Here is a 227,002-nt window from a genome sequence, read left to right as displayed (position 1 = left end):
CGGGACGACGGTGATCGTGCCGCGGCCCAGGGCTGCAGCGCGTGTGTTGGCGTGGTCGTTGGAGACCAGGACGCAGGGCCGGGTCTTGTTGGCCTCGCTGCCGACGACGGGTTCGAGATCGACGAGCCAGATGTCGCCGCGCCTCACTCGGCTGCCAGTCCATCGCGCAACGTGCCGTGCCAGTCGTCGGCGTTGTCGCTGGCCCAGGCTGCTTCGTACTGGTCGCCGAGGTCGCGGTGACGGAGGAGCGCGACCGCGCGATGGAGTGCGCCGGACCGGGACTCGCCGTGATCGGCGGCATAGCGATCGAGGAACTCGACGTCCTCGTCCGGCAGGCTCGCGCTGATCTTCATACCGGGATGCTACCCGAGTAGTACCAGTGCTCACGGGACTTTGTGCCCCCGAGCACCCACCCTTCAGCCCTGCCGTGGCGTCTGCCGAACTTTCAGGCTGGACGGATTGGACCTGGGGAAGTGAGACGACATGGGCAAGGACGCCGTCGCCGTTAACACGCTCCGTCCCGATCGGCGCAGTAAAGAGCGACCGACGGCGACGAGGCCGAACCGTGTGGGTTGGTCGGTCACGTCGCTGGTGGTCGCCGGTTTCGGCGCGTGCCTCGTGGCCGTCGGTGTGCTCATCACCTGGGTGACGGCGGCGTCGTTCGACAGCGAGCGCGACCGGGCCGAGGACGCCCTTTCTGCCCTGGCTGAGAGCGAGGCGCCCGAGTTCGGCACCTTGTCCGAGAGCGCCGTACCTCTCCTCGGTGACCTGGCCGCAAACCCGGCGCTGAGGTCGCTCCGTCCCGGCGCTTGTGATCGCGCTCTCGCTCCGCTGGCCAGCGTGCGGGACGCCGCTCGGCTGGTGGTCGTCGGCCTGGACGGCCGGACCGTGTGCTCGCTCTCGGGGGATCCCGACGAGACGGTGCCGGCCGCGACCTATCTCAAGGCGATGGCTGACGGGGTGACCGTCAATGACAACGAGGTGTTCGTCGATCCCGCGACCGGCCACCCCGCCATCGCCGTAGCAGCACCGGTGCCGGGTCGGAGCGGTCCGGTCGGGGCCGTGGTCGTGGTGATCTTCACCGACGTGCCCGACCTCGCTCTGCCACCCGGTGTCGACGAAGCGACGGCGGTCGTGGCCATCGACCCCGATACCGGACTTGTCGCCGGGTCGACGTCGGGAGCTCCCTACGTTGCGGGAGACATCGTCCCGTGGAAGGAGCCGCCCGCGGTCGGCCCCGACGGCGTCGAGCGGATCTGGCGGGTGGTGGTCGAGCCGACGACCGGTTGGACGATCCTCGCCGGCGTCGACGTCAACGTCGCGACGAGCGCGGCGCGGGACCAGCGGCGGACTCTCCTGGGTTTCGGCGCCGGGATCGTCGCTCTCGTGATCGCCCTCGCGCTCGGTCTCCACCGGCGGCTGGCCTGGCCGATCCGTCGCCTGGGGGCGTCGATCGCTGCCTCGCGATCGGGTGGCGTGGTGCGCCCTGCGCCCGAGTCGGGGCCTGCCGAGGTCGTCGAGGTCGCTCGGGCGTTCAATGATCTCGTCGATTCCCACGAGGACCTGGTCCAGCGGCTGCGCCACTACGCCCGCCACGATCCGTTGACCGATCTGCTCAATCGCCGCGGTGCGTCCGATGAGCTCGACCGGCTCCTCGGGGACCATGAGGCCGCCCCACTGGTCGTCCTGTTCATCGACCTCGACCGGTTCAAGCTGGTCAACGACAGTCATGGCCACGTCGTCGGTGACCGGCTCCTCGTCGAGCTGGCCCACCGGATCGTGGCGGCTGTGCCGGACACCTGGATCGTCAGCCGGTTCGGCGGGGACGAGTTCGTCATCCTCTGCCCGCAAACCCCGGAACCGCGGCCGGGGGTGGAGGCGTTGTCAGAGGTGTTGCGAGGCACGATCCGCATCGACGGTCTCGAGCTGCGCGTCGGCGGATCCATCGGCATCGCCCGTGCTCGTTGCGGCATGACCGGTGACGACCTGATCCGCGAGGCCGACACGGCGATGTACTGCGCCAAGGATGCCGGCCGGGGCGGGTGGGCCGAGTTCGACGACAAGCTCCAGGCAATGGCCCTCGAGCGACTCAGGATCGAGGCCGATCTCCGGCACGCAGTACGACGTGGCGAGCTCGTGCTCCACTATCAACCACTGGTCGACCTCGCGACGGGGTGCGCCGCCGGCGTGGAGGCGCTCCTTCGCTGGCAGCACCCGAGTCGAGGCCTCTTGTCGCCAGCTGCCTTCCTCTCGGTCGCCGAGGACACCGATCTGATCTTCGAGATCGGCTCGTGGGTCGCTGGTGAGGCTGCCCGTCGTACGGCGGAATGGCGGGCCGCGGGCACGCCGCGACGGGTGTCGATCAACGTGTCGGCCGCGGAGCTGCTCCGCACCGACGTAGTCGCGACCGTTGCTCGCGCTGTCTCAGATGCAGGAGCCGAGCCGGGCGATCTGGTCATCGAGGTCACCGAGTCGGCCGTCTTGACCGACATCGAGTCGACGGTCGCGCAGCTGGAGGCACTGCGTGCCCTCGGCATCGGTGTCGCGCTCGACGACTTCGGCACCGGGTTCTCCTCGCTGTCCCACCTGCGGCAGCTGCCCGCCGATGAGATCAAGATCGATCGCACCTTCGTCGCCGAGCTCGGGCACAACCCGGTGTGCGACGCCATCGTGGCGTCGGTGATCACTCTCGCCCACGCCATCGGCCTGAAGGTCGTGGGCGAGGGAGTAGAGACCGACCAGCAGCGCGCGCACCTGACTCGCCTCGGCTGCGATCGCGGTCAGGGCTACCTGCTCGGGCGACCCGTGCCCCACGAGGACGCGCCGCCCCTCCGTGCCGTCGGCTGAGGCCAGGCCTCGCGCCGCGCACGCGTAGACCCGAGTTAGAACGCGTTCTAGTATCCGCAAGTGGTCACGAGCGATTACGTCGTCGTCGGTGCGGGAAGCGCGGGCTGCGCCGTTGCGCGCCGCCTTGCGGAGAGCGGAGCCAGCGTCACGCTGGTCGAAGCGGGCAAGCGCGAGGACGGGCGCGGTGTGAAGTCGCTGGTCGACATCCCCGGCGCGGTCAGCGTGCTGCTCTCCACCCCGCAGCTGAAGAAGCTCGTCGACTGGGGCTACAAGTCGGTGCCCCAGGCGGCGGCGCTGGATCGCGTGATCCCGATGACGCGCGGCAAGCTGGTCGGCGGGTCCAGCTCGGTCAACGGCATGTTGTGGGTGCGCGGCCACCGCCAGGACTTCGACGACTGGGCGGCCGACGGGGCCACGGGCTGGTCGTACGACGACGTCTTGCCCTCCTTCAAGCGGCTCGAAGACTGGGAGGACGGCGCCACCGACCTGCGCGGGGCGGGCGGCCCGATCAAGGTACGACGCCAGCGCAACATCACCGGGGCGGCCGAGTCGTTCCTCGCGGAGGCTCCCGGTCGGCTCGGCGTGCCGGTGGTCGACGACTACAACGGACCTGAGCAGGAGGGCGTCGGTCTGGCTCAGCTCAGTGCCGATGCGGGGCACCGTTCGTCAGCCGCGCGCGGCTACCTGCGCGAGCAGCCACTGGACAACCTGCTCATCCTCACCGGCGCCCACGTCACCCGGATCCTCATCGAGGGCGGGCGGGCGAGCGGGATCGAGGCGCGAGGCGTCGACGGCGACCTGCAGACGATTCGCGCCAGTCGCGAGGTGATCGTCGCCGCCGGCACGTTCGGATCACCGCAGCTCCTCATGCTCTCGGGCATCGGTCCGGCCGCCCACCTGCGTCAGCACGGCATCGACGTCGTGGCCGATCTCCCGGTCGGTGACAACCTGCACGACCACCTCTTCGTGCCGATCTCGAACCAGATGGACTCCGCCGTACGACGTCCCACGCCGGCGTACTTCCTCCGCGGTCTGGCCCGGGCCCGCATGCGTCGGGACGGGTGGGCGTCCGGCTCCCAGTTCGACCTGCTCGGCTTCGTGCGGTCCTCGCAGGCGGGCATCGCCCCCGACCTGCAGCTGCACGTCCTCTACTGGATCTATCCCTTCCCCAACCAAGACGGTGCCAAGGCGGTCCGGCCGCCCACGACGAAGCCCGGCCTCACGGTGCTGCCGACCCTGATCCGCCCGGAGAGCCGCGGGACCGTGCGCCTGGCCGGGTCGGACCCGATGCTCGCGCCGCTGATCGACCCGGGTTATCTGACGGCTGCGAGCGACACCGACGTCCTGCTCGAGGGGATCGCTCGGACCCGCGAGGTGCTCACGGGTCTCGGCGACAGCACGGGCGAGGTCGTGCCGGGGGCCGACTATGCGACACCCGAAGCGATCCGGCGGATCCTCCCCAACATCGTGCACTCCGTCTACCACCCGGTGGGCACCTGCCGGATGGGCTCCGACGAGCGGGCGGTCGTCGATCCGCAGCTGCGCGTGCTCGGCGTCGACGGGCTGCGGGTAGCGGACGCCTCGGTCATGCCGTCGATCACCGGCGGCAATACCAACGCGCCCTCGATCATGATCGGGGAGCGGTGTGCCGAGCTCATGATCGAGCGGCGCAGCCTGTGACGTGCGCAACCCAGTCTTGCAACTAGTTGCATAGATGCCTCACGATCGGTCCATGAGCGCACCGATGAAGCTGGGCATGATCATCAACTACGCCGGAGAGTTCGCCGAGACGGTCGACCTCCTCGTGGCCTACGAGCAGGCGGGCCTCGAGCTCGTCGGGATCCCCGAGGCCTACTCGTTCGATGCCGTCAGCCAGCTCGGCTACATCGCGGCGAAGACCGAGCGCCTCGAGATCATGTCGGCCATCCTGCAGGTCTACTCGCGCACGCCCGCCCTGCTGGCGATGACCGCCGCCGGGCTCGACCACGTCTCCAACGGTCGGTTCACCCTCGGCCTCGGCGCCTCCGGGCCCCAGGTCGTCGAGGGCTTCCATGGCGTGAAGTACGACGCCCCCATCGGTCGCACCCGCGAGGTCGTCGAGATCTGCCGCAAGATCTGGAAGCGCGAGGTGCTCGACCATGCGGGCCAGTACTACAAGGCGCCGCTGACCAAGGAGGACGGCGGCACCGGTCTGGGCAAGCCGCTCAAGCTGATCAACCACCCGGTCCGCAGCGACATCCCGGTCTCCATCGCCGCGCTCGGCGAGAAGAACGTCGCGCTCGTCGCCGAGATCTCGCAGGGCTGGCAGCCCCTCTTCTTCCACCCCGAGAAGGCCGCCCAGGCCTGGGGCGATGCGCTCGAGGAGGGCTTCTCGAAGCGGGCTCCCGAGCTCGGCGAGCTCGACATCCAGCTGCAGATCCCCTTCAGCGTCGGTGAGCCGGCGCCGGAGGCGGTCGCCGCGGTGCGCAACCAGCTCGCCCTCTACATCGGTGGCATGGGTGCGCGCGACAAGAACTTCTACAACCAGCTCGCCTGCCGCTACGGCTACGAGACCGAGGCCAAGGACATCCAGGACCTCTACCTGTCCGGGCGCAAGGCGGAGGCCGCCGCCGCCGTACCGCAGGACCTCGTCGACGCCGTCGCCCTCTTCGGCGACGAGGACCAGCTGCGGGTCAAGCTCGATGCCCTGTACGCCGGCGGCGTGCGCACGCTCCTCACCTCGCCCGTCGCGCCCGACGATGCCGACAAGGTCGAGCACATGCGGATCCTGGCGGGCCTCCTCGCCGAGCGCCGTTCGGCGTAGCGGTCGACGCGCGGGACCGGGCTAGGTCAGAACCTCGGCGGTCATGAAGAGCAGCACGTCGCGCAGCATGGAGTGTGCCTGCTCGCGGGTCATGGTGCCGCGGCGGCTCCACTCCCGTACGGCGGACTTCGCCAGTCCGCCGTAGCAGCGGACCATCGCGCGGGACAGCTCGTTGCCCTCGTCGAGCCCGACGAGCTGGAGCACGCGGCGGGCGGCGAGGTCGTCGGCCTCGTCGAGGATCGCGGCGACGTCGTCGTCGGTGGCGACGCCCTCGCTGCCGAGGATCGTGAGGTAGGACGCCGCCTGTGGCTCGACCGAGTCGAGGAACCATCGGACGGCGGCATCGACCTGCTCGCGCTGGGTGCCGGCGACCGCGCCGGGGATGTCCTCGAGCTCGGGGAGCAGCACCAGACGTCGTACGACCTCGAGGTAGAGGCCGCGCTTGTCGGTGAAGTAGTGGTTGAGCAGGCCGCGCGCGATCCCGGCCTCGCGGGCGATGTCGACGGTCGACACCTCGGAGTAGGGCCGTTGGCGGAACAGGCGGGTCGCGCTCTGGACGATGAGCTCGCGCCGCTCGTCAGGGGGGAGCCGCACCCGTCGACGGCCGGGTGCGACTGCGATGGCGGCGGACTCGGACATGGCGTGATCTTTTCACATCGGCCGCGATATTGGCAGGTTGCCAATTAATCGATCATCGCCGTAACCTTCGGCAACCGCAGATGTTGGCAAGTCGTCAACAGTCCTTCGCAGCCTGTGCCGGCCATCGAGGAGAGCCCGTGAGCCAGACCGTCACCGCACGGCTCACGCGCCCTTTGGTCCCGGTCGGCAACCTGTTCGCCTTCGCGCTCGAGGTCTTTCGGGCGATGTTCACGCGGCCGTTCCAGTGGCGCGAACTGAGCGACCAGGCGTGGTTCGTCACCCGGGTCTCGCTGCTCCCGGCGATGGCGATCACCATCCCGTTCGGCGCGGTCCTCTCGCTCCAGATCGGCTCGCTCTTCAACCAGCTCGGCGCCCGGTCCTTCACCGGCGCGGCTGCGGTGACCGGCATCGTGCAGCAGGCGGCGCCGGTGGCGACGGTCGTGATCGTCGCCGGAGCGGCCGGCACGGCGGTCGCGGCGGACCTCGGTTCCCGCAAGATCCGCGAGGAGCTCGACGCCCTCCAGGTCCTCGGCATCTCGCCGATCCAGCGGCTCGTGGTGCCCCGGGTGCTCGCGATGGCCGGGGTCGCCGTACTCCTCAATGCCGTGGCCACCGCGGTCGGCACCGCCGGTGCCTACTCCTTCAACGTGCTCGTCCAAGGCGGCTCGCCCGGCGCCTACGTCAGCGCGTTCACTGCTCTCGCGCAGCTGCCCGACCTCTGGGTCGGTGAGCTCAAGGCCTTCGTCTTCGGGTTGATCGCGGGCATCGTCGCCGCCTACCAGGGCGTCAACGCCAAGGGCGGGCCGCGCGGCGTCGGCGACGGCGTGAACCAGTCGGTCGTCGTCTCCTTCGTGCTGCTCTTCATCGCCAACACGATCATCACCGCGGTCTACTTCCAGATCGTCCCCCCGAAGGGCCTCTGACCGATGGCCCCGCTGACCGCCGCTCGCACCGCGCCCCGCCGCGCCTACAAGGCGACCTACGACGCCCTGTCGGGCATGGGCGACCAGGTTGCGTTCTACGGGCGCAGCCTGCGCGGCACCCCGCGGGCGGTCGTGCACTACCGCAAGGAAGTGCTCCGCCTGCTCGCCGAGGTCAGCCTCGGCCGCGGCGCCCTCGTGCTGGTGGCGGGCACGCTCGGCATCATCGTCTTCGAGGTGCTGGCCGTCGGCAGCGTGGTCGGCCTGGTCGGCTACCAGGGGCTGCGTCAGGTCGGGATCGAGCCGTACGTCGGCTTCCTCTCCGCCTACTTCAATACCCGCGAGGTCGCTCCGCTGGTGGCGGCCAACGCGCTGGTGGCCACCGTCGGCGCGGGCTTCACCGCGCAGCTCGGCGCGATGCGGATCAGCGAGGAGATCGACGCCGTCGAGGTGATGGCGATCCCGTCGATCCCCTATCTGGTGAGCACCCGGATCGTCGCCGCCTTCATCGCGATCATCCCGCTCTACCTGGTCGGCCTCATCGGCACCTACGCCGCGACCGAGGCCGTGTCGATCCACTACTACGGGCTGACCGGGGGCACCTATGACCACTACTTCACGCTGTTCCTGCCACCGATCGACATCCTCTACTCGTTCGGCAAGGTGCTTGTCTTCGCCGTCATCCTGACGCTGGTCTGCTGCCACTACGGCTTCAGCGCCAGCGGCGGTCCCGCCGGCGTCGGGGTGGCCGTCGGCCGCGCGGTGCGGATGGCGACCGTCCTCATCGTCGTGTCGGACTTCTTCATCAGCCTCGCCCTGTGGGGATCGACGACGACAGTGCGGATCGCCGGATGACCGCGCGCCCGCACGCCCGGCCGCTCCTCGGGATCGGCTACCTCGCCGTCGTCGGGCTGCTCGTGCTGCTCAGCATCGGCGTCTACAACAAGTCGATGCCGTGGCAGACCGCCGACGAGGTCACCTTCCAGACCCAGCAGGTCGGGCTCGGCCTGCAGGCGCAGTCCGACGTGAAGTTCCAGGGGCAGCGAGTCGGTGAGGTCCGCGAGGTGACGACGGACGGCAAGACCGCGACCGTCACGCTGGCGCTCGACCCCGACCTGATCGGCACCATCCCGGCTGACGTCGACGCGCTGGTCGTCCCGAAGACGCTCTTCGGCGACAAGTTCGTCGACCTGCGGGCCCCGAAGGGTGGCGGGGGCGACAAGCTCGAGGACGGCTCGACCATCGCGCAGTCGACCACGTCGGTCGAGCTGGGCGAGATCTTCGACCGGCTGGTGCCGGTGCTCCAGACCCTGCAGCCACAGCGCGTCGCGGCGGTGCTCGGCTCGCTCGCCGACGCTCTCGACGGCCGCGGCGACGACATCGCCACCACCCTCAACACGACCCAGACCCTGCTGACCCGGCTGGAGCCGGCGTACGGCGACCTGGTCGACGACGTGCGACTCCTCGCCGGGACCGCCGACATCTACGCCGACGCCGGTCCCGACCTGCTCGGCATCCTCGACGACGCCGCGGCGATCTCCCGCAACGACCTGGTGCCCCACGAGGCCGACCTCGCCGCGCTCCTCGACGCCGTCGTCGGCACGTCGAGGACGACCGAGCAGGTGCTGCGCCAGAACCGCGACGACCTGGTGCGGCTGGTCGGCCGGTCCGGCCCGGTGCTCGAGGTGCTGGCGCAGTACTCCAGCGAGGTGCCGTGCATCCTGCGCGCACTCGAGGCCGGCAACAAGCTGGCCAACCTCGCGTCGGGTGTGCGCGGTCCCTACATCGCGCTGACAGTCGACATGATCGTCGACCAGCCCGCCTACGTGTATCCCGACGACCTGCCGTCCAACCCGAGCAGCGACGCCTACCTGACCAATCTCCCCGACGCGATCCCGGGCTGGGCTCCGCACTGCCCCGTGCTCCCGGACCGGGTCGCGGCGCTGGGGGACACGCCCGCGCCGTACTCCCAGCAGCCTTATGCACAGACCTTCGACGCCGGCGAGACCGGCGACGAGCCGAGCCCGCGGAGCAACCCGGCTCGCCCGCCGCGGGAGGCGCTGGCCGAGGCGCTCGCCGCATCAGCGCTGGGCGTCGCCGTCGAGGACCTCCCTGGCTACGCCTCGCTGCTGATGGTGCCGCTGACCCAGGGTCAGGTGGAGGTCCGATGAGCCGGCCCGGCACGCGCAGCCGCATCCCGTCCTCGGCCTGGAAGATGGCGGTCTTCGTCAGCGTCACCCTGGTGCTCATCGGCGTGCTGGCCACCCTGATCGGCAACATCTCCTTCACCTCGACCAAGACCTACTACGCCCGCTTCTCCGACGCGACCGGCGTGCTGCACGGCGACCGGGTCCGGTTGTCGGGCATGGAGGTCGGCACCGTCCAGGACGTCGAGCTGGTCGCCGCCGACGGCGGTCGACGGGTGGCGCTCATCGAGTTCAAGGTCCGCGAGGAGATCCCCGTCCTGGAGGGCGCCCGTCTCGAGCTGCGCTACGAGAACATCGTCGGCCAGCGCTACCTCGCGATCGAGGAGTCGACCGACGACGGCGACCCGATGGAGGACGGCGGCACGTTCCCGATCGAGCAGACCACCCCGGCGGTCAACCTGACCGAGCTCTTCAACGGCTTCCAGCCGTTGCTCCGCGCCCTCGACCCCGAGCAGACCAACACGCTCGCCTTCGAGATCGTGCGGGCCTTCCAGGGGGAGTCGGTCAGCATCGCCAACCTGCTCGCCGACACCGCCGACCTGACCAACACCCTCGCCGACAAGGACCAGGTCATCGGTCGGGTCGTCACCAACCTCAACGACGTCCTCGGCACCGTCGACACCCGCGACCAGGAGCTGTCGGCGCTCATCGTGCAGTTCCGCGACTTGATGATGGGGCTGTCGGACAACCGCGACGCGATCGCCGTCCAGCTCCCGCGTCTGGCCGACCTGCTCGAGGGCACGACCGACCTGATCCGCGACGTGCGCCCGCCGCTCGCCCGCACGGTGCGGGGTCTGCGTGCCGTGGCACGACAGCTCGACCTCGACAAGGGTGTGCTCGCTGACTCGCTGCGCGAGATCCCGCGCAAGCTGCGGTTGATGGCGCGCACCGGCTCCTACGGCTCGTGGTTCAACTTCTACGTCTGCGGCGCCGAGATCCGGGTCAAGCTGCTCGGCGACACGATCTACCTCGGCACGCCCGGGATCGCGGCCAACGAGTCCAACAGCGTCTGTGCCGGCGCGGACGCCCGGCCGGAGGACCAGCCGTGAGCCGCCGCCACGGGCGCATCGCCTGGACCGAGCGCAACCCCGTGCCGATCGCGCTGTGCGGTCTGCTGCTGGTCGCCGGCCTGCTCGTCGCTGCCGCCAACTGGCACCGCCTGCCGTTCATCGACGACAGCACGACCTACCGAGCGGAGTTCACCGACGCCTCGGGCCTGGTGGCGGGCGAGGAGGTCCGGATCGCCGGGGTCAAGGTCGGCACCGTCGAGGCCCTCGAGCTCGACGGCGACAAGGTCGTCGTCGAGTTCACCGTGTCCGGCGTCGACCTCGGTGACCGCACCGAGGCCGGCATCGAGGTCAAGACGCTGCTCGGTCAGCACTACCTCAGCGTCACCCCGGCCGGCGACCACCCGATCGCCGCCAACGCGACCATCCCGCTGGAGCGCACGTCCACGCCGGTCAACATCGTTCCGGCGTTCAACCAACTGGCCGATCAGACCGCCCGCACCGACACGAAGCAGGTCGCGCAGGCGCTCGACGCGTTGGCCACCACCCTCCAACGCACCGCCCCTGAGATGCAGGGTGCGCTCGACGGCCTGTCGCGACTGGCTCGCACCGTCACGACCCGCGACGACCAGATCGCCGAGCTCTTCGACAAGACCGACCGGGTGACCGGCGTCGTCGCCCAGCGCGACCAGGAGCTCGGTCAGCTCCTCACCGCGTCCGACCAGGTGCTGGCGTTCCTCAACGAGCGGCGCACCGTCATCCGCGCGATCATCCAGGACACCCGCGGCCTCGCCGAGCAGCTCGCCGGACTCGTCGACGACAACGAGGGTGTGCTCGAGCCCGCGCTGCGCGACCTGCGCTCCGTGCTCAGCGTGCTGCGGAGCAACGAGCGCAACATCGACAAGGCGCTGACCTACGCCGCTCCTTACGCCCGCGAGTTCACCAACGTGGGCGGCACGGGTCAGTGGTTCGACGCGACGTTGAAGTTCCCGCGCGGCTTCGCTCTCTGCAGCACCAACGACTCGACCGACCCGACCGGGGGTCTCCTCGACCCGATCCTCAGCGCGCTCAACAACGGCGTCAACGGCAGTGACGCGCCCTGCCTGCCACTGGGTCCGGCGATCTCGTCGCGACTGGCCGAGGAGCAGCCGTGAAGAAGATCCTGATCGTCACCGTCGCCGCCGTCCTCGTGCTCGTCGGCCTGGCCACCTTGCGGCCCGCGCTGAGCGAGGACCAGCACACCCTGAGCGTGATGTTCCCGCGCACCACCAACCTCTACGAGGGCGCCCAGGTCAAGGTGCTCGGTGTGAAGGTCGGCAGCGTCGACTCCATCGAGCGCGAGGGCCTGCAGGTGCGCGTCACGATTTCCTACGACCCCGACGTCAAGCTCCCGGCCGACGTGCACGCCGTCATCGTGCCGCCGTCGGTCGTCGGAGACCGGTTCATCCAGCTCGCCCCGGCCTACACGGGTGGAGAGGTGCTCGCGGATGGGGCGGATCTCGACATCGACCGGTCCGGCGTACCGCTCGAGCTCGAGGACACCTATCGCGCCCTCGACCAGCTCTCCAGCGACCTCGGGCCGAAGGGCGCCAACCGCAACGGTGCGCTGACCCGGCTGATCAAGGCCGGTGCCGATAACCTGCGCGGTCGCGGCGTCCTGCTCAACCGCACAGTACGCGAGCTCGCCGACGCGATCGGCGTGATCGCGGGCAGCAGCGACTCGATCAACGGCAGCACCACCAACTTCGCCCGCATCACCCGGCGGTTGGCGGGCTCGGACGCGACGATCCGCAGCCTGGTCCGCAACCTGGTGGCGGTGGCGACCGAGCTCAACGGGCAGGGCGACAGCCTGGCGGCGGCGGTGACGACGTTGGACCGGGCGCTGGGCCGGGTCGCGACCTTCGCTCGCGACAACCGCGCCAACCTGCGGCACGGCGTCGCCGACCTGACCTCAGTCAGTACGACGCTGCGCCGCCACCTGCGCGAGCTCGAGGAGATCAGCGATCTGGCCCCGGTCGGCCTCGTCAACCTGATGAAGACCTACGTGCCGCGCAACTGGGACCCGACCGACCGGAGCAGCAGCGTGATCAACGGACGGACCGGTTCGCAGAACCTGCACGCCGCTCTCCTCCAGGATCTCGACGTCCAGCTGTCCTACACGTTCGGCGCCTTCTGCGCCGCTCTGCCTGCTGACGCTGGCAACCAGCTCGCGCCCTTCTGCGACGCCTTGTCCTCGGTCGGCGGCAGCCTGGGTCAACTGCTCGTCGATGCCTACGGACGTGATCTGCCGTGAAGCGCCTCGTCGGAACGACCCTCGCGCTGACCGCCCTGGTGGCTGCCGGCGGCTGTGACTACCGCGGTGCCTCCAGCCTGCCGCTTCCGGGTGGCGCTGGCGGCGGCGGCTACACCGTGACCGCGGTGTTCGACGACGTCACCAACCTGGTCCCGAAGGAGACGTGCCGGGTCGGCAGCGTCGTCGTCGGCAGCGTCGAGTCGATCGAGATGCGCGACGACCTCAAGGTCGAGGTGGTGTGCCGCATCGATCCGGAGGTCGAGCTCGCCGCCAACGCTGTTGCGACCCTGCGCGAGACCAGCCTGCTCGGTGAGCGGTTCGTGGCGCTCGACCCGCCTGCCGGCGAGAAGCCGACGGGCACGCTCGAGCACGGCGCGATGCTCGACGAGGCCGATTCCCACGTGGTCCCCAACGTCGAGGTCGTCCTCGGCGCACTGTCCGCCGTCCTCAACGGCGGCGGGCTGGGCAACATCGACACCATCAGCCAGGAGCTGACCACGGCGCTGAGCGGGTCCGACCTCGGCGGCACGACCCGTCGGTTCGCCACCCTCGTCGGCACGCTGTCGGACCACCGCTCCGAGATCGTCGCCGCTCTTGACGCGATCGACCGGCTCAGCGCGGTCCTCGGTGACCAGCGCGACGTGATCGCCTCGGCGCTCGACTCGATCCCGGACGGCCTGGCCGCCCTTGATCGTCAGCGGCCCCGGCTGGTCCGCACGCTCGACGCGCTCGGCGACCTCTCCGACGTCGCCCTGCCACTGATCCGCGACACCAAGGCCGCCACGGTCAGAGACCTCGAGCTCCTCGCGCCCGTCCTCGAGGACCTCGCCGCCTCCAAGCACCGGCTGGCCAAGGCACTCGAATACATCGTCACCTTCCCGTTCCCGAGCTACACGAAATACGTCACCAAGGGTGACTACGCGGGCATGTTCGCGACGTTCACCCTCGACCTCGACTCGCTCAACCACCTCCTCGGCACCCAGGCGCCCCAGCTGCCCGAGCTGCCGGTCCAGGGCGACGACCCGACGACCTCCGACGACCCTTCGCTGATCCCCGGCCTGCCCGACCTGTCGGACCTGTCCCTGGACGAGCTGCTCGACCTGCTGCCCGACCTCCAGCTGCCGCTCGGTGGCGGGAAGCACGGACCCGAGGAGGTCGACGGCAGCTCGTCGAACGACCTCCCCGAGACGTTGGCCGACCTGCTGACGGGTGGTGCGCGTTGATCTCCCGTCAGGTCAAGATCCAGCTGGTCGCCTTCGCCATGATCACCGCGTGCGTCCTCTACTACGGCGCCACCCGCTATCTCGGCGTCGGTGAGATCGTCCATCCGCCGTACCGCGTCGAGATGCAGGTCTCCGATCCGGGCGGTCTCTACCCGCGGGCCGACGTCGAGCTGCTCGGCACCCGCGTTGGCCGCGTCGACGAGCTCAAGCCGGGACCCGGATCGGGCACGACGGTCGTGATGCTGATCGACCACGACGTCGAGATCCCCAGCGACGTCGCGGGCGCCGTGGCCGCGAAGTCGGCGATCGGTGAGGGCTACGTCGCGCTGACGCCGCGCTCGGAGGCACCGCCGCTCGAGGACGGCGACGTGATCCCACTCGCGGACACCACCTCGCCGATCCGGCTCGAGAGCTTGCTCGGCCACCTCGACGCGCTCGCCCGGTCGCTCCCCTTGCGCGACCTATCGACATTGCTCACCGAGAGCGAGGCCGCGCTCAACGGCATCGCGCCGAGCGTGCGCCGACTCATCGACGGCGGCCAGCGCCTCGCGTCGAGCACCTTGAGCAACGTCGAGGACCTGACGTCACTGATCCGTGACGCCCGGCTGGTGCTCGGCACCCAGGTCGAGCTCGGGCCGGAGACGCGGCAGTGGGCCGAGCAGCTCGCCGGGCTCCTCGACCGGCTGCGCGACCTCGACCCGACGCTGCTCAGCCTCTACGACACCGGCCTGCGGGCGTCGACCGGAGTGACCAACCTGCTCGCCGACAGCCAGCCGGTCCTGCCGGTGCTGTTGGGCAACCTGGTCGCGGTGACCGAGGTCGCCGCGCAGCGGATCCCCGGGCTGCGCAAGACGCTCGTCGTCTTCCCCTGGATCCTGGAGAACCAGGTCAACAGTGCGCGCTACTGCGACGACTACGACGCGCAGACCGGCGAGGTCGAGGCGAGCACCTGCCACTACGACGACAACGGCGAGCCGATCTACACGCTCCACCTGTCCCAGCAGCTCGACAAGCTCGCCGGCATCCCCTACCTCTCCTGCACCGAGGGCTACCAGGACACCCGGCGCTTCCGGCCCGACGGTGTCGCGGAGGACGGCGGTCCGGCACAGACCCTGGCCGAGGAGCCCAACCTGCGGGCGCACTGCGCGTCGCCGCCCACCGACAAGGTCTCGCCCAACGTGCGCGGTGCGCAGAACGTCACCACGCCGGCGTACGCCCGGCCGGGGCCGGGATCTGACCTTCGGGAGGCACCGCCCCTGGCGCTCTACGACCCGTCGACCGGTCTGCTCACCGACGGCGACGCCGCGACGCGGATCAGCGGGGTCCGTGGGAAGCGGCCGCCGCAGGGTCCGGCGGGCCTCGCCTGGCTGCTGACCAGCCTGCTGGAGGATTCGTGACCGTGGACACCGAGCCGGAGAACGAGCCCGTCATCGAGAAGGACGAGGCCCCGTTGAAGGTCGAGCTCGCCAAGGGGCCGGTGGTGCAGTGGGCGGTGGCGCTGGTGCTCGTCGTGGCGCTGGTGGTGCTGGTCGTGCTCACCGTCCAACATGCGCAGGGCGACGAGCCGCCGGGTTTGACCGACGCGCCGGTCGACGTGGGCGAGCACGCCGCAGAGCAGTTCTTCACCCTCGACCACCGCTCTCTCGACGACGACATCGAGGCGATGCTCGCGATGGCGACGGGCGACTTCGAGGCGCAGTACGAGAAGCAGTCCGCGGCTCTGCGCAGGGCGGTGGCCAGCAAGAAGCTGGTGCTCAGCGCGAGCGTGCCGGAGAGCGGCACCGCGGTCGAGTACTTCACCGATCGTGAGGCGTGGGTCCTGGTCGCCGTCGACGTCCACACCGAGAGCGGCGGCGAGGCGATCGACGACACCCGCTACCGCACCCGCGTCGTCCTCTCGAAGGTCGGCGGGCACTGGCTGGTCTCCCGGCTCGAGCAGGTGGGCTGACGTGCGACCGCTTCCTCGCCTCGTGCTGCCGATCCTCCTCGGCCTCGTCATCGCTGCCCTCGTCGCCTTCTTCGTCGTCGACCCCGATCCCGCCCAGCTCCCGCACAAGGCGCCCCAGCTCGGCGATGCGGGCGGCGGCGACTACGTGCCCGGCTCCGTGCCTGGTGACTCGGGGGAGGCCGTTGACGTTGCCGTCGAAGCGCTCCCGCTCGCCCTGGCCTACGACTACCGCTCGTTGCGCAAGGGCCTCGACGCCGCGACCGCGCTGATGACTGACGACTTCGGCAAGGAGTTCCGCCGTACGTTCGAGAGCTCGGCCGCCGACCTCGCCCGCACCCAGCACGCCGTCACGACGGCGACGGTGCGGGCCGCGGGCGTCGTACGCGTCGAGAAGGACCACGTGCTCTGCCTCGTCTACGTCGACCAGCTGCTGGTCTCGAGCACCACCGTCAAGGACGAGGACGCGCCTGTCCGCGTCTCTCAGAACCGGGTGCTCGTCGGCGTCACCGAGGATGGCGATGGGTGGCGGGTCGACTCGATCGACCCGATCTGAGGGGGAGCTCGCGCCGCTGCCCGTTGACGGGGTGGCGTTCGTCCGGCATTTTGTGAGACGCTTAGTGTCAAAACAAAACCTCGGCGGACAAGTGAGGACCAGATGTACGACGTCGGGTCGACCCTGACTGCGGTCGATGACAACGTGGCGCTGTTCCTCGCGCTCGGGGCCCTCGCGCTGCTCTGCAACTGGTACTACTTCTACGAGTGCGCGCGCCTGGCTCGGCGGGATCGGTGCGCCCCGATGGCGCTGTGGGCAACGACCGCGTTCATCGGTCACGACGGCAGCTATCTGCTGAACTTCGACGACTGGTTCTCGAAGTACGACCACTGGTTCCCGCAGCTCTTCTGGGTCGGGCTGATCGTGACCTTCTCCTTCGAGCTGGTCTTCTTCGCCCAGACCGTGCTCTTCGGTCGTGCCGAGATCGCCCCGGGCCTCACGCAGCCGCAGTGGGTCGCCTACTGCTTCGGGGCCCTGGCGACCGGCATCACCTTCTGGGCCGTCGTACGCAGCTATCTCGACGACTCGCTCTACCTGATGACCTTCCTGGTGACCTTCGGCATGTGCGCTCCGGCGACCATCGCCTTCATGGTCCGGCGGGGCTCGCGCCGGGGAGTCGGGACCGGGCTGCTCGTGTCCTACCTCGGGATCGGGGTCTTCTACATCGCGCTGACCACGTTCGTCATCGGTGGCGCCTTCGCCGAGCCGCTGTGGCTCCTGGGTTGTGCCGTGTGCGTGGCCCTCGCGGTGTTCATGCTGGTGCTCTACCGGAGCCTGCCGGAGTGGGAGGCCGCCGACGAGGGGGCGACGACCGGCGCCCTCGCTGGGGCTGGCGTCCCATGACCTACGACGCTCGCGCGGCGCTGGCGGCGATCGACGACCACACGGTGGTCGTCCTCGCGTTCTTCGCCGTCGTGGCGGTCGCGACCTTCACCTACCTGGTGTCGTCGTTCCGCACGGCCTACCAGGACCGGGCCTACTCCTGTGCCCTGCCGGCGGTCGGTTGGTTCGCCGTCCACGACCTGGGCTTCGTGCTGCAGTACGACCAGTGGTTCCACACCTACGACCACTGGTGGGTCAAAGGCTGGTGGGTCGCCCTGATCGCTACCAGCCTGATCGAGCTGGCGCTCGTCGGGCTGGTGGTCCGCTATGGGCACGCCGAGCTGGCACCGCACCTCTCGCGGAAGGTCTTCGCCCTGGGCGTGTGGGCGGGCGTCGCGGCGATCGGAGTGCTGTGGATCCTGGTCAAGCGGTCCATCGACGACGACCTCTACCTGATCTCGTTCCCGATTACGGCGTTCTGGGCCGTCCCGTTCGGCACGGCGCTGATGCTGCGCCGCGGCAGTCGACGAGGTCAGTCGGCGCTGCAGCCCGCATGTGTCGCCGTCATCGTCGTGGGCTTCCAGGGCGCGCTGTGGTTCGTCGACGACTTCTTCCGCTCGTGGGAGTTCCTCACGTTCACGGTGATGGCGGTCGGCTGGTCGCTTGCGAACATCTGGCTGATCCGGACGCTGCCCGCCTGGTCGCGATCGGCGCCGGACGTTCCGGTGCCCGTCGAGGCGGTGGCCCGATGACGGAGGAGAAGTTCCGCGTCCTGATCCCCGTGGGGCCACTCGGGGAGTCCTTGCCGCGGATGGACGTGCCCGACGTCGTACGGCGCGATCTCGCGCTCGCCTTCGCGTTGGACACCGTTGCCGTCGCCGTGCGGTGCAGCGCGGTCGAGGACGTCGTCGTCGTGACCCGCGACCCCGAGGTTGCCGCGGCGTTCGGTGACCTGCAGGTGCAGGTGCTCGAGGCCGTCGACACGTCGGGTGTCAGTTCGGTGATCAGTGCGGCCTACGCGGAGGTCAGGAAGCGGGTCGTGCCGACCGCGGTCCTCATGAGCGACCTGCCGGCACTGATGCCCGACGAGCTCTACGCGGCTCTCACGCGGGTGACCACCTGGCATCGCAGTGTCTTCGCCAGCGAGCTGCTGGGCGACGGCACGACCTTCTACGCCGGCCGGCCCAACGGCTTCCGTCCGACCTTCGGGCGGCGTTCGGCGTCGTGGAACGACTCTGCCGGCGCCCTCCGGATCGGCAACGACCTCCCCGGTCTGCGGTGCGACGTGGACGACCTCGAGGGGCTCGCCGTGGCGAAGTACCTCGGCGTCGGCGCCCACACCAGCCTCGTGCTGGACCGTCACCCGAAGCTCCGGTCGTTGAAGCTGACCGGCTGATGCCCAAAAAGGCTGAAGGGATCCCCGGTGTTCCGGGGATCCCTGCAACCTGCCCTCCCTAGGCGGCCTGACGCACCGGCCCTGCGCCGTGGTGCTGGTGCGTCAGGACCAGACCGGCGATCTCGTCACCGCAGGCCTCGGCGGCGAGGGATGCGATGTCCCCGGCCTCCGCGTGGCCCACGATCACGACCGGCAGGTCCGGGAAGCGTGAGGCGGCGTCGTCGACTGCCCCCAGAACGGTGCACACCGCCTCCGCGAACGTGTCTTCGGCGGTGTCGACCTCGCAGGCGATGGTGACCGCGCCGGCGAGCACGGTCCGCTCGATCGCCGCGCCGCACTCGGCGAGGTTGGCCGGCGGCGCGACGAGGACGACGACCAGGGTCGGCGCGGTGAGGTCGTCGCGGTAGGTGTGCGTCCCGGCGAAAGCGGGGGCGGTGAGCGCTGCAGTCATGACGATCTCCAGTCTGTTTTCGGTGGCCGGGTCGGGAGCGGATGGGGTGATCCGGCCTGCCTGGAAGTCTGTGATGACCGTCATAGGCTCCACATGGTGAGGACTACGTAGACCGCTACGTAGATCCGGGGAGCAACCGCTCCTTGACCACACGGTGAGCGTGCTTGCACAGCGTCGGTGCGACGTGTGTGATGGGCGCATGGTCGTGGGGCGTGTCGTAGACGTGACGCCTTTGGTGGGTCGCAGGCGCGAGCTCGAGACCATCAAGCGGCTCCTCGAGGGCAACCGGCTGGTGACCCTGACCGGCGTCGGTGGCGCCGGCAAGACGCGCCTGGCGCGACGGGTCACCTCCGACCTCGCTCGGGTCTACAAGGACGCCGCCTGGGTCGTCGAGCTGGCCGACGTGCAGGACCCCGACCTGCTCGGCCACAGCGTCGCGCGCGCGATCGGGCTCCAAGTGAAGTCAGCCGACTTCGACCCGGGGTTGCTGATCGAGTTCTTCGGCGACAAGCGGGCGCTGCTGACCCTCGACAACTGCGAGCACCTCGCCGAGGCGTGTGCCGGTCTGGTCGAGAACCTCCTGCTCTCCTGCCCGGGACTGCGCGTGCTGACGACGAGTCAGCGGGCGCTCGGTCTCACCTCGGAGAGCCTGTTCCAGGTGCCGCCGCTGACGATGCCGGGACCCGCTGCGGACACGCCGCCGGACGGCCTGCGTCAGTACGAGTCGATCTCGTTGTTCGTGGACCGGGCCGCTGCGGTCCATCCCGGCTTCGAGATGACCGCGAGCAACGCGGCGTCGATCGTCGAGCTCTGTCGAGCGCTCGAAGGCATTCCGCTGGCGCTCGAGTTAGCAGCCGCACGGACCCGGGTGCTCTCGCCGCAGGCCATGCTGGATCGGCTCGAGGACCGCTACCAGCTGCTGAACCGGGGCTTCCGGGGCAACGTCCCCGACCGGCAGCGGTCCCTCGAGGCGTCCGTCAACTGGACCTACGACCTCTGCTCGGAAGCAGAGCGGCGGCTCTGGGTCGACCTTTCGGTTTTCCGGGGTGGTTTCGACTATGACGGCGCCGAGGCAGTGGCAGGTGGGGACATCGCGGACGACGGCTTCCTCGACCTCCTCGACTCCCTGGTGGAGCGATCGGTGGTCTGGAGGCACGACGACGGCGGACGCGTGCGGTTCCGGATGCTGGAGACCCTGCGGCTCTACGGCAAGCGCGAGCTCGAGCGCGCCGACCGGATCGACGAGGTCCATCGCCGCCACCGCGACTACTTCCTGGCCCGCGCCGTGCGGTTCGAGGCCGAGTGGACCGGGCCGCGGCAGGTCGCCTGGTTGCAGGAGATGCATGCGGACTACGCCAACATCAGGGCCGCTCTCCAGTACTCGGTCGAGCACTCCGACGCCGACAAGGCACTGCGGATCCTCAGTGCTCTGGAACCGTTCTGGATCACCGGGGGCTCGGTCAGCGAGGCGCGGCGGTGGCTGGACCTGGCGCTCGCCGAGACGCCGCAGGGCGACGTACCGAGTCTGGCGGTGGCGCTCCGGGTGGCGGCTTGGTTCGCGCTGATCCAGGTCGACCTCGACGCCGCGGCGGCCGTGGTCGACGGCATGCGTGTCCTCGTGGGCGCACCCGGGACGGAGCCGGACCGGCAGACGCAGGCGCAGGCCCAGATGGCCGAGGGTCTGCTCGCTGCGTGGCAGGGCGAGACCGAGCGGGGTGTCGAACAGATCGAGGCGAGCGTCGCCGGCTTCGAGGAGACCGGCGAGCTCTCCGCGCGGGCGTTCGGCCTCGTCGTGAGCGGGATGCTCCGCGGATTCACGGGGCAGATCGAGGAAGGTCGCGCCTCGCAGCTGCGCTGCCTCGCTCTGACCGAGCCGAGAGAAGAGCTCTACATGCGGTCCTTCGCGCTGGCCATCCTGGGCGTGCTGGCCCTCGGCGAGGGCGACGCGAAGGCGGCGCAGCCTCAGATGCAGGAGGCGCTCCGCATGAAGCGCCAGCTCGGCGACCAGCTCGGGATCGCCTTGGCGCTGGAGTTCCTGGGCTGGACCGCGGTCGTCGCTGGCGAAGGAGAGCGCGCGGCCACCCTCCTGGGCGGGGCCGGGTCGGTCTGGAACACGCTGGGCGTCTCGCTCAGCACCCTCCCGCACTTCTCCGAACGTCGCCGCGACAGCGAGGCGGTCGCGCGATCGATGCAGCCGGAGGAGGTCTACGAGAAGTCCGCGGGCGCTGGTGCCGCTATGGGCATCGAGGCCGCCATGGCCTTCGCGTTGGGCGAGGACACGCGGCCCGCCAAGGCACGCAAGGAACAGCGCGCGACCGACGGTGCCACTCCCTTGACCAAGCGAGAGCGCGAGGTCGCCGTACTGGTGCAGGAGGGGTTGAGCAACCAGCAGATCGCCGAGCGTCTCGTGCTGTCGACCCGGACCGCCGAAGCCCACGTCGAGAACATCCTGCGCAAGCTCGGCTTCTCCTCGCGCGCGTCAGTCGCGGCCTGGGTCGCCGAGCACCACGACGAGCTGGGCGGCTGAGGGTTCAGTCCCCTCCGAACTCGCGCTCGATCTGCTTGATGGTCGGCAGGTTCGTCCTCAAGGGTTCGGGCAGCGCCTCGAGGAGCTGGTACTCCGCAATCCCTAGGGGCCTCGTGGTGTCGCGCAGGGCGTATTCGGCGACGATCTCATTCTTGGTCTTGCACAGCAGCAGGCCGATCGTCGGGCCATCGATGTCGTCCTTGACCTGGGCGTCGATGGCGGTCATGTAAAAGCCCAGCTGGCCGAGATCGCCAGGCTTGAACTTGCCGGCCTTGATCTCGATCGCCACGTAACAGTGCAGCTTGAGGTGGTAGAAGAGCAGGTCGACGAAGAAGTCATCGCCGCCGACCTCCAGGTGCACCTGCCGCCCGACGTAGGCGAATCCCGCTCCGAGCTCCACGAGGAACTGGGTGACGTGGTCGACGATCGCCTGCTCGATCTCGCGCTCCCGGGCCTTCTTCCCCAGACCGAGGAAGTCGAGCTTGTAGGGATCCTTCAACGCTTGGCGTGCTTGGTCCGATTGGGGCTCGGGGAGCGTTGTCTCGAAATTGGCGACGGCTCGGCCCTGCCGCTCGATCGTCCGTGCATCGATCTGCATCTCGAGGATGTTCCGTGACCAGCCGTGTTCGAGTGCTGCTCGCGCATAGGCAACCCGGAGGTCGGTGGTCTTGACTCGGTCCAACAAGACCATGTTGTGGCCCCACGGAATTTGTGCAGCAACCTGCTGCACAATTTCGTAGTCCGGCCAGGCTTCGGTGAAGGCCCTCATGTACTTGAGGCTGCGCGGCGAGAACCCTCGTGCGTCGGGAAACGCCTCGCGAAGGTCATGGGCAAGTCGATCGATGACCTTGCTGCCCCACCCTTGATGGACTTGGCGGTCGAGGATGTCTCTACCGATCTGCCAGTAGAGCTTCAGTAGCTCCGTGTTGACCGCAAGTGCGGCGCGCTGTTGGGCGCTGTGGATGCGGGTCTTGAGGTCAGCGAGCCAGTCGCCGTATCCCTCGGGAGGGTCGATGAGCGAAGACGAAATGTTGTTCATCGAACAAGCCTGTCAGATGCCTCCGACTGTTCAACCTGTTCTCCACAGGGCCAGCGAGCCGGTGGCCAGCGGTCGTGCGTCAGGAAGCACTGGCATCAAGACTTTTCGAGAACTTCTATCCCAAAAGTGACGCAGGGACTAGATAATGAGATGCAAAGGCTGGAAAATGATTGACCACACATCGTGCGACGCAGGGGGAGTGTCTGTGGGAACCGCAGAGGCCTGGCGAGGGATCGACTGGAGTCGACACCTCGGTGAGGTGACGGTCGACGGTCGCCGGGTGAAGTACGTCGACCACGGCGACGGTCCGCCGCTGCTCCTCGTGCACGGGATGGCCGGCTCCTGGGAGACCTGGCTGGCCAACATCCCCGCGCTGAGCGAGTCGCACCGGGTGATCGCGGTGGACCTCCCCGGCTTCGGCGGGTCCGACCCGCTGCCGGAGGCGGACACCTTCGACGGCTACGTCCGGACCCTCGAGGTGCTGCTCGACGAGCTCGCGATCCCGAGCGTCGCGGTGGTGGGCCACTCGCTGGGCGGGCTGGTCGCGCTCTCGTTCGCAGCCGCGCTGCCTGAGCGGGTGCGCTGCCTGGTGCTCGTCTCCGGCGGCGGAGCCGAGCTGTCGGCGGCGCGGCTGCGGGCGATCCGGGTCGTGTTCTGGTGCCTCGCCGCCGTGCTCACGATCCCGGGTGCCCATCGTTTGTTGACGACGCCGGCCGTTGTCCGCGCGGTGACCAAGCCCGCGATCCACTCGGGCCGCGACGTCCCGGTCGAGCTGCTGCGACGGATGATGCCGCGCCGGGTCGGTCCGGGGTTCATGGACGCGGTGAGCCGCGGCTCCGCGCAGCTGGCGGCACTCGAGCCGCGGCGGATCACCGCGCCGGTGCTGCTCGTGTGGGGCCGTCACGACCGGATCCTGCCGGTCGCGACGGGCCAGCAGCTCGACCGCAGCCTGCTGCAGTCGCGCCTGGTCGTCATGGAGGAGGCGGGGCACTGCGCGATGTTCGAGCAGCCCGAGGAGTTCCTCGCGCTCGCGACCAACTTCTTGGACATGCAGCTGATCGATCGGAAGGGGCCGGCGACGGATCGGGCGTCGGCCCGCTCATGGGAGGCGCCGCGCGCAGAGGGCGACGCGGCAAACAGATATGGGGACGGCAATGCTGGATGAGAACGAGATCGCACAGGGCCGCGCAGAGCTGATCCACTGGGGAGAGCCCGAGCTCAACCCGCTGGACGCTCTGATGTGGCGGACCGAACGACCCCCCGCGGACTCCTGGACCGGGGTCGTGGTCATCGTCCTCAGTGAGACGCCGACGTGGGAACGCATCAAGTCCGCGCACCGCTGGGGGATCAAGCTCGCACCCCGCTTCGCGGAGCGGGTGGTCGAGCCGCTCGTCCCGACCGGTCCGCCGATGTGGACCACCGACGAGAACTTCGACCTCGACTACCACCTGCGCCGCGTGCGGCTGCCGGGCGAGGGCACCATGGCGGAGCTGCTCGAGTATGCCCAGGGACTGGCGGTCACGCCGCTCGACCGGTCGCGGCCGCCGTGGTCGGCTGTCTTCGTCGAGGGCCTCGAGGGCGGGCGCGCGGCGTACCTCCTCCAGGCGCACCACGTCCTCATGGACGGCGCCGCGGCCACGCAGCTCTTCTCGCGGATCCTCGACCGCGAGCCCGACCAGGAGCACAGCGGCGCGCCGACCGAAGCCGACCGGCCGCAGGTCTCGCGCCGCGACGCCACCGGGCGCGGGCTGCGTTGGCAGGCGGAGGCCGTGGGCGGTCTGCTGCGCGGCGGTGCGAAGGTGCTGAGCCAGGCCGCCGCTGACCCGGTCGGCACCCTCAAGGGTGCGGGCGCCTACCTCTCCTCGGTCCCGCGCGTGGCCACTCCGCCCCCGCCGGCGGCGAGCGAGCTGCTCGTGCCCGGCCCGCGCACGAAGTGGCGTTTCGGGAGCCTGGAGTGCGACCTGACGGACCTCAAGAAGGCTGCGAAGTCGGTCGACGGCACCGTCAACGACGCGTTCGTGTCCGCGATCCTGGGCGGGCTGCGGATCTATCACGACCGGCACGGCGCCACGCTCGGCGACGTCCCGATCTCGATGCCCGTCTCGATGCGGCGCGACGACGACCCGATGGGCGGCAACCGGTTCACCGGTGCCTTCTTCTCGGCACCGTCGGGCATCGCCGATCCTGCGGAGCGGATCCAGGCCATGCACGAGCGGGTGCTCGCCGTCCGTCAGGAACCGGCGCTGGACATCATGAACAAGGTGACGCCGCTGATGAACCTGGCACCGTCGCCGCTGGTGGCGGCTGCGATCTCAGGCCTCAACGCCGGAGCCACGTTGACGACCAGCAGCTGGCAGGGCGTCCCGTTCCGCACCTACTGGGCAGGTGTCCCGTTCGAGCGGATGTTCGTCTTCGGGCCCCTTCCGGGCACGTCGATGTGCGCGGCCCTCTGCACGCACGAGGGCGTGTGCTGCATCGGGGTCAATGTCGATGGCGACGTCTTCTCTGACACCGAGGTGCTCTGGGAGTGCCTGCAGGCGGGTCTGGACGAGGTCCTCGCGCTCGGTAGGTGAACCCGTCTTTGACGGCGGCCGGTCCACCTGATTATTCTGAGACAGATAAGATCATTAATCGGGTGGACCGGAGGAACCGAATGAGCGTCGAGCCGCGCCAGGTCGTGGAGACTTTCTACGAGGCAGCGAAGAACCGTGACGGCGAAGCGCTCGTCGCGCTGATCGACACCTCCTTCCGCGAGGACGCGGCCGTCGAGTGGCCGGCCGGTCTGCCCTACGGCGGTCGGGTCGAGGGTGCCGCCGTACTGCGCAAGGTGTTCGCCGGTCTTGCCACCCCGGACCCGTCCTTCGGGCCGGACGGGCTCAACGTCCTCACCGTCGTGGAGGACGGCGACCATGTCGCCGTCCAGGTCTCGTTCGCCTTCCGGGCCAACGGTTCGGCCATCGACTCCGGTGCGCTCGAGCTGTGGACCTTCACCGACGGCCTCGTCGCCGAGGTGAAGGCCTACTACTGGGACACGGCCGCCTGCCAGGCGCTGCTTCAAACCGCGACGGCCTGACCGCCGATCCCCTTCACAAGGAGCACCATGAGTACTGCTGTCATCGTCGACGCCGTCCGCTCGCCCCTCGGGCGCGGTCGCGCCCCCCGGGATGGGAAGCCGGGCGGCTCGCTGTCGGCCCTGCACCCGGCCGAGCTGCTGGGCCAGGTGCTGCGCCAGCTCGTCGAGCGGAACGGGCTCGACCCGGAGACCGTGGACGACGTCATCACCGGCTGTGTGAGCCAGGTCGGCGAGCAGTCCGGTCCGGTCGGCCGTTGGGCCTGGCTCGCGGCCGGTCTCCCCGAGTCGGTGCCGTCGGTGACGGTCCACCGGGCCTGCGGATCCAGCCAGCAGGCTGCCGACTTCGCCGCGCAGGGCGTCATCTCTGGTGTGTACGACGTCGTGGTGGCCTGCGGCGTGGAGTCCATGAGCCGCATCCCGATGGGCACCGCGCGGATCGGTCAGGACCCCTTCGGTCCGTCGGTCGCCGAGCGCTACGCCCCGGGCCTGGTGCCGCAGGGCATCTCCGCCGAGATCATCGCGGCGCGCTACGGATTCGACCGCACGATGCTCGACGAGTTCTCGGCGCGGTCCCACGACCTTGCGAGCACGACCGACGCCAGCGGCGAGATCGTCCCCGTCGTGCTCCCGGACGGCACGGTCGTGGCCGTCGACGAGACGCCGCGGCCGGGCACGTCTGTCGAGAGCCTCGGCGGGCTCAAGCCGTCGTTCTACTCCGAGGAGATGGCCGCTCGGTTCCCCGAGATCGGCTGGCACATCACCGCGGGGAACTCCTCGCAGCTGACCGACGGCGCGTCCGCCGTCCTGATCATGTCCGAGGAGCGGGCCGCCCAGCTGGGTCTGACGCCGCGGGCGCGCTTCCACTCCTTCGGCCTTGCCGGTGACGACCCGATCACCATGCTGACCGGCCCGATCCCGGCGACCGAGAAGGTGTTGAAGCGCTCGGGTCTCACCATCGACGACATCGACCACTACGAGGTCAACGAGGCGTTCGCGCCGGTGCCGATGGCGTGGGCGAAGCACTTCGGCGCCGACGACGCACGCCTCAACCCGCGGGGCGGGGCGATCGCGCTCGGACACCCGCTCGGCGCCTCGGGTGCCCGGCTGCTGACGACCATGCTCAACGGTCTCGAAGCCACCGGCGGCCGCTACGGCCTCCAGACCATGTGCGAGGCCGGCGGCATGGCCAACGCCACCATCATCGAGCGAATCTGAAGAGGACACACATCATGTTCGAGCTGACTGACGAGCAGCAGGAGCTGCGCAAGCTCGCCCGCAAGGTGGCGCGCGACCAGTACGCACCGCTCGCCCGCGAGTGGGACAAGAACCGCACGCACTTCCCCGTCGAGGAGCGCCGCAAGCTGGCCGAGCTCGGTCTGCTGGCCCTGCCGATCCCCGAGGAGTACGGCGGCGGTGGCCGACCGCTCATCGACGCCCTCATCGTGCAGGAGGAGTTCGCGCGGGTGAACTCGCTCGCCGCGTGGCCGATCTTCGAGGCCTCGGCCGGCCCGGCGCGGGTGATCCACCTCTTCGGCACCGAGGAGCAGAAGCAGAAGTTCCTGCCTCCGGTCGCCGCCGGTGAGAAGGTCATCGCGATCTGCATCTCCGAGCCGGACGCCGGCTCGGCCGCCACCGACGTGAAGACCAAGGCCCGCATCGAGGGCGACGAGGTCGTCATCGACGGCATGAAGCGCTGGTGCTCCGGCGGCGGTGTCGCCGAGCAGTACCTCGTCTACGTCCGCTTCGGCGCCACCCCGGGCGGCAAGGGCATGGGCGCGGTCGTCGTCGACAAGGACACCCCTGGCCTGACCTTCGGTCCGCAGGAGGAGCTGATGGGCCACCGCGGCGTCGGCTCGGCGGACATGTTCTTCGACAACGTCCGGGTGCCGCTGGAAAACGTGATCATCCCCGAGGGCGGCTTCAACAAGCTCTTCACCGCATTCTCGATCGAGCGGCTCGGCAACAGCACCATGTGCCTGGCGATCGCGCAGGAGGCCCTTGCGCGCACCGCGAAGTACGTCGAGGAGCGCCAGCAGTTCGGTAAGGACATCGTCGAGTTCCAGGCGATCCAGATCGGCCTCGCCGACATGGTCATCGCTGTCGACGCTGCGCGACTCCTGATCTACCGCGCTGCGATGGGTGCCGGCAGCGGTGCACCGGAGCAGATCGAGGCGTCGATCGCGAAGTGCTTCGCCAACGAGATGGTCAAGAAGGTCACCGACCTCGCGATCCAGCTCCACGGCGGCTACGGCTACTCCGAGGAGTACGAGATCGAGCGCATGCACCGCGACGCGGTCGGTTGGGCGATCGCCGGCGGCACGCCTGCGATGCAGCGCACCCGCATCGTGTCGGAGTACCTCGGTCGTCGTTTCGACCAGCGGGCCTGACATGGAGCTGGTCCGCAGGACCGGGTACGACGAGGACCACGCAACCTTCCGCGACTCGGTCCGTCGGTTCGTCGCAGCCGAGGTCACTCCTGACCTCGACCGGTGGCGGGCCGCGGGCCGCTTCGACCGTGGCCTGTTCGCCAACGCTGGCGAGCAGGGGTTCCTGGGCACCTCGGTGCCCGAGGAGCTCGGCGGCGCCGGTGTGGACGACCCGCGGTTTCCGGTCGTCCTGGTCGAGGAGCTTGCTCGAAGCGGCGCGGCTGGCCTCGCGCTGGTCGTCGCCCGACAGCTGGGCGTCGTCCTGCCGATGCTGGCGGCGCTCGCTGAGTGGAGCGACGACGTCGCTGCTGCCCTGACGGCGCTTGCCGCGGGGGAGTCGGTCGGCTGTGTCGTGGTGCTGTCGTCGGGATCGACGTCTGCCCGAGCTGTGCCCGGTGCTGCGGTGGCCGACCTGTTCGTGGTCGTCGATGCCGACGGCGCCGTGGTGGTCCTGCCGCGGGAGTCCGTCGGGGTCGACGTGACGTGCTCGCTGCTCGGTGGCTCTGATGCAGCCGTCGCGGACGTCACGGTGGCTCCCCACCTGCTCGACACGACCTCACCGGTCGAGCCGGCCGGGCTCGCAGCCCGTTCGCTCGATCTGTGGTCCGCAGTCGTGGGGTTGGCGGCGGCGCAGGCCGCCTTCGAGCTCACGGGGGACTACGTCCAGGAGCGCGCGGTGTTCGGAAAGCCGCTGTCGTCGTTCGAGAACACCCGGTTCCGCCTTGCCGAGAACGGCGCCGAGCTGGTGGCTGCGCACCAGCTCCTCGACAGTGCTGTTGCGGCGCTCGCCGACGGCGACCTCGCCGATGCCTTGGCCGCTGCCACCCGGATCGTGGTCGAGCGGGTCCACGACCAGGTCGTCGACCAGGGGATGCAGTTGCACGGCGGCTACGGCTACATGCGCGAGTACCCCATCTCGCACGCCTTCGGCGACGCGCGCTTCGTGCGCGCCACCGCCGCTGCGGTCAGTGAGCCTCGCAGGGTCCTGGCCGACGCACTCGGTCTCTGACGTCGCCGAGGTGACCTCGCTTTCAGGGAGCGGCGGCGTCCCTGCGCAGGTGGTGCTCGAGCAACAGCAGGTAGGCGATCGACAAGGACATCAGGCTGGCGCACAGCGCCCAGAAGTGCGCGTTGTCGAACAGCTCAGGCGAGAGTGACGGGAACAGGCCGAGCGCGAAGCCGCCCGGACCGAGCACGGTCGCCCAGGCGAAAGCGCGGGACTGTCCGCGTGCATTGCCGCGAGCCAGTATCCACGGAACGAGGAAGACCACGGCGACCACTTGCGTCGCGGCGAGGCTGACGAGCCGGAGCGGATCGTCGACCACTGACTGCAGCCACCACAGTCCGACGAAGGCGAACGCCTGCAGGAGAAGGTAGGAGCCGACGAACATCCAGCGCGGCAGGTCGGGGGCCAGCAGCGGTTGGCCGAAGGCGAGGTACTGGCGCACCAGCATCAGCTCGATGCCGACCGAGACCACCATGCCGACCCAGAAGATGGAGAAGTACCAGACGTCGACCTCGTGCAGCCAGTAGTCGGCGTGCAGCGCGAAGGTCCCATCGTGCGCCAACAGGAAGGCAGTCATCCCGATCGGTGCAGCGGGGACGCGGTCGCTGCGGCCGCAGCGGAAAGCCTGGACGATCTGCACGAAACCGGTCACCCAAGCGATCGCGGTGAAGACCAGCAGCGGGATAGAGGGCTCGTTGATCCGGTCGAGGACGGCCTGGACGTCGTACACGGGAATCTCCTCAGCGATCGGTGAGCGCGGTCCGGGCCGCGAGCCGCCCGGGCCAGCCGCTCACCCCGCCGCCGGGGTGGGAGCCGGCGCCGGCGTGGAAGTATCCCGCGACCGGGCTTCGGTAGCCGCCGAGACCAGGGGCGGGCCGGTTCATGGCCAGCCGCAGCGGCGTCATGTCGACGTGGAAGTACGACCCGTTCGGGGTGGCGTACTGCGCGCCGAAGTCGGCAGGTGACGTCACGACCCGGCCGATCTCGGCGTCCAGTCCGGACAGATGGGTGCCGGCGGTGGCGAGCACGCCTTCGGCGTACCGGTCCCGGACGTCGGCCCAGTCCTCGCGGGGCTGGGCGGGGACGTTCGAGGCGAGGTAGACGACGTCCTGTCCGGGTGGGGCGACGGTGGGGTCGAGGCCCGACAGCACGGCGAGGTACGACGGCGGCGCGGCCAGCGAGCGCCCCTGGCGGATCAACGCGAGCTGCTCGATCTGGTCGCCGAAGGTGCCGGTCATCAGCGAGACCGTGCGCAGGTCGTGCCCGTCGAGCCGGTCGCGCCGCGCCTGCGCGACCGGAAAACTCACCCGCCCGCCAACGGCGAGGTCGACCTTGAAGGTGGCGGAGTTGTTGCCGCTCGCCGGCATCATCGCGACCTTGGTCGTCACGTTGGAGTCAAGGACACCCTCCGCGAGGAGTGGCCCGTACGCCGTCTGGGGAGGGACGGCGGCCAGCACCCCGCGCCGCGCGTCGACCACCGTTCCGTCGCTAAGTCGGACGCCGCTGGCCTCGCCACCCTCCACCACGACCTCGGCCACGCCGCAGGACGTCCGCACCTGCACGCCGAGAGACCGGGCGCGCGATTCGAGCGAGCCGACGATCGACCGCATCCCGCCCCGCGGCCGCTGCACGCCCGGCCGGCTGTGCACGGCCGCGAGCCCGACGCAGTAGAACCCGCCGCCGTCGGCGTCGATCGGACCGATCATCGATCCCCAATAGGTGCCGAGCGAGCGCATCGCGTCGCTACGGAAGCACTCGGCCATCAGCTCGACGAGGTTGCTGGTCATGATCTGGCCGAGTCGCCGCCGGATCGCACGGTCGGGCGCCAGCTTCAGCAGGTGCTTCCCGAGCTCGCGCTTGGGCAGCTCGGCGGGGTGGCGCGACATCACGGTGACCAGCGCGCGGAAGATCCAGGAGAGGGCAGGCTGCAGGTCGGCGTATGCCCGGGCGTCGTGCGGCGAGAAGCGGCGCACCTCTGCCAGCGTGCGGTCGAGGTCGGCGAACAGCAGGAGGGTCTCGCCGTCGGGCCCTATCCACCCATACGGCGCGGGCACGGTGATCGTCTGGAACCCGTGCCGCCTCAGCTGCAGGTCGTCGACGATCGAGGTGCACGACATGAACATGTCGTCCATGGCTCCGAGGCTGAGCACGTGCTGGGGCGCCGCGGGCAGGTAGGCATTACTTGCCGAGAGCCCGCCCAGCACGGGGCGCTGCTCGACGACGAGAACCGAGGCGCCGGCCGCGCCCAGTGTGCAGGCCGCGCTGAGCCCGTTGTGCCCGCCGCCGATCACGACGAAGTCGTAGCTCTCTGCCATCGATGACCTTCCGATCGGGCGGGCGACATTTGGACAACAGATGTACAACTGTCGTATTTGTGAATAGTCTGATCTCAAATCAAGTGGCTGTCCACCCCTGGAAGGGGAACCCATCCCATGGAAGCTCGCGTGCACCGCGTCCTGATCTGGACCGGACCCCTCATGGTGGTCATCTGGTTCGCCACGTTCATCTTCGTGATGGGCTTCTTTCCGCCGTCCGCGCCGAGCGCGAGCGCTGAGGAGATCCAGCGGCTGTACGCCGACGACCCCACGCTGATCCGGATCGGGCTCGTCATCGTGATGGCTGCCTCCGCCCTCCTGGTCCCGTGGGCCGCCGCGATCTCGGGCCAGCTCAAGCGAATCGAGGGCGCTCGCATCCTCGCCGCCACCCAGCTGGTGTCGTGCGGCCTGTTGTCGTTGGAGTTCATCACCCCGATCGGCGTGTGGATGGCAGCCGCGTTCCGGTATGACGACCGCCCGCCGGCCGTCACCCAAGCGCTGCACGACGTGGGATGGATCTTGTTCGTGACCGTGATCTGGTCGCTGTGGATGCAGATGTGGTGCATCGTCGCGGCGATCTTCATCGACAGACGGCCGGAGCCGGTCCTGCCGCGCTGGCTCGGCTACCTGACCGCGTGGGCGGCGATCCTGATCACGCCGGCCGGCCTGGTGCTCTTCTTCAAGGACGGGCCGTTTGCGTGGAACGGCATCGTCGGCATCTACATCCCCCTCGCGGCCTTCGCCATCTGGATGGGCTGCATCAGCTATGAGGTGCACCGTGCCTTGAGTGTCCAGATCGTCGAGGGCACGGAGCCGGGCTGACGCCTGACCTGGACGGGCCTCGGGGCCCTCAGGGGGCGAGGAAGTCCACGAGGTGCTGGTCGAGCGCGGCCGGGGCCTCGAACATCGGGTAGTGCCCGCAGGCGGGCAGGGTCACCAGGCGGGAGTCGGGCAGCCGCTCGACGAGCCAGGCGGCCCCCTTGGCCGAGTGCACGGGGTCGGTCTCGCCGATCACCTGCAGGACGGGCATCGTCACCCGGGGCAGGTCGGCGACCTGGTCCGTGCTGAGCATCGAGTGGTAGCAGGCGATCGCGGCCCAGGAGGGCATCTGCAGCGACTGCGCCGTCATCCAGTCCACGACAGCCGGGTCGGGCGTGGTGCCGAACCCGCTGCTGATCGTCGTACGGCGGGCCGCGAAGCGGTCGTCGATCTCCATGGCGACCATGGCCTCGATCGTGGGCTCGGGCGGACGGCCGAAGGGGAACTCCTCGCTCCGGCTCGCGCGGACCGCGTTGGACCCGACCAGCACCAGCTTGTGCACGCGGTCCGGGTGCAGGGCTGCCGTACGGAAGGCGACCTGGCCGCCGAACGACCAGCCGACGAGCGAGCACGTCTCGACCCCCAGTCGGTCGAGGACGGCGAGCAGGTCGTCGCTGAGCCTTGCGACGTCGTACCCGTTGAGCGGCTTGTCGGAGCGACCGTGTCCCCGCTGGTCGATGGCGATGACCCGGTGGCCGGCCTCGACGAGGACCCGGACCTGGCGGTCCCACGCCTCGTGCGTCATGCCGAAGCCGGGGACGAGCACGACCGCTGGCCGGTGGTCGTCGGCGCCGAGGTCCTGCACGTAGAGGTGGACGCCGGCGGCGACCTCGATCCGGCTCACGCCCGCGCCGCCGGCGCGATCCGCTGCTCCAGGCGGCCGATCGCCATGGTCCCCGTCGCGGTGGAGCACCTGCGCCCGAGCGCGTCGTGGACGACGACCTCGATCGCTTGCAGGGCCCGGCCGTTCTGGATCGCGCGCGCCTCCATCCGCAGTGGCGGCAGGGCAGGCGCGTGGTACTGCACCTGGAGCACGGCGGTCACCGGCATCGAGCCGGTCGGCGCGATCCGCGCGCCGAGCACGCCCATGATCTGGTCGACGGCCAGCGCGACGACGCCGCCGTTGACGGCACCGTTGGGGTTGAGAGGGAAGGCGGTCTCCGAGAACTCGAAGACGGCCGTCGGGCCGACGATCTCGATGCAGCGGAGTCCCGCCGAGGAAAAGGACGGGTAGCTGTCGGCCCAGGCGCGCCAGGCGTCGTCGGAGTCCTCGTGACGCGGGATGGTGCGCATCCCAGCGGTCGTGTCCATGGGGCTCCTCGGGTGCGATTGCTTATTGATCCTTAGTGTCGCAATAATAGCGGTACGACGACAAGAGGCACTGACGAAGGGGCATGCGATGACTTCCGGCTACCAGACGCTGCAGCTGACCACCGGCGATGACGGGGTCTGCGAGATCGTGCTGTCGCGGCCCGAGCTGATGAACCGGTTCGACCCTGAGCTCCACCACGAGCTGACCCGTGCCCTCCGCGACATCGCCGCTGACACCTCGGTGCGCGCCGTCGTCCTGGCCTCCACGGGCAAGGCGTTCTCGGCCGGCGGTGACTTCGAGCTGATGGAGGCAGCGCACAAGGACGCCGACGTACGACGGTCGATCATCGGCGACGCTCGCGCCCTCCTCGACGCCTTCCTCGCGCTCCCGCAACCGGTCGTCGTGGCGGTGCAGGGCGCGGCGATCGGGCTCGGCGCCACGGTCGCGATGCTGTGCGACGCCGTGGTGGCCGCACGGCCGGCTGTGCTCGCCGACACCCACGTCGCGATCGGCCTGGTCGCCGGCGACGGTGGCTGCCTGGTGTGGCCGGAGGCGATGGGCATGACCCGCGCACGGCGCCACCTCCTGACGGGCGACCCGATCGATGCGGAGACCGCGCTCCGGCTCGGGGTCGTCACCGACCTGGTGGAGTCCCCGGACGAGGCGCACCCTGCTGCGCTCGAGATCGCTCGCCGCATCGCCGCGCTGGCGCCGCTCGCGGTCCAGGGGACCAAGCGCGCCCTCAACCAGGTCTCGCGCCTGCGTGCGGCCGAGGTCGTCGACCTCGCCCTCGCCTACGAGGAGCAGACCCTCGCCAGCGAGGACCTGCTCGAGGGTGTCGCGTCCTTCCGGGAGCGGCGCAGCCCCCGCTTCGCCGGGCGGTGAGGCTCAGAGCCCGAGGCTCTGGGCGACGATCACCTTCATGATCTCGCTCGATCCCGCGTAGATCCGGCTCACCCGGCCGTCGAGGTAGGCGTGGCCGATCTTGGAGTCGCTGCCGTAGGCGGTGGCCGGGTCGGAGACGGACAGGCAGCGGTCGACCACGCGCCCCTGCAGCTCGGTGCAGAAGAGCTTGGCCAGGGCCGCCTCGGCGACGCCGAGCTCGTCGGCGACGTGCAGGGTGATGGCCTGGTCGATGAGCGCCTGGCCGGCGGCGACCTCGGTCGCGCAGGCAGCGAGGGTGAATTTCGCCTCCTGGCCAGCACCGGTACCGGCGAGGTCCTCGACCGTCCACGCGACAGCGGCGGCCGCGGCGGCCTGCGAGTTGACCGCGATCGAGAGCCGCTCGTGGGCGAGGTTGCTGGTCAGGTAGCGGAAGCCCTGGTTCTCCTCGCCGAGCAGGCAGTCCACGGGCACGCGCATGTCGGTGAAGGAGAGCTCGGCGAGGTCCTGGGCCTTGAGTCCGAGCTTGTCGAGCTTGCGGCCGCGCTCGAAGCCCGGCGTGGAGGTGTCGACGAGCAGCAGGCTGATGCCGTCGCGGCCCGCGGCAGGGTCGGTCTTGACGGCGAGGATGAGGAGGTCGGCCGAGGCTCCGTTGGAGATGAAGGTCTTCGCTCCGTTGACGACGTAGTGGTCGCCGTCGCGCTCGGCGCGGGTCGTCATCGCCTTGAGGTCCGAGCCGGCGCCGGGCTCGGACAGCCCGAGGGCGACGACGGTCTCGCCGGCGCACATCGAGGGCAGCCAGCGACGTCGCTGCTCCTCCGACGCGTGGTGCAGCAGGTAGGGCACGCAGATGTCGGTGTGGACCCGCAGGCCGCCGATCGCCAGCCCGAGGCGCTGGATCTCCTCGGTGACCACCACGCTGTGGCGGAAGTCGGACCCGGCCAGGCCGCCGTACTCCTCGGGGACGCCGATGCCCAGCACGCCGAGCGCACCGACGCCCTTCCAGAAGCGGGCCGACGGGCGACCCTCGGTGCACCAGTCGTCGTATTCCGGCACGACCTCGTCGTGCAGGAAGGCCCGCACCTTCGCGCGGAAATCGTCATGCGTGGTGTCGAAGATCGATCGGGTCAGCATGGGCGTTCCTCCTGCCGGTTGACGGCTCGTTGCGTTGGTTCCTAGTATTGAGACAGTCAGGTTCAATAAACAAGTCCGCGGGAGGGTCGATGTCGGAGCCAGGGGTCCTGGTCGAACGACGCGAGCGGGTCGTCGTGCTCCAGCTGAACCGGCCCGACCAGCTCAACGCCCTCTCACCGGAGCTGATGGACGAGCTGCTCGCCGCGCTGCGGACCGCCGACGCCGACCCCACGGTCGGCGCCGTCGTGATCGCTGGGCACGAGCGGGCGTTCGTCGCCGGCGCTGACATCAAGGGCATGCGCGACCGCCCGCTCCACGACGTGCTCACCGCTCCGGCCAGCCGGTTCTGGATGCGCTTGGCCGAGATCGAGGTGCCGATGGTCGCGGCCGTCTCCGGCTGGGCCTTCGGCGGCGGGTGCGAGCTCGCGCTCGCCTGCGACCTCGTCGTCGCGTCGGAAGGCGCGTCCTTCTCGCAGGCGGAGATCAAGGTCGGCATCCTCCCCGGCGGCGGTGGCACGCAGCGGCTCGCCCGCACCGTCGGCAAGCACCGCGCGATGGAGCTGGTCCTGACCGGCTGCGCCGTCACCGCGGCCGAGGCGCAAGCGATGGGCTTCGTGAACCGTGTGGTCGGCGTCGACGAGTGGCGCGACGCCGCGATCGACCTCGCCACCCAGATCGCCGCGGGCCCGCCGCTCGCCGTACGTCTCGCGAAGCGGGCGGTGCTCGCCGCCGAGGACGGACCGCTCGGCGTCGGGATGCTCGCCGAGCGAAAGCTGATGGAGCTGGCGTTCGCCAGCGAGGACCGGGTCGAGGGCATGACGGCGTTCATCGAGCGCCGCGCCCCGCGCTGGTCCGGACGATGACCGATCAGATGACCAATCAAAGGAACAGATCTGCAATGAGCGTGCGCGGTTTCACCGAGGAGCAGGAAGAGTTCGCGGCGGCGGTGCGGCAGTTCGCCGCCCGTGAGTGCGGGACGCACGAGCAGCGGGCCGCGCTGACGGACGGCAACAAGGAGCAGCACGACGCCGGCCTCTACAAGAAGCTCGCCCAGGCGGGCTACCTCGGCGTCTCGATGCCCGAGGAGTACGGCGGCAGCGGTGGCGGCATCATCGAGCAGGTCGTCCTGTTCGAGGAGCTGTGGCGCGGCATGGTGCCGGTCCACGGCGCCGGCACCTCGCACACCGTCGCCGGTGTCTACAAGCGCTACGCGACCGAGCAGCAGAAGAAGGACGTGCTCGGAGCCATCTGCGAGGGCGAGGTGATGTCGATCAGCATCTCCGAGCCCGGCGCCGGGTCGGACGCCGCGGCCATCTCCTGCCGCGCTGAGCGCGACGGCGACGTCTTCCGGATCAACGGTCAGAAGACCTGGTGCTCGGATGCCCAGTTCGCCTCCAAGATCCTCCTGGTCGCCCGCACCGGCCGCGGCGACCGTCCGCACGACGGCCTCACCATGTTCGAGGTCCCGGCCGACACTCCTGGCCTGGAGATCCGTCCGATCCTGACCATGGGTGGCGGCGCCGAGGTCAACGACCTCTACTTCACCGACGTCGAGGTCCCGGCCTCGGCGATCGTCGGCGAGGAGGGCGGTGCCTGGAAGCAGGTGATGTCCGGCCTGAACGGCGAGCGCATCGTGTGTGCTGCCCAGGGGCTCGGCATGGCGCAGCGCTCGTTCGACGACCTGCTCGCCTACCTGCGGCAGCGTGAGCAGTTCGGCGCCCCGATCGGCTCGTTCCAGGCGGTCCGTCACCGCATCGCCGACCTGGCGATCGAGATCGAGGCCGCGCGTGCACTGACCTACGACACGGCTCGGCGGGTCGCCGCCAACGAGGGCTCGCCCGAGTCGCTGATCCGGGCCACGTCGATGGCCAAGGTGAAGGTCACCGAGACCGCCAAGCAGGTCGCCCTCGAGGGCGTCCAGCTCATGGGCGGCTACGGCTACACGCTCGAGTTCGACATGGAGCGACACCTGCGGCTCGCGATCCCGGCGACCATCTACGCCGGCACCAACGAGATCCAGCGCGACATCATCTCGTCCACTTTCGGACTGCGCCCTGCCCGCTCTTGACGTTTCGAGATGGCTCGTCTCACACTGATTGAGCCATCCCGTCTCAAAAAAGTTCCGCCGAGGGGTAACGCACATCACGTGTCCTCGTTTAGTATTGAGTCTGACCGTCGCAATAATCCATCGGAGACGTGAGAATGGCTGCTTCCGCCCTACGTGCGAAGTTGACGCCCCTGGGGGGCTTCTTCGCCCTCGCCGGGGATTCCCTGCGTGCAATGTTCCGCAGGCCGTTCGCGGTCGGTGAGTTCCTCGAGCAGACGGTGTTCATCGCCAGCGTCTCCTTCCTGCCAGCGATCTTCGTGACGATCCCGTTCACGGTCGTCGTCCAGTTCTTCATTAACCAGCTGTTGATGGAGATCGGCGCGACCGACCTCTCGGGAGCCGGCGCGGGCCTGGTGGTCATCCAGGAGCTCGGGCCGTTCTGCAGCGTACTCGTGGTCGCCGGAGCCGGCGCGACCGCAGTCTGCGCGGACCTCGGGGCCCGGAAGATCCGCGAGGAGCTCGACGCGATGGAGGTCTTGGGCCTCGACCCGATGCAGCGACTGGTGGCACCGCGCATCCTCGCCTTCGTGGTCGTCTCGCTCGGCCTCTACGGCATCGTCTGCGTGGTCGGCCTGATCGGCACCTATGTCTTCGCAGTCACCCTCGGCGGCGCGAGCCCTGGGCTCTTCGTCGCGAACCTGACCTTGGTCACGGGCACCGGATCGTTCATCACGGCGCTCATCAAGACGGCGCTGTTCGGTGTCGCGGCCGCCCTTGTCGCCTGCTACCTCGGCATGAATGCCAAGGGCGGGCCGAAGGGCGTCGGCGAGGCCGTGAACCAGACCGTCGTCCTGACCCTGATGGTCCTCCTGGTCATCAACTCGACCATCACCACCGTCTACCTGCAGCTGGGAGGCTGACATGGCGCTCATGACCGAAGAGCGGTCCGACCTCAGCGCGCAGATCCGCGCCAAGCAGGTCGAGTCGCTCAAGCGCGTCATCACGACGCCGGGCCGCACCCTGTTCCACAGCGGTGAGCAGTTCCGCTTCTACATCGCAGCGTTCCGGGGGATCCCGGTCGCTCTGACGCACTACCGCCGCGAGGTGCTGCGGCTGATCTCCACCGTCGCCTTCGGGAGCGGCGCGATCGCGCTCATCGGCGGGACCGTCGTCGTGGTGTCGTTCCTCACGGCGTTCGCTGGCATCGAGCTCGGCCTCCAGGGCTACTCGCAACTGAGCAACATCGGCGTCGAGGCGCTGAGCGGCTTCATCTCCGCCTACATCAACACCCGGCTCGCTGCGCCGGCCCTGGCCGGCATCGCACTCACGGCGACCGTGGGAGCCGGGTTCACCGCACAGCTGGGTGCGATGCGGGTGAGCGAGGAGATCGACGCCCTCGAGGTGATGTCGATCAAGTCGATCCCCTACCTGGTCAGCACCCGGATCGTGGCCGGCCTGGTCTCGATCGTCCCGTTGTACGCCGTCGCGTTGCTGGCGTCGTATGCCGCGACGCGACTCGTTGTCACCGTCGGGTTCGGACAGTCAAGCGGTGCCTACCAGCACTACTTCAACACGTTCCTGATCCCCGGCGACATCGTGCTGTCCTTCATCAAGGTCATGTGCATGGCCGTCGTGATCATGGCCGTCTGCTGCTACTACGGCTACAACGCCAAGGGCGGCCCCGCCGGCGTCGGCCAGGCGGTCGGCAGCGCGGTGCGGCTCTCTCTCATCGCCATCCTGTTCGCCGACATGCTGCTGAGCTTCGCGCTCTACGGCACGTCCCACAGCCTCAACATCACCGGGTGACGTCATGAGTTCTCGCAAGACGCACGCGCGTCATCACACCCAAGGCCTCGGCGCGATCGGTCTCGCGATCATCGTGCTGGCCGCCGGCCTGCTGGTCGCCACCTACATGCGGGTCTTCGCCGATGTCGTCATGGTCACCGTCATGACCGACCGCGGCGGCCTGCTCCTCGACGAGGGGGCGCGGGTCCGGATGTCCGGAGTCGCTGTCGGGGAGGTGCGCGACACCGAGCTCCAGGACGACGGCCGGGTGGCCGTCGAGGTCGCCATCGACACCGACAAGGCCGACCTGGTGCCGTCGGACGTCGTCGCGAGCATCCGCGGCACCACCGTCTTCGGTGCGAAGTTCGTCGACCTCCGCACACCAGAGACGCGCACCGCGACGGACGCGATCTCCGACGGCGACGTGATCGAGGCGACCGCCGTGACGGTCGAGGTCAACGACGTCTTCGCGCACGGGATCGATGTCCTGCGCGCCCTGCAGCCCGCGAAGCTCAACGCGACACTGACCACGGCCGCTACCGCCCTGCAGGGACGCGGCGACCGGTTCGGCCAGTTCTTCGAGGACTGGGATGCCTACCTGGCGGCGCTCGAGCCGCACCTCGGTGCGCTGGAGACCGACCTCGCCACCTCGCCCCAGGTGCTCGACACCTACGCCGACGTCGCCCCGCAGTTCATCGACATCGGGGACAACTTCTCGACGACGAGTGCCACCCTGTCGGCCCGTCAGCGCGAGCTCGACCGGCTGCTCAAGGGCACGGTCACGGGCGCCGACCAGGCCGCCACGCTGCTGATGGCGCTGGAGGAGCCGCTGCTCGCGTTCAACGCCCAGTGGGGACCGGTCACGGCGCTCGGTCGCGAGTATGCGCCGACCATCGGCTGTCTCATCGAGTCGCTCAACAAGCACGTTCATGCCTACGAGAACTTCTACGGCCACGAGAGCGGCGAGCACTACTTCTACGCCCGGACCGGTTTCCTGCCGGGCCAGGCTCCCTACACCCTGGCCGACAACCGCCCGAAGCTCGTCACGGGAGTGGGACCGACCTGCTACCGCGAGGCGACGGCCGACAACCCCAACGTCCCCCACGTGAACTTCGACGACGGTCTCGCCGGCACCTATTCCGAGGACAGCACCGGCAGCCCGGTCGGTCTCGGCGACCCGCCGGTCCAGCTTTACACCGACCTCTTCGACTCGTGGTTCGGCGCGGGCGTGCTCGATGCCGTGCTCAGCGCCCGTCAGGAGGCCGGCCAGTGAGGATCACCCGCGGACCGCTGCTCAAGGTCCTTCTCTTCGTCACCACGATGGGGCTGCTCATCGGCATGGTCGGGATCGTCTTCGGACGCGTCCGGATCCAGCCGAGCGGCACCTACGAGGCTGTCTTCACCGACGCCTCGGGCCTCACCGTCGGCAGCGACGTCCGGGGCAACGGCGTGGCCATCGGCACGGTCAAGGAGATCGAGCTCGAGGACGCCCACCGTGCCGTCGTCCGGTTCACCGTTGCCGATGACGTGGTCCTGACCGAGGAGTCGGAGGCGCGGATTCGCTACGCCAACCTGACCGGCGACCGCTACCTAGATCTGATGCCGGGGGCGGACAAGCGTGCTCCCGAGCTGGCGGAGGGCGCCCGGATCCCGGTCGAGCAGACCCGGCCGGCGCTCGACCTCGACCAGTTCTTCCAGGGCTTCGACCCCCTGATGCGAGCGCTCGACGCCGAGGAGGTCAACGAGCTGGCCACCAACGTCATCAGCGTGACGCAGGGTCAGGCGGGGGCGGTCGAGACGATGCTGGCCAACGTCGGGTCGTTCACCGGTCGGCTGGCCGAGCGTGACGAGGTCATCGGCGACACGATCACCAACCTCTCGTCCGCGCTCACCGTGCTGGACGGGCACCACCAGGACCTCGACAACCTCGTCGTCGGCCTGGCCGACCTGATGCACGGGCTGGCCAAGGATCGCAAGGCCATCGGCTCCTCGCTCGAGTCGATCAACCTCGCCGCGGCCGACACTGCCGACCTGCTCGCGCGGATCCGGCCGGGGATCAAGGCCAACATCGACCAGATGGGCGAGCTCGCAAAGGCGATCAACGCCAACACCCCGGAGATCCGGGAGGTCCTCGACGTCTATCCGAAGGTGTTGCGGAAGATCGGACGACTGGGCGCCTACGGCTCCTTCTTCAACTTCTACCTGTGCGGGGTCAAGCTCAAGCTCGACCTCCCGGGTGAGTCCCTCGACGTCTACACGCCGTGGGTCATCGACGACAAGGGACGATGCGGCGGGGTGCAGCGCTGATGACGAAGCTGAAGGCCACGAAGGTGGCCCAGAAGACGACCGTGAAGCTGGGTAAGAAGGGCAAGCGCCCGGTGAGCAAGCGGCGGTCCTTCAGCGAGATGGACCTCGGGAAGATCGGGCTCGTCGGCCTGATCCTCACCGGGCTCCTGCTGGCCGGCGCGCTCAACATCGGCAAGTTGCTCGAGCTGGTCAACAGCTCGACCTACACCGCCGACCTGGCAGAAGCCGGAGGACTGCGCTCTGGCGACGACGTCCGGGTCGCGGGCATCAAGGTCGGCAAGGTCAACGACGTCGAGCTCATGGACGATCACGTCGAGGTCAGCTTCGGTCTCGAGGACATCGATCTCGGCGACGAGACCCGCGCGATCGTCAAGAGCGACAACGCCCTGGGCAGCAAGTTCCTCGCCCTCGAGCCCAAGGGCGACGGGGATGAGAGCCACATCCCCTTGGAACGGACCGACGCCGGCTTCGCCGTCAACGAGGAGTTGGGCGAGCTCACCACCTCGACGGCGGAGATCGACGAGGACCGCCTCGCGGAGTCGTTCGCCTCGGTCAGCGCCGTGCTCGAGCAGACCCCGGAGGAGTTCCGGGGTGCGCTCAAGGGTGTCGGCAAGCTCTCCAACACGCTCAGCAGCCGCGATGACGAGCTGGCCCGGCTGCTCCAGAAGGCGAGCAACATCTCCGGGCTCCTCGCCGACCGCAACAAGGACATCACCCAGATCATGAGCGACGGCAGCCTGCTCTTCGACGAGCTCACCCAGCGGCGCGAGATCCTCGGAGACCTGCTTCGCAACGTCCAGCGCGCGACCGCTCAGCTCGTCGGCCTGGCTCGGGACAACAAGCTGTCGCTCAAGCCGGCGCTCACCGAGCTCAAGCAGTCCGCTGAGCTGCTCGCCGACTACCGCGACACCCTCGCGGTCGCTCTCAAGACCACCGGGGGCTACATCCGCTCGCTCGGCGAGTCGGTCGCGGGTGGTCCGTTCTTCCAGGCCTACGTCGCCAACCTCGGCTCGCCCGAGGACCTCGGCACGGGCGGCATTGCCGGACTCCTGACGGGAGAGGGCTCGTTCTGATGCGTGAGCACAACAAGATGGTCAAGATCGGCCTCGCCCTCGCCGTGGTGCTGGCCTGCGGTGCGTTCGCCTTCACGGGCGACGGCACCCTCCGGGTGACGGCCTACTTCGCCCAGTTCAAGGGCATCTACGTCGGCGACGACGTGACGGCGCTCGGTGTGCCGATCGGCTCGGTCGTGTCGGTCGACCCCGAGGCCGACCGGGTCAAGGTCGTCCTCGAGATCGACTCCGACCACCCCGTCCCGGCGGACGTGCGGGCCGCGGTCGTGGCGCCCTCGTTGGTGTCGGTGCGTGCGGTCGTCCTGGGGCCGATCGGCTCGGACGGCCCGCCCCTCGAGGACGGCGCCACCATCCCGATGTCGCGGACCGCGATCCCGGTCGAGTGGGACGACGTCAAGGACCAGCTCGTCGAGCTGTCCACGGCGCTCGGCCCGCGCGGCGCCAACAAGGGCGGCGCGACCAGTGAGCTGATCTCGAGCTCGGCCGACTTCCTCGACGGGACCGGGCAGAGCCTGAACACGACGATCACCGACGTCTCCGAGGCGATGAGCACCCTGGCCGACAACAGCGGGGACCTCTTCGCGACCGTGCGGAACCTCCAGGTCTTCGTTACCGCGATCAAGGGCAGCGACGCCCAGGTGCGCCTGTTCAACCAGCGGCTCGCCGAGGTGTCCGCCATCCTCGACAGCGACCGGTTCGCCCTCGAGGGCGCGTTGCACGGACTGCGCCAGGCCTTCGTCGAGGTGAAGGACTTCGTCAACGACAACAAGGACCTCACGGTCGACACGCTGCGCGAGCTGCGGGTCACGACCTCGGTCCTCGCGGACAACAGGCAGAAGATCGCCGACATCCTCCAGGTCGCCCCGACCGGCGTCTCGAACTTCTACCAGATCCTCGACCCCCGCGGTGACAACGGGACGCTGGTGACCGGCGAGCTCGCGGTCAACAACCTCCAGGCGCCGGCGCAGATCATCTGCGGAGCCTTGTTGGCCGCCGGCGGCGACCGGTCCTCTTGCCAGCAGGTGCTCACGCCGCTCTTCCAGTACTTCGCGATGAACGCCCCGCCGATCGGCATCGGCGGGGTCACCAACAACGGCGCGGGCGACATCGGGACCATCGACCCCGGCGAGGACCAGATCGACGATCGGTCGACCACCTCGTCCACCGACCACGCGGACCTGCTCGGCCAGCTCGACCAGCTCCTGGGAGGGCACTGACCATGAAGAGTCCCAAGATGCTTGCCGCCGCGCGCGCTGCGCTGCTCGGTGTCGTCCTCGCCCTGACCCTGTCAGGCTGCAGCTGGACCGGTCTCAACGGGATCACGCTGCCCTTCACGAAGGGCGGTGGTGACGACAGCATCGAGATCACCGTCCAGCTGGACAACGCGGCCAACCTGGTCCCCAACTCCGAGGTCAAGTACGACGAGGTCACGATCGGCTCGGTCCGCAAGATCGAGCTGAAGGACTGGGTCGCGACCCTGACCGTCGGCATCGAGGGCGACGTCCACGTGCCGGCCGACGTCACCGCCACCGTGGCGCAGAAGAGCCTCTTGGGCGCTGAATACCTCGAGCTCAAGGACCCGGAGGCCCGGACCGTCGGCGCCGTGACCGACCTCCTCGCCGACGGCGACGAGATCGGCCTCGAGCGGACCGGCCGCTACCCCGAGACTGAAGAGGTCCTGACGGCCGCGTCGATGCTGCTCAACGGCGGTGGGCTTCCGCAGCTGCAGACCATCTCCCACGAGCTCAACGCCGCCTTCGGCGGGCGTAGCGAGGAGATCAAGTCGTTCATGACCACGGTCAGCCGGTTCACCGAACGGCTGGACCGTCAGCGCGACAACATCACCGCGACCCTGGGACAGCTCGACCGGCTGTCGCAGGCCGTCGTGGTCGACAAGGACAAGGTCGCGCGGCTCCTCAAAGAGCTGCCCCGGGGCTTCCGCACGATCAGCGAGGAGCGGACCCAGCTGGTCCGGACGCTGCGCGCCGTCGGCGACTTCGGCAAGATCGCCCATCGCGTCGTCAGTGGGACCGAGCGGGACTTCCAGGAGAACCTGGACAACCTCACGCACATCACCGCGCAGCTCGCCGACCACGGCGACACGCTGGCCGACAGCTTCGACGCGCTCACCTACCCGTTCAACGTCCGCGGCTCCGACAACATCATCTTCGGCGACTACATGAACCTCGTCTCCGAGATCGAGGTCAGCGCCGGGCACCTCACCGAGCACTGGCTCGGCGGAACCCCGCTCGACGGACTGTTCCCCGCGATCCTCGGGGGCACGCCGACCGGCCCGGCCGTCGATGCCACCGACCCGCTCTCGACCGACACCCTCGACGACCTCCTCAACGGGGTGGGAGAGCTCCTGGGCGGGAACGGCGGGAACGGTGGGAACGGTGGGAACCGCGGCGGCCGCGGACCGCGGCACGGTGGGTCGTCCGGCGGTGGCGACGGTCTGCTCGGCAACACGCTCGACTCGCTGTTGGGAGGCAACTGATGTTGTCCAAGGTCACCAGGACGAAGCTCTTCGTCTTCGTCGGGATCACCGCGGTCACCCTGCTGGTGATGGCACTCGCCTACGTGCGGCTGCCGCAGCAGATGGGCATCGGCCGCTACGACGTCTCCGTCGAGCTGAGCAACGCCGGCGGCCTCTACCCGCAGGCGATGGTCACCTACCGGGGCGTGGAGGTCGGGAAGGTCACCGACGTCGTACTGCAGGACGACGGGTCGGTGGTCGCCGAGCTCCAGGTCGACAACGGGACCGAGCTGCCGGACAACTCGACCGTCGAGGTGCGCAGCGCCTCGGTCATCGGCGAGCAGTACGTCAACTTCGTGCCGCCCGCTGACCCGGCGTCGGACCACCTCGAGGACGGCGCCACCGTCCCGGTGGAGCGGACCGTGCTCCCCACGACGACCAACTCGCTGCTCACCTCCGTCGACCAGCTCCTCTCCTCGATCCCGCAGAAGGACCTGCGCAGCGTCGTGAGCGAGCTCCAGCTTGCCTTCGACGGCGCCGGCCAGGACCTCGGTCGGTTCATCGACGCGAGTGCGGTGTTCACCAAGGCGGCCACCGACAACCTGCCGCAGACCATCCGCCTGATCGAGGACTCCGCTCCCGTCCTCGCGACCCAGGCCGAGCTCGACCCGTCGATCCGGTCCTATGCGTCGAGCCTCGGCTCCTTCAGCGGGCAGCTCGAGAAGAGCGACGACGACCTGCGCGGCCTGATGGCGGCCGGAGCCCCGTTCATGGAGGCGATCGGCGGCTTCGCCGTGGACCTGACCGGGGTCGCTCCCGGGATGCTCGCCGAGCTCGCCGACCTCGGCGAGGTGCTCAAGGTCTACCGCGACGGCATCGAGCACATCCTCATCGTGCTCCCGGCGCTGACGACGGCCTTCACGGCCGCGATCCCGGAGGCCGATCGGCACAAGGAGCGCTCGCCGGCCAACCTGTGGTTCAAGCTCGGCTTCGACCCGCCGACCTGCACGGACGGCTTCGAGCAGGCCCAGCAGATCCGCAACCCGGACGACATCTCCGCCGCCGAGCCACCGGGGGACTCGTGGTGCAAGGTGTCGCCCGACGACATCCGCGCGTCACGCGGTGCCCGAAACCATCCGTGCCCCAACGGCGGCACCGGTGCCAACGCGGCCCTGTGCGGCCTGCACTTCGACCGCACCTCCGCCCTGGACAGCGTCGACCGGAGCGCGAACGGATCCAACGACGCGACGACGCCGACGGGCAGCCTGGAGCTGGGACTCACCTCCTTCCTCCTCGCTGGTGCCGCGCCGGGCGCTGAGACCTGGCAAGAACTCGTCCGAGGACTGGTGAAGCGATGAAGACCAAGGTGACACTTCCGAAGCCCGCGCCGCGTCTGGCGCTCGTGGCCCTGACCGTGATCGCGCTGGCGGCCGTGGCGTGGCAGGGGCTGGTCATGTATCAGGACCGGGAGGACGACGCCCAGCGAGACGCCGCGGTCGCCGTTGCCCGGGACCAGGTCCTCGATCTGACCACGCTGGACTCGGAGTCGATCGACGACAAGCTCGAGGCGATGGGCAAGCGGCTCAGCGGCGACTTCAAGCGACAGTTCGACGGCTTCGCCGACACCTTCGCCGACGTGGTCGCCGACGACAACATCCGCGCCACGGGCGAGGTGAAGTCGGTGGCCGTCGACCAGTTCGACGGCGAGAGCGCGGTGGTGCTCGTCGCCACCTCCGCCGAGGTCGCGCACGGCAAGAGCGACAAGACGACCGCCAAGGACTACCGAGTCCGCGTCGAGCTCGACCGCAAGGGCGACGACTGGCTCATCACCGGAATGGAGTTCGTCGCATGATCACTGCAACCGAGGAGAAGACCGCGCCGACTGTGAAGGTGTCCCGCCTCGAGCCGTCGCTCAAGCTCGGTCCCGCCTCCTTCGGGTGGCGCTGGTGGCTGGCTCCGCTCGTCCTCGCCGCTGTGGCCGCGACGCTCTTCGTCGTCAACGGTCGTCACGACGTCGACCTCGAGTCCGGTGACCAGGCCCGCGCGGCCGTGGTCGGACACGTCGAGGAGCTGCTGAGCTACGACTACCGCACCATCGGCGACGAGGCGGGCGACGAGGGCAAGTGGCTGACCGGCTCCTTCGCCGATGACTACGCCGCTCTCGTCACCGACGAGATCGCGCCGGCGGCCCAGAAGGTCAAGGTCACGACCGAGGCGAGCGTCTCCGCGAGTGGCGTGGTGTCGGCCGACGGCGACGAGGTCGAGCTGCTCCTCTTCGTCACCGTGACCACGCGCAGCAGCGAGCTCGCCGAGCCGCGCATCACGGGGAGCCGTCTCGTCGTGACCGCGAAGAACGTCGACGGCGACTGGCTGATCAGCGCCCTCGACCCCGTCTGACCGACCCGACGACCAACCCCAGTCATCGCCGGCGCGTGTGCCGTCGGCGCTCCTGAACCACCCCGAAAGGAACCGAGATGACCGCCTTCACCTCATCTGACGACATGTATGCCGTCTTCACCCCGTTCATGCAGTCCCTCACCACCGACCCCGTGGTCGGGCGGAAGTTCGTCTCCGCCAACACCTCCTTCCGCGTGAACCACGAGGACCCCGACGGTGTCTTCCTCCTGGACGCGACGGTCGACCCCCCGATGCTCTACGTCGGTGCCGACGCCGAGGGACGGCCGGCGGAGGTCGACCTGACGATGTCGGCCGAGGACGGCCACAAGTTCTGGATGGGGCAGCTCAACCTGCCGGTCGCGCTGGCGCGCCGCAAGGTGAAGGTAAGCGGAGGCGTGGCGCGGCTCATGGGCCTGGTGCCGGCTCTGCAGCCGGCGTACGAGCTCTACCGCAGCCACCTGGTCTCGATCGGCCGCGACGCCTGATCCGCTCCGGGTCGAAGGTGTCAGCAACCGTTGACATCTTTTTGAGACAGCCAGTATCTTTGTGAGACACACGGGCCAAGAAATACTGTAGAGGTAGCAGCTGATGACGACAACCACAGCTCCGGAGCTCCGGATCTTCGACTACGACACCTATGCCGAAGGTGACCCGGCGACGTTCGGTCTCCCGCTGGAGCAGTACCGCTACCTCCGGGACGAGGAGCCCTGCTTCCAGCAGGAGTTCGACGACCCGATGCTCATCGACAAGGCATGGGTCGTCAGCCGCAACGAGGACATCTGGGAGGTCGACCGCAACACCGAGCTGTATGCGGCCGACCGTGGCTACGTCAACATCTGGCAGGTCGTCCCGATCGACCCGAAGAACGGCGGCATGCCGGCCATGCTGACCACCGACGGCGAGCGGCACCGCGCGCAGCGCCAGGTCCTCGCGAAGGGCTTCACGCCGGGCTTCGTGCGCAAGCTGGAGGGCAAGTTCCGCCAGTACGCGAAGGACGTCGTCGACGACGCCCTCGACAAGGGCACGTTCAACTTCGTGCACACCATCGCGCACAACATGCCGATGGAGGCGCTGGGCGACGTCCTGGGCGTGCCGCCGGAGGACCGGGTCAAGTTCTTCGGTTGGGTCGACAAGTTCGCCGCGCCGTTCGACACCCGCATCACCGCGTCGTTCGACGAGGTCATGGAGGCCATCGGCAACCTGATGGTCTACTCCGAGGAGCTGGCCGAGCTCAAGCGCCGCGAGCCCGGCGACGACGTGATGACGCGCCTGGTCGCCTCGGGCGAGGGTGGCGAACCGCTGATGTCCCCCGAGGAGATCATGGGCAACGTCGCGCTGCTCGCCAGCGGCGCCGCCGAAAGCACGCGCACCGCGATGTCGCACGGCATGCACGAGCTGATGCGCAACGAGAAGGCGATGGCCTGGATGCGCGAGCACCAGGACAACCTGCCGCCGACCGTCATCCAGGAGATGGTGCGGATCGCCTCGCCGTTCACGCACCTGGTGCGTACGGCGACCCGCGACCATGAGCTCCACGGCAAGCAGATCAAGGAAGGCGACATCGTCGCCATGCTGTTCGCCGCCGGCAACTTCGACGAGCGTGCCTTCGACCGGCCCGAGGAGTTCCAGCCGGACCGGATCGAGAACCCGCACGTCAGCTTCGGCCGCGGCCCGCACAAGTGCCTCGGCCAGCACGTCGCCGCGCTGGAGATGAAGATCCTCTTCGAGGAGCTCTTCCAGCGCACGTCCAGCATCGAGCCCGCCGGCCCGATCAGCTACGTCCGGGATGCCTACTCCCGCGGCGTCTACGAGCTGCCCGTCACCGTCACCCCTCGGTGACCGGGCACCCAACGCAAGCACAACGAGGGAGCACCACCATGAAGATCACCGTCGACACCGACCTCTGCGAGGTCCACGGCGACTGCGTCGTCGCAGCGCCCGACATCTTCGACATCGGGGAGGACGACGACGTCGTCCAGATCCTCAACGCGGAGCCGGGTGAGGAGTACCGCGCCGCGATCGTCCAGGCGACCAAGATGTGCCCGGTCGCAGCGATCAAGATCGAGGGCTGACGTTCATGCAGAACGTGGTGGTGGTCGGCGGGGGACTCGCCGGCTTCCGCTTCGTCCAGTCGCTCCGCGATGCCGGCTACGACGGTGCGGTCACGGTGGTCTCCGAGGAGGAGCACCTGCCCTACGACCGTCCGCCGCTGTCGAAGCAGCTGCTCGCCGGCACCTTCACCGAGGAGCAGTGCGCTCTGCCCGGTGAGGCCGCCGAGGTCGAGTGGAAGCTCGGCCGGCGCGCAGAACGGTTGGACCGCGACCTGCGGGTCGTCGTACTCGACGACGGCAGTGAGGTGGCGTACGACGGCCTGCTCATCGCTACCGGCCGTCGCGCCCGGCGCTGGGACGGTGCGCTGCCCTCGGTCGGCGTCCACACCCTGCGGGACCTCGCCGACACGGCTGCGTTCCGGGCCGACATCGGAGCGGATGCACGGGTGGTGATCATCGGAGCCGGCTTCATCGGCTGCGAGGTCGCCGCCACCCTGCGCAAGGAAGGCGTGGACGTGACGATCGTCGACGTCGCAGCGCACCCGATGCCGGTGATGGGTCCGGAGATCGGCGCCCGCGCCGCGCGGATCCACGAGGCCGAGGGTGTGCGCTTCCGCCTGGGCAAGGGCGTCGCTGCGATCGAGGGCGACGACCGAGTGACCGGCGTCCGCCTCGAGGACGGGGAGCTGCTCGAGGCGAGCGTCGTACTCGTCGCTGTGGGATCCCTGCCCAACTCCGAGTGGTTCACCGACGCGGGCCTCGCGATGGATCGTGGGGTCGTCATCTGCGACGAGACCTGCGCCGTCCTGGACGCGAACGGAGCCGTGGTCCCGGAGGTCTTCGCCGCGGGGGACATCGCGGCGTGGCCGCACCGGCACGCCGAGGGCGCCGCCTGCATCGAGCACTGGTCGAACGCCCGTGACATGGCTGACCTCGCCGCACGCAACCTGTTGCTCGCGGTGGAAGAGCGCACTGCGCTCGCATCTGTCCCGACCTTCTGGTCGGACCAGTACAACGTGAAGATCAAGTCCGCAGGGTTCCTGCGGGCGGTCGACACCTGGACGATCGTGGAGGAGGACGCCGACAAGCCGTCCCTCCTGGCTGAGGGTCACCGCAACGGTGAGCTCGTCGGCGCGGTCGCCTTCAACATGAACCGCAGCATCATCGGCTACCAGCGCTCGCTGGCGAACGTGAAAGTTGGAACCTGACCATGGCCAAGCGCCCCTACAGCAACGAAGCCGACTACGTGGTGGTGGGTTCCGGCAGCTCCGGTGCGGCCGTGGCCGCACGCCTCGCTGAGGCCGGCGCGACGGTGATCATGCTGGAGGCCGGCAAGTCCGACGCCAAGGGCATGCACGGCTACATGACCAAGAAGCCGGGCATGTGCGCGCCGATGCACTTCGACGAGCGCCTCGAGAAGGGCTTCGACTGGGGTTACAAGTCGACGCCGCAGCAGTCCGCCGGCGGCCGCGAGATGCTCGTGACCCGCGGCAAGGTCATGGGCGGCTCGAGTTCGGTCAATGGGATGGTCTACGTGCGAGGCAACCGCGCGAACTTCGACTCCTGGGCCGCCGAGGGCAACACCGGCTGGTCGGCCGACGAGGTCAACGCCGCCTACAAGCGGTCCGAGGACTTCGAGGACGGCGAGAACGCCTACCGCGGCGCCGGTGGGCCGATCAAGGTCTCGCGCAGCCGGATCGTCCAGGAGGGCACCCACCAGTTCATCCAGGCGACCTCCGAGGCGCTCGGCGTCAAGATCAACGACGACTACAACGGGGCGGAGCAGGAGGGCATCTCCGTCATGCAGGAGAACGTCCGCGACGGCGTTCGCTACTCCTCCACGCGCGGCTACGTCCACGGCCTCGCGCCCCGCACGCTCGAGGTCCAGACCGAGGTCCTCGCGACGAAGATCGTGATCGAGGGCAACCGCGCCGTCGGGGTGGAGGTCATCGACGAGGGGAGGGGTGGCGGCCGCCGCACGATCCGTGCGGGCAAGGAGGTCATCGTCTCCGGTGGCTTCGTCAACAGCCCGCAGCTCCTGATGCTCTCGGGCATCGGTCCGGCCGCGCACCTCGCGAGCCTCGGGATCGACTGCGTCGCGGACCTTCCGGTTGGCGACAACCTGCACGACCACATGTTCCACCCGCTGTCGTTCCACCTCTCGACCATCACGCACAAGTCCACGCCCGGCTTCTTCCTGAAGGGCATGGCCAAGAACCTGGTCGGAGTCGACACCTTCCTCAATCACTCGATCTTCGAGTCGGTCGGCTTCGTCCGCAGCTCGCTGGCGACCGACGTGCCGGACATCCAGCTGCACGCGATCCCGTGGAGCTATCCCGACCCCGGTGCCGGTGACCACGGCAAGCAGAAGCCCGACCCGCGCCCCTCGCTGGGCGTCTTCTCGACGCTGATCTACCCCAAGAGCCGCGGCACGATCCGCCTCGCCTCTGCCGATCCGACGGTCGCGCCACTGATCGACTACGGCTACCTCAGCGAGCCCGACGACCTGAAGGTCCTGGCCGAGGGCACCGAGATGGCTCGGGCGATCATGGCGAGCTCGGCGTTCGGGTCGTCGGTGAAGGGCGAGATCTATCCGGGCAACGGCGTTCGCGCCGACAACCCGGAGGAGATCCGGCGGCGCGCCGTGTCGGTCATGCACGCCGTCGGCACCTGCCGGATGGGTGTCGACGAGCGTGCCGTGGTCGGCCCCGACCTCAAGGTCCGCGGCATCGAGGGCCTCCGGGTCGCCGACGCCTCGATCATGCCGACCATCACCGGCGGCAACACCAATGCGCCGTGCTACATGATCGGCGAGCGCGCCTCCGACTTCATCCTCGGGCGCGCCTGATCACTGCCGAAGTGTCGCTCTTGCGCTGACGAAGTGTCGGGGTTGCGCCGACGAAGTGTCGGGGTTGACGGGCCGAGGTGTGACACCTCGACCGCTCAACCTCGACACTTCGTGCGCTCAAGCCCGACACTTCGCGGGGAGTCCGGGCTACTTCCCCGGCTTGCGGGCGGCAGGCTTCTTCGTCGGAGCCGCAGCTGCGGACTGGAGCGAACGGACGAGGTTGACGGCGACCTCGGTGATCTCCTCGGTCGTGTACTTGTCCTTGGGGCGGTACCAGCGCGACACCCAGATGCAGGAACCGAGCAGCAGTCGCGCGGTGATCACGGGCTCGGCGTCGGCGATGACTCCCGCCTCCATGTTCTCCTTGACGACCGCGACCCAGATCTTCTCGTACTCGCGGCTCCACTTGTGCCAGCGCTCGAAGACATCGGGGGGCAGGTCGCCACCGCCGAAGAAGACCGGCATGTAGCGACGCATCCGGATCGCGGCGTCGACCTGGAGGCGCACCAGGTTGAGGAGCCGCTCGGCCGGGTCGTCGGTCTCCTTCATGCTGGCCTTCGCGTTGCGGGTCAGCTCGCCGGTGCTCCGCTCGAAGAGGATGCCGATCAGGTGTTCCTTGGTCGGCACGGTGCGATAGAGCGTCGCTCGGCTGACCGAGAGCTTCTCGGCTGCGTCGAGGATGGAAACGGCCTCGAGCCCGCCCTCGGCGAACAGCTCGGCGACGGCGTCGGCGACGGCGTCGGGGTCGATGTCGACGCGCGGGCGACCGCGAGGACGGGTCGTCTTCTTCGGGGCCGGTTCGACGGTCATGGTCGGAAGTTTACCGACGTCTTCTCTCAGAATGGCACTAGATGGCACGCAGGAGTGTCTCTATTATTGGTCAGGCGGTCTCAGAAGTCTTGTATTGAGACACTTATTCTCATAACCTAGGGACATGAGCTCGACGGTGGCGGCGCAGGTCGCAGTGGAGAACCCGGCGAACGGGTCTGTGGTCGGTGTGGTTCCCGACATGACGCCCGAAGAGGTGGCTGCGCTCGCGGCCCGTCTTCGCGCGGCGCAGCCGGCGTGGGAGGCGCTGGGTCCCCGGGGGCGGAAGAAGCACCTGCTCGCCTGGCTCAACTGGATCACCGACAACCGCGACCGGCTCCTCGGGCTCGTGCACCAGGAGGCGGGAAAGAGTTGGGGCGACGCACAGATCGAGCTGCTGGTCGCCGTCGAGGTGATCAACTACGTCACCAAGCACGGGGAGAAGTTCCTGGCTGAAGAGACGCCGTCGCCGCACAACGTCTCCGCGATCTCCAAGCGGCTGCGGCTGATCCGCCGCCCGCACCAGCTGGTCGGCATCATCACGCCGTGGAACTACCCGCTCGCGATGCCCATGATGGACGTCCCGGGTGCGCTGATGGCGGGGGCCGCGGTGCTCACCAAGCCGTCCGAGGTGACCCCGCTGGCGTGGGCCGAGGCGGTCCGTGGCTGGAACGAGGAGATCGGAGCGCCGCCCGTCCTCGGTGTCGCCACCGGCCTCGGCGCGACCGGTGCCGCGGTCGTCGAGCAGGTCGACATGGTGCAGTTCACCGGTTCCACCGAGACCGGCCGCCGGATCGGCATCCGGGCGGCTGAGCGCCTGATACCGGCGAGCCTCGAGCTCGGCGGCAAGGACGCGATGATCGTCCTCGACGACGCCGACCTCGACCGTGCGGTGCACGGTGCCCTCTGGGGCGGACTCTTCAACGCCGGCCAGTCCTGCGTGGCGGTCGAGCGCATCTACGTGGAAGCGCCGGCGTACGACGAGTTCGTCGGCCGGCTCGTCAAGGCCGCCGAGGAGCTTCGCGTCGGTCACGACGAGCAGGGCAGCTTCGCGACGGACTACGGCGCGATGGCCAACGAGAAGCAGATGGAGATCGTAGAGCGGCAGGTCGCCGACGCGGTGGCCAAGGGCGCGACCGTCCTGACCGGCGGCCAGCGGCGGACCGACGGTCTCTTCTACCCGCCCACCGTGCTCACCGGGGTCGACCACTCGATGCTCGTGATGACCGAGGAGACCTTCGGGCCGCTTCTGCCGGTGATGAAGGTCGCCAACGAGGCCGAGGCGGTCCGCCTGGCGAACGACTCGCCGTACGGCCTCGCCGGCAGTGTCTGGACGTCGACCCCCGCTCGGGGGGTGCGGGTCGGGACCCAGGTCGAGACGGGCGGCATGAACATCAACAACGCCATGACCAACGTCTTCCAGTTCCCGCTGCCGATGGGCGGCTGGAAGTCCTCGGGCCTCGGCCACCGCTTCGGTGGCGCGAACGGCATCCGCAAGTACTGCCGCCAGCAGGCCTTCGTGAGCGAGCGCGTGAACGTCAAGCGCGAGCTGCACTGGTACCCCTACACGCACCGGAAGGCGGCCATCACGGACGCCGCGCTCCGGATGCTCGGCATGCACGACTGGCGTCGGCGGCTCGGCCGTCCCGCGAAGTGATTTCGGATCAGGAGAAACAGATGAACGGCAACGACGCCCGCCCGCTCGCGGCAGCCACGGTCCCCGAAGCGTTCCAACGCACCGTCGCGCAGTATGGCGACAAGGTCGCCCTACGCACCATCGACGGCTCCGTGAAGCTCACCTGGGTCGAGCTCGCCGAGCGGGTCGAAAGCATCGCTGCCGGCCTGGCCGGCGTCGGCCTCGGCCGCGGCGACACGATCGCGATCATGCTGCCCAACACACCCGAGTGCCACCTGGTGGACTTCGGTGCGGTGCACCTCGGTGCGGTGCCGTTCGCGATCTTCAACAGCTCGCCGGCCGAGCAGATCGCCCACCAGCTGGCGAATGCCGACGCGCGGTTCGTCGTCACCGAGCAGACCTTCCTGCCCAAGGTGCTCGATGCCATCGCGACCCTCGACGGCCAGGTCGAGACGGTGATCCTGGTCGATGGAGAAGCCGAGGGCACGGTGAGCCTTGCCGCGCTCCAGGGCGCACCCGCCGCAGGCTTCGACTTCGAGGCTGCCTGGCGTGCGGTCGAGGCCGAGGACCTGGTCACGCTGATCTACACCTCGGGGACGACCGGCCCGCCGAAGGGCGCGCAGTGGACGCATCGCACGGTGATGGCCGAGCAGCGCGCGCTCGACGCCGCCCTGCCGATGCCGACCGACGGGATCATCTCCTTCCTGCCGATGGCCCACGCCGGCGGCCGGATCACCGCGCACTACATGGCGCTCGGCTACGGCGCGACCATCACGGCCTGCCCGAACATGCAGGAGGTGCCGATTGCGCTGGGGTCGACGCACCCGGACGCCTTCTTCTCGGTGCCGCGCCTGTGGGAGAAGCTGCAGGTCGCGATCGAGGGCATGATCGCCGCTCAGCCGGATGAGGAGCGCGCTGCGCTCACCGAGGTGCTCGAGGTCGGGCTCGAGCGCGTGCGCGCCGTCGAGTCGGGCAGCGGTGTGCCCGCCGAGGAGGCGGCCGCGCTCGTCGAGCGCCACGAGGCGATCCTGCCGCGTCTGGCGCCCCTGCTGGGCCGGCTCGGCCTGGACAACCTCAAGGCCGCGTTCGTCGGCGGCGCCCCGTCGGCGCCGGCGCTCTCACAGTTCTTCCGTGCGGTCGGCGTTCCGATGCTCGAGGCCTACGGCCTCACCGAGGGCTCGCTCAACGTCTTCAACCGGGTCGACGACTACAAGACCGGCACGGCAGGCAAGCCGCTCCCCGGGGTGGAGGTCCGCCTGGCCGAGGACGGCGAGTTGCTGTGCCGCGGCGACCTCAACTTCGCCGGCTACCGCAAGCAGCCCGAGGCCACGGCCGATGCGCTCGACGCCGACGGCTGGCTGCACACCGGCGACATCGCCACGATCGACGAGGAAGGCTTCATCGCCATCGTCGACCGCAAGAAGGAGATCATCATCAACTCGGCGGGCAAGAACATGTCGCCCGCCAACATCGAGTCCGCCGTGCGCGGTGAGAGCTCGCTGGTCGGCCAGGTCGTCGCGATCGGTGACGCTCGCAAGTACGTCACCGCACTGATCACCCTCGATCCCGAGGCGGCTCCGGTGCACGCGAAGAAGCTCGGCCTCGAGGGGCTCGCGCTGGAGGAGCTCGTGGCCTCGCCCGAGCTGCTCGCTGAGATCGGCGCGGTCGTTGACCGGGCCAACACCCGCCTGCACGGCAACGAGCAGATCAAGAAGTTCCACGTGCTCGGCTCGGCCTGGCTGCCCGACTCCGACGAGCTCACGCCGACCGCGAAGCTCAAGCGCCGGGTCATCCACGTGAAGTACGCCGACCAGATCGAGGGGCTGTACGCCGAGTGACGAATGAAGCATCGCCGGCGCAGGGGCCCCTCGCGGGGCTGAAGGTCGTCGAGCTCGCCGGGATCGGCCCAGGGCCGTATGCCGCCATGTTGCTCGCCGACATGGGCGCCGAGGTCATCCGCATCGAGCGTCCCGGACGTCAGGGCAGCTCGGTCCCTCCCGAGGTGGACGTCTTGCGCCGCAACCGGCGCTCGGTCGTCCTGGACCTGCGGGAACCCCGCGGCGTGGAGGCTGTGCTGAGCCTGGTCGCCCAGGCCGACGTACTCCTCGAGGGCTTCCGGCCAGGCGTGACCGAACGCCTCGGCCTGGGGCCCGAGGCGTGCTGGGCCGTCAACCCGCGCCTGGTCTACGGCCGGATGACCGGGTGGGGGCAGGAGGGTCCGCTGTCCTCGGCCGCCGGCCACGACATCGGCTACATCGCGATCACGGGCGCACTGCACGCCATCGGGCGCGCGGGCGAGGCGCCGGTCCCGCCGGTCAACCTGGTCGGTGACTTCGGTGGTGGATCGACCTTCCTCGTCATGGGCGTCCTGGCTGCGTGCTGGGAGGCCGCTCGGTCGGGTCGCGGTCAGGTCGTCGACGCAGCGATCGTCGACGGTGCTGCCTCCCTCACCGGCCTGCTGCACGGGATGATGGCTGGCGGGCTGTGGCGCGACCGGCCCGGGGCCAACATGCTCGACGGCGGCGTGCCTTGGTACGACACCTACGCCACTGCGGACGGCCGCTTCATGGCGGTCGGCGCCCTGGAACCGCAGTTCTACGACGAGCTGGTCCGCCTGCTCGAGCTCGACCCGGCCCAGATGGACCGGTCGGACCGGAGCCACTGGCCAGAGATCCGACGCGCGCTCACCGACGCCTTCGGCGCCCGGACCCAGGCCGAGCTCTCCGAGCTCTTCGAGGGCACGGACGCGTGCGTCGCACCGGTGTTGCCGCTGCTCGAGGCGGCCGACCATCCGCACCTGGCGAAGCGCGAGACGTTCGTCGAGGTCGGCGGTGTCCGCCAGCCGGCGCCCGCTCCGCGGTTCAGTCGTACGGCGTCCGGACTCCCCGATGCGCCCCCGGCCATCGGCCGCGACACCCGTGAGGTGCTCGACCGGTGGGGAGTCGAGGACGTCGAGGGCCTGATCGCCGATGGGATCGCGATCCAGGCCTGAGCCTCGGGGTCTACCAGAACCGGGGCTCCCGCTTCTCGACGAAGGACTGCTTGGCCTCGGCGAAGTGGGGGTGCTGCTGCGCCCGGCCCTGCTCGATGGCCTCGGCGTCGAGCTGCTCGGCCAAGGTCGCGGAACCGCTCGTGTGGAGGAGGGCGCGCACCTGCCCGACGGACGCGGGGAGCGCGGCCAGCTCGGCGGCGATCGCCGAGGCCCGCCAGTGCAGGTCGGCCTGGGGGACCACGTCGTTGACGAGGTTCCAGGTCAGCGCCTGCTCGGCGGTCACCTTGCGCCCGAGGAGGGCGATCTCGGCCGCGCGCGAGGCGCCGACGATGCGCGGCAGCAACCAGGTCGCTCCGGCGTCGGGGACGAGGCCCACCTTGACGAACGACATGCTGAACGAGGCGTTCGTGGACGCCAGCCTGAGGTCGGCGTTGAGCGCGAGCGAGAATCCCGCTCCTGCGGCTGCGCCGTTGACCGCCGCGATGATCGGCGTGCGCATCTCCTCGATCTGCTCGACGAGGGGGATGTAGAGCCGTCGGATGACGTCCTCCACGTCGCTGGGTCCTGCCTTCAGGTCGGCGCCGGCGCAGAACGCCCGGCCAGCCCCGGTCAGCACGATCGCGCGGACGTCGTCCTCGGCCTCGAGCTTGGCGAGCAGCTCGCGCAGGTCGGCGACGAGCGCGTGGTTGAGGGCGTTGAAGCGCTCGGGCCGGTTCAGCGTCACGACCGCGTAGCCGGCGTCGTGCCGCTCGCAGAGCAGGTGGTTGTCCGCGTCCATCTGAGGACTCCTCGTCTTGCAGGGGCGTCTTTCGATTGACCCTTGCGGGCCTCACCTCCTAATATAGAGACAACAAGCCTCAAAAAACGAAAGGTGGTCCAGATGGACCTCTCAGGATCTTCTGCAGTTGTCACCGGCGGTGCCTCCGGACTCGGCCTGGCGACGGTGAAGCGACTGCTCGAGACCGGGGTCGTCGGCGTCGTCATCGCCGACCTCGAGTCCTCCGACGGCAAGGCCGTCGCCGAGGCCCTGGGGGATCGGGTCACCTTCGTGCCGGCCGACGTGCGTGACGTCGAGGCGATGGAAGCCGCCTACGACGCCGCCGAGGCCGTGGCCCCGCTCCGCGCACTGGTGCACTGCGCCGGCCGCGGTGGCGCCGTACGCCTCGTCAACCGCGACGGATCGCCCGGCGACCTCGAGCTCTACTCCGAGGTTGTCGGCATCAACCTGATCGGCACCTTCAACGTGCTGCGCCTGGCCGCCACGCGGATGGCGCGCAACGAGCCGGTCGACGGCGATCGCGGCGTCTGCATCCTGACCGCGTCGGTCGCTGCCTTCGAGGGACAGATCGGCCAGATCCCCTACGCCTCGGCCAAGGCCGGCATCGTGGGCATGACGATCGTCGCCGCGCGCGACCTTGCCGGGAAGCAGATCCGCGTGTGCACGATCGCTCCCGGCACCTTCGACACCCCGCTCCTCAACCGGCTCAGCGACGAGGTCCGCGGCTCGCTGGCCAGCATCGTGCCGCACCCGAGCCGGCTCGGTGAGCCCGACGAGTACGGCAAGCTCGCGCTCAGCATCATCGACAACGGCATGCTCAACGGCGAGACCATCCGTCTCGACGGCGCGATCCGGATGTCGCCGCGATGAGCGACGCCGTGCTCCTCGAGGTGGCGGACGGGATCGCGACGATCACGCTCAACCGCCCCGAGGTGCGCAACGCCATCGACCTGCCGACGGCCCTGGCGCTCGCCGAGGCCCTCGATGAGGTCGACGAGCGAGCCGACGTCGCGGCGGTCATCCTGACCGGCACCGGCAGCACCTTCTGTGCAGGCATGGACCTCAAGGCGTTCGCCGCTACCAAGGAGCGCCCGATCCACGACCGACGCGGTGCGTTCGGCATCGCTCGCCAGCCCTGCGAGAAGCCGCTGATCGCGGCGATCGAGGGCAACGCGCTCGGCGGTGGTCTGGAGATCGCGCTTGCCTGCGACCTGGTCGTCGCTGCCGCGAGCTCGCGTCTCGGGCTCCCCGAGGTCAAGCGCGGCCTGGTGGCCGCGGCCGGGGGCGTACTCCGCCTGCCGCGCCGGATCCCCCAGGCCGTGGCGATGGAGCTGATCCTGACCGGCGAGCCGCTGTCGGCCGACGAGGCGCGCAGCTGGGGTCTGGTCAACCGGGTTGCGGCCGACGGCGAGTCGCTCGCCGTCGCGCGCGAGCTGGCGACCGCGATCGCCGCCAACGCCCCGCTCGCCCTGAGCGCAGCCAAGCGCATCGTCATCGAGTCAGCCGACTGGTCCGGCGACGAGGGCTTCGACCGCCAGGCCGCCTACACCGACCCGGTCCGCGCGTCGGCCGACGCGGCTGAGGGCGCTCGCGCGTTCGTGGAGAAGCGCGCGCCCCAGTGGACCGGCTCCTGAGCCACCCCGACGAGTAGACGAGTACGAGAGAAGGAATCCCGTGAGCCAGACGATCAACCGTGCGGTCGACGCCGACATCAGGGAGCGTGGCCGGCTTGCCGCTGCGCTCGAGGAGGCGAACATCCCGACCCTGCTCCTCGTACTCGCGCACCTGACCGGCGACGACAAGTGGCTCGCCGAGCCCTACCGCCCGCAGCGCGGACCAGTCCTCGACGACAACGACAGCGGGTCGCTCCCGATCGAGATCCAGGAGGAGATCCGCGCCGCGGCCCTCCGGGTGATCCTCGACCAGGAGGAGGGGCTCCTCTCGGAGCGTCCTCTGTCGCCCGACCAGGTCACCCGCATGCTCGGGATCGCTCTGGTCGAGGACATCGACGAGGCGTACGGCGAGCTGCTGGCCGAGGAGCTCGGCGTGGTGTCGCGCGACGTCGAGGTGCCGCAGCAGCGCGTGCCGGGCTTCGGCGTGCTCATCATCGGCGCTGGTCTGTCCGGCATCGCGCTCGCCATCAAGCTCAAGCGGACGGGCGTCCCGTTCACGATCCTGGAGAAGAACCACGAGATCGGCGGGACGTGGTGGGAGAACGTCTACCCCGGCTGCGGCGTCGACACCCCGAGCCACCTCTACTCGTTCTCCTTCGAGCCCAACGGTGAGTGGAGCCGGTTCTTCGCGAAGCGGCCGGAGGTCCACCGCTACCTGGCGCGCCTGGTCGACAAGTACGGGATCCGTGACTCGATCCGCTTCGGGCATGAGGTGCTCAGCGCCGAGTTCGACGACGCGTCGTCGACCTGGAGTGTCGAGGTGGCCGATGAGGAGGGTCGTCGTACGACCTTGACCACCCCGGTGCTCGCCACCGGGGTCGGCATGGTGAACCGTCCGTCGATCCCGACGGTCACGGGCGCCGAGACGTTCGCCGGACCGATCATGCACACCGCGGAGTGGGACACCGACGTCGACTACGAGGGCAAGACCGTGGCCGTGATCGGCACCGGAGCCAGCGCGATGCAGCTGGTCCCGTCGATCGCCGGCGTCGCGGCGAAGGTCGTCGTCTTCCAGCGGTCGAAGCAGTGGGCCGTGCCGCACCCCAACTACCACCGCGACGTGCCGGCGGGCGTCCTCTACCTGATGAAGCGGCTCCCGCTGTACACCCGGTGGTACCGGCTGCGCGCCTTCTGGAACTTCAGCGACCGGCTCCACTCGTCGCTGCGGATCGACCCGGAGTGGACCAACCCCGAGCAGTCGATCAACGAGCAGAACGAGCGGCACCGCGTCTTCCTCACCAAGTACATCAAGGACGAGCTGGGGGACCGGGAGGATCTCTACGAGGCCTGCATCCCGGAGTATCCGCCCTACGGCAAGCGGCCGCTGCTGGACAACGGCTGGTTCCGCACCGTGCAGCGCGACGACGTGGAGCTTGTGACCGACGGCGTCCGTGAGATCACCCCGACCGGGGTCGTGACCGACGACGGCACCGTGCACGAGGCCGACATCGTCGTGTGGGCCACCGGTTTCAAGGCGCTGCAGTTCCTGTGGCCGATGGAGATCCGCGGTCGCTCAGGCGCCAGCCTCGCCGAGCAGTGGGGCCACCACGACGCTCGCGCCCACCTGGGCGTGACGGTGCCGGACTTCCCGAACCTGTTCATCCTCAACGGGCCCAACACCAACGCCGGCCACGGCGGTAGCGCGATCTTGGCGTGCGAGTTCCAGGTGCGCTACATCATGCAGGGCATCGCCCTGCTGGCCGGTGGCGAGGTGGATCAGCTCGAGGTCACCGAGCAGGCGTTCTGGGACTACAACCACGAGCTCGACGAGGAGCTCGACAAGTGCATCTGGTCGCACCCGGGCATGACCACCTGGTACCGCAACGAGGCCGGTCGGATCGTCGTCAGCAGCCCGTGGACCTACCTGGACTCCTGGAACCGGATGCGGGTCCTGGATCCCGCCGACTACGGGTTGGGCGAATGAGGATCCTTCGTGCCGTCGCCCGGGTCCTGGTCGTCGTCCTGCTGGCCGTCGGGGTCGTCTCTGTCGCCACCGTCCCGCCGGCGTCTGCCGGCGGGGTGCGGGACGCGAAGGTGGCGATCGCGGCGGGGCACGGGGCGCAGGCCGCCCGGGTCATCGAGCGCAACGGCTACAACACCCAGCCCCGGGTGCTCGCGGAGATCATCTACGGCGCCGGCGTGATCGCGGTCAGGAACGACACGGCCGACGTCTTCCCGCAGGCCGTCGCCCGCGCCTTCGTGCGCGGCGGGGTGAGCTTCGCGACCGCCCAGCAGGCGTTCTTCCACGGGGCTGCGCTGGTCGCACGCAACGCGCCGTACGACGACCAGCTGCTCGCGGAGCTAGGCCCCGGTGGGATGGCGATCGTCCAGACCGAGCTCGCCTACCTCCGCGGTATATCTTTTTGAGATAACGCACTTCACAAAGATAGTTGTGAGTGTCTAAACTTTCTCCCATGAGCAAGAAGCTGTGGTTGGCGGGACGCGCCGCGACCGTCGGGGTGCACGTCGCCGCCGAGAAGATCTGGACCAAAGCGCCCCGCACGGCGGCGGACGTGCCGCGCAACGGCGTCTCGCTCACCCCGCAGTGGCTCACGGCTGTGCTGTGCAACGACGTCCCCGGAGCCGAGGTCGTCTCCTGGCACAGCCCCGGTGGCTCGAGCGGTACGTCGGAGCGTGCCGCTCTCCGCGTCGAGTACAACGCTGCCGGCCAGGCGGCCGGACTGCCGACCGAGCTCTTCACCAAGGCGAGTGCCAGCTTCACCCAGCGCCTGTTGCTGGGAGGCGCCGACGTCCTCGGGGGCGAGACCAGCTTCTTCATGGCGTTCCGCCCCGAGGTGGAGATGGAGGCTCCGGTCGGTCACTGGGGCGCCGTGGACGATCGGTCGTGGCGCAGCATCATCGTGCTGGAGGACATCGCGGAGTCCAAGGGCGCGACCTTCGTCGAGCCCACTGCGCCGCTGAGCCGGAGCCAGGTGGAGGACGTGCTCCGCAACATGGCGGCCTATCACGGCGCCTGGTGGGACCGTCCCGAGCTCAAGGTGCTGAAGACGCCGACCGACCACTACGACAATGTCGCGCAGATGCTGGACTTCGAGGGTCGTTGCAAGGTCGGGATGGAGCGCGCCCGGTCGGTGATCCCGTCCCGTCTGATCGGGCAGGCGGATCGCATGTGGCGCGGCACGCAGGAAGGCCTGCGCGTCTGCACCGACGACATGCCGACGACCCTGCTGCACGGCGATCCGCACGCCGGTCAGACCTACCGGACGGCGTCGGGTGCGATGGGCCTCACGGACTGGCAGGCCGTCATGCGGGGCGGGTGGTCCTACGACGTCGCCTACTTCATCTCCTCGGCCTGCCGTCCGGAGGACCGCCGTGCCTGGGAGCGCGAGCTGCTTGCCCACTACCTGGAGCACCTGGCGCTCGCCGGCGGTGTCGCGCCCGACCTCGACGAGGCGATGCTCCGCTACCGCCAGAGCCTGTTCTATCCCTACTCCGCGTGGGCGTTCACGATCGGCCGGGCGTGGTATCAACCCAAGATGCAACCTGACGAGATCAGCCTCGCCATCATCGAGCGGATCGCAACGGCGATCGACGACCTCGACTCCTTCGGGGCACTGGGCATCTAGGTGGCCGGGATCCGTCGCAGCCCCTACCGTCGCGGCGAGGCCCGCGCAGCGGTGCTCGAGCACGCCCGCGTCGTGTTCGCCGAGCGGGGCTACCACGCGGCCAGCCTTGCTGAGGTCGCCGCAAGGGCTGACGTCTCGGAGACCCTCGTCTACCGCTACTTCGGGTCGAAGGCCGGGCTCTTCGAGGAGTCGATCATCGGGCCGGGGCGGGATTTCGTGGACCAGTTCCTCGCTTCCTGGGAGGAGCGGTCCGACCAGCCGGACCTGGAGGAGAAGGTCCGTGAGCTCGTTGTCGCGCTGCTCGGCTTCGTCCAGGAGAACCGCGGGATGATCGTGGCGTGGGCGCTCGCTGAGAGCCAAGGGCCGCGCGAGATCGCCACCGACGGCATCCATGGTCAGGGCGTACGACGGCTCGCTGCTGCCCTCACCGGGCATGCTGACCCCGACGCGGAGATGGCCGTCTCGTTGGGGATGGGCGTGATCCTCGCGGTCGTCACCTTCACCGATGTGCTCTTCGCAGCCGACTCCCCGAATCGGGCGCCAGGCCGATTGACCGAGGCCGTCACCCAGTTCGTCCTCGCCGGGTTCCTTGCTCGGCTTGACCCGTGATCAGGCTGCTGGGGTGCCGAGGAGATGCTGCTTGACCAGCCGCATGTCCTCCTCGAGGGGCCGCAGCCGGAGGTCGACGACCTCGGCGATGTGATCCACCTTCGACTCAAGAGGGCTGAGCTTGGCGTCGAGCTTGGCGTCGATGCGGGCGTCGAGGCTGCTGAGCAGGGCGCGCAGCATCGCCCCGACGCCGGCGAGCACGCCGAGCATGCCGAGGATCAGACCGAGCCATGAGTTCACGAGGTCCATTGTGCACCTTTCCGAGAGACGGTTCCAGGCCGAACAACCTAGTTCGCGCTCGTCGGTGTCGCCACCCGCGATCCGTCGCTTGTGGAGAAGGTCGTCAACTTGGAGCGGAACTGGGCGCGCTCAGCACGTCAGCAACGCGGCACTTCGTCGAACTTCTCAGCGCAGCAGTAGATTCTTGCCAGTGTCCGACACTCGCCCGCGCCGCACCTTCGCTGTGATCAGCCACCCCGACGCCGGCAAGTCCACGTTGACCGAGGCGTTGGCCCTGCACGCGCGGGTGATCACCGAGGCCGGAGCGGTTCACGGCAAGGGCGATCGGCGCGCGACGGTGTCCGACTGGATGGCGATGGAGAAGGCGCGCGGCATCTCGATCACCTCGGCCGCGCTGCAGTTCGTCTACCGCGACCACGTGATCAACCTGGTGGACACCCCTGGTCACAGCGACTTCTCCGAGGACACCTACCGGGTCCTGTCGGCGGTCGACTCGGCCGTGATGCTGGTCGACGCGGGCAAGGGTCTCGAACCGCAGACACTCAAGCTTTTCCAGGTGTGCGCGATGCGCGGCATCCCGGTGATCACGGTCATCAACAAGTGGGACCGTCCCGGCCTCTCTGCGCTCGAGCTGATGGACCTGATCCAGGAGAAGATCAAGCTCCGTCCTACTCCTCTGACCTGGCCGGTCGGCGAGGCCGGCGACTTCCGCGGGGTGCTGGATCGCCGTACGGGTGAGTTCATCAAGTACACCCGCACCGCCGGCGGCGCGACCCGCGCTCCCGAGCGCCGGATGGGTGCCGACGAGGTGGAAGAGAACGACGCCCTCGTCTGGTCGCACGCGGTCGAGGAGCACGAGCTGTTGTCGCTCGACGAGGCGGACCACGACCAGGAGCGGTTCCTGGCCGGCGAGACCACTCCGGTCATGTTCGCGTCGGCCCTGCAGAACTTCGGTGTCGCACAGCTGCTCGACCTGCTCCTGGACCTCGCCCCCGAACCCGGCGCGTCCACCGGTGTCGACGGCGCGGTCCGCGAGGTCGACGACGACTTCAGCGCCTTCGTGTTCAAGGTGCAGTCCGGGATGAACAACGCCCACCGCGACCGGTTGGCCTACGCGCGGATCGTGTCCGGCAAGTTCGAGCGCGGCATGATCGTCACCCATGCCGCGAGCGGCCGGCCGTTCGCCACGAAGTTCGCTCAGGCCGTGTTCGGCCGGGACACCACCTCGGTGGAGACCGCTGAGCCGGGCGACATCGTCGGGTTCGTCAACGCCCAGGCGCTTCGGGTGGGCGACACGGTCTACGTCGGCGACCCCATCGAGTTCCCCCCGGTTCCTTCCTTCGCCCCCGAGCACTTCGTCACGGCCACCGCCGGTGACATCGGCCGCTACAAGCAGTTCCGCAAGGGCATCGAACAGCTGGACCAGGAGGGCGTGGTGCAGGTGCTGCGCTCCGACCTGCGCGGGGACCAGAGCCCCGTGCTGGCAGCCGTCGGGCCGATGCAGTTCGAGGTCGTCGAGGACCGGATGGTCAACGAGTTCAACGCCCCGATCCGGCTGTCCCGACTGGACTATCAGGTCGCGCGTCGTACGGACGCACCAGGAGCGGCAGAGTTGTCCGGGGTCCGCGGGGTCGAGGTGCTGCAACGCACCGACGGCACCTACCTCGCGCTGTTCATCGACAAGTGGCGGGCGCAGACCACCGCCCGCCTCCACCCGGACGTGATGCTGGAAGAGCTGCCCGCCGGCCACATCTGACGGCCGCAGGTCAGCACTCCTGGCGGAGCGCGTGCTGGGCGGCGAGGCGGCCGGGCCAGCCGGTGACGCCGCCGCTCGGGTGTGACGCGGCGCCGGCCAGATGGAGGCCAGCGACCGGGGTGTCGTAGCCGCCGAAGCCGCGCGCGGGTCGGCCGGGGCCGAGCCGGTTGACGAGCATGTCGACGTGGAAGAAGGCACCGGCCGGGGCTGCGAACCGGCTCTCGAAGTCGGCAGGTGAGGTCACCACGCGTCCGATCTCGGTGTCGGTCCCGCCGAGGAAGCGCTGCGCGGACTTCCACACCGTGTCGGCGATCGAGGCCTTGGCGGTCTCCCAACCTCCGTCAGGACGCAGGGGGACGTTGGCGTTGAGGTAGAGCACGTCACCGCCCTCGGGAGCGATGGTCGGATCGACGGCCGACAGCACGGCCATGTAGACGGGCGGGGTGTCGATGGTGAGGCCGACGCGCATGGCGCGCATCTGGGCGATGTTGTCCTCGAGGGTGCCGGACATCAGGGTGGCCTTGCGGACGTCGGCGTCGTCGCGTCGGGCCCGGCGCAGCTCGGCCGCGGGGAAGCCGACCCGGCCACCGGCGGCGAGGTCGATCTTGAACGCGGCGACGTTGATGGAGTTGGACGGCACCATCGCGACCCGGTTGTGCTCGGTCCGGGTGAGGTGCTCGGGGGCGAGCAGCGGGCCGAAGGTGACCTGAGGCGCCAGGTTGGAGAGGACGCCCTTGCGGGCCTGCACGATGGTCCCGTCCGCCAGGCGCACGCCCACAGCCCGGCCGTCCTCCACCAGGATCTCGGCCACCGGGGCGTCGAGCCGCAGCTCGCCGCCATGCTGCTCGAGGACACCCTGCATCGCGCGGACGAGGCCGGACATCCCGCCGCGGGGCCGCAGGACGCCGGGTCCGCGGTGCACGCCGGCGAACCCGAGGACGTAGGCGCCGCTGCCGATCGCGTCGGTCGGGCCGATCATGCTCGACCAGTAGGCCCACAGGCCGCGCATCGCGTCGGACTCGAAGGTCTCGTCGATCCACTCGAACGCGTTGAGGGTGGCGAGCTGGCCGAGCAAGCGCCGGGTGGCCTTGTCGGGCCGGTGGCGCATCAGGTAGCGGGCGAAGTCGCGCTTGCCCCAGGCGGAGGGGTGCTGCACGAACAATTGGTCGACCAGGTCCATGACCCAGTTGATCGGTCCCTGGAGGTCCGCGTAGGTCCGCGCGTCGGCCCGCGAGAAGTAGCGGATCTCGTCGATCGCCTTGCGCACGTCGCGCCACAGCAGGAGGGTCTCGCCCTCCTCGTCGATCCAGCCGTAGGGGTGGTCGAGCGGGATGGTCGCGTAGCCGTGGTCGGCCAGCCGCATCTGATCGGCGAACGGGGTCTGGGCCATGAACATGTCGTCCATCGCGCCGAGGCTCAGCAGGTGGTCGGGAGCCTCGGGCAGGTAGGCGTGGCTGGCCGACAGCCCGCCGGGCAGGTCGAGCTTCTCGAGCACGCAGACCGAGCGGCCGCTCTCGGCCAGCGTCGCACCGGCGGCGAGGCCGTTGTGGCCACCGCCGATGACGACGTAGTCGAAGGTCTCGATCACGCGACGCTCGCCTCTCGCGCCCGCAGGCGCGCGATCCACACGGAGACGCCGGTCAGCGCGACGACCGCGACGGCTCCGGAGCCGAGGTACTGCCAGGTGCGGAAGGCGTCGCCGTACGCACCGGCGGTCACGCCCCACCACAGCGGGATCATCGCGGCGAAGCAGCCGTAGATGACCGGGCTCTGCGCCACGGCCGAGCGTCGCCGCAGCACCAGGGGTACGACGGCCAGCGGGATCACGTAGAGCGTCGTCGCCGCGAGCGCCTGGTAGAGCGGGTCGTCCCAGATCGTCTTCTGGTACTCCCAGGCGAGGACGAACATCGCCGCACCGCTGAGCAGGAGCGCGGCCCACTGCACCTGGGTGCCGTCGGGGAGGTACTCCTGGCGGCCCACCTTGAGCGCCTGCGCGAGGAAGACCAGCTCGAGGAGGAAGGCCGTGACGAGGCCGATCCAGAAGAGCTTGAGGAACCAGTGGTCGTAGGTGTGGAACCAGGTGTCGTAGCGGACCACGACGCCGAGGTCGTGCGCGAACCACAGGAAGGTGCAGGGGAGCGGGATCGAGATCCACCCCTCGCGCCGGGTCATCAGGACCGCGGTCACCATGGCGATGTTCTGCAGCACCATGGCGAGGGTGAAGCCGATCATGATCGGCCAGGTGTGGTCGTCGATGGCGCTCAGGATGGCGCTGGGCTCATACACCGACAGGGATCTTTCGTTCGGCGGTCCAGGAGCTCCTCGCGGCTCCCGCCGCCTTGAGCTGGACGACGACGACCACGCTCCAGATGCAGGCCGCCCCGCAGATGCCGACGTAGGGCCAGGAGTGGAAGAAGTCGTCCTCGAAGAACCCGATCGACGCGATCGAGTAGCAGAACGTCATGACGCAGTAGGCCTGCCACTCGAGCAGCGACTGGCCCACGGCCGAGCGACGCCGGGTGAGGAGGGCCATTGAGGACGGGAGTCCCCATAGCAGCGTGCCCATGAAGGACAGCAGGAACAGCGGGTCGTCGAGCGCGCCCTTGAGCAGGTTCCAGCTGATCACGCCGGCCGCCATGGCTCCGATGATCCGGAGCGTGTGCATGTTCTGCGACTGCCCGGGAGAGAGCTCGTCGCGGCCGTAACGGATCGTCTGCAGGACGTAGATGGTCTCCGACGCGGCGGTGACGATGATCGCGAACCAGAACAGCTGCATGAACCAGTGGTCGTAGGTGTCGAACCAGTCGTCGTAGCGCAGCAGGTAGTTGGTGTCGTGCGGCCACCACAGCGCCGTCATCCACAGCGCCATCGGGGCGACCTTGTCGCGCTTGCTCATCCGTGCAGCCTCGATGAAGAACACCCACATCGCGACGATCGACAGCCCGCCGATCGCGATGATCGGTACGGCGTTGTCCGTGATCGCCGCCAGAGTCGTCTGCGGGTCGTAGCTGGCCAAGTCAGACGCCGACCGCAGAGGGCGAGATCGAATCGGTGAACGAGCCGGGAGGGGGCACGATCCCATTCTGGCGGCACCACTCGCCGGGCCGGCGCTGGCTGCGGCGCGGAATCCCGTTGGAGGGCTCGAGCTGGAGCGGGATCGGGGGAAGGGGCGGAAGGTCCATGCCGACCTCGGCCGCGAGCTCGTCGGCGTCCTTCTCCTCCGACATCCCGATCGGGCCGACCCGCTGGGCGTTGAGGAACTGCCGCACGACCGGCTCCTCGGAGCTCAGCAGCATCTCGCGGGGACCGAACATCGCGAGGTGGCGGTGGTAGAGCAGGCCGATGTTGTCGGGCACCGTGCGCGCCGTGTGGATGTCGTGGGTGACGATCAGGAAGGTGGCGTCGATCTGCGCGTTGAGGTCGACGAAGAGCTGGTTGATGAACGAGGTGCGCACCGGGTCGAGGCCGGAGTCGGGCTCGTCGATCAGCAGGACCTCGGGGTCGAGCACCAGGGCGCGGGCGAGGCCGGCGCGCTTGCGCATGCCACCGGAGATCTCGCCGGGGAGCTTCGTCTCTGCGCCGAGCAGGCCGACGAGCTCCATCTTCTCCATGACGATCCCGCGGATCTCGGTCTCGCCCTTGTTGGTGTGCTCCCGCAGCGGGAAGGCGACGTTGTCGTAGAGGCTCATCGAGCCGAACATCGCGCCGTCCTGGAAGAGGACGCCGAAGAGCTGGCGGATCTCGTAGAGCTCGGCCCGGCTGCAGGCAGCGATGTCGGTGCCCTCGATCATCACCGAGCCGTGGTCGGGCTTGAGCAGACCGATCAGCGTCTTGAGCAGCACAGACTTGCCGGTGCCCGAGGGACCGAGCATGACCGAGATCTCTCCGGCGGGCAGCGTGAAGGACACGTCGCCCCAGATCGTCTGCCGACCGAAGCTCTTGGTGAGGTGCTCGATCTTGATCTCGACGCCCATGGTGGCCCCCTTGTCATTTATGAACCTAGCCGTCTTAATAAAACCCTGTGAGCCGCGTCTCGTCAACCGACTGCCCACTCCGTGGCTTGTTTCCGCTTGACCGGAGAGCGGCCTGCAACTAAATTGAGACAGACAGATTCAGAAACATGACAGGCCAGCGAAGGGTGGTGTCCGTGATGAAGACCCGACTGACGTGTCCGTGCGGTCACCGCATCGCAGCGGCGGATGAGGACGACTTGGTGAAGCAGGCCCAGAGCCACCTCGCCGAGGAGCACCCCGGTCACGAGTACGACCGCGAGCAGATCCTCTTCATCGCCAGCTGAGCTGACCGACACAAGGAGCAGCGATGAGCTACAACCTCCCGACGGAGAACTCGCTGCGTGGGCCTTTCCAGCCCATGCGGTTCGAGGCCACTGTGGACGAGTGCATCGTCACCCACGGTGAGATCCCGAAGGACCTGGCCGGTGGCTTCTACCGGGTCGGTCCGACCTGGAAGCGGCCCACCAAGCAGGGGACCAACCCGCTGCTCAGCATGGACGGCATGGTCCAGGCGATCACGTTCGAGGACGGCGTCGCCAACTTCAAGAACCGCTGGGTGCGCACCCCGAAGTACGTCCTCGAGGAGGCCCGGAAGCAGGGCATGTTCGAGTGGCAGGACGGCGGCTTCGGCGACTGGCGCGACACGGCCTACGGCGAGGTCAAGCGTGACCTCGGCAACCAGGGCATCTCCCGTGGTGTCGCCAACATCAACGTCTTCCCCTTCGCCGGCGAGATGCTCGCCGCGAGCGAGCAGGGCGGTCCGCCGATCGCCATCGACCCGATCACCCTGGAGACCCGCGGCATCGTGCCGTGGTCGCCGAAGCTGACCTCCGGGCTGCACACCCCGGCGGCGTACGGCGACGCCACCTTCTCCGCGCACCCGAAGTGGGACCCGGACACCGGCGTCCTCTACGGCTGGACCTACAGCGACGAGGCGCCGTACGTGGTCATGCACTACGTCAGCCCCGACGGCACCGTCGACACGCGTGAGCTGTGGGACGCGCCGTACAACACGGTGGCGCACGACATCTGGCTCACGCCGGAGTGGGTCGTCATGCCGTTCCAGCCCTTCCTCGCCGACAAGAAGCGTTTCGAGAAGGACCTGAACATCTGGGAGTGGAACCCCGAGCTCCCGATCATCATCGGGCTCATCCCGCGCCACGACCTGCACGGCGAGATCCGTTGGATCAAGACCGACCTGCCGGCGCAATACATCATGCACACGATGTCGGCCAACGTGGTCGGCAACGAGCTCCAGCTCGACGGCCCGATCTTCAACCGGCCGCCGTTCCCCTTCGAGCAGGACTTCGCAGCGGGCGACGACATCGCACTGTTCTTCTCGATCGCCAAGAGCAACCTCGGCCGCTGGACGATCAACCTCGAGACCGGGGCGGCCAAGTCCGAGCAGCTCTCGGACCGGCCCTCGGAGCTGCCGAAGGTCGACGAGCGGTTCTACGGCAAGGGCTACGAGTGGGGCTACCAGGTCGGCGGCGTGGTCAAGCGCTCCGGCATGAAGATGAACAACCTGACCGTCACCAACATGAAGACGCTGTCGGAGTCGACCTACCAGATCCGCGACAACGAGCCGGCTGCCGTGCTCGAGGCGACCTTCGCGCCGCGCAAGATCGACTCGCCCGAGGGCGACGGCTACATCATCGTGCCGGTCTCCTGGTGGGCCGACAAGCGCGGTGAGTACCTCATCTTCGACACCGACGACGTGAGCGACGGCCCGATCTGCCGGATCGAGCTCCCCTTCCAGATCGGCTGGACCCCGCACGGCCACTGGATGGACTTCCGCTGACCGACGGCGGCACCTGACGCCGGCGGCACCTCCTCGGAGCGGGGGAGGTGTCGCCGGATTCCATCGCGCATCACCGAGCACACGAGGACAGTCATGGCACCTACACAGTTCGTCCACCATCGGGTTCAGCTGGGACTCTGGGCCTGCGGCATCGGCTTCGGCGTGCTGTTCTTCGTGGGGCTTGCCCCGCTGTCGGGCTTCATCCCGCCGCCGTCGCCGGAGCTGACCGGCGCCGAGCTCATGGCCAAGTACGGCGACCACCTCAACCTCGTGAAGATGGGCATCGTCGTCGGCCTGCTCGGCAGCACGCTGCTGATCCCGTGGTCGACGCTGGTGGCCATCCAGATCGCGCGGATGGAGGAGGGCCGCCGGTTTCCGGTGTGGTCGATCCTCTCGCTGGTCGCCGGCTGCGTGAACGCGGTCGCCTTCATCCTGCCGTTCATCTTCTGGGCAGGCGCCTACTACCGCGCCGACCGGTCGCCCGAGCTGGTCCAGCTGATCAGCGACATGACGTGGATCGAGTTCCTGCTCTTCTTCCCGGCCTTCAGCATGCAGCTGATCTGTCTCGGCGCGGCCGGGCTGTCGCAGCAGCGCGGGCCCCAGGTCTTCCCGCGCTGGTTCTACTACCTCAACCTCTGGATGGCCGTCGTCGGATCGACGGGCATCTTGGCGATCTTCTTCTTCTCCGGCCCCTTCGCTTGGAACGGAGCGATCGGGTTTTACCTGCCGGTGGGTTCCTACGTGCCGTTCCTGCTCGTCACCTGGTGGCAGTTCTACCGGGCGATCAAGGCGGAGAAGCTGTACTACGAAGGGTTGGAGCAGGAGTCGGACCCGAAGGACGAACTGGCGCTGGTGTGACCAGCGACGACGCCGCCCTGCGGGATGCCGTGGGGCGGCTCGCCCGTTCCTTCGGGCCGGACTACTTCCAGGCCCAGGTCGACAGCGGGGGCAACGCCGCCGAACTGTGGGCGGCGCTCGGCGAGGGCGGCTTCCTCGGTGTCCACCTGCCCGAGCAGTACGGCGGCGGGGGCGCCGGACTCCGGGAGATCGCGATCGTGGTCGAGGAGACGGCCCTGGCAGGCGTCCCGGCCCTGTCGATCCTCTTCTCGCCGGGCGTCACCGGCACGATCCTCGACCGGAGCGCATCGGAGGAGCAGAAGGCGCGATGGCTCCCGGCCATCGCCTCTGGCCGGGAGCGGTGGTCCTTCGCGATCACCGAGCCGGACGCGGGATCCAACGCGCACCGGATCGCGACCGCGGCGACCCGCGACGGCGACTCCTACGTCCTCCGGGGTCAGAAGGTCTACATCACCGGGGTCGAGTCCGCCTCGAAGATCATGGTCGTCGCCCGCACTGGCACCGACGAGCACACCGGCCGCGGGCGGCTGTCGGTGTTCGTCGTGGATGCCGATGCGGCGGGCCTGACGAAGACCCGGATCCCCACGGTGATGAACCAGCCTGAGTTGAGCTGGCAGCTCCACTTCGACGACGTCCGGGTGCCCGTCTCCGACCGAGTCGGCGAGGAGGGCCGCGGTCTCGCGGTCGCGTTCACGGGGATGAACACCGAGCGGATCCTGACGAGCTCGATCTGCACCGGCATTGGGCGCTACGCCTTGGCCAAGGCCGTGGACTACGCCCAGGCGCGACAGGTGTGGGACGTCCCGATCGGGGCGCACCAGGCCGTCGCTCATCCGTTGGCCTCGGCGCACCTCCACCTGACGGCGGCCATCGAGATGACCGACAAGGCCTGCCGGCTCTACGACGCGGGCAACGAGGTCGGCGAGCTCGCCAACATCGCCAAGTACCTCGGCGCGGAGTCCGGTCTGCAGGCGCTCGACGCCGCCATCGGAATCCACGGTGGCAACGGGGTGTCGAAGGAGTACCAGCTGGCGACGTACTTCTGGATCGTCCGGATGCTCAACATGGGGCCGGTCTCCAAGGAGATGATCCTCAACTTCGTCGCCGAGCACAGCCTGGGTCTGCCGCGTTCGTACTGAGGTCAGGGACGCTGCGTCGATCGGCTTGCAGGAGCGGGGCGGTGCGCCACTCCGCGCAGCAGCATCTGCGTGAGCTCCTCGATCTCGCGAGCGCGACCCGGTCGGGGCTGTCCGGCCGGGAAGATCCAGTCGTCGAAGAGCACGACGGACAGGATCGACCCGAGGGCGACAGCGACGGTGACGGGGGAGTCCAGCGTCCCCCAGCCGCGGGCGGCAGCGTGCTTCTCCAGGAGCGAGCGGATGAGGGTGAGGAGCGCCCCGAGCTGCTCGACGACCCGGTTCGCGACCTCGACCAAAGCGTCGTCCCCGCCTGCGGCGCGCGCCGACATCAGCGTGCGCAGCACTTCCTGGTGCTCCACCGTGAGCTTGTAGAAGCCCTCGACGAACGTCCGGGTCATCTCGTACTCGTCGGCCGACTCGAGCGGATCCTCCTCCCATGAGGCCGCCCAGGCGTTCGCGAACTCGGTGAACGGGGTGAGGAGCGAGATCTCGAAGATCTCCGCCTTGGAGCCGAAGTGCCGAAAGATCACGGGCTCGGCGACCTGCGCCCGCTCGGCGATCTGTCGCGTCCTGGTCGCCTGGTAGCCCTGGGAGGTGAAGAGGTCGTGCGCGGCCCTCAGAACGAGCGCCCGCACCTCGTCAGGGCTCCGTCTGGTTCGGCGGGCGGCTGCTCCGCTCGTGCTCATCGGCCACCCTCTCGGTCTCGTTGCTGGTCACCTTACGGCTGCACCCGCAACCTCAGAGAAATATTTAGAGCCTTAGTGTTCCAAAAACATGGATCGGCATCTAAGTTAGTACCACTTACTTGCATCGGGCCAGCGTTGCCGCGCTCCGGTCCCTGAATCGTGGAGTACTGAAATGGCACAGAAGATCGGCATCGATTCCGGCCTGATGAAGGCCGCCGTCTGGTCGGGCATCGTCCTGATCGTCGCGATGGTCATCGCCCAGGGCGCACTGATGCACTTCATCCCGCCGCCCTCGCCCGACCTGTCGGCGAAGGAGCTCGCGGACCGATTCATCGAGCGCAAGGGCGAGATCCGCCTCGGCTGCCTCATCCAGTGCATGGCCTGGTCGTTCTGGGCGACCTGGTCGATGGCGATCACGGTCCTGATTCGCAGGGCGGAGGGGTCCTTCCCGATCCTCACCTACTGCTCGATCGCTCTCAACGGCGGTGGTTACGTCTTCTTCATCCTGATCCCGATGACCTGGGCGGTCATCGCGTTCCGGCCCGAGACGCTCGACCCCGAGCTCATGCAGATCATGAACGACTGGGTCTGGTTCGACTTCCTCTTCACCTGGCCGCCGTTCGCGGTCTTCATGATCATCATCGGCGTCGCGATCCTGAAGGACCGGGGCATTCCGACGATCTACCCCCGCTGGGTCGCCTACCTCAACTTCTGGTGCGCGATCCTCATCTTCCCGGCCGGCCTGATCGCCTTCTTCCACCGCGGTCTGTTCGCCTACGACGGCGTGGGCGCGTTCTGGATGCCGTTCTTCATCTTCTTCGGCTGGATGGTCACGATGTCGGTGACGACGCTCCAGTCGATCAACCGCCTGAAGGCGGCGCAGGTCGACGCTGCCGATGAGGTGCTGGTCGGGTGACCGTCCAGAAGGCCGCCGTCTGGAGCGGCCCCGCCTTCCTGGTGCTCTACCTGGTCGCCTTCATGGGCATCGCCGAGTTCGTGCCGCCACCGTCCCCAGCGCTGTCGGCCCACGAGGTGGCCACGCTCTTCGACGAGAACCGCTTCGCGATCCGGGTGGGCATGGTGCTCTCCCTGGTGTTCAGCACACTGCTCTTCCCGTTCTTCGCGGTCATCTCTGCGCACATCGCGCGCATCGAACGTGAAGCTCGCATCGAGCGAGGCCTCCCGATCCTCGCGCTGATCCAGTTCGGGGGAGCCACGCTGCTCGTCGTCTACTTCCAGCTGTGCAGCATGCTCTGGATCGTCGCGACGTTCCGTGAGGAGCTGAGCGAGGAGAGCGTGCAGATGCTCTTCGACTTCGGGTGGCTCACCTTCGTGATGGTCTTCCCGGCGTACGTGTTCCAGCTCGGCTGCGTCGCGATCGCGTCGTTCCTCGACCGTTCGAAGGACCCGGTGTGGCCGCGCTGGGCCGGCTACCTCAACCTGTGGATCGCGCTGTCCGGCGCCGGTGGCGGCTTGGCCGTGTTCTTCAAGACCGGGCCGTTCGCCTGGAACGGAGCGGTGGGCTTCTTCCTCCCGGTGACGGCCTTCGTGGCCTGGCTCTTCGTCATGGCCCACCTGATGCTCCGGCATGCCGCGCGCAGCGAGGCTGACGAGCGCTCTCTCGTGAAGGCGGTGTGAGGTGGAAGCTCGCGTCCAGCGGGTCCTGATCTGGTCGGGCCCCTTGATGATGGCGATGTGGATCGGGGCGTTCCTGATCATCGCGGGGTTCCTCCCGCCGTCCGACCCGCAGGCGAGTGCGCAGGCGATCGCGGACATGTACACCGACAACCCGACGGCGATCAGGCTCGGTCTGGTCATCTCGATGTTCGGCTCCGCCCTGCTGGTGCCGTTCGGGGTCGCGGTGTCCGGCCAGCTCAAGCGGATCAACGGCGCTAAAGCGCTCGGTGACGTCCAGATGGTCTCGTGCGCGCTGTTGTCGCTGGAGTTCATCACGCCGATCGGGGTGTGGATGGGGGCCGCCTACCGGGCCGACGACCGACCGGTCGACATGACGCGAGCGATCCACGACGTCGGCTGGATCCTGTTCATGACGGTCATCTGGTCCCTGTGGGTCCAGTTGGTGGCGATCGGTGCGGGCGTGCTGCTGGACCGCTCCGAGGCCCCCGTCCTGCCGCGTTGGTACGGCTACCTCTCGCTCTGGGAGTCGTTCCTGATCCTTCCTGCGGGACTCGTCCTGTTCTTCAAGGACGGAGCATTCGCGTGGAACGGGATCATAGGGATCTGGGTGCCGCTGGTCACCTACGCGGTGTGGATCCTCGCGTCGACCTACTGCGTGCACCAGAGGCTGACCCGCCAGATCGCCGAGGGCACCGAGCCGGCTTGAGCGGCCTCAGGCGAGGTCGTCGGCGTCCACCGCGCGGAGCAGCATCACGAAGTTCGGCAGGAACCAGACGAGGAACGCGGTCACCGGCACCCACCACACGAACACGCCGTTCCACGCGAACGGGCCGGTCTTGAAGAAGACGATGAAGCTGGCCGGGGTGAACATCAGCGAGAGCCAGAGGTTCGTGTAGCCGAGCCAGCGCGGGAAGATCGGCTGCTCGCGGCGGTCCATCAGGATCACGACCCCGAAGATCGCCAGCTGGATGACGAAGGTGCAGATCACGCCGAGGAAGAAGAACCAGCTCAGGTCGAAGAGGGCGCGCGTCACGTCGGGGTGCGCCTCCGGCCGGTACGTCGACACCAGCATGAAAACGTAGGGGATGACGAACTCGATCGTGGCCATCGTCGCCAGGGCCAGCTGCGTGTAGGCCAGGATCGGCCGGCTGCCCTCGATCCGCTTCATCTGGATCGTGAAGGCCGTCATGAACGGCATCAGCAGGCCGCAGGAGGCCAGGCAGATCACGATGCCGATCCGGATCGCGTCGCGGTCGCGCCCGATCATCGCCGCGACCTCGGCTGCGGACTGGTTCGGAGACGGCGGCGGGAAGAAGCCGGCGATCAGGAAGCCGATGACGAACAGCAGGCCCATCACGGGGCCGCACCAGATGCACGCCTTCTGGATGAAGCGGGACGTGGTGGCGTGCGCGGCATCCACGCCGCCGGGGGCGATCAGGGTCGTCATACACTAGAGAGTAATCACTCTCTAGTGTGACGTCAACGGTCCCGGTGGAGCGTGGCTCCCACGAGCATGCGGATCAGCTCGGCGCGAAGCCGCTCGCCCCGTTGCTCGGGCGGGAAGAGCGTGTCCTCGAGGAGGGTGGTCGCCACGACGGACGCGGTCGCGATCCGGATCGCGACAGGTACGTCGAAGTCGAGGTCGTAGCGCTCGGCGATGGCCCGGCCGACCGACTCCAGGTGGTCGAGGGAGGCCTGGGTGTGCGCGGCCGCCGCCTGGTTCCAGTCGAGGGCGGCGATCAGTGCGCGGTTGGCCGAGACGAGGTCGTGCAGCTCGGTCACGAACTGCTCGAGCACCTCGGAGGGGTGGCCGACGGGCGCCTCGGTCGCCATCCAACGCTCGGTGAAGGTGTCGAGGAAGTCCGTGAAGGGCCGGAGCACGGCTTCGTCGTACAGGTGCTCCTTGGACTCGTAGATCCGGAACATCGTCGTCTCGCGCACCTCGGCGCGCTCGGCGATCTCGCGGGTCGTGGTCGCGGCGAACCCCTTCTCGGCGAAGAGCTCGGCCGCTGCGCCCAGGATCAGCTCGCGGACCTCGGCCGAGCTGCGGCGGGGGCGGCGCGGGGTGGCGGGTACGGCGCTCGTCACGCCGTCACCCTACGGCGCCGCCGTCCACCCGAGCGCCGCGGCGCTGCCCGCCGTGATGCCGCCGATGATCGTCGCCTGGGTCGGGATCGATCGCCGGCGGGTCTCGTCCGCCACGGTGGCGAGATCGATCAGGTCGACCGCGCGATTGAGCTGCACCATCCGCGGTCCGCCGTCGAGCAGCAGGCCGAGGCCGAGCAGGATGTTGCGCGACGCCATCAGGCGCGTGAGCTCGGCTCCGACGGTGTGCGTCGCGAAGTCGAGGCCGAACAGGCGGCCGGCGAGGCGTGGCGCGAGGACGGCAACGGTGCCCAGAGTCAGCCGGTGCACGGCGAGGCCGGTACGGGCGTTCATGCAGCGACCTCGGTGCGCTCGGCGGGAACGGCGGTCGTCGAGGGTGCGGGCGGCAGCTGCCGGTAGACCCAGGTCATCGCGATGCCGCAGGTCAGTGAGGCGATGCCGACCGCGGCGTACTCCCAGCGCTGGAAGTAGGGACCGAAGAAGAATGTCGAGGCGGTGAAGTAGCAGACGGTCATCATCAGGAAGCCGGCGCACATTGTCGCGTTGAACCCGCGACGGTCGCCTCGGCGCAGCATCATCGCGATGGCGAGGCACGGATAGCTGAGGACCGTGAGGGCGAAGATGTCGAGGTAGATGGGGTCCTGCATCGACTGCTGGAGCCACAGCCAGGCGACGTACATCGCGGCGAGGCACAGGAAGAACCCGGCCCGGAACTGGGTGACGGTCAGCCCGGCGGCGAGCTCGCGGTGGCCCAGGCGCAGGGTCTGGCTCATGTAGTAGATCTCGAAGGCGACCGTGACGATGATCAGCGCCCAGAACAGCTGGGGGAACCAGTGGTCGTACTGGTTGAACCAGCGGTCGTAGTGCAAGACGTAGGACGAGTCGTGGGCGAACCAGAAGAAGGTCAAGAACAGCGGGATCGCGTAGACCTTGTCCCGCTTCTGGGCCGCGATCGCGCCGGCGAACCAGATGTAGTTCCCGATCATGGCGAGCGTGGCCAGGGTGAAGACCGGCACCATGTTGTCGTCGAGCGCGTCGAAGACGGCGTGGGGATCCATCGGGCTCCTCAAATCTTAGAGAGTATCTACTCTCTAAGAGTAGGCGCCCTTGGCCCCGGGCACAAGCACTGAGGGCAGGGCGAAGGTCCGCAGGTGGCGCCGGCGGGTCTCCGGGTCGGCGGCCTCCTGCAGCAGGGCGAAGGTGAGGACTCCCTGGAGCCAGCGACTCGTATCTTCGATCGTCACTCCCGGGCGGAGCCGGCTGTCCGCGAGTGCGCGCTCCAGGAGCGGGCGGAGGCTGGCCTTGATGAGCTCCTCGACAGGGTGCGACTGCCCGAAGATCTCGCGCACCCGGTCCTCGGGAAGAGCGGCCATCAGATCGGCGAGCTCGCCGTGGGCGGCCGTCATCTCGACCGCGCGGCACAAGAAGGCGAGCAGGGCCTCGTCGAGATCGTCGGGGTCCTCGGCCGTGGCGGCGTCGAGCCGCTCCTGCAGCTCCTCGCAGCACTGGACGATCGCCAGCTCGATGAGGTGGTCGCGCCCGGTGACGGTGTTGTAGACCGTCTGGCGTACGACGCCGGCGGCCTTGGCCACGTCGGACATCGTCGCCCGGGCCACTCCGTAGCGGGCGAACACCTCCCGGGCCGCGCGCGCCAGGCTGGCAGCGGGTTCGTCCATGGGCCGAAGGCTAGTCCGGCCGGCGCGCAGGTCGGCGCTGGTGGTGCTCACCCGGCGAGGAAGAAGCCGACGGTCAGCGCGCAAACGATCAGGCACCACGCCTCGATCAGCGCGCGCAAGGGGAGCGGGGCGTCCTTGAGCTCCATGAAGTAGAGCCCGACGAACCGCACCTTCACGAAGGCGAGGAGCAGTACGACGACGCTGGCTGCCGTGGTGTTGTCGACGAACGCATGGTCGGTCCCGAGGGCCCACGAGGTCACGGTGGCGACGACGAGGAAGATCCACACCGCTGTGGCGGAGGTCCGCAGCAGGTCAGCCGGCGTGCGGGACGAGGCGAGAGAGGTCAAAGAGGTCATCGGGTCACCGCACCAGGAAGATCAGGGGGAAGAGGACGAGCCACAGCAGGTCGACCATGTGCCAGAAGCACGCGCCGCCCTCGAAGAAGATGAACTGCCCGCGGGACATCTCCGGCTTGCTCGCGAAGCGGATGAGCACCGTCAACATCGCGAGACCGAGCACCAGGTGGAAGGCGTGCAGCCCGGTCAGCACGAAGTAGTACATGAAGAAGTCGCTGGTCTGCGGCGTGATGCCGTGGTGGACCTTCTCGGCGTACTCGAGGGCCTTGATGCCCAGGAAGCCGGCGCCGCACAGCCAGGCTCCGGCAAGGAGTCGGGGTGCGTGACGCTTCAGGGCAGGGGAGTGGACCGCGCGGGTCGCGAGGACCACGAGGAGCGAGCTGACCAGCAGCAGGACCGTGTTGATCGCGCCGAAGTTCTGGTTGAGCTCGGCCTGGTCGTGGGCGAAGCCGGCCGGGTCGGCCATCCGAGCGCTGAGGTAGACGCAGAAGAAGACGGCGAAGACGCACATGTCGCCGAAGATGAAGATCCAGGTGCCTTCTTCGCCGGGGATCCGGCGCTTCTTCCCCGGCGCGGTGGCGGGGGAAGCGGGGGCGTCGATCACGTCGCTCGTCACAGCAGCACGGCTTCGAGCTCGGCGGCGGTCTCCGCTTCGGTCGCCGCTTGCTTGTCGGCGACCTGGCCGCGCAGGGCGCGGAAGACCAACCAGCTCTGGATGGTGATCCAGACGCCGAACAGCGACAGCGGCGACCAGAAGACCAGGAGGCCGTTCCACGACAGCGGTCCGGTCTTCGGGATGAACGCGAACGCGCCCGCCTCGAACATCACGGTGATCCACAGCGACAGGTAGCCCCACCAGCGCGGGAACGGGTTGTGCTTGACCAGCTGGGTGGCCGGGCGGAGGGCAAGGACGGTCACGCCGACCCACATGAAGATGTAGTACTGGTCGGTCGTCGTCAGGGTGAGCAGGCCGAGCTCGTGCATCATCGCGGTGATCTCGTCGCCGCGGTCGGCGTTGAAGGCTGCGACTCCCCAGAAGATGGGCGGCAGGGCGAGGAAGAGCGACATCATCGCGCCGCTCACCAAGGAGAGCGCGCTCCAGATCTTGGCGCCCCCGGTCTCGACGCGCGCCATCTGCATCGTGACCACGGCGAGGATCGGCATCATGAAGGCGCTGGTCCACCCGCAGATGACCGAGCCCCAGCGGATCCGGGTGCCGTGCTCCTGGTAGAACGCCGCGACCTGCTCGGGAGACCACTCGGCGCTCGGCGGCGGCACCATGTCGAACAGGAAGATCAGGCAGACGCCGTAGATCACGGCGAGTCCGATCCCCCACCACAGGATCAGCCGCTGGCTCCGCTCCGAGAACAGGGTCTTCGTGTTGCTCATGTCTGCCTTCCGAAATCGCGTCGCAGCCTTGCGACAAGTGGTGCGGGCAACGCTACGCCGCGATACGACACTTGTACATAGGTTGTCGCGATGTCGTATCTCAAAAAGATGCGAGAGGCGGTCTCAGCCCGGAGCGACGACCCGCTCGAGCTCGAAGTGCATGGGGTCGGTGTAGCCCCAGTCGCCACCCCAGGCGAAGCCCCACCGCTTGAAGACGGCGACGACCGCCCGGGACATCTGCCCGACGGTGCCGCGCTGGTTGCCGGGCACGTTGAGGTCGAGCGCCAGGCCGAAGGCGTGGTTGGACAGCCGCCGGGTGCCGGCGATGTAGCGCGGGTAGTAGCAGCCGGCGTACTCGTCGGGGTGTATCTCGCCGGCCAGGCCGGTGGCCTGGATCTCCGCGAGTGCGGCCCGCAACTGCGGCACCATCGCGCGGTTGCAGGTGACCGTGCCGAGGATCGGCACCGTGGCGGTGACGATGTGCGCCTGCACCCACGCCGGGTCCGGCGTCACGCGACCGCCGCCGGTCGGGGTGAAGCGGTAGGCGCCCACCGCGTCGCTGAAGGAGCCGACCGGGCGGACGTTCTGCGCGGCGCCCAGGTCGATCCCCGTCGCGGCGACGATGTCCTCGACCCGGTCGCGCAGCGAACCCAGTCGGTCAGAGCCTGCGGTCGACCGGTCGTCGCTTCGCCGTGCCCCGTTGGCCGCCTTGGTGGGGTCCTCCTCCGGTTGCGTGGCCCGCGTCCCGGAGCACGCCGTACAGGCGATGGCCGCGGCTGCGGCGACGGCGACCCGGGCGAGACGGAGGCCGCGACTCATTCGGAGGAGTCGGACGACACCGTCGTCCAGGTGACGCGTATGCCGTCGACGCCCGGCAGCGAGCAGGCGATGGTGCCGCCGGCACTCCGGATCTTCGCGAGCAGCGTGGCGAGGCCGGAGGCCGGGACGGTTGCGGTGTGCCAGGTCATGACCGCTCCTCAGCTCGCTGCCAGCAGGCGGTCGGCCTCGGCGCGCAGCGCGTCGGCGGCGTTGCGGTGGCCGTGGACGGTGGCCGGCTGCGGCATCCAGTACGGCGTCGCGGCGGCCTCGTTGGCGGCGAGCTCCTCCTGGCGGCGGGCCAGGTCGAGCAGGCGGAGCCGGAGCTGGGCGGTCATCGCCATGGTGCCGCTGGGTTCGATGGTGGTGTTCATGGTGACTCGCCTTCCTCGTTCTGGGAGCTGGAGCGATGCCTCCAGTGAAGGACTCGGGGCTACGGGTCCGACACGGGAGGACTACGCATTTCGATACCTAGATGCAGCCGACCGGCCCCTCAGTTCCCGCCTCGGGTGACCGGGTTCCTGGCAGGCTGGCCACCGGTCCCCAGGAGAAGGAGTCAGCCGTGCAACAGGTGAAGGCAGTGGTCGCTCGAGCGAAGGGCGCGCCGGTCGAGGTCGTGACGATCAACGTCCCGGATCCCGGCCCGGGTGAGGCGGTCGTGAAGGTCCTGACCTGCGGGGTCTGCCACACCGACCTGCACTACCGGGAGGGCGGCATCAACGACGACTTCCCGTTCCTGCTGGGACACGAGGCCTCGGGCATCGTCGAGGCCGTCGGCCCCGACGTGACAGGGGTGGCGCCGGGCGACTTCGTCGTCCTCAACTGGCGTGCGGTCTGCGGTGAGTGCCGCGCCTGCAAGCGCGGCGACCTGCACTACTGCTTCAACACCCACAACGCGACGCAGAAGATGACGCTCGAGGACGGCACCGAGCTGTCGCCGGCGCTGGGGATCGGCGCGTTCGCGGAGAAGACCCTGGTCGCGGCCGGTCAGTGCACGAAGGTCGACGCGGCGGCTCGGCCGGCGGCCGTCGGCCTGCTGGGCTGCGGCGTGATGGCCGGCATCGGCGCCGCGATCAACACCGGCGCGGTGACCCGGGGCAAGAGCATCGCGGTCATCGGCTGCGGCGGCGTCGGCGTGGCCGCCATCGCGGGCGCCGCGCTTGCCGGAGCCAGCCCGATCATCGCCGTCGACATCGACGCGAAAAAGCTCGAGGCGGCGCGGAAGATGGGCGCCACGCACACCGTCGACTCGTCCCAGTCCGACCCGGTCGAGGAGATCAAGCGGATCTGCGCCGAGACCTACGCGGGCGCCGACGGCGCCGACGTCGTCATCGAGGCAGTCGGTCGACCGGAGACCTGGAAGCAGGGCTTCTACGCCCGCGACCTGGCCGGCGTGCTGGTGCTGGTCGGCGTACCGACGCCGGACATGAAGGTGCCCGACCTCCCGCTGATCGACCTGTTCGGCCGCGGCGGAGCGCTCAAGTCCAGTTGGTACGGCGACTGCCTCCCCACCCGCGACTTCCCCCTGCTCGTCGACCTCTACCTGCAGGGTCGCCTCGACCTCGACGCCTTCGTCTCGGAGGAGATCGGGATCGGCGACATCGAGGCTGCCTTCGAGCGGATGCACCACGGCGACGTACTCCGCTCGGTGGTGGTCCTGTGACCCTGCGGGTCGACCACGCTGTCAGCAGCGGCACCTTCAGCCTCGACGGCGAGACCTTCGACGTCGACAACAACATCTGGGTGGTCGGCGACGACACCGAGTGCGTGGTGATCGATGCACCGCACTCGGTCGCGGACATCCTCGCCGTCGTCGGTGACCGCAAGGTGCGCGCGATCGTGCTCACGCACGCCCACGACGACCACTGCCGGGTCGCGCCCGCGCTGCGCGAGGCCACCTCCGCGCCGATCCTGCTGCACCCCGCCGACCGGCCGCTTTGGGAGCTGGCCCATGGCGGCCCGGACGACGTGTCGGCGTACCTCTGGGACGTGGACCTGTCCGACGGCATGGAGATCAACGTCGCCGGCACGACGCTGCACGTGCTGCACACGCCTGGTCACGCGCCCGGAGCGGTGTGCCTCTCCGCGCCCGACCTCGGCTGCGTCTTCACCGGCGACACGCTTTTCCACGGCGGGCCGGGAGCGACGGGTCGCTCCTTCAGCGACCGGCCCACGCTCGAGGCGTCGATCCGGGCGCAGCTCTTCGAGCTGCCCGCGGGCACGGTGGTGCACACCGGCCACGGCGAGGACACCACGATCGGTGCGGAGGCGCAGCGGCTCAGGCCTTGATGCGCAGACCGTCCGGATCGACGACCGGCCGCAGTGACACCGAGACGGGGAGCAGGTCGGCGCCGACCGCGACCTCGTAGGTCCCGGACCGGACCCACTCGGCATCGATCGGGCGGCCGATCGGGTCCCAGAGGTAGGCGAGACCGACGGCCGCGCCGACGGTGGCTCCCCAGGACGCCGAGGTCACCTGACCGGCGGGCACCCCGTCCCGCAGCACCAGCTCGCCGCCCCAGAGCATCGCGTCGGAGTCGCCCACGGTGAACGAGACGAGCTTGCGCCGAGGCCCCGCTGCCCGAGCCTTCTCCACCGCATCGCGGCCGAGGAACGGGATGTCCGTCCTCAGCTTGCAGGCGAAGAGCAGGCCGGCGTCGACCGGTGTGTAGTCGGGCGTGAGCTCGCGGCCGAACGCGCGGTATCCCTTCTCGAGCCGCAGTGACTCGATCGCGTAGTAGCCGCCGCCAGCGACGCCGAGGTCCGCGCCTGCGGCCATCAGGTCCTCGTGCACGCCGACCGCGAACTCGGTCGGCACGGAGAGCTCCCAGCCGAGCTCGCCGACGTAGGTGATCCGGGTCGCGCGCACGGTGGCGTGACCAAGATCGATCTCGCGGCTCGTGCCGAACGGGAAGGCCGTGCCGGACAGGTCGGCGCCGGTCAGCCGCGACAACAGGTCGCGCGAGCGCGGCCCCATCACCCCGAGCACGGCGTACGACGACGTCACGTCGACCACCGCGACCGCGCTGCCGTCCGGGAGGTTGCGTCGCAGGTGGTCCTGGTCGCGCTCGGTCGTGGCGGCGCTGCTGACGACGAGGTACTCGTCGGGCGCGAGGCGGGTGACCGTGACGTCGGACTCGTAGGTGCCCCGCGCGTTGAGCAGCCCCGTGTAGACGGTTCGCCCCGGTCGCACCGCAACGTTGCCCGTGCAGAGCCACTGGAGCGCGCGCTCGGCGTCGGGTCCCACCACGAGGTACTTCGAGAACGACGTCTGGTCGAAGACCGTGACGTTGCTGCGGGTGTTGGCGTGCTCGGCCGCGACCCACGGCAGCCAGTCGGGCTTCGCCCACGTGTAGGTGATCGCGGGTGAGGAGCCGGGCGGGGCGAAGAAGTTCGGCCGCTCCCAGCCCATCCTGCTGCCGAAGCTCGCGTTGGAGGCCTCGTGCACGTGGTGGAGCGGCGAGCGTCGGAACGGGCGCGCCGTCCGCATCTCGCGGTTGGGCCAGGAGATCTCGTAGTGCAGGCCGAGCACCTCGCCCACCCGGTCACGCAGCCAGCGGTTGTTGCCGTTGAACCGGGCGAAGCGTCGGATGTCGACGGCGGTGAGGTCCGAGGTCGGCTCGCCCGCGACGATCCATTCGGCGAGTGCCTTCCCCGCGCCGCCGGCCGACGCAATGCCCACCGAGTTGAAGCCGGCGCCGACGTAGAAGTTTCGGGTGCCCGGCGCGAGTCCGAGGATGAACTGGTTGTCGGGGGTGAAGCTCTCCGGCCCGTTGTAGAACTTGCGGATCCCGGTCTCGCGCAGCGCGGGGATCCGGAGCAGCGCGCTCTCCATCAGCACCGAGAAGTGCTCCCAGTCCTCGTCGAGCAACTGGAACTCGAAGGGGTAGGGGATCTGGTCGGGCGACACCCACGGCTTCGCCTCCGGCTCGAACCCGCCGACGACCAGCCCGCCGACCTCCTCCTTGAAGTAGGTGTAGCCGTCGGGGTCGCGCAGGATCGGCAGGTCGGGACTCACGCCCGCGAACGGCTCGGTCACGACGTAGAAGTGCTCCGCGGAGTGCAGCGGCACGGTCACCCCGGCCATGGCACCGACCTGCTTGGCCCACTGGCCCGCGCAGTTGACGACCACGTCGGCCTCGACGTCGCCGGCGTCGGTGCGCACCCGGGTCGCCGACCCGGTCGCGTCGAGGAGCACGTCGAGCACGCGGACCTTCTCGACGATCCGGGCTCCGCGCTGTCGAGCTCCCTTCGCCAGCGCTTGGGTCAGGTCGGTCGGGTTGGCCGTGGCGTCGCCCGGCAGCCAGATCCCACCGACCAGGTCGTCGACTTGCATGACCGGGTAGCGCTCGCGTGCCTCGTCGGGGGTGAGCAGGGTGCACTCGAGCCCGTAGGCGTCGGCGCTCGCCGCCGTGCGTCGGAGCTGGGTCATCCGGTCCTCGGTGCGGGCGACGGTGACCCCGCCGCACCGCTTGTAGCCCGTGGACAGCCCGACCTCGGCCTCGAGCTCGGCGTAGAGCCGGGTCGAGTACTGCACCAGCCGGGTGCCGCTCTCCGACGCGCGGAGCTGGCCGACCAGCCCGGCGGCGTGCCAGGTCGTGCCCGAGGAGAGGCGGCCCTGCTCGATGAGGAGCACGTCGGTCCAGCCGAGCTTCGTGAGGTGGTAGGCGACGCTCGTCCCGATGACGCCCCCGCCGATGATCACGACCTGGGCGCGGGCGGGGAGGTGCGGGTCAGTCGTCGCTTCAGGCATCGCCGGCCGCCTCGTCGAGGAGCCGGTCGAAGTCGGGGCCGTCGAACTCGGCCACCGCGCGGTCGTACTTCTCCATCGCCCACCCCCAGAAGTCGAAGTCGAAGGTGCTCACCGAGTCCTGGATCGATCCCCACAGGGTCCATCCGTACTTGGCCATCAGACCCCACAGTCGGGCGCGGGCGACGCGGTGCCGGTGCACCGCGCCGTCGTAGGCCGCCATCAGCTCCTCCAGCTGGTCGAGGGTCAGCCCGGCCTCGCTCCAGAGGTTGCCGAGCTCGAAGGTCGCCTCGTTGTTGCCGGAGTACTCGTAGTCGATCAGCCAGATCTTCGCCCCGTCGTCGATGAGGTTGCCGGCCAGCAGGTCGTTGTTGCACGGCACCGTCGGCTCCGCGCGCACCGCGAACGCCCGCCGGATCCGCTCCACCTGCGGTGCGAAGTCGAGGTAGCGGTGGGGGAGCCGGAAGCCGCGCTCGGTGACGATCGAGAGGTACGTCGGCTGGAGGGTGAACATGTCGAAGTCACCCTCGAACCGCGGACCGCCGTGCAGCTGCCGGACCGCTGCGGCCACCCGGCCAAGATGGTCGCCCGAGCGCAGGTCGTCGTCGGTGAAGGTGCGCCCGTCGACGTACTCCACGACCATCAGGCCGGCGTCGGGGAGGTAGTCGATCACCCCTGCGCCGACCCCGGCGGTCGCCGCGGCCACCGAGTTGTGGTGCTCGTGGTCGCGGTCGATGGCCAGCAGCTCGCTCCCCGGCTGTGCCACGCGTACGACGCACGTGCCACCGGGGTGGGTCACCTTGAGGTTGACGTTGGTCAGCCCGCCGGTGAGCTCCTCGACCTCGTAGGTCGTCGCGCGCAGCCACGCGATCTGGTCGACGATGTCGCGCCACGTCACGTGTGCAGCCTCCCGCGGATGTCGGCTTTAAAGGTCTAAGGTCATGCCATTGACAGCATTGTGTGGCCCACACCACACTGACGCCACCCCCGGCTCCGGTGAAATGAGGCAGATGTCATGAGCACCACGGATGACCCGAAGATGGACGCCGACGCCCAGCGTCTGGCCGAGATGGGCTACAGCCAGGACCTGTCCCGCAGCTGGTCCGGCTTCTCGAACTTCGCGATCTCCTTCTCGATCATCTCGATCCTGGCGGGCTGCTTCACGAACTTCGGTGTCGCTTGGTACGCCGGCGGGCCGGTGTCGATCTCCTGGTCCTGGCCGCTGGTCAGCATCTTCATCCTGATCATCGGCTTCACGATGTCGGAGCTGGTGTCGGCCTACCCGACGTCGGGCGGCATCTACTGGTGGGCGTCCAAGCTCGGTGGTCCGAAGGCGGGCTTCTACACCGGCTGGCTCAACCTGGTCGGTCTGGTCGCGGTGACCGCCGGTGTCTCCTATGGGTGTGCGACCTTCATCGACCTGACGATCAGCACCTTCTCGGACTCCTACGCGGCCGACTACTCGCTCACCCGGGTCTTCATCATCTTCGTCGTGGTGCTCGGCATCGCGGCTGTGCTCAACATCTTCAGCGGTCACCTGATGGCGATCATGAACAACGTGTCGGTGTGGTGGCACGTGGCAGGTGCTGCCGCGATCGTCCTGATCCTGCTGTTCGTGCCCGACACGCACCAGAGCTTCAGTTACGTCTTCACCGAGCGGATCAACGCAACCGGGCACGGAACGTCCAACTCGGGCCTGCTCTTCTTCTTCGTCGTGATCCCGATGGGCTTCTTGCTCACGCAGTACACGATCACCGGGTTCGACGCCTGCGCTCACCTGAGCGAGGAGACCAAGGGCGCGTCGATGGGGGCGGCCAAGGGGATCTGGCAGTCGATCCTCTACTCGGCGGTCGGTGGCTACATCCTGCTGCTGTGCGTCGTCTTCGCCGTGCCGAACGGCCCCGACGGCAACCCAGACAACACGCTGGGGTCGGGCGGTGTCGCGCCGATCTTCAACGCGGCGCTCGGCGCAAACTGGGCGGGCACGGTCCTGCTCATCTCGGCCGCAGGCCAGCTGTTCTGCGCGGTGTCGTGCATGACGTCGTCCTCCCGGATGACCTACGCGTTCAGCCGGGACGGTGCCGTGCCCGGTTCGAAGCACTGGTCGCAGCTCTCGGCGGCGCGGGTTCCGGCCAAGGCGGTCATGCTGGTCGCCGTGGTGGCTGCGCTGCTCACGCTCCCGGCTCTCATCGAAGTCGACATCGCCGGCGTGGCCTACCCGATCGCCTTCTTCGCGGTCACCTCGATCGCGGTCCTCGGCCTCTACCTCTCCTTCGCCATCCCGATCTACCTGCGTTGGAAGCACGGGGAGAACTTCGAGGTCGGCGAGTGGAACAACGGCTCGAAGTACAAGTGGATGAACCCGGTCGCTGTCGCTGAGATCATCGTCGTGTCGCTCTTCCTGATGCTGCCGAACGTGTCGGCGGGCAACCCGTTCAGCGACGACTTCAGCTGGAAGTCGGTGAACTACTCGCCGATCGTCCTGATCGCCGTGCTGGTCGGGATCACGGTCTGGTGGGAGGTGTCGGCCAAGAACTGGTTCAAGGGCCCGATCCGGACGATCGACGCTCCTGCTGAGACTCCCTAGTAGCGCCTCGGCACACTGACTGCCATGAATCCCTCCCCGACCTCCGCGCGCAACCTCAGGTCGGCCCACGATCTCGGTGACGTCGTCCTGCGACCCGTGCGGGGCCACCACGCGTTCGAGGGCTGCGTCGAGCAGCTCGCGACCGCCATCCGGCTCGGTGTCTTCGCGTCCGGGTCGGCACTGCCGCCCGAGCGCGAGCTCGCCGAACGGATGGGGGTCTCGCGGGCGACGCTGCGCGAGGCCATCGCCGGCCTGCGGGCCGCAGGGATGGTTCGCACCACACGGGGTCGCGGCGGCGGGACGGTGGTGTCCTACGAGCCGACGGCGCCGGCGCGCGGAGGCACGCCGGGGATCGCGGAGCGCAAGGGCGAGCTGCTCGACTCACTGGTCTACCGGCGCGTGGTCGAGCCGGGTGCCTGCTACGTGGCCGCGTCGCGCACCCTGTCGGCCAGCGAGCGGATGCTGCTGACGACCAGCCTGCAGGAGGTTGACCGCGCCGAGGACGCCGCGACGCACCGTCAGGCCGACTCACGCCTCCACCTGGCGATCGCGAGCGTCACCGGTTCGCCGATGACGATCGAGGCGGTCACCGAGGTGCAGGGCTGCCTGCACGACATGTTGCAGGCGATCCCGGTGCTCGAGGTCAACATCGAGCACTCGAGTCGCCAGCACCGCTCGATCGTCGAGGCGATCCTGGGCGGCGACGCGACGAAGGCCCGCCGGGCGATGGAGCAGCACTGCGACGACACGGCCGCGCTGCTGCGCGGTCTGCTCGGTTGAGCATCCACCAGAGAGGGATGGCATGACCCGGAACGACAGGCACCGTACGCTCCATCAGCTCACCGCTGCGATCGACGCCGGAGAGGTCGACACCGTCGTCGTCGCCTTCACCGACATGCAGGGGCGGCTGCAGGGCAAGCGACTGCACGCGCGCTACTTCCTCGACGTGGTGGTCGGCCACGGCACCGAGGGCTGCAACTACCTCCTCGGCGTCGACATCGACATGAACACGGTGGCCGGCTACGCGATCACCTCCTGGGACAGGGGGTACGGCGACATGGAGTTCGTCCTCGACCTCGACACCATCCGGCTGCTCACCCACCTGCCCGCGACCGCGATGGTGCAGTGCGATCTGGTGTGGCCCGACCACGCGCCAGTGGTGCAGTCGCCGCGCGCCGTACTCAAGGCCCAGACCGCGCGGGCCGCGGAGCTGGGCTACGCGGCGCTGTCCGGCACCGAGCTGGAGTTCATCCTCTTCGAGGACACCTATGAGGCGGCCCGCGACGCCCGCTACCAGGGCCTGACGCCGTCGAACCAGTACAACGTCGACTACTCGATTCTCGGCACCACCCGCGTCGAGCCGTTGCTGCGCGACATCCGCAACACGATGTACGCCGCCGGGCTCAATGTCGAAGGCGCCAAGGGCGAGTGCAACTTCGGCCAGCACGAGATCGGTTTCCTCTACGACGACGTGCTCGTCACGGCCGACAACCATTCCGTCTACAAGACGGTGGCCAAGGAGATCGCCGCCCACCACGGCAAGTCGCTCACCTTCATGGCGAAGTTCAACGAGCGCGAGGGCAACTCCTGCCACGTCCACCTGTCGTTGCGCGGTCAGGACGGCAGGATCGTCTTCTGGGACGACGCGACGGGGACGCGCTCCGAGCTCTACGACCAGTTCGTCGCCGGCGTGCTCGCGACGATGCCGGACTTCACGCTTCTCTACGCACCCAACGTGAACTCCTACAAGCGATTCGCGGCTGGCTCCTTCGCCCCGACCACGATCGCCTGGGGCGAGGACAACCGCACCTGCGCAGTCCGGCTGGTCGGCCACGGCGCTGGGGCTCGGATGGAGAACCGGGTGCCGGGCGGCGACGTCAACCCCTACCTCGCGCTGGCCGCCATGCTGGCCGGCGGGCTCCACGGCATCGAGAAGGGGCTCGCGCTCGAGCCGCCGCTCGAGGGCAACGCCTACACCTCCGGCCGGCCCCAGGTGCCGGCCACCCTCCTGGAGGCGCGCAACGCCTTCCACGACTCGGCGATCGCCCGCGCCGCGCTCGGCGACGCGGTGGTCGACCACTACACGAACATGGCCGACGTCGAGCTGGCTGCCTTCGGTGCAGCCGTCACCGACTGGGAGCTCGTTCGCAGCTTCGAGAGGATGTAGGGGCGTTGGTCCTGGTCAACAGCTACACCGTCATCAACCCGGCCACGGCGAGCGTCGTGACCGAGGTCGGCCTGGCCACGGTCGAGGAGACCGACGCCGCCATCGAGCGTGCCCACGACGCGTTCGTGGCGTGGCGCGACGTCGCGCCCGGTGAGCGGGCCCGGCTGCTGCGGTCCTTCGCCGCGGTCGTCGACGAGCACGTCGAGGAGCTGGCGCGGCTGGAGGTGAAGAACTCCGGCCACACCATCGGCAACGCGCGGTGGGAGGCGGGCAACGTCTGTGACGTCCTGAACTACTACTCCGCGGCGCCGGAGCGGCTGTTCGGCCGGCAGATCCCGGTGCCGGGCGGCGTCGACATCACCTTCCGTGAACCGCTGGGCGTCGTCGGCGTCATCGTCCCCTGGAACTTCCCGATGCCCATCGCGGGCTGGGGCTTCGCGCCGGCGCTGGCCGCAGGCAACACCGTCGTGCTGAAGCCCGCCGAGCTGACTCCGCTGACCGCGATCCGCCTGGGCGAGCTGGCCATCGAGGCCGGGCTCCCCGAGGGGGTGCTGACCGTGATCCCCGGCAAGGGGTCGGTCGTCGGCGAGCGGTTCGTGACGCACCCGCTGGTGCGCAAGGTCTGCTTCACCGGGTCCACCGAGGTCGGCAAGCGGATCATGGCCGGCTGCGCCGACCAGGTGAAGAAGGTGACCCTGGAGCTCGGCGGCAAGAGCGCCAACATCGTCTTCGCCGACGCCGACGTCGCGAAGGCAGCGGCCACGGCGCCGTACGCCGTCTTCGACAACGCCGGCCAGGACTGCTGCGCTCGCTCGCGGATCCTCGTGCAGCGCGCGGTCTACGACGAGTTCCTCGGCGGGCTCGAGACCGCCGTGCGCGGCGTGAAGGTCATCGACCCCGGTGACGAGGCCAGCGAGATGGGGCCGCTCGTCTCCGCCGGGCAGCGGGACGCGGTGGCGCGCTACCTCGAGGGGGTCGAGCCGGCGTTCACCGGGCCGGTGCCGGAGTCCGACGGGTTCTGGCTGCCGCCGACCGTTGTGCTCACCGACGACACCCAGGCGCCGATCTGGCGCGAGGAGGTCTTCGGCCCGGTCGTGGCGGTCATGCCCTTCGACGACGAGGCCGACGCGATCCGGCTCGCCAACGATACCGAGTACGGCCTGTCCGGCTCGATCTTCACCCGCGACGTCGGCCGTGCGCTGCGCGTCGCGCGGGCGGTCGAGGCGGGCAACCTCAGCGTCAACTCGCACTCGTCGGTGCGCTACTGGACGCCGTTCGGTGGCTACAAGCAGTCCGGTCTCGGCCGGGAGCTCGGTCCGGACGCACCTGATGCGTTCACCGAGGAGAAGAACGTCTTCATCGCTCAGGACTGAGGGGGAATCACCATGGCAGGACGTCTGGACGGCAAGGTCGCCGTCATCACCGGAGGATGCTCCGGCATCGGGCTCGCGACCGTACGGCGCTTCCTCGAGGAGGGCGCGAAGGTCGTCATCGGCGACGTCGATGATGCTCGCGGCGCCGCGCTGGTCGACGAGCTCGGCGTGACCTACGCCCATGTCGACGTGACCAGCAAGGAGGAGGTCGACGCGCTCTTCAAGACCGCCAAGGACACCTACGGCTCGGTCGACATCGCGTTCAACAACGCCGGCATCTCGCCGCCCGACGACGACTCGATCCTCGACACCGAGCTCGACGCGTGGCGCCGGGTGCAGGAGGTCAACCTGACCTCGGTCTACCTGTGCTGCAAGGCAGCGCTGCCCTACATGTTGGAGCAGGGCAAGGGATCGATCATCAACACGGCGTCCTTCGTCGCGATCATGGGCGCGGCCACGTCGCAGATCTCCTACTCCGCCTCCAAGGGTGGCGTGCTCTCGATGAGCCGGGAGCTCGGCGTGCAGTTCGCGCGGGAGGGCGTCCGGGTCAACGCGCTCTGCCCGGGGCCGGTCAACACGCCCCTGCTGCAGGAGCTCTTCGCCAAGGACGAGGAGCGCGCCGCGCGCCGGCTCGTGCACGTCCCGATGGGCCGGTTCGGTGAGCCTGAGGAGATGGCCAACGCGGTGCTCTTCCTCGCGTCGGACGAGTCGTCCTTCATCACCGCGTCGACGTTCCTGGTCGATGGCGGCATCTCGGGCGCCTACGTCACCCCGCTGTGAGGGGGCGCGCGTGACCCGTCCGCTCATCGGTCTCACCACCTACCGCGAGCAGGCGCGTTGGGGGGTGTGGGACCAGCCTGCCGACCTGCTGCCCACGGCGTATGCCCGGGCGGTCGAGGACGCTGGCGGCGTGCCGGTGCTGCTGCCGCCGACGACGCCGTACGACGAAGCGGCGACCGCCGCCGTCGCCCGGCTCGACGGCCTGCTGATCAGCGGCGGCGCCGACGTCGGACCGCAGCAGTACGGCGACGATCCGCACGAGCGCACCGTGAGCTGGCGCGAGGACCGGGACGCCTGGGAGCTCGCGTTGCTCGATGCTGCGGACGCGGCGGGCTTGCCGGTCCTCGGGGTGTGCCGCGGGATGCAGGTCATGGCGGTCCACGCCGGAGGCCGGTTGGACCAGCACGTGCCCGACCTGGTCGGGCACGACCGGCACAACCCGCAGCCCGGGGTGTTCGGTGCGACCGAGGTGGCGACGGCCGAGGGAAGCCGGCTCGCCGCATTGGTCGGTCCGTCGCTCACTGTGCAGTGCCACCACCACCAGTCGGTCCGTGACCACCCGGGATTCACGGCGGTCGCCTGGTCCGGCGATGGCCTGCTCGAGGCGATGGAGGCGGACGGCGAGCGGCTCTGCGTCGCGGTCCAGTGGCACCCCGAGATGGCAGCCGACGCCGGCCTGTTCCGTGCGTTGGTGGAGGCGGCCACGGCAACCGGGTGACGGCCACCTAGAACCTGTTCTAGCCTCGGCGGATGACCGAGAGCCAACGTCCGCCGTACCGCGTCGTCCAGTGGGCCACCGGAGGTGTCGGCAAGGCGGCCATCGAGGGCGTCCTCGCGCACCCGGAGCTCGAGCTGGTCGGTTGCTGGGTCCACTCGGCCGACAAGGCGGGGCGCGACGTCGGCGAGCTCATCGGCACGGATCCCATCGGCGTGACCGCGACCGACGACAAGGACGCGATCCTCGCCCTCGACGCCGACTGTGTGCTCTACGCCCCGCTCCTCCCCGACCCGGCCGAGGTCGAGGCGCTGCTGCGGTCGGGCAAGAACGTCGTCACGCCGGTCGGTTGGTTCTACCCGATGCCGGGCGAGGACCGGATGTCACGCGCGGCCGAGGAGGCGGGCGTGACGCTGCACGGGACCGGCATCGATCCTGGCGGGATCACCGAGCTGGTGCCGCTCGTCCTGTCGTCGCTGACGGCGAAGGTGACGCACGTGCGGGTCGAGGAGTTCAGCGACATCCGCACCTACAACGCCCCCGACGTGGTGCGCCACATCATGCTCTTCGGCGGCACGCCCGAGGCCGCGATGAGCGGTCCGATGATCGGGCTGCTGACCGGCGGCTTCACCCAGTCGATCCGGATGCTGCTCGACGGCCTGGGCTTCCCGGCGGCCGAGGTGCGCACCGACCAGGCGGTCGCCGTCGCGACCGAACCGCTCGACACGCCGATCGGGATCATCGAGCCGGGCCAGGTCGCTGCCCAGCGCTTCGCGTGGGAGGCCGTCATCGACGGGGAGGTGGTCGCCCGGCTCGCGGTCAACTGGCTGATGGGGGAGGAGCACCTCGACCCGGCGTGGGAGTTCGGGGCCGAGGGTGAGCGCTACGAGGTCGAGATCACCGGCGACCCGAGCACGTTCACGACGATCCGCGGCTTCCAGCCGCCGACCCCGGAGGAGGGGTGGATCCGCAACCCGGGCATCGTCGCCACAGCCAACCACGTGGTGAGCTCGGTGCCCTACGTCTGCGAGGCCCGGCCGGGCCACCTGAGCTACCTCGATCTGCCGCTCATTGCAGGACGGGCGCACCCGCGGTTCCGCTGAAGAGGCGGCGCGCAGCGCCGCGGCCGGCGGACCGTGCGACGTCCCCGGCGCGGCGGCCGAGCCACGGCGCGACCTCGGCGACGAGCGTGTGCGCGTGCTCGCGCAGGGTCTCGCGGGTGCCGGTGCACGCCAGCGACGGCAGCGGGAAGGTCAGTCCTTCGGCGCCGAGGAGCTCGCCGATCCGACGGGCCAGCCAACGGTGGCCCTGCTCGGAGGGGTGCAGCCGGTCGAAGGCCCAGAAGTCGCGGTCGTAGACCGCCGGCTCGGCGCCGAGGTCGACCTGGAGGGTGCCGTACTCCTCGTGGACCTCGTCGTAGATCGCGTTGAGTGCGTCGATCCGGCGGCGCAGCGGGTTGGCCAACGGGCGGGGGATGCCGAGCACCCGGGTGTGGTCGTGGAAGCGGACCGTCACGATCAGCGCGCCGGAGCGGGCCAGCTCGCGCGCGCAGTGGAGCAGGTCGGCGCGCACCTGCTCGGGGTCCCACGACGACCGCAGCACGTCGTTGACACCGACGATCAGGGACGCCACCACGGGGCGGTGGTCCAGGGCGTCGTCGAGCTGCTGCCGTCGTACGTCGTCGACGACCGCGCCCGGCACGGCGAGCTTGCAGAAGGAGACGTGGTGCTCCTCACCGATCGCGTCGGCGAGGATCTGCGCCCACCCGCGCCAGCCCTCGGGCGTCGGGTCACCAACACCGCAGGAGGCCGAGTCGCCGAGGGCGACGAACCGGACGTAGTCGGCAGCCGCGCCGCTCATGACGCCACACCGATCACGGAGACCATCGACCCGGTCACGAGCTTGCCGCGCAGCGGGTGGGCGTCGCGCGTCGGCGCCACGGTGAACCAGCCGTCCCAGTAGCCCGAGTCGGGGCCGCGCCGGTTGCCGTGCTCGAACCGCACGTAGCCGACCTGCCCGTCCGGGTCGACCACGCAGGTGCCGTCGGTCAGGGGGCGCCCGAACGCGTCGCGCAGGAAGTGTGCGTTCAGTGCCTCGATCTGGCCGGTGTGGCCGATCTGGGTCGTCTGGGTGCTCATCGCTGACCTCGCCCTTCTGTCGGGAGCCGGTGGGGGCTGCGTCCAGTGAAGGCGCGGGAGTCAGGTGTCCGACACGGGAGAACTACGCAGGTCACTACCTACAGATCTCCGTAGGGCCGTCCTGATACCGGTCAGGCGAGGGAGAGGAAGACCTTCTCCAGCTTCTTGGCATCGACGCTGTCGAGGGAGCCCTCGACGAGGCACTGCTGGAGCCCGGTCGCGACCAGGGCGTAGCCGCCGCGGCTGACGGCCTTGTTGACGGCGGCGATCTGCATCATCGCGTCCTCGCAGTCGGCGCCCTCCTCGAGCATCCGGATCACCGAGGCGAGGTGTCCGTTGGCGCGCTTGAGGCGGGTGATGACGGGCTTGATGTCTTCGGGGTCGAGCTTCACATCTTCGATTCTACATCCCCCCGGGGGGATGTGCTAACGTTGTTCGTCGTATCCCCCCGGGGGGATACGAAAGGAGTACGACGATGACGCAGATCGATCGCGAGACCCGCTCCGAAGCGGGCGCCCCGAGCGCAGGAGCCGGGGCACTGGGAAGGCTCGGGACATGGGCGGCCGACCACCGCCGCGTGGTGGTGGGCGTGTGGGTGCTGCTCGTCGTCGGCCTGGGTGCCTTCGCGCCGGCCGTCGAGAAGAACCTCTCCGGCGCCGGCTGGCAGGACAACGGGTCGGAGTCGGTGGCCGTGCGCGAGCTCGCGCAGGACCACTTCGGCGGCAACGCGAGCCACGCGATCCAGGTGGTCGTGCACAGCACGGACGCACCGCTCGACGAGGGCGACGGGCCTGCCGTGATCGACCGGGTCGTCGGCCTGCTCGAGCAGGAACCCCGGCTGGCCGAGGTCATCGCGCCGATCCCGGGCGTGAGCCTGTCGGCGGACGGTCGGACGGCCGTCGTACTCGCCGGAGCCGGCGTCGACGCCAACGAGATGGTGCGCGTGGCGACCGAGGTCAAGGGAGACCTCGAAGCGCTCTCGACCGACGCGGTCCAGGTCAACCCGACCGGTTCGTCGCTGATGTGGTCGGACTTCAACGAGGCCAACCTCGAGGCGATGATGACCTCGGAGATGTTCTCCTGGCCGGTCACCCTGGTGATCCTGGTGCTCGCCTTCGGGGCGCTCGTCGCAGCCGGTCTGCCGCTGATGCTCACCATCGCCGGGCTCGTCGCGACCGCCGGTTCGCTGGTCCTCCTCAACGAGGTCACGCCCGTCTCCATCTGGGCCATGAACTTCGCGATGATGTTCTCCCTCGCGCTCGGCATCGACTACGCGCTCTTCCTCGTCGCGCGGTTCCGTGCCGCTCGGATGGGCGAGCAGGTGTCGGTCCACCAGGCGATCGAGCAGACGATGGACACCGCCGGCAAAGCGGTGCTGCTCTCCGGCGCGACCGTGCTCGTCTCGTTGTCAGCGGTGCTGCTCGTCCCGTCGCCGGCCTTCCGGTCGGTCGCGGGCGGGATCATGATCTCGGTCGTCTTCGTGCTGGCCGCGACGCTCACCCTGCTGCCCGTCGTGCTCGCCTCGCTCGACGACCGAATCAACCGGCTGTCGCTCCCGTGGGTGCGCCAGGGCGAGCACCGCAGCCCGGCCTTCGCTGCGTGGGGGGAGCGGCTGTGGAACCGCCCGGTGGTCTGGGGTGTCGGTTCGCTGCTGGTGCTCGTCGCCCTCGCCGCACCCGTCATCGGTCTGAAGACCGCGATGCCCTCGATCAAGGTGCTGCCCGACGACGCGACCGCACGGATCGGCTACGCCGAGGTGCAGCGCGCCTTCGGGCCGGGGGCGCCCGGCATTCTCCAGGTGGTCGTCCCGGCTGAGGACGCGGCTGCTGCGACCGCGGTGTTGCAGGCGGACGAGGGGATCGCCGCCGTACTGCCGGCGACGCCGGCCGCCGACGGCAGCGACCTCGTGATGGTGCAGGCCGTGCCGAGCGTCGACCCCTCCGACCCGGCGCTGGTCGACACCGTCGACCGCCTGCGCGCCGACCTGCCACGGGATGCTCTGGTTGGTGGAGCGGCGGTCGAGAACAGCGATCTCAAGTCGCAGCTCGACCGGTCGACACCGCTGGTGATCGGGGTCGTGCTCGCCCTCGGCTTCCTGCTCCTGCTGATCGCTCTCCAGGCCCCGCTGATTGCGCTGCTCGGCACGCTGGCCAGCCTGCTGTCGACGGCCGCTGCATTCGGCGTCGCCCGCCTGGTCTTCCAGAATGGTCACGGCGCCGGGCTGCTCGGCTTCGAGTCGCAGGGGTTCCTCGACGCGTGGGCCCCGCCGTTCTTCTTCGCGATGATCTTCGCGATCGCGATGGATTACACGGTCTTCCTCCTGGCCTCGGCCAAGGAGCACTGGGAGCGGTCCGGCGATCCCAAGGAGGCGATGGTCGGCGCGGTCGCGCACTCTGGTCGGGTCATCTTCGCCGCCGGTGGCGTGATGGTCGCGGTGTTCCTCACCTTCGCCCTATCTGGCCCGCTCCCGCCCAAGGAGATGGGCTTCATCCTCGGGATCGCGGTCTTGCTCGACGCCTTCGTCGTGCGCCTGGTGCTGCTGCCGGTGCTGCTGAGGATCGCCGGGCGCGCTGCCTGGGCCTCGCCGCGATGGCTGCGTCGGGTGCTCCCCGACCTCTCCTTCTCCCACTCATGAACCACATGAAAGGCATCACGATGACCACCATCCACGAAGGCAGCGCCTACGGACGCCAGGTCCTGCGCGAGCTCACCCCGCAGCACCGCGAGCTGCGGCGGGCGATCCCCGAGGTCTATCAAGGCTTCGGTGAGCTGAGCCGGGCCGCCTTCGCCGATGGCGCGCTCGACCGGCGGACCAAGGAGCTGATCGCGTTGGCGATCGGCGTGGTCGAGGGGTGCGACGGTTGCGTCGCATCCCACGCGCAGGCTGCTGTGCGCGCGGGTGCCACCCGGCAGGAGGCAGCGGAGGCGATCGGCGTCACCTTCCTCATGCACGGCGGTCCGGCGACCATCCACGGCGCTCGCGCGTATGAGTCGTTCTGCGAGTTCGCGGATGCCCTTGACGCGGGTGATACTCCGTCCTGAAGCCGAAGAGAGGATCCACCATGTGTTACGCGACGCCCTGCCGCACCTGCGGCAAGACGACCTGGGCCGGCTGCGGCGACCACGTCGACGAGGTGGCTGCGCAGGTGTCCGCCGAGCAGTGGTGCCCCGGTCACGATGCCTGAGGCGACGAGGCTTCGGCTCCTAGACCGGAGGGGATTGCGTGAAGCAGGTTCACGAAAGTCCCTCCACTTCCGCAAGTCGGAGGCCTTTCGTCTGAGCCGTCACGGCTCCTAGTGAGTCGCGCGCAGGAGCACGTTGCTCAGGTGCGTTGCCATCGCCGTGGAGGCTGCCTGGGCGTCGCGGAAGCGGATCGCGGTGACCACGGCACGGTGCTCCTCGGCGCTGGGGTCGCCGTAGCCACCGTGCTGGCAGCAGGACAGCCGCCCCATCGCCGAGAGCGTGGTGGACAGGTTGTCCTCGATCAGCAGGTTGCCGGCCTCGCGTGCGATGAGGACGTGGAAGTCGACGTCGCCGACCTGCTCCATCCGGCTCAGGGCGCTGTCGCTGCGGCGCAGCGCCGCACGTCCCGCGAGCCGTGGCTCGACGATGAGGCGGTAGTCGACGAGCTCCTCGAGGGTGCGGGAGTCCACGAGCATCGAGATCGCCTCGTGCACGCCTGCTCCTCCCGTCGCGTGGCCTGAACAGAGTTGGACGGCCCTGAGGCCCCCCGGTCGACAGGGCCGTCCATGCTCCGTCAACCAGGATGCGACCGGCGCTCCGGGCGTGGATCCGTAGGACTACGGAACTTCGCTACGGAGATGATGTCCCGGTGACCGCGCCGACCTTCACCCTCCTTCCTGCCGGCGCGCCGGTGCTCGCCGCCGTCAACCCCGGGCCCGAGCTCGCCGCGGTCGGCTTCGCCGAGCAGGAGTACGTCGTCAGCGGCGTCGCCGATCGCTTCGAGTCTGCTGCGGGCGCCACGGCGGTGGTCACCGGAGACCCGGCGCCGTTCACCACCCGGATCCTCGTGCGGGCGCCGGTCGAACCGGCAGCGGCCAGCGGGGTCGTGGTTGTCGAGTGGCTCAACGTCAGCAGCGGCAGCGACGCCGCGCCCGACTACACCTACCTCGCCGAGGAGATCGTGCGGCAGGGTCACGCGTGGGTCGGGGTCTCTGCCCAACAGGTCGGCGCCGTTGGCGGCCCGCCCTCGGTCGGCGGCGATCCGTCGCTCGGATTGCGGGGCACGGACCCGAGCCGCTACGGCGTCCTCGACCACCCGGGCGATGCCTACGCCTATGACATGTTCACGCGGATCGCCGCCGCGCTGACCGAACCCGGCGGGCCGCTCGGTGACCTCAGCGTGATCCGGAGGATCGCGGTCGGTGAGTCGCAGTCGGCGTTCGCGTTGACGACGTACGTCACCCGGATCGCGCCCCTGGCCGGCCTCTTCGACGGCTACCTGATCCACAGCCGCGGTCGCTACGAACTGGGGCTCGGGCTCCCCGGGCAACCGGCCGACCTGGAGGTCGCCCGCCAGGGAGACGCCGCCACCTTCGGCGACGACCTCGACGCCGACCTGATCGTCGTACAGACCGAGACCGACGTGCTGTCACCGCGCTTCGGGTTCATCGACGCCCGGCAGCCGGACGGGCCGCGTCGTCGTACCTGGGAGATCGCCGGCACCGCCCACGCCGACCTCTGGCAGATCGGCGAGTTCGAGTCGCTGCTCGGCTGCCCGGAGCCGGTCAACCGGGGCCAGCAGGCCTACGTGCTCCGCGCCGCCCTCCGCGCGCTCGCGACAGGCGACGCAACATCGACACCTCGAGCAACCAACCTCGACACTTCGTCAGCGCAAGAGCGACACTTCGCGAGGGATCAGGTGGGGAACGTGCGGGGTGGGGTGCGGACGCCGTGCGTGGAGGTGCCGACGCAGGTGCTGAGCGGACTGGCGGCGCCGGGGATCTCGGTGCTGTGCAGCTTGTTCGGGTCGACGCGGGACCTGCCGGGCGAGGTGCTGCGCGAGCGGTATGCGTCGGTGGAGGACTACCTCGAGCAGTACGCCGCCGCGACCGATGCCGCCATCGCGGCGGGGTTCGTGCTCGCGGAGGACCGCGAGGCGCTGCTGGCCGAGGCCCGTCCGGACCTCGTCGCGGCCGCCCACGCGTAGCCGGCCGCCCTATGCTCCGCAGATGACCACCATCGACCTCGACGCCCCGGTCCTGGTGACCGGAGCCACCGGTTACGTCGCCAGCTGGATCGTCCGCTACCTGCTCGAGGACGGCCGCACCGTGCGCGGCACCGTGCGCAACCCGGACAAGACGTCCGGCCTCGAGCACCTCACAGCACTCGCCGAGGCCCACCCCGGCCGGCTGACGCTGCACAAGGCCGACCTGCTCGACCTGGGCAGCTACGACGAGGCGATGGCGGGCTGCGAGCTGGTCATCCACACGGCGTCGCCGTTCCTGCTCGGCAAGGTCCGCGACCCCGAGCGCCAGCTCGTACGGCCGGCGCTCGAGGGCACCCGCAACGTGCTGGCCAGTGTCAACGCGACGCCGTCCGTCAAGCGCGTGGTGCTCACCAGCAGCGTGGTCGCGATCCACGGCGACAACGTCGACATGAAGGGCCGCGGCGCGTTCACCGAGGACGACTGGAACACCACCAGCAGCGCCGACCACCAGCCCTACCCCTACTCCAAGACCGTCGCGGAGAAGGCGGCCTGGGAGATCTGCGGCGAGCAGAACCGCTGGGACATGGTCACGATCCACCCGGGCCTGGTGCTCGGCCCGTCGCTGACGACCGCGAGCAAGTCGGGGTCGATGACCACGATGAGGGCGTTCACCGACTTCACCCTGGCCGGCGGTGCACCCGACCTGGCGATGGGGATGGTCGACGTACGCGACGTGGCCCGCGCGCACATCTCGGCCGGCTTCACCCCCGACGCGCACGGCCGCTACATCACCAACGCGCGGTCGATCACGATGCTCCAGATCGGCAAGATCCTGCGCAAGCGGTTCGGGCGGACCTACCCGTTCCCCTACAACAAGGTGCCGAAGGCGGCGTTCAAGCTGGTCGCACCGGTGGCCGGCTACACGCGCGAGTTCGTGGACAAGAACGTCGGCTGGCCGCTGGAGTTCGACAACTCACGCAGCCGCAGCGAGCTCGGCCTGGCCTACCGCAAGGCCGAGGACACCATCGGCGACCACTTCCAGCAGATGATCGACGACGGCATCGCACGGCGGCGGCCGCTCAGCTGAGGCAGCTCGGCGGAGTAGGGACCGGGGCCCGGACCAGTGGGGTGGACGTCCGGGACCCGGTGATCAGGGGTTACGGCGTGACGACCGACGGTGACCACTGGACGGCGGGGCTGCCGTCGCAGGTGCGCCGCACCAGCAGGGTCCCGGCCGTGGTCGCGTCACCGGCGGGGGCGAGGCAGGTGCCCGTGTCGACGTTGACGAGGGCGACGCCACCGGCGGGGTGCTGGAGCACCTTCCACTTCTGGTTGTCGCCGCTGTGGCAGCTCCACGTGCCGGCGTCGCTCGAGCCGTAGCCGTCGACGCACTGGTTGGTGCTCACCTCACGGATCGCCCAGGTGCCGTCGCCGTTGGCGGTGAAGCTGAACCGCGCGCCGATGCCCTTGGCGCGCTGGACCAGCTCCTCGTAGCCGCCGGATCCGGCCGGGAGGCCGGCGAAGAGACCGGAGAGGCCGTTGCGCAGCTGGTACTGCTTGGTCGGGTCGGCCGGCGCGGCGGCGGGCCAGGTGGAGACCGCCGGCACCGCGACGTCCCAGGCGTGGTTGAGCTTGAGGCTGCACGTCGCCTGCGCCAGCACCGCGCCGATGGTCATGTTGTCGTCCTTCGGCGTCAGGCACTGGCCCGAGCCGACGTTGACCAACGCGGCGCCGCCCTTGGGGTGCTGGGCCACGCGCCAGCGCTGGCCCACCGAGCTGTCACACGCCTGCTGGACGACCAGGGCGCCGTCGGTGCCCACGCAGTTGCCGGTGCCGGCGTTCTTCACGTAGTAGCTGGTGCCGGTGCCGGTCGGGGTGAAGCGGAACTTCGAGAAGTTGTTGTGGGTCGGCCGCTGGACCAGGCCCGGGGTCGCCGGGCTCTCCGCCTTCACTGCTGCCAGGTAGTCGGACTGCCGATTGGTGAGCTCGTACTTCGTGTTGGCGAAGACCGGCACGTCGGCCCAGGTCGAGGCCGCAGGCGGAGCGACGTAGGGGTCGACCCGGAAGATCGCCACGCCCGTGGCCGTCTTGCCGGTCGCGTCGCGGACGACGTACTTCACCCAGTCGATCGTGTCGGCCGCGGCCACGTGGGGCCCGGTGTAGGTGATCGCGTTGTTGAAGACCGAGACCTTGCCGCCGAGGTGGCTGGTCGGCTCCACGGACAGCACGGTGAGCTTGTCGCCGTTGGCGTCGTGGTCGTTGGCCAGCGGGCGGAAGCGCCGCGACACCCGCGCGTCGACGTTGTCGACGAGGTCGAGTGCGGCGTACGGCGGCACGGGTACGTCGAAGGTGCCCAGTGGCGTGAACGGCGGGGTGGCCTGGTGGGTCTGCTGGTAGTCGCGGTGGCGGAAGATCGCCGACAGCTCGGTGCCGTCGAAGCGGTTGAACTGGTTGCCCGACATCACCGTCGGGCCCTCGGGGCCGTTGGTGTGGTTGTCGCGGCCGCTCCAGTTGTGACCCACCTCGTGGCGCGTCACGACCGGGTCGGCGTAGCTACCGAGCACCGAGGCGCCGGTCCAGTCGGACCCAGCGGTGCCGATCCAGGCGACGCCGCCACCGCTGTCGGGCGTGCTGCGCAGCATGACCACGTCGGAGTTCGAGTCGGCCTGGTTGTCGGCCCACTCGTCGGAGACCTTGCCGAGCAGGTCGGTCCCGTCGGCATAGGGGTTGGCCGTCGCGTCGGCGCGGATGATGACCCGGCCCAGCGCCGGCCGGAGCATCGCGTCCTGGATGTAGAGGCCGGCCATCTCGGCGACCTCGGCCTCCACCGCGTCGAGGGCGACGTCGACCGAGCTGCCGACCGTCGGGTCGGTGAACCAGTCGTAGGACAGGTCGTAGCCGATGTCCCAGCGGTAGGTGGTCGTGCCGGCCTGGCCTGCGCCAGTGCTGACGTTGCGGGACTCCGTGGTCGAGCTCGGCCACTTGAAGGTGGTCGGCTGGGTGAGACCGCGGGTGTAGTAGACGTCGCCGTCACGGAAGAACCAGGTCGCGCCGCGGTCGAAGGTGACGGTGCCCTCGAGCACGCCGTCGGAGCGCCGGATCGCGGTGCTGACCGCGGTCGGGTCGCCGTCGACCGAGCCGAGGTAGCCGCGCTCGGCGCCGACCGACTGCGGCACCAGGCTGCCGTCGGCCTGCTGGAGCAGCACCTCGAAGTCGGGGCCGCGCAGCGCGAAGGGCTGCATCCGGACGGTGATCGTGCGACCGCCGTACGTCATGGTCTGGGTGACCTCACCGACCACCGAGCTGGCCCCAGCGGGCGCTGCCGGTGCTGCGGTCGAGGCCGGTGCGGCGATGACCGCCGCCGGTGCGGCGAGGATGGTGGCCAGCAGGCCGAGCGCAGCGGCCCGTGCCCGGCGGCGCGTCGTCGTTGTCGTGAAGTTCATCAGGATCCCCCCCAGGTCCATCAACGTTGGTACCGATCGTCGTACCACTCGCGGAACGAACTCACCGTAGTCCCGGAGGCAACCTCCGCCTGCCACAGCGGGAACGCGTCGAGCTCGTGGCTGGTCAGCGGCCAGGAAGTCCGGTCCATCGGGCAAGCGTGCCGCTGCGGCCGGTCGGGGCGGATCCGTACCGGTACGGAGATCGGCTACGGACTTTCGGGGCTCGCCCCCACTCCGATCACTAGGCTCAGGCCGTGACCGTCGGCTCGGTGTTCTTGGCGCCCTTCCTCGGCAGGGTCGCGGAGTCGGCGTTGCTGCAGGAGCAGGTCGCCAGCCATCGGCTCGTGACGCTCCTCGGACCCGGCGGCATCGGCAAGACCCGGCTCGGCTACCGCTTGTGCGACCAGCTCAGCGAGGGTTCCGAGCAGCCGGTGTGGAGCGTCGACCTCGCCGAGCTCGCCGACGCCTCCGTCCTCGGCAGTGCGATCGCCGAGGCGATGGGACTGCCCGCGGCCTCTGACCAGGTCAGTGTCGAGGCGCTCGCCGATCACATCGGCGACCGGGACGCCCTCCTCTACCTGGACAACTGCGAGCACCTGGTCGACGGGTGCGCCGAGCTGGTGACCGCGCTCCTGCAGCGGTGCGGACGGTTGCGCGTGCTCACGTCCAGCCGGCAGCCGCTCCGCGTGCGCGGCGAGCGGGTCTACCCGGTGCCTCCGATGACCGGGGCCGATGCCCGTGAGCTCTTCGTCGACCGGGCGACGGCGGCACTGCCGGAGTGGTCGGCGGTCGACGAGGACATCGTCGACCAGCTCTGCGCCGCGGTCGACGCGGTGCCGTTGGCCGTCGAGCTGCTGGCCACGCAGGTCGGCGTCTTCGCGCCCGACGTCATCCTGGCGCGGGTGACCGACCGGGTCGTCCGCGGCGGCACGGTGCGGGGGAGCCTGCCGCGGCAGCAGTCCGTGGACGCGTGCCTCCAGTGGAGCTATGACCTGTGCAGCGAGCAGGAGCGGCTCCTGTGGATCCGGGCCTCGACCTTCGCCGGCGGCTTCACGATCGAGGGTGCCGAGGGCGCCTGCAGCGGCAGTGGTCTCGCCGCCGGCGACGTTGCCGGCGCGATCGCCGGCCTGGTGGACAAGTCCGTGCTCGCACGGGACGCGCATGACCCGACGGGCCGCTACCGGATGCTCGAGATCATCCGGCAGTACGGCCACGACCGGCTCGACGAGGCCGGCGAGCGCGAGGTCTGGCGTCGGCGGCACCGTGACTACTACCTGGACCTCGCCGAGCTCTTCGAGCGCGACTGGTGCGGGCCGCGGCAGAAGTCGTGGATGGACCGGTGGCGACCGGAGCGCGCCAACCTTCGGCTCGCGTTCGACTACTCGGTGTCCAGCGCCGACGAGGCGCCGTGCGCAATGCGGATGGCGGCGGTGTGCGAGCACTTCTTCGCCTCGACCGGCGGTGGTGGGGAGGCGCTGCACTGGCTCAAGCTCGCCCTCGCCCACGAGACCGGCACCGACCTCGAGCGGGCGTCGGCGTTGCGGATCGCGTGCTTCATCGCCAACCTCGTCAACGACCTGCCAGCTGCAGCCACGCTCTTCGACGAGCTCGAGGCGCTCGCCGAGGAGTCCGGCGACGACCTGGTGCGCGCCCTCATGCTCTACGCCGGCTGTGTGGTCCGCACCTGGCAGAACGACGTCGAGGCCGGTGCCCGGCTCGGCGCCGAGGGCATCGAGCTGCTCCACCGGATCGGTGGCCAGATCGGGCTCGAGGCCAACCTGCACTTCCTGCGCGGGATGGTCCTGGGCTGGGCGGACCAGCCCGAGGAGTCGGCGGTCAACTACCGCGGCTGCCTCGACCTCACCGAGCCGCGGGGCGAGCGCTGGCTCAGCAGCTACTCGGCGTGGGGCTTGGGCCTCGACGCCCTGCTCGCGGGTGACGTCGAGGAGGCGATCCGGCTGGAGCGGTCGGCGCTCGAGGCCAAGGCGGACTTCCAGGACCAGCTCGGCATCGGGCTCGCGACCGAGGTGCTCGCCTGGGCAGCCGCCGCCCAGCGGCGAGGTCGCGACGCGGCGATCCTGCTCGGCATGGCGGAGTCGATCTGGGACGCGATCGGCATGAGCATCGCCGCGATGCCCTACATTGCGCGGCGGCGCGAGGCCGGGGTCGCCGACACCCGGGCGCTGCTGTCCGGCGCCGACTTCGACGACCTCGTCGGGCTCGGGAGGTCGCTGCCGCAGGCCGAGGTCGTCGACATCGCCCTGGGACGCCGAGTCGCGCAACCCGCCGTCAGCGCGGTGGCGACCACGTTGACGAAGCGCGAGCGGGAGATCGCCCGGCTGGTTGCTTCGGGAGCGACCAACAAGGCCATCGCCGAGCACCTGGTCATCTCGGTGCGGACCGTCGAGTCCCACGTCGAGAACCTGCTGCGCAAGCTCGAGGTGGCGACCCGCGCCCAGGTCGCCGACCGGCTCGCGGAGCTGGGCGTCTAGTCGAGCGAGCCGATCCCGCTCGGGGTGTCGGGCTCCTGCGCCCAGCGCGGCGTGATGAACAGGCCGCTGGCCTCGACCGAGGGGGTCGCTCCCTCGACGTCGGCGGCGATCCAGGCCGTCACGGTGACCTTGCGCCCGGACTGCTCGGTGATCTTCGCGGCCATCTTGATCGGGCCGAGCGGGAGCGGCTGCACGTAGCGGAGCGTGAGAGTGCCGGTCACGACGACCCGGGTGTGCCGCTCGCTGGCGGTCTCGCCCATCAGGTGGTCGAGGACCATCGCAGACACCCCGCCGTGCACGCTGCCCGGGGGACCCTCGTAGGGGACCCCGAGAGTCAATGTCGAGCCGACCGTGCCGTCGTCTGCCCACTCCAGCTCGACGGGTGGGGCCACCGCGTTGCGGACGCCGACCACCGCGTTGCCCCAGTTCCAGGACCGGCCCTCGGCGTTGAAGTGGATGCCGGCCGGCCCCTCCAGCGCATCGGCGGCGAGCAGGGCAGTGGCCTCCTGGACCAGCGCGCGGGCTCGGGCGACGTCGTCGGCGTCGACGCGGGTGCGGATCGACACGTCGTTGAGGTCGCGGACGTCCTGCGCGAGTCCGCCGTAGAGCGCCTCGGCAGCATCGACGTCGCTCGTCGGGATGTCCTCGAAGGAGAACGACGACAGGGAGAGGCTCGACATCCCAGTGAATCTAGCGGCGTGGGCGCCGAATGAGAACGTGTTCTATATCCCAGTGGGGTCGCAGTCAGGCGTCGCGGAGGGCGCGGTGGACCGCCTTGCCGACCAGCTCGCCGAGGTCGTCGGGTGCCCAGTCGTTGTCGTCGTCGAGCAGGCTGCGCACCGCGGACTCGCACGACGACATGAACAGCTCGATGAGCACGGGCAGCTTGCGCTCGAGGTCGGGGGTCTGCCACCACCGCTCCATGGCCGGCCCGATCCAGGCCGTCGACTGCTCGCGGACGTGGGCGCGGGCTTCGCGGAAGCGGGCGGACAGGGCCGGGTCGGGCTCGCCGGACAGCAGCAGCATCCAGGCCTCGGGGTGCTCGGCCGCGCCGACCAGCAGCGCGCGGAAGCCGTCGACGAAGGCCTTCTCGGGATCTTCGGCCACGCCGGAGCTGCGCAGCGCCGAGATCACCGACCACAGCAGCGCGGAGCTCTCGCGTTCCAGCAGCGCCTCGACCATCTCGACGCGGTCGCTGAAACAGCTGTAGACGACAGGGCGGGTCACGCCCATCTCCTTGGCCACCGCGCCGATCGTCACGGCGCCGATGCCCTGATCCACCGCGATCGCCCGCGCCGCGTCGAGCACCGACGGCCGACGGCGCTCAGGCCCGAGGTGGGCGGCGCGGGTGCGCGGGGTGCGCTTGTCGACGTGGGGCACGAGCAGATCCTAGGCGCCGAGTGATTTCCTGCACAGATGTAGCAAAATGCTACACCGGTGTATAAAGTCATCCGGCATGACGCTGTTCAACCCGCACGCGCCGGACTTCTCGGAGTTCGACCCCGCCACCCGCCGGATCTTCGAGGCGACCATCGAGTTCTTCGAGACCCGCGGCAAGCAGGTGCTCAAGGACCAGGACCGCGAGAACGTCTGGTACGCCGACTTCCTCGACCTCGTGAAGCGCGAGCGGGTCTTCGCCACGCTGCTGACCCCGTCGGCCGAGGCCGACGGCGACCCCGACAAGCGGTGGGACACCGCGCGGGTCGCGAAGTACAGCCAGATCCTGGGCTTCTACGGCATGGCCTACTGGTACGTCTGGCAGGTCAGCATCCTCGGCCTCGGTCCGATCTGGCAGAGCGGCAACGGCGAGGCCAAGCGCAAGGCCGCCGACCTGCTCGACTCCGGCGCGATCTTCGCCTTCGGGCTCTCGGAGAAGGAGCACGGCGCCGACGTCTACACGACCGACATGGTGCTGACGCCCGATGGTCAGGGCGGCTACAAGGCCAACGGCGGCAAGCACTACATCGGTAACGGCAACCAGGCCGGCATGGTGTCGGTCTTCGGCCGGATCGAGGGCCTCGGCGCCAACGCCAAGGACCAGGCGGGCTACGTCTTCTTCGTCGCCGACAGCCAGCACCCGGCGTACAAGCTCCGCAAGAACGTCGTCGACGCGCAGATGTACGTCGCCGCCTTCGACCTCGAGGACTACCCGGTGCGCGAGGAGGACGTCCTCCACCTCGGCTCCGAGGCGTTCGACGCAGCGATCAACACCGTCAACGTCGGCAAGTTCAACCTCGGCTTCGGCGCGATCGGTGCTGTCCAGCACGGGTGGCACGAGTCGATCACCCACGCTGAGAACCGGGTCCTCTTCGACAGCCGCGTCACCGACTTCAGCCAGGTCCGGGCGCTCTTCACCGAGGCCTGGGTGCGGCTCGCGGCGATGGAGCTCTACAGCGAGCGGGCGATCGACTACATGCGCTCCGGAACCGCCGAGGACCGGCGCTACCTGCTGGTCGACGCGATCGAGAAGATGAACGTCACCCGCCAGGGCGCCAAGGTCTACGACCTGATGGCCGACGTGATCTCGGCGAAGAGCTTCGAGAACGACATGTACTTCCCCATGGGCGCGATCGCGATGATGGGGTTGCCCCGACTCGAGGGCACCGTGCACGTCAACATGGCGCTGGCGCTGAAGTTCCTGCCGCCCTACCTCTTCGCCCAGCCGGACGGCCCGGGCCTCCCGGAGCGGCGCCGCGACGCCGCCGACGACACCCACCTCTTCCAGCAGGGTCCGGCCAAGGGCCTGAGCCGGGTGCGGTTCCACGACTGGCGCGCGACCTTCGCCGGCTACCAGCACCTGCCCAACGTGGCGCTCTTCCTCGAGCAGGTCGACGCGTTCCTCAACGTGCTGGTCGCGTCGCCGCTGAGCGATGACCAGATGACCGACCTCGACCTTCTGCTGGTGGTCGGCGACATCTTCACGAGCGTCCCCTACGGCGAGCTGATCCTGCAGCAGGCCTCGATCAACGGGGGCAACGGGGGCGTCGACGACGACATCCTCGACAGCATCTTCGAGGTCCTCGTGCGCGACGTCTCCGCCCACGCGCTGACGCTCGCGGCGAAGCCCACCGTGACCCCCGCCCAGGAGGAGGCGGCTCGCGCCATGATCCGGCGGCCGTCGTACGACGCCGAACGCAGCGCTCGGGTCTGGGCCCAGGCCCGGGCGNNCCGCCAACACCTACGCGATGAACCCGTGAGCAAAGGAGCCCGCGATGAGCAAGCGTGACAAGAGGACCATCCAGCCGCACGAGGACTACGGGTTCTTCGGCCCCGACTCGGTGACCTGGAAGGTGTGGGGCTACGCGACCACGCCGTTCATCGGCATCGAGCGGGCGACCGTGGTCGAGGAGCTGGATCCGCACCTGCTGCGTGCCGTGCACGACACCGGCGCCAACTACGCGCGGTTGGACACGAGGTACGCACGGACCGTGCAGTACTTCGCCTCCGTCGCGTTCGCCGACAGCCGGACGGTGTCGAAGATGGCCGACGTCCTGGTCAAGGTGCACTCCAAGGCGATCGGGCACGACCCGGTGACCGGGCGCCCGTACGACGCCAACGACCCGTCCTCGCAGCTCTGGATCCTCATCACCGGCTGGCACTCGGTGCTCAAGGCCTACGAGCTGTTCGGGCCGGGCAAGCTGACGGAGGACGAGGAGCGCCAGTACTGGGCCGAGTGCGCGATCGCGGCCGAGCTGCAGACCTGCGACCCGGCCGACGTCCCGCGGTCGCGCGAGGAGGTGCGCGCCTACTTCGAGGAGTGGCGTCCGCGGCTGGCCGCCAGCGAGGCGACCCAGCAGATGATGGACCACCTCCTCAACGGCGCCAACGCGATCGTGCCCAACAAGGGGGTCTGGCGCCTGGTCCGACCGATCGCGAACTGGTCGTTGCGCACCGGCACCATCGCCACGATGCCGCGCTACATGCGGAGCATGGCGGGCGTGCGGCAGTCTCGCCTCACCGACCTGCTCGTCCGGCCCTACCTGCGACTGGTCTTCGGCGCGGTCCACCACGTGATGCCGCTGAAGCTGCTGGCGATCCGTCAGCTCTCGCCCAAGCTGCTGCCCGTCGTGCTGCCGTACTGGAACGACGTCCCGCCCGAGAGCCCGGTGGTGCTCACGCCCGCGGAGGCCCGCGAGCGCTACGGCTACGCGCGCCCCTCGGAAGCCCACCTCGAGCTGCGCGCGAAGCAGCGCGAGCGGGTCTTCGGCCGCGGCGAGGCGCCCAGCGACATCGGGATCATCGAGTCCCAGGAAATCCTGGGCTCGATCGCCTGAGCTGGTTGAGGGGTTTCGAGGCTCGTCGCTAGCGCTCCTCGCACCTCAACCACCGGGGTATGCCGCTGGTTGAGGTGCGAGCGCAGCGAGCCTCGAAACCAAGGCCCTACATGCCTCCTGGGGGCCATCGCACTGTTCCTCGAGCTTCCGTTGAGCGCTCGGGCGTTTCGCGAGGAAGGGCAGGGCCTCCCAGTCGTTGCGGATGAGGGCTTCACGCTTCGCGCGGCTCCAGCCCTGGACCCGCTTCTCGAACCAGAAGGCGTCGTCGATCCGGTCGAACCAGCCGCTCCAGACAAGTTCGACGGGTCGTCGACGCCGTGTGTAGAGCGGCCCGAGGTCGTCGGTGCCGTGCTCATAGAGGCGGCGTTCGAGATCGATGGTGCTTCCGGCGTAGTAGGAATCGTCTGCGCACTTCAGGAGGTAGGCCCACGGCATCCCTCGACGGTCGACGACGCCGCGGATCAGGCCAAACGAGGCAAGGTCGACCTGTGGACGATGTCGGGTCGGCTTTGGCCTGTGGAGGTTTCGAGGCTCGTCGCTAGCGCTCCTCGCACCTCAACCACCACAGGGCTTACGCGGCCAGCGCAGCGACGGTCGCGCCGACGACGACCGTCGCGGCGGTGAGCGCCCACTGGAGGGCAGTGAGCAGCCGCGACGGCTCGTCGCCGGGCTCGACCTCCGGCCGCCGTACGGCGTCGAGGACCGTGCGGCCGAGCACGACGACCGCCAGTCCGCCGAGCGCGCCGGCGGTGGTCCAGTAGCGCGAGCCGGCGAGGTGCACGAACGGCTGGGTCAGCAACGCCAGCAGCCCGACCTTCACCAGCACCGCGACGACCTGGTCGCTGTAGCGGCGCCGGCTCACGACGAGCAGTGCGGCGACGACCAGCCACGACACCGGCCCGAAGATGCGCAGGCTCAGGTCGCGGGCGACCCACTGCCAGAACCCCTGGTCGTGCGGTGCGTCGGGCGGCTTGAGGAGCGACCCGAAGCCGTCGATGCGGCGGTAGCGGTCGAAGTTGTCGACGACGTCGCGGGCGTAGCCGTGGGCGGTGACCTCCTCGCGGGCGTGGTCCGACATCTCGTCGAGCACGCTGACCTCGCCCTCGCCGGTCGCGCGGGAGACCTCCCGCGCGTAGCGCACTGGTGCGAACCACACGGTGCTGCCGGGGTCGCACGGGCCGAAGCAGACCTCGGCCCGGTCGCCGAAGGTGTTGGCGAGCGAGGTCGGCACCGACGTCGTGGTGACGACGCGGTCGTGGAGGGTGAGCGAGGCGCTGAGCGACCACGGGACCAGGAGAGCGACGAAGGCGAGGCCGGCGGCGAGGACCGGCAGCAGGGCGGCGCGCCGCAACCTCGAGACCAGCAGGACCACCGCGGTCACGGCCATTGCGGCCACCGCCAGTGACGCGCTCGAGCGCAGGTAGACCACCGCGATCCCCAGGGACCCGAGCCAGATCCCGTCGCGCACGGACAACGGCCGCCCGGCGCGGGCCTCGCGCAGCACCTCGACGAGTCGCCCGAGCAGGATGACGAGGACGAGGCCGGCCAGCAGGTCGCCGTACGCCGTCAGGGAGAGCAGTACCCAGACGGGCACCAGCGCGGGGAACAGGCAGAGGGCCAACGCGAAGGGGCGCCCCAGCGTGCGGTGGGTCGAGCGGACGGCCAGCACGAAGACGACGCCCGAGACGAGGCCGAGCCAGGCCCGCGCCCACCCATCGTCGGCGTGCGGCGCGACCAGGTAGAACGGCGCGAGGACCAGCCCCATGCCGGGCATGAACCACCCGCTGCCGATGACGTTGCGCGACAGCTCCGCCGAGTCGGGCCCACGCAGGGACACCAGGTCGCGCACCAGGTTGGCCAGCGCGCACCCGGCGTCGCGGTAGGCGACCTCGTCGCCGCGGAAGGGCAGCTCGGCCACCCGCCAGAAGAGCACGACCTTGATCGCGAGCGCGGCCGCGACCAACGCAACCAGCGGGTCGACCCGAGAGGGGCGACGGGTCATCCGTACTCCGTGGACGGCGCCCAGTCCGGCGGGAAGCGCTTCGTGGTCTGCGGGTCACGGCAGGCGGGGGCGTCGCTCGACAGCGGGGCGGTCGGCAGGCGCAGGGTGATGGTGCCACGCACGATCGCCTGGTCGTCGTAGGGCGTGATGGTCGCTGCGCTCCGAGGCAGGCCCGCGTGGCGCAGGGCGACCCTCAGCCGGTGGCGGACCTCGGCGGTGTCGAGCTCGTCCCACTGCAGCGTCAGCACCCGCTGTCCGTGGACGTCGCCGTCGGTGCGCACCTGGTAGGGGAAGTCGAGGGTCAGGCCGCGCGGGAGCGGGTAGCAGCCGAGCTCGATCGTGTCGGGCGGCAGATCGGGGCGGTAGCTCCCCGACGGCACTGCGCGGCCCAGGGCCGGGCTGATGAGCACTGCGACGACGGCGACCGCGACCGCAACGAAGAGTCCGAGCTTCCCCACACCCGTTCAGACGCCGCGGGGTGGGTGTTCGGTTGCCTATCAGTCTTTACTTTCGCGCCGGTAGGCACTGGGAGGGCTGCCGGTCCAGCGGCGGAAGGCCCGGGTGAAGGCGCTGGGCTCGGAGAAGCCGAGCCGCTCCGCGATCTCGGCGAGCGACTCGTTGCCGGCGACCAGGGCGGAGACGGCGGCGTCGCGCAGCACCTCGTCCCGGATCTGGCGCAACGACGTCTCCTGGGCGGCGAGCTTGCGGCGCAGGGTCTGCGGGCTCATCGCCAACCGCTCAGCGATGTGGTCGGCGGGCGGCTGCTCGCTGCGGAGCCCCTGGACGACCAGCCGCCGGACCTGGTCGGCGGTGCTGGTGCGGTCGTTCGTCGGTCGGGCGAGCAGCCCCGCCGGCGACCGGGCGACGAACAAGTCGACCGCCGCCTCGTCACGCATGAGCGGCGCGGTCAGCCAGGAGGCGTCGAAGACGAGCGCCGGCCGGGGCGTCTCGTAGACCTGGGGCGCACCGAAGACCAGCTCGGGCATCTCCCGGCTGGCCGGGGCTCGGAACGGCAGCTCGACGGCGCGCAGCGGGATCGGGCGTGCGACCGCCCACGACATCACCCGGTGCGCCACCGCCAGGCCGGTGTAGGTCATCAGGTGCTCGGGGTCGTCGAACCCCTGCGTCAGGTCGAGAGACAGCCGCGCCGCGTCCCCGTCCCGGACCAACCCGACGGGCGGCAGTGCGGGCATCGCGCGGCTGAAGCCTTGGACCCGGTCGAGCGCGGCGCCGAGGTCGGGGGCGCCGCTGGCGCCGTACAGGAGGAGCCGGAACGAACCGCGTGGCAGCGGGTGCGCCCCCATCCCGAACGCCTCGTCGTCGGTGTAGTGCCACATCGCCTGGACGATGCTGGTCGCCTGGGCCTCGGTGATCCGCGCTCGCCCCTGGGCGAGCAGCAGTGGCGGGATCCCGGCCTGGTGGAGGATCTGGTTGACGTCCCACTGCTGCGCGATCGCGAAGGACACCGCAGCCCGCACCAGCTCGATGGGGAGGGTGCGGTCCGGGGCGGATGATCGGGTCCGGCGCCGCTCCATGCCGGGCACGCTAGCAGCCGGTCATGAGCGTTTCGGTCAAGGAAATGGTCGGCTCTCGTCATCGGCTCAGGGCCGGGCGAGTGCGAACGTTGCAGCCATGAGCAACCGTGTGTTCGTCATCGGCGTGGGCATGACCAAGTTCGAGAAGCCCGGCCGCCGCGAGGGGTGGGACTACCCCCAGATGGCCAAGGAGGCCGGCAACAAGGCGCTCGAGGACGCCGGCGTCACCTACGACGCGATCCAGCAGGCCTACGTCGGCTACGTCTACGGCGAGTCGTGCAGCGGCCACCGCGCTGCCTACGAGCTCGGCCTCACCGGCATCCCGATCTTCAACGTCAACAGCAACTGCTCGACCGGCTCCAGCGCGCTCTACCTCGCCGCGCAGGCCATCCGGTCCGGCCAGAGCGACGTCACCCTCGCGCTCGGCTTCGAGAAGATGAACCCCGGCTCGCTCGGCACCACCTTCGACGACCGCGAGCAGCCGATGGGCAACCACATGCAGCTGCTCGCCGAGATCTCCGAGGTGCGTTTTCCGCCGGCCCCGTGGATGTTCGGCGCCGCCGGCCGCGAGCACATGGAGCAGTACGGAACGACGCCCGAGCACTTCGCCAAGATCGGCTTCAAGAACCACAAGCACTCGGTCAACAACCCCTACGCACAGTTCCAGCAGGAATACACGCTGGAGGAGATCCTCGGGTCGCCCGAGATCTACTCGCCGTTGACCAAGCTGCAGTGCTCGCCGACGAGCGACGGGTCGGGTGCCGCCGTACTCGCCAGTGAGAAGTACGTCGACGAGCACGGCCTCGCGGGACAGGCGGTCGAGATCGTGGGCCAGGCCCTGGTCACCGACTTCATGTCGACCTTCGAGAGCCGCACGGCCCGCGACATCATCGGCTATGACATGAACGTCCACGCTGCACGCGCGGCGTACGAGCAGGCCGGTCTCGGGCCTGAGGACGTCCAGGTCATCGAGCTGCACGACTGCTTCTCCGCCAACGAGCTCTGGCTCTACGAAGCGCTCGGCCTCTGCGGCGAGGGCGAGGCGGGCAAGCTCATCGACAACGACGACACGACGTACGGCGGCCGCTGGGTCGTCAACCCGTCCGGCGGCCTGATCTCCAAGGGCCACCCCCTCGGCGCGACCGGGCTCGCCCAGTGCGCCGAGCTCACCTGGCAGCTGCGCGGCACCGCCGACGCGCGTCAGGTGGACAACGTCACTGCAGCGCTCCAGCACAACGTCGGCCTCGGCGGCTCCGCCGTGGTCTCCCTCTACCAGCGCGCCGAGCGCTGATCTCGAAAGGACTGACCACCATGGGACAGCTCACCGCCACCCGCGACTTCGCCGCCTCCGCCGAGGACGTGTGGAACCTCGCCTCCGACCCCAACAACTTCGAGAAGTGGCTCACCCTCCACCAGAAGTGGAAGGGCGACATCCCCGCCGAGCTCTCGGTCGGCACCCAGCTGACCGAGGTGATCTCGATGATGGGCATGCCCAACACGATCACCTGGACCGTGGACGACTACGACGCGCCGAAGACCCTCTCGATCTCCGGCACCGGCATGGCCGGCGTGCAGGTCGCGATCTCGCTCGCGGCGACGCCGACCGACAGCGGGTCGACCTTCGACCTGTCGTGCTCGTTCGAGGGTCAGATGATCGTCGGTGCGCTCGGCAAGGCCATCGAGAAGCAGGGCGCTGCCGAGCTCGAGAGCTCGCTCGAGAACTTCGCTGCCCTGCTGGGTCAGGCATGACGGACCTCAAGTTCAACGCCGACGGCCTAGGGGCGTGGACCGAGGAGTCCCGCTTCGAGGTCACCCGCGAGCGGCTCATCGAGTACGCCGCGGCGACCAACGATCCGGTCCCCGCGCACCGGGCCGGTGACGTCGCGAGCCCGGTGTTCGCGATCGTGCCGGTCTTCCAGTCGCTGATCGAGCCGGCGCTCGAGGTCGTGCCGATGCAGCTGATCGGGAAGGTCGTCCACGGCGAGCAGGACTTCCGCTTCCACCGGCCGATCGTGCCCGGCGACGTGCTCGTCTCCCGGTCGCGGATGACCGGCTGGCAGGGCCTCCCCAACGGCACGGCCGCGTGCGTGCACATCGAGTGCCGCGACGGCAGCGAGGGTGGCGACGGGGCTCTCGTCAACGAGCAGTTCGTGACGTTCTTCGTGCGCGGCTTCGACAACGGCGACACCATCGGTGAGCTCGCGCCGGAGCACCGGTTCGACGAGTCGCTGCGCGACACCGATGCCGTCGCGCAGACCAAGCAGCACGTCGACGACGACCAGACCTTTCGCTACGGCCCCGCCGCCGGCGACCCGATGCCGATCCACCTCGACGAGGAGTTCGCCAAGGAGATGGGGCTGCCGGGCATCATCGCCCACGGCCTCTGCACGATGGCCTTCACCTCCTGGGCCGTGCTGACCGAGGTCGGTGGGTCGGACGTGTCGCGCCTCAAGCGGCTCGCGGTGCGCTTCGCGAAGCCGGTCCTGCCCGGGCAGGACATCACCACCACCATCTACCGGTCGGGATCCGAGGGTGGCGTCACGTCGTACGCCTTCGAGACCGCCGTCGACAGCGACCTCGTCATCAAGGACGGGCTCGCTGAGATCGCCGAAGAAGGAGCCTGACATGGGAGCACTCGACGGACGCGTCGCGATCGTCACCGGAGCGGGGCGCGGCATCGGCCGTGAGCACGCGCTGCTCTTCGCCCGCGAGGGCGCCAAGGTCGTGGTCAACGACCTTGGCGGCGGCAACGACGGCAGCGGAGCCGACACCGGTCCGGCCCAGGAGGTCGTCGACGAGATCCGGGCGCTGGGTGGCGAGGCCGTGGCCAACACCGACAGCGTGTCGACCTGGGCGGGCGCGAAGGCACTGGTCGACCAGGCGGTCGCCGAGTTCGGTCGCCTCGACATCCTCGTCAACAACGCGGGCATCCTGCGCGACGGCTTCATCGCTGGCCTCGATGAGGCCCAGTGGGATTCCGTCATCGACGTACACCTGAAGGGGCACTTCGCGCCGCTTCACTTCGCCGCCGAGTATTGGAAGGAGAAGTCGAAGGCCGGCGAGGAGGTCGCTGCGGCGGTCATCAACACCGCGTCGGCTTCCGGCACGACGATGCCCAACGCCGGCCAGGCCAACTACGGCGCCGCGAAGGCCGGCATCGCGGCACTGACCCTGGTCGCCGCCGACGAGCTCGAGCGGTACGGCGTCCGGGTCAACGCGATCGCCCCGATCGCCCGCACCCGGCTGACCCTGGCAACGCCCGGCATGGGCGCGATCTTCGCCGTCGAGCCCGAGGAGGGCGAGGTCGACCTCTTCTCCCCGGCCCAGATCTCCCCGCTCGTCGCGTGGCTGGCGACCGAGAAGTGCCCGGTCAACGGCAAGGTGTTCGCCGTCAGCGGCGGGTCGATCCAGCAGCTGAAGGGCTGGTCGGTCGAGCACACGATCGAGACCGACGACGACTGGACGCTCGACGGTGTGGCCGAGTCGCTGGAGGGCTGGTCATGATCGCCTGGTCGGACGCTGATCTCGCGATCCGCGACGCGGTGCGCGACTGGATCGACAAGGAGATCCGTCCCCACCTCGACCAGCTCGAGACCGGCGAGCTGCCGCCGTACGACATCATCCGCAAGCTGTTCGCCGACTTCGGGATCGGCGTGATGGCCGCCGAGGGCCTGGCGAAGGTGCTGGCGTCCGAGCGACGCAAAGCCGAGGGCGGGGAGCGGTCCGAGGGCGAGAAGGACACGGACGGTTTCGATGGCGCCGGTTCGATGGGCGCGATCCTGATCAGCGAGCTCGCGGGCGTCTCGCTCGGGACGGTCGCGTCGTTCGGCGTCTCGCTCGGTCTCGGTGCCTCGACGATCATGAGCAAGGGCACGCTGGCGCAGAAGGAGCGCTGGCTGCCGAAGATCGTGACGGCCGAGCACATCGCGGCGTGGGCGATCACCGAGCCCGACTCCGGCTCCGATGCCTTCGGCGGGATGAAGACGACCGTGCGCCGCGATGGGGACGGTTACGTCCTCAAGGGCCAGAAGACCTTCATCACCAACGGTCCGGACGCCGACGTGATCGTCGTCTACGCCAAGCTCGATGAGGGTGACGGCACCCCGATCCGGGATCGCAAGGTGCTGACCTTCGTGCTCGAGAAGGGCGACGAGGGTCTGGTCCAGGGCAAGGCGTTCAAGAAGATGGGGATGATGTCCTCGCCCACCGGCGAGCTCTTCTTCGATGACGTGCGGCTCGGTCCGGACCGGCTGCTCGGCGAGACGGAGGAGCGGTCGGGCGACGGGCGGGAGTCGGCGCGGGACAGCTTCGTGGCGGAGCGGGTCGGCGTCGCCGTACTTTCCCTCGGGATCATCAACGAGTGCCACCGGCTGTGCGTCGCCTACGCCAAGCAGCGTGAGCTCTGGGGCCGCCCGATCGCCGACCTGCAGCTCGTCCAGCTCAAGCTGGCGAAGATGGAGGTCGCGCGGATCAACGTGCAGAACATGGTGTTCTCCTCGCTCGAGCACGCGCAGCAGGGCAAGAAGCCTTCGCTCGCCGAGGCGTCGGCGATGAAGTGGTACTCCTCCGAGGCCGCGACCGAGGTGGCGATGGAGGCGGTGCAGCTCTTCGGCGGCAACGGCTACATGCAGGAGTACCGCGTCGAGCAGCTCGCGCGGGACGCCAAGTCGCTGATGATCTACGCCGGCAGCAACGAGATCCAGATCACCCACGTCGCGAAGGGGCTGCTGCAGGGGTAGGAGGACGACGGCGAGACCACCCGAGACCACTACGACCGGTACTTGTGAGTAAGCCTCGGAGGGGTCTTAGGTAGCCACATGAGCGTCACGCCGTCGTCGTACTCCATCACCATGCGGCTCTATGCCGCGCCCGACTACGCCGTCGTCGGCACGGTCGCGACGACCATCGCCGAGGCGGGTGGCATCACAACGGCGATCGACGTCGCGGAGTCGCGCCACGACCGGCTGGTGCTCGACGTGACCTGCAGCGCGACCGACTCCGACCACAGCGAACGGGTCGTCGCGGCGGTGGCCGCCATCGAGGGCATCACGGTCCACAAGGTCTCCGACCGGACCTTCCTGCTGCACCTCGGCGGCAAGATCGAGGTGGCGAGCAAGGTGCCGCTGAAGACCCGCGACGACCTGTCGATGGCCTACACCCCGGGCGTCGGCCGGGTCTGCATGGCGCTCGCCGAGCACCCCGAGGACGTCGCGAAGCTGACGATCAAGGGCAACACGGTCGCCGTCGTCACCGACGGCTCAGCGGTGCTGGGCCTCGGCAACATCGGGCCCGGCGCGGCGCTGCCGGTGATGGAGGGCAAGGCGGCGCTCTTCAAGCGGTTCGCCAACATCGACGCGTGGCCGATCTGCCTGGCGACCCAGGACGTCGACGAGATCGTGAAAGCCGTCGAGATGATCGCGCCCGGCTTCGGCGGCATCAACCTCGAGGACATCGCCGCACCGCGCTGCTTCGAGGTCGAGGCCCGGCTGCGCGAGAGCCTCGACATCCCGGTCTTCCACGACGACCAGCACGGCACTGCGATCGTGGTGCTCGCCGCGCTGACCAACGCCCTGCGCGTGGTGCGCAAGTCGATCTCGGCGACGCGCATCGTGGTCGCCGGTGGTGGCGCGGCCGGCTCCGCGATCGTGTCGCTGCTCCTGGCGGCCGGCGCCGAGGACGTCGTGGTGTGGGACCGCGAGGGCCTGTTGGCCTACGACGACGACAGCCTCCCGCCGGCGAAGAAGCAGCTCGCCTCGATCACCAACCCGCGGTGCATCCACGGCACGCTCCAGGACGGACTGAAGGACGCCGACGTGTTCATCGGCGTGAGCGGCCCGGGCGTGCTCCAGCCGGAGTGGATCCAGGACATGGCCGAGGGCGCGGTCGTCTTCGCGCTCGCCAACCCCGACCCCGAGGTCGACCCGGTCGAGGCCGCGAAGTACGCCGCGGTCGTGGCGTCCGGTCGCTCCGACTACCCCAACCAGATCAACAACGTGCTCGCCTTCCCCGGCGTCTTCCGCGGACTGCTCGACGCCCGCGCCACCCAGGTGACGACCGACATGTTGCTGCGGGCGGCGAGCGCGATCGCGGCGGTCGTGTCCGACGAGGAGCTGCACGCGAGCTTCATCATCCCGAGCGTGTTCCACCCCGACGTGCCCGGCGCAGTCGCGGCGGCGATCCGAGGGCCCGAGTGAGTCGAGCTCCCGAGTTCAGCGATGCCCAGCTGCGCGCCGCCATCAGTGCTGCGGCAGCCGAGCTCGGCGAGCCGCTGACCGTCGGTGCCTACGACACGTGGCAGCGCTCGCACGACGCGGCGTCGCCGGCCCTGGTGATCCGCCGGTTCGGCTCCTGGACCCAGGCCTGCGCGGCGGCCGGCGTCCGCACCAACACCACCCGCTCGACCAGTCGGCGCTGGACCGACGACGAGGTCGTCGAGATCGTCGCGCGCTATCTCCGGTCGCCGGGGAGCACCGGCTCGTTCGCCGACTACAGCGGGTGGGCGAAGGACCAGGAGGGGGTGCCGAGCGGTGCGACGCTTCGCCAGCGCTACCCCTGGGCCGAGATCAAGGAGCGGGCGCAGCGGTCGTAGTCATGCGCGTGGGTCCGCGGACTCACGGCAAGAACCATCCCTTCGGGCAATGTCAGGGCAGGTAAAGGGGTCTAGCGTCAATGGGGCGACGGACCATCATGGGGTGGTTCGCGCTCACCGGCGGGGAGTCCCGATGCACACCTTGACGCAGGTTCCACGGGCACTGGTTGCCCTCGTTGTCGGGATCGGGGCCGTGCTGGCCGCGTCCTTCGCCGTCATCCCGTCGGCCAGTGCCGCCAGCCACTCCGGGGCCCTGGTCGTGGAGGGGCCCAAGGGGTCTGACTACACCGCTGGTCACGCGGTCAGCCTCGTCGGCAAGGAGGGGGCGACCATGACCTACACCTTCCAGGTCCGCAACACCGGCACGGCGCTGGCGCAGTACCGCCTCAACATCAGCGACTGGACCGGTGCGCAGGCTCAGCTGTACGACGGCAAGCTGCTCCTCAAGCCCCTGGCGAGCAGCCCGGACGGCTACTACACGAAGGCGCTTCCGCCGGGTGGCAGCCAGACCCTGACCCTCAAGATCCCGATCCCGCTCGGGACCGCCGCCTACGAGCACTACTCGACCGTCAACCTCTACGGGACCGATGGATTCTTCATCGACACCGTCTACCTCATCGCTGAGGAACCGGCCCTGCTCAGCGGTGGGACTGCCGCTGACCTGTTCCTGAAGAACGGCAGTCAGTTGGCCGTTGGTGGACCGGGACGCACCAACCAGATCATGACGGCGCCGACCATCAGCGGCACGCAGACCGCGAAGTTCTCGGTGACCCTCCAGAACTCGACGGCCCCGTCGGCGAGCATCGGGTTCTGGCTCGAGAACACCTACGCCGGCATTTGCGCTCCGGTCGTCACCGTCAAGGACGGCACCCTCGACGTGACTGCTGCCGCCATCGCCGGAACCTACGCGACACCGCCGTTGGCCCAGTCCGACAAGCGGAAGCTGACGGTGACGGTCAAGAACATCGGCGGCGGCTGCTCGTTCGTCCAGATCTTCGCTCGTGCGAAGCCCTCCGGCGGGTTCTTCACACAAGTCTCTGTCATGGAGGTCAACACGGCGGCCTGAGCCGCGGCCGTTCGCGCCCGGGGTCGCCCGGGCTGAGCCTGCCCGTCGGCGCCTCTCAGTCGTCGTTGATGATGCTGACGAGGCCGAACGTGTCCACGATGGTGCCGCCCATCGGATCGGAAAGGTTGAGCTTGAACGTCTCGGTCGGTTCGACCGTGGGGTCTCCCTTGACCGTCAGCACCACCGTTCGGGTGGTCTGACCGGGGCTGAACGTCACGATCGTCGCGGCCTTGGTGACGAAGTCCGAGCCTGCGGTCGCCGTACCGCTCGCCGTGGTGACGACCAGGTCCGACGTGCCGCCGGTGCTGCCGCTGCGCGTCAAGGTCACGATGACGGTCTTGGTGCCCGCGTCACCCTCGACGACCGCGGCGTCCTGGACCCCGATGGAGGCGAGGTCGTCGTTGAGGATGACCCCGAAGCCGAGGTCGTCGGAGACCACGCCGCCCACCGGCGCCGAAAGCGCGATGCCGAAGGCCTCGAACTCCTCGGGGTAGGTGTCGCCGAAGATCGTGATCGGCACGGTCTTCGTCGTCTGGCCGGCGGTGAAGGTCACGGTGGTGTCGACCGGGTCGAAGTCGTATTGATCGGTCGAGCCGTCGATCGTCGTGACGTGGACCGAGGAGGCGCCCGAGACGTCACCGGAACGAGTGATCGTGGCAAGTGCCGTGGATCCCCCGACATTGCCCTCCTCGGCGAAGGGGTCGTCGACGGAGAAGTACGTCGACGGGGCAGCCTCGATCGGGCCCTCGTTGTCCACGATCGTCCCGGTGGCCTCCGCGTCGGCGACGAAGACGTCGACCCCGGTGAGCGTCAGCTTGAAGGTCTCGTTGGACTCGGCGACGGCGTCCCCCTTGACCTGGACGACGACGGACTTCGTCGCCTCGCCGTCGCTGAAGGTCACCGTGGCCGGGGCGAGGGCGACGTAGTCGGAGCCGGCGGTCGCGGTGCCGTTGGCGGTCGCGACGTCGACCGACGCAGTGCCGTCCAGGCTGAGGCTGCGAGTCAGCGTGAACGTCAGCGCCGTGGTGCCGGCGTTGCCCTCCGTGACCTTCGCGTCGCCGACGGACACCGATGCGCCGTCGTCGGTGAGGATCGTCGCCGTCGCGCTGGTGTCGATGATGGTGGCCCGGACGGGGACACTGAGGTTGAGCTTCAACGTCTCGTCGTCCTCGATCGCCGTGTCGCCCTGGACGGTGACGGTCACCGATCGCGTCGTCTGCCCTGCCGCGAAGCTCACCACGGTGGGGGGGAGCGCGGTGTAGTCGCTGCCGGCGGTCGCGGTGTCGTTGGCCGTGGCGACCTTCACCGAAGAGGTGCCGCCCGTGCGACCGGACCGAGTCAGCGTGAACGTGATCGACTTGGTGCCGCTGCTGCCCTCGACGACCACCGCGTCGTCCACGGCGATGTAGGCAGCGTCGTCGTTGACGATCGTCGCCGTGCCGCTCGCATCGCCGATCGTCGCGCCGACGGGCGCGCTCAGGTTGAGGCGGAGGGTCTCGCTCGCCTCGACCTCGGCGTCACCCGTGACGGACACGGTGACCGTCTTTGTGGTCTGCCCGGGCGTGAAGGTGACGGTGGTCAGCGGGACCGCCGTGTAGTCCGTGCCGGCGGTAGCGGTGCCGTTGGCGGTCGCGACCTTGACTGACGAGGTGCCAGCAGTGCCGCCGCTGCGGGTCAGGGTGAACACCGCGCTCGCCGTGCCGCTGTCGCCCTCGACGACGCTCACGTCGTCGACCGCGAGCACGACCTCGTCGTTGGTGATCGTGGCGGTGCCGGAGTTGTCCGAGATCGTCGTGCCCACGGGAGCGCTGAGGATCAGGTTGAAGGTCTCGTCGGGCTCGATCGCGGTGTCGCCGTTGATGGTGACGTTGACCGTGCGGGTGCTCTGCCCGACCGCGAAGCTCACGGTGGTCAGCGGTACGGCGACGTAGTCGGTGCCGGCGGTCGCCGTCCCGCCGACCGTAGCGACCTTCACCGACGCCGGCGAGCCGGTCGCGCCCGACCGGGTAAGAGTGAAGGTCGCGGTCGTCGTACCGCTGTCGCCCTCGGCAACGGTGACGTCGTTAACCGAGGTGCTCGCGGAGTCGTCGTTGGTGATCGTCGCCGTGCCGTCGGCGTCGCTGATGGTCGCGCGCACCGGGGCGCTGAGGTGGAGCCGGAAGGTCTCGTTGGGCTCGATCGCGGTGTCGCCGGTGACGTCGACGTTGACCGTCCGGGTGGCCTGCCCGGCGGCGAAGCTCACCGTCGTGAGGGGCACCGCCGTGTAGTCGCTGCCGGCGGTGGCGGTGCCGTCCACGGTCGCGACCTTGACCGAGGACGTGCCTCCGGTTGCTCCACTCCGGGTGAGGGTGAAGGTCGCCGTCGCCGTTCCGCTGTTGCCCTCCGCCAGGCTGATGTCATCGACGGCCAGGGTCGCGGAGTCGTCGTTGGTCAGGGTGGCGGTGCCGTCGGCGTCGCTGATGGTCGCCCGCACCGGGGCGCTGAGGTGCAGCTTGAAGGTTTCGTTGGGCTCGATCTCGGTGTCCCCCGTGACGTCGACATCCACGGTGCGGGTGGTCTGTCCGACGGCGAAGGTGACGGTGGTGAGCGGTACCGCGGTGAAGTCGCTTCCTGCAGCCGCCGTGCCGGCCACGGTCGCGACCTTCACGGTCGCACTCCGGTGGGTCGGACCGCTCCTGGTGAGTGTGAAGGTCAGCGTCGAGGTCCCGGCGTTGCCCTCCACCTGGGTGACGTCGTCGACCGCGATGGTCGGCAACGGCCGGACCGTCAGGGTGAAGGTCTCCTCGGCCGGCGGATCGGTGCCGTTCCAGGCGTGGAGCGTGAGCACGTGGTTGCCGGCCGCTGACGAAGTGCCCGCGATCGTGCCGGTGCCGTTGCCGTTGTCGGTGAAGGTCACCCCGGCCGGCAGTCCGGTTGCCGACAGGATCGGGACCGGGGTGCCGGAAGTGGTGACCGGGACTGTGAAGGCAGTGCCGATGTCGACAGTCGCCGACGAGGAACTGGTGATCGCCGGGGGGACCCCGACCGTCGCGCCGGGCTCGACGGCGCCGGCCGCGCACTTGGTCTGGCCCGGTTGCGGTCGCGCGCGAAGGCGCTGGTCGTAGCCCGGGCACACGGAGATGCCGGCCAAAGTGGTCAACCGGGGTACGACGCGGAGGGCGCCCGCGCCGGAGGGCAGCATGGTGAGAGTCGGTCCGCCGTTGTCCTGCAGGGGGCCGAGACCGGGGCTCGTGTTGACGCGGTCCGAGGACTGGGTGATCCCGCACGCCACGCCGTTGGAGTCAGTGATGTTGTAGCCGACCGAGACGAAATCGAGGTCGCCGCCACAGTTGCCGCCGGGGTTGTCGGCGACGATCGAGTTGCCGATGGTGACGGTCGCCCGATCGGTGGCGAGCGCTGAGTTGCTGTTGCCGTTGCCCGCGATCGTGCTGTTGACGATCGTGGCGCTGCCGATGACGGCCTCGAGTGCGGTGGCACCGCCCCCGGACGTGTTGCCGGACACCGTGCTCCCGTTCATCACGAGGTCGCTGGCCACGATGCCCCCCGTCCCGAAAGCGTGGTTGCCGGAGATGGTGCTCCGGTAGATCCGGACCGGACCCTGGAGGAACAAGCCGTTGATGCCGCCGCCGGAGCCGTTGGGAGCGTCGTTGTCGGACACCGTGCTGTCGATCAGGGTGAGGACGCCGTCGTCGGCCCCTTGGTAGATGCCGCCTCCGCCGTACATGTAGGTCGCGTTGTTGCCTGCCACGAGGCTGCGGATCAGGGTCAGGTCGCCGGTGTTGTAGATCCCGCCCCCCGAGTTGGCCTCGCTGTCGGAGACCGTCACGTCCTCCAGCGTCATCTCGCCGACGTTGAAGATGCCACCGCCCACGCTGCCAGCGGTGTTGGCTTGGCCGTTGTCGATGACCAGGTCCCGCAGCACCGTAGAGCCCCCCCAGTTCTCGACACCACGGTGAAGCTGCCAGCGCCGTCGAGGACCGCCGGCGACGCTGCGTCCTCGCCGGTGATGACGGTGCTGTATTGGAGGCCACTGATGAAGATCTCGTCGTGGATCGTGCCCGAAACGTGGACCGTCGCTTCATGCTCGACCAGCGCCAGCGCGTAGCTCACCGTGAGGCACGGACTGGCGACCGATGCGCACGTGCCCGAGTCGGTGCCGCCCTCGGCTACGTAGAAGTGGGTGGTGGCAGCGTGGGCCGGTGGCGCTGGCAACGCGGCGAGCCCGATCGCGCTCAGGCTGCCGGCGAGGGTGGCGCGGAGGGATGACTTCAGCATCGGGGGACCTGCTTCGGGGGGAGCTCACGAGGGGGGTCGCGAGACGGCCTCGACGCTACTCCCGCGCGGGAGCGCGCGACGCGGGTTCCGCGAAAGGTTTGCCGCACCGGACAACGGCGGTCATCCGATCAACCACAGGTTGATCCGATCCCTGCCGATCAGCGCCGTCGGGACCTGCCCAGCCTCTGAGGATCCGCTGCACTCTCAGTCGTCGTTGAGGATCGTCGCGACACCGAAGTCGTCGCTGACGGTCGCGCCGGAGTGGGGGCTCACGTAGAGCCGGAACGTCTCGTGCGGCTCGACCGCGGTGTCGCTGTTGATGTTGACCGTCACCGTCTTCGTGGCCTGGCCCGGGTTGAAGGTGATCACGGTCGCTGCCTTCGCGACGTAGTCGGTCCCCGCGGTCGCCGTGCCGCCGTTGGTCGCGACATAGACCGAGGAAGCAGCCGCCAGTGAGCCGGAGCGGGTCAGTGTGAAGGTGACGGCCTGCACGCCCGTCTCCCCCTCAGCGAGGGCCGTGTCCAGGACTCCGACGGAGGTGAAGTCGTCGGTGAGGATGGTCAGGACGCTCAGTGGATCGGACGCGACCCCGTTGGCGGCGCCGTACAGCACGAGGGTGAAGGACTCATCCTCCTCGGCCGCGGCGTCGCCCAGGACGGTGGCGGTGACCGTCTTGGTGCGCTCACCGGCAGCAAAGCTGACCGTCGTGTTCACCGGGTTGTAGTCGGACTGGTCGGCCGAGTAGTTGCCCGATCCCACCCTGACGGACGACGCGCCGGAGACGTCGCCGGTGCGAGTGATGGTCGCGACGATGGGGGTTCCGCCGGCATTGCCTTCCTCGACCGCTGCGTCGTCGATCGAGAAGAACGTCGTGGGTGCCGCCTCGGGCGGTCCTTCGTTGTCGACGATCGTGGCCGTGCCGCTCGTGTCGCCGAGGACGGCGCCGACCTCGTTGGTGAGCTCCAGGCTGAACGTCTCGTTGGATTCGTTGGCGGTGTCACCCTTGACCGCGACCACCACCGACTTCGTGGCCTCGCCCGCGGCGAAGGTGATGGTCGTCGGCGGCAGCGCGACGTAGTCAGACCCGGCGATCGCCGTGTCGTCCCAGGTCTCGACGTCGACGGACGACGGCTGGCTCAGGCTTTGGCTGCGCGTCAGGGTGAAGGTGACGTTGGTCGTCCCGGAGTTGCCTTCCGTGACCTCCACGTCGCCGACCGACACCCACGCCTTGTCGTCGTTGACGATCGTCGCCTTGCCGCTGGAGTCGATGATCGTTGCCCCGAGGGCAGCACTGAGGTTCAGTTGCAGAGTCTCATCGTTCTCCACCACGTCGTCGCCCCGGATGACGACAGCGACAGTCCTCGAGGTCTGTCCGGCCGCGAAGCTCACGGTGGTCAGCGGCAGGGCAGTGAAGTCGCTCCCTGCGGTCGCCGTCGCACCAGCAGTGGCGACCTTCACCGAAGAGGTGCCAGCCGTCCTCCCCGAACGCGTGAGGGTAAACGTGGCGGTCTTGGTGCCGGTCATGCCTTCCCTGACCACGACGTCGTCGACTGCCACGTAGGCGAAGTCGTCGTTGCTGATAGTCCCTGTGCCGCTCGGGTCGGCGACGGTCGCACCGACCGGGTTCGTCAGGTTCAGGGCGAACGTCTCGTCGGCCTCGACCGCGGTGTCGCCGGTGATCGGGAGGGAAACGGTCCTCGTCGCCTGACCGGCCGCGAAGGCGACCGTCGTGGTCGCCAGTACGGCGTAGTCCGTGCCGGCGGTCGCCGAGCCGTTGGCGGTCGCGACGTCGACCGACGCCGCGGCGTCGAGCGAGCCGACGCGCGTGAGGGTGAATACCGCGGTCGTGGTCCCGCTGTTGCCCTCGAGCGCGGTGACGTCGTCCACGCTGAAGGCGGAGTCGTCGTTGGTGAGCGTGGCGGTGCCGGTGGCGTCGCTGATTGTCGCGCCGGTCGCGGCGCTGAGGTTCAGGGTGAGGATCTCGTTCGGCTCGATGACGGTGTCGCCGGTGATGGTGACCTGCACGGTCCTGGTGGTCTGGCCGGCGGCGAAGCTCACGGTCGTGAGCGGCAGCGCGGTGTAGTCGGAGCCCGCGGTCGCGGTGCCATTGGCGGTCGCCGCCTTGACCGACGCGGTGCCGCCGGACGCACCGGACCGGGTGACGGTGAAGGTGGCGTTCTTGGTGCCGGTGTTGCCCTCGGCGAGGGTGATGTCGCCCACCGCGAGGGATCCGGAGTCGTCGTTGGTGAGGGTGGCGGTGCCGCTGGCGTCGCCGATGGTGGTGTTGGTGGGGGACCTGAGGTTCAACGTGAGCGTCTCGTCGGGCTCGATGACGGTGTCGCCGGTGATGGTGACGTTCACGGTCCTGGTGGTCTGGCCAGCGGCGAAGCTCACGGTCGTGAGCGGCAGCGCGGTGTAGTCGGAGCCCGCCGTCGCGGTGCCGTTGGCGGTCGCCACCTTGACCGACGCGGCGCCGACGGTCGCGCCGGTGCGGGTGAGGGTGAAGGTGGCGTTCTGGGTGCCGCTGTCGCCCTCGGCCAGCGTGACGTCGTCGACCGACACGGAGGCGTCATCGTTGGTGAGGGTCGCAGCACCGGTCGCGTCGCCGATGGTCGCCCGGACCGGCGCGCTGAGCTTCAGGGTGAGCCTCTCGTTGGGCTCGATGACGGTGTCGCCGGTGATGGTGACGTTCACGGTGCGGGTGGTCTGGCCGGCGGAGAAGCCGACCGTGGTGAGGGGGACGGCCGTGTAGTCGGCGCCCGCGGTCGCGGTGCCGTCGCTGGTCGCGACCTTGACCGAGGAGGTGCCGGTCGTCGACCCCGTGCGGGTCAGGGTGAAGGTCGCGTTCTTCGTGCCGCTGTGGCCCTCGGTCACGGTGACGTCGTTGACGGACACGGTTGGCGGCGGGAGGACCTGGAGGTCGAAGGTCTGGACGGCCTCCGAGAGGTAGCCCGTCGTGGCGGTCAAGGTGATCGAGTGCGTGCCCGACAGCGTCGTCGACCCGGTCAGCGCCCCGGTCCCGTCGCCGTGGTCGGTGAAGACCACCCCGTTCGGGAGGCCGGTCGCGCTCAGGGCCGGGGTGGGCAGGCCGGTCGCTGCCACGGGCAGGTTCATTGCGGTGCCCGAGTTGACCGTCGCCGAGGAGGCGCTGGTGAACTGCGGAGCCTCGGCCGAGGTGCTCCCCGGCTCCGTCGCACCCGACACACACGCCGCGAACCCCGGCTGGGGCCGGAGCCGGCCCCGCTGGTCGGGGCCGTCGCACACGTCGACACCGTGAAGTGTCGTCCCTGTCGGGATCACGCGCTCGGCGCCGGCTCCCGAGGGCAGCATCGTCAGCGTCGGACCGCCGTTGTCCTGGAGCGGCCCGAGGCCCGGAGAGGTGTTGGTCCGGTCGGTGCCGTGCGTCAGTGCGCACACGGCCGAGTCTTCGTCGGTCAGGTTGTAGCCCGCCGACACGAACGTACCGGAGTAGATCGTTTTGCAGGAGGGGTAGCGGTTATCGGAGGTGTTGTCGGCGATGATGTTGCCGGCCAACGTGACCGTCGCGCCGTCGGTGTGGACGGTCGCGCCGAGTTCCGAATGGTTGCCGGAGATCGTGCTGCCCACGATGCTCGACAGCGCGTGATCACCCCAGAAGTAGAACGCGCCCCCGTAGTCGCCGCTGTTGCCGGAGAAGGTGCTGTCGACCACCGTCACGTGATCGGCGTTGATGGCGCCGCCCCTGTGCGCCGAGTTGCCGGTGAAGGTGCTCCGGACGACGTAGAGAGGCGTCCAGTTGGCGTCGATCGCGCCACCGTTGACTGTTGCATGGTTGTCCGAGAAGGTGCTGTCGATGATCCTGATCTCGCCGTTGCCTCCTTCCGACCAGATCGCGCCACCGAGGTAGGAGACCGAGTTGCCGGTGATGGTCGAGCGGATCAGAGTCACGTCGGCCTCGTAATTGAAGATGCCGGCACCTTGGTTGGGCCCGGGATTGGGCCCGATCGTCACATCGGTCAGGGTCAGGTCGGAGTACTGGTTGTCGATCGCGCCGTAGCCGCCCTCGATGCGCAGGTTGTCGAGCCTGACGGTTGTGTGGCGGTTTTCCAGCGTGGGGTCGACCTGGCCGGAGCCGTCGAGGATCGCCGGGCTCGCCGCGCCGGCGCCGGTGATGGTGAGGCTGCCGAACCAGATGTCGATGTTGTCAACGATCCTGCCGGAGACGTGGATCGTCCCGCCGTCCGCGACCTTCATCTGGGCGTACGTCATCGTGCCGCACGGGCTGCCCGACGTGCACGCCCCGCTGTCGGTGCCGCCCTCGGCGACGTAGACGTGGCCGGCGAGGGCGTGGGCCGCCGGCGCCGGCAGCGCGATGAGCCCGATCGTGGCGAGGCCTGTGGCGAGGCTCCCGGCGAGGGCAGAGCGAGCGAGTGACATGGGATCGAACCTAGGGAGACGGCGTTCCCGGAACGTTCCCGCGGCGGACCGGTCGGGGCGTATCGTCGGCAGCGACCAGGGACGGTGGGTGATGATGGTCCGGATCGAGGTCCTCGGTGGCTTCTCAGTCTCGGTCGCGGAGCGTGCCGTCGACCCGGCGGTATGGCGCCGGAGGAAGCCCGCGGGGCTGGTCAAGCTCCTCGCCCTCGCGCCGGGACACCGGCTGCACCGCGAGCAGCTCATCGACGTGCTGTGGCCCGACCTCGGTGCGGCCGCCGGGGCGGCGAACCTCCGCAAGGCCGTGCACGAGGTGCGCCGAGCGCTGGAGCAGGTCGGCGGCGCCGACGTGCTCGGTTCGGACGCGAACCTGGTGTGGTTGGCGGGTGGGGACGTCCAGGTCGACCTCGACGACTTCCACCGGGCCGTGGCCACCGCCCGGCGCGACCGTGACGTCGACAGCTACACGAGGGCGATCGACCTCTACCGCACCGGCCTGCTCCCCGAGGACCGCTACGAGGACTGGGCGAGCGCCGAGCACGACTCCGTGCACCTGCACTACCTGGCCGCACTGGAGGAGCTCGCCGGGCTGCTGGTGGCGGGCGGTGCGATCGATGCGGCCATCGACGTCGTACGCCGACTGGTCGATGCCGATCCGCTGCGCGAGGACAACCACGCGACCCTGATCCGGCTCAACGCGTTGGCCGGGCGCCGCGCCGACGCCTTGCACGCCTACGAACGGCTCCGCGCCACGCTGGCCGAGGAGCTCGGGGCCGAGCCCGGGCCGGAGACGGAGAAGCTCGTCGAGGAGCTCCGGTCGCGCCAAGGCATCGAGCCCGAGCTCGCCGCCGGGATGTGGGAACGCGTCGGTGATCTTCGGATGCTGTCGGGCGACGGAGCGGGGGCAGCGAAGGCGTTCGGCACCGCGATCACCTCGGGCGGCGATGAAGACGCGGGACGTCTCCACCGCAAGACGGCCGATGCGTGGCTGCTGATCCACCGCCCGGCCGAGGCAGCGACCTGCTTGGCAGCCGCCGACGCGGCGACCCCTGACCCGGATCCCGCCGAGCGGAGCCGGCTGCTGCGCAGCCACGCTCATCACGGGTGGGAGTCCGGTGACTTCGTCGCTGCTCGCGACTTCGCCGAGCGCGCCTTCGACACCGCGACGGTCGACGGCACGTCCGAGGACGTCGCCGCGGCGCTCGAGGCGACTGCGATCGTCGCGCACTTCACCGGTGCCTGGCGGGAGGGGATGACCTCCGAGCTGGAGCGGATGGCGGTCAAGGATGACGGCCCCGGGCAGCTGGCGCGGGTCTACGAGATCCACCACTGCATCGGCCAGTTCCACCTCTACGGCGATGCCCTCCTGCCGTCGGTCGAGGGCTACGCCCGCGGCGTCATCGACCGAGCGGAGGAGTCGGCGGCGGTGCGGGCGCAGGCGTTCGGGTGGTGCCTCCTGGGTGAGAGCCTGCTCCTCCAGGCTCGATGGGACGAGGCCGTTGGTTGTCTCGAGCGCAGTGTCGACCTCAACCTGTCCCTCGACTCCCGCTCGGGTGCGCTGCCGTTGCAGCGGCTCGCCGAGGTGGCCGTGTGCCGGGGTGCGCCCGAGGAGGCCGAGGCCTACCTGCGCAAGGCGTCGGCGATCGCCACGGTGTCGTCGATGGGAATGCACCTCTGGGGGCGCATCTACGCGACGAAGACGTTCGCCGCTCTCGAGCAGGGCGACGCGCACCGTGCCATCGACGCGGTGCGAGGGGCGGCTGCCGCCGCGGTCCGCAACGCGGACTGCCCGCCCTGCAACGCTCTGGTGCACCCGATGGCGGCCGAGGCCTACGCCCTCGTCGGGGATGTCGAGGGTGCCCGAACCCACGCTGCGGCCGCACACCAGACCGGCCAGATGTTCGCCAGCTCGGCCTGGCAGGCGATGGCCGAGTCGGCCGCGGGCAGCGTCGCGCTGGCCGAGGACGATCAAGAAGAGGCGCGCCTGCGATTCGAGGCAGCGCGTGATCTCTACGGCCGCGCCGGCATGCCCTATTGGGCGGACCGGGCATCGCGGTCGCTGGCGTTGACCCCGGTCGGCTGACGCTCGGAGTTCCGACCCTGGCAGGACGCGTCGGGCCGCTGGGATGGCTACGGTCTCCGTCATGCGTGCAGTCGTCATCACCCGCCACGGCGGCCTCGACGTCCTCAAGGTCCAGGATCGTCCCGACCCCGGTCCTCCTGGTCCCGGCCAGGTCGCGATCGATGTCCGAGCGTCGGGCGTCAACTTCGCCGACACGATGGCCCGGGTCGGGTTCTACCCCGATGCGCCCAAGCCGCCGATGGTCGTGGGCTACGAGGTGGCCGGCCTGGTGACGGCGGTCGGTGAGGGCGTCGGCGGCATCGCGGTCGGCGACCGCGTCATGGCCGGCACCCACTTCGGCGGCTACGCGGAGAAGGTCGTGGTCGGGGCGCGCGACGTCGTACCTCTCGACGACAGCCTGACCTTCGAGCAGGGCGCGGCGATCCCGGTCAACTACGCGACCGCCTGGGCTGGTCTGGTGAGGTACGGCGCCGTGCAGCCCGGCGAGCGGGTGCTCCTCCATGCGGCCGCTGGCGGTGTCGGCATCGCGGCGACCCAGATCGCCAAGAAGATCGGTGCTGAGGTCCACGGGACCGCGTCGCCGGGCAAGCACGACGCGATCCGCGGGTTCGGCGTCGACGTGGCGCACGACTACACGCGCAAGGACTGGCAGAAGGGGCTGCCGCCCTTCGACCTGGTGATGGACGCGATCGGCGGGCCCAGCTTCCGCACCAGCTACGACCTGCTGCGCCCCGGCGGTCGCCTCGTCGCCTTCGGTGCCTCCTCGGTGATGGACGGCGCAAGCCGCAACTTGGTGCAGGCTGCGAAGACGATGGTGCGGATGCCGCGCTTCAACCTCGTCAAGCAGATGTCGACCTCCAAGGCGGTCATCGGCCTCAACATGCTGGCGCTCTGGGACGACGCGGGCACCCTCGAGCCGTGGATCGGTCCGTTGCGCGAGCTGATCGCCGACGGCACCGTGCAGCCGGTGGTCGCCGAGGCGTTCTCGTTCGACCGGGCCGGCGACGCGCACCTGATGCTCGCCGAGCGGCGCAATGTCGGGAAGGTCGTGCTCGTCCCCTAGTGGTGGACAGTCGGTCCCGACGGAAGTAGCCTGTGCAACAACGTTGCATAGAACGAATCTAGGGACTCCGCATGAGTGACTTCGTCATCGTCGACATCCGCGCCACCACGGTCAGCGTCCCGCTGGAGGCGCCGTTGCGCCACGCGGTCGGCGCGCACTGGGGCCGCTTCGTGCGCACGATCGTCGAGGTCGAGACGGCCGACGGCCTGGTGGGCCTGGGCGAGATGGGCGGCGGCGGCGAGAGCGCCGAGGCGGCGATCGTGGGGCTGCTGACCTACCTCCGTGGCCACAGCCCGTTCCGTCTCGAGGAGCTGCGGTTCGCGATCTGCAACCCGACGGCCAGCCTCTACAACAACCGGACCCAGCTGCACGCCGCGCTCGAGTTCGCGTGCCTCGACCTGGTCGGCAAGAAGCTCGGGGTCCCGGTCCATGACCTCCTCGGCGGGCGCGTGCGCGACCAGGTCGGCTTCGCGAGCTACCTCTTCTACCGCTACGGCGACCCCGAGACCGGGGCGGGCGAGGTGCGGACGCCCGACCAGCTCGTCGAGCACGCCCTCGACCTCAAGAAGCAGCACGGCTTCACCTCCCACAAGCTCAAGGGCGGTGTCTTCGGGCCCGACTACGAGATCGACTGCTACCTCGCCGTTGCCGAGGCACTGCCCGGCGACTCGTTCCGCTATGACCCCAACGGCTCGCTGAGCATCGAGGAGAGCATCCGCGTCGCCGACCGCATCCAAGGCGTCCGCAACGACTTCCTCGAGGACCCGACCTGGGGCCTGGAGGGGATGCGCCAGGTCCGCCGTCCCGGCCTGCTGCTCGCGACCAACCAGGTCGTGGTCAACTTCGAGCAGCTGGCGAGCAACATGATGCGCCGCGCTGTCGACGTCATCCTGCTCGACACCACCTTCTGGGGCGGCATCCGGCCGTGCGTGAAGGCGGCCGGAGTCTGCGAGACGTTCCAGATGCCGATCGCGGTGCACAGCTCGGGTGAGCTCGGCATCCAGCTCGCGACGATGCTCCACCTCGGCGCGGTGCTGCCCAACCTCACCTACACGGCCGACGCGCACTACCACCAGCTCCGCGACGACATCATCGTCGGCGGCAAGATGGAGTACGCCGACGGCACGATCGCCGTGCCCGACGGCCCTGGCCTCGGTGTCGAGCTCGACCGCGACAAGGTCGCTGAGTATGCCGAGGAGTTCCGGCGGCTGGGTGGCTATCCCTATGACCGCGACCCGGGGCGCCCGGGGTGGTTCCCGCTGATGCCCAACACCCGGTGGGCCGACCCTGCCGACCCGGTGCGGCCCAGCGACCCCCGGCTCGCCTGATCGCCCGCTAGGAAGCGTTCTCGTCCTTCAGCTGGCCGATCGCCCAGATCGCCGACTCGATGTGGGTGGCCATGGCCGCCTTCGCGCGACGGCTCGACCTTGCCTCGATCGCCGCGGCGATCGCCTCGTGCTCGTGCAGGGCGCGCTCGACCGCGACGGGCAGCGTGCCGGTCGCCTGGCGCGCTGCGGCGAGCAGGTCGGACACGGGCGCGAGGATCCGCGCCATCACGCCGTTGCCGCTCGCCTGAGCCACCGCCTGGTGAAACTCGATGTCGGCCTCGTAGACGTTGTCGCCGGTCTCGAAGGCGACCCGGAAGTGCGTGAGGGCGCGGCGGATGGCCGCCAGGTCCGCATCGGTGCGCTCGATGGCCGCCTTGGCCGCGGCGGCCGGCTCGAGAATCAGGCGCACCTCGTAGAGCTCGTCGATCGTGTGCTCGTTGAGGAGCACCGAGATCGCCGACCGGGTCAGCGGCGTGCCGGCCGGGCTGTCGAGGACGGTCGCACCCAGTCGGGGGCGGATCTCGACCAGTCCGAGAGTGCGCAGTCCCTGCATGGCCTCGCGGACGGTGTTGCGGCCGACGCCGTACTCGGCCATCAGCTCCACCTCGGTCGGCAGGCGGTCGCCGGCGCGGTACTCACCGCGCGCGATCCGGGCCAGCAGCGAGTCGCTGACGGTCTTGCTGAGGGGCTCGGTCACCGTGCGTCTCCCATCGTGCCGAGGGGGTTGACCACCGCAATCATTCCATTCATCCTATTCGTAGGATGAATGGCTAGCAAGAGCGGGGCGCGGGGGGTGAGTCTCGTGGGCAACACGCTGGGGGGACGGCGAGGCTCACGCCTGGGTGGCGTCGCCGAGGGCACGGCTGATGGAAGCAGCCGCCTCGGCGCACGCTTTCCCAACCTCGGCCACCCTGCGCTTCATGCGGTAGGACGGTCCCGACACGCTGATCGTCGCCGTGGGGCGTCCGGTCACGTCGGTGACCGCGGAGCCGACGCAGGTGATCTCGGCGTCGTTCTCCTCGCGGTCGATCGCGTAGCCCCGCTTCGCGCTCCGCACCAGGTCGGCGAGGAACTCGTCGTGGTCGGTGATGCTGTGCTCCGTACGTCGCACCAGCTCCTGCTCCCGTGCGCGCCGAGTCCGCTCCTCCTCGGGCAGCACGGACAGGAACGCCTTGCCCATCGCGGTGCTCGCGATCGGCATGCGCTGTCCCACGATCGACATCACCCGCACGGTGGCCTTGGGCTCGAGGCGCTCGACGTAGACGACCTCCTGGCCCTCGATGACTCCGAGGTGGACGGTCTCGTCCCAGTCGTCGCGGAGCTTCGAGAGCAGCGGCATCGCCAGGGCGCGGAGGTCGACCCGGTTGGTGTAGTCGTGCGAGAGCGCGAGCGCCTTGCCGGCCAGTCGGTAGCGGCGGTCCTCGGGCGACTGGTTGGCCCAGCCGGCGTCGCGCAACGTGCCGAGCAGCCGCGACACGGTGCCCTTGTCGAGCTCGGCGCCGGCCGCCAGCTCGGTCACGGTCGCACCGTCTCGAGCTTCGCCGATCATCTCGAGGAGCGTGAGACCGCGCAGCAAGGTGCGTGTCGTCGCCCGGCTGCCGTTCTCGGGACTTGCCGCCATGTCGACCTCTCTAGGACTCGGGCTGCGGGTGCTGCTGGCCCGGGCCGCAGTCTTTCACAGAAGCGAGGAAGGTGCATCTAATGCAACAAAGTTGCACACAATGCTTGACAGCCCGGAATGTGATCCCGTTCACTGTTCCACGTAACGCAATCGTGTTGCACAGCATGAGCCCCGGTGGGGGGCCGGTCATAAGGAGTCAGAATGTTCCGTAGGTCCACTCGAGCCGGGGCGACCTGGCGCCGGCCCGCGCTGGTCGTCGGCGCGAGCCTCCTGGCCGTGTCGCTCGCCGCGTGCGGCAACTCGCCCGCATCCGAGGCCGACAAGAAGGAAGGCAAGGGCCTCAAGGTCGGCGTCATCATGCTGCAGGGCGACACCTACTACCAGGGCATCGAGTCCGGCCTCCGCGAGGCCGTCGAGGCTGACGGTGGTTCGGTGACGACCGGTCTCTCCAACAACGACCCGGCCACCGAGTCGCAGGTCGCGCAGAACATGATCCAGGCCCAGGTCGACGCGATCCTGATGCAGCCCGCGGGCGGCGACGCCTCCATCGCGACGATGCAGGCCATCCAGAACGCCGGCATCACGCTGATCTGCTACGGCAACTGCACCGACTCGGCGCTGGACCCGGAGAACTCCTCGGGCGTCATCCAGTCCGACAACACCGCGCTCGGCACCGGCACGGGTGAGCTCGCCGCCGCCTACATCAACGAGAACCTCGACGGCGCGGCGAACATCGCGATCCTCAACTGCGACATCGCCTCGGCGTGCAAGCTGCGCAAGGCCGGATTCAAGGAGGCCCTGGAGGCCGCGGGCATCGACGCCAACTACGTGACCGACCAGGAGGCCTACCTGGCCGACAAGGCGACGACCGTCGCGGGTGACATCCTCACCGCGCACGACGACGTCGACCTCTTCTGGGCGTCCAACGACGGCGGCACCGTCGGTGCGGTCGTGGCGGTCAACCAGGCCGGTGCGGACATCCCGGTCTTCGGCACCGACATCTCCGCGCAGCTGGCGGAGTACCTGCTCGACGACGACGGCATCCTCCAGGTGACCACCGGGCAGGACCCCGTCGCGACCGCTGAGGGCGCCTACGAGATGGCCAAGAAGGCCATCGCCGGTGGCGAGAACGACCCGTTCGAGGTCGAGCTCCCGGGCATCGTCTACGACCGCGCCAACCCGGACACGGTCCAGGCGTTCCTCGACGACGCCGAGTAAGTACTCCCCAAGAGACACACCGGGGAGCAACATCCAGGGGTGGCCGTCCCGATCGGACGGCCACCCCCGGGCCCGGGCCCGAACCGCCCCCACGTCATCCGTCAATCTCGACCAGGTCAGGTGAGCACATGGACGTCGTCGTCCCAGTCCTGGAATGCCGCAACCTCACGAAGCGCTACGGCACCGTCCAGGCGCTGACCGACGTCGACTTCACGCTGCGGCGCGGCGAGGTCCGCGCGCTGCTCGGCAAGAACGGCGCCGGCAAGTCGACCCTGGTCAACCTCGTCTCGGGAGCCGTTCAACCCGACTCGGGCACGATCCGCCTCAACGGCAAGGACGTGCGCTGGGACGGCCCGGGTGCCGCCCGGTCCGGTGGCATCTCAGTGGTGCACCAGGAGTTCAGCCTGGTCCCCGGTCTCACCGTCGCCGAGAACATCACGATGGGCCGCTGGTCCTCCCGGCTCGGGTTCATCGACCAGGAGCGGCTCCAAGACGATGCGCGGCGAGCGCTGGACCAGCTCGGCGAGGACATCCCGCTGTGGCAGCTGGTCGGCAGCCTCCCGATCGCGCAGCAGCAGCTGGTCGAGATCGCGAAGGCACTGGTCGATAACCCCGACGTGCTGATCCTCGACGAGCCGACCAGCGCACTCAACGCTTCCGAGGTCGAGGTGCTCCTCGCCCTGGTCCGTCGGCTCGCCGCGACGGGGGTCAGCGTCATCTACGTCTCCCACCGGATGAACGAGATCCCGCTGGTTGCCGACGCCATGACCGTCTTCCGCGACGGCCGCGAGGTCGCGACGCTCGGCATCGGTGAGGCCAGCCCGGAGAGGGTGGCCGCCATGATCGCGGGCGAGGTCACCGACGTCGCCGCCGCCGTCTACCACGACCGCTCCGACGCCCCGGTCGCACTCTCCGTGCGCGGGCTCGCGGTCGACGGCGTCCTGGAGGACGTCAGCTTCGACCTCCACGAGGGCGAGGTCCTCGGCATCGCCGGCTTCCTCGGCTCCGGTCGCACCGAGCTGCTCGAGGCCATCTTCGGTCTGCGCCACGACGTCCGCGGCTCGGTGTGGGTCAACGGCAAGGAGGTCCGCGGCCGCCGGCCCCGCAAGATGCTGGCCCGACGCGTGGCGATGACCTCCGAGGACCGGAAGGGCGCGGGCATCGTGCCCGCCATGGGCACGGGGGAGAACGTCCTCCTGACCGCCCGCAGCCGGGTCCTCCCCAAGATCTGGCTCCGCCGCCGCGCGGAGTCGCGTCTCCAGGCCGACACGATCGACAAGCTCGCGATCCGTACGTCGTCGCCGGCCCAGGAGGTCGGGACGTTGTCGGGAGGCAACCAGCAGAAGGCCGTCATCGGTCGCGCCCTGGCCGCCGAGATGCGGGTCCTCCTCCTCGACGAACCGACCCGCGGCATCGACGTGCACGCGAAGGCCCAGGTCTACGCGCTCATCCGTGAGCTCGCGGCCGCCGGCCACTCGGCGATCTTCGTCTCCTCCGAGCTGGAGGAGATGCCGCTGGTGTGCGACCGGGTGGTCGTCCTCCGCGCCGGCCGGAGCCGCGAGGTGCTCACCGGTGCCGAGTCCAACGCCGAACGCATCCTCGCCCTGACCATGAAAGAAGATGATTGAGATGGCCATCGCGGAAACCGCAGTGGAGCAGCCCACGGCGACCTCGCGGGTGTCGGGCGCCCTCCATCGCGTCCGGTCCTGGGAAGGCATCGGCCTCCTGTCGGTGCTCGTCCTGCTCTACGTCGTGCTCTCGGTGCGCTCGCCGGTCTTCCTGACGACGGACAACCAGCTGAGCATCCTGCAGAACGCCGCCTTCTTCGGGATCGTGGCCTTCGCGATGACGCTCGTCATCGTGGCGGGCGAGATCGACATCTCGGTCGGCTCGATGGCCGCGTTGTCGTCGTCGATGCTCGGTGTGTTCGTGGTCAAGCACGGCGTCCCGATGCCGCTGGCCGTGCTCCTGGTGCTCCTCGCAGCGGCCGCGATCGGCGCGTTCGCGGGAGCGATGCGGGCCTACTTCGGCGTACCGACCTTCATCGCGACGCTGGCGCTCTACCTCGCGCTGAAGGGTCTGGCCCAGCTGCTCACCAACAACTTCCCGCTCCCCATCGACCAGGAGGAGTTCTTCTACTGGGGCGACGGCCGCTTCCTCGGGGTCCCGGTGCCCGCGCTCTACCTGATCGGCACCTTCGTCGTGCTCATCGTGATCGCCAAGTACACCGTCTTCGGTCGCTCGATCTACGCCGTCGGTGGCAACGCCAAGTCCGCGAACCTGTCGGGCATCAACGTGCGACGCATCAAGATCCTGGTGATGATGATCGTTGCCGTGGCAGCCGCGATCACCGGTCTCCTGCAGACCGCGCTCCTCGCGTCGGGCAACAGCACGATCGCCGTCGGCCTCGAGTTCGACGCGATCGCCGCGACGATCATCGGCGGCGCCGCCCTCTCGGGAGGCAAGGGCTCGATCGTCGGCACCGTGATGGGCGTGCTCTTCATCGCCGCGCTCCTCAACGGGATGGTCCTTCTCAACGTCAACCCCTACGCCCAGCAGGTCGTCCGCGGCGCTGTCGTGCTCGTCGCCGTGCTGGTCAACGTCTGGCGCACCCGCAAGACCTCGCTGGAGTAACCCCCGGGCGGCGTCCCCGCCTGCCTAGCGCAACTCCGCCAACAGCGCCCGAGCGGTGCATGAAGAGAACAGGACCCGACCCATGACTGTGGTCGCCGATCAGCCGCTCATCGTGAGCAACGACTTCGCCGGCCGCCGGGCGCTCGTGACCGGAGCCGGATCGGGGATCGGCTTGTCCATCACGGCCCAGCTGCTCGCACGAGGGGCCGAGGTCGTCGCGGCCGACCTGCGCACCGAGGACGTGCCGGGCGAGGCCGTGCGGGTCAACGTCGACGTGAGCGACGAGGCCCAGGTCCGGCGCGCGATCGACGAGGTGCGCCACCTCGGCCCGATCGACACGCTGTTCAACAACGCCGGCATCGGCAGCACCAAGTCGGTGGTCAACGTCGAGGCCGACGAGTGGGACCGGGTGTTCGACGTCAACGTCCGCGGCACCTACCTCTTCTGCAAGCACCTGCTGCCCTCGATGCTCACGCAGGGCTTCGGCGTCATCGTCAACACCGCGTCGGTCGCCGGCATGATCGGCCTGCCCGACCGGGCCGCCTACTGCGCCAGTAAGGGTGCCGTGATCGCGCTGACCAAGCAGATCGCGGTGCAGTACGCCGGCCAGGGCATCCGCTGCAACTCCGTCTGCCCCGGCACGGTCGACTCCCCGTGGGTCGGCCGGCTGCTCGACGAGGCCGACGACCCGGTCGCCCGGCGCGAGCAGCTCGTCGGCCGCCAGCCGCTCGGCCGGCTCGGCCTCCCGCGCGAGATCGCCGAAGCCGCCGTCTACCTGGCCAGCGACGCCGCGGCCTTCATCACCGGCACCGACCTGATCATCGACGGCGGCATCACCGCCGGCTGACGACCACCCCAGCACGAAGACCGAGCAACGAAGGAAGAGCAAGAGACATGAGATTGGCGAACCTGCGCGGTCGCGCCGCACTGGTCGTGGACGGCGGCTACCTCGACGTCGCTGCGGCGAGCGCGGGGCTGTTCGGTCCCGACCTCGGCGACGTCTACGCCGACTGGGACCACTTCCTCCTCTGGGCGCACGGCGCGCTCGAGTCGGAGCTCGACATCGACATCCCCGTCGACGCCGGCAGCGACGACGAGCTTGATGCCGTCGTACCTGTCCCCGGGCAGGTGCTCGCGGTCGGTCTCAACTACACGGCCCACGCCCACGAGGCCGGCCTGCCGCTCCCCGAGGTGCCGCTCGTCTTCACGAAGTTCCCCAGCGCCGTTGCCGCCCCGCGCGGCGTGCTCGAGCTGCCGACCGACCAGGTCGACTGGGAGGTCGAGCTCGCCGTCGTCATCGGGCGCACTGCTCGCCGCGTCGCGCGCGACGAGGCCTGGACCTACGTCGCCGGTCTGACCGCGGCGCAGGATTACTCGGCCCGCGACGTCCAGCTGCTGGGTGGGGCGAAGCCCCAGTTCAGCCTGGGCAAGTCCTTCGAGGGCTTCCTCCCGCTCGGACCGGTGCTCGTGACGCCCGAGGAGTACGACGACCCCGACGCGATCGGCGTCGAGACCCGGGTCAACGGCCACACCGTGCAGAAGAGCAACACCTCCGACCTGATCTTCAGCATCCCGCAGCTGGTCTCCTACCTCTCGCACATCGTCACCCTGCGGCCCGGCGACGTGATCCTCACCGGGACGCCGTCCGGGGTCGGGCTCGGCATGACACCGCCGCGCTACCTGACGGACGGCGACGAGGTGACGACCCACATCGACGGCATCGGAGAGCTGCACCAGGCGTGCCGGGCACCCGAGGTCGCGTTCGACCCGGCCGCGATCCTGGGCTGAGACGACGATGCAGGTGTCCGAGCAGGTGAGAGGTCCGAGCGCAGCCGACGTCGTCGGCTTCGTGACCGCGCAGCGGTTGCTGGGTGGGGAGGACCTCACGCTGCAGCCGTTGGGGGGCGGTGTCTCCTCGGACGTGTGGCGGGTGAGCGACGGGTCCCGGCAGGTCGTCGTCAAGACGCCGCTCGCCGAGCTCCGGGTGGCAGCGGGGTGGAAGGCGCCCGTGGCGCGTGCTGACGCCGAGGCCGGCTGGCTCGCGACGGTGTCGTCGTTGGTGCCGGGTGCCTGCCCCGAGGTCCTCGCCTACGACAAGGAGCGCCACCTGCTGGCGTTGGAGTACCTCGACCCGTCCGAGCACGCGCTGTGGAAGGGGAAACTGCTCGCCGGCCAGGTCGACCAGCGCGACGCGGCCCGGGTCGGTGACCTGCTCGGGCGCATCCACCGACACACCTCCGAGCGGCCCCGTCTTGCCCGGGACTTCGCCAACGACACACTGTTCGCGGCGCTCCGGATCGAGCCCTACCTCCAACGGCTGGTGACGACGCATGCCGATCTCGCCCCACACGTCGGCGAGATCGTCCAGTCCCTGCGGAGCCACCGGTCCGTCCTCGTCCACGGCGACGTCAGCCCGAAGAACATCCTGATCGGACCGCGCGGTCCGGTCCTCATCGACGCCGAGACGGCCGTCTGGGGAGACCCCTCGTTCGACGTGGCGTTTTGCGTCAACCACCTGTTGCTCAAGTGCCTGCTGCCTGACGCCGCGGTCACCGATCTCGTCGGCAGCGCCGAGGCACTCACCCGGACCTACCTGAGCCACGCGTCCTGGGAGCTCGACGCCGAGATCGCCGAGCGCGCCGGCGCCCTGCTGCCCGCGCTCATGCTCGCGCGGGTCGACGGCCGGTCGCCGGTCGAGTATCTCGACGCGACCGCGCAGGACGCCGTACGACGATTCGCGATTCCCTTGATCCGGCACCGGTCGCTCGACCTGCTGGGTGTGTTCGACGCGTGGAGGAGCCACCTGTCATGAGTGCTGTCATCGCCGACGTCCGTGCTCGCGAGGTGTGGGACTCCCGCGGCCGTCCGACCGTCGAGGTCGACGTCACGACCGCCACCGGTGCGCTGGGGCGGGCGATCGCGCCTGCCGGTGCGTCGCGTGGTTCGGCCGAGGCCACCGACCTGCGCGACGGTGGTGACCTGCTCGGCGGCTTCGGTGTGCGCCGCGCGGTCGACAACGTCAACACCGTCATCCGGTCGGCTCTGCTCGGTGCGGCCGTCGAGGACCAGACGGCGGTCGACAACATCCTCGACGAGCTCGACCCCTCGCCGACCCGAGAGGCTCTGGGCGGCAACGCGACGGTCGCGACCTCGTTGGCCGTGCTGCACGCCGCCGCTGCGGCCCGCGGCGTCCCGACCTGGCGGCACCTCACGGCGAACCCGACCCACCTGCCACGCCCGCAGATCCAGATCATCGGCGGTGGAGCGCACGCGGCCCGCCGGGTCGACCTGCAGGACTTCATGGTGGTCCCGATCGCCACCGATCGCATCGACGAGGCGCTCACCCAGGTCGCGGAGGTCTACCTGGCTGTCGGTGCGCTGCTCCTCGCGCGTGGCCCGGCACTCGGCGTCGCGGACGAGGGTGGGCACTGGCCGGCCGTCCGCAACAACGAGGAGGCGCTCGAGCTGCTCACCCTCGGCATCGAGCGCGCGGGCTTCGTCCCGGGCGTCGACCTGGCCATCTCGCTCGACGTCGCCGCGAGCGAGTTCGAGGACGGCGGCCGCTACCGGCTGGAGTCCGAGGACCGCGTCTACGAGCGCTCCGACTGGCTCAACGTGCTGAGCGGTTGGCTCGACTCCTATCCGATCGTCGCCATCGAGGACCCCGCCGGCGAGCACGATCCGGTCGGCATGCGCGACTTCACGAAGCGCAACGGTGGGCGCGTTCTCGTCGTCGGCGACGACTACATCGTGACCACCGCCGACCGGATCCGGACCGCGGTGGCCGACGGCGCGTGCAACACCGCACTGATCAAGGTCAACCAGGCCGGCACCGTGACCCACACGCGCGAGGCCCACGCCGCGGCCCGGGCTGCCGGCTGGTCGACCATCGTCTCCGCCCGGTCGGGCGAGACGGAGGACACTTCGATCGTCGACCTCGCCGTGGGGTGGCAGGCCGACATCCTCAAGGTCGGCTCGATCACGCGGAGCGAGCGGACCGCGAAGTGGAACGAGCTCCTGCGCATCGACGAGGTGCTCGGCGGGATCCCGCTGGCACCGTTCCCCCTGAGGGGCAGCTCATGAAGGTCGGGCTCGGTCTCTACCGGCACATGCTCACCGAGGACAACCTGCGCTTCGCCAAGCAGGCCGGCGCGACGCATGTCGTCGCCCACCTCGTCGACTACTTCAGCGGCGGACCGCGGATCCCCGAGTCGACCGGCCGCGCATCCGGCTGGGGCCCGACCCACCGGGTGGGGGAGCCGTGGACGATCGACGAGATCGCCGGCATCCAGCGCAAGGTCACCGACGCCGGGCTCGAGCTGCACGCGATCGAGAACTTCGACCCCGGTCACTGGTACGACGTCCTGCTCGCCGGTCCTCGCCGGGACGAGCAGATCGCCCAGCTGCAGGACTACCTGCGGATCCTGGGCGAGCTCGGGATCGGACGGATGGGCTACAACTTCTCGCTCGCCGGCGTCTGGGGGCATCGGCAGGGTCCGTTCGCGCGGGGAGGAGCGGAGTCGATCGGTTTCGACGCCGCATCGCTGGGTCGGCAGCCGGAGATCCCGTGCGGCCAGGTCTGGAACATGGACTACGACGAGGGGGCCGTCGGCGATCCCGACGGCCCCACGGTCGGCCAGGTGACGGCCGACGAGCTGTGGGCGCGGATCGAGTACTTCCTCGCCGCCATGCTGCCCGTGGCCGAGGAGGTCGACGTACGGCTGTGTGCGCACCCCGACGACCCGCCGCTGCCGGTCCTGCGCAACACCGCGCGGGTGTTGACCAGCGAAGCGGGTCTCGACCGGTTCGTCGGCCTCGCCGACAGCCGCCACCACGCGTTCGACTTCTGCCAGGGCACCGTCTCGGAGATCCCGGACATCGACATCTACGAGCTGATCGCGCGCTACGCGAAGGCCGACCGGATCGGCTACGTCCACTTCCGCAACGTCATCGGGCGGGTGCCCGACTATCACGAGACGTTCCTGGACGAGGGCTACGTCGACATGTTCCGTGCCCTGCGCACCTACCGGGACAACGGGTTCGACGGCATGTTGATGCCGGACCACACGCCCCAGATGACCTGTGCCGCCCCGTGGCACGCCGGGATGGCCTACGCCCTCGGCTGGATGAATGCGGCGGTCCGCGCCGTGGAGGAGGAGTGATGAATACCGCTCGGCCCTATGACACGGCCGCTCTCGACAAGCTCGCCGAGGACCTGCGCAGCGCTCTGGTCTCCGACATCCTCGACGGGCTGGGCTATCGCAACCAGAGCCTCGAACCCGGCCTCCGCCCGACGGTCGAGGACCAGGTGCTGGTCGGCTACGCCTACCCGACGGTCGTCGAGATCGTCGATGCCCCGCCCGAGGTCCCCTACATCGGTCTGCTCGACGCCCTCGACAACATCGGGACCGACGAGGTGTGGGTGGCCAGCACGTCCAGCGATGCCGCGATCTGGGGCGAGCTCACCTCGACGGCGATCCGCTTCCGCGGCGCGCGCGGCACCATCGCCGACGGCTACATCCGCGACACCCCGATGGTGCGTGAGATGGGCTTCCCGGTCTTCTCCCGAGGCACCAGTCCCAGGGACGCCAACGGCCGCATCGAGCAGCGCCGCGTGAGCGAGCCGATCGACGTGGCCGGCGTCAGCGTGGCGCCCGGCGACCTGATCGTCGGTGACGACGACGGTGTCGTGGTGGTGCCCGCCGCTCTGATCGAACAGGTCGTCGACGCTGCCCTGGCCAAGAGCGCGGACGAGTCGCTCTTCCGCGTCGCCGTCCGTGAGGGCATGAAGCCCTCGGACGCGTTCGAGAAGTTCGGAGTCCTGTGATGAGCGTCGAGTCGCTCGGCGCGCCCGAGGTCGTCGTCCCCGCGTCCGCCGAGGTGGGCGAGGGGCCCGTCCTCGACAGCCGCACCGGCAACCTCGTGTGGGTCGACATCACGCAGGGCTGGCTCTTCCAGACCGAGCTGGTGACAGGTGCGACGGAGTCCGAGCACTTCGACACGATGGTCGGTGCCGCACTGCCGCGGACCGACGAGCCGGGCTTCCTGCTGGCCGTCTCCGACGGCTTTGGCCTGTGGACGCCCGACGGTGGCCTCACGATGGTCGACCCGTGCTTGGCCGAGCCGCACCTGCGGTTCAACGACGCCAAGTGCGACTCCCGCGGCCGTGCCTGGGGCGGGTCCCTCTTCATGGACTTCACGCCCGGTGGGGGCGAGCTGCGCCGCTACGACGGGACCGGACCGAGCACCGTCCATGCGCGCGGACTCACCCAGCCCAACGGCATCGGGTGGAGCCCGGACGACCAGACGATGTACCTGATCGACACGCAGAAGTACGTGCTGCTGCGGGCCGACTTCGATGCCGATTCCGGTGAGGTGGGCGAGTTCTCCGCACTCTGCGCGGTCGACGGCGCCTATCCGGACGGCCTCGCGGTCGACCTCGACGGCAACATCTGGATCGCGATGTGGGACGGCTGGGAGGTGCGGCGCTACAGCCCCGCTGGTGAGCAGACGGGCGTGATCACGATGCCCGTCGCGAACGCGTCCAGCTGTGCGATCTCGGCCGACGGCACGCTCTACATCACCTCTGCCAACGCTGGTCTGTCGGAGGAAGCGCTGGCCGCGCAGCCGCTCGCCGGCTCGGTGTTCGCGATCAACATCGGCGTCGCCGGCGTCCCGGTCAGCGGCTTCCGGGGCTGACATGAGCGAGTTCGTCACCCTCCGCAGCGCAGCCGTCGAGGTCGTCGTCGACCCGGCGGGCGGCGCCGACATCGTCAGCCTGGTCCACCGGGCGACGGGGACCGACGTGCTCTTCCGCACCCCCTGGGCCGACCACGCGCAAGCGGTCCGCGACGGTCGCAAGGCGGCGACGTCGTACGACCCGGTCGCGGGTCCGCTCGAGCGCTACCGCGGGGGCTGGCAGCTGCTGTGCCCCGTCGCCGGTGCGCCGCGGCCGATCCACGGAGCGCCCACCACCTTCCACGGCGAGGCGATGGCGGCGACCTGGACTGTGGTGGAGGCCGACGCCGCGACCGCGCGGCTCGCGGTCGACCTCTACACCGTCCCGCTCCGCATCGATCGGGACCTGGCCCTCACCGGCGACCGGCTGACGATCACCGACACGCTCACCAACCTCAGTGACGTCGGGCTCGAGATCGACTACATCAGCCACCCCGCCTTCGGTGGAGCCTTCCTCGACGGGCGGGTCAGGATCGACACGGGCGCGCGCCGCTACACCGCGGACCCGGCAACCGAGGGCAGCTTCGTGGCTCCCGGGTCGACGCACTCCTGGCCCGCCGCCGAGGACACCGACCTGCGGGACCTGCCGCTGCCGGGGGAGCGGCGGATGGCCTTCGGCTGGCTGTCGGACTTCGACGGCCACTGGGCGTCGATCACCAACCTCGACCTCGGCGTCGGCGTACGGCTCGAGTGGGATGCCGCGCTTCCCTACGCCTGGTTCTGGCAGGAGCTCCACCACACCGAGGGTTTCCCGTGGCACCGCCGAGCGCGCGCCTTTGCGATCGAGCCTGCCAGCACCATCACCGGCGGCGAGGACCGCGAGAGCTGCCTGTCCATCGCACCGTCGGGGGCGACGACCATCACGCACAGCATCACGATCGAGAGCAAGGAGCGGCCATGAGCGCCCAGCACGAGGGTCCCCACGCCGGCCGGGTGGCCCTGGTCACCGGAGGCTCGACGGGCATCGGCGCCGGCGCTGCGCTGGTGCTGGCCCGTCAGGGAGCAGCGGTGGCGGTGCACGGCCTGGACCTCGACGAGAGCGCAGCGATGGCGGCGCGGATCCGTGAGGAAGGCGGCCGGGCGATCGGGTTGGCCGGGCCGATCGAGGACCCTGCCACGTCGGTGGCGGCCGTCGAGGCGACCGTCGCCGAGTTCGGGCGCCTCGACACGCTCGTGACCTCGGCCGGCATCCAGACCTACGGCGACGCCGTCGAGACGACCGACGAGATCTGGGACCGCACGTTCGACGTCAACCTCAAGGGCGTCTTCCTGTCCTGCCGCGCCGCGCTGCCGCACCTGCGCCAGTCCCCGGCCGGGAGCATCGTCATCGTGTCGTCGGTGCAGGGGTCGGCCTCGCAGAACAAGGTCGTCGCCTATGCGACCACCAAGGGCGCCCTGCACGCGATGGGGCGGTCGATGGCGCTCGACGAGGCGGAGTACGGCGTGCGGGTCAACACCGTCAGTCCCGGCTCGGTCGACACCCCGATGCTGCGCGCCTCCGCCGCGTTGTGGAGCGATGGCACCCCCGAAGGAGCTGAGCAGAACATCGCCAACTGGGGCCTGATGCACCCGCTCGGCCGGGTCGGCACCATCGAGGAGCTGGGCGAGGCGATCGCCTTCCTCGCCGGACCCGCTGCGTCGTTCATCACCGGAGCCGACGTGCGCGTCGACGGTGGTCTGCTGGCGCGCGTGGCCGCCGTACTCCCGGACAAGACGTGAGTCCTGACTTCAGCGACCTCGTCCCGGCGCATCGACTGATCCCGGTCGTCTCGCTCCGCAGCCCGGCCGAGGCGGCGCCGCTGGCCGACGCACTGCGGGCTGCAGGACTGACGACCGTCGAGGTCACCTTGCGCCACGAGGACGCCTTCGACTGCCTGGCCGCGATGGTCCGCGAGGAGGGTCTCGTCGTTGGCGCCGGAACCGTGCGCACCGCGGACGACCTCGCCGGAGCACGGGCCCTGGGAGCGAGCTTCCTGGTGAGCCCCTGCCTGACGCCGGGGCTCGCCTTCGCCGCCGACGACCTCGACATCCCGTTCGTGCCAGGGGTGTCGACGGCGACGGAGATCCAGCGCGCCGTCGACGCCGGCTTCCGGACCGTCAAGCTCTTCCCGGCAGAGGTGCTCGGCGGCGCCGCGGCCGTGCGGGCGCTGTCGGGGCCGTTTCCTGACGTGCGGTTCATGCCCACAGGAGGCATCGACGCGGACACTGCCCCGGGCTACCTCGCGCTCGCCCAGGTCGTCGCCGTCGGTGGCGGCTGGATGGTTCCGGTGATCGCGTGACTCTCGTGGTGCAGTGCATCGGCGAGTGCATGATCGAGTTCGTCCGCACCGGCGCCGGCGCCGGTGCGCAGGTGCAGTACGCCGGCGACACCTTCAACACCGCCGTCTACCTCCGTCGCGCATCCGATGCGCTCGGCGTCGAGGTGGACGTCCGGTTCTTGTCCGGCGTCGGTGTCGACGACGAGTCGGACCGGATGCGGGCCTACTGGCGGGGCGAGGGGGTGGCCGACGACGTCGTGCTCGTCGACGGCCGGCACCCGGGCGCCTACCTGGTCACGACCCACGACGACGGCGAGCGCAGCTTCCTCTATTGGCGCCGCCGGTCGGCGGCAGCCCATGTCTTCGCCGGTACGGACTGGCTCGAGGCTGTGCGCGGGGACCTCGTCTACCTGTCGGGCATCACGACCCAACTGCTCGGCGACGCTGCGCTCGACGGCGTGGTCGCCCGGCTGGCCGCGCTTCGCGACCAGGGCGCCCGCGTCGTGTTCGACTCCAACTACCGGCCCGCGGCCTGGGAGAGCCCGGCCCGTGCGGCCGAGGCGATGGCCCGGGTGCTGGCTGTCAGCGACATCGCGCTGGTGACCCTCGAGGACGAGATCGCGCTCGGCCGCGCTGTGGATGTCGCCTCGGCCGTGGCCGCGCTGACCGCCCTGGGCGTCGGCGAGGTCGTCGTCAAGGTGGGCACCGAGGGTGCCTGGGTCACTAAGGACGGCGGGCCGCTGCACGTCGCAACGGTGGCGGTCGACGCGGTCGACACCACGGCGGCCGGCGACAGCTTCAACGGCGGCTACCTCGCCGGGCGCCTCGCCGGCCTGTCGCCGAGCGCGGCTGCGCAGGTCGGCAACCGGATCGCCGGCGCGGTCGTGCAGAGCCGGGGCGCGGTCGTGGACGTCGCGCTGATGCCGGTGCTGTCATGAATCTCGGGACGCACGCCCCCTGGGCCGATCACGCCGCGTGCCGCGACGAGGACCCCGAGCTCTTCTTCCCGATCGGTCACACCGCCGCGGCCCGACTCCAGGCCCGCGAGGCGCAGGTGATCTGCCGGGAGTGTCGCGTGCGAGCCGAGTGCCTCGACTTCGCGACCGGCACCGGCACCCAGTACGGCGTCTGGGGCGGCCTCGACGCAGAGCAGCGTGCCGACCTCCGGCGCCTGTCGACGAGAAGGAAGGTGCTGACCGAGTCATGGTGAAGCTGAGCGAGCTGTTGGACCCCTGGCCGAGCGAGCTGTGGACCCTGGTGAAGCAGTGCGGTGTCGACGACGTCGTCACGCTGCTCGAGGGGGCCGAGCAGCACCAGCGGTGGCTCCGTGCCAGCGGTGCGACCAACACCGAGTCGATGCGCGGCGTCGAGCGGCCGTGGAGCCGCGATGCGATCAGCGCGGTCGTCGACCGCTACGCCGAGCACGGGCTGCGCGTCGCGGCCATCGAGGACACCGCTCCGATGGACCAGATCCGGCTCGGGCAGCCGGGGCGCGAGGAAGAACTGGCCAACGTCCACGAGCAGATCCGTGCGATGGGCGAGCTCGGCATCCCGGTCCTTTGCTACAACTGGATGGTCCTGGGCAGCTGGGCGCGTACCGACAGCGAGGTCGTCACCCGCGGTGGTGCGTTGACCACCGGGTTCCGGCTCGCCGACGCGGAGGCGCTCCCGCCGATGGCCGAGCCCGGCAGCATCACGCACGAGCAGCTCTGGGAGTCGCTGTGCTGGTTCCTCGAGCGGACCCTCCCGATCGCCGAGGAGGCAGGCGTTCAGTTGGCGCTGCACCCCGACGACCCGCCGATCTCGGTCGTCCGAGGTGTCCCGCACCTGATGTCGTCGGTCGACGCCTACCGCCGGCTGATGAAGGAGTTCCCCTCGCCGTCCAACCGGATCACCTTCTGCCAGGGCAACTGGCGGCTCATGACCGACGACCTGCCGGCGACGATCGCGGAGTTCCTGCCCCACATCGCCTTCGTGCACTTCCGTGACGTCGAAGGGCCGGCCGAGGACTTCTACGAGACCTTCCACGACCTGGGACCGACCGACCTCGCGGCCTGCATGGAGCTCTACCTGGAGGCCGGCTTCGACGGACCGATGCGGCCCGACCACGTGCCGACATTGGTCGGGGAGTCCAACGCGAAGCCCGGCTACGCCGCGCTCGGACGGCTGCACGCGCTCGGCTACATCCGTGGCCTGATGCACGCGCTCCCTGCCGGTCGCAAGGGTGGTCGCTGACCTCTAGCTGGTGCCGGTCCCGCTACGGCGCGCCGCGATCGACTGGGTGACGTCGAGGAGTGCTCCCACCTCGCGCCGCAGGTCGGCCTCGCCGCTGTCCTCGGGGAGCGGCATGACCGCCATCGCGGTCGTCAGTCGGGTGGTCCAGGTGATCGCGACGCGGGGATCGATCTCCGGCCATCGGCCGACGCGTGCGCCGGCCTCGAGGATCGGGCCCAGCCTCGGGAGCGCGATGTCGAGCACGATCGGCAGTACGCGGGGCAGGTGCGAAGCCACGATCTCGGGGTGCTTCTCAAGCACTGCCTGCAGAGCGGGATGGTTGCGGGCCTCGAGGGTCAGCCCGACGATCACATCGATGTAGTCGTCGCGCGGCGACAGGGACCCCTCCGCCCGGGTCGCGATCTCCTCGACCACTCGCTCGAGCTCGATGCGCAGCAGCGCGTCGTAGATGGCATCGCGGTCGCCGACGTACTTGTAGAGCGTTGGGCGGGACACCCCGGCGCGCTCAGCGATGGAGGTGATGAGCCGCGGCTTCGGGCCGCCCTCGCGCAGCACCTGGGCGGCCGCTTCGAGGATGCGGCCGCGCAACTGGTTGCCCCGCATGTGCTCCACCTCCCCGCGCGCGTGATGAGCGCCCAGTATCCCGCGTGCCGCTCCCGGCTTGCGCGGTCGGGCCTCGGAGTGCTTACATTTCGGGACTTTTGTAAGCGAAACGGAGATCGACGATGGCAGATCGGCTGCTCAGCGTCACCGAGCTCGTCCAGGCTCGGCTCGCCGGCGACCGCACGGACGACTGCACGCTCGCCCTCGTGATCGAGGGCGGCGGGATGCGCGGTGTCGTCTCCGCGGCGATGGCGGCTGCGCTCGAGCGCGCCGGCGTCACCGCCTGCCTCGACCTGGTCGTCGGGACCTCCGCCGGATCCGTCAACGGCGCGGCCGTCGTCGCCGGGGTCGCCGACGCGATGTCGGCGTCCTACGCCGACGTCTTCGCCGGACGCCGGGAGTACGCCGACCCGCTGCGCCTCGTCACCCGCGCCGGTCCGGCTGTCGACGCGGGCAAGATCGTGGCGGCCACCGACGAGCTCCTCGACCTGGCGACCCGGGCCCTGGGCAACCGCGCCGTACGGCTCGCGGCGGTCGCGACCGACGTCGACACCGCCCAGCCCGTGGCGCTGGAGGAACGCGACGACCCCGCCGCTCTGCTGCTCGCGCTCCAGGCATCGAGCACGTTGCCCGTGGTCGGCGGTCCGCCGGTGGAGCTCCGCGGGCGGCGCTGGCTCGACGGAGGGATCTCCGACGCGGTGCCGGTCGGCATCGCGCGCGAGCTGGGGGCGACCCACGCGATCGTCCTGGCCACCCGTCCGGCCGGCAACGTCCCGAAGTGGGGTCCGGCCGACTCGGTGATCGAGCGCTACCTGCGCCGGCTCAACCCCGACCTGGCGACGTCGTACCGCGCCCGACCGGAGCGCTACGCGGAGGAACGCGCTGCCCTCGTCTCGGGCCTCCACCTCGGGGTCGAGACCCTGCTGCTCGCGCCAGGCCCGGGCGACCCGGTGCCGGGTCGGATGGAGCGGGACGCCGAGGTGCTGCGCCAGGCCCGTGTCGCCGCTGACCTCACGGCCTCCCGGCTCCTGCACGGCTGGCTCGAGCGCGCGGCCTGAGCCTTTCGCACCCGCTGGGGAAACCATCCCATCGGGGGATGCCGGAACCGCTCGGGGTGTTTCATCCTTGAACCCGTCGCCTCGGGGTGTCTGGTCCTTGAACGCTCTCCCGCTCCCGGAGGCATGCATGAACGCACGCGTCAGCCCTCGTCCGTCCGCTTCGCTGAAGCGCCTCCTCGCCGGCCTGCTCTCCGCCGGACTGGCAGGGGCAGGGTTGGTCGCGATGGCGAGTCCGCCCGCCTCGGCGGCATTGCCTTCCCAGTGCTCCGTGTCGGGCTTCACCGCCACCTGCACCTATCTCAAGTCCGGGGGGAGCCAGACGCTCGACCTGCCCAATGGCGTCACCTCCCTGCAGGTGAAGGCTGTCGGCGAGGCCGGTGCCGCTGCGAGCGGGCCCACGCCCGGCGCAGGGGGGCGGGGGGCGTCGGTGACCGGCACGGTCTCCGTGAACGGCGCCACGCAGGACGTGTTGATCCAGTTCCTCAACGACAACGGCTTGGGCGCCAGCGGTGGCGGCAATGGCGGCGACTCCTCGCGCGTGCAGATGAGCAACCTGCGGGGCGGGCCGGACACGGTGGCGTGGGCCGCGGGCGGCGGCGGTGGCGGGACCCTCGGGCGGGGTGCCGACTTCATCGGCAGCGGCTACGAGGTGCCTGGAGCGAACGGCGGCGACGCCGGTGCTGCCGGGTCCGACGGGATCAGCACCTATGTCGGCCCTACCCCTTTGGGCGGTGGTTACGGCGGAAAGGCATCCGGGTCCGGTGGTGCCGGCGGTGCCGGCGGCATCGCAGACCTGGGAGGCGAGGACGGCGAGGCCGGCGGAGCGGGCGGTAGCCGCGGTGGCAACGGCGGCGTGGACGCCTCGACGACCGGCGGTGGCGGTGGCGGTGGCGGCGGCGTGCGCGGTGGAGGTGGTGGCGGCGGCGCCGCCGGCTTCAGCTTCGGCTTCGCCTACGCGGGCGCGTCCGGCGGTGGCGGCGGCGGGTGGAGCTTGGTGCCGACCGGCGGTGCCGGTTCGCCGAGCACCGAGTCCGCGCGGATCGTCCTCACTTTCCAGGTGCCGCCGGAGGCGGCCGTGAGCCCGACGAGCTGGGCATTCCCGGGCACCGAGGTCGGAGGGCAGAGCTCCGGGAAGATCTTCACCTTCACGAACACCGGCCCGGTGCCCGTCGCGGTGAGCTCGGTCCAGCTGGGCGGGGAGAGTCCGAGCCAGTTCGTACTGTCGGCGAACACCTGTCCGGCGAACCTGCCGGCCAACAACGCGTGCTCGGTGACCGTGGCCTTCAGTCCCACGAGCCCCGGCTCGAAGAACGCCACGTTGACCTTCAACAGCAACGCCTACGGTGGCCCGCACGTCGTGGGGCTGAGCGGCATGAGCGTTGCCACTGCGCTGCTGAGCATCCGTGGTCCAGGGAAGACCTACGCCGAGGGCCATGGCAACCGGCAGACCCTGACCATCAGCAAGTCCACGTCGGCGAAGGCGACCTTCTACTTCAAGGTCACCAACAACGTGGGCATTGACCGGGACTACCGGATCGTGGCGGACGGCTTCGGAGCAGCGGCCGACGTCTCGGTGACACCCGAGAAGAAGAAGACGCCGCTGCCGCTGGACGCGTTCGGGCGTTGGATCACGCCCACCGTGCCCGGGGGCGGCAGCATCACCCTCGCGTTCCGGGTCGACCCCACCGACCTCGGGCAGGTGACCGCGAGGCACATCCTCCGGCTGCTGACGCCCAGCGGCGCCGAGCACGACAACGCGGCCTTCGAGACCAACGTCCAAGCGCCGAGCAAGGGCACCGACGGCTACGGCCTCTACGTCAAGTCCGCCGGCAAGTACGCCGGCGGCGACCTCAACGGACAGACAGTCACCCAGGAGCCGGCTGCGACCGGCGACACGCTGAAGTACACGGTCCGGGTGCGCAACGACAGCGCGGCCGCGCAGAGCGTCCTGGTGAAGGTGCAGGCTGCCAGCAACCTCTGCTGGAGCATCTCGGTCAAGTACAAGAAGGCGGACCTGACCAGTGCGTTCCTGACCGGTGGCTACACCACGCCGTCGATCAAGAAGGGCGGCTCGCTGAGCCTCGCGGTGGCGGTGACGCGGCTGTCGGACGGGTGCGGTGCGGCCACGTGGGAGTTCTCGACGTGGGACGGACCCACCAAGGTCCACTACTCGTCGATCCTCGCCAACGCACTCGCCGGGACGGAGTAGTGCTGATCTAGCATCGCGGCGTGCGCTCCCTTGCGGATTCGGTGAACCAGCCGCTCTGGCTCGATACGCCGCTCCGCCCGGCGCCGCGGCCGCTCGTTGCCGGTGACGAGGTCGTCGACCTGGTCATCGTCGGGGGCGGCTTCTGCGGACTCTGGACGGCGCTCCGTGCGGTCGAGCGGGAGCCCGGTCGCTCGGTCCTGCTGCTCGAGAGCGACCGGATCGCCGAACATGCGACCGGTCGCAACGGCGGGTTCTGCGAGGCGTCGCTGACGCACGGCGAGGGCAACGGCCGGGCCCGCTGGCCCGATGAGTACGACGCCCTCGACCAGATGGGCATCGACAACCTCGACGCGATCGAGGCCACCGTCGGTGCCTACGGCATCGACTGCGACTTCCGGCGCGGCGGCACCTTGGCGGTCGCGACCATGCCGCACCAGGTGGCCGATCTCGAGCCCGACGTGGCCGGGTTCCTCGACGCCGATGCGGTGCGCCAGGTCATCGACTCGCCGACCTACCTCGCCGGCCGCATCGCTGGGGCCGAGACCTGTGCCGTGCTCGACCCTGCTCGACTGGCCTGGGGGCTTGCTGACGCGGCCGAGGGTCTCGGCGTGCGGATCGCCGAGGGGACTGCTGTCACCCGGATCCGTCGCCGGGGTGACGCGATGGAGGTCGTCACCGCCGGCGGCGTCGTGCGCGCGCGTCAGGTCGCGCTCGCGACCAACGTCTTCCGGCCGTTGTTGCGGCGGCTGCGGCTCACGACCGTGCCGGTCTACGACTACGTGCTGGCGACCGAGCCGCTGACGGATGCCCAACTGGCCGCGCTGCGGTGGGACCCGGCGCTCGGCGTGTCCGACATCGGCAACCAGTTCCACTACTACCGGGTGACCCCGGATCGCCGGATCCTCTGGGGCGGCTACGACGCGATCTACCACTACGGCCGGTCGATCGATCCGGCCCACGAGGACCGGGCTGCCACGTTCAACGTGCTGGCCGAGCACTTCCACGCGACCTTCCCGCAGCTGGAAGGGATCCGCTTCACCCACCGTTGGGCAGGTGTGATCGACACGTCGACCCGCTTCAGTGCCAGCTTCGGCACCGCCCACCGAGGGCACTCGGCCTATGTACTCGGGTTCACGGGTCTGGGCGTCGGGGCGACCCGCTTCGCCGCCGACGTGATGCTCGACCTGCTCGCGGGGGAGCCGACCGAGCGCACTCGCCTGGCGATGGTGCGGCGCCCCGCCGTGCCGTTCCCGCCCGAGCCGATCGCGTGGGCCGGCATCGAGCTCACCCGACGCGGGCTCGCCCGCGAGGACCAGACCGGGCGGCGCGGGCTCTGGTTGCGCACCCTCGACCGGCTGGGGCTCGGCTTTGACTCCTGAAGTGGTGGCTCCTGGGCAGGCCCCTCTTGTCGTGGGCTTCGACCTCGACATGACGCTCATCGACACGGTGCCCGGCTTCCGTGACGTCCTGCTCGCGCTGGGCGCCGAGCTCGAGGTCGAGTTCCCCGTCGAGGAGATGACCAAGAAGCTCGGACCCCCGCTCGACCTGCTGCTCGAGCCCTACCTCGCCGCCGAGGCCATCGGGCCGGCCGGCGACCGGTTCCGTGCGCTCTACCCCGACTACGCGATCCGCTCGGTGCCCGCGCTACCGGGCGCGCACGAGGCGATCGCCGCCGTACGACGCCACGGCGGCCGGGTCGTCGTCGTGACCGGCAAGTACGCCGCCAACGCCCAGCTCCACGTCGACCACGTCGGCTTCGACATCGACCACCTCGAGGGCTGGGTCTGGGGCATCGGCAAGGCCGAGGTCCTCGTCCGCGAGGGAGCCCAGATCTACGTCGGCGATCACATCCACGACGTCGAAGGCGCCCTCGCCGCCGGCGCCCTCAGCGTCTCGGTGCTGACAGGTGGGTGCACGGCCGAGGAGCTGCTCGAGGCGGGCACGCACGTCGTACTCAACGACCTGGGGGAGTTCCCCGCCTGGCTCGACGACTTCGTCGGTCAGCGCACGCCCCAGTTGTAGGTCTCCTTGCGGATGTCGAGGTAGACGAACGTCTCCGTCGACGACACCCCGGGGACCCGCCGGATCTTGTCGGAGATGGTGAGCAGGTCGTCCTCGGACTTGGCGACGACCTCGATCACGATGTCGATGCTGCCGGCGGTCACGACCACGTAGATGACCTCGTCGAGTTCAGCGAGCGCGTCGGCGACCGGTGACGTCGGCCCGGAGACCCGGATGCCGATCATCGCGGCGCGCGCGAAGCCGAGCTCGAGCGGGTTGGTGACGGCGACGATCTGCATCACGCCCGAGTCGGTCAGCCGCTGCACCCGCTGGCGCACGGCCGCCTCGGAGAGGCCGACGACCTTGCCGATGGACGCGTAGGAGCGCCGACCGTCCTGCTGCAGCAGCTCGATGATCGACTTGGCGACGTCGTCGAGCGGTGGACGCGAGGAAGCGGGGGCCATGGCGGCGATGGTCGCATGCCACGGCTTCGGTGCTCAATGGTGGTCGGAAACGCGGAATTAGTTGCAGGCAGGTTTCGAAGCCACCGTTTCCCTTGTCAGAGGGCCGGGCCGGTGGCAGGATCCGAGGCCACTCGCCGATCCGCCCAGGGGTTTTCGTGACCTTGCCTGACCAGCCCGCACGCCGTTCGACCCTGTCGCGCCGCGGAGTGTTGAAAGGCGGCGGTGCGGTCGCTTTCGGCGGCCTCAGTCTCGCCGCGCTCAAGTTGCCGATGTTCGGGATCGATCCCGTCCAGGCCTGCTCCGACGGCGGCACCGCCAAGGACCTGTCTGCCTCGGACCGCAAGCTGATCATCTCCAACTGGACCGGCTACATCGACCCGCGCAAGAACCCCAACAGCACGTTCGCGAAGTTTCAGGACGAGACCGGCATCGAGGTCACCTACAACGTCGACGTCAACGACAACGCGGAGTTCTACGCCAAGATCCGCGACCAGGCCCGGGCCTGCGAGCCGATCGACCGCGACATGATCGTGCTGACCGACTGGATGGCCGCCAAGATGATCGGCCTCGGCTGGATCCAGCCGTTGGACCCGAAGAAGATCAAGAACGTCCGGAAGAACCTCATCCCCTCGCTCCAGGATCGCCCCTGGGATCCGGACCTGACCTACCACGCGCCGTGGCAGTCGGGCCTGACCGGCATCGCCTACAACGCCGACCTCGTCGACGAGGTCGGCAGCTTCGAGGACCTCATCACCCGCGACGACCTCAAGGGCAAGATCACCTTGCTCAGCGAGATGAACGACACGATGGGCTTCTTCCTCAAGGTGGTCGGCGCCGACCCGGCCGACTTCACCGACAGCGAGTGGGAAGACGCGCTCGACCGGCTCAAGCAGGTCAAGAGCGACGGTCACCTGCGGCAGTTCTCCGGCAACAACTACCTCCAGCAGCTCTCCCAGGGCGTGCTCGTCGCGTGCGAGGCGTGGTCGGGCGACGTGATCCAGGCGCAGTACGACAACCCCAACCTGAAGTTCATCGCTCCTGAGGAGGGCCTGGCCCTCTGGAGCGACAACATGATGGTGCCCAACTACGCGACCCACCAGGGCAACGCCGAGGCCTGGATGGACTACTACTACCGGCCCGAGGTCGCCGCGAAGCTCGCCGCCTGGGTCAACTACATCTGTCCGGTGCAGGGTGCGCAGGAGGCGATGACGAAGATCGATCCGTCGCTGGCCGAGAACCCGCTGATCTTCCCCGACGCCGAGATGTTGGCGAACACCTGGGCCTTCATGAGCCTGACCGACGAGCAGCAGCAGAAGTACGAAGGGGAGTGGGCCGATGTCATCGCCAGCTGAGGCCGGCTCGTCGTACGACGGCCTGCGGATCCGGGCTCTCAACAAGTCCTTCGCGAGCTTCCACGCGGTCAAGGAGCTCGACCTCGACGTGCCGCGCGGGTCGTTCTTCGCGCTGCTGGGCCCGTCGGGCTGCGGCAAGACCACGACCCTGCGGATGGTGGCCGGGCTCGAGGCACCGACCTCCGGCACGATCACACTGGCCGGACAGGACATCACGGACAAGAAGCCGTACCAGCGTCCGGTCAACACGGTCTTCCAGAACTACGCGCTCTTCCCGCACCTCGACATCTTCGAGAACGTCGCCTTCGGCCTGCGCCGCCGCAAGGTCAGCGGCGTCGAGGCCAAGGTGAAGGACATGCTCGAGCTCGTCGAGCTCGAGGCCCAGGCCCGCAAGAAGCCGGCGCAGCTGTCCGGTGGTCAACAGCAGCGCGTCGCCCTTGCCCGGGCCCTCATCAACGAGCCCGAGGTGCTGCTGCTCGACGAGCCGCTCGGTGCGCTCGACCTCAAGCTGCGGCGGGCGATGCAGATCGAGATCAAGCGGATCCAGACCGAGGTCGGCCTCACCTTCATCCACGTCACCCACGACCAGGAGGAGGCCATGACGATGGCCGACACCGTCGCGGTGATGAACGCCGGCGTGATCGAGCAGATGGGCACCCCGTCGGAGCTCTACGAAAACCCGGCGAGCACCTTCGTCGCCAACTTCCTCGGTCAGTCCAACCTGATCGAGGGCACGGTGCAGTCATCGGGGAGCGACGTCGTGACCGTCGACATGCACGGCATCGGTGTGACGATCCCGGCGCACCGCGCCCACACCGACGGCGGCAAGGGCTGGATCGGGATCCGTCCGGAGAAGGTCCTCATCGGCGCTGCCGGTGCCGAGCTCGATGCGCCCGGCAACACCATCCCCGGCGGCGTCGTGAGCGACGTCAGCTTCTTCGGCGTCAGCACGCAATATCTCGTGAAGATGCCGTGGGGACAGGAGCTCATGGTCTTCGCGCAGAACACCGGGCGCGACCCGATCTTCCGCACGGGCGAGTCCGTCGAGCTGTCGTGGCGACCGGAATACGCCTTCCTCCTCGACCACGCCCAGGACGTCAAAGCCGGGGCTGAGGAGGCGAGCTGATGGCTGAGAGCCGGGTCGCGGCGCCGGCCGACTCCGGTCGGCGGAGGGGCCTGACGGCGTACGTCCTGATGGCGCCGGCCGTCATCGTGCTCGGCCTGTTCTTCGTCATCCCGTTCTACTCGCTGGTGGCCGCGAGCCTCTACGACCCGGGTGGGTCGGACAAGGCGGGTTGGGACGTCACCTACCACTTCGCCAACTACTGGGAGGCGATCAAGCTCTACAAGGGTCAGCTGCTGCGGTCCTTGTTGTACGGCGGCGCCGCGACCCTGATCTGCCTCGTGCTCGGCTACGTGCTGGCCTACGCGATCGCCTTCAAGTCGGGTCGCTGGAAGAGCCTGCTGCTCGTCTTGGTGATCGTGCCCTTCTTCACCAGCTTCTTGGTGCGCACCCTGTCGTGGCAGCTGATCCTCGCCGACGACGGCTGGGTGGTCGACGCGCTCCAGTTCGTCCACATCCTCGGCCAGGACGACAAGCTGCTCGCTACGGACTTCGCCGTCATCATGGGCCTCGCCTACAACTTCTTGCCCTTCATGGTGCTGCCGCTCTTCGCCAGCATCGACAAGATCGACCCGCGGTTGATCGAGGCGTCCAGCGACCTCTACTCCAACCCGATCACCGGCTTCTTCAAGGTGACGTGGCCGCTGTCGCTGCCCGGGGTCGTGTCCGGGACGCTGCTCACCTTCATCCCCGCCACCGGCGACTACATCAACGCCGAGCTGCTCGGCAACACCGAGACGACCGTCATCGGCAAGGTGATCCAGCTCCAGGCGACCAACGCCAACCATCCGCACATCGCCGCGGCCCTGTCGATGATCCTGATGTTCCTGATCGTCGCGATGGTGCTCGTCTACGTGCGCCGCGTCGGGACCGAGGAGCTGCTCTGATGCGCTGGGTCCGGGAGCACGTGATCGCGCTGATCGGCGGTGCGGTGCTGGTCTACCTCTTCGTGCCGATCTTCCTCGTCGTGCTGATGAGCTTCAACGACCCGGCGACGCGCAATGTCTACCGGTTCGACGGGTTCACGCTCGACAACTGGCTGCACCCGTGCGCGGACCCGGCGATGTGCGACTCGCTCGCGCTCAGCATCGAGATCGGTCTGCTCGCGACCCTCGTCGCCACGGTCATCGGCACCCTCGCCGCCTTCGCCCTGGTGCGGTGGGACTTCGCGGGGCGGTCGCAGTCCAACCTGCTCATCTTCTTGCCCATGGCTGCGCCCGAGATCGTGATGGGCTCCTCGCTCCTCACCCTCTTCGTGCAGGGAGGATTCGCCGGCCAGCTCGGCTTCGTGACGATCTTCATCGCCCACGTGATGTTCTGCCTGTCGTTCGTCGTCGTGACCGTCCGCTCGCGACTGGCTGGCATGAACGACACCCTCGAACAGGCCGCCTCCGACCTCTACGCCACCCCTCAGCAGACCTTCTGGCGCGTGACGTTCCCGCTGGTCCTGCCCGGCATCCTCGGCGCCGCCCTGCTGAGCTTCTCGCTCTCGTTCGACGACTTCATCATCACCAACCTCAACTCCGGCAGCGAGGTCACTTTCCCCATGTACGTCTGGGGCGTCGCCCGCGTCGGCCTCCCCATGCAGGTCAACGTCGTCGGCACCCTCATGCTCGTCATCTCCCTCGTCATCGTCCTCACCGGCGAGGTCAACTCCCGCCGCCGAGCGCGAGCCCTGGTGTAGCCCGCGAAGTCGCACTCTTGGTTGGCCCAAGTCGCACTCTTGGTTGGTCGAGGTCGCAGGATTCGCGGGGTTCTCCACAGGGCGCCCCCGGTCCGCTTGATGAGTACGGCGGTGCGGGCGAATCTGACGCGTGCCCAGTTCCTTCCCGCCCGATCGCCCGTTCACGGCCGCCGACCTGCCGTCGTACGACGCCACTCGCCAGCAGCTGCGCGGACTCCTGCAGTGCGGCGTGGTGAAGCAGTTGCTGTTCGGTGTCTACGTGCCCGGGACCTGGGCAGACACCCCGACCAACCGGGCCCGCGCCGCGGCCGCTGTCCTGCCTGACCACTGCGTGCTCGTGGACCGCACAGCGGCTTCGCTCCACGGGATCGACGTCTTCGACTACGCAGAGCTCGACGTGCCGCCCGACGTCGAGGTCGCGTCCATCGACGGTGCGACCGCGACCCGGCGTAGCGGTTTCCTCGGCGGCAAGCGCGACCTGCTGGCCGACGAGATCATGACGATCGAAGGCGCTCGCGTGACCACGCCGATCCGTACTGCGTGCGACATCGCCTGTCTACGCGGTCGCCGTCGTGCGATCGGTGTGCTTGACGCGTTTCGTGCGCGGTTCGGGATCACCGAGAGTGAGCTGAGCTTCATGCTGCGGCGGTTCGGTGGTCGAAGAGGGGTGACGCAGCTGCGCGAGCTCATTCCTCTGTCGCGCCCGGACGTTGATTCTCAACCCGAGTCGTGGATCCGGATCGATATCAACGACGAAGGCTTTCCCATGCCTGAGTCCCAGGTGTGGGTGTGGCTACCCGACGGAAGACAGGTGAGGGTCGAGAACGCCTTCGAGCACCTGCGGATCGCCGTTGAGTACGACGGCGAGGCGCATCACTCCTCTGAAGCGGACCGCAACCATGACCGAGTCCGCCGGGACGCGCTGGCGGACGCCGGCTGGATCATCATCGTCGTACGTCGGGAAGGTCTGACCGACCTCGGGCGCAACCAGTGGCTGGCCGAGCTCGAAGCTGCGTTCGTCGATCGCGCGCCGCACCTCGCGACCAAGCGGGCCTACGCACGCTCGCCACTAACACGCCCACGCCGACACCGGCGGCGGTGAGGCGCCGTGCTCAAGCTGCGACCTCGGCCCACCAAGAGTGCGACCTCGGCCCACCAAGAGTGCGACTTCGGCCCACCAAGAGTGCGACTTCGCGGGGGAGTCAGATGAGGGTGAAGGCCTTGTCGAGGACGGAGCGGAGGATCTGCTCCATCTCGTCGAAGTGCTCCTGGGTGCAGACCAGCGGCGGGGAGAGCTGGATGACGGGGTCGCCGCGGTCGTCGGCGCGGCAGTAGAGGCCTTCTTCGAAGAGGCCCTTGGAGACGAAGCCGTAGAGGATCCGCTCGCACTCCTCGGCGGTGAAGGACTCCTTGGTGGCCTTGTCCTTGACGAGTTCGATGCCGTAGAAGAACCCCTCGCCGCGGACGTCGCCGACGATGGGGAGGTCGAGCAGGCGCTCCAGGGTGGCGCGCAGCTGGGGGGCCCGCTCGCGGACCCCGGCCAGGATTCCCTCTTCCTCGAAGAGCTGCATGTTGCGCAGGCCGACCGCGGTCGAGACCGGGTGACCGCCGAACGTGTAGCCGTGCGCGAACATCGCCTTGCCCTCGGCGAACGGCTCGAACAGCCGGTCGGACACGATCATCGCGCCGAGCGGGGCGTAGCCGGAGGTGAGGCCCTTCGCGCTGGTGATGATGTCGGGCTGGTAGCCGAGCGCCGTGGCGCCGAACATCTCGCCGAGCCGCCCGTAGGCACAGATGACCTCGTCGGAGACGAGAAGGACGTCGTACTCGTCGCAGATCTCGCGGACCCGCTCGAAGTAGCCCGGCGGCGGCGGGAAGCACCCGCCGGCGTTCTGCACCGGCTCGAGGAACACCGCGGCCACCGAGTCGGGACCCTCATTGAGGATCGCGACCTCGATCTGGTCGGCGGCCCAGCGCCCGAAGGCGGCGGCGTCGTCCTGGTGGAGCGGCGCCCGGTAGAAGTTGGTGTTGGGCACCCGGAAGGTCGACGGCACGAGCGGCTCGAACTGCTGCTTCAGGCCCGGGAGACCGGTGATCGACAGGGCGCCGTGGGTGGTGCCGTGGTAGGCGATCGCGCGGCTGATCACCTTGTGCTTGAGCGGCTTGCCGACGCGCTTGAAGTAGTCCTTCGCCAGCTTCCAGGCCGACTCGACCGCCTCGCCGCCACCGGAGGTGAAGAAGACGCGGTTGAGGTCGCCGGGGGCATAGGACGCGATCTTGTCGGCCAGCTCGATGGCGGTCGGGTGCGCGTAGGACCACAGCGGCATGAAGGCGAGCGTCTCCGCCTGCTTGGCGGCCGCTTCGGCCAGCTCGCGCCGCCCGTGACCGAGCTGGGAGACGAAGAGGCCCGCGAGGCCGTCGAGGTAGCGCTTGCCGTGGCTGTCGTAGAGGTAGACGCCCTCGCCGCGCTCCATGATCGGTACGTCGTGCTCCGGTCCGTCGCCGGCGTATCGCCCGTGCTGGGAGAAGTGGAGCCAGAGGTGGTCCTTGGCGGCGCGCTGCAGGTCGGCGTGGTCCATGCCCCCATGGTGCGGGATCGGACCCGCTTCAAGCAAGCGGATCCGTAGGCAAATGGCACGTAGGCGACGAAATCCGTAACCAAATAGACAGAAACAGGCCCTGAATTCGCAGGATGGCGGCGCTACAGTCGGCGCATGGCCGACCGCATGTTCAGCAACGTCATCAACGGACAGCTCGTCGCCGCCGCCAGCGGCGCGACCTACGACGTCATCGATCCCGCGACCGGGGAGGTCTACGCACAGGCGCCGCTGTCTGGGGCGGAGGACGTCGACCGCGCCTACGCCGCTGCCGACGCCGCCTTCGAGGCGTGGGCCGACACGACGCCCAAGGATCGCGCGACCGCGCTCCTCAAGATCGCCGACGCCATCGACGCCCGCGCCGAGGAGATCGCCGCGGTCGAGGTCAAGGACACCGGCAAGCCGACCCAGGCGATGCTCGGTGACGAGATGCCGCCGAGCTCGGACCACTTCCGGTTCTTCGCCGGCGCCGCCCGGGTGCTGGAGGGGCGGAGTGCGGGGGAGTACCTCGAGGACCACACCAGCTGGATCCGGCGCGAGCCGATCGGGGTCGTCGGCCAGGTGACGCCGTGGAACTACCCGCTGATGATGATGATCTGGAAGATCGCGCCGGCGCTCGCGGCGGGCAACACCGTCGTGCTGAAGCCGAGCGACACCACGCCGGCCAGCTCGACCCTGCTGGCCGAGATCTGTCAGGAGTTCCTCCCGCCCGGTGTGCTCAACGTCGTCACCGGTGACCGCGACACCGGCCGCGCGCTGGTCGCCCACGAGACGCCGCAGATGGTCGCGATCACGGGTTCGGTCCGCGCCGGGATGGAGGTCGCGGGCAGCGCCGCGACCGACCTCAAGCGCGTGCACCTGGAGCTCGGCGGCAAGGCCCCGGTCATCGTCTTCGACGACGCCGACGTGGAGAAGGCGGCCGAGGCCATCGCCGGCGCCGGCTACTACAACGCCGGCCAGGACTGCACGGCCGCGACCCGCGTGCTCGCGGCGCCCGGCGTCCACGACGACTTCGTCGCCGCGATCACCGAGCAGGCGCGCAACACCCGGACCGGCATGCCCGACGACGACGTCCTCTACGGCCCGCTCAACAACGCCGACCAACTGGCCCGCGTCGCCGGGATGGTCGACCGGCTCCCCGACCACGCCGAGCTCAACGCCGGCGGTCGGCAGCAGGGAGCGCAGGGCTACTTCTACGAGCCCACTGTCCTGTCCGGTCTCCAGCAGGGCGACGAGCAGATCCAGACCGAGATCTTTGGTCCGGTCATCACCGTCCAGCGGTTCACCGACGAGGGCGAGGCGCTGCGCTGGGCCAACGGGGTGAAGTACGGCCTCTCCTCCTCTGTCTGGACCGCCGACCACGGTCGCGCGATGCGGATGAGCCGCAAGCTCGACTTCGGCGTGGTCTGGATCAACACCCACATCCCCTTCGTCTCCGAGATGCCACACGGCGGCTTCAAGCACTCGGGCTACGGCAAGGACCTGTCGATGTACGGTCTCGAGGACTACACCCGCATCAAGCACGTGATGTCCTACATCGGAGAGTGATGCGCAGTCCCGCCACTCCGCTGATCGTTCTGGCCCTGCTGCTCTCGGGTTGCAGCGCGCTGCCGCACGAGGACGACGAGGCCCGCGGCGCGGCGGTCGTCCCGCTGGAAACAGGGCTGACGGCGTACTTCGACCAGGGCCGGCTCTGGCGCATCACCCGCACCGCCTACGTGCGACTCGTCAACGATGGCGACCACGCGATCACCGTGCTGCGGGCCGTGGTGAGCTCCGACCGGTTCGACACCGTGGTGTGGACGGGCGAGGAGGAGTTCCAGAACGAGGTCGACCTCGACTTCGAGGTGCCGCCGGGCCGCTGCGGCGAAGGGTCGGACGCCGACGTCGTCCTCACCTACCGCGTCGACGACGGTCCGGTGGTGGTCTCGCGCACCATCGCGACCGACAGGTACGGCGCCATCGGGCTCTTCCTCGACCGCGACTGCGCGCAGGAGGTCCTCGGTGGTGCGGCCGACCTGACCCTCGGCGACGGCGAGGTGATCGGCGAGGGCCTCGACTCGGTCTACGTGCTGCCGGTGACCTTCACCCCGACCGGCGCACGGGACGACGTGGTCTTCCGCGGCTTCGAGGACACTCCTCTCTTCCGCCAGGCCGACGGCTCGGCGGCGGAGCGCACCGACACCCGGGTGCCGCTGGTCGGCGAGCCCGTGACGGTCGAGCTCCGCATCGAGCCTGCGCGGTGCGACGAGCACGCACTGGCCGAGGACAAGGTGGGCACGCTGTTCGGCGTCCGGGTCGAGGCGCCGGAGCTGGCCGATCTCCCTGGTGGGGCCTTCTTCTACCTGCCGATCGGTGCCGAACGACGGGCCGCGATGCACGGGTTCTTCGGTCCGCACTGCGGCTTCTGAGTCACCCGTCGGGCGCCTTGTCGGATTCGAACGATCCAATGCCGGGTTCGGTGTGGACTGACCCACAACGAGGTGCCCCGATGTGCGAACGACCGCGGATGGATGTCATGGTGGCTCTCGTCGCGGACGACGGTGTCCACGGTTCAGGCGATATGCCACCTGGGAAATCGGGCACCTGAGCGTGAGGTAGCGTGCCCCCACCCAAACGGACGCGAAAGGCAAGACTGATGGTCGATGTGGAGCGGGTTCTCGATGAGGCGGGGCTCACCAACACCTATGTTCGCGACTACGTCGCGCACTGGGCTGGGATCACCGGCGCAGACAACGTCGAGGTCGTTTCCGCGTCCGACGACGCACGCCTGATCGAGCTGGCGCTCGCGTCCGGCGAGCTCCTCCCGGCCGGCGAGGGCAGCTACTACTCGCGGTCCTACTTCAAGGACACCGCTCGCGCCGAGGAGCGCACGATCGTCGCGACCTCCAACGAGGCCGACAAGGGCACCTACAACAACTGGCGGCCCGCTGCTGAGATGAAGCCGAAGCTCGTCGAGCTGATGACCGGCGCCTCGCAGGGCAAGACCATGTACGTCATCCCCTACCTGATGGCGCCTGCCGGTGGCCCGCTCGACAAGTTCGCCGCTGGCGTCGAGCTCACCGACAACGTCAACGTCGTGCTCCAGATGATCCGCATGGCGCGGGTCGGCGTCGACTACATCAACCACCTGGGCGACGACTTCGTGAAGGCCGTCCACGTGACCGGCGACCTGCCGAACCTCGGCCAGGGCACGCCCGACGACAAGCGCTACTTCGTGACCGTCGCTGACGAGCGCACGATCCTGCACTTCGGTTCGTCCTACGGCGGCAACGCGCTGCTCGGCAAGATCGCCCACGGTCTGCGTCAGGGCTCCTACGACGGCTGGAAGAACGGCTTCTTGGTGGAGCAGTTCATGCTGCTCGGCATCACCGACAAGGGGACCGGCAAGAAGTGGAACATCTGCGGTGGCTTCCCGAGCGCCTCGGGCAAGACCAACCTCGCGATGACGCTGGCTCCCGACGCTCTCGGTGACCGCTACTACGTCGAGTTCTACGGCGACGACATCGCCTGGATCTGGGTCGACGACAACGGCGTGCTCCGCGGCTTCAACCCGGAGAACGGCGTCTTCGGTGTCGCCAAGGACACCAACGAGAAGACCAACCCGACCGCGATCGAGTCGATCAAGCCGGGCCTGGGCGTCATCTACACCAACGTCGCCTACAACGAGAAGACGCAGGCGGTCTGGTGGGAGGGTCGCGGCGACAAGCCGACCGACCTCGACGGCTGGCTGGACTGGAAGGGCGAGCGGATCGCCGACCGCGCCGAGGCCGACGCCGGCGCCGACTGGGCCCACCCCAACTCGCGCTTCACGACGACGCTGGCCAACGTGCCCAACGTCGCCGGTGACTACGACGACCACGAGGGCGTCGAGATCCACGGCATCATCTTCGGTGGCCGCACGCGTGACCGCGAGCCGCTGATCCGCGCGATCAACGACGTCGCCGAGGGTGTCTACGACGGCCTCACGCTGGGCGCCGAGGCGACCGCCGCGGCCGACGGCCTCGAGGGCGTGCTCCGCTACGACCCGATGTCGATGCGTCCGTTCATGTCCTACCCCGAGGCGGACTACGGCCAGCACTGGCTCAACGTCATCGGCAAGGCCACGAACAACCCGATCTTCGCCCACGTCAACTGGTTCCAGCGCGGCGACGACGGCCGCTTCCTGTGGCCCGGCTACCGCGAGAACCTCCGCCCGCTGCTGTGGCTGATGCAGTACCGCAACGGCGAGGTCACCGGTGTCGAGACGCCGGTCGGCGTCCTCCCGGCGCGCGAGGAGCTCAACCTCGAGGGCCTCGACGAGCAGACGCTCGCCGACCTCGACACCATCCTGACCATCGACACCGAGCGGTGGCAGCAGGAGATGGGCTACCGCGAGAAGCACCTGGCCCAGTTCGACGGCCTGCCCGAGGAGATCTGGGAGGCCCACCGTCGGGTCGCCAAGGCCCTCGACGACGCCTGATCGTCAGCTCAACGAGCAACCGTCCTACGGCTCGCACCCTCCGGGGTGCGGGCCGTATGACATTCTCCGGCAATGCGCGCCGTCACCTGTCACGAAGCCGAGCTCGCGGTCGAGGAGATCGCCGACCTGACCCCGACGAAGGGTCAGGTGCTGATCGATGTCGAGCGGTGCGGGATCTGCGGGTCCGACCTGCACGCCCGCACGCACTGTGACGAGACGGCCGACGACGTGGCGGCGCTGGGCTACGACGGGTTCATGCGGTCGAGCCAGCGGGTGGTCATGGGCCACGAGTTCGTCGGGACCGTCGCCGACTACGGGCCGAAGACGAAGAAGTCGTGGCCGGTCGGCACCCGGGTGGTCGCACTCCCGGTGCTGCGCTCCGGCACCGAGGTGCACCTGACCGGGCTGAGCGAGCAGGCGTCCGGTGCGTACGCCGACCAGGTGCTCGTCACCGCGTCGATGACCATGCCCGTGCCGAACGGGCTCGACGCTGACCGTGCGGCCCTCACCGAGCCGATGGCGGTCGCGCTGCACGCCGTACGTCGCGGGCAGGCCGCTGCCAAGGACGTCGCCGTCGTCATCGGGTGCGGCCCGATCGGCCTCGCGGTGATCCTCATGCTCAAGGCGACGGGCGTGAAGCACGTGATCGCGAGCGACTTCTCGGCCGGCCGGCGCGCGCTGGCTGAGCAGTGCGGGGCTGACGTCGTCATCGACCCGGCCTCCGCGTCGCCGTGGAGCTCCTTCGAGGAGTCGCGCCGCTACCTGACCAACCCGATCGCGCTGGCCGAGCTCGGGCTCGACGCGATGGACAAGCTGCGCGCCGTACCCCTGCTGCCGTGGGCCCACGTCATGCGTGCCGCCGAGAAGGCCGGCGCGACCCCGCGTGGGCCGGTCGTCTTCGAGTGCGTCGGCGTGCCGGGGATGATCGAGCACATCGTCTCGTCGGCGCCGCTGCTCTCGCGGGTCGTCGTGGTGGGGGTGTGCATGGAGGCCGACTCGTTCCGGCCGTCGATGGCGATCAACAAGGAGATCGACCTCCGCTTCGCGTTCGCCTATGACCCGAGCGAGTTCCACCAAACCCTGCAGTGGATCGCGTCGGGCAAGGTCGACGTGACGCCGCTGGTCACCGGGACGGTCGGTCTCGACGGTGTGGCGGCGGCCTTCGAGGCCCTCGGCGACCCCGAGAAGCACGCCAAGATCCTCGTTGACCCGAGCAGCGCGGTCGCGACCGTCTGAGCGACCGGCCTGAGGGCCGCGTCACACTTCCTTGCCACTGGCAAGGAGGCTCGCCTAGGTTCCCGTAGAACACGTTCCTTGCCACTGGCAATCAGGTGGGGGGAGTCGACGCGACAGGGCCAGGGGAATCGATGGCGGACAACGGACGCGTCTCGGGAATTGCAGGATTCGCGGCCAAGCGGGCCGTGTGGGTGGTCGTCGCCTGGTTGGCGCTCGCGGGCGCGCTCAACATCTTCGTGCCGCAGATCGAGGAGGTCGCGGCCAAGGACTCCACGGCCGTCGTGCCGGAGGAGGCGCCCTCGATCGTCGCGGTCGAGGAGATGGGCGAGGCCTTCGGCAACGGCGGGGCCAACAGCTTCGTCGTGATCGCCATGGAGCGTGAATCGGGGCTGACCGCCGCCGACGAGAAGTACGCCGCCCGGCTCGCCTCGGTGCTCACCAAGGACGACAAGAACGTCACGTTCGTCCAGGACATCCGCAAGAACCCCGAGCTGCTCGGTGCGCTCACCAGCAAGGACGGCGAAGCGCGTTACGTGCTGGTCGGCATCACCGGTGTGACCGGTGCCCCGTCGTCGATCCAGCAGGTGACCGCTGTCCGTGACGTCGCCGCCGACCTTGCGCCCGACGGTCTCGACGTGGCGGTCACCGGCCCGACGGCAACGATCGTGGACCTGGCGACCGAGACCGAGCACAGCGTCATCCGGATCACGATCGTCAGCATCGGACTGATCGCGCTGCTGCTCTGGCTGATCTACCGCTCCTTCGCGGTGATGGGGGTCGTGCTCACCATCGTGGGGCTCGGTCTCGGCCTGGCGCGCGCCCTCACCGCGCTGTGCGGCGAGCTCGACCTCTTCACGGTCTCGACCTTCAGCGGCACCTTCCTCACGGCCGTGGTGCTCGGCGCCGGCACGGACTACGCGATCTTCCTCGTCAGCCGCTACCAGGAGCTGCGCCGCGAAGGGGTGCCGCCGGAGCTGGCCGCGGCCACCGCGGGCGCCCGCATCACCAGCGTCATCGTGGGCTCTGCCCTGACCGTCGTGCTCGCCTGCGGCTGCATGCTGCTCGCCGACCTCGGCTTCTTCTCGACCACCGGTCCGGCGATCGCGGTCAGTGTCGCGATCAACCTGCTCGTGGCGATCACTCTCACGCCGGCCCTCCTCGCCCTCGCCGGTCGTCGGGGCTGGTGCGAGCCGCGAGCCACCAAGGCCGACAAGGTGTGGCCGCGCTTGGCTGCGCTCGTCGTCGCCCATCCCACGCGGATGCTCGCGGCCTCGCTCGTACCGCTGCTCGCGCTGGCGGCGCTCGCGCCGTTGCTGGCGGTCAGCTACGACACCCGTGACTCCCAGAAGAAGGAGACGGAGAGCAACCGCGGCTACGCGATGCTCGACCGCCACTTCCCGGTCAACGAGATCCTCCCCGACTACGTGCTGATCCAGGCCGACCACGACCTGCGCAACCCACGCGACCTCGCGCTCCTGGAGCACGCCGCCTCGGCCATCGCCCAGGAGAAGGGCGTCGTGCTCGTCCGCAGCATCACCCGCCCGCTCGGCGAGCCGATCACCGACGCGTCGGTGGCGCGCCAGGCCGGCCTCGTCGGCACGCGGCTCGACCGCGCCTCCGACCGGATCGGCAAGGGCGAGAAGGGCGCCGAGCAGCTCGCCGACGGCGCGGGCCAGCTCGGTGACGGGGCCGACCAGCTCAGCGACGGCACGGTCGAGCTCGCCGATGGAGCCGACCAGGCCGTCAGCGGCGCCGACCGGCTCGCGTCGGGCACGGCCCGGCTCTCCGACGGCGTGCGCCAGCTGCTCGACGGCGCCGATGAGGCGGTGCAGGGCACCGGGCAGCTGGCCGGAGGTACGGCGGACCTCGCTCGTGGGCTGCGCGCCGGCGCTGACCAGGTGCAGCTCGCCGTGGACGGCCTCGGCCTCGCCTACGACGCACTGCGGACCAAGAGCCTGACCTGCAACGTCGATCCCGCATGCCGACAGGCTCGCGAGGGGATCCGACAGATCTGGGTCGCCGAGCGCGACCAGCTCCTCCCGGGCCTGCGCCAGGCGGCCACTGCGGCCGAGCGACTCGCTGACGGGACCGTCGGGCTCGAGGACGGACTCCGCCAGCTGCGGGACGGCCTGCGCAAGGCCCACGACGGCGCTGCTCAGCTCGCTGACGGTCAGCAGCTCTTCGCCGACAAGCTCGGCGGCCTCGCCGACGGCGCCGACCAGCTCGCCGGCGGCGCGGACCAGCTCGCTGACGGCGCCGAGCAGCTCGCCGGCGGCACCGAGGAGGTGGCCGCCTCCCTGCCGGAGCTCCGTCAGGGACTGAGCCGCGCGGCGTCGTACTTGCAGCGCACCGGTTCAGTCGCGGACGACCCCGCCATCGGCGGCTTCTACCTGCCGCCCGTCGCGCTCAAGGACCAGCGTTTCGCCGCGGCGATGAAGCTCTTCTTGTCCCCGGACGGCCGGACGGCGCGGTTCGCCGTGCTCGGTGCCACCGACGCGTTCGGGCACGAGGCGTCGGCGCGGACCCACGAGATCCATGCGACCGTCGAGCAGGCCTTCCGCGGCACCCGGCTCGAGGACGCGAAGGTCAGCATGACCGGCATGGCGGCGACCAACTCGGATCTCGCCGACTACTCGCAGTCCGACATGCGCGCGGTGGCGCTCGCCGCACTCATCGCGGTGTTCCTGGTCCTCCTGGTGCTGCTCCGCAGCGTGGTCGCCGCCACGATGCTGATGGCGACCGTCGTCTTGTCCTACGCCTCGGCGATCGGGCTCTCGGTCCTGGTGTGGCAGATCATCTTGGGCAGCCAGCTCGACTGGACCGTGATGGCGGTGTCCTTCACGATCCTGGTCGCGGTCGGTGCCGACTACAACCTGCTGCTCACCAAACGCATGCACGAGGAGGCGCCCGACGGTTCGAAGGAGGGCATCGCCCGGGCCACCGCGGCGACGGGGTCGGTGATCACGTCGGCCGGCGTCATCTTCGCGGCGAGTATGTTCGCGCTCATGGCCGGCAGCGTGAGCACGATGGCGCACGTCGGCTTCACGATCGGTGCTGGCCTGTTGCTCGACACCTTCGTGGTGCGGTCCCTTCTGGTGCCAGCGGCCGCCACCCTGCTCGGTCGCCGCCTGTGGTGGCCGAGCGGCCAGAAGGACCCGGTGGAAACGGCGTGAGCCGCGCGTCGACCGTCGACCTCCGCGCCCGGCTGCTGCGCGCAGCCGAGGCGGAGATCGCGGCGACCGGTCCCGCGCGCGCCAGCCTCCGCGCGATCGCCCGCAGGTGCGGGGTCTCGCACCAGGCGACGGCCCACCACTTCGCCGACCGGGCCGGTCTCTTCACCGCGCTCGCGGTCGAGGGGCACCAGCTCCAGACCGAGGAGACCCGGACGGCGATCGCGAGCGTGCCGGTGGACGGCGGGCAGCAGGTTGCCGCGGCGGGGGCGGCGTACGTCGTCTTCTCCCGCAACCACGCTGCTCTCTTCGACCTGATGTACCGACCCGACCTCCTCCGCAACGACGACCCCGAGCTGGTCGCGGCCCGCTTCGCGCAGCGCGACCTGATGATCGACACGATCGCCGCCGCGCAGAAGACCGGGTGGGGCACGGAGGTCGCGACCGCCGAGCTGGCGGCGCTCGGTTTCGCGGCCGTGCACGGGCTCGCGGTGCTCGACCGCGACGCGATCATCGCGGTCGTCTATCCCGAGGTCGACATCGACTCGATCCTGCGCCGCGTCCTGCACGTGCTCGACGGGCTGGCCTGAATCGAGGCCGGCGACCTACAGGTCGATCGGGATCGCGAGCGGCGTCTTCGCCGCGCGTCCACGGAGTACGGCGGACCCGTGCTTCTCCCAGTGGATCGACTCGTCGGTGCGTCCGCGGTCGGCAGCGCTGACAACGGTGTCCCACATCGCCAGGACCCCGGTGTTGGTCTCCTTGGCGAGGTCGGTGAGGCGCGACGCGGAGTTCACGGCGTCGCCGATGACGGTGTATTCGTAACGCAGCTCGTGACCCACGTTGCCCGCGACGACGGTGCCGGTCGCGACCCCGATGCCGGCCTCGATCTCGGGCACCTCCTTGGTCAGCCGGATCGCCATCGCCCGGGCTGCGGACAGCGCCTCGGCGGCGTGGTCCTCGTCGTGGGTCGGGGCTCCGAAGATCGCCAGCACGGCGTCGCCCATGAACTTGTTGACGAGCCCGCCGCGTCGGTCGACCTCATCGACGACGATCCCGAAGAAGCGGTTGAGCACCGAGACGACCTCCGACGGCGCGTGGCCGGCTGCGAAGGACGTCGATCCGGTCAGGTCGACGAAGAGCACCGAGGCGACGCGGGTCTCGCCGCCCAGCTTCACCTCGCCCGTCGTCGCGTCGACGGCGGCTGCCGCGACGTCGTGCCCGACGTGGCGGCCGAAGAGGTCGCGGAGCTTCTCGCGCTCGCGCAGGCCGGCCGACATCTGGTTGAAGCCGCTCTGGAGGGCGCCGAGCTCGGTGCCGTCGTAGACGACGACGTCGGCGTCGAGGTTGCCGTCCGCGACCTCGCGCAGGGCGTTGCGCACCGCGACGATCGGCGCGACCACCGAGCGGGCATTGAGGTCGGTGAGGACGAAACCCCACGTCAGCACCGAGGCGCTGGTCGCGATCGTCACCACCGCCATCTGGCGCAACGACGTCTCCGACGGCTGCGCGAGCGCGAGGATCGCGGCCACGAGGAGCCCGGTGAGCGGGACCGCGGTGCCGATCGTCCAGAAGAGGAGCATGCGTGGCCCGACGCCCACGAACCGGACGCGGTCGGTCACCTCGGTGCCGACCAGTGCGCGGGCGGAGACCGGCCGCAGGGCGAACTCGATCAGCAGGTAGGAGACCCCCGCCACCATCAGCGCGCCGATCCCGACGGTGAGGCCGGTCGACACGGCTCGGCTCGGCTGGATGATGATCGTGAGGACCGTGAAGAAGGCACTGCCGGCCAACCAGAGCGTCAGCTGCATCAGCGTGAGGTGCAGCGGCACGTTGAGCGCCTGACGTCGCTGCTTCGGGGTGGGCAGTACGTCGATGCCCTCGGTCGCCCACCGCAGTGCGCGGAGGCTGGCCGAGGTGCCCCACAGCACGCCGACGACCGCCGCGACCACGATGTAGGTCGGCACGGCGATCGCCAGGGCGACGTACATCTCGTGCTTGGGCTTGGGTGCGGGCACCGCGAAGTTGTTGACGACGAAGACGATGCCGGCGCCGATGAGGTTGGTGCTGACCGCGACCAGCGTCAGCAGGACCTGGACCCGGATCCGGAGCTTGCCGAGGTCCTGCTCGCGGGGCCCGAGGATGCGCGCGCCGAAGGGACTCCGCTGATGGGCGGGCGTCGAGCGCGGCATGCGTGTGAGCCTAGTGGTTCAGCAGTGGTTTGATTCGGGGCGTGAGCCCCCGCTTCAGCGCCGACGAGATCTCCGAGGCCTACGCCGTCTTCCATAGCAAGGTCGCCGACATCGTGGCGACCGGTGATTGGACCGGATACGCCGACCTCTTCACCGAGGACGCGGTCTACGTCGAGCACGCCATGGGCACCTTCCGCGGTCGCGACGAGATCAGGGCATGGTCGGTGCGCACGATGACGAGCTATCCCGGTCGCGTCATGACGGGCTTCCCGCTCAGCTGGCAGGTCGTCGACGCCGACGCCGCGCGGCTGGTCTGCGAGGTGCGCAACCCGATGCCCGACCCCGGTGACGGCACGCTGTTGGAGGAGCCCAACATCACGATCATGACGTACGCCGGCGACGGGCTCTTCTCCCGCGAGGAGGACGTCTACAACCCGCTGCGCTTCCACGAGATGGCGATGAAGTGGGCGCGGATCGCTGCGGAGCACGGACGCGCCGACGAGGACGCACTGGCGTATCTCCGCAAATTCGGCGGTTGAGCTTCTAAGGCAGGATGAGTGCCATGACCGGTGCGGCCAAGCGGCTTCTGCTCGAGGTGGTCGGCTGGCTGCTGCTCCTGGCCGGCATCGCGGCTTTGGTCCTGCCCGGCCCCGGGCTGCTGCTGATGTTCGCCGGCCTCGCCGTGTTGTCGCGGCAGTACTCGTGGGCGGAGCGGTGGAGCGAGCCGGTCCGGCTGCGGGCGCTCAAGGGTGCTGCTGAGAGCGTCGAGACGTGGCCGAGGATCGCGCTGTCCACCCTCTTCTCGATCGGGTTGGCGCTCTGCGGCGTCCTGTGGATCATGCAGCCGGACGAACCGTCCTGGTGGCCGGTCGACGACGACTGGTGGCTGCCGGGCGGCATGTGGACCGGCATCACGCAGATCATCTCGGGCTTCCTCGCGCTCGCCCTGATCTTCTACTCCTACGGCCGCTTCCACGGGAAGCCGGACGCCGTGCTCGCCCTGCAGGGGGAGATCGACGATGCCGACGAGGACGTTCGGGAGCACCTGCACCACCGCGACGCCTGACGTCGTGCGGACACGCGCGGCCCCACGCGTCGGACCCCGGGGCTAACCTCAGCCCGCGATGACCCTCTACCTCCACCGCGCCCCGCGGACCGACCAGCTCGCCGACGCCCTCGGCGACCTGCTGGCGACCCCGCTGGCCGACCCGTTCGCGTCGGAGGTGGTCGTGGTGCCGGCGAAGGGGGTGGAGCGCTGGCTCTCGCAGCGGCTCTCCCACCGGCTCGGTGCTGCGACGGGGCGCGATGACGGCGTGTGCGCCGGCGTCGACTTCACGAGCCCGCGATCGCTCTTCGCCGTGGTGTCCGGGCGACCTGACGACGACCCGTGGGCGGCCGACGCGTTGACCTGGCCGTTGCTCCAGGTGATCGACGCCTCCGTTGCGGAGCCGTGGGCGGCGACGCTCGCGCGCCACCTCGGCCATGCGGTCGACGGCGACGACGGTGAGCTGCGGCGGGGCCGGCGCTTCGCCACCGCCCGGCGACTCGCCGCCCTGTTCGCGTCCTACGCCGCGCAACGGCCTGCACTGGTCGCCGACTGGGCGGCCGGGCGCGACCTCGACGGCGCGGGTGGTCCCGTGCCTGCCGATCTCCTCTGGCAGCCCGAGCTGTGGCGCCGGCTCGCCGCCGCGGTCGGTGCTCCCGATCCCGCGCGTCGACAGGTCGCCGCGATCGAGAAGCTCCGCCTCGACCCCGGATCGGTCGCCCTGCCCGCGCGGGTCAACCTCTTCGGCCACACCCGGCTGGCGACCGGCGACCTCGAGCTGCTCGACGCCCTGGCGGCCGAGCGCGAGGTGCACCTGTGGCTGCCGCACCCCTCCGAGGCGCTGTGGTCGCGGCTCGACGACCTCCGTGGGGCCGTCCCGCGGGTCGACGACACCTCCCACCTGCAGGTCGGGCACCCGTTGCTCGCGACGCTGGGGCGCGACACCAGGGAGCTGCAGCGAGCGTTGGCTGCTCACGAGGTGGTCGATGAGCCTTTGGTTTCGAGGCTCGCTTCGCTCGCACCTCAACCAGCGGGGGAGACGCTGCTCGGCTGGCTGCAGCACGACCTGCGCTCCAACGCCCCCGGCAACCCGGCGACCCGCGTCGTCGCCACGACCGACCGGTCGGTCCAGCTGCACGCCTGCCACGGTCCGGCCCGCCAGGTCGAGGTGCTCCGCGAGGTGCTGCTCGGGCTGCTCGCCGACGACCCGATGCTCGAGCCTCGCGACGTCCTCGTGATGTGCCCGGACATCGAGGGCTACGCGCCGCTGCTGTCGGCGGCCTTCGGTCTCGCCGACGTGGTCGGTCCCGAAGGACACCCTGCCCATCGGCTGCGGGTGAGCCTCGCCGACCGCGCCCTCGACCAGACCAACCCGCTGCTGGCTGTGGTGGCGCGGGTGCTCGACCTGGCGGGAGGCCGGGCAGGGGTGGGCGCCGTACTCGACCTCGCGCACGCGGAGCCGGTCCGGCGCCGGTTCGGCTTCCGCGACGACGACCTCGACCTGCTGGCGACCTGGGTCGCGCAGGCCGGGGTCAAGTGGGGTTTCGACGCCGAGCACCGCACCGAGTTCGGGCTGCAGGCCTACGGCGACAACACCTGGCGCTCGGGTCTCGACCGGTTGCTCTCCGGGATCGCGCTGTCCGACGACAGCGACGCCCTGCTCGGAGACGTGCTGCCGCTCGACGATGTCGGCAGCGGTGACATCGACCTGATCGGCCGGTTGTCGGAGTTCGTCGCGCGCCTGGAATCGGTCACCGACCGCCTCGTCGGCACTCATCCGCTCGACCACTGGCTCGACACGATCGAGGAGGGGGTCGGCTCGCTGACCTCCGTGCGTCCGGCCGACGCGTGGCAGCTGGGTCAGGTGCAGCGTGAGCTCGACGGTCTCCGGTCGGCCGCGGGTTCCGACGTCGATCTCCGGCTGCCTGACGTCCGGGCGATGTTCGGCGACCGGCTCGCCGGCCGGCCGACCCGTGCCAACTTCCGCACCGGCGTGCTGACCGTCTCGACGCTGGTGCCGATGCGGTCGGTGCCGCACCGGGTGGTCTGCCTGCTCGGCCTCGACGACGGCGTCTTCCCGCGCGTCGGCGTGACCGACGGCGACGACGTCCTCGCGCGCCGACCGATGACCGGAGAGCGGGACCCTCGCAGCGAGGACCGTCAGCTGCTGCTCGACGCGGTGCTCGCCGCGACCGACACCTTGGTGATCACCTACACCGGCGCCAACGAGTTCACCGGCCAGGCGCGACCACCGGCTGTGCCGGTCGGTGAGCTGCTCGACGCGCTCGACCTCACCGCCAGCACCAGCGACGGCCGGTCCGTCTCGGAGCAGGTGCGGATCAAGCACCCGCTGCAGCCGTTCGACCGGCGCAACCTCAAGGCCGGCGCGCTCGTGCCCGGACACGCCTTCGCCTTCGACCGGTTCGCCCTCGCGGGCGCCCGGGCTGTCGAGCGCGACCGCGAGGAGCCACCGCCCTTCCTCGCCGGTGAGCTGCCCCCTCCGGTCGCCGGTGACGTCGCGCTCGACGACCTCGTCGAGTTCTACGGCGGTCCGGTCAAGGGCTTCCTCAAGCAGCGGCTGGGCATCGCGCTGCCCCGCGAGGACGAGCCCGTCGACGACCGCATCCCGATCGCGCTCGACGCGCTGGAGGAGTGGGCTGTCGGAGATCGCATCCTCGGCGACTTGATGCGCGGCCATCACCCCGACGCGGCGGTGCTGCGCGAGCGGCGGCGCGGGGTGGTCCCGCCCGGTGAGCTCGGCGACCGCATCCTGCAGAAGGTCATCGGGCGGGCGCGTCCGCTGGCCATCGAGGCGCTCGCCCACACCGGTTCGGCGCAGCGCGCGGTCGACGTCGACGTCGACCTGGGTGGTGGTCGGCGGCTGCGCGGCACGGTGCCCGAGCTCCACGGCGACCTGCTCGTCCGGGTCAGCTATTCGAAGCTCGGGCCGAAGCACCGGCTCCACTCGTGGATCAAGCTGCTCGCGCTCGCGGCCAGCGATCAGGACCGCGCCTGGCGCGGCCTGACGATCGGGCGCCCCGAGACCTCGCGCGGTGACCTCGAGGTCTCCCGTCTTGCGCCGCTCGACCATCGCGCCCTCGGCTGGCTCCGCGACCTGGTCGCGCTGCGCGACGAGGGCCTCGTGGCGCCGCTGCCCCTCCCGCTCAAGTCGTCGATCAAATACGCGCGGGCCCGCCGCACCAACACCGACGCGAGCGTCGCGCTCGATCGCGTCGACTACCAAGCGTGGCGCTACGACGGTCGCTACGAGGGCGAGCGGCTCGATGCCGAATACGTCCTGGTGTGGGGTGACAAGGCGCCGCTGCCGGGCACCAACGAGCCGGGTGAGGCTGACGAACCGCACCGGTTCGGCGCCGTCGCGATGCGCGTGTGGAGCCCGCTGCTCGAGAGCGAGGTGGGGAGCTGGTGAGCGCCGTCAACCCCGCCGATGAGGTGCCGATCTTCGACCTGGTCGGGCCGCTCCCCGAGGGGACCACCCTGCTCGAGGCGAGTGCCGGCACCGGCAAGACGTTTACGGTCGGCGCTCTGGTGGCCCGTTACGTCGCCGAGGGGATCGCGACCCTCGACGAGATGCTGGTCATCACCTTCAGTCGGTCGGCCACCCAGGAGCTCCGATCGCGGGTCCGCGAGCAGCTGACGTCCGCCGAGCGGGCGGTGTCGCGCCAGCTCGCGACCGGTGACGTCCAGGCCGACAACGAGGTGGTGACCCACCTGCTTGATGTCGACCCGGTCGAGCTCACCCGTCGCCAGGAGCGGCTGCGCAACGCGTTGGCCTCGTTCGACAGCGCGACGATCGCGACCACCCATCAGTTCTGCCACGTGGTCCTCCGCTCCCTCGGCGTGGCCAGCGAGAGCGACACCGCCGCGACGCTCGTCGAGTCGCTCGACGAGCTCGTGATCGAGGTGGTCGACGACCTCTACCTCGCCGACCACGGACACCGTCCGACCCCGCCGCCGTTCCCCCGTGACGTCGCGACGGCGATCGGGCGCGAAGCCGTCCTCCACCAGACGGTCGAGCTCGCCCCTCCGGACACGTCCCACCCCGGCGCAGCGGCGCGGGCGGACTTCGCACAGCGGGTCCGTGACGAGGTGGAACGCCGCAAGCAGCGCCTCGGCATCCAGTCCTACGACGACCTGCTCTCCCGGCTCGCCCACGCGCTCGAGCACGACGACGCCCCGGCCCGGGCCCGGATGCGCGGGCGTTGGAAGGTCGTGCTCGTCGACGAGTTCCAAGACACCGACCCGGTGCAGTGGCAGATCCTCGAGCGCGCCTTCCACGGCGCCGCGACCCTGATCCTGATCGGTGACCCGAAGCAGGCCATCTACGGCTTCCGCGGTGGTGACGTCGACACCTACCTGGCGGCGTCGCGTCAGGCCACGACCCGCGCGACCCTCGGCACCAACCGGCGGTCCGACGCAGCGCTCGTCGAGCGCTTCAACGCCACGCTCGGTCACGCCGGTCTCGGGTCGCCCGACATCGTCGTACGCCACGTCGCTGCTGCTCATGCCCAGCCGCGGCTGGTCGGGGCACCTCACCCCGAGCCGTTCCGCGTGCGGCAGCTGCCCCGCGACGGGTTCAAGCTCAAGGACGACCTGGTGCCCTGGTGGCCGGCCCGCCAGCGCATCGCCGCCGACCTCGCCGACGACGTCGTCGGCCTCCTCGGGTCGGGTGCGACGTGGAACGGCAAGCCGATCGAGGCCCACCACGTCGCCTGCCTCGTGTCCGACCGCTACCAGGGCTCGATGGTCGAGGGCGCGCTGCAGAAGCGCGGCGTGCCCGTGGTGCTCAACGGCGGGGGCGACGTCTTCCTGACCCCGGCCGCCGACGACTGGCTCACGCTGCTCAAGGCTCTCGATGCCCCTCACCGCGCGCCCTTGGTCAGGTCGGCGGCCCTCACCTGCTTCTTCGGCTACGACATCACCGACATCGTCCGGGGTGACGACACGCTCACCGGCGAGGTGGCCGACGAGCTGCGCGACGGGGCGATCCTGGTCCGGACCCGAGGGGTCGCCGCCCTCGTCGAGTCCCTCGAGGAGCGCGGGCTGAGCGGTCGGATCCTGGGTCGGGTCGGCGGCGAACGGTTGCTCACCGACCTGCGCCACCTCGGCCAGCTGCTCCACCAGCAGGCCGTCGGCCAGCGCCTCGGTCTGACCGCGCTGCTCGAGTGGTTCCGCGACGAACGACTCCGCACGGCTGCAGGCGAGCGGCCGCGTCGGCTCGACTCCGATGCCCAGGCCGTCCAGATCGTGACGATCCACGGCAGCAAGGGCCTCGAATACCCGGTCGTCTACCTGCCCTACATCTACGCCAGCTACGAGCGTGCGCTCACCACCGCCCTCTTCCACGATCGCTCCGACCCGACGCGGCTGCGGCGGCTGATCGACGTGGCCGGCACCGGCCGCCAGTGGGCCTACAGCCTCGAGGCCCACCGCAACGAAGAGGCCGGCGAGGAGCTCCGCAAGCTCTACGTCGCGCTGACCCGCGCGCAGTCACAGGTCGTCGCCTGGTGGGCGCCCGAGGAAGGTACGGCGAAGGGCGCGCTGCACCGGATGCTCTTCGGCCGGCGGCCCGGCACCCGTGACATGGAGCCGTCCGCGCCGGTGAGCGACGACGAGCGCGCACGGGAGATCCTGCGCACGATCGAGCGCGACTACGCCGGCCCGACGGCCGAGGTCGCCGACGGCACCGCACGCGCCCGCCTGGCTGGGGTCGACGTCCCCGACGAGCACCTTGCCGCACGGGTCTTCGGTCGGGAGATCGACCTCGACTGGCGGCGCACCTCCTACTCCGGGCTGATCAGGGTCGAGGAGCAGGCCATCGCCACGAGCGAGCCCGAGCGGCCCGGCAAGGACGACGAGTCCGGTGACGACGAGGTCCCCGCGGGAGCGGTGGCCGTCGACGAGGCCGTCGACCTGCCGTCCCCGATGGCCGACCTCCCTGCGGGAGCCGGATTCGGCTCGCTGGTCCACGCGATCCTCGAGCACACCGACCCCGAGGCGGCCGATCTTCAGGCCGAGCTGCGGCAGCGCGCGTTCGAACAGCTGCGGTGGTGGCCTTCGGAGGCAACGCCCGACGAGCTCGCCGAGGCGCTCGTACCGCTCAACCGCACCTCGCTCGGCCCGCTCGCCGATGGCCTGTCGCTCGCCGAGATCCCGTTGCGCGACCGCCTGCGCGAGCTCGACTTCGAGATCCCGCTCGCCGGTGGCGACCTGGCGCGCGGCCTGCGGTCCGAAGCGCGACTGGCCGACCTGGCACCCGTGCTGCGCGCGCACCTCGACGCCGACGACCCGATGGTCGCCTACGCCGATCGGCTCGAGCAGCCGCCGCTCGCCGACCAGTCGCTGCGGGGCTACCTCTCCGGCAGCATCGACGCGGTGCTCCGGCTGCCGAGCGGACGCTTCCTCGTGGTCGACTACAAGACCAACCGGCTCGGTGAGGTCGGCCGCCCGGTCACCGCCGCCGACTACGCGCCGCCACTGCTCGTCGACGCGATGCTCCACTCGCACTACCCCTTGCAGTCGCTGCTCTACTCCGTCGTCGTCCACCGCTACCTCCGCTGGCGACTGCCCGGCTACGACCCGGCGACCCACCTGGGCGGGGTGCTCTACCTCTACGTCCGCGGCATGTGCGGTCCGGACACTCCCGAGGTCGACGGCGTGCCGTGCGGTGTCTTCAGCTGGCAGCCGCCCGCCGCGATGGTGCTCGCGCTGTCCGACCTCCTCGACGGGAGCGCCCGATGACCGAGCTGTTCGAGATCGAGGAGCGCGACGACCACCGGGTAGCCCGCCGCGCGGACGGGCTGCTCGCGACGTTCAACCGTGCCGGGCTGCTGACCAGCGCCGACGTGCATGCCGCAACGCGGATCTGTGCGTTGGCCGACGAGGTCGATCCCGAAGTGGCGCTCGCCGTCGCGGCCCTGGTGCGGGCCGCCCGCCACGGATCGGTGTGCGTCGACCTCGACGCGCTCGTGACCAGCGAGGGTGCTGCCGACCTGCCCTGGCCCGCGGTCGACTCCTGGCGGGAGCGCATCGCGGCCAGCGTGCTCGCCGCTTCGGGCGTGCTGCGCCGCGAAGGTGGCCTGCTCTACCTCGACCGGTTCTGGCGGGAAGAAGGTCAGGTGCGCGACGACCTGTGGGCCCGGGTGGCCGCTCCCGCACCGCAGGTCGACGAAGAGGCGCTTGCCGAGACCGCGGACCGGCTGTTCCCGGCTGGCTACGACGAACAGCGCACCGCGGCGCTCGCGGCTGCCCGCCAGTGGACGACGGTGCTGACCGGCGGTCCCGGCACGGGAAAGACCACGACCGTCGCGGGGCTGCTCGCACTGCTCGCGGCCCAGTCCGAGCGGCCGCTCCGCGTCGCGCTCACCGCACCGACGGGCAAGGCCTCGGCCCGGCTCCAGCAGGCGGTCGAGGAGGCGCAGGCCGACGAGCGGTTCAGTGACGCCGACCGGGCTCGGCTCAGCGGTCTGAGCTCCTCGACCCTCCACCGACTGCTCGGGTGGACCCCCGGCTCGCGCAACCGTTTCCGCCACCACCGGCGCAACAAGCTCCCGCACGACGTGGTGGTGGTCGACGAGACCTCCATGGTGTCGCTGACGATGATGGCCCGACTGCTCGAGGCGGTGCGGCCCGATGCCCGCCTGGTGCTCGTCGGTGACGCCGACCAGCTCGCGAGCGTCGAAGCCGGCGCGGTCCTCGCCGACCTCGTCCAAGGCCTCGCCGGCCGGGCTCCCGGCGCGGTTACCGGGCTCCGCACGACCCACCGGTTCGGCGAGAGCATCGGCGCGTTGGCCGAGGCGCTGCGGCAAGGCGACGCCGATCGCGTGGTGGAGCTCCTGACCGACGACGACGACCGGGTGCAGCTGGTCGACCCGGTGGTCGGCGCTGATGCGTTGCGCGCGCGGCTGCTCGACCATGCGCTCGCCACGCGTGCGGCGGCGCTGGCGGGTGACGCTGATGCGGCTCTCGCAGCGATGGACGCCCACCGCCTCCTCTGCGCCCACCGTGATGGTCCCTTCGGCGTCGCGCACTGGAACCGGCTCACCGAGCGCCTGCTCGCCGAGCACGACCCGGCCGTGTGGCAGGAGTGGTACGCCGGCCGTCCGCTCCTGGTGACCTCCAACGACTACGGTCTCGGGCTCTACAACGGCGACACCGGTGTCGTGGTGCGTGAGGACGACAAGCTGCGAGGGGTGATCGCCGGGGTCCGGTCGCACCTCTGGCTCGCGACCGCGAGGCTCGGCGCGGTCGAGACGCTCCACGCGATGACGATCCACAAGAGCCAGGGCAGCCAGGTCGCCGAGGTGACCCTGCTGCTGCCGCCGCCCGACTCGCCACTCCTCACTCGCGAGCTCTTCTACACCGCCGTCACGCGCGCCAAGGAGCGCGTGCACGTCGTCGGGACCGCGGAGTCGGTCGTCGCGGCCGTCGAGCGCCGGGCCCAGCGGGCGACGGGACTAGCACAGCGACTCGCGGCGGACTGAGCTCCTGCCCGACGTACGGCCCCGAAACGATCCGGCAACCTCGGCCAAGTAGCGTGGCAGGCATGCCGTTCCTCCTGCGCGTTGAGCTGCCCGACGTCCCCGGGTCGTTGGGACGCGTGGCGACCGCGATCGGTATGGCGGGCGGCGACATCGAGGCGATCGAGATCGTCGAGAAGCGCTCCGACGGCACGGTGCTCGACGACGTGCTCCTCGAGACCCTGACCGGCACCATGCCCGACTCGATCGTCTCGGCGTGCAACGCGCTCGACGGTGTGAAGGTCGTGTGGATCAGCCGTTATCCCGCCGGCGGCAACCTGGTCCTCGACCTCGAGGCGGTCGAAGAGCTCACCGCAGCTCCGGACCAGGCGCTCGACAAGCTGGTCGAGCTGCTGCCGGCAACCTTCCGCGTCGACTGGGCTGCCCGCGTCCATCGCGCGAAGGGTGTCGTCCACGGCACCAGTGCGGCGCCCGACGAGTTCGAGTTCGTCGACCTCGAAGGACCGAGCCGGCTCGACCCGGAGAGCGACGACGACCAGACGCTCTACGCCGCGGCCCGTCTCGACGGCAACGAGATCGTGGTGATCGGTCGCCGCGGCGGCCCGGAGTTCGTCGACTCCGAGATCGCCCGTCTCGGACACCTGTCCGGGCTCGCCGTCACCATTGGCAACGCCTGATCCGTCCCTGGGAGGGAATGCCCGGCGGGTCGTCGGGCATTGACTCAGGTATGACTGAACTTCTCGAAGGCGTCTACGAGCCCAGCCCCGCCGATTGGGTGCGCGAGCAGGTCGAGACCTACGAGGCGACGGGTGGCCGCGAGGCCAACGTGCTCCGCGGCAACCCGGACTGGCCGATCGTGGTCATCACGTCGAAGGGCGCCGCGTCCGGCAAGCTCCGCAAGAACCCGGTGATGCGGGTCGAGCGTGACGGCGCCTACGTCGCGATCGGGTCGAAGGGCGGCGCTCCCGACAACCCGGCCTGGGTGGCGAACTTCCTCGCCCACCCGGTGGTCCAGCTCCAGGACGGCCCGGAGCCAGCGCTCTACGAGGCCCGACTCGTCCAGGGCAACGAGCGCAAGGACTGGTGGGACCTCGCCGTCGACACGTGGGACACCTACGCGAGCTATCAGGCGAAGACCGACCGCGAGATCCCGGTCTTCGTCCTGACTCCCGTCAGCTGAGCACCTTGTTGAGCTCGCGGTCGAGCGCGGCCTTGGGCCGCGCCCCGCGCAGCTCGAGGACCAGCTCGCCCTTGTCGAACACGAGCAGCGTGGGCAGGCCGAGCACGCGGTAGCCGGCACCGGTGACGGGGTTCTCGTCGCTGTTGATCTTCACGACCTTCAGCGACCCCGCCCGCTCGGCAGCGATCTGTTCGAGCACAGGGGCGATCTGGTGGCACGGTCCGCACCACTGCGCCCAGAAGTCCACGAGGACCGGCGTCGCCGAGTCGAGTACGTCGGCCTGGAAGTCCGCATCGGTGGTGTTGGTCGTCGCGGTCATGGGGTCTCCTCGGATCGGTAGGACTCGGCGTCGTGCAGGAGCTCCGTGAGCTCGTCGCGCAGGCCGGTGAGCTCGCTGATGCGCCGGTCGATCTCGGCGATCCGCGAGCGGTAGGCCTCGAGCGAGGCCGGGCACACGTCGGCCCGGTCGTTGCCCGCGCGCAGGCAGTCGACGAACGGCACGGTCTCGGCGGCGGTGAGCCCGAGGCTCAGCAGGGCCCGGATCTCGCGCACGACCTGGACGTCGTTGTCGTCGTAGTCGCGGTAGCCGTTGCCCGCCCGATCGGGCGTGATCAGGCCGCGTGACTCGTAGTAGCGCACCGCTTTCACGGTGACACCGGCCCGGTCGGCCAGCTCCTTGATCTGCACGAGGACGACGGTAGACCTTGCCCCTAGGGGCAAGGTCAAGCGTCGCGACGCGAGGTCGATAACCTCCACGCATGAGCGCGATCGAAGGTGTGTCCGAGACGTTCGACTCCGAGGCCTGGGACGAGGTGCCCGGATTCGAGGACCTGACGGACCTGACCTACCACCGGGCCAAGGCCCACGGCACGGTCCGGATCGCGTTCGACCGACCCGACGTGCTCAACGCGTTCCGCCCGCACACGGTCGACGAGCTGCTCCGCACGCTGGAGCACGCGCGCACCTCGGCCGATGTCGGTTGCGTGCTCCTCACCGGCAACGGCCCGTCGCCGAAGAACGGCAAGCGCAGCTTCTGCACCGGCGGCGACCAGCGGATCCGCGGCAAGGCCGGCTACCAGTACGAGGAGGACGGCGCGACCTACGCCGCCGGCGCGACCGGTGCCTCCGAGCCGAGCGCGATCGACAAGGCCAAGCTCGCCCGCCTGCACATCCTCGAGTGCCAGCGCCTGATCCGCTTCATGCCGAAGATCGTCATCTGCGTCGTACCCGGCTGGGCGGCCGGCGGCGGCCACTCGCTGCACGTCGTCTCCGACCTCACCCTCGCCAGTGCCGAGCACGCGCGCTTCAAGCAGACCGACGCCGATGTGGGCTCGTTCGACGGCGGCTACGGGTCGGCTTACCTCGCCAAGCAGGTCGGCCAGAAGTACGCCCGCGAGATCTTCTTCCTTGCCGAGACCTACGACGCCGCCGACGGGATGCGGATGGGCACGGTCAACCGCGCCGTCCCGCACGCCGATCTCGAGGCCGTCGCGCTCGAGTGGGGCCGGACCATCAACGGCAAGAGCCCCACGGCCATGCGGATGCTGAAGTACGCCTTCAACCTCCCCGACGACGGCCTCGTCGGCCAGCAGCTCTTCGCCGGCGAGACCACCCGCCTGGCCTACATGACCGACGAGGCCCAGGAGGGTCGCGACCAGTTCCTCGAGAAGCGTGACCCCGACTGGTCGCCGTACCCCTGGTACTACTGAGCCGGAGCCCGGTCTGACGGGCCGGAGGTGTGGCTAGGGTGCTGGACATGTCTGGCACTGAGCCGCGCGTCGCGATCTACATCGACTTCGACAACCTGGTCATCTCGCGTTTGAGCCAGGTGAAGAAGACCGGGGCGTCGGCCACCGTCGCGATCGATGTGCTGCTCGACTTCGCCACCCGTTATGGCCGACTCACCATCTCCCGGGCGTATGCCGACTGGTCGGTGAAGAAGAACGCCGACTATCGCGATCAGCTCGTCGCTCGCGCGGTCGAGCTGGTGCAGCTCTTTCCGGCGTCGAAGACCAAGAACGGCGCTGACATCCGGCTGGCCGTCGACGCGATCGAGGACCTCTACCTCCACGACGACCTGACCCATGTCGTCATCGCGGCAGGCGATTCTGACTTCGTACCGCTGGCACAGCGTGCGCGTCGACTCGGCCGCGTCGTGCTCGGCGTTGGCATGGCAGGGAGCATCAGCAAGACGCTCGCGAGCGCCTGCGATGTCTACGTGGACTACGACGAACTGCTCAAGGATCGAGAGGCGTTGGAACTCGTGTCGGCCACAGAGAGCCCGGCTCTTGAGGCGCCGGCGGTCGGGTCGAAGACGCCTGAGCCCGCGAAGCGGGTTGCTGCAGAGAAGAGGGTCGCAGCTCCGTCTCCGCGCCGTGCCTACCCGCTCTTGGTCGAGGCGATGCGCGGCTTGGCCGCACAAGACCCCGACGCGGAGTCGTATGCCCTCAGTGCTCTCAAGAACCAGGTCCTCAGGATCTATCCAGCCTTCAAGGAGTCAGACTACGAAGCGGCGAGCTTTAGCAGGCTGCTGGGCCGCTACGGCGGCCACATCGAGGTCAAGGACAACCGAGCCAGACTGCGTGCAACTGGCATTACGGAGAAGGCGGACCTTCCATGACCCGATGGACCGACGTCGCGCGGACGCAGGCAGGCGAGACCTATGCGGTCGCGTATGCCCGGAGGTTCCGGGAGCTCGCGGCGTCCGGCAACGAGATCAACGGCGAGGCACTGGCCGCGGCCGCGCTGGTGCCCGCCCCAGCCCGCGTGCTCGACGCCGGTTGTGGGACCGGTCGCAGCACCATCGCACTGAGCGCGATGGGCTACGAAGTGACGGGTGTCGACGTCGATGCCTCGATGTTGGACATGGCGCGAGCCGAGGCGCCTGACCTCGACTGGCGGCTCGACGACCTGGCCACCCTGGACCTGGGCGAGCAGTTCGACCTCGTGCTCCTGGCCGGCAACATCATCCCGCTGCTCGAGCCGGGCACCCTCGAAGCCGTCGCACAGTCTCTGGCGGCGCACGCGCACGCGCGCGGTCTCGTGATGGTCGGCTTCGGGCTCGATGCAGCCCATCTCCCGGCCAGCTGCCCGGTCACCCCGCTGGCCGACTACGACGCCGCGATGGCCGCCGCCGGGCTCGCCGTCCGTGATCGGTGGTCGACCTGGGAGGGCGAGCCCTTCACCGATGACGCCGGCTACGTCGTCACGGTGCACGCTCGCTGAGCGCTCGCGGCCCGAGCACCGACTGACGGCCGCGGAAGCCGACCTCCCACGGCCACCGTCCGTGGTCGTCGGCATAGACGAGCTGCACCGCGCGAACAGCCGGGCCGTACAGCTCGTACGCCATCACGAGGTGGATCGACGGCTCCGCGACGTCGACCGCCTCGGTGCTCACTCCGTGCTCCCACTGGTCGCGGTCGCCGTGGATGAACGGCGGGGCGGCGTGGTGGATCAGGTGGTGGGCAGCGCCGTTGAGTAGGTCCATGGCCTCGCGTTGCCGCATCCCGGTCACCAGGAGCTCCGGTATGCAGAACGGAGTGAGGCCAACGGTGTAGTGGAAGCCAGGCCGCCAGCGGTCCTTCTCGACAGCCTGGACAGCCCAGCCGTGGGTGTCGATCACCCCCTGGAGCATTTCGAGGTAGTCGGCCCGGGTCTTGTCGGGGTTGTCGCACTGCCAGCACATGGTGTCCTCGCCTTCGTCGGTTGGACGCCCAGGCTGTTCAACGCCTCCGACGAATCGGGGGGGTTCATCCACAGATCCGGTCCTTTGGAGGCTCGACCGCTGTCCGGCGTCGCTGTCGCGCCGTACTCTGGAGGCATGTCGCTGAGCGAGTCGGAGTTCTACGAGGCGGGGATGTCCTTGCCTCCTGACGTGCGCAAGCACGTGGCGCTTCGCCTGCTCGAGTCTCTCGAGTCCGCCGACCAGGAGTCGATCGACGTGGCGTGGACCTCGGAGATCGCTCTCCGTGTTGATGACATCAGGCGTGGCACAGTGAAGACCGTCCCGGGTGAGCAGGTCTTCGCAGAGATCGCTGCGAAGACGGCCTCGCGCGACACATGACGCTCGCCTTCGACTTCCATCCGGAAGCCCAGGCGGAGTTCGCTGCCGACGTCGAGTGATTCGACGATCGCGAGGTCGGTATCGGCGGGCGTTTCGCGGCGGCCGTGCGGACAGTGATCGATGCTGTACGCGATGACCCCGACCTGTGGCCGAAATGGCCTGGGGTCCACGGTGATCCGGTCGTTCGCTCGAAGAAGGTCGCCGACTTTCCTTATCGCGTCGTCTACTACGTCGAGAACGAGATGCTGACGGTCGTGAGTGTGGCCCACGCCAAGCGCCGGCCCGGCTACTGGCGAGATCGCGTCAGTCCCTGACGACGTCGCGGCGGGCTCACGCCGCCGTTAGGCTTCCGCGGTGCCGATGACCCTCGCCCACCCGATGGCCGTGCTGCCGCTGCGTGGGCTCGGTCTGCCGGCGACGGCGATGGTGGTCGGGTCGATGGTGCCCGACATCCCGGTGTTCCTGAACTGGTACGGCACTTACCAGCTCAGCCACTCCCTGCTCGGGATCGTCACCTGGGACCTGGTGGTGGCGACGATCGTGACGTTCCTCTGGTTCGTCGCCGTGCGCGACGCCGCTGTCGACCTGGCTCCGACGCGGATCCGGGAGCGTCTGGTTCCACACGTCTGCGTCACGCGCACCGAGTGGCTGCTGACCCCTGTGGCTGCAGCGGTCGGGAGCGCGACGCACGTGCTCTGGGACTCCTTCACTCACGTCGGCCGCTGGGGGCCGCGGCACATCGAGTGGCTGGCGGTCGAGCACCACGGGCTGCTCGGGCTGAAGTGGGCGCAGTACACGTCCGGCGTCGTCGGGCTCACGGTGGTCACCGTGGTCGTCGTACTGCACCTGCGATCGCTCGCTCCGCTGCCCGGCCCGCGGCCCCGGCCGGTGCTGCCGCCCGTGGTCCTTCCCCTGGTGATCGTCGGAGCGCTGATCGCGGGGACCGTGGCGGCGATCCGTAAGACCTCGTTCGGCTTCCGGGACATGGCGTTCGACGGCGTCGTGCACAGCCTCATCGCGCTGGTGGTCCTCGGGGCGCTCGCGTGCGTGGCCTGGCACGTCACGCGGGCGCTGGATTCCGTAGAGTCTCGGCCGTGAAGATCGTCGTGCTCACCGGAGCGGGCATCTCCGCCGAGAGCGGGGTGCCGACCTTCCGCGACGCCGACGGGCTGTGGGAGGGCCACCGGGTCGAGGACGTCGCGACGCCGGAGGGCTTCGCGGCCGACCCGGCGACGGTGCAGCGCTTCTACGACGACCGCCGCGCAGCGCTTGCCGGAGTGGCGCCGAACCCGGCGCACGTTGCGCTGGCCGAGCTCGAGAAGACGTTCGGCGACGACTTCATGCTCGTCACCCAGAACATCGACGACCTCCACGAGCGCGGCGGGTCGCGCCGCGTCGTCCACATGCACGGCGAACTGCTCTCCGCCCTCTGCGTCGACTGCCACCGCCGCAGCCGCTGGGAAGGCCCGCTGCTCGGAGCGGCCGCCTGCATCCACTGCCAGTACGGCGAGCTGCGGCCCGACGTCGTGTGGTTCGGCGAGATGCCCTACTTCATGGACGACATCTTCGAGGCCCTCTCGGGCTGCGACCTCTTCGTCTCCATCGGCACCTCGGGTGCGGTCTATCCGGCCGCCGGCTTCGTGCAGCAGGCCCGGGCGTTCGGCGCGCGGACGCTCGAGATCAACCTCGAGCCCAGCGAGGGCACCCACTTCTTCCACGAGGCGCGCCACGGTCGCGCGGGTGACCTGGTGCCGGTCTGGGTCGGCGAGCTGGTCCGGGCGTGAACCTGTCCGCTCGGCGCAGGGTGGTGGTGCTCGGCACGGGCGGCACGATCGCCAGCCGGCTCGATGACAGCGGCGCAGCCACGCCGGTCGAGCTCGTCGGTGGCCTGGTCGCCGGGCTGGACCTCGGTGACGCCGCGGTGGTCACGCGCGACCTCTTCGTCAAGGACAGCTCCACGCTGACCACGGCCGACCAGGCGCTGATCGTCGCTGGGGTGGCGGACGCGCTCGCCGACCCCGACGTCGTGGGGGTCGTGGTCACCCACGGCACCGACACCGCCGAGGAGACCGCCTACCTGCTCGACCTCGTGCACACCGACCCGCGGCCCGTCGTACTCACGGGCGCGCAGCGCCCTTCCGATGCGCCGGACGCCGACGGTCCCGGCAACCTGCGGGACGCGCTGACGGTCGCCGCCGACCCGGCGGCGGCCGGCCTCGGGGTCCTCGTCGTCTTCGACGGCCTGGTGCTCGCCGCCCGCGGCACCCGCAAGGTGCACACCCACGAGACGGCCGCATTCGCCCAGCCCGACGGCGGACCGCTGGGACGCATCGTCGACGGGCGCCTCGTGGTCGACCGGCAGCCGGCTCACCGCGAGCACCTCGACGTCGTGCGGGGGATCGAGCAGATCCGGGTCGACATCGCAGCGGTCTACCCCGGCGTCGACGGCACCGCGCTCGCTGCCTTCGCGGACGCGGGGGCGCGGGGCATCGTGCTCGTCGCCACCGGTTCGGGTAATGCCAACCCGGCGATCGTCGCGGCGGTCGCTGAACTCACCCGACGCGGGGTCGTCGTCGCGCTGACCACGCGTGTCGACACGGGCCCGGTCGCCGGCATCTACGGCGGCGGTGGCGGGGGAGCGGACCTCATCGCCGCAGGAGCGGTGCCGCTGGGCACCCTCCGCGCGGGTCAGGGCCGGACCCTGCTGTTGGCCCTGCTCGCAGCGCTCGGCGATCCCGGGCAGGTGCGGGCGGCGCTGCCGGCGTACGTCGACTAGCGGCTGAGCTCGTCGTCGAGCAGCTGGATCAGCCGGGGCGCCTCGGCGCCGAGACCGAGCGGCGCGAGCCAGTCGATGATCGTCGCGCGGAAGAGAGCCCCGCTCTGGATCACGCGCGGGTCGCAGTGGCCGGTCGACTCGAGGGTGACGACGCCGTAGAGCGCTGACCACGACCTCATGTAGATCCAGAGGAGCCCGCGCTCGGACGGCTCGATGTGCTCGGCCTTGGCGGGGATCAGCGGGTCGAGCACGGCGTCCCGCACGATCGGGTCGAGCTCGTCGAGCGAGGGGTAGGGGAACTGGTAGAGCTCCCAGATCTCGTAGAGCAGATCGGTGAAGTAGCGGCCCGAGGTGGAGAGGGTGAGGAGCTCGCGACGCTCGGACTCCTCGGTGCTGCCGATCGGGTTGGCGAACACGAGGCTGAACTCGCGGGGCTTGCTCAGAGCCCAGCGCCGGAAGGCGACGCAGGCTGCGCACAGGCGGGCGGCCGGGTCGTCCTCGCGATACTTCGAAGCGGCCTCGATGAAGCCCTGGGTCGCCGCCTTGTCGAGCTCGAAGGCCACCAGGTCGACGAGCTCCTGGTAGTTGTCGACGTAGCGGTAGAGCGCCGGCGCTGTCATGCCCATCCGGGACGCCACCGCACGCAGCGAGAGCTCGGCGCCCTCGGCGAGCAGCTCACTGGCGGCACGCACGATCTCGTCGAAAGTCGCCTCGCGCTGCCGCTCGCGACGGGTGGGCTGCTGCAGTGCGGACACGCGACTCCTCGATTAGTCGGGGGCTTGTCGTGATGCGACGAGGACCACAGGGGGAGGACCTGTCGCAGGGTTGACGAGGTCAGTTTACACCGTTTACCGTTAACGGCGTTAACCAGAATGAAGATGCGTTACGAAGGGTGCAGAGAATGATCGAACGATGGGGAGCGGTCGTCGTTCGCCGGGCTGTCGTCGTGCTGCTGGTCGGTATCGGGATCACCGCAGCGGCGATGTTCGCGGGCGTCGGCCTCGAGGACAAGCTGTCGTCGGGCGGGTTCGACGACCCTTCCTCGCAGTCAGCCCAGGAGCTGACGCAGGAGCGCGCCACCTTCGGCAACAACTCCATCGACGTCATCGCGATCTTCACCGATCCTGACGGCAAGGTCACCGACGAGGCGTTCGAGACCGAGGTCGAGAAGACCCTGGCGGCCGTGCCGAGTGACCGCGTGTCAGCAGTAGCGAGCTACTACTCCACGCAGGACCCGTCGATGATCAGTCACGACGAGCACGCGACCGCGGTCTACATCTCGCTCGCCGGTGACACCCAGAACGAGTTCATGGACTCCTACCGGGCGATCCGACCGACGCTGCAGGACTCCGGGCTCGACGTCGACCTCGCCGGACCGTTCGCCGTCTACTCCGACGTCAACGACCACACCAAGGACGACCTGGCGATGGCCGAGCTCATCTCGGCCCCGATCGTGCTCTTGCTCTCGCTCATCATCTTCCGCAGCGTGACCGCCTCGCTGCTCCCGCTGCTGGTCGGACTGGTCACGGTGCTCGGTGCCCGGGCGGCGATCGCCGGGCTCAACGAGGTGACCGAGGTGTCGATCTTCGCGCCCAACATCATCACGCTGATCGGGTTGGGCCTGTCGATCGACTACGCCCTCTTCATGGTGTCCCGCTTCCGCGAAGAGATCGCGCTGACCCCGGACGACACCAGCCGTGCGCTCATCCGCACGATGTCGACCGCCGGCCGCACGGTGACCTTCTCGGCGCTGACGGTGGCCGCGTCGATGAGCTCGCTGCTCGTCTTCCCGCAGGCCTTCCTCAAGTCGATCGGGTACGGCGGCATCGCGGCCGTCCTCGTCGCGATGGTCGCGGCGCTGACCGTCCTGCCCGCGGCGATGGCGCTGCTCGGCAAGCGCGTCGACTCGCTCCGGATCCCGTTCCTCCAGCGCGGCAGCACCGTCGACAACGATCACGGCGCCTGGTCGCGCCTGGCGAAGGGCGTCATGCGGCGTCCGGTCCTGGTCGCGGCGGGCGTGGTCGTCGTACTGCTGGCGGTGGCGGCGCCGTTCCTCGGCGTGAAGTGGGGAAGCGTCGACTACCGCGTGCTCCCCGAGGATGCGTCGGCCCACCAGGCTGCTGCCCGGCTCAACACCGAGTTCGGCCCGGAGCGGTCGACGGCCAACGTGCTGATCGAGGACGCCGACCAGGCTGAGGTCACGACCTACATGGACGACCTGCGCCAGGTCGAGGGCGTCGTCGACGTCCGCCCGGTCAAGACCGAGGGCGACACCACGCTGCTCCGTGCCGCGTGGGAGGGCAACAGCCAAGGTGAGCACAGCCAGGACGTCGTCCGCGGGCTGCGCGACGTGGACAGCCCCGACGGCACCACGGCCCTCGTTGGTGGCCTGACCGCCGACACGGTCGACCTCGCGTCGTCGGTGAAGTCGCACCTGCCGTGGATGGGCCTGATCGTCGTCGGCGTGATGCTGCTCCTGCTCTTCATCGCCTTCGGCTCGGTCGTCCTGCCGATCAAGGCGGTCGTCATGAACTTCTTCTCGATCACCGCCTCCTTCGGTGTGGTGACGTGGATCTTCAGCGACGGCCACCTGTCCAACCTGCTGGGCTTCACCAGCTCCGGCTTCCTCGACCTGACCAACCCGATCGTCATGCTGGCGGTGCTCTTCGGGCTGTCGATGGACTACGAGGTCTTCCTGCTCAGCCGCGTGCGCGAGCAGTGGGACCTGACCCACGACAACGACCAGGCCGTGGCGACCGGGCTGCAGAAGACCGGTCGGATCATCACGAGCGCCGCGCTGCTGCTCGCCGTCGTGATCGGTGCCTTCGCCATGAGCGGCGTCGTCTTCATGAAGATGATGGGCATCGGCATGCTCGTCGCCCTCCTGGTCGACGCCACGATCGTCCGCGCCCTCCTGGTGCCCGCGACGATGAAGCTCCTCGGGAAGTGGAACTGGTGGGCCCCTGCGCCGATGGCGCGCTGGTGGGACCGTCACGGGTTCCGCGAGGAGGGTCGCCCGCCCGGGGACGATGCAGACGAGAAGGCGCCGCTACGCGCCCAAGTTTGACCCCCGTTGTCGAGAAATCAAGCGTCGGAAATGTGAAATCTGGCGCCTGTCCGGACCTAACTGGCAGACTTGAGCGCGACACGTCGACGGGCAAACGAGACCCCCGTTTGTTCTGGGCGGCGTCAAGCGTGTTGCGTTCAATCCAGGGCTGCCTCGGGTGGGGTCGCGGCTCAGGGGGCAATATGAGTCTGATCCGCGTCGCGGCGATGGACAACCACCCGATTGTGCTCGAGGGTGTGGGTGCGGCGCTGGCGCGCTCCGCCCCGGACATGGAGCTGATCGCCATCGCTGATTCGTGTGAGGCGCTCCTGGCCGGTCCTGGTGCCAGTGCAGACGTTGTGCTCTTGGACCTCAGGATGCCCGGTCAGGGACCCGCGCACGACAACGTGGTGCGCCTAGTTGAACGGGGCCTCGTGGTCCTCCTGTTTACCGCCGAGGAGCGTCCAACGCCGGTGCGTCGCGCGATTCAAGCCGGCGCGGCCGGACTTGTGCTCAAGGTGGATCCCATCGAGACGATCGCCCAGGCGATCCGAGACGCGCATCTCGGCCACCTCGCGTGCTCGGGGCCGCTCGCCGCGATGCTCCTTGCGGATGAGTCGCTCGGTACTCGTCTCTCCGAGAGACAGATCGAGATCCTCCAAGCGGTCAGCCGAGGCCTTCCCTACCGGCTCGTCGCCAAGAATCTCGGCATAGCGGAAGCGACCGTGCGCGAGCACTTGGCGCGCGCCGCGCACGCATACCGCGAGGGCGGTATCGAGACTGGTAACGTCCACGGACTCATCACCCAGGCGCGTGCCGACGGTCATCTGGCTGAGTAGCAATCTGCTCTTGTCGATCCCAACGCAATACGGTCGCGTCGGTATCGAAGACGACGGTCCACGGCAGTTCGAGGGCGGCCGTGATGCGCGACCGGTCTGTGGGGCTCACCCCAGGAACGACCACGACCGATACCTGCGCGCGCGTCGACGCAATGCGAACGACGGCGACATCGCATCGGTGGAGGACTTGCAAGAGGCGGGTGAGCCCGTCATGGGGTTCGGGGGGACCCCTCACGATTGACTCAAGCTGTACGCCGCGTTGGCGAAGGGCGTCGAATTCGGTCCTGAGCGGGGCGAACCGGTCGCCAGGAAGATATAGGCAGTCCCGCGCGGCGTGGGCGAGACGTCCGGCGTCGGTCGATCCCTCCCCGCGCCCGGCATTGACAGCGAGCGCGGCCGAAATTGCGAGGTAGTTGTGCCCCAACAGGTCATGCAGACGACGCGCGAAGTCGCTGGCGGGCCGATCGGGGCTCTGGCTGAGCGCGATCGCGCGCCCGGCGGTCCGACAGCCACGAATGATGAGGGCGACGAAGAAAGCGTTCACCGGTTGAACCAACAGCAGGTGTGGAAGGTCGGCGGGCGCCAACCCGCCGCTAACCGCTGTCGTACCGATCACGACCGCGCTCGGTACCAGCATCAGGCAGAGAACGCGGATCCCGACGGACCACGCGGCAACCAGGATCGGCAGGGAACCGACCTCTACGACCCACGAGTCGAGCCCGCCGAGCCGGGCGACGGGAATCGCCGGGAGGGCGGCGAAGACCATCGCCGCGGGAATCAAGGCGGCCGCGACGAGCCACGGCCGCGACAGCGGGCCACGGGAAAGCGCTCGACACAACATCGCCACGGTCAGCAATGCCGCTATAGCGGCCGCCGCCGACCTAGGTTGAGGTCCGTTGCTCGGCACGAGCAAAGCCGCACTGGTTAGGTAGCCGCTGGCGAGCGCACCGCAAACCAATGCAGCCACTCGGCCCGGATCGCCGATCGACTGGCGCACGAGATCGTAGGGCTCAGATCCGGTGCCGAGGAGACGCCGTAGTATCGGATCGCGCCAGGTCAGGGAGACGGTCGTACCGGCACGGCGGCCGCTGCCGATCATGGCGTCCCCACCGACAGCCCGCATCCGTTGGACGACTGAAGTGCGGAGCCCGACGCCCGTGCGGGATGGGTCGAAGCCCACACCGTCGTCCTCAATGGCGACCTCGATTCTCCCAAGGCGTCGCGCGACGCTCACTCGGGCGGACTCGACGCCGCTGTGTCGCGCGGCGTTTCGGAGAGCCTCGCGCGTAGCGCCGACGAACGCGGCCTCGACCTCGGGCGGCGGTGGCCGTCGCGACCGGTCGCGAGCCGTAACGGTGACGCGGATCGTCGTCGCCGCTGCGACCGCTCGCAACTGGTCCAGAAGAGCTCCCGTCGCAGAGCCCCCGTCGGGGTTGATCAGCCGGTTGAGGGAAGCGGTCGACGCCGCTCGGGTCTCTGCTGCGTCGGGCAGCATCGAGACCGCCAGCAATGTTGGGACCAAATCGTCGTGGAGAAATGTCGTCGCCTCGTTCTCGGCGAGGTCGCGTCGGTCGGCTCGCCGCATCCGGTAGGTGAGCAGTGCCGCGTCTGCGCGCGCGGAGGCCCCACGCATTCTGCTAACGAGGAGATACGCGGCGGCGGCAACCCCGGTCAGGAACGTCGCCTCCTGTAGGCCGTAGATCAGGCCATCCGTGCCGCCCGTCTGGGCCCGGAGGACTACGAAGAAGAGTGAGATCGATGCGAGCAGAAGCCCAAACCTGCGGCCTTGACTCACCACCACCGCGAGCAACATTGGTTCGACCAAGTGGGTGATTGGGGAGTTGGCGGCGCCAGGGAGCGGAGTGATGTCCCCCGCCAGGGTGAACGAGGTGACCAGTGCGGATGCACACAGTCCCAAGTCGAGCAGCCCCGCTCGTCCGGTCAGGCATCGAGCGCCTGCGATCGTCACACACGTGACGATGCACAGCGCGAGGGCCAACTCCGATCGGCTTTCCGTCATGCCTGGGATCTGCCCGGTGAACACGACGGTCTTGGTAACGAGGACGACACCGACCGCAAGGCGAATGCTGTGTTCGACACTCTCGCCGAACGAGAAGACTTGGCCCCCACGTCCGCCCACGGCGGCACGCTAGCGGCGCGTCTGATCGCTTGTCCGCATATCCGCTGGTTCCCGCGCAAACCATGCGTGCCCCACAATTCGAGGGGTGCGTGGGTGGGGCGCGGACATCTGAGGGGACCGATGGCTGATCTTGAGTACGACGCAACGGCGCTGATCGACCTAGGCGAGGACATGAGGAGCCTCGCTGGCGACCTGCGCTCCGACGGCCATCGGTCTGACCATGCCCGCTCCGGGCATCGGGCCGTGGCTGCTGCGCTCGATCGCTTCGCGGGCGAGTGGGACGACAAGAGGGAAACCCTGGCGCGGAACCTCGAGAAGATTGGAGCGCTTGCTTCAGAGTCGGGCAAGACGTTCAGCGAGACCGACCGTGAACTGGCGGCATTGCTCGTCGAATCGGCGGAGGGCGGACGCTGATGTCGGTCCGGCTCTACCGCTGGGACCTCGTGGGGCAGTCTGACGACCCGGTGCCCTATTCGAAGGGCGATGTGCTCGCCGTCGCCGATACGTACGGAGAAACTGCGCGCGACCTCGAGCGAACCTCGTCGATCCTTGCTCGCCTCAACCGTGAGGACGGCTGGCGCGGAGAGGCCGCGGAGACATTTGCTGAGAAGGCGGATGACGCCCTTCGAGACGTCGATAAGGCCGCCGAGAAATACACCATGGTGAAGCGTGCGCTGGTGTCCTTCGCGGAGGACGTCGGCGTCGCCCAGTCACAGACCGCCGCGGCAGCCGTCGACGCGGAGAACGCGCAGCGACAGGTTGAGGCGCATACCTACGATCCGCTCTCGGGTGTGGCCGACCCGACGAACGCTCAGCTCGATGCGAACTGGGATCGCCTGCGGCGGTTGGGCCGGGCTGAGGACGACCTTGCGCTCGCGCGCGCCCGTTGCGTCGCGGCGGTAGCCGCCCTCGACAACGCGGCTGAGATTGCAGCGCGCGCAATCAACCAGGCGTCGGAGTATTACCGCGACGGCAGATGGGACGACATCAAGGGCTGGGCGCGGGATCACGCCGAGTTCTTGGCAGGAATCGCCAGGATTCTCGAGTGGATCGGCGTCGCTCTCGCAGCGATTGGAATCGTGCTGCTCTTGATCGTTACCGCGCCAGCATGGCTCACCGCCCTCGTCGTCGGCCTAGGTGTGCTCGCGGCGGTGGCGTTGCTGGCGACGCACTACTTGCTCTACAAGTCGATGACCGGTGGCTACGAGTTGACCGGGGACGACGAGGTCACCGCCGGTGATCTGATCTGGGACATCGTGGGCTTGGTTAGCTTCGGAGCCGGCAAGGGTGCCGGCAAGATCGCTCGGGGCTCGGCCGACGCCGCCAGCTCCGTCGCTGCAAGTAACGCGGCACGGGCTGCCTTGGCGCGCCTTGCTCCGCAGGTCCGCAACGCTCTGAATATCGCTGATCCCACAAACCCACTGCGGCGGTGGGCAATGCAGAGGTTCGGGCAGGCGATCCAGCGCGGTTCGAACAGCATCCCGATCGTGGATGACGTCGTAACGTCGGCGCTGCAGCGACTACGGTCGTTGGACGTAGAACTCGCCAGGATCGGGCAGTTGCGCAACCAGATCCCGTCGGTGCATCTGACCCCTGGCGTCGTCGCTGATCTCGAAAGGGCGTTGCGAGCCCGCGGCATCGCGATCAGCCTCGGACAGTTCGACACCATCGACAAGATCAACAACACGCTGGATTTGCTCGATCTTCCGCACGTTGACGTGCAAGCGATTCTCGACGGTTCATGGCACGACCTTGAGAACTTGAACTGGCGACTTCAACGGATCGGGTCGTGACGTCCGAGGCGGCCGAAAGGCGGCTCTGCATCAGCGGGTGGGACCGGTGGCTGCCCGTCGACCTGGCGGCTGACCCTGATGATCACCGGGTCGCGTTGGCCGAGCAGTTCCGCGGATCCGCCGCGGTCGATGTGGTCGACTATTACGCAGCCATTGTTGTCGGCGCGGCAGCAGCGGCGCGTCGCAGCGACGCCGCTGACCCGACTAGCACCCTGGTTGCGCTATGGGCATACCTCGTTTCAGGCGGCAACAAGCTCGAGAGCGCCGCCTTCGCGACGCTCCGTGCCGTGGCCGTCGGCCCGGTTAGTGACCCCGAAGCGGTGTTCCACGCGTTGGGCGTCAACGGTCACGATCTTGGCGATCCCGCAATCGCGAAGATCGAAACAGGGTCCGGCCCGGCCACTCGCGCGAGATGGCGCGTCGCTGCCATCGCAGGTGACGTCCGCGAGGTACACGAAATGATCGGTGTTCTCTGGCTGCGCCCTGCGGATCACGTCGCGTACCTCCTCAGCGTTCAGGTAGCTGACCTTGCTCTTGCCGAGAGGCTCACCGCGGCAGTCACCGACCTGGCGAGCGGGACGGCCGGACTGTGACCGCCATGTCGGTCGTAGCGATGGGGGACTCGCCCTGGCGAATCCTTATGCCTCAGGGTTGGGCGAGTATCCCGACGGGCGACGGTGCCGCGAAGGTTGTCGAGCGGATTGTCCTGCGAGCGGTCGGTCACCCGCACCGCGACGAACTGATCAAAATCCGGATCGAACTCGACCGTCAGTTGCGCGGCCTGGTTACCGAAGCTCGGCATCAGGGCGCAGCGTACGTCCACACCATTGTAGATCCGATGCATGGGATGCCGGTCTCGGGCTCGCTGGTCGTGGTGGAGGTCATCGGCCCCACCGACGACGCGATCCTCGAGCAGGTCCGTGTCGTCCTAGGCCAGGGCGAGGGTCAGATCGAGGTCTCCACTGAGGAAGTCGCCGGATATGCCGCATTGCGACGGGTGCGCCGCGTCCTCAAGCCGGTCCCGTTCGACAGCCTGAGCGAGCCGGTGGTCAACATTCACGTCGACTACGTCGTCGACGTCGGGCCCGGGAACGTGCTGATGCTCGCCTTCTCGACCATGTCGGAAGATCTCGCGACCGAGATGATCGCGTTGTTCGACGCGATGGCCGGCACCCTCACTCGTCAGCCAGAGGCGGCCGACGCAGCGAAGCAGCCCGGCGGCGCGCTGTCTGTCCGCACTTCCGAGGGTTAACCCGGTCGCCGTTCCCATCGTTGGATGGTACGGCCGCGTGGGGCGGCGCAGTTCTTGCATGCTCAACTCCAGATTGGGGACAAACCCATGACTGCTCGGCACCTTGCCGTGCGGCCGGATCGGCATTGGCGCCGGTGGACCGCTGCGATCGCTCTCGTCGGGCTGCTGACGTCGGTTCAGTCGCTGGCCTCGCCGCGCGCAGCGGCAGAGACCGACCGACTGGTCCAGGCAGTCGAGGTGAAGGTCTCGAGCGACGGCACCGTGACTTCTATCGCGAGCACGTCGATCTCAGGCGAGGGCGACGAGGACCCTCAGACGAGTGGGGCCACTTTCGACCCGTCCGAAACCGCGGACGACCTCCCTGTGCGGGTACTGACGTCGTACCGCATGGGCGCCGAGGCCGGCACCGATCTGGAGGACCTCCGCGGCAAGGCCGGCCGGGTGGTCATCGACGTGACGGTCCAGAACACGACTGTGCGGCCCGAGTTCGTCGAGTACGGCACCGCTGACGGAGCTCGTGAAGTCCCGGCGCTGATCGGCTCACCCCTAACCGTGGTCGGCGCGGTCGAGCTGGATGGCGGCCTGAGTCGGGTCGTCAGCGGCGGCCCCGACGGTCCGTCTACCAATGGCGTCGTGAGCCGCAGGTCTGGCGGAGGCACGAGCGTCCAGTGGGCGACCTACCTCGCCCCGCCCCGCCTCGCGCCGAGCGCGACGTTTCGGCTGGTGCAGGACACCCCGGATTTCGAGCCCCCGACCTTCGACATCAGTGTTCAGCCCGGTCTGGTCACCGACGTCTCGATCGAGCGCCTGGTCAACGACGTGTTCGGGTCGGGCTCGACAAGCGTGGCCGAGCTCGACGCGCAGACGATCGAGCTGATCGACAAGGTCAACTTGTCTCTCGTGGATGCGAGTACGGCCCTGTCCGCGGTACAACTCGAGCTCGACAACACCGGCAAGACCCTCGGCAGTCGGACGGTTGCCGAGTTGCGCGTAAGCCAGGCGCAGGTCGAGAGCGAGTTGACGGGGCTGATCGCCGCGCTGGAGCAGCTCGAATCCCAGGCCACGAGCGAATTCGAGGCTGGCGGCGACACCGTCTCCGGGCTGGTCGCCGCGGTGGTCGACGACCTGCGGGCCACGTTGGGCGACCCGCGAAACCCTCCAGCGCCGTTGACGCCAGTCGACCGTGACGGGTGCCTGGTCGACCAGGGCACTGGAGACGAACCTGGCACCGTGTACGGACAGATCTACCGGGTGTCCGAGTACCTCAAGTTCATCGCCAATTCTGCAGAAGATTGCCAGCAGGTCCTCGTGGCTGGCCTCGACGCGACGCTCGGGCAGTACCGGACCGTGCTCGCTACCGCTGACAACGCTTTGATCGCGAACCGCGATGCGATCATCGACGAGCTCGATAGCGCCGGAACGGTCGTCAAGGACGCTCTCCTCGGTGAGCTGGAGGCGTCCATCGGCAGCGTCACCGCTATCGTTGAGGACCTGTCGGCGGCGAGCGCGTCGGCACGAGGGGCGTACGCGAGATTCGATGTCCCTTTGACCCAACTGCTTGGGGCACTCCGGAATCTGCGTGGCCTCACGGCGGACAGCGGTCCCTTAAGTGACGCCCTTGCGGAAATCCGACTGGATGCAGAAGCCCAGATCGAGGAGATCGGCGGTGGCGATGGCATCCTCGCCCAGTTGGACGAGGCGACCGGTGAGGTGTGCGACGCGGGCTCCGATGAGGACTCCGACGCGGCGGGCGCCCAGTCGGAGCTGCTCGACCCGCTCGATGACATCGCGGACTTGCTCACCGGACTGACCTGCGGTGGCCGCCGCGGTGACTCCCGCCCATCGGTCGCTGAGCGACTGGACGATGTTCAGGATGCGCTTGAGGACATTGCGGATAGCGCCGACACCAGCGAAACCGATCCGGGATCCGTGCTGATCCTTGTCGATCGACTTGTTGGTCGACTTATTCGTTCGGTCAACCTCGTGCTCACCCGAGACAGTGCGGACATCGACTCCGGCGCCGAGGCGCTCGACGGTGACCTCCAGACGATCGCCGGCAAGCTCAACGGGGCCTACTCCGCTACGCTTCGGCCGCCGATCGACCCCGTGGACTGCAGTGGCAACCGTCCGGGTGTGAGGGTGGTCAACCAGTTGCTGTTCGACCTCGACGTACTGAAGTGCAAGAAGGGCCTGATTGACCAGGACCTGGGTGCGCTCAAGAGCGACGTGGTGACCGGGTACGCCGACGTTCACGACGCGATCGATTCCGCGAACAGCGATGCTGAGGTCGTTAATCAGGCCGGCGATGACGCTTTGACGGCGCTCCTCGGAGAGGGCGAGGACGGCCTGGTCACGCAGTTGCGGGCGACCAAGAAGGAGTTGCGCGGCAACGTGCGCAAGACGGTCGCTGACCAGCGGCGGAAGTTGCAAGAGCGAAGCCTCATGGTGGACAGCCAGATCGAAGATGCGGTCGGCCAGGTCGTGGCTTCACTGTCGGACCAAGTCGGCCAGTCGAACGCGAATACCGAGGCGACGCGTCGCCAGCTCGTGGCGGGTTTGATCGGCGTACTGACGAATATTGGCGAGAACCGCGAAGGCGGCACGGGTCTACTCGGTCAACTGTCCGACAGTGCAGCCGACACTGGGACCCAGAATGCCGTTATCGTCAATGCGTCTGAGGATGCGGCAGCGTTCGGCTCGGTCCGCACTCAGAGTTTGGCCGACCTGGAGTTGCAACACCAGCAAGTGCTCCAGTCGCTGGCTCTGGCCGAACTGTTCCCGGCCTTCGGGCTCGATATCCCGGACGGCTCTGTCACGGGCATCGTGTTCACCTTCCACGTCGGTGGTGACGCATGAAGAGGGCCGCGCTTACGGCGGTTGTCGTCGCGCTGCTACTCGCGGGTTGCAGCGACGGTGACGAGCCCAAGGAGGACAACGACACCGTCCAAGAGCCGTTCCGGCCTGCGGCCGTCGCCCTGGATGTCGGAAATGAGGTGGCCGAGGTCGGCGACCCCATCCGGATCGGGGTCCTTGGATCCAACACGTCTGCGCCCGGTGAGGGCGACGATTACGGGAACCTCGATGCCGGCGTGCCAGCCGCAGGCGCTTGGGTCGCCGCCTACCGCTACGGACTCGCCGGCCGTGAGGTTGAAGTCGTCTATCGCAACGACCGTGGTGACGCTGACCAAGCGGTCGCTGCGATCGAGGAGTTGGTCCGCGAGGGCGTGAGTGGAATCGTCGTCACGTCCGTCGGTTCGCATCTGGAAGCGGCGCTTACATCGGCATCCGAAGCCGGGGTCCCCGTGCTACTACCCTATGCACGGCCCGTTTCCGTGCCGGAACACGTCTACCTCACGGGCCCGAGCCGGTCGCAGGTCGATGCTGCCATCAACGCGGCGCTGGACTCCGCCGGGGCAGTTGCGCCGGTGATGGTCACTACTGACGGTGCGCCATTGGTAGCTCTCGACGACGCCAGTTTCGTTGAGTACGACGCCAGTCAGCCAGGCGTGTTCGTCGACGAGGTCCGCGAACTAGAGGAACGGCGAGGAGCGGATGCGCTGGTGGTCTCGTCGTCGGCCGAGGAGCAGGGCGGCGTCGTTGCGCTCATTCAAGGCCGTCTAGCCAATCTGCCTGTCATCCTGACGCCCGAGGCGCTGACGCCGGCGTTCACGCGCGCGTTGGTGGAGCAGCGCGGCACGACTTCAGGGGCGTTGCAGACAGTCGGCGTCGACGCGTCCGACACGACCACACTGACGACGTCGCCGGCTGGCGACGCGGCGGCTGCGTTTTTCTCAGCTCACCGGCTTGCGATGGGCGAACCCGGCCTAGGCGACGCCGAGCTCGGTGACTTCGCCGACTGGGGGAGTTTCGCCGACGTCGCTAGTCACGACGCAGTGGTCGCGCTCGTCACGGCGGTGCGCGAGGCCGAATCCGCGGGGCCGGAGGATGTCGCCAGCGCGCTCAACGGCCTCACCGTGACTGCCGCAGACGGACTCGCAGGTTCGCAGTTGGAGTTCATCGACAGCGATGCGCTGCCGGACGAGGCGATCGGCAGTCTCTTCGCGACAACGCAAGATCCTGGCGTGCGCCTCGTCAGCCCGGACGTCACTCAAAGGCCCCTGTTCTGGTTTGTGGCACCGGCTGACGAATAGCGAAGGAGATGGACGTCAGCAGCAGGCGGGCCCTCGGCAGCCGTTACGAGCTGGTCGAAAGGCTGGATGGTGGCGCCATGGGCGAGGTCTGGCGCACTCTCGACCTGACATCCGGCGAGCACGTTGCGGCAAAGTTGTTGCGCCCGGAGTTGACCACGGAGCCGGACATCGTCGCGAGGTTCATCCAGGAACGATCAATCTTGATGGGTCTCGACCACCCCGCTCTGGTCAAGGTTCGGGACCTAGTGGTCGAGGGAGACCGCCTCGCCATTGTCATGGATCTGGTCGACGGCGGTGACCTGCGAAGGCACCTTGCCGCGGCTGGAACACTTCCAGCCGCAGATGCGGTACCGATCGCCGCGCGGATCCTCGACGCCCTCGCCGTCGCTCACGCGGCCCACTGCCTGCACCGTGATGTCAAACCGGCCAACGTATTGCTCGCCAAGGGCGAGGGCGCGGTCGCCGGACGGGTGCTGCTCACCGACTTTGGTATCGCCCGACTCGCCCAGGATTCAACGGTCGATGCGACCGGCCTCCTCGGGACGCCGTCGTACATGCCGCCCGAGCTCTTCGAGGAGGGGAGGTTCAGCGGGGCGTCCGACGTATACGCCGTCGGCATTACCCTCTACGAACTGCTGGCCGGACGAACGCCATTCGCCGGACCAGGAACCGCCCACACGATTGGCAACCGGCACGTTCGGTCGGCGCCGCCTCCGCTCCCGCTTCCTGCCCCGCTGTGGCAACTCGTTGCTTCGATGCTGGCGAAAGACCCTTCCGTCCGGCTGAACCCAGAGCAAGCCGCGAGTGCGCTGCGCGAACTACCAGTCGATGTCCTCGCCGCGCCCCCGCTATCGGTCCAGCCAACGCCGGTGTCGTGGCCCGACGCGCCCGCGGTTAGTCGGAACGCATCGGCGCGCGTGCACGTTCAGGAGCCGGTCACTGGCGTCGACGTCGGTGCGACCAACCTGCACGGAGACGCGGTGCTCGCTCCTCGGCAGCTCGCAACGACCGGCGAGGTCGAGGCCCTCTCGCCTGAGCTATCGCTTCTGGGAGGCGAAGCGACGAACCTCTTGGCGCCGGGCGGGCCCACAAAGCCGGTCCTTGAGCCCGCGGTCGAACTGGTACATGGTTCGAAGAACCGTCGGCCGTGGTGGTGGTGGACCCTCGGTGCTGCCACGGCGGTTCTCATTCTCGCGGGCGGCTACGCGCTAACGATGGGGACCACGCCGCGCGATCGGGCGACGAAGGATGCGTCGTCCACCAGCGTGGAACCTGGCGCCGGCGGAGACATAGATGCAGTGCTGTCCGACGACTGGGCCTCGGGTCTGCGCGTCGATGGCCGGGTGATGTACGACCCAGAGGATCGACAGATCACGCTCGACTTGACCTATCACGCAGGGAAGGTTCCACTCGGCGGAGAGGTGTTCCAAGCGTTGCCGCTTGGAGGAGATTGCGGGGACGTCCGCTGGAACGACGAGAGCATCATGCCGAACGTCCCTGGGAGTACCAGCGTTCAAGCGGGCTGCGGGTTTCTTATCCCGATTGAAATTCCTGCTGGCGGCGTTTCGACCTTCACAGCGATTGTCGATCACGAGTTCAAGGCGAGCGAGGCCGAGGCTCGCCTTCAAGATTGGGCTCGCGAGGCGACCGAAGTCACCCGCGATGCGCTAGAAGACCCCGCAATTACCGAGCCGTACTACTTTGCCCAGCGACTAGATGGCATCACCGTCGACGTGCTTCCCACCCAAACCGTGTATTTCCACGGGCCAGGCGCGGAGGCGGGGCCGACAATCGTCGTGCGCCCGCTATGGGTGAGCGGTCGCGAGGGCGCGAGAGACGAGGTCATGTACTCGACCGACGTTCGTGAGACTGACTCAGGCGCCATCAAGGAGGCCGCAGGCGGTCTGTTCCGCATCCAGCCAGTCCAGTGCAGAAACATCACCTTCGACAAGGACGGCACAAGCCAGATCCGGACCTGGGGGGACTGCTTGTTCGAGGTCAGTGTGGGAGATTTCCCGACTGCGCCGGGGACCATCATCGTGCAGCCGGAACCGAGTTGAGCCGCTGATGCGCATCAGTTGCACGGTCGTCGACGGGCCGGTGGCGGTCGACGTGCTCGTTGATTGCGACGACGCGACACCGGCAGCCGCGCTTACTGCGGCGATCCGCGCCGAACTGGGCATATTCGATCAGGGCGGCGGATCTTGCGGCGGGACCGTGGCAAACACCGGCCTGCTGCACGGGGACATCATCGAGGGTGACGGCACGCCACGTCGTACCGGACTTCCGGCAGCTGGCCTGCAATTGCATGTTGTCGGTGGTCCGCAATCGGGATTTGTATACGCCTTGCCGATTGGAACCCACGAGATTGGGCGCAGCTCCACCCTTGCGTGGAACGACACGTCACTTTCCCGACGCCACTGCGCTCTTGCGGTGACGGCCGACGGGGTCGCGGTCACCGACCTAGGGTCGTCCAACGGTACCGTCCTTGACGGTGCGCGACTGCCTCATGCGCAAGGGCAGTCCTGGCTGCCAGGGCAGCTCCTCGAGATCGGCGACTCCTTGGTGGAACTGAGGCTCGCGCGCGGTTCCGAGACCGTCGTCGAACCGGCCGAGCCCGGGTGGGCGAATTTCCTTCGGCCCCCGCGTGTGCTCCCTCACGTCGGCACGCCCTCTATCGAGGTACCGCGGCCGCCGACCGAGCACAAGCCGCGCCGGCTCCCTGTCATTGCGATGATCCTGCCGATCCCGTTCGCGATCGTGATGGCCGTGATCTACAACCCGCTGTTTCTCATGTTCGCGTTCATGTCGCCCATGATGATGCTCGGCAACTACATTTCCGACCGGGTCGGGAACGCCAAGGACTACAAGGCGGAGGTCGAGAAGTACCACCTGGACCTCGCTGCGGCGCAGGATCGGCTGACAGAAGCCATCGACGAGGAACAGCGCCGGCTGCGTGCGTTGGCGCCGGACGCAGGCGACGTTTTCGTTACCGCACTCCTCCCCGGGAAGCGTCTGTGGGAACGGCGTCGACACGACCCGGACTTCCTGGAGATTCGCCTCGGTACGGCTGATCTTCCGTCGTCAGTGCGCCTGACTGGAGCTCAGACGGAGCACGATCACGTCGCGCGCGCCGTACCGGCGGGATTCTCGCTGGTGCAAGATGGCGTCGTCGGGATCGCGGGTCCGGACTCCGAGATCGATGACCTTGCGCGCTGGGTGGTCGCGCAACTTGCGGTCCACCATGCGCCGCGCGATCTATCGTTGTCCTTCCTGACTGCCCGCGGCGGTAGTGAGTGGTCCTGGCTGTCGTGGTTGCCGCACCTCCGGCCCGACGACCCCGAAGCACCGCTCGCCATGATCGGCCTTGATGACGAGACCCGCACCGCCCAAGTCGCCGCGTTGAGCGCGCTGATCGCCGAGCGCGAACAGTTCCAGAAGGAGCACCGTGCAACCCAAGGGTCGTTCCCGGCGCATGTGGTGGTCCTGCATGGCTACCGAGAGCTGAGGGCCATTCCCGGGCTCAATGAGGTCTTGGTCGACGGTCCACCTGTGGGGGTCTTCGCAGTCTGCGTGGCCGAGCACGAAAAGGCGCTTCCGGAGCGCTGCACAGCCACCTTTCAGGTCGACGCCGAAAAATCGGTCCGGGGAGTCCTCCGGCGGAGCGGAGAACTCCCGATCGAGGGTCTCTTGCGGGAGGGTGTGTCAGCGGAATGGGCGGACAGGGTGGCGCGGGCCATCGCGCCACTTCGCGATGTTGGTGCAACACAGGAGGGCAGTTCTCTGCCGGACGCCGCACGTCTGCTCGACGTGTTGGCGCTGGATCCGCCAACACCGGAAGCGATCCGCGCCGGTTGGGTTCTTAGGCCTCAGAGCACTGAGATGGTCCTTGGCATCGGGTTGACCGGGTCGTTCAGCCTCGACCTCAAGGTAGACGGGCCGCACGGACTCATCGCGGGCATGACCGGATCCGGAAAAACCGAACTCCTCCAGACTATTGTCGCATCGCTGGCGGTCGCGAACCGGCCAGATGCGATGAACTTCGTGCTCGTCGACTACAAGGGCGACAGTGCCTTTAAGGCCTTTGCCGAGATGCCGCACGTGGTCGGAAAGGTCAATGACCTTGACCAGCACCTAGTGGTGCGGGCGCTGGCCTCCTTGAAGGCCGAGCTGAAGTACCGAGAGCACTTCCTGGCCAAGGCGGAGACCAAGGACATCGAGGATTACCAGCGACTTCGCTCGAAGGAGCCGCACCGTCCTGCGCTGCCTCGGCTGCTCATCGTCATTGATGAGTTCGCACAGCTCTTTAAGGACCTCCCCGACTTCGTCAATGGGTTGGTCAGCATCTCGCAGCTCGGTCGGAGCATGGGAATCCATCTCCTGCTTGCGACCCAGCGCCCGAGCGGGGTTGTATCGCCCGAGATCCAGGCCAACACCAACATGCGGATCGCCCTTCGTGTGCGCGACGCCTCGGACAGTACCGACGTCATCGACGTGCCCGATGCCTTCCGGATCTCGAAGTCGACACCGGGTCGGGCGTATGCCCGGTTGGGTGCGAGCACGCTTCAGCCGTTCCAATCGGGCCGGGTTGGTGGCCGCCGACCGGGAGCAGCGGCCACCGATCTCCCACCTCCCTTCGTCGCTCGCCTCGCATGGTCGGCGCTGGGCTACCCGCCCCCGACCGCCCCCGCGCGCAAGGAGACAGAGGTTGACGAGACGGACCTCGCAGCGCTTGTAGCAGCGGTAGTCGGAGCGGGCCGGGCGGAAGACGTGCCGGCACAGCGGAGCCCTTGGCTGCCGCCGATGGCGACGCGGCTCGTCCTCCCGGTCAGTGTGCCGTTCGCCGAAGGCGTCGTGCCGCCCTTCCCCTACGGTCTCAGCGACCTGCCGAGCCTCCAGCAACAGTGCGTCGCATACTTCGACCTCGACCGTGATGGCCACCTGCTCGTCATCGGATCGCCGCGCAGCGGTCGATCGCAGGTACTGCGCACGCTGGCCGGGTCGATCGCAATGAGCGCATCTCCGGTGGACGTCCACCTCTACGGTATCGACTGTGGAAACGGTGCGCTCAACGCGCTCGCGGCGCTCCCACACACGGGCAGCGTGGTCAGTCGCACCGAGGGTGAACGCGCTGCACGTCTGCTGGCCCGAATCGGTGAAGAAATGGACGCTCGTCAGCGGCTTCTCGCTGAACGGGAGTTCGGCGACATTACTGAGCAGCGCAGTTCCGGGCTGGAGCCACTCCCGCACCTCGTCGTCATGCTCGACAGGTGGGAGGCATTCATCCCAACCCTCGGAGAAGACGAGGACAACGCCGCAGCGATCATGCGGATTCTCCGCGAAGGTGCCAGCCTCGGGGTCCACCTCGTCATCACGGGCGACCGGAGCTTGCCCTATTACGGGCGACTAGCGGCAATGACCGAGAACAAGCTGACTCTTAGGCTCGCGGAGAAGGATGACTACGGCTTGGTTGGGCTCAACCCGCGCCAGATGCCTGATCAAGTACCGGATGGCCGAGGGTTTCGCCCAGGCGGTATTGAGACGCAGGTGTACGTCCTGGCTGACGACGTCTCAGGCCAGGCTCAGGCCGCTGCGCTCGTTGACATCGGCGCTCGGGCGACGGGCCGTTCGACGCACACCCGGCCGCCGTTCCGCGTGGACAGCCTGCCGTCGACCATCGGTCTCGACGCTGTGCTCGCCATCAACGCTGCGTCGGTCCAGGAGCCGTTCGCTGCCGTGGGCGTCGGCGGCGACGAGCTGTCGGCGTACGGACTGACTAGGGCAGGCGGTACTTCGTTCATCGTCGGTGGGCCCGGACGCTCCGGTCGGAGCACCGTCCTCCTGCAGATGGCACTCAGCTGGCTCGCGACCGGCGGCATGGTGGTGGGGGTCGCTCCGCGGCCAAGCGTCGTGCGATCCCTCGAAGAGCAACCGGGGGTCCTTTCAGTGCTGACGGGGGACGGCCCGCCAGACCAGATCGCGTCATTGGTCGAGAGCGCCGACCAACCGGTCCTGATCGTCGTTGATGACGCCGAGGGCTTGAGAATGGCCGACATCGGGGACTACCTGGTCCAGGTCGCCCGCGGCACTGCTCGGGCGACACTTGCCGTCGCCGGCGATGCCGACGCGCTCTCGTCGGCCAGCATGGGTTGGTTGAACGAGGCGCGCAAGGCCCGCCGCGGCCTGCTGCTCTCTCCGCAGGCGTGGGGGGACGGCGATGCGATCGGCTTTCGCCTCCCGCGGTCGCTGGTCGGCGGGGCCCCGCAGCCCGGTCGTGGCTGGTTGCACATGGGCGACGGCCGGCTGATACAGGTCGCCACGATCGCTCCGGCGATCGGTTGAGTGGCGCGCATCCGGAAAAGCACGATGGCGGGACCGCCTCACGGCTGGTCCCGCCATTCGAGTGTCCGAGTCAGCGGAGCGCGCGCGCGAGTTCGTCGTCGACGTTGCGGAAGGTTTCGGCGGCCTTCTCTAGGTACGTGGCCAAGCCGTCGAGCCCCTCAAGAGCGCTGCTGAGCCCTCGCTTGAGCTCGTCGTACGACGCCTGGAACTGACCTGACGCCGCATCGGTGACGAAGCCGCCCGAGACGAGCTGGTCCACCTTGCCCTTGAGGGTCGTGAGCTGGCCCTCGATCTCGGTCTGGTGGTTGCGGAACTCGCGGGCCTTGGCCTCGAGGTCCTGGTAGGAAACGGAAACGTTTGCCATGTCATCCCCTGGGTTTCTTGTCGATGTGATGGAGGAGACATGGCTCCTCGCCCATCGGACGCTAGCAACTGTTGAAGCCGGTTCGTCACTAGCGAAAGTGACGACAACCCAGTGGCTCAGCCCACGTCGACAGCGCCGACGATCCGCTGACAGTGGTCGAAGAGGGGTGCGGGATCGTCGACGGGTAAGAAGCGGAAGACGACGTCGAACGACAGGTCCGCGCTGACCGGGATCCGGTACGACAGGCGGCCGAACGGGATGCCTAGCGGACCCTCGACTGGTCGTTCCTGATAGGTGCGGAGCACCCCGCCATAGGGTCCTGCTGACACGGTGGCCACGTCGCCCCCCGGCAGCTCGGTGCGTGATTGGCCGACGAAAAGCAGCAGGGGCCAGGGCTCGGACGCTTCTGGAGCGATGAGGAAGTAGAAAAGCGCCGATCCGTCTCGCCGCTCGTTGAGGGCGGTCCGCTCCAGCTGGTCGCGAAGTGCATTGTGACCGAGCTGGTCGCCGACGTGATCGCCGATTAAGTCCGCCAGCGCACCAGTGCTGGCGGAGACGTGCGACGGATCGGCAAGCTCGGTGCGGGTCCAGCGGCCGGGCAAGGACACCCGGAGTTGGGGCTGCGGGGAGGAGGTCGTCATCGTCATTGCTCAGATGCTCGCGGATCCGGGGTACAGCATCGAATCCAGGCCATGCCGGTCCGTGACCGCGTCGATGGGGTTGTCGGTGAAGTCGGTGACTGGCGTCGTGTCGGTGGTGACCTGGTTCCCTAGGGCATCGGATCCGGTGGTGTGCTGCTGGCCGATTGTGAGCGGGTCAGCTGGGCCGACGTAGTTGGTGATCGATCCGCTGGGTCGACCGCCGGACGCGTTAAGGGCATAGTCTAGGTTGCCCTGCCCCACCCCGGCAGCGTTGTAGGTGACGGCTTGCGCGCCGGTTGCCACCGCTGCAATCGCTGCCAGCGCGCCGCCGGTCGAGTGCCCGACCGCCGTCATGTTCCCCGAGCCGACCTGCTGGGCGAGTGCCACGGCAAGGTCGACGGCGCGACGGCCCTGGTCGGTCGTGACGCCGGCCGCGTTCTGGGGATTGTGGACCAGCCAGTCGGTGGCGGACTGGCTGCCGCGGAAGCTGAGGACGTACTGACCAGTGTCCTCGTTGTAGAACACGGCTGCATAGAACCCGCCGTGGCCGTCGTCCAGCATCTGGGGTGTGATGCCGAGCTGGCGCAGCTCGGCCGGGCTCAGGCGCCGGTAGTTGCCGCTCGGCGTACAGATTTTGTCCGGTTCGGTGTCGTCGTAGACGCGCGAGGCGAGGTCCTTTAGCTCCTCGAAACGCTCCCGGCTGTGCGCAGGGAAGCGGTTGAGCGGATAGGTGCCGTGCATGTTCCGGATGCCCAGCTTCTGCTTCAGCCACTGCTCGACGATGTTCGCCGACTCGCTCCACAAGTGACGGGCGATGTACACGCCCTGAGAGATCGCTTCGACGGCAACGTCGTACACCGCATGACCGATCGAGGCGATCTTCCGCGCACAATCACGCCCGAAGTCGACCAGCGCCTCGAACGCGCGACGGGCGAGGTCCTGCGCAGCGGCGACGGCCCGCGACAGGAAGTCCTCTGCCTTCTTCACCAGCCCGATAGCGCCATGGATCAGGTCGCCGATGAAATGGAGGACGGAGTCGATGCCGTCGAGGAGCCGGGCGATGCCCCAGTCCGTCGCGCTGAGCGCAGCTTCGACAGCCCCGGAGGTGAACGACGCGCTCGGCGCTGGCTGGCAGATGAGTGCTGGGGACAGGTGGGTGGGGGGCTGCCAGGTCAGCAGTCGGTCGACGATCCGTTCGACCGCGGGGAAGACATCGCCGACCAGGTCGGCCACGGGGTTGTCGAGTGCCCCTCGGAGCATCCTCACGATCTGTTGGAACGCTGCGCGGGCCTGCGCGGTGTAGCTGTCGAGTGCCGAGTGGATCTGGTCGACCGCGGTGCGCGCCGTGTTCTGGGTGGAGTCCAACTTCTCGGCGTAGGCCTCGATGATTGCCGCAGCCTCTCGATGGAGGTCGCCGATCTGGGTGATCGCTCCCTGCGTCATCTGGTGCTGGTGGTGAAACGCGTAGGCGGCGAGACCGGACCACTCAGCGGTGGCAAGATCGGCTGACATCGCGAGGGGGTGCCGGAGGAAGGAGATGTCGTCCGCCCCGCGACGAACCTGATGAGCAAGGTGGAGCAGATCGTCCGCGCGTCCGCCGGGCCGGGCGACCTCCAGCCACGTCGTGCTCATATGACCTCGCTCGCCTGGTGGGCGAGGAAGATGTCCGTGGCGTCGTACTCCTCGGCACACTCCCTGAGCATCTCGACCAGGTCGAACGCATGCTCGCGAACGCGATCGTGCCCGGCGCGCGCTGACCTGAATAGCTCGGAGAGGGCAGAGACGACGTCCCGGTGGCCACCTTCGGCGCTGATCACGTCGATGGCACGATCGAGGGCTCCCTCGACGGCGCGCGCCTCGCTCGCGAAGACGTCAGCCACGCGCAACAACTGTGACGCACCTGCGCGAAGGTTGGCGCTGTCGACTGACAAGTCGGGCACGGGGGTCCTCGCTCTCCGCTGCGTCCAGGTGTGCGGTCTCCGAGCCAGGCACATGATTCCGATCGGACGCTAACAGCGGGCGGGGCCGTCGGAGTACCGGAGGAATCGCGGACACGACGTGGAGGCCGGACGACCGGGAATGCCCGAGCGCAGGTCGGGGTTGCCGCCAGGTGTGACCACCACCGCAGCCCCGACCCGAGCCTCGGTCGGACTGCGGAGCGATCGGGGTCCGATCCTCGGGTCGGTGATGATCGCGATCGCGCTGATCGCGATCGACGCGACCATCCTCGCCACCGCCGTGCCGGCGATCGTGCGCGACCTGGGCGGCTTCACGCAGTTCCCGTGGATGTTCTCGGCCTACCTGCTCACCCAGGCGATCAGCACCCCGATCTACGGCAAGCTCGCCGACAACTTCGGCCGCAAGCCGCTGATGCTGTTCGGCATCGGGACCTTCGTGCTCGGCTCCGTGCTCTGCGCGGTCGCCTGGAGCATGGGCGCACTCATCGCCTTCCGGGCTCTCCAGGGGCTGGGCGCCGGCGCGATCCAGCCGGCCGGCATGACGATCATGGGCGACATCTACTCGGTCGCCGAGCGGGCCGTCGCGCAGGGCTACATCGCGAGCGTCTGGGCGATGTCGGCGGTGATCGGACCGACGCTCGGCGGCTTCTTCTCCGACCACCTGTCGTGGCGCTGGATCTTCTGGATCAACGTCCCGCTGGGCCTGCTCGCTGCCGCGGTCCTGTGGGTGCGCTTCGACGAGAAGGCCTCGCTGGCCGACCACCACGAGCGCCGCCCGATCGACTGGACCGGCGCGTTCCTCGTGGCTGCCGCGGCGGCGCTGCTGCTGCTCGGCCTCCTCGAGGGCGGCATCCGCTGGCCGTGGTGGTCGTGGCAGAGCGCCGCGGCCCTCGGTGGCGCCGCACTCCTGGCGATCCTCTTCGTCGGCGTCGAGCGCCGCGCCGCTGACCCCGTGCTGCCCGGCTGGCTGTTCCGGCACCGCGTCCTCAACGCGGCCATGGTCGCGGGCTTCATCGCTGGTGTGGTGATGCTGGGCGTGACGTCGTACATCCCCGTCTATGCGCAGCAGGTCCTCGGCGCCGGGGCGACCGTCGCGGGCTTCGCGGTCGCCGCGCTCGCGATCGGCTGGCCGATCGCTGCCAGCACCTCGGGACGGGTCTACCTGCGCTGTGGCTTCAAGTCCTGCCTCTTCCTCGGGAGCGCCTTCGGCGCGATCGGCGCAGGCATCCTGACGCTCGTCGGGCCGGACAGCCCGATCTGGCTGGTCGCGGTCGCGTGTGCCGTCCTAGGTCTCGGTCTCGGCTACGTCGTCAGCCCGAGCATCGTCGCGCTCCAGTCGGCGGTCGAGTTCCGTCAGCGTGGCGTCGCGACGGGCGCCAACATGTTCGCCCGGTCGGTCGGCAGCGCGGTAGGTGTCGCGGCGTTCGGCTCGATCGCCAACGCGGTCGTCGCCGACCGCCTCGGGGGAGCGAAGGCGGCGGGCGCCGTCGACCTCGCCGACCTGCCCGCCGCCGTACTCGATCCTGCGCTGCAGACCGTCTTCCTGGCCGTCGCGGGCTGTGCCTTCCTGCTTGTGCTGGCTGCACTACTGATGCCGTCTCGCGTTGGTCCGGCGACCAGTGGCACGGAGGCTACTCGCGAGTAGAATCGTGCTCATGAAGCGTGACATCTACAACGAGGACCACGAGTCGTTCCGTGAGTCTGCCGCCACCTGGATCGAGCGCTCGGTCACTCCGAACGCCGAGAAGTACATCCAGGAGAAGTCCCTTCCGCGCGAGTTCTGGCTCGAGGCGGGCAACCAGGGGATGCTCGGCCTCGCCATCCCTGAGGAGTACGGCGGCGCCGGCGCCGACGACTTCCGCTTCAATGCGGTCCTGACCGAGGAGATGGCCAAGGTCGGCGCATGGATGCCCACCTGTGTCGGCATCCACTCCGACATCACGGCCCCCTACATCGTCGAGCTCGGCACCGAGGAGCAGAAGCAGCGCTGGCTCCCCGGCGTCGCGTCGGGTGAGATCCTGCTGGGCATCGGCATGACCGAGCCTTCCGGTGGTTCCGACCTCGCCGCGCTGAAGACCACCGCCGTCCGCGACGGCGACTCGTGGGTCATCAACGGCTCTAAGACCTTCATCACCAACGGCTTCTCGGGCGACCTGATCATCACCGCCGCGCGGACCGACCCGGAGAAGGGCCCCAAGGGCATCACCCTCTTCGCGCTCGAGGCGACCGCCGAGGGCTTCAGCCGCGGCCGCAAGCTCGACAAGGTCGGCATGGAGGAGTCCGACACCTCCGAGCTGTTCTTCGAGAACGTCCGGGTGACCGACGCCGAGATCGTCGGCGAGCTCAACATGGGCTTCATCCACATGATGCAGAAGCTCCCCCAGGAGCGCATCGCGTGCGCGATCGCCAACACCCACCACGCCAAGCAGATCCTCAACGAGACGATCCAGTACGCCAAGGACCGCCAGGCGTTCGGCCAGTCCATCGGCCGCTTCCAGCACATCAAGTTCCTGCTGGCCGAGCTGGTCACCCAGGTCGAGGTGTGCGAGGCCTACATGGACAAGTGCGTCGCCGCGCACGCCGAGGGTCAGCTCTCCGCTGTCGAGGCCGCCAAGGCCAAGTGGTGGTCCTCGCAGATGCAGAACGAGGTCATCGACCACTGCGTCCAGATCCACGGTGGCTACGGCTTCATGAACGAGTACCGCGTGGCCCGCGCCTGGCGCGACGCCCGCGTCACGAAGATCTGGGCCGGCAGCAACGAGATCATGAAGGAGCTCATCGGCCGCGAGCTCGGCTTCTGAGATCCGACTCCCTCGGCGCCGTGATCACGTCACGGTGCCGGGGGAGTGCTCATCCCTCGCAGTTGACCGCCGACGTGCCGCCGCTGCAGGTGTCGATATCGGGCCCGCCGTCCATCGCGGTCGTGCCGGTCGTGTCGTCGGTGGTGAGCGTGTCCGGCCCGTCCCCTCCGAGCAGCGTCACGTCGTCGACGCCTGGATCTCCGGCGTTGCCGAGGACGTCCGCGCCCTGACCGCCGTCGAGGACCGAGTCGCCGCCCCATTGCGAGAGCTCGTCATCGCCCTTGTGGCCGTAGGCCACGCCGCCGTCGTAAAGGAAGATCTGGTCAGCGCCGCCGCGCCCGTGGATGGTGCTGCCGGTGGCCGAGCTGTCCGGTCCGTGGAGCACGTCGTGTCCGAGTCCGCCCGCGATGAAGTCGTCGCCGGTGTTGCCCGGGCCGCAGCACCCGCCGACGCCGCCGTCGATGAAGTCGCCTCCGGCGCCGCCGTGCAGCCGATCCGAACCGCCGTGCCCTTCGAGGTAGTCGGCTCCGCCGCCACCGCAGATGCGGTCCGCGCCGCGCCCTCCGTTGATCGTGTCGGCGCCGCGCAGGCCCACGATGACGTCGTCGCCGTCGGTCCCTGTGATGTCGTCGTCGCCGTCGGTGCCGACGATCGTCGCGGCCAGGCCGCCGCACATCGGTGGGCCGGTGTCGGCGACCGCCGTGCTCGCGGGCGGCATCGTCAGGGCGGTGGTCAGGGCGAGAGCGACGAGGGAGCGCATCACAGTGGGTCCTTCTGTTGGGGAGCCGCCCGACGAACAGAGAGGCAATGCCACTGTAGGAAGCGCTGGCGTCGTCTGTGAGGCGTTCGTCAGGGTTGCGTTCGCCAGGAGCGAACGACGACCGGGAACGGAGAGGCCCTCCGCGGAGTTGAGCCGACATGACTCAAGTTCGAAAGCAGCTCCCGGTTCTGTTTCTCGACGACGTCGTCCTGCTCCCGGGCATGGTCGTCCCCATCGAGCTGGACGAGCCGGCCCAGGCGGCCGTCGACGCCGCCCGCGCGGCGGACCTGGAGGAGATCCTGGTCGCGCCCCGCCTCGACGACCGCTACGCGTCGTACGGCGTCGTGGCCGCCCTCGAGAAGGTCGGCAAGTTCCGCGGGGGAGCCCCGGCAGCGCTGCTGCGGACCGGCGAGCGCGCTCGCATCGGCAGCGGCGTCACCGGCCCCGGCGCGGCCCTGTGGGTCGAGGTCGAGCCCGTCGAGCCGGTCGAGCTGACCGCGCGCGTCCGTGAGCTTGCCGCCGACTACAAGAAGCTCGTCATCGCCGTGCTCCAGAAGCGCGAGGCATGGCAGATCATCGACACCGTCAACGCCATCGACGACCCGTCGACGCTGGCCGACACGGCGGGGTGGGCGCCGTACCTCTCCACGGATCGCAAGCGCGAGCTGCTCGAGACGCCCGACGTCGAGCGCCGGCTGGAGCTGTTGGTCGAGTGGACCGGCGACTACCTGGCCGAGGCCGAGGTCAGCGACAAGATCGACGAGGACGTGCGGGAGTCGGTCGAGAAGCGCAACCGCGAGTACCTCCTCCGCGAGCAGCTCCGCGCCATCCGCAAGGAGCTCGGCGAGACCGACGGCGAAAACTCCGACGACTACCGCGCCCGCGTGGAGGCGGCCGACCTGCCCGAGGCCGTGCGCGAGGCCGCGCTGCGCGAGGTCGACAAGCTAGAGCGCTCGAGCGACCAGAGCCCCGAAGGTGGCTGGATCCGCACCTGGCTCGACACGGTGCTCGAGCTGCCGTGGTCGGAGCGGACCGCCGACAACACCTCGCTGACCGATGCCCGCGAGGTCCTCGACGCCGACCACCACGGGCTCGACGAGGTGAAGGAGCGGATCGTCGAGTACCTCGGCGTCCGGTCCCGGCGCGAGGAGCGCGGACTGTCCGTCGTCGGTGGCCGGGGCTCCGGCGCGGTCATCCTGCTGGCGGGCCCTCCGGGTGTCGGCAAGACCTCGCTCGGCGAGTCCGTCGCTCGTGCGCTCGGCCGGAAGTTCGTGCGGGTGGCTCTCGGCGGCGTGCGTGACGAGGCCGAGATCCGCGGCCACCGGCGCACCTACGTCGGCGCGCTCCCCGGCCGCATCGTCCGCGCGATCAAGGAGGCCGGCACGATGAACCCGGTCGTGCTGCTCGACGAGATCGACAAGGTCGGCAGCGACTTCCGCGGTGATCCCGCGGCCGCGCTGCTCGAGGTGCTCGACCCCGCGCAGAACCACACCTTCCGCGACCACTACCTCGAGCTCGACCTCGACCTGTCCGACGTGCTCTTCATCGCGACGGCCAACGTCCTGGAGACCATCCCGCCCGCCCTGCTGGACCGGATGGAGCTCGTGACGATCGACGGGTACACCGAGGAGGAGAAGGTCGCCATCGCGCGCGACTTCCTGGTGCCGCGTCAGCTCGACCGCGCCGCCGTGACCGCCGACGAGGTCACCGTGACCGACGACGCGCTGCGGGAGCTCGCGGCCAACTACACCCGCGAGGCCGGCGTACGCGTGCTCGAGCGGCTGCTCGCCAAGGCCTTCCGCAAAGTGGCACTCGGCGAACTGCCCGCCGTCGTCGACGAGGCGTCCTTGAAGGACCTGGTCGGGCGGCCGCGCTTCACGCCGGAGTCGCGTGAGCGTACGGCGGTCCCCGGGGTGGCCTCGGGCCTCGCCGTCACCGGCATGGGTGGCGACGTGCTCTACATCGAGGCGTCGTCACTGCCCGGCGAGGGCGGGCTCACGATCACCGGTCAGCTCGGTGACGTGATGAAGGAGTCGGCGCAGATCGCGCTGTCCTACGTGCGCGCGCACGCGGCCGAGCTCGGCATCGACACCGCTCTGCTCGACAAGCCGATCCACCTGCACGTGCCTGCCGGCGCGGTGCCGAAGGACGGCCCGTCGGCGGGCGTCACGATGACCACCGCGCTGGTGTCGCTGCTCACCGGCCGCAACGTGCGGGCCGAGGTCGGCATGACCGGAGAGGTCTCCCTGACCGGGCGCGTCCTCCCGATCGGCGGCGTGAAGCAGAAGCTGCTCGCCGCGCAGCGGGCCGGGCTGACCGAGGTCTACCTGCCCCAGCGCAACGAGCCCGACCTCGACGACGTGCCTGCCGAGGTGCTCGACGCCGTGACCGTGCACATCGTCAGTGACGTCCGCGAGATCCTCGCGACCGCGCTGGAGGGTGCGGAGGCGGGAGCCCACGCGGCCTGATCAGTCGACGGCCATCTCGCCGAGCGCGGACCACTCGGTGCCGGGCACGTCGAAGTTGACGATGCGTGGCGTCTCGGCGAGGTACGGCGGCAGCACCCCCTGCGCGGCCTTGAAGTGGTCGCTGTTGACGTGCCTGCCGCCGGCCTCGCCGTCGACGAACGCCTCGACGAGGACGTACTCGTCGAGGTCGTCGACGCTGCGCGACCAGTCGAACCAGAGGCAGCCGTCCTCGGCGCGGGTGGCCTCGGTGAAGGAGCGCGAGATCTCCGGCCAGGCGTCGGCATGCTCGGGCTTGATGCGGAACTTGGCGGTGATGAAGATCAAGAGAGCCTCCTGGTCCGGGATGGGTGTCCCCAGGCTAGGCGGCTCCTGGCGGCGTCAACGCTCGCAGCCAACCTCGGTCTCGGCCACGCAGCGATCGTTGCCGCGATCTCCGCGAGCCACATCAGTGCCTGGCCCGCCGAGGAGGATGTCGGGCATGTAGTTGCCGAGCAGTCGGTCGTCACCGGGACCGCCTCGGGTCACGAGGTCGGCATCCTCGCCATAGGTCCCGCAATCGGCGTCGGGAACGCTGATCAGCTCAAGCACGTCATCACCACCCCGCCCTGCCACGAAGCCGTGGCATCCGGACCACTCGAAGTGCTCCGGGCTCGCGGTTCCATAGACCTCGAGCCTGCGGGCCGACCAGCGGAACCGCTCGAAACCGTCGACCTGCATGTCGCTGAACTGCTGGCCACGTTCGAAGAGCATCGACCCGTTCCTGCGGTCGTAGACGACGCGCCGAGCCTGGTCGCCCGCGCCAGCCATGAGGATGAACGTGTCGTGGCCGTGGCCACCCTCGAAGAACGCATCGGCCAGGAGTCGGCCCTCGTAGATGTCCTGGTTGAGCCGGTCGTCGCCGCCGTTGAGGCGGGCCTCCCCGAGTGGCACCGACGTCCAGATGTGCTCGGCGCCGTTGTTGCCCGTGAAGGACGGCGCTTCCCACGGGGCGGAGGGTGCGAGGCGGAAGTCCTCCATGCCTGACCACGTCATCGCGACCACGTCGTCGTCCGTCGCCCGTCCCAGGACGTTGTCGATCCGCAGGAAGTGGCGCAGGGTGCTGCCTTCGAGCGCGAGCCGATCGCGACCCTCGCCGCCGATCAGAGGGAGGCCGGGATCCACCGGCCCTTCGACCGTCACATCGTCGCGGCCCGGGCCGAGGTCGATGGCGTCGTGGTCAGGAGCCGACGCGGTCCCGCCGGTCACCACGTAGTCGTACCCGGCGCCGGTGGCGACGGTGTCGGCACCCTCGCCCGCACGGCCTTCGCCCGGGTCGCCGGCGACGACCTGGTCCGGCCCCGGCCCGCCGGTGTAGGTGTCGTCGCCGTCGCCGAGGTAGACGCGCCTCGTGCCGCTCGTGCTCGTGGACGCGTCGATGACGTCGTCACCGTCGTCGGTCTGCACGTCGGCGTCGTCCTTGCCCGAGCCGCCGGTGACGCACACGAGGTCGTCCCCGTCGCCGGTCTGGATCTCGGTCGCTCCGTTGGTGACGACGATGTCGGGCCCGTCGGTCCCGTCGATGCTGCCGCCGGGTGTCCCGACGATCGTCGCCGTCTGGTCGTGGCACGTCGGTACGCCGGCCGAAGCGGTGTCGCCCGTGGCAGCGACGCCGAGCGTCGAGATCGCGAGGACGGCCGCACCGAGAAGAGACGAAGACCGAGACATGCGTTCCAACCTCTCACCGGCGCCCGACCGGCGCGGCGGTTTGGGCGAAGTCGCTGAGCCGAGGCTCACCTTCGTTGCGGGGCCCGGGTTCGGAATGGACGATGGGCCGCATGACCTCTGCCGCCGAAGTAGTGCACGAGCACGGCGACACCGAGGGCCTCGGGAACAGGCTCAACTGGCTGCGTGCCGGTGTGCTCGGTGCCAACGACGGGATCGTCTCCACGGCCGGCATCGTGATGGGTGTGGCCGGTGCCGTTGATGACCGCTCCGCAATCCTCATCGCCGGCGTCGCCGCCCTGGTCGCCGGTGCGTTGTCGATGGCCGCCGGCGAATACGTCTCGGTCTCGACCCAGCGTGACGCCGAGCTCGCTCTGATCGAGGCCGAGCGCCACGACCTAGAGCGGATGCCCGAGGAGGAGCTCGACCACCTCACCGAGATGCTCGAGGAGAAGGGGCTCTCCCCGGAGGTGGCACGACAGGCCGCGATCCAGATGACCGCGAAGGACGACCTCCGCACCCATGCCGAGTTCGAGTTCGGCATCGACATCGACGACGTGACGCGCCCGTGGAACGCGGCGCTCGCATCGATGGTGTCGTTCTCGCTCGGCGCGCTGCTCCCCTTGCTGACGATCCTGCTGCCAGCACCCGAGCGGTTCTTCGTTACGGCGATCGCGGTCGCGGCGGCGCTCGCGCTGACCGGCTGGGCCTCGGCCAAGCTCGGCTACGCCAGTCCCTGGCCGGCGGTGGTGCGCAACGTGCTCGGCGGCGTGTTCGCCATGGGGGTCACCCTCCTCGTTGGATCCCTCCTCGGGACGCGGATCGGCTGAGTGGGCACCCGTCTCTTCGCGGCGATCGTCCCGCCTGACGACGTCATCGAGCACCTCGACGAGTTCCTCGA

At 69.3% G+C, this 227,002-nt stretch carries 211 protein-coding genes (2 of these 211 cut by a window edge); 148 read left to right on the top strand and 63 right to left on the bottom strand.

What is annotated here, in order from left to right:
• Nucleotides 1–147 carry the 5' portion of a type II toxin-antitoxin system PemK/MazF family toxin gene (locus F0U44_RS06595; protein WP_149727391.1) on the bottom strand. The gene continues 204 nt to the left of window position 1, outside the view, so only the first 147 of its 351 coding nucleotides appear in the window; it begins with the start codon at nt 145–147; its stop codon lies off the left edge, out of view.
• Nucleotides 144–353: an antitoxin gene (locus tag F0U44_RS06590; protein ID WP_149727390.1), complete on the bottom strand. Its 210-nt coding sequence runs from the start codon at nt 351–353 to the stop codon at nt 144–146. Before F0U44_RS06590 ends, F0U44_RS06595 begins: the two co-directional genes overlap by 4 nt.
• Before the next feature lie 214 nt (nt 354–567).
• Between F0U44_RS06590 and F0U44_RS06585 the strand changes: the two genes are divergently transcribed.
• From F0U44_RS06585 to F0U44_RS06575, 3 genes are read left to right on the top strand one after another with little or no spacing between them, the layout of a single operon-like run.
• Nucleotides 568–2,847 carry a bifunctional diguanylate cyclase/phosphodiesterase gene (locus tag F0U44_RS06585; RefSeq protein ID WP_149727389.1) on the top strand — a complete coding sequence of 760 codons (2,280 nt, stop codon included), beginning with the start codon at nt 568–570 and terminating at the stop codon, nt 2,845–2,847.
• Nucleotides 2,848–2,907: 60 nt separating this feature from the next.
• Nucleotides 2,908–4,527 carry a GMC family oxidoreductase gene (locus tag F0U44_RS06580; protein ID WP_149727388.1) on the top strand — a complete coding sequence of 540 codons (1,620 nt, stop codon included), beginning with the start codon at nt 2,908–2,910 and terminating at the stop codon, nt 4,525–4,527.
• Between the two features lie 52 nt (nt 4,528–4,579).
• Entirely contained in the window at nt 4,580–5,650 is a 1,071-nt protein-coding gene (locus F0U44_RS06575) for an LLM class F420-dependent oxidoreductase (protein WP_246160325.1), read from the top strand.
• Nucleotides 5,651–5,671: 21 nt separating this feature from the next.
• Here F0U44_RS06575 and F0U44_RS06570 read toward each other — a convergent pair whose 3' ends face one another.
• Entirely contained in the window at nt 5,672–6,289 is a 618-nt protein-coding gene (locus F0U44_RS06570; protein ID WP_149727387.1) for a TetR/AcrR family transcriptional regulator, read from the bottom strand.
• Nucleotides 6,290–6,426: 137 nt separating this feature from the next.
• On the opposite strand from F0U44_RS06570, the gene F0U44_RS06565 reads away from it, so the two are divergent.
• From F0U44_RS06565 to F0U44_RS06505, 13 genes are all read left to right on the top strand, one after another.
• Nucleotides 6,427–7,212, top strand: a complete 786-nt coding sequence (locus tag F0U44_RS06565) for an MlaE family ABC transporter permease (protein WP_246160323.1) — start codon at nt 6,427–6,429, stop codon at nt 7,210–7,212.
• 3 nt (nt 7,213–7,215) lie between these two features.
• On the top strand, nt 7,216–8,064 hold the full coding sequence (locus F0U44_RS06560; protein ID WP_149727385.1) for an MlaE family ABC transporter permease: 849 nt from the start codon (nt 7,216–7,218) through the stop codon (nt 8,062–8,064).
• The gene (locus F0U44_RS06555) at nt 8,028–9,380 is read left to right on the top strand and encodes an MCE family protein (RefSeq protein ID WP_188113349.1); all 1,353 of its coding nucleotides are present in this window, start codon (nt 8,028–8,030) and stop codon (nt 9,378–9,380) included. The genes F0U44_RS06560 and F0U44_RS06555 overlap by 37 nt, the downstream gene beginning before the upstream one ends.
• Nucleotides 9,377–10,465, top strand: a complete 1,089-nt coding sequence (locus tag F0U44_RS06550) for an MCE family protein (protein WP_149727383.1) — start codon at nt 9,377–9,379, stop codon at nt 10,463–10,465. Before F0U44_RS06555 ends, F0U44_RS06550 begins: the two co-directional genes overlap by 4 nt.
• Complete coding sequence (locus F0U44_RS06545; RefSeq protein ID WP_188113348.1) at nt 10,462–11,577, top strand: MCE family protein; 1,116 nt, start codon at nt 10,462–10,464, stop codon at nt 11,575–11,577. The genes F0U44_RS06550 and F0U44_RS06545 overlap by 4 nt, the downstream gene beginning before the upstream one ends.
• Complete coding sequence (locus F0U44_RS06540; RefSeq protein ID WP_188113347.1) at nt 11,574–12,716, top strand: MCE family protein; 1,143 nt, start codon at nt 11,574–11,576, stop codon at nt 12,714–12,716. Before F0U44_RS06545 ends, F0U44_RS06540 begins: the two co-directional genes overlap by 4 nt.
• Nucleotides 12,713–13,939: an MCE family protein gene (locus F0U44_RS06535; protein WP_149727380.1), complete on the top strand. Its 1,227-nt coding sequence runs from the start codon at nt 12,713–12,715 to the stop codon at nt 13,937–13,939. Before F0U44_RS06540 ends, F0U44_RS06535 begins: the two co-directional genes overlap by 4 nt.
• Nucleotides 13,936–15,336: an MCE family protein gene (locus F0U44_RS06530; protein ID WP_149727379.1), complete on the top strand. Its 1,401-nt coding sequence runs from the start codon at nt 13,936–13,938 to the stop codon at nt 15,334–15,336. Before F0U44_RS06535 ends, F0U44_RS06530 begins: the two co-directional genes overlap by 4 nt.
• Before the next feature lie 2 nt (nt 15,337–15,338).
• A complete protein-coding gene (locus F0U44_RS06525) occupies nt 15,339–15,887 on the top strand; it encodes an Rv1363c family protein (RefSeq protein ID WP_149727378.1) in 549 nt (182 codons plus the stop codon).
• Nucleotide 15,888: 1 nt separating this feature from the next.
• Nucleotides 15,889–16,440 carry a hypothetical protein gene (locus F0U44_RS06520; RefSeq protein WP_149727377.1) on the top strand — a complete coding sequence of 184 codons (552 nt, stop codon included), beginning with the start codon at nt 15,889–15,891 and terminating at the stop codon, nt 16,438–16,440.
• Between the two features lie 102 nt (nt 16,441–16,542).
• Nucleotides 16,543–17,283 (top strand): hypothetical protein, encoded by a 741-nt coding sequence (locus F0U44_RS06515; RefSeq protein WP_149727376.1) that lies wholly within the window; start codon nt 16,543–16,545, stop codon nt 17,281–17,283.
• Entirely contained in the window at nt 17,280–18,014 is a 735-nt protein-coding gene (locus F0U44_RS06510) for a hypothetical protein (RefSeq protein WP_149727375.1), read from the top strand. Before F0U44_RS06515 ends, F0U44_RS06510 begins: the two co-directional genes overlap by 4 nt.
• Nucleotides 18,011–18,658, top strand: coding sequence for a glycosyltransferase family protein (locus tag F0U44_RS06505; RefSeq protein ID WP_149727374.1), 648 nt, complete (start codon nt 18,011–18,013; stop codon nt 18,656–18,658). Before F0U44_RS06510 ends, F0U44_RS06505 begins: the two co-directional genes overlap by 4 nt.
• Before the next feature lie 58 nt (nt 18,659–18,716).
• Here F0U44_RS06505 and F0U44_RS06500 read toward each other — a convergent pair whose 3' ends face one another.
• Nucleotides 18,717–19,193, bottom strand: a complete 477-nt coding sequence (locus F0U44_RS06500; protein WP_149727373.1) for an alpha/beta fold hydrolase — start codon at nt 19,191–19,193, stop codon at nt 18,717–18,719.
• 121 nt (nt 19,194–19,314) lie between these two features.
• On the opposite strand from F0U44_RS06500, the gene F0U44_RS06495 reads away from it, so the two are divergent.
• A complete protein-coding gene (locus F0U44_RS06495) occupies nt 19,315–21,636 on the top strand; it encodes an ATP-binding protein (protein WP_188113346.1) in 2,322 nt (773 codons plus the stop codon).
• 4 nt (nt 21,637–21,640) lie between these two features.
• Here F0U44_RS06495 and F0U44_RS06490 read toward each other — a convergent pair whose 3' ends face one another.
• The gene (locus tag F0U44_RS06490; protein ID WP_149727371.1) at nt 21,641–22,675 is read right to left on the bottom strand and encodes a PDDEXK nuclease domain-containing protein; all 1,035 of its coding nucleotides are present in this window, start codon (nt 22,673–22,675) and stop codon (nt 21,641–21,643) included.
• Nucleotides 22,676–22,880: 205 nt separating this feature from the next.
• Between F0U44_RS06490 and F0U44_RS06485 the strand changes: the two genes are divergently transcribed.
• The 6 genes from F0U44_RS06485 (at nt 22,881) to F0U44_RS06460 (ending at nt 29,183) form a co-directional block, all read left to right on the top strand.
• Complete coding sequence (locus F0U44_RS06485) at nt 22,881–23,840, top strand: alpha/beta fold hydrolase (protein ID WP_188113345.1); 960 nt, start codon at nt 22,881–22,883, stop codon at nt 23,838–23,840.
• Complete coding sequence (locus tag F0U44_RS06480) at nt 23,830–25,248, top strand: wax ester/triacylglycerol synthase domain-containing protein (protein WP_188113344.1); 1,419 nt, start codon at nt 23,830–23,832, stop codon at nt 25,246–25,248. Before F0U44_RS06485 ends, F0U44_RS06480 begins: the two co-directional genes overlap by 11 nt.
• 80 nt (nt 25,249–25,328) lie before the next feature.
• Nucleotides 25,329–25,748, top strand: a complete 420-nt coding sequence (locus F0U44_RS06475) for a nuclear transport factor 2 family protein (RefSeq protein WP_149727368.1) — start codon at nt 25,329–25,331, stop codon at nt 25,746–25,748.
• Nucleotides 25,749–25,775: 27 nt separating this feature from the next.
• A complete protein-coding gene (locus F0U44_RS06470; protein WP_149727367.1) occupies nt 25,776–26,963 on the top strand; it encodes a thiolase family protein in 1,188 nt (395 codons plus the stop codon).
• 14 nt (nt 26,964–26,977) lie between these two features.
• Nucleotides 26,978–28,135, top strand: coding sequence for an acyl-CoA dehydrogenase family protein (locus F0U44_RS06465; RefSeq protein ID WP_149727366.1), 1,158 nt, complete (start codon nt 26,978–26,980; stop codon nt 28,133–28,135).
• Nucleotide 28,136: 1 nt separating this feature from the next.
• Entirely contained in the window at nt 28,137–29,183 is a 1,047-nt protein-coding gene (locus tag F0U44_RS06460) for an acyl-CoA dehydrogenase family protein (protein WP_149727365.1), read from the top strand.
• 22 nt (nt 29,184–29,205) lie between these two features.
• Here F0U44_RS06460 and F0U44_RS06455 read toward each other — a convergent pair whose 3' ends face one another.
• The gene (locus F0U44_RS06455; RefSeq protein ID WP_149727364.1) at nt 29,206–29,910 is read right to left on the bottom strand and encodes a hypothetical protein; all 705 of its coding nucleotides are present in this window, start codon (nt 29,908–29,910) and stop codon (nt 29,206–29,208) included.
• Nucleotides 29,911–29,920: 10 nt separating this feature from the next.
• Complete coding sequence (locus F0U44_RS06450; protein ID WP_149727363.1) at nt 29,921–31,495, bottom strand: phytoene desaturase family protein; 1,575 nt, start codon at nt 31,493–31,495, stop codon at nt 29,921–29,923.
• A gap of 117 nt (nt 31,496–31,612) precedes the next feature.
• On the opposite strand from F0U44_RS06450, the gene F0U44_RS06445 reads away from it, so the two are divergent.
• Nucleotides 31,613–32,317, top strand: coding sequence for a hypothetical protein (locus F0U44_RS06445; RefSeq protein WP_149727362.1), 705 nt, complete (start codon nt 31,613–31,615; stop codon nt 32,315–32,317).
• A 28-nt stretch (nt 32,318–32,345) separates the two neighbouring features.
• On the opposite strand, the gene F0U44_RS06440 is transcribed toward F0U44_RS06445, so the two are convergent.
• Together F0U44_RS06440 and F0U44_RS06435 are read right to left on the bottom strand one after the other, a co-directional pair.
• A complete protein-coding gene (locus F0U44_RS06440) occupies nt 32,346–33,158 on the bottom strand; it encodes an alpha/beta fold hydrolase (protein WP_149727361.1) in 813 nt (270 codons plus the stop codon).
• The gene (locus F0U44_RS06435) at nt 33,155–33,625 is read right to left on the bottom strand and encodes a PaaI family thioesterase (RefSeq protein ID WP_149727360.1); all 471 of its coding nucleotides are present in this window, start codon (nt 33,623–33,625) and stop codon (nt 33,155–33,157) included. Before F0U44_RS06435 ends, F0U44_RS06440 begins: the two co-directional genes overlap by 4 nt.
• Before the next feature lie 88 nt (nt 33,626–33,713).
• Between F0U44_RS06435 and F0U44_RS06430 the strand changes: the two genes are divergently transcribed.
• Nucleotides 33,714–34,511: an enoyl-CoA hydratase/isomerase family protein gene (locus F0U44_RS06430; protein WP_149727359.1), complete on the top strand. Its 798-nt coding sequence runs from the start codon at nt 33,714–33,716 to the stop codon at nt 34,509–34,511.
• Nucleotides 34,512–34,514: 3 nt separating this feature from the next.
• Here F0U44_RS06430 and F0U44_RS06425 read toward each other — a convergent pair whose 3' ends face one another.
• On the bottom strand, nt 34,515–35,642 hold the full coding sequence (locus F0U44_RS06425; protein ID WP_246160322.1) for an acyl-CoA dehydrogenase family protein: 1,128 nt from the start codon (nt 35,640–35,642) through the stop codon (nt 34,515–34,517).
• A gap of 89 nt (nt 35,643–35,731) precedes the next feature.
• Between F0U44_RS06425 and F0U44_RS06420 the strand changes: the two genes are divergently transcribed.
• The 17 genes from F0U44_RS06420 (at nt 35,732) to F0U44_RS06340 (ending at nt 52,626) form a co-directional block, all read left to right on the top strand.
• On the top strand, nt 35,732–36,505 hold the full coding sequence (locus F0U44_RS06420; RefSeq protein ID WP_149727358.1) for an enoyl-CoA hydratase/isomerase family protein: 774 nt from the start codon (nt 35,732–35,734) through the stop codon (nt 36,503–36,505).
• A 35-nt stretch (nt 36,506–36,540) separates the two neighbouring features.
• Nucleotides 36,541–37,710 (top strand): acyl-CoA dehydrogenase family protein, encoded by a 1,170-nt coding sequence (locus F0U44_RS06415; protein WP_149727357.1) that lies wholly within the window; start codon nt 36,541–36,543, stop codon nt 37,708–37,710.
• Nucleotides 37,711–37,922: 212 nt separating this feature from the next.
• Complete coding sequence (locus F0U44_RS06410; protein WP_246160321.1) at nt 37,923–38,609, top strand: MlaE family ABC transporter permease; 687 nt, start codon at nt 37,923–37,925, stop codon at nt 38,607–38,609.
• 1 nt (nt 38,610) lies between these two features.
• Nucleotides 38,611–39,495: an ABC transporter permease gene (locus tag F0U44_RS06405; protein ID WP_246160320.1), complete on the top strand. Its 885-nt coding sequence runs from the start codon at nt 38,611–38,613 to the stop codon at nt 39,493–39,495.
• 4 nt (nt 39,496–39,499) lie between these two features.
• Nucleotides 39,500–40,747: an MCE family protein gene (locus F0U44_RS06400; RefSeq protein ID WP_149727355.1), complete on the top strand. Its 1,248-nt coding sequence runs from the start codon at nt 39,500–39,502 to the stop codon at nt 40,745–40,747.
• Nucleotides 40,744–41,781 (top strand): MCE family protein, encoded by a 1,038-nt coding sequence (locus F0U44_RS06395; RefSeq protein ID WP_149727354.1) that lies wholly within the window; start codon nt 40,744–40,746, stop codon nt 41,779–41,781. The genes F0U44_RS06400 and F0U44_RS06395 overlap by 4 nt, the downstream gene beginning before the upstream one ends.
• Nucleotides 41,781–42,854 (top strand): MCE family protein, encoded by a 1,074-nt coding sequence (locus F0U44_RS06390; RefSeq protein ID WP_188113343.1) that lies wholly within the window; start codon nt 41,781–41,783, stop codon nt 42,852–42,854. The genes F0U44_RS06395 and F0U44_RS06390 overlap by 1 nt, the downstream gene beginning before the upstream one ends.
• Nucleotides 42,854–44,071 carry an MCE family protein gene (locus F0U44_RS06385; RefSeq protein ID WP_149727352.1) on the top strand — a complete coding sequence of 406 codons (1,218 nt, stop codon included), beginning with the start codon at nt 42,854–42,856 and terminating at the stop codon, nt 44,069–44,071. The genes F0U44_RS06390 and F0U44_RS06385 overlap by 1 nt, the downstream gene beginning before the upstream one ends.
• Nucleotides 44,072–44,073: 2 nt before the next feature.
• A complete protein-coding gene (locus tag F0U44_RS06380; protein ID WP_149727351.1) occupies nt 44,074–45,351 on the top strand; it encodes an MCE family protein in 1,278 nt (425 codons plus the stop codon).
• The gene (locus tag F0U44_RS06375; RefSeq protein ID WP_149727350.1) at nt 45,351–46,688 is read left to right on the top strand and encodes an MCE family protein; all 1,338 of its coding nucleotides are present in this window, start codon (nt 45,351–45,353) and stop codon (nt 46,686–46,688) included. Before F0U44_RS06380 ends, F0U44_RS06375 begins: the two co-directional genes overlap by 1 nt.
• Complete coding sequence (locus F0U44_RS06370) at nt 46,685–47,182, top strand: Rv1363c family protein (RefSeq protein WP_223163583.1); 498 nt, start codon at nt 46,685–46,687, stop codon at nt 47,180–47,182. Before F0U44_RS06375 ends, F0U44_RS06370 begins: the two co-directional genes overlap by 4 nt.
• Nucleotides 47,179–47,727, top strand: coding sequence for a hypothetical protein (locus tag F0U44_RS06365; RefSeq protein ID WP_149727348.1), 549 nt, complete (start codon nt 47,179–47,181; stop codon nt 47,725–47,727). Before F0U44_RS06370 ends, F0U44_RS06365 begins: the two co-directional genes overlap by 4 nt.
• Before the next feature lie 77 nt (nt 47,728–47,804).
• A complete protein-coding gene (locus F0U44_RS06360; protein WP_149727347.1) occupies nt 47,805–48,212 on the top strand; it encodes an SCP2 sterol-binding domain-containing protein in 408 nt (135 codons plus the stop codon).
• Nucleotides 48,213–48,315: 103 nt separating this feature from the next.
• Nucleotides 48,316–49,566, top strand: a complete 1,251-nt coding sequence (locus F0U44_RS06355) for a cytochrome P450 (RefSeq protein ID WP_149727346.1) — start codon at nt 48,316–48,318, stop codon at nt 49,564–49,566.
• 38 nt (nt 49,567–49,604) lie between these two features.
• Nucleotides 49,605–49,799 (top strand): ferredoxin, encoded by a 195-nt coding sequence (locus F0U44_RS06350; RefSeq protein ID WP_149727345.1) that lies wholly within the window; start codon nt 49,605–49,607, stop codon nt 49,797–49,799.
• 5 nt (nt 49,800–49,804) lie between these two features.
• A complete protein-coding gene (locus tag F0U44_RS06345; protein WP_149727344.1) occupies nt 49,805–50,986 on the top strand; it encodes an NAD(P)/FAD-dependent oxidoreductase in 1,182 nt (393 codons plus the stop codon).
• A gap of 2 nt (nt 50,987–50,988) precedes the next feature.
• A complete protein-coding gene (locus F0U44_RS06340) occupies nt 50,989–52,626 on the top strand; it encodes a GMC family oxidoreductase (RefSeq protein ID WP_149727343.1) in 1,638 nt (545 codons plus the stop codon).
• 147 nt (nt 52,627–52,773) lie between these two features.
• Here the strand turns inward: F0U44_RS06340 and F0U44_RS06335 are convergent, their stop codons facing one another.
• A complete protein-coding gene (locus F0U44_RS06335; protein WP_149727342.1) occupies nt 52,774–53,436 on the bottom strand; it encodes a TetR/AcrR family transcriptional regulator in 663 nt (220 codons plus the stop codon).
• Between the two features lie 124 nt (nt 53,437–53,560).
• On the opposite strand from F0U44_RS06335, the gene F0U44_RS06330 reads away from it, so the two are divergent.
• From F0U44_RS06330 to F0U44_RS06320, 3 genes are read left to right on the top strand one after another with little or no spacing between them, the layout of a single operon-like run.
• The gene (locus F0U44_RS06330; RefSeq protein ID WP_149727341.1) at nt 53,561–55,090 is read left to right on the top strand and encodes an aldehyde dehydrogenase family protein; all 1,530 of its coding nucleotides are present in this window, start codon (nt 53,561–53,563) and stop codon (nt 55,088–55,090) included.
• A gap of 20 nt (nt 55,091–55,110) precedes the next feature.
• Nucleotides 55,111–56,907 carry an AMP-dependent synthetase/ligase gene (locus tag F0U44_RS06325; protein WP_149727340.1) on the top strand — a complete coding sequence of 599 codons (1,797 nt, stop codon included), beginning with the start codon at nt 55,111–55,113 and terminating at the stop codon, nt 56,905–56,907.
• The gene (locus F0U44_RS06320) at nt 56,904–58,061 is read left to right on the top strand and encodes a CaiB/BaiF CoA transferase family protein (protein ID WP_188113342.1); all 1,158 of its coding nucleotides are present in this window, start codon (nt 56,904–56,906) and stop codon (nt 58,059–58,061) included. Before F0U44_RS06325 ends, F0U44_RS06320 begins: the two co-directional genes overlap by 4 nt.
• A 10-nt stretch (nt 58,062–58,071) precedes the next feature.
• Here the strand turns inward: F0U44_RS06320 and F0U44_RS06315 are convergent, their stop codons facing one another.
• Nucleotides 58,072–58,839 carry an enoyl-CoA hydratase/isomerase family protein gene (locus F0U44_RS06315; RefSeq protein ID WP_149727339.1) on the bottom strand — a complete coding sequence of 256 codons (768 nt, stop codon included), beginning with the start codon at nt 58,837–58,839 and terminating at the stop codon, nt 58,072–58,074.
• Nucleotides 58,840–58,941: 102 nt separating this feature from the next.
• Here F0U44_RS06315 and F0U44_RS06310 point away from each other — a divergent pair, with 102 nt between their 5' ends.
• From F0U44_RS06310 to F0U44_RS06285, 6 genes are read left to right on the top strand one after another with little or no spacing between them, the layout of a single operon-like run.
• Complete coding sequence (locus F0U44_RS06310; protein WP_149727338.1) at nt 58,942–59,709, top strand: SDR family NAD(P)-dependent oxidoreductase; 768 nt, start codon at nt 58,942–58,944, stop codon at nt 59,707–59,709.
• On the top strand, nt 59,706–60,473 hold the full coding sequence (locus F0U44_RS06305; RefSeq protein WP_149727337.1) for a crotonase/enoyl-CoA hydratase family protein: 768 nt from the start codon (nt 59,706–59,708) through the stop codon (nt 60,471–60,473). The genes F0U44_RS06310 and F0U44_RS06305 overlap by 4 nt, the downstream gene beginning before the upstream one ends.
• Before the next feature lie 40 nt (nt 60,474–60,513).
• On the top strand, nt 60,514–62,436 hold the full coding sequence (locus F0U44_RS06300; protein WP_149727336.1) for a flavin-containing monooxygenase: 1,923 nt from the start codon (nt 60,514–60,516) through the stop codon (nt 62,434–62,436).
• The gene (locus tag F0U44_RS06295; RefSeq protein ID WP_149727335.1) at nt 62,433–62,879 is read left to right on the top strand and encodes a hypothetical protein; all 447 of its coding nucleotides are present in this window, start codon (nt 62,433–62,435) and stop codon (nt 62,877–62,879) included. Before F0U44_RS06300 ends, F0U44_RS06295 begins: the two co-directional genes overlap by 4 nt.
• A 47-nt stretch (nt 62,880–62,926) precedes the next feature.
• The gene (locus tag F0U44_RS06290; RefSeq protein WP_149727334.1) at nt 62,927–64,099 is read left to right on the top strand and encodes a phosphotransferase; all 1,173 of its coding nucleotides are present in this window, start codon (nt 62,927–62,929) and stop codon (nt 64,097–64,099) included.
• Nucleotides 64,100–64,708 carry a TetR/AcrR family transcriptional regulator gene (locus F0U44_RS06285; protein WP_149727333.1) on the top strand — a complete coding sequence of 203 codons (609 nt, stop codon included), beginning with the start codon at nt 64,100–64,102 and terminating at the stop codon, nt 64,706–64,708. It begins immediately after the preceding gene.
• Here F0U44_RS06285 and F0U44_RS06280 read toward each other — a convergent pair whose 3' ends face one another.
• Nucleotides 64,709–64,948, bottom strand: coding sequence for a hypothetical protein (locus F0U44_RS06280; protein ID WP_149727332.1), 240 nt, complete (start codon nt 64,946–64,948; stop codon nt 64,709–64,711).
• Between the two features lie 190 nt (nt 64,949–65,138).
• Here F0U44_RS06280 and F0U44_RS06275 point away from each other — a divergent pair, with 190 nt between their 5' ends.
• Nucleotides 65,139–66,704, top strand: a complete 1,566-nt coding sequence (locus tag F0U44_RS06275; RefSeq protein WP_149727331.1) for a peptide chain release factor 3 — start codon at nt 65,139–65,141, stop codon at nt 66,702–66,704.
• A 10-nt stretch (nt 66,705–66,714) separates the two neighbouring features.
• Here the strand turns inward: F0U44_RS06275 and F0U44_RS06270 are convergent, their stop codons facing one another.
• The 4 genes from F0U44_RS06270 to F0U44_RS06255 are packed head-to-tail and all read right to left on the bottom strand — an operon-like array spanning nt 66,715 to nt 70,678.
• Complete coding sequence (locus F0U44_RS06270; RefSeq protein WP_149727330.1) at nt 66,715–68,292, bottom strand: phytoene desaturase family protein; 1,578 nt, start codon at nt 68,290–68,292, stop codon at nt 66,715–66,717.
• Nucleotides 68,289–68,990 carry a hypothetical protein gene (locus F0U44_RS06265; RefSeq protein WP_149727329.1) on the bottom strand — a complete coding sequence of 234 codons (702 nt, stop codon included), beginning with the start codon at nt 68,988–68,990 and terminating at the stop codon, nt 68,289–68,291. The genes F0U44_RS06270 and F0U44_RS06265 overlap by 4 nt, the downstream gene beginning before the upstream one ends.
• Nucleotides 68,983–69,720 (bottom strand): hypothetical protein, encoded by a 738-nt coding sequence (locus tag F0U44_RS06260; RefSeq protein ID WP_149727328.1) that lies wholly within the window; start codon nt 69,718–69,720, stop codon nt 68,983–68,985. Before F0U44_RS06260 ends, F0U44_RS06265 begins: the two co-directional genes overlap by 8 nt.
• Nucleotide 69,721: 1 nt before the next feature.
• Entirely contained in the window at nt 69,722–70,678 is a 957-nt protein-coding gene (locus F0U44_RS06255; RefSeq protein ID WP_149727327.1) for an ABC transporter ATP-binding protein, read from the bottom strand.
• 176 nt (nt 70,679–70,854) lie between these two features.
• On the opposite strand from F0U44_RS06255, the gene F0U44_RS06250 reads away from it, so the two are divergent.
• The 4 genes from F0U44_RS06250 (at nt 70,855) to F0U44_RS06235 (ending at nt 74,515) form a co-directional block, all read left to right on the top strand.
• Nucleotides 70,855–71,001, top strand: coding sequence for a DUF1059 domain-containing protein (locus F0U44_RS06250; RefSeq protein WP_149727574.1), 147 nt, complete (start codon nt 70,855–70,857; stop codon nt 70,999–71,001).
• A gap of 23 nt (nt 71,002–71,024) precedes the next feature.
• On the top strand, nt 71,025–72,518 hold the full coding sequence (locus tag F0U44_RS06245; RefSeq protein WP_188113341.1) for a carotenoid oxygenase family protein: 1,494 nt from the start codon (nt 71,025–71,027) through the stop codon (nt 72,516–72,518).
• Between the two features lie 93 nt (nt 72,519–72,611).
• The gene (locus F0U44_RS06240; protein WP_149727326.1) at nt 72,612–73,376 is read left to right on the top strand and encodes a hypothetical protein; all 765 of its coding nucleotides are present in this window, start codon (nt 72,612–72,614) and stop codon (nt 73,374–73,376) included.
• A complete protein-coding gene (locus F0U44_RS06235; protein ID WP_149727325.1) occupies nt 73,373–74,515 on the top strand; it encodes an acyl-CoA dehydrogenase family protein in 1,143 nt (380 codons plus the stop codon). Before F0U44_RS06240 ends, F0U44_RS06235 begins: the two co-directional genes overlap by 4 nt.
• A 2-nt stretch (nt 74,516–74,517) precedes the next feature.
• Here the strand turns inward: F0U44_RS06235 and F0U44_RS06230 are convergent, their stop codons facing one another.
• The gene (locus F0U44_RS06230) at nt 74,518–75,201 is read right to left on the bottom strand and encodes a TetR/AcrR family transcriptional regulator (RefSeq protein WP_149727324.1); all 684 of its coding nucleotides are present in this window, start codon (nt 75,199–75,201) and stop codon (nt 74,518–74,520) included.
• A 172-nt stretch (nt 75,202–75,373) separates the two neighbouring features.
• On the opposite strand from F0U44_RS06230, the gene F0U44_RS06225 reads away from it, so the two are divergent.
• The 3 genes from F0U44_RS06225 to F0U44_RS06215 are packed head-to-tail and all read left to right on the top strand — an operon-like array spanning nt 75,374 to nt 77,545.
• Nucleotides 75,374–76,117 carry a hypothetical protein gene (locus F0U44_RS06225; RefSeq protein WP_149727323.1) on the top strand — a complete coding sequence of 248 codons (744 nt, stop codon included), beginning with the start codon at nt 75,374–75,376 and terminating at the stop codon, nt 76,115–76,117.
• Nucleotides 76,114–76,839 (top strand): hypothetical protein, encoded by a 726-nt coding sequence (locus F0U44_RS06220; RefSeq protein ID WP_149727322.1) that lies wholly within the window; start codon nt 76,114–76,116, stop codon nt 76,837–76,839. Before F0U44_RS06225 ends, F0U44_RS06220 begins: the two co-directional genes overlap by 4 nt.
• 1 nt (nt 76,840) lies before the next feature.
• Complete coding sequence (locus tag F0U44_RS06215; RefSeq protein WP_149727321.1) at nt 76,841–77,545, top strand: hypothetical protein; 705 nt, start codon at nt 76,841–76,843, stop codon at nt 77,543–77,545.
• Nucleotides 77,546–77,551: 6 nt separating this feature from the next.
• Here the strand turns inward: F0U44_RS06215 and F0U44_RS06210 are convergent, their stop codons facing one another.
• The 11 genes from F0U44_RS06210 to F0U44_RS06165 all read right to left on the bottom strand — a co-directional run bounded on the left by F0U44_RS06210 (nt 77,552) and on the right by F0U44_RS06165 (nt 83,556).
• Nucleotides 77,552–78,286 carry a hypothetical protein gene (locus tag F0U44_RS06210; protein ID WP_149727320.1) on the bottom strand — a complete coding sequence of 245 codons (735 nt, stop codon included), beginning with the start codon at nt 78,284–78,286 and terminating at the stop codon, nt 77,552–77,554.
• A gap of 32 nt (nt 78,287–78,318) precedes the next feature.
• Nucleotides 78,319–78,927, bottom strand: a complete 609-nt coding sequence (locus tag F0U44_RS06205; protein WP_149727319.1) for a TetR/AcrR family transcriptional regulator — start codon at nt 78,925–78,927, stop codon at nt 78,319–78,321.
• A gap of 9 nt (nt 78,928–78,936) precedes the next feature.
• The gene (locus tag F0U44_RS06200) at nt 78,937–79,278 is read right to left on the bottom strand and encodes a hypothetical protein (RefSeq protein WP_149727318.1); all 342 of its coding nucleotides are present in this window, start codon (nt 79,276–79,278) and stop codon (nt 78,937–78,939) included.
• Complete coding sequence (locus F0U44_RS06195) at nt 79,275–80,003, bottom strand: hypothetical protein (RefSeq protein ID WP_149727317.1); 729 nt, start codon at nt 80,001–80,003, stop codon at nt 79,275–79,277. The genes F0U44_RS06200 and F0U44_RS06195 overlap by 4 nt, the downstream gene beginning before the upstream one ends.
• A 33-nt stretch (nt 80,004–80,036) precedes the next feature.
• Nucleotides 80,037–80,621, bottom strand: coding sequence for a TetR/AcrR family transcriptional regulator (locus F0U44_RS06190; protein ID WP_149727316.1), 585 nt, complete (start codon nt 80,619–80,621; stop codon nt 80,037–80,039).
• A gap of 47 nt (nt 80,622–80,668) precedes the next feature.
• On the bottom strand, nt 80,669–80,977 hold the full coding sequence (locus F0U44_RS06185) for a cytochrome C oxidase subunit IV family protein (protein ID WP_149727315.1): 309 nt from the start codon (nt 80,975–80,977) through the stop codon (nt 80,669–80,671).
• 4 nt (nt 80,978–80,981) lie between these two features.
• Entirely contained in the window at nt 80,982–81,593 is a 612-nt protein-coding gene (locus tag F0U44_RS06180) for a cytochrome c oxidase subunit 3 (protein ID WP_149727314.1), read from the bottom strand.
• Nucleotides 81,590–82,366, bottom strand: a complete 777-nt coding sequence (locus F0U44_RS06175) for a hypothetical protein (RefSeq protein WP_149727313.1) — start codon at nt 82,364–82,366, stop codon at nt 81,590–81,592. Before F0U44_RS06175 ends, F0U44_RS06180 begins: the two co-directional genes overlap by 4 nt.
• 123 nt (nt 82,367–82,489) lie before the next feature.
• A complete protein-coding gene (locus F0U44_RS06170; protein WP_149727312.1) occupies nt 82,490–83,185 on the bottom strand; it encodes a M15 family metallopeptidase in 696 nt (231 codons plus the stop codon).
• On the bottom strand, nt 83,182–83,334 hold the full coding sequence (locus tag F0U44_RS22935; RefSeq protein ID WP_188113340.1) for a hypothetical protein: 153 nt from the start codon (nt 83,332–83,334) through the stop codon (nt 83,182–83,184). Before F0U44_RS22935 ends, F0U44_RS06170 begins: the two co-directional genes overlap by 4 nt.
• Before the next feature lie 9 nt (nt 83,335–83,343).
• Nucleotides 83,344–83,556, bottom strand: coding sequence for a hypothetical protein (locus F0U44_RS06165; RefSeq protein WP_149727311.1), 213 nt, complete (start codon nt 83,554–83,556; stop codon nt 83,344–83,346).
• Nucleotides 83,557–83,744: 188 nt separating this feature from the next.
• Between F0U44_RS06165 and F0U44_RS06160 the strand changes: the two genes are divergently transcribed.
• On the top strand, nt 83,745–84,845 hold the full coding sequence (locus F0U44_RS06160; RefSeq protein ID WP_149727310.1) for an S-(hydroxymethyl)mycothiol dehydrogenase: 1,101 nt from the start codon (nt 83,745–83,747) through the stop codon (nt 84,843–84,845).
• Nucleotides 84,842–85,471 carry an MBL fold metallo-hydrolase gene (locus F0U44_RS06155; RefSeq protein WP_149727309.1) on the top strand — a complete coding sequence of 210 codons (630 nt, stop codon included), beginning with the start codon at nt 84,842–84,844 and terminating at the stop codon, nt 85,469–85,471. Before F0U44_RS06160 ends, F0U44_RS06155 begins: the two co-directional genes overlap by 4 nt.
• Here the strand turns inward: F0U44_RS06155 and F0U44_RS06150 are convergent.
• Together F0U44_RS06150 and F0U44_RS06145 are read right to left on the bottom strand one after the other, a co-directional pair.
• Nucleotides 85,461–87,935 (bottom strand): GcvT family protein, encoded by a 2,475-nt coding sequence (locus F0U44_RS06150; protein ID WP_149727308.1) that lies wholly within the window; start codon nt 87,933–87,935, stop codon nt 85,461–85,463. The two genes, F0U44_RS06155 and F0U44_RS06150, sit on opposite strands and share 11 nt — an antisense overlap.
• Nucleotides 87,928–88,830, bottom strand: coding sequence for a choline/ethanolamine kinase family protein (locus tag F0U44_RS06145; protein WP_149727307.1), 903 nt, complete (start codon nt 88,828–88,830; stop codon nt 87,928–87,930). The genes F0U44_RS06150 and F0U44_RS06145 overlap by 8 nt, the downstream gene beginning before the upstream one ends.
• A gap of 117 nt (nt 88,831–88,947) precedes the next feature.
• Here F0U44_RS06145 and F0U44_RS06140 point away from each other — a divergent pair, with 117 nt between their 5' ends.
• From F0U44_RS06140 to F0U44_RS06110, 7 genes are read left to right on the top strand one after another with little or no spacing between them, the layout of a single operon-like run.
• The gene (locus F0U44_RS06140; protein ID WP_149727306.1) at nt 88,948–90,519 is read left to right on the top strand and encodes an amino acid permease; all 1,572 of its coding nucleotides are present in this window, start codon (nt 88,948–88,950) and stop codon (nt 90,517–90,519) included.
• Between the two features lie 24 nt (nt 90,520–90,543).
• Nucleotides 90,544–91,299, top strand: coding sequence for a FadR/GntR family transcriptional regulator (locus F0U44_RS06135; protein WP_149727305.1), 756 nt, complete (start codon nt 90,544–90,546; stop codon nt 91,297–91,299).
• Nucleotides 91,300–91,321: 22 nt separating this feature from the next.
• Nucleotides 91,322–92,686, top strand: a complete 1,365-nt coding sequence (locus F0U44_RS06130; RefSeq protein ID WP_149727304.1) for a glutamine synthetase family protein — start codon at nt 91,322–91,324, stop codon at nt 92,684–92,686.
• A 5-nt stretch (nt 92,687–92,691) separates the two neighbouring features.
• Nucleotides 92,692–94,059, top strand: a complete 1,368-nt coding sequence (locus F0U44_RS06125; protein WP_246160319.1) for an aldehyde dehydrogenase family protein — start codon at nt 92,692–92,694, stop codon at nt 94,057–94,059.
• A 12-nt stretch (nt 94,060–94,071) separates the two neighbouring features.
• Nucleotides 94,072–94,839, top strand: coding sequence for a 3-oxoacyl-ACP reductase (locus F0U44_RS06120; RefSeq protein WP_149727303.1), 768 nt, complete (start codon nt 94,072–94,074; stop codon nt 94,837–94,839).
• Between the two features lie 10 nt (nt 94,840–94,849).
• Nucleotides 94,850–95,557 (top strand): gamma-glutamyl-gamma-aminobutyrate hydrolase family protein, encoded by a 708-nt coding sequence (locus F0U44_RS06115; RefSeq protein ID WP_149727302.1) that lies wholly within the window; start codon nt 94,850–94,852, stop codon nt 95,555–95,557.
• Between the two features lie 32 nt (nt 95,558–95,589).
• The gene (locus tag F0U44_RS06110) at nt 95,590–96,657 is read left to right on the top strand and encodes an NAD(P)H-dependent amine dehydrogenase family protein (protein ID WP_149727301.1); all 1,068 of its coding nucleotides are present in this window, start codon (nt 95,590–95,592) and stop codon (nt 96,655–96,657) included.
• On the opposite strand, the gene F0U44_RS06105 is transcribed toward F0U44_RS06110, so the two are convergent.
• From F0U44_RS06105 to F0U44_RS06095, 3 genes are all read right to left on the bottom strand, one after another.
• Nucleotides 96,623–97,414 (bottom strand): SGNH/GDSL hydrolase family protein, encoded by a 792-nt coding sequence (locus F0U44_RS06105; RefSeq protein ID WP_149727300.1) that lies wholly within the window; start codon nt 97,412–97,414, stop codon nt 96,623–96,625. The two genes, F0U44_RS06110 and F0U44_RS06105, sit on opposite strands and share 35 nt — an antisense overlap.
• Nucleotides 97,411–97,692, bottom strand: coding sequence for a hypothetical protein (locus F0U44_RS06100; RefSeq protein ID WP_149727299.1), 282 nt, complete (start codon nt 97,690–97,692; stop codon nt 97,411–97,413). Before F0U44_RS06100 ends, F0U44_RS06105 begins: the two co-directional genes overlap by 4 nt.
• Nucleotides 97,693–97,823: 131 nt before the next feature.
• On the bottom strand, nt 97,824–98,084 hold the full coding sequence (locus F0U44_RS06095) for a metal-sensitive transcriptional regulator (protein WP_149727298.1): 261 nt from the start codon (nt 98,082–98,084) through the stop codon (nt 97,824–97,826).
• Nucleotides 98,085–98,167: 83 nt separating this feature from the next.
• Between F0U44_RS06095 and F0U44_RS06090 the strand changes: the two genes are divergently transcribed.
• The 3 genes from F0U44_RS06090 to F0U44_RS23715 are packed head-to-tail and all read left to right on the top strand — an operon-like array spanning nt 98,168 to nt 100,877.
• Entirely contained in the window at nt 98,168–100,327 is a 2,160-nt protein-coding gene (locus F0U44_RS06090) for an MMPL family transporter (RefSeq protein ID WP_149727297.1), read from the top strand.
• Nucleotides 100,328–100,347: 20 nt separating this feature from the next.
• On the top strand, nt 100,348–100,734 hold the full coding sequence (locus F0U44_RS06085; protein WP_149727296.1) for a carboxymuconolactone decarboxylase family protein: 387 nt from the start codon (nt 100,348–100,350) through the stop codon (nt 100,732–100,734).
• Nucleotides 100,735–100,754: 20 nt separating this feature from the next.
• The gene (locus F0U44_RS23715; RefSeq protein WP_281292621.1) at nt 100,755–100,877 is read left to right on the top strand and encodes a DUF8730 family Cys-rich protein; all 123 of its coding nucleotides are present in this window, start codon (nt 100,755–100,757) and stop codon (nt 100,875–100,877) included.
• Between the two features lie 108 nt (nt 100,878–100,985).
• Here the strand turns inward: F0U44_RS23715 and F0U44_RS06080 are convergent, their stop codons facing one another.
• The gene (locus F0U44_RS06080; RefSeq protein ID WP_149727295.1) at nt 100,986–101,369 is read right to left on the bottom strand and encodes a FadR/GntR family transcriptional regulator; all 384 of its coding nucleotides are present in this window, start codon (nt 101,367–101,369) and stop codon (nt 100,986–100,988) included.
• Between the two features lie 155 nt (nt 101,370–101,524).
• Here F0U44_RS06080 and F0U44_RS06075 point away from each other — a divergent pair, with 155 nt between their 5' ends.
• Nucleotides 101,525–102,862, top strand: a complete 1,338-nt coding sequence (locus tag F0U44_RS06075) for an alpha/beta hydrolase domain-containing protein (RefSeq protein ID WP_149727294.1) — start codon at nt 101,525–101,527, stop codon at nt 102,860–102,862.
• A gap of 22 nt (nt 102,863–102,884) precedes the next feature.
• On the top strand, nt 102,885–103,949 hold the full coding sequence (locus tag F0U44_RS06070) for an SDR family oxidoreductase (RefSeq protein ID WP_223163582.1): 1,065 nt from the start codon (nt 102,885–102,887) through the stop codon (nt 103,947–103,949).
• Between the two features lie 70 nt (nt 103,950–104,019).
• Here the strand turns inward: F0U44_RS06070 and F0U44_RS06065 are convergent, their stop codons facing one another.
• The gene (locus tag F0U44_RS06065) at nt 104,020–106,305 is read right to left on the bottom strand and encodes an RICIN domain-containing protein (protein WP_149727293.1); all 2,286 of its coding nucleotides are present in this window, start codon (nt 106,303–106,305) and stop codon (nt 104,020–104,022) included.
• Between the two features lie 254 nt (nt 106,306–106,559).
• Here F0U44_RS06065 and F0U44_RS06060 point away from each other — a divergent pair, with 254 nt between their 5' ends.
• Nucleotides 106,560–108,797: an ATP-binding protein gene (locus F0U44_RS06060; protein WP_149727292.1), complete on the top strand. Its 2,238-nt coding sequence runs from the start codon at nt 106,560–106,562 to the stop codon at nt 108,795–108,797.
• Here the strand turns inward: F0U44_RS06060 and F0U44_RS06055 are convergent.
• Nucleotides 108,794–109,477: a PaaI family thioesterase gene (locus tag F0U44_RS06055; protein WP_149727291.1), complete on the bottom strand. Its 684-nt coding sequence runs from the start codon at nt 109,475–109,477 to the stop codon at nt 108,794–108,796. The two genes, F0U44_RS06060 and F0U44_RS06055, sit on opposite strands and share 4 nt — an antisense overlap.
• Nucleotides 109,478–109,541: 64 nt before the next feature.
• Nucleotides 109,542–110,177, bottom strand: a complete 636-nt coding sequence (locus tag F0U44_RS06050) for a TetR/AcrR family transcriptional regulator (RefSeq protein WP_149727290.1) — start codon at nt 110,175–110,177, stop codon at nt 109,542–109,544.
• Between the two features lie 46 nt (nt 110,178–110,223).
• Here F0U44_RS06050 and F0U44_RS06045 point away from each other — a divergent pair, with 46 nt between their 5' ends.
• Both F0U44_RS06045 and F0U44_RS06040 read left to right on the top strand, forming a co-directional pair.
• A complete protein-coding gene (locus F0U44_RS06045) occupies nt 110,224–112,023 on the top strand; it encodes an acyl-CoA dehydrogenase family protein (protein ID WP_438616480.1) in 1,800 nt (599 codons plus the stop codon).
• The gene (locus F0U44_RS06040; RefSeq protein WP_149727289.1) at nt 112,010–113,071 is read left to right on the top strand and encodes an oxygenase MpaB family protein; all 1,062 of its coding nucleotides are present in this window, start codon (nt 112,010–112,012) and stop codon (nt 113,069–113,071) included. The genes F0U44_RS06045 and F0U44_RS06040 overlap by 14 nt, the downstream gene beginning before the upstream one ends.
• A gap of 45 nt (nt 113,072–113,116) precedes the next feature.
• Here F0U44_RS06040 and F0U44_RS06035 read toward each other — a convergent pair whose 3' ends face one another.
• The 4 genes from F0U44_RS06035 to F0U44_RS06020 form a co-directional block, all read right to left on the bottom strand.
• Nucleotides 113,117–113,506, bottom strand: coding sequence for a GIY-YIG nuclease family protein (locus F0U44_RS06035; RefSeq protein WP_149727288.1), 390 nt, complete (start codon nt 113,504–113,506; stop codon nt 113,117–113,119).
• A gap of 136 nt (nt 113,507–113,642) precedes the next feature.
• On the bottom strand, nt 113,643–115,073 hold the full coding sequence (locus F0U44_RS06030) for a hypothetical protein (RefSeq protein WP_149727287.1): 1,431 nt from the start codon (nt 115,071–115,073) through the stop codon (nt 113,643–113,645).
• Complete coding sequence (locus tag F0U44_RS06025; RefSeq protein ID WP_149727286.1) at nt 115,070–115,531, bottom strand: hypothetical protein; 462 nt, start codon at nt 115,529–115,531, stop codon at nt 115,070–115,072. The genes F0U44_RS06030 and F0U44_RS06025 overlap by 4 nt, the downstream gene beginning before the upstream one ends.
• A 39-nt stretch (nt 115,532–115,570) precedes the next feature.
• A complete protein-coding gene (locus F0U44_RS06020) occupies nt 115,571–116,608 on the bottom strand; it encodes an AraC family transcriptional regulator (RefSeq protein ID WP_149727285.1) in 1,038 nt (345 codons plus the stop codon).
• A 97-nt stretch (nt 116,609–116,705) separates the two neighbouring features.
• Between F0U44_RS06020 and F0U44_RS06015 the strand changes: the two genes are divergently transcribed.
• The 8 genes from F0U44_RS06015 (at nt 116,706) to F0U44_RS05980 (ending at nt 124,263) form a co-directional block, all read left to right on the top strand.
• A complete protein-coding gene (locus F0U44_RS06015; RefSeq protein WP_149727284.1) occupies nt 116,706–117,899 on the top strand; it encodes a lipid-transfer protein in 1,194 nt (397 codons plus the stop codon).
• Nucleotides 117,900–117,919: 20 nt separating this feature from the next.
• Complete coding sequence (locus F0U44_RS06010) at nt 117,920–118,357, top strand: type II toxin-antitoxin system Rv0910 family toxin (protein ID WP_149727283.1); 438 nt, start codon at nt 117,920–117,922, stop codon at nt 118,355–118,357.
• Nucleotides 118,354–119,232, top strand: a complete 879-nt coding sequence (locus F0U44_RS06005) for a MaoC/PaaZ C-terminal domain-containing protein (RefSeq protein ID WP_149727282.1) — start codon at nt 118,354–118,356, stop codon at nt 119,230–119,232. The genes F0U44_RS06010 and F0U44_RS06005 overlap by 4 nt, the downstream gene beginning before the upstream one ends.
• A gap of 1 nt (nt 119,233) precedes the next feature.
• Nucleotides 119,234–120,112, top strand: coding sequence for an SDR family oxidoreductase (locus tag F0U44_RS06000; RefSeq protein ID WP_149727281.1), 879 nt, complete (start codon nt 119,234–119,236; stop codon nt 120,110–120,112).
• Complete coding sequence (locus F0U44_RS05995; RefSeq protein WP_149727280.1) at nt 120,109–121,347, top strand: acyl-CoA dehydrogenase family protein; 1,239 nt, start codon at nt 120,109–120,111, stop codon at nt 121,345–121,347. The genes F0U44_RS06000 and F0U44_RS05995 overlap by 4 nt, the downstream gene beginning before the upstream one ends.
• Nucleotides 121,348–121,425: 78 nt before the next feature.
• A complete protein-coding gene (locus F0U44_RS05990) occupies nt 121,426–122,802 on the top strand; it encodes an NAD-dependent malic enzyme (protein WP_149727279.1) in 1,377 nt (458 codons plus the stop codon).
• Nucleotides 122,799–123,197, top strand: coding sequence for a homing endonuclease associated repeat-containing protein (locus F0U44_RS05985; protein WP_149727278.1), 399 nt, complete (start codon nt 122,799–122,801; stop codon nt 123,195–123,197). Before F0U44_RS05990 ends, F0U44_RS05985 begins: the two co-directional genes overlap by 4 nt.
• 133 nt (nt 123,198–123,330) lie before the next feature.
• Entirely contained in the window at nt 123,331–124,263 is a 933-nt protein-coding gene (locus tag F0U44_RS05980) for a hypothetical protein (RefSeq protein WP_149727277.1), read from the top strand.
• A gap of 55 nt (nt 124,264–124,318) precedes the next feature.
• Here F0U44_RS05980 and F0U44_RS05975 read toward each other — a convergent pair whose 3' ends face one another.
• The 3 genes from F0U44_RS05975 to F0U44_RS05965 form a co-directional block, all read right to left on the bottom strand.
• A complete protein-coding gene (locus F0U44_RS05975) occupies nt 124,319–128,185 on the bottom strand; it encodes a beta strand repeat-containing protein (RefSeq protein ID WP_149727276.1) in 3,867 nt (1,288 codons plus the stop codon).
• Nucleotides 128,101–128,538, bottom strand: a complete 438-nt coding sequence (locus F0U44_RS05970) for a hypothetical protein (RefSeq protein WP_149727275.1) — start codon at nt 128,536–128,538, stop codon at nt 128,101–128,103. Before F0U44_RS05970 ends, F0U44_RS05975 begins: the two co-directional genes overlap by 85 nt.
• Before the next feature lie 204 nt (nt 128,539–128,742).
• On the bottom strand, nt 128,743–132,954 hold the full coding sequence (locus F0U44_RS05965) for a beta strand repeat-containing protein (protein ID WP_149727274.1): 4,212 nt from the start codon (nt 132,952–132,954) through the stop codon (nt 128,743–128,745).
• A 91-nt stretch (nt 132,955–133,045) separates the two neighbouring features.
• Between F0U44_RS05965 and F0U44_RS05960 the strand changes: the two genes are divergently transcribed.
• From F0U44_RS05960 to F0U44_RS05950, 3 genes are all read left to right on the top strand, one after another.
• Entirely contained in the window at nt 133,046–135,034 is a 1,989-nt protein-coding gene (locus F0U44_RS05960) for an AfsR/SARP family transcriptional regulator (protein WP_223163581.1), read from the top strand.
• 61 nt (nt 135,035–135,095) lie between these two features.
• A complete protein-coding gene (locus tag F0U44_RS05955) occupies nt 135,096–136,097 on the top strand; it encodes a zinc-binding dehydrogenase (protein ID WP_149727272.1) in 1,002 nt (333 codons plus the stop codon).
• A 71-nt stretch (nt 136,098–136,168) separates the two neighbouring features.
• Nucleotides 136,169–137,425 (top strand): enolase C-terminal domain-like protein, encoded by a 1,257-nt coding sequence (locus F0U44_RS05950; protein WP_149727271.1) that lies wholly within the window; start codon nt 136,169–136,171, stop codon nt 137,423–137,425.
• Between the two features lie 7 nt (nt 137,426–137,432).
• Here F0U44_RS05950 and F0U44_RS05945 read toward each other — a convergent pair whose 3' ends face one another.
• Nucleotides 137,433–138,122 (bottom strand): FadR/GntR family transcriptional regulator, encoded by a 690-nt coding sequence (locus F0U44_RS05945; protein ID WP_149727270.1) that lies wholly within the window; start codon nt 138,120–138,122, stop codon nt 137,433–137,435.
• A gap of 135 nt (nt 138,123–138,257) precedes the next feature.
• Nucleotides 138,258–139,046: an IclR family transcriptional regulator gene (locus F0U44_RS05940; protein ID WP_149727269.1), complete on the bottom strand. Its 789-nt coding sequence runs from the start codon at nt 139,044–139,046 to the stop codon at nt 138,258–138,260.
• A gap of 201 nt (nt 139,047–139,247) precedes the next feature.
• Here F0U44_RS05940 and F0U44_RS05935 point away from each other — a divergent pair, with 201 nt between their 5' ends.
• From F0U44_RS05935 to F0U44_RS05860, 16 genes are all read left to right on the top strand, one after another.
• On the top strand, nt 139,248–140,264 hold the full coding sequence (locus F0U44_RS05935; RefSeq protein ID WP_149727268.1) for a sugar ABC transporter substrate-binding protein: 1,017 nt from the start codon (nt 139,248–139,250) through the stop codon (nt 140,262–140,264).
• A gap of 128 nt (nt 140,265–140,392) precedes the next feature.
• Nucleotides 140,393–141,892, top strand: a complete 1,500-nt coding sequence (locus F0U44_RS05930) for a sugar ABC transporter ATP-binding protein (protein ID WP_149727267.1) — start codon at nt 140,393–140,395, stop codon at nt 141,890–141,892.
• Nucleotide 141,893: 1 nt separating this feature from the next.
• Nucleotides 141,894–142,898, top strand: coding sequence for an ABC transporter permease (locus F0U44_RS05925; RefSeq protein WP_149727266.1), 1,005 nt, complete (start codon nt 141,894–141,896; stop codon nt 142,896–142,898).
• 82 nt (nt 142,899–142,980) lie between these two features.
• Nucleotides 142,981–143,745, top strand: coding sequence for an SDR family NAD(P)-dependent oxidoreductase (locus F0U44_RS05920; protein ID WP_149727265.1), 765 nt, complete (start codon nt 142,981–142,983; stop codon nt 143,743–143,745).
• Nucleotides 143,746–143,792: 47 nt separating this feature from the next.
• Nucleotides 143,793–144,686, top strand: coding sequence for a fumarylacetoacetate hydrolase family protein (locus tag F0U44_RS05915; RefSeq protein ID WP_149727264.1), 894 nt, complete (start codon nt 143,793–143,795; stop codon nt 144,684–144,686).
• 13 nt (nt 144,687–144,699) lie between these two features.
• Nucleotides 144,700–145,710, top strand: coding sequence for a phosphotransferase (locus F0U44_RS05910; protein WP_188113338.1), 1,011 nt, complete (start codon nt 144,700–144,702; stop codon nt 145,708–145,710).
• Complete coding sequence (eno, locus tag F0U44_RS05905; RefSeq protein WP_149727262.1) at nt 145,707–146,981, top strand: phosphopyruvate hydratase; 1,275 nt, start codon at nt 145,707–145,709, stop codon at nt 146,979–146,981. The genes F0U44_RS05910 and eno overlap by 4 nt, the downstream gene beginning before the upstream one ends.
• Nucleotides 146,978–148,060, top strand: a complete 1,083-nt coding sequence (locus F0U44_RS05900; RefSeq protein WP_149727261.1) for a mannonate dehydratase — start codon at nt 146,978–146,980, stop codon at nt 148,058–148,060. Before eno ends, F0U44_RS05900 begins: the two co-directional genes overlap by 4 nt.
• Nucleotides 148,060–148,725, top strand: coding sequence for an RraA family protein (locus F0U44_RS05895; RefSeq protein WP_149727260.1), 666 nt, complete (start codon nt 148,060–148,062; stop codon nt 148,723–148,725). Before F0U44_RS05900 ends, F0U44_RS05895 begins: the two co-directional genes overlap by 1 nt.
• Nucleotides 148,725–149,597, top strand: a complete 873-nt coding sequence (locus tag F0U44_RS05890) for an SMP-30/gluconolactonase/LRE family protein (protein ID WP_149727259.1) — start codon at nt 148,725–148,727, stop codon at nt 149,595–149,597. Before F0U44_RS05895 ends, F0U44_RS05890 begins: the two co-directional genes overlap by 1 nt.
• 1 nt (nt 149,598) lies before the next feature.
• Nucleotides 149,599–150,537: an aldose epimerase family protein gene (locus F0U44_RS05885; RefSeq protein WP_149727258.1), complete on the top strand. Its 939-nt coding sequence runs from the start codon at nt 149,599–149,601 to the stop codon at nt 150,535–150,537.
• Nucleotides 150,534–151,355, top strand: coding sequence for an SDR family NAD(P)-dependent oxidoreductase (locus F0U44_RS05880; protein WP_149727257.1), 822 nt, complete (start codon nt 150,534–150,536; stop codon nt 151,353–151,355). The genes F0U44_RS05885 and F0U44_RS05880 overlap by 4 nt, the downstream gene beginning before the upstream one ends.
• Entirely contained in the window at nt 151,352–151,915 is a 564-nt protein-coding gene (locus F0U44_RS05875) for a bifunctional 4-hydroxy-2-oxoglutarate aldolase/2-dehydro-3-deoxy-phosphogluconate aldolase (protein ID WP_149727256.1), read from the top strand. The genes F0U44_RS05880 and F0U44_RS05875 overlap by 4 nt, the downstream gene beginning before the upstream one ends.
• Nucleotides 151,912–152,832, top strand: a complete 921-nt coding sequence (locus F0U44_RS05870) for a sugar kinase (protein WP_149727255.1) — start codon at nt 151,912–151,914, stop codon at nt 152,830–152,832. Before F0U44_RS05875 ends, F0U44_RS05870 begins: the two co-directional genes overlap by 4 nt.
• Nucleotides 152,829–153,104: a WhiB family transcriptional regulator gene (locus F0U44_RS05865; RefSeq protein ID WP_149727254.1), complete on the top strand. Its 276-nt coding sequence runs from the start codon at nt 152,829–152,831 to the stop codon at nt 153,102–153,104. Before F0U44_RS05870 ends, F0U44_RS05865 begins: the two co-directional genes overlap by 4 nt.
• A complete protein-coding gene (locus F0U44_RS05860; protein ID WP_149727253.1) occupies nt 153,098–154,129 on the top strand; it encodes a mannonate dehydratase in 1,032 nt (343 codons plus the stop codon). The genes F0U44_RS05865 and F0U44_RS05860 overlap by 7 nt, the downstream gene beginning before the upstream one ends.
• Before the next feature lie 3 nt (nt 154,130–154,132).
• On the opposite strand, the gene F0U44_RS05855 is transcribed toward F0U44_RS05860, so the two are convergent.
• A complete protein-coding gene (locus F0U44_RS05855; protein ID WP_149727252.1) occupies nt 154,133–154,732 on the bottom strand; it encodes a TetR/AcrR family transcriptional regulator in 600 nt (199 codons plus the stop codon).
• Nucleotides 154,733–154,854: 122 nt separating this feature from the next.
• Between F0U44_RS05855 and F0U44_RS05850 the strand changes: the two genes are divergently transcribed.
• From F0U44_RS05850 to F0U44_RS05830, 4 genes are all read left to right on the top strand, one after another.
• Nucleotides 154,855–155,790, top strand: a complete 936-nt coding sequence (locus tag F0U44_RS05850; protein ID WP_149727251.1) for a patatin-like phospholipase family protein — start codon at nt 154,855–154,857, stop codon at nt 155,788–155,790.
• A gap of 127 nt (nt 155,791–155,917) precedes the next feature.
• A complete protein-coding gene (locus F0U44_RS23710; RefSeq protein WP_188113337.1) occupies nt 155,918–157,999 on the top strand; it encodes a choice-of-anchor D domain-containing protein in 2,082 nt (693 codons plus the stop codon).
• 20 nt (nt 158,000–158,019) lie between these two features.
• Nucleotides 158,020–159,378: an NAD(P)/FAD-dependent oxidoreductase gene (locus tag F0U44_RS05835; protein ID WP_149727249.1), complete on the top strand. Its 1,359-nt coding sequence runs from the start codon at nt 158,020–158,022 to the stop codon at nt 159,376–159,378.
• 1 nt (nt 159,379) lies between these two features.
• A complete protein-coding gene (locus F0U44_RS05830; RefSeq protein WP_246160318.1) occupies nt 159,380–160,021 on the top strand; it encodes an HAD family hydrolase in 642 nt (213 codons plus the stop codon).
• On the opposite strand, the gene F0U44_RS05825 is transcribed toward F0U44_RS05830, so the two are convergent.
• Nucleotides 160,000–160,464 (bottom strand): Lrp/AsnC family transcriptional regulator, encoded by a 465-nt coding sequence (locus tag F0U44_RS05825; protein ID WP_149727248.1) that lies wholly within the window; start codon nt 160,462–160,464, stop codon nt 160,000–160,002. The two genes, F0U44_RS05830 and F0U44_RS05825, sit on opposite strands and share 22 nt — an antisense overlap.
• Before the next feature lie 155 nt (nt 160,465–160,619).
• On the opposite strand from F0U44_RS05825, the gene F0U44_RS05820 reads away from it, so the two are divergent.
• The 5 genes from F0U44_RS05820 to F0U44_RS05800 all read left to right on the top strand — a co-directional run bounded on the left by F0U44_RS05820 (nt 160,620) and on the right by F0U44_RS05800 (nt 165,725).
• The gene (locus F0U44_RS05820) at nt 160,620–161,816 is read left to right on the top strand and encodes an ABC transporter substrate-binding protein (RefSeq protein ID WP_149727247.1); all 1,197 of its coding nucleotides are present in this window, start codon (nt 160,620–160,622) and stop codon (nt 161,814–161,816) included.
• A complete protein-coding gene (locus F0U44_RS05815) occupies nt 161,800–162,942 on the top strand; it encodes an ABC transporter ATP-binding protein (RefSeq protein ID WP_149727246.1) in 1,143 nt (380 codons plus the stop codon). Before F0U44_RS05820 ends, F0U44_RS05815 begins: the two co-directional genes overlap by 17 nt.
• Entirely contained in the window at nt 162,942–163,826 is an 885-nt protein-coding gene (locus tag F0U44_RS05810; protein WP_149727245.1) for an ABC transporter permease, read from the top strand. Before F0U44_RS05815 ends, F0U44_RS05810 begins: the two co-directional genes overlap by 1 nt.
• The gene (locus F0U44_RS05805; protein WP_149727244.1) at nt 163,826–164,623 is read left to right on the top strand and encodes an ABC transporter permease; all 798 of its coding nucleotides are present in this window, start codon (nt 163,826–163,828) and stop codon (nt 164,621–164,623) included. The genes F0U44_RS05810 and F0U44_RS05805 overlap by 1 nt, the downstream gene beginning before the upstream one ends.
• Nucleotides 164,624–164,753: 130 nt before the next feature.
• Nucleotides 164,754–165,725: a type IV toxin-antitoxin system AbiEi family antitoxin gene (locus F0U44_RS05800; protein WP_149727243.1), complete on the top strand. Its 972-nt coding sequence runs from the start codon at nt 164,754–164,756 to the stop codon at nt 165,723–165,725.
• Nucleotides 165,726–165,825: 100 nt separating this feature from the next.
• Here F0U44_RS05800 and F0U44_RS05795 read toward each other — a convergent pair whose 3' ends face one another.
• Entirely contained in the window at nt 165,826–167,202 is a 1,377-nt protein-coding gene (locus F0U44_RS05795; RefSeq protein WP_149727242.1) for an aspartate aminotransferase family protein, read from the bottom strand.
• Nucleotides 167,203–167,337: 135 nt separating this feature from the next.
• Here F0U44_RS05795 and F0U44_RS05790 point away from each other — a divergent pair, with 135 nt between their 5' ends.
• The 6 genes from F0U44_RS05790 (at nt 167,338) to F0U44_RS05765 (ending at nt 176,678) form a co-directional block, all read left to right on the top strand.
• Nucleotides 167,338–168,768, top strand: a complete 1,431-nt coding sequence (locus F0U44_RS05790; protein WP_149727241.1) for a gamma-aminobutyraldehyde dehydrogenase — start codon at nt 167,338–167,340, stop codon at nt 168,766–168,768.
• The gene (locus tag F0U44_RS05785; protein WP_149727240.1) at nt 168,768–169,631 is read left to right on the top strand and encodes a hypothetical protein; all 864 of its coding nucleotides are present in this window, start codon (nt 168,768–168,770) and stop codon (nt 169,629–169,631) included. Before F0U44_RS05790 ends, F0U44_RS05785 begins: the two co-directional genes overlap by 1 nt.
• 227 nt (nt 169,632–169,858) lie before the next feature.
• Nucleotides 169,859–171,682, top strand: a complete 1,824-nt coding sequence (locus F0U44_RS05780) for a phosphoenolpyruvate carboxykinase (GTP) (protein WP_149727239.1) — start codon at nt 169,859–169,861, stop codon at nt 171,680–171,682.
• Between the two features lie 72 nt (nt 171,683–171,754).
• Nucleotides 171,755–172,918, top strand: coding sequence for a zinc-binding dehydrogenase (locus F0U44_RS05775; protein ID WP_149727238.1), 1,164 nt, complete (start codon nt 171,755–171,757; stop codon nt 172,916–172,918).
• A gap of 131 nt (nt 172,919–173,049) precedes the next feature.
• On the top strand, nt 173,050–176,091 hold the full coding sequence (locus F0U44_RS05770; protein WP_188113336.1) for an MMPL/RND family transporter: 3,042 nt from the start codon (nt 173,050–173,052) through the stop codon (nt 176,089–176,091).
• Entirely contained in the window at nt 176,088–176,678 is a 591-nt protein-coding gene (locus tag F0U44_RS05765; protein WP_188113335.1) for a TetR/AcrR family transcriptional regulator, read from the top strand. The genes F0U44_RS05770 and F0U44_RS05765 overlap by 4 nt, the downstream gene beginning before the upstream one ends.
• Before the next feature lie 15 nt (nt 176,679–176,693).
• Here the strand turns inward: F0U44_RS05765 and F0U44_RS05760 are convergent, their stop codons facing one another.
• Nucleotides 176,694–178,280, bottom strand: a complete 1,587-nt coding sequence (locus F0U44_RS05760; protein ID WP_149727236.1) for an adenylate/guanylate cyclase domain-containing protein — start codon at nt 178,278–178,280, stop codon at nt 176,694–176,696.
• Nucleotides 178,281–178,321: 41 nt separating this feature from the next.
• Between F0U44_RS05760 and F0U44_RS05755 the strand changes: the two genes are divergently transcribed.
• The 7 genes from F0U44_RS05755 (at nt 178,322) to F0U44_RS05725 (ending at nt 189,006) form a co-directional block, all read left to right on the top strand.
• Nucleotides 178,322–178,819, top strand: coding sequence for a nuclear transport factor 2 family protein (locus F0U44_RS05755; protein ID WP_223163580.1), 498 nt, complete (start codon nt 178,322–178,324; stop codon nt 178,817–178,819).
• A 23-nt stretch (nt 178,820–178,842) separates the two neighbouring features.
• Nucleotides 178,843–179,346: a PGPGW domain-containing protein gene (locus F0U44_RS05750; RefSeq protein ID WP_246160316.1), complete on the top strand. Its 504-nt coding sequence runs from the start codon at nt 178,843–178,845 to the stop codon at nt 179,344–179,346.
• Nucleotides 179,347–179,404: 58 nt separating this feature from the next.
• The gene (recC, locus tag F0U44_RS05745) at nt 179,405–182,755 is read left to right on the top strand and encodes an exodeoxyribonuclease V subunit gamma (protein ID WP_149727233.1); all 3,351 of its coding nucleotides are present in this window, start codon (nt 179,405–179,407) and stop codon (nt 182,753–182,755) included.
• Nucleotides 182,752–186,087, top strand: coding sequence for a UvrD-helicase domain-containing protein (locus F0U44_RS05740; protein ID WP_246160315.1), 3,336 nt, complete (start codon nt 182,752–182,754; stop codon nt 186,085–186,087). The genes recC and F0U44_RS05740 overlap by 4 nt, the downstream gene beginning before the upstream one ends.
• Nucleotides 186,084–187,829 (top strand): exodeoxyribonuclease V subunit alpha, encoded by a 1,746-nt coding sequence (gene recD, locus F0U44_RS05735; RefSeq protein ID WP_149727232.1) that lies wholly within the window; start codon nt 186,084–186,086, stop codon nt 187,827–187,829. Before F0U44_RS05740 ends, recD begins: the two co-directional genes overlap by 4 nt.
• Nucleotides 187,830–187,891: 62 nt before the next feature.
• Nucleotides 187,892–188,503 carry an ACT domain-containing protein gene (locus F0U44_RS05730; RefSeq protein ID WP_149727231.1) on the top strand — a complete coding sequence of 204 codons (612 nt, stop codon included), beginning with the start codon at nt 187,892–187,894 and terminating at the stop codon, nt 188,501–188,503.
• 50 nt (nt 188,504–188,553) lie between these two features.
• Nucleotides 188,554–189,006, top strand: coding sequence for a nitroreductase family deazaflavin-dependent oxidoreductase (locus F0U44_RS05725; protein ID WP_149727230.1), 453 nt, complete (start codon nt 188,554–188,556; stop codon nt 189,004–189,006).
• Here the strand turns inward: F0U44_RS05725 and trxA are convergent.
• On the bottom strand, nt 188,999–189,325 hold the full coding sequence (trxA, locus tag F0U44_RS05720) for a thioredoxin (protein WP_149727229.1): 327 nt from the start codon (nt 189,323–189,325) through the stop codon (nt 188,999–189,001). The genes F0U44_RS05725 and trxA overlap by 8 nt on opposite strands.
• Nucleotides 189,322–189,693: a MerR family transcriptional regulator gene (locus F0U44_RS05715; protein WP_149727228.1), complete on the bottom strand. Its 372-nt coding sequence runs from the start codon at nt 189,691–189,693 to the stop codon at nt 189,322–189,324. The genes trxA and F0U44_RS05715 overlap by 4 nt, the downstream gene beginning before the upstream one ends.
• A gap of 71 nt (nt 189,694–189,764) precedes the next feature.
• Between F0U44_RS05715 and F0U44_RS05710 the strand changes: the two genes are divergently transcribed.
• The 3 genes from F0U44_RS05710 to F0U44_RS05700 are packed head-to-tail and all read left to right on the top strand — an operon-like array spanning nt 189,765 to nt 192,231.
• On the top strand, nt 189,765–190,715 hold the full coding sequence (locus tag F0U44_RS05710; protein ID WP_149727227.1) for a 1,4-dihydroxy-2-naphthoyl-CoA synthase: 951 nt from the start codon (nt 189,765–189,767) through the stop codon (nt 190,713–190,715).
• A 47-nt stretch (nt 190,716–190,762) separates the two neighbouring features.
• The gene (locus F0U44_RS05705; RefSeq protein WP_149727226.1) at nt 190,763–191,626 is read left to right on the top strand and encodes an NYN domain-containing protein; all 864 of its coding nucleotides are present in this window, start codon (nt 190,763–190,765) and stop codon (nt 191,624–191,626) included.
• The gene (locus F0U44_RS05700; RefSeq protein ID WP_149727225.1) at nt 191,623–192,231 is read left to right on the top strand and encodes a class I SAM-dependent methyltransferase; all 609 of its coding nucleotides are present in this window, start codon (nt 191,623–191,625) and stop codon (nt 192,229–192,231) included. The genes F0U44_RS05705 and F0U44_RS05700 overlap by 4 nt, the downstream gene beginning before the upstream one ends.
• On the opposite strand, the gene F0U44_RS05695 is transcribed toward F0U44_RS05700, so the two are convergent.
• Complete coding sequence (locus tag F0U44_RS05695) at nt 192,212–192,691, bottom strand: DUF4262 domain-containing protein (RefSeq protein WP_149727224.1); 480 nt, start codon at nt 192,689–192,691, stop codon at nt 192,212–192,214. The genes F0U44_RS05700 and F0U44_RS05695 overlap by 20 nt on opposite strands.
• 135 nt (nt 192,692–192,826) lie before the next feature.
• On the opposite strand from F0U44_RS05695, the gene F0U44_RS05690 reads away from it, so the two are divergent.
• The 5 genes from F0U44_RS05690 to F0U44_RS05670 all read left to right on the top strand — a co-directional run bounded on the left by F0U44_RS05690 (nt 192,827) and on the right by F0U44_RS05670 (nt 195,845).
• Entirely contained in the window at nt 192,827–193,069 is a 243-nt protein-coding gene (locus tag F0U44_RS05690; protein ID WP_149727223.1) for an addiction module protein, read from the top strand.
• A gap of 104 nt (nt 193,070–193,173) precedes the next feature.
• Nucleotides 193,174–193,383, top strand: coding sequence for a hypothetical protein (locus F0U44_RS05685; protein ID WP_246160314.1), 210 nt, complete (start codon nt 193,174–193,176; stop codon nt 193,381–193,383).
• Between the two features lie 46 nt (nt 193,384–193,429).
• Nucleotides 193,430–194,167, top strand: coding sequence for a DUF4184 family protein (locus tag F0U44_RS05680; RefSeq protein WP_246160345.1), 738 nt, complete (start codon nt 193,430–193,432; stop codon nt 194,165–194,167).
• On the top strand, nt 194,164–194,853 hold the full coding sequence (locus F0U44_RS05675; RefSeq protein ID WP_149727221.1) for an NAD-dependent deacylase: 690 nt from the start codon (nt 194,164–194,166) through the stop codon (nt 194,851–194,853). The genes F0U44_RS05680 and F0U44_RS05675 overlap by 4 nt, the downstream gene beginning before the upstream one ends.
• Complete coding sequence (locus F0U44_RS05670; protein WP_223163579.1) at nt 194,850–195,845, top strand: asparaginase; 996 nt, start codon at nt 194,850–194,852, stop codon at nt 195,843–195,845. The genes F0U44_RS05675 and F0U44_RS05670 overlap by 4 nt, the downstream gene beginning before the upstream one ends.
• Here F0U44_RS05670 and F0U44_RS05665 read toward each other — a convergent pair.
• Nucleotides 195,842–196,600 (bottom strand): TetR/AcrR family transcriptional regulator, encoded by a 759-nt coding sequence (locus tag F0U44_RS05665; RefSeq protein WP_149727219.1) that lies wholly within the window; start codon nt 196,598–196,600, stop codon nt 195,842–195,844. The genes F0U44_RS05670 and F0U44_RS05665 overlap by 4 nt on opposite strands.
• A 146-nt stretch (nt 196,601–196,746) precedes the next feature.
• On the opposite strand from F0U44_RS05665, the gene F0U44_RS05660 reads away from it, so the two are divergent.
• Together F0U44_RS05660 and F0U44_RS05655 are read left to right on the top strand one after the other, a co-directional pair.
• Nucleotides 196,747–198,912 (top strand): MMPL family transporter, encoded by a 2,166-nt coding sequence (locus tag F0U44_RS05660; RefSeq protein WP_149727218.1) that lies wholly within the window; start codon nt 196,747–196,749, stop codon nt 198,910–198,912.
• A gap of 182 nt (nt 198,913–199,094) precedes the next feature.
• On the top strand, nt 199,095–199,730 hold the full coding sequence (locus F0U44_RS05655; RefSeq protein ID WP_149727217.1) for a response regulator transcription factor: 636 nt from the start codon (nt 199,095–199,097) through the stop codon (nt 199,728–199,730).
• On the opposite strand, the gene F0U44_RS05650 is transcribed toward F0U44_RS05655, so the two are convergent.
• A complete protein-coding gene (locus tag F0U44_RS05650; protein ID WP_149727216.1) occupies nt 199,693–201,870 on the bottom strand; it encodes a sensor histidine kinase in 2,178 nt (725 codons plus the stop codon). The genes F0U44_RS05655 and F0U44_RS05650 overlap by 38 nt on opposite strands.
• A gap of 120 nt (nt 201,871–201,990) precedes the next feature.
• Between F0U44_RS05650 and F0U44_RS05645 the strand changes: the two genes are divergently transcribed.
• From F0U44_RS05645 to F0U44_RS05610, 8 genes are all read left to right on the top strand, one after another.
• Entirely contained in the window at nt 201,991–202,284 is a 294-nt protein-coding gene (locus F0U44_RS05645; protein WP_149727215.1) for a hypothetical protein, read from the top strand.
• Nucleotides 202,284–203,663 carry a putative T7SS-secreted protein gene (locus F0U44_RS05640; RefSeq protein WP_149727214.1) on the top strand — a complete coding sequence of 460 codons (1,380 nt, stop codon included), beginning with the start codon at nt 202,284–202,286 and terminating at the stop codon, nt 203,661–203,663. The genes F0U44_RS05645 and F0U44_RS05640 overlap by 1 nt, the downstream gene beginning before the upstream one ends.
• Nucleotides 203,660–204,256: a hypothetical protein gene (locus tag F0U44_RS05635; protein WP_149727213.1), complete on the top strand. Its 597-nt coding sequence runs from the start codon at nt 203,660–203,662 to the stop codon at nt 204,254–204,256. Before F0U44_RS05640 ends, F0U44_RS05635 begins: the two co-directional genes overlap by 4 nt.
• A gap of 5 nt (nt 204,257–204,261) precedes the next feature.
• On the top strand, nt 204,262–204,915 hold the full coding sequence (locus F0U44_RS05630; RefSeq protein WP_149727212.1) for a hypothetical protein: 654 nt from the start codon (nt 204,262–204,264) through the stop codon (nt 204,913–204,915).
• 87 nt (nt 204,916–205,002) lie between these two features.
• Nucleotides 205,003–207,771: a hypothetical protein gene (locus F0U44_RS05625; RefSeq protein WP_149727211.1), complete on the top strand. Its 2,769-nt coding sequence runs from the start codon at nt 205,003–205,005 to the stop codon at nt 207,769–207,771.
• Complete coding sequence (locus F0U44_RS05620) at nt 207,768–209,066, top strand: ABC transporter substrate-binding protein (protein WP_149727210.1); 1,299 nt, start codon at nt 207,768–207,770, stop codon at nt 209,064–209,066. Before F0U44_RS05625 ends, F0U44_RS05620 begins: the two co-directional genes overlap by 4 nt.
• A gap of 8 nt (nt 209,067–209,074) precedes the next feature.
• Complete coding sequence (locus F0U44_RS05615) at nt 209,075–211,126, top strand: serine/threonine-protein kinase (protein ID WP_149727209.1); 2,052 nt, start codon at nt 209,075–209,077, stop codon at nt 211,124–211,126.
• A gap of 7 nt (nt 211,127–211,133) precedes the next feature.
• Nucleotides 211,134–215,408: a type VII secretion EssC family protein gene (locus tag F0U44_RS05610; protein ID WP_149727208.1), complete on the top strand. Its 4,275-nt coding sequence runs from the start codon at nt 211,134–211,136 to the stop codon at nt 215,406–215,408.
• Between the two features lie 70 nt (nt 215,409–215,478).
• Here F0U44_RS05610 and F0U44_RS05605 read toward each other — a convergent pair whose 3' ends face one another.
• The 4 genes from F0U44_RS05605 to F0U44_RS05590 all read right to left on the bottom strand — a co-directional run bounded on the left by F0U44_RS05605 (nt 215,479) and on the right by F0U44_RS05590 (nt 218,293).
• Nucleotides 215,479–215,772: a WXG100 family type VII secretion target gene (locus F0U44_RS05605; RefSeq protein ID WP_149727207.1), complete on the bottom strand. Its 294-nt coding sequence runs from the start codon at nt 215,770–215,772 to the stop codon at nt 215,479–215,481.
• Nucleotides 215,773–215,888: 116 nt separating this feature from the next.
• Complete coding sequence (locus F0U44_RS05600) at nt 215,889–216,419, bottom strand: hypothetical protein (protein WP_149727206.1); 531 nt, start codon at nt 216,417–216,419, stop codon at nt 215,889–215,891.
• 3 nt (nt 216,420–216,422) lie between these two features.
• Nucleotides 216,423–218,045, bottom strand: a complete 1,623-nt coding sequence (locus F0U44_RS23265) for a Tle-like phospholipase domain-containing protein (RefSeq protein ID WP_223163578.1) — start codon at nt 218,043–218,045, stop codon at nt 216,423–216,425.
• Nucleotides 218,042–218,293: a hypothetical protein gene (locus F0U44_RS05590; RefSeq protein WP_149727205.1), complete on the bottom strand. Its 252-nt coding sequence runs from the start codon at nt 218,291–218,293 to the stop codon at nt 218,042–218,044. The genes F0U44_RS23265 and F0U44_RS05590 overlap by 4 nt, the downstream gene beginning before the upstream one ends.
• Nucleotides 218,294–218,525: 232 nt before the next feature.
• Here F0U44_RS05590 and F0U44_RS05585 point away from each other — a divergent pair, with 232 nt between their 5' ends.
• Together F0U44_RS05585 and F0U44_RS05580 are read left to right on the top strand one after the other, a co-directional pair.
• On the top strand, nt 218,526–220,016 hold the full coding sequence (locus F0U44_RS05585; RefSeq protein ID WP_246160313.1) for an MDR family MFS transporter: 1,491 nt from the start codon (nt 218,526–218,528) through the stop codon (nt 220,014–220,016).
• Nucleotides 220,017–220,026: 10 nt separating this feature from the next.
• Complete coding sequence (locus F0U44_RS05580) at nt 220,027–221,172, top strand: acyl-CoA dehydrogenase family protein (RefSeq protein ID WP_149727203.1); 1,146 nt, start codon at nt 220,027–220,029, stop codon at nt 221,170–221,172.
• 49 nt (nt 221,173–221,221) lie between these two features.
• On the opposite strand, the gene F0U44_RS05575 is transcribed toward F0U44_RS05580, so the two are convergent.
• On the bottom strand, nt 221,222–221,932 hold the full coding sequence (locus tag F0U44_RS05575) for a calcium-binding protein (protein ID WP_149727202.1): 711 nt from the start codon (nt 221,930–221,932) through the stop codon (nt 221,222–221,224).
• Nucleotides 221,933–222,090: 158 nt separating this feature from the next.
• Between F0U44_RS05575 and lon the strand changes: the two genes are divergently transcribed.
• Complete coding sequence (gene lon, locus F0U44_RS05570) at nt 222,091–224,400, top strand: endopeptidase La (protein ID WP_149727201.1); 2,310 nt, start codon at nt 222,091–222,093, stop codon at nt 224,398–224,400.
• On the opposite strand, the gene F0U44_RS05565 is transcribed toward lon, so the two are convergent.
• Complete coding sequence (locus F0U44_RS05565; protein ID WP_149727200.1) at nt 224,401–224,724, bottom strand: putative quinol monooxygenase; 324 nt, start codon at nt 224,722–224,724, stop codon at nt 224,401–224,403.
• Between the two features lie 54 nt (nt 224,725–224,778).
• Entirely contained in the window at nt 224,779–226,104 is a 1,326-nt protein-coding gene (locus F0U44_RS05560) for a hypothetical protein (RefSeq protein ID WP_149727199.1), read from the bottom strand.
• A 110-nt stretch (nt 226,105–226,214) separates the two neighbouring features.
• Between F0U44_RS05560 and F0U44_RS05555 the strand changes: the two genes are divergently transcribed.
• Together F0U44_RS05555 and thpR are read left to right on the top strand one after the other, a co-directional pair.
• Entirely contained in the window at nt 226,215–226,931 is a 717-nt protein-coding gene (locus tag F0U44_RS05555; protein ID WP_149727198.1) for a VIT1/CCC1 transporter family protein, read from the top strand.
• Nucleotides 226,932–227,002 carry the 5' portion of an RNA 2',3'-cyclic phosphodiesterase gene (thpR, locus tag F0U44_RS05550; RefSeq protein ID WP_149727197.1) on the top strand. Its footprint extends 508 nt past the window's final position, so only the first 71 of its 579 coding nucleotides appear in the window; its start codon is at nt 226,932–226,934; the stop codon falls past the right edge of the window.

The sequence above is a fragment of the Nocardioides humilatus genome, from assembly GCF_008373755.1.
GTDB lineage: Bacteria > Actinomycetota > Actinomycetes > Propionibacteriales > Nocardioidaceae > Nocardioides > Nocardioides humilatus.
Note: the sequence above shows the minus strand (reverse complement) of the source record. Positions and strands in the feature narration are given on the sequence as shown.

Bases quoted from the DNA above. Each gene is read 5' to 3' on its own strand.
- F0U44_RS06590 (WP_149727390.1), bottom strand. From the start codon at position 353: ATGAAGATCAGCGCGAGCCTGCCGGACGAGGACGTCGAGTTCCTCGAT.
- F0U44_RS06575 (WP_246160325.1), top strand. From the start codon at position 4,580: ATGAGCGCACCGATGAAGCTGGGCATGATCATCAACTACGCCGGAGAG.
- F0U44_RS06570 (WP_149727387.1), bottom strand. From the start codon at position 6,289: ATGTCCGAGTCCGCCGCCATCGCAGTCGCACCCGGCCGTCGACGGGTG.
- F0U44_RS06560 (WP_149727385.1), top strand. From the start codon at position 7,216: ATGGCCCCGCTGACCGCCGCTCGCACCGCGCCCCGCCGCGCCTACAAG.
- F0U44_RS06550 (WP_149727383.1), top strand. From the start codon at position 9,377: ATGAGCCGGCCCGGCACGCGCAGCCGCATCCCGTCCTCGGCCTGGAAG.
- F0U44_RS06515 (WP_149727376.1), top strand. From the start codon at position 16,543: ATGTACGACGTCGGGTCGACCCTGACTGCGGTCGATGACAACGTGGCG.
- F0U44_RS06510 (WP_149727375.1), top strand. From the start codon at position 17,280: ATGACCTACGACGCTCGCGCGGCGCTGGCGGCGATCGACGACCACACG.
- F0U44_RS06505 (WP_149727374.1), top strand. From the start codon at position 18,011: ATGACGGAGGAGAAGTTCCGCGTCCTGATCCCCGTGGGGCCACTCGGG.
- F0U44_RS06500 (WP_149727373.1), bottom strand. From the start codon at position 19,193: ATGACGGTCATCACAGACTTCCAGGCAGGCCGGATCACCCCATCCGCT.
- F0U44_RS06490 (WP_149727371.1), bottom strand. From the start codon at position 22,675: ATGAACAACATTTCGTCTTCGCTCATCGACCCTCCCGAGGGATACGGC.
- F0U44_RS06480 (WP_188113344.1), top strand. From the start codon at position 23,830: ATGCTGGATGAGAACGAGATCGCACAGGGCCGCGCAGAGCTGATCCAC.
- F0U44_RS06475 (WP_149727368.1), top strand. From the start codon at position 25,329: ATGAGCGTCGAGCCGCGCCAGGTCGTGGAGACTTTCTACGAGGCAGCG.
- F0U44_RS06470 (WP_149727367.1), top strand. From the start codon at position 25,776: ATGAGTACTGCTGTCATCGTCGACGCCGTCCGCTCGCCCCTCGGGCGC.
- F0U44_RS06465 (WP_149727366.1), top strand. From the start codon at position 26,978: ATGTTCGAGCTGACTGACGAGCAGCAGGAGCTGCGCAAGCTCGCCCGC.
- F0U44_RS06460 (WP_149727365.1), top strand. From the start codon at position 28,137: ATGGAGCTGGTCCGCAGGACCGGGTACGACGAGGACCACGCAACCTTC.
- F0U44_RS06450 (WP_149727363.1), bottom strand. From the start codon at position 31,495: ATGGCAGAGAGCTACGACTTCGTCGTGATCGGCGGCGGGCACAACGGG.
- F0U44_RS06445 (WP_149727362.1), top strand. From the start codon at position 31,613: ATGGAAGCTCGCGTGCACCGCGTCCTGATCTGGACCGGACCCCTCATG.
- F0U44_RS06435 (WP_149727360.1), bottom strand. From the start codon at position 33,625: ATGGACACGACCGCTGGGATGCGCACCATCCCGCGTCACGAGGACTCC.
- F0U44_RS06430 (WP_149727359.1), top strand. From the start codon at position 33,714: ATGACTTCCGGCTACCAGACGCTGCAGCTGACCACCGGCGATGACGGG.
- F0U44_RS06425 (WP_246160322.1), bottom strand. From the start codon at position 35,642: ATGCTGACCCGATCGATCTTCGACACCACGCATGACGATTTCCGCGCG.
- F0U44_RS06420 (WP_149727358.1), top strand. From the start codon at position 35,732: ATGTCGGAGCCAGGGGTCCTGGTCGAACGACGCGAGCGGGTCGTCGTG.
- F0U44_RS06415 (WP_149727357.1), top strand. From the start codon at position 36,541: ATGAGCGTGCGCGGTTTCACCGAGGAGCAGGAAGAGTTCGCGGCGGCG.
- F0U44_RS06410 (WP_246160321.1), top strand. From the start codon at position 37,923: ATGTTCCGCAGGCCGTTCGCGGTCGGTGAGTTCCTCGAGCAGACGGTG.
- F0U44_RS06405 (WP_246160320.1), top strand. From the start codon at position 38,611: ATGGCGCTCATGACCGAAGAGCGGTCCGACCTCAGCGCGCAGATCCGC.
- F0U44_RS06400 (WP_149727355.1), top strand. From the start codon at position 39,500: ATGAGTTCTCGCAAGACGCACGCGCGTCATCACACCCAAGGCCTCGGC.
- F0U44_RS06390 (WP_188113343.1), top strand. From the start codon at position 41,781: ATGACGAAGCTGAAGGCCACGAAGGTGGCCCAGAAGACGACCGTGAAG.
- F0U44_RS06385 (WP_149727352.1), top strand. From the start codon at position 42,854: ATGCGTGAGCACAACAAGATGGTCAAGATCGGCCTCGCCCTCGCCGTG.
- F0U44_RS06380 (WP_149727351.1), top strand. From the start codon at position 44,074: ATGAAGAGTCCCAAGATGCTTGCCGCCGCGCGCGCTGCGCTGCTCGGT.
- F0U44_RS06375 (WP_149727350.1), top strand. From the start codon at position 45,351: ATGTTGTCCAAGGTCACCAGGACGAAGCTCTTCGTCTTCGTCGGGATC.
- F0U44_RS06370 (WP_223163583.1), top strand. From the start codon at position 46,685: ATGAAGACCAAGGTGACACTTCCGAAGCCCGCGCCGCGTCTGGCGCTC.
- F0U44_RS06365 (WP_149727348.1), top strand. From the start codon at position 47,179: ATGATCACTGCAACCGAGGAGAAGACCGCGCCGACTGTGAAGGTGTCC.
- F0U44_RS06360 (WP_149727347.1), top strand. From the start codon at position 47,805: ATGACCGCCTTCACCTCATCTGACGACATGTATGCCGTCTTCACCCCG.
- F0U44_RS06355 (WP_149727346.1), top strand. From the start codon at position 48,316: ATGACGACAACCACAGCTCCGGAGCTCCGGATCTTCGACTACGACACC.
- F0U44_RS06350 (WP_149727345.1), top strand. From the start codon at position 49,605: ATGAAGATCACCGTCGACACCGACCTCTGCGAGGTCCACGGCGACTGC.
- F0U44_RS06345 (WP_149727344.1), top strand. From the start codon at position 49,805: ATGCAGAACGTGGTGGTGGTCGGCGGGGGACTCGCCGGCTTCCGCTTC.
- F0U44_RS06340 (WP_149727343.1), top strand. From the start codon at position 50,989: ATGGCCAAGCGCCCCTACAGCAACGAAGCCGACTACGTGGTGGTGGGT.
- F0U44_RS06335 (WP_149727342.1), bottom strand. From the start codon at position 53,436: ATGACCGTCGAACCGGCCCCGAAGAAGACGACCCGTCCTCGCGGTCGC.
- F0U44_RS06330 (WP_149727341.1), top strand. From the start codon at position 53,561: ATGAGCTCGACGGTGGCGGCGCAGGTCGCAGTGGAGAACCCGGCGAAC.
- F0U44_RS06325 (WP_149727340.1), top strand. From the start codon at position 55,111: ATGAACGGCAACGACGCCCGCCCGCTCGCGGCAGCCACGGTCCCCGAA.
- F0U44_RS06315 (WP_149727339.1), bottom strand. From the start codon at position 58,839: ATGGACGCGGACAACCACCTGCTCTGCGAGCGGCACGACGCCGGCTAC.
- F0U44_RS06310 (WP_149727338.1), top strand. From the start codon at position 58,942: ATGGACCTCTCAGGATCTTCTGCAGTTGTCACCGGCGGTGCCTCCGGA.
- F0U44_RS06305 (WP_149727337.1), top strand. From the start codon at position 59,706: ATGAGCGACGCCGTGCTCCTCGAGGTGGCGGACGGGATCGCGACGATC.
- F0U44_RS06295 (WP_149727335.1), top strand. From the start codon at position 62,433: ATGAGGATCCTTCGTGCCGTCGCCCGGGTCCTGGTCGTCGTCCTGCTG.
- F0U44_RS06290 (WP_149727334.1), top strand. From the start codon at position 62,927: ATGAGCAAGAAGCTGTGGTTGGCGGGACGCGCCGCGACCGTCGGGGTG.
- F0U44_RS06255 (WP_149727327.1), bottom strand. From the start codon at position 70,678: ATGGGCGTCGAGATCAAGATCGAGCACCTCACCAAGAGCTTCGGTCGG.
- F0U44_RS06250 (WP_149727574.1), top strand. From the start codon at position 70,855: ATGAAGACCCGACTGACGTGTCCGTGCGGTCACCGCATCGCAGCGGCG.
- F0U44_RS06245 (WP_188113341.1), top strand. From the start codon at position 71,025: ATGAGCTACAACCTCCCGACGGAGAACTCGCTGCGTGGGCCTTTCCAG.
- F0U44_RS06240 (WP_149727326.1), top strand. From the start codon at position 72,612: ATGGCACCTACACAGTTCGTCCACCATCGGGTTCAGCTGGGACTCTGG.
- F0U44_RS06230 (WP_149727324.1), bottom strand. From the start codon at position 75,201: ATGAGCACGAGCGGAGCAGCCGCCCGCCGAACCAGACGGAGCCCTGAC.
- F0U44_RS06225 (WP_149727323.1), top strand. From the start codon at position 75,374: ATGGCACAGAAGATCGGCATCGATTCCGGCCTGATGAAGGCCGCCGTC.
- F0U44_RS06210 (WP_149727320.1), bottom strand. From the start codon at position 78,286: ATGACGACCCTGATCGCCCCCGGCGGCGTGGATGCCGCGCACGCCACC.
- F0U44_RS06200 (WP_149727318.1), bottom strand. From the start codon at position 79,278: ATGAACGCCCGTACCGGCCTCGCCGTGCACCGGCTGACTCTGGGCACC.
- F0U44_RS06195 (WP_149727317.1), bottom strand. From the start codon at position 80,003: ATGGATCCCCACGCCGTCTTCGACGCGCTCGACGACAACATGGTGCCG.
- F0U44_RS06190 (WP_149727316.1), bottom strand. From the start codon at position 80,621: ATGGACGAACCCGCTGCCAGCCTGGCGCGCGCGGCCCGGGAGGTGTTC.
- F0U44_RS06185 (WP_149727315.1), bottom strand. From the start codon at position 80,977: ATGACCTCTTTGACCTCTCTCGCCTCGTCCCGCACGCCGGCTGACCTG.
- F0U44_RS06175 (WP_149727313.1), bottom strand. From the start codon at position 82,366: ATGAGCAACACGAAGACCCTGTTCTCGGAGCGGAGCCAGCGGCTGATC.
- F0U44_RS06170 (WP_149727312.1), bottom strand. From the start codon at position 83,185: ATGAGTCGCGGCCTCCGTCTCGCCCGGGTCGCCGTCGCCGCAGCCGCG.
- F0U44_RS22935 (WP_188113340.1), bottom strand. From the start codon at position 83,334: ATGACCTGGCACACCGCAACCGTCCCGGCCTCCGGCCTCGCCACGCTG.
- F0U44_RS06165 (WP_149727311.1), bottom strand. From the start codon at position 83,556: ATGAACACCACCATCGAACCCAGCGGCACCATGGCGATGACCGCCCAG.
- F0U44_RS06150 (WP_149727308.1), bottom strand. From the start codon at position 87,935: ATGCCTGAAGCGACGACTGACCCGCACCTCCCCGCCCGCGCCCAGGTC.
- F0U44_RS06140 (WP_149727306.1), top strand. From the start codon at position 88,948: ATGAGCACCACGGATGACCCGAAGATGGACGCCGACGCCCAGCGTCTG.
- F0U44_RS06135 (WP_149727305.1), top strand. From the start codon at position 90,544: ATGAATCCCTCCCCGACCTCCGCGCGCAACCTCAGGTCGGCCCACGAT.
- F0U44_RS06130 (WP_149727304.1), top strand. From the start codon at position 91,322: ATGACCCGGAACGACAGGCACCGTACGCTCCATCAGCTCACCGCTGCG.
- F0U44_RS06120 (WP_149727303.1), top strand. From the start codon at position 94,072: ATGGCAGGACGTCTGGACGGCAAGGTCGCCGTCATCACCGGAGGATGC.
- F0U44_RS06110 (WP_149727301.1), top strand. From the start codon at position 95,590: ATGACCGAGAGCCAACGTCCGCCGTACCGCGTCGTCCAGTGGGCCACC.
- F0U44_RS06105 (WP_149727300.1), bottom strand. From the start codon at position 97,414: ATGAGCGGCGCGGCTGCCGACTACGTCCGGTTCGTCGCCCTCGGCGAC.
- F0U44_RS06100 (WP_149727299.1), bottom strand. From the start codon at position 97,692: ATGAGCACCCAGACGACCCAGATCGGCCACACCGGCCAGATCGAGGCA.
- F0U44_RS06090 (WP_149727297.1), top strand. From the start codon at position 98,168: ATGACGCAGATCGATCGCGAGACCCGCTCCGAAGCGGGCGCCCCGAGC.
- F0U44_RS06085 (WP_149727296.1), top strand. From the start codon at position 100,348: ATGACCACCATCCACGAAGGCAGCGCCTACGGACGCCAGGTCCTGCGC.
- F0U44_RS23715 (WP_281292621.1), top strand. From the start codon at position 100,755: ATGTGTTACGCGACGCCCTGCCGCACCTGCGGCAAGACGACCTGGGCC.
- F0U44_RS06070 (WP_223163582.1), top strand. From the start codon at position 102,885: ATGACCACCATCGACCTCGACGCCCCGGTCCTGGTGACCGGAGCCACC.
- F0U44_RS06065 (WP_149727293.1), bottom strand. From the start codon at position 106,305: ATGAACTTCACGACAACGACGACGCGCCGCCGGGCACGGGCCGCTGCG.
- F0U44_RS06055 (WP_149727291.1), bottom strand. From the start codon at position 109,477: ATGTCGAGCCTCTCCCTGTCGTCGTTCTCCTTCGAGGACATCCCGACG.
- F0U44_RS06040 (WP_149727289.1), top strand. From the start codon at position 112,010: ATGAGCAAGCGTGACAAGAGGACCATCCAGCCGCACGAGGACTACGGG.
- F0U44_RS06035 (WP_149727288.1), bottom strand. From the start codon at position 113,506: ATGCCGTGGGCCTACCTCCTGAAGTGCGCAGACGATTCCTACTACGCC.
- F0U44_RS06030 (WP_149727287.1), bottom strand. From the start codon at position 115,073: ATGACCCGTCGCCCCTCTCGGGTCGACCCGCTGGTTGCGTTGGTCGCG.
- F0U44_RS06020 (WP_149727285.1), bottom strand. From the start codon at position 116,608: ATGGAGCGGCGCCGGACCCGATCATCCGCCCCGGACCGCACCCTCCCC.
- F0U44_RS06015 (WP_149727284.1), top strand. From the start codon at position 116,706: ATGAGCAACCGTGTGTTCGTCATCGGCGTGGGCATGACCAAGTTCGAG.
- F0U44_RS06010 (WP_149727283.1), top strand. From the start codon at position 117,920: ATGGGACAGCTCACCGCCACCCGCGACTTCGCCGCCTCCGCCGAGGAC.
- F0U44_RS06005 (WP_149727282.1), top strand. From the start codon at position 118,354: ATGACGGACCTCAAGTTCAACGCCGACGGCCTAGGGGCGTGGACCGAG.
- F0U44_RS06000 (WP_149727281.1), top strand. From the start codon at position 119,234: ATGGGAGCACTCGACGGACGCGTCGCGATCGTCACCGGAGCGGGGCGC.
- F0U44_RS05995 (WP_149727280.1), top strand. From the start codon at position 120,109: ATGATCGCCTGGTCGGACGCTGATCTCGCGATCCGCGACGCGGTGCGC.
- F0U44_RS05990 (WP_149727279.1), top strand. From the start codon at position 121,426: ATGAGCGTCACGCCGTCGTCGTACTCCATCACCATGCGGCTCTATGCC.
- F0U44_RS05980 (WP_149727277.1), top strand. From the start codon at position 123,331: ATGCACACCTTGACGCAGGTTCCACGGGCACTGGTTGCCCTCGTTGTC.
- F0U44_RS05970 (WP_149727275.1), bottom strand. From the start codon at position 128,538: ATGCTGAAGTCATCCCTCCGCGCCACCCTCGCCGGCAGCCTGAGCGCG.
- F0U44_RS05965 (WP_149727274.1), bottom strand. From the start codon at position 132,954: ATGTCACTCGCTCGCTCTGCCCTCGCCGGGAGCCTCGCCACAGGCCTC.
- F0U44_RS05960 (WP_223163581.1), top strand. From the start codon at position 133,046: ATGATGGTCCGGATCGAGGTCCTCGGTGGCTTCTCAGTCTCGGTCGCG.
- F0U44_RS05955 (WP_149727272.1), top strand. From the start codon at position 135,096: ATGCGTGCAGTCGTCATCACCCGCCACGGCGGCCTCGACGTCCTCAAG.
- F0U44_RS05950 (WP_149727271.1), top strand. From the start codon at position 136,169: ATGAGTGACTTCGTCATCGTCGACATCCGCGCCACCACGGTCAGCGTC.
- F0U44_RS05940 (WP_149727269.1), bottom strand. From the start codon at position 139,046: ATGGCGGCAAGTCCCGAGAACGGCAGCCGGGCGACGACACGCACCTTG.
- F0U44_RS05935 (WP_149727268.1), top strand. From the start codon at position 139,248: ATGTTCCGTAGGTCCACTCGAGCCGGGGCGACCTGGCGCCGGCCCGCG.
- F0U44_RS05930 (WP_149727267.1), top strand. From the start codon at position 140,393: ATGGACGTCGTCGTCCCAGTCCTGGAATGCCGCAACCTCACGAAGCGC.
- F0U44_RS05925 (WP_149727266.1), top strand. From the start codon at position 141,894: ATGGCCATCGCGGAAACCGCAGTGGAGCAGCCCACGGCGACCTCGCGG.
- F0U44_RS05920 (WP_149727265.1), top strand. From the start codon at position 142,981: ATGACTGTGGTCGCCGATCAGCCGCTCATCGTGAGCAACGACTTCGCC.
- F0U44_RS05915 (WP_149727264.1), top strand. From the start codon at position 143,793: ATGAGATTGGCGAACCTGCGCGGTCGCGCCGCACTGGTCGTGGACGGC.
- eno (WP_149727262.1), top strand. From the start codon at position 145,707: ATGAGTGCTGTCATCGCCGACGTCCGTGCTCGCGAGGTGTGGGACTCC.
- F0U44_RS05900 (WP_149727261.1), top strand. From the start codon at position 146,978: ATGAAGGTCGGGCTCGGTCTCTACCGGCACATGCTCACCGAGGACAAC.
- F0U44_RS05895 (WP_149727260.1), top strand. From the start codon at position 148,060: ATGAATACCGCTCGGCCCTATGACACGGCCGCTCTCGACAAGCTCGCC.
- F0U44_RS05890 (WP_149727259.1), top strand. From the start codon at position 148,725: ATGAGCGTCGAGTCGCTCGGCGCGCCCGAGGTCGTCGTCCCCGCGTCC.
- F0U44_RS05885 (WP_149727258.1), top strand. From the start codon at position 149,599: ATGAGCGAGTTCGTCACCCTCCGCAGCGCAGCCGTCGAGGTCGTCGTC.
- F0U44_RS05880 (WP_149727257.1), top strand. From the start codon at position 150,534: ATGAGCGCCCAGCACGAGGGTCCCCACGCCGGCCGGGTGGCCCTGGTC.
- F0U44_RS05865 (WP_149727254.1), top strand. From the start codon at position 152,829: ATGAATCTCGGGACGCACGCCCCCTGGGCCGATCACGCCGCGTGCCGC.
- F0U44_RS05860 (WP_149727253.1), top strand. From the start codon at position 153,098: ATGGTGAAGCTGAGCGAGCTGTTGGACCCCTGGCCGAGCGAGCTGTGG.
- F0U44_RS05855 (WP_149727252.1), bottom strand. From the start codon at position 154,732: ATGCGGGGCAACCAGTTGCGCGGCCGCATCCTCGAAGCGGCCGCCCAG.
- F0U44_RS05850 (WP_149727251.1), top strand. From the start codon at position 154,855: ATGGCAGATCGGCTGCTCAGCGTCACCGAGCTCGTCCAGGCTCGGCTC.
- F0U44_RS23710 (WP_188113337.1), top strand. From the start codon at position 155,918: ATGAACGCACGCGTCAGCCCTCGTCCGTCCGCTTCGCTGAAGCGCCTC.
- F0U44_RS05825 (WP_149727248.1), bottom strand. From the start codon at position 160,464: ATGGCCCCCGCTTCCTCGCGTCCACCGCTCGACGACGTCGCCAAGTCG.
- F0U44_RS05815 (WP_149727246.1), top strand. From the start codon at position 161,800: ATGTCATCGCCAGCTGAGGCCGGCTCGTCGTACGACGGCCTGCGGATC.
- F0U44_RS05810 (WP_149727245.1), top strand. From the start codon at position 162,942: ATGGCTGAGAGCCGGGTCGCGGCGCCGGCCGACTCCGGTCGGCGGAGG.
- F0U44_RS05805 (WP_149727244.1), top strand. From the start codon at position 163,826: ATGCGCTGGGTCCGGGAGCACGTGATCGCGCTGATCGGCGGTGCGGTG.
- F0U44_RS05795 (WP_149727242.1), bottom strand. From the start codon at position 167,202: ATGGACCACGCCGACCTGCAGCGCGCCGCCAAGGACCACCTCTGGCTC.
- F0U44_RS05790 (WP_149727241.1), top strand. From the start codon at position 167,338: ATGGCCGACCGCATGTTCAGCAACGTCATCAACGGACAGCTCGTCGCC.
- F0U44_RS05785 (WP_149727240.1), top strand. From the start codon at position 168,768: ATGCGCAGTCCCGCCACTCCGCTGATCGTTCTGGCCCTGCTGCTCTCG.
- F0U44_RS05780 (WP_149727239.1), top strand. From the start codon at position 169,859: ATGGTCGATGTGGAGCGGGTTCTCGATGAGGCGGGGCTCACCAACACC.
- F0U44_RS05775 (WP_149727238.1), top strand. From the start codon at position 171,755: ATGCGCGCCGTCACCTGTCACGAAGCCGAGCTCGCGGTCGAGGAGATC.
- F0U44_RS05770 (WP_188113336.1), top strand. From the start codon at position 173,050: ATGGCGGACAACGGACGCGTCTCGGGAATTGCAGGATTCGCGGCCAAG.
- F0U44_RS05760 (WP_149727236.1), bottom strand. From the start codon at position 178,280: ATGCCGCGCTCGACGCCCGCCCATCAGCGGAGTCCCTTCGGCGCGCGC.
- F0U44_RS05750 (WP_246160316.1), top strand. From the start codon at position 178,843: ATGACCGGTGCGGCCAAGCGGCTTCTGCTCGAGGTGGTCGGCTGGCTG.
- recC (WP_149727233.1), top strand. From the start codon at position 179,405: ATGACCCTCTACCTCCACCGCGCCCCGCGGACCGACCAGCTCGCCGAC.
- recD (WP_149727232.1), top strand. From the start codon at position 186,084: ATGACCGAGCTGTTCGAGATCGAGGAGCGCGACGACCACCGGGTAGCC.
- F0U44_RS05730 (WP_149727231.1), top strand. From the start codon at position 187,892: ATGCCGTTCCTCCTGCGCGTTGAGCTGCCCGACGTCCCCGGGTCGTTG.
- F0U44_RS05725 (WP_149727230.1), top strand. From the start codon at position 188,554: ATGACTGAACTTCTCGAAGGCGTCTACGAGCCCAGCCCCGCCGATTGG.
- trxA (WP_149727229.1), bottom strand. From the start codon at position 189,325: ATGACCGCGACGACCAACACCACCGATGCGGACTTCCAGGCCGACGTA.
- F0U44_RS05710 (WP_149727227.1), top strand. From the start codon at position 189,765: ATGAGCGCGATCGAAGGTGTGTCCGAGACGTTCGACTCCGAGGCCTGG.
- F0U44_RS05705 (WP_149727226.1), top strand. From the start codon at position 190,763: ATGTCTGGCACTGAGCCGCGCGTCGCGATCTACATCGACTTCGACAAC.
- F0U44_RS05700 (WP_149727225.1), top strand. From the start codon at position 191,623: ATGACCCGATGGACCGACGTCGCGCGGACGCAGGCAGGCGAGACCTAT.
- F0U44_RS05695 (WP_149727224.1), bottom strand. From the start codon at position 192,691: ATGTGCTGGCAGTGCGACAACCCCGACAAGACCCGGGCCGACTACCTC.
- F0U44_RS05690 (WP_149727223.1), top strand. From the start codon at position 192,827: ATGTCGCTGAGCGAGTCGGAGTTCTACGAGGCGGGGATGTCCTTGCCT.
- F0U44_RS05680 (WP_246160345.1), top strand. From the start codon at position 193,430: ATGACCCTCGCCCACCCGATGGCCGTGCTGCCGCTGCGTGGGCTCGGT.
- F0U44_RS05660 (WP_149727218.1), top strand. From the start codon at position 196,747: ATGATCGAACGATGGGGAGCGGTCGTCGTTCGCCGGGCTGTCGTCGTG.
- F0U44_RS05655 (WP_149727217.1), top strand. From the start codon at position 199,095: ATGAGTCTGATCCGCGTCGCGGCGATGGACAACCACCCGATTGTGCTC.
- F0U44_RS05645 (WP_149727215.1), top strand. From the start codon at position 201,991: ATGGCTGATCTTGAGTACGACGCAACGGCGCTGATCGACCTAGGCGAG.
- F0U44_RS05640 (WP_149727214.1), top strand. From the start codon at position 202,284: ATGTCGGTCCGGCTCTACCGCTGGGACCTCGTGGGGCAGTCTGACGAC.
- F0U44_RS05630 (WP_149727212.1), top strand. From the start codon at position 204,262: ATGTCGGTCGTAGCGATGGGGGACTCGCCCTGGCGAATCCTTATGCCT.
- F0U44_RS05625 (WP_149727211.1), top strand. From the start codon at position 205,003: ATGACTGCTCGGCACCTTGCCGTGCGGCCGGATCGGCATTGGCGCCGG.
- F0U44_RS05620 (WP_149727210.1), top strand. From the start codon at position 207,768: ATGAAGAGGGCCGCGCTTACGGCGGTTGTCGTCGCGCTGCTACTCGCG.
- F0U44_RS05615 (WP_149727209.1), top strand. From the start codon at position 209,075: ATGGACGTCAGCAGCAGGCGGGCCCTCGGCAGCCGTTACGAGCTGGTC.
- F0U44_RS05610 (WP_149727208.1), top strand. From the start codon at position 211,134: ATGCGCATCAGTTGCACGGTCGTCGACGGGCCGGTGGCGGTCGACGTG.
- F0U44_RS05605 (WP_149727207.1), bottom strand. From the start codon at position 215,772: ATGGCAAACGTTTCCGTTTCCTACCAGGACCTCGAGGCCAAGGCCCGC.
- F0U44_RS05600 (WP_149727206.1), bottom strand. From the start codon at position 216,419: ATGACGATGACGACCTCCTCCCCGCAGCCCCAACTCCGGGTGTCCTTG.
- F0U44_RS23265 (WP_223163578.1), bottom strand. From the start codon at position 218,045: ATGAGCACGACGTGGCTGGAGGTCGCCCGGCCCGGCGGACGCGCGGAC.
- F0U44_RS05580 (WP_149727203.1), top strand. From the start codon at position 220,027: ATGAAGCGTGACATCTACAACGAGGACCACGAGTCGTTCCGTGAGTCT.
- F0U44_RS05575 (WP_149727202.1), bottom strand. From the start codon at position 221,932: ATGCGCTCCCTCGTCGCTCTCGCCCTGACCACCGCCCTGACGATGCCG.
- lon (WP_149727201.1), top strand. From the start codon at position 222,091: ATGACTCAAGTTCGAAAGCAGCTCCCGGTTCTGTTTCTCGACGACGTC.
- F0U44_RS05560 (WP_149727199.1), bottom strand. From the start codon at position 226,104: ATGTCTCGGTCTTCGTCTCTTCTCGGTGCGGCCGTCCTCGCGATCTCG.
- F0U44_RS05555 (WP_149727198.1), top strand. From the start codon at position 226,215: ATGACCTCTGCCGCCGAAGTAGTGCACGAGCACGGCGACACCGAGGGC.